Origin of the sequence: Streptomyces sp. NPDC088350, from assembly GCF_044753545.1 — a bacterium.
Classification (GTDB): Bacteria; Actinomycetota; Actinomycetes; order Streptomycetales; family Streptomycetaceae; genus Streptomyces.
This window is the reverse complement of record NZ_JBIVNL010000003.1, coordinates 281,341-508,721: the sequence shown is the minus strand read 5'-3', so window position 1 is coordinate 508,721 and position 227,381 is coordinate 281,341. Positions and strand designations below refer to the sequence as shown.

Genomic DNA, 227,381 nt, shown 5'->3' with positions numbered 1-227,381 from the left:
TGTCCTCCTACGACCCGGACGGCCCGCTGCCCGACATCGACCCGGACGTCAGCGACAACCACATCTCCAAGGGCCGCGCCCAAGTACGCATGTACCGGGACCCGTTGGCCACCGCCCGCGAGTGGCGCGAACTGGCCGCCGCCAACAAGTGGTCGATCCGCGACCTGGTCATCGAGACCGGCAACCGCCAGGCCTTCATCGGATCCCCGTCCACCGTCGCGAAGACCATCAACGACTTCGTGCAGGCCGACGCCAGCGACGGCTTCATCCTCGTCCCGCACATCACCCCGAGCGGCCTCGACCCCTTCGCCGACAAGGTGGTCCCGCTCCTCCAGGAACAGGGCGTCTTCCGCACCGAGTACGAGGGCCCGACCCTGCGCGACCACCTCGGCCTCACCCACCCCGACGAGGTACGTGACGAGCGAGCGGCATCGTGAAGTTCCTCGCGATCACCCTCATCGTCCACCGCCCCGACCCGGTCACCGGCATACAGAAGCCGACCCACGAACGCTTCCGCGAAGTCCTCGACAACGCCCTCGTCGCCGAGGAGTTGGGCTTCGACGGCTTCGGTGTGGGGGAGCGGCACGAGCGCCCCTTCATCTCCTCCTCGCCGACCGTCGTCCTCAGCCACATCGCCGCGCTCACCCGCCGCATCCGCCTCTTCACGGCGGTCACCACCCTGAGCCTCCTCGACCCCGTCCGGGCCTACGAGGACTACGCGACTCTCGACCATCTCTCCGGCGGGCGCCTCGACCTGATCATCGGCAAGGGCAACGGCACCGCCCAGCGCGAGCTGTTCCACGTCACGCCCGAGGACCAGTGGGAGCGCAACGCCGAGAGCTACGAGGTGTTCCGGCAGCTCTGGCGCCAGGACAAGGTGACGGCGAGGACCCGCTTCCGCCCGGAGTTGAAGGACGCCGAGGTGTGGCCGCGCCCGTACCAGCAACCCATCCGGGTATGGCACGGCAGCGCGACAAGCAAGGAGAGCGTCGACCTGGCCGCCCGCTACGGCGACCCCCTCTTCTCCGCGAACGTCACCAACCCCATAGAGCCCTATGCCGAGTTGATCCGCTACTACCGGGAACGCTGGGAGCACTACGGCCACGATCCGGCGGACATCGCGGTGGGCGCGGGCACGGCCGGCCTCTACGTCGCCCCCACGACACAGGAGGCACTGGCCGTCTACCGGCCGATCTTCGAGAGCAACCTGGCCTTCCAGAGGCAGGTCGGCCTGCCCGTTGTCTTCGAGACCCTGGAGGACTTCGTCGAGCGCAGCTCCGCGCTGATCGGCAGCCCGCAGCAGGTCATCGACAAGGTGCACCGCTACCACGAGCAGTTCGGCCACACGGTGCTCCATCTCCACGCGGACGCCAGCGGCTTGACGGACCGTCAGCACCGGGACTCGCTGGAGCTGTTCCAGTCGGCGGTGACTCCCGTGCTGCGCAAGGACATCCCGGACCCGCCGTTCGCCTGGGGACCGGCCCTGCCCGAGCCCGTCGCCGCCGACCACTGAGGAGTGAGCGAGAAGATGTCCCCCGGTATCCCGCTCGGCGTCCTCGACCTGGTCCCGATCTCCTCCGGCTCCACCGCACCCGAGGCGCTGCGCAACTCCATCGAACTCGCCCAGCGGGCCGAGGAGTTCGGCTACGCCCGCTACTGGTTCGCCGAACACCACCTCAACCCGGGCGTCGCGGGCACGTCCCCCGCAGTGGTCCTCGCCCTGACGGCTTCCGCGACCTCCACGATCAGGCTCGGCTCCGGCGCCGTCCAACTCGGCCACCGCACCGCCCTGTCCACGGTCGAGGAGTTCGGCCTGATCGACGCGCTCCACCCGGGCCGCTTCGACCTGGGCCTGGGCCGTTCGGGCGGACGCCCGACGCCCCCACTGCCGACAGCGACCCCGGTCGTCGGCGGCCGGGCCCCCAACGGCCTGCGCATCCCGCCCCGTTTCTCCTTCGCACGTCTCCTCGGCTCACCCGGAATCGCCCTCCAGCGCAAGCTGCTCCTGCTGCCCAAGGCCGCGTCGCAGGACTACGCCGAGCAGATCGACGACGTCCTCGCCCTGCTGGCCGGCACCTACCGTTCCGCGGAGGGCGTCGAGGCGCACGTCGTACCGGGTGAGGGCGCCGACGTCGAGGTGTGGATCCTGGGCAGCAGCGGGGGCACCAGCGCAGAGGTCGCGGGCCGCAACGGCCTCCGCTTCGCGGCGAATTACCACGTCAGCCCCGCCACCGTCCTTGAGGCGGCGGATGGATACCGCGCCGCCTTCCAGCCCTCCGACGTCCTCGACAAGCCGTACGTCAGCGTCTCCGCCGACGTCGTCGTCGCCGAGGACGACGAGACGGCACGCGAACTCGCCACCGGCTACGGCCTGTGGGTGCGCTCCATCCGTACGGCGGAGGGTGCCATCGAGTTCCCGACCCCCGACGAGGCACGCGCCCACGTCTGGACCGACGAGGACCGTGAGCTGGTTCAGGACCGCGTCGACACCCAGTTCGTCGGCTCACCCGGCCGGGTCGCCGACCAACTGGAGCAACTCCAAGAGGCCACCGGCGCCGACGAGTTGCTCATCACCACCATCACCCACGACCACACGGACCGCGTGCGGTCGTACGAGCTGCTCGCGCGGGAATGGCGCCGCCGGGGTCACTCCTCCCAGTCGAGCTGATGCTCCGGAGTCCCCACCGACCGCCCGTACGCGACCGCTTCGGCGCGACCGGCTTCGTCGCCGCGCCGATAACGGCTGCATCGATATGCGGCTGCCGCCGCGTGGCCTTCCCGGCGAAGACGACCACCCGCTCGTTCCTGAGGGTGAAGTCGGCGTACCAGCCGTTGGTGGGCTCCGACGCGGCGGCGAGCGCCTCCGCGATCGAGCCTGCGGCACCGTCGTCGTCGGTCTCCCACTCGACGAACGTCCAGGCGTCGGGCTGCCCGGCCGTCGCACTCGCCGAGTCGTCGACCCGCTCGACCTTCCGGATGCGTAGTCCGTACCGCTCTCTGCCATGATCGATACCATGGCCATCCGTATCGAGTCCGCCGATGTCGCCGACCTGCACCAGGTCCTGGAGGACCACGCCCGCTACTGGGGAGAGCGGGACCTTCGCGCACTCCATCTCACCGCGATGGTGCAGGAGTTCGGGTCCACCTGTCTGGTCGCCCGCGCCGACGACGGCATCCGCGGATACCTCTTCGGGTTCGTCACCCCCGACCAGACCGGATACGTACACCTCGTGGCGACCCGGTACGACGCACGCGGCACCGGCCTCGGCCGCAGCCTCTACACGGCCTTCAACGAGGCCGCCGGACGGCAGGGCGCGGTCCGGCTCAAGGCGATCACCTCGGTCACCAACGAGGGCTCGATCGCCTTCCACCGCACCCTCGGCTTCGACGTACGCATCGTGGAGAACTACGACGGACCGGGCCGACCCCGTGTCGTCTTCACCCGTGAGCTGCTGCCCGGCTAGACCCGCCCCCGCAGCAGGTCCAGCAGCCACCGCCCGCTCTCCCCGGCGAACCACTCCGCGTGCCCCACGTAGTACTCGTACGCCAGCCGGGTGTTCTCCGCCGATCGCGTGACGCCGTGGAAGTAGCCCAGCTCGGAGAGCGCGAACTCCGCGTGCACCAGGGGGAGTAGCGCGGGGAGTGCCTCCGACTCGGCGGGGCTGAGCGGTCGTACGGACTGGTAGCCGTCGAGGAGCGCGAGCGCGTCCTCCTCGCGGACCGGGAAGCCGGGCTGGAGCCACTGGACGGTGTTGCGTTCGATGGCCGTGGCGAGGTCGTGCACGGCCGTCGTGCGGTCGCTCATGCCGAAGTCCAGGGCCGTGGCGACCGAACCGTCGTCGTTCCAGAGGAGGTTGGAGGCGTGCCAGTCGTTGTGGGTCCAGAGGGGGGTGAGGGCAGGGAGGTGCGGGGCCAGTTCCTCGTGCAGGGGGAGGAGGACACGCCGGGTGTCCTCGCGCCACGGGAAGTCCGCCAGCCCCTTTGCCAGTTGGGGCCGCTCGTCCACGTAGCGCTCCAGCTCCGCCTGCGGGTCGGCCGAGGCGAACACCGTGAACGACGCGACCAGCGGCTGTACTTGACGGTGCGGCGCGTCGAATCCCTCCGCCGCCAGGTGCAGCCTCGCCAACGCCTCGCCGGCGGCCCTCGCGTGGGCGGGGGAGCGGAACGGGGACCAGGACAGCGCGTCCCGGTAGAGGTCCGTGCCGGTACCGGTCGAGTGCACCTCGTACGTCCACTCGCCGCGCGTCGCCGCGTCCAGTACCTCGACCACCGGTGCGCCGCGTCGCCGTAGATGCCGTAGGAAGGCGTGTTCCTCGGCCAGGCCCTCGGCCGTGCGGACGGTGGTGTGGTGGCGTTTGACGAACAGGCGGTGGCCCGCCCGTGCCACCACGGCCGCCGCCGAAAGAGGGCGCGGGCTGCGCCACAGCACCCTGGCGGGGCCCACGATGTCCGTCACCTCGGTGTCCGTCAGGGGCGGCCAGTCGGGCTCTACCGGGTCGGTGCCCAGGCCGTGGGCGAGGTGTGAACTCATGCCGTCCGCACCGCCGTTGTGCCGTGCAGGGCGTCCAGGACGCGGCGCTCGGTCGCGGCGAAGTCCGGGTTCGTGAAGTCGTCGGCGCCGCGCGGGCGGGCCAGGGGGACCTCGACGCGGTCGATCACCGTGGCCGGGCGCGGGGAGAGGACGTGCACGGTGTCCGCGAGCAGGACGGCCTCGCGGATGTCGTGGGTGACCAGGACCACCGTCCAGCGGTGGCGTTGCCACATGCCGGCCAGCCAGAGCTGCATCTCGGTGCGGGTGAGGGAGTCGAGGGCGCCGAACGGTTCGTCGAGCAGCAGGACCGGTCGCTCAAGGACCACCGTGCGCAGCAGGGCCGCGCGTTGGCGCATACCGCCGCTGAGTTGGGACGGGTACGCCTGCTGGAAGCCGTCGAGGCCGAAGTCGGCGAACAGCGCGTCGGCCCGCCGGCGTGCCTCCTTCTTCCGTACGCCCTGTGCCTCCAGGCCCAGCGCCGTGTTGTCGAGCACGGTCCGCCACGGGAAGAGGAGATCCTTCTGCGGCATGTAGGCCACCTTGCCGGATTCCACTCCGGCCGGCTCGCCCTCCACCAACACCCGCCCCGACGTGGGGCGGTCGAGGCCGGAGACCAGGTTGAACAGGGTGCTCTTGCCGCTGCCGCTCGGGCCGATCACCGCTGCGAACTCACCTGGTTCCACGGCGAGTTCGAGGTCCCGCAGCACCTCCAGCGGACCGAAGGACTTGCCGACGCCCTCGATGCGAAGACTGCTCATGACGCCTTGTCCTCCTTCAACGCCCGTTCCCAGGGGAGTACCAGCCGCTGAAGCAGATAGGTCGCGCCGAACAGGGCGATGCTCAGGGTGGCCGTCACCGCGACCGCCGCGAACACCAGGTCCGTGCGGAACGCGCTCTTCTGTGCCTGCATATAGATCCCGAGGCCCGCCTCCGCGCCCGCGTACTCGGCGAACACGGCGCCGACGACGGCGTAGGTGATGCTCACGCGGAGCCCGGCGAAGAAGTACGGCATCGCACTCGGCACCCGGACGAGGCGGAACGTCCGCCACCGGCCCGAGCCCAGCGAGCGCAGCAGCCGCATCGCCTCGCGGTCGGTCGCCGCGAAGCCGGCCGCGAGGTTCGCGGCGAGCGGGAAGAACGTCGTCAGGGTCACCACCAGCATCTTCGGCAGCAGTCCGAAGCCGAACCAGATGATCAGCAACGGTGCCACGGCCACGATCGGGACGGTCTGCGAGGCGACGAGCAGCGGATACAGGCCCCGGCGGGCCGCCGAGGAGAAGTCGAGGAGGACGGCCACCAGCCAGGCCGCCGCGAAGGACAGCGCGAAGCCGAGCAGTGTCTCCTGGAGAGTGGGAAGGGTCTGGTCCCAGAGGTCCTGGCGGTTCAACCACCCTTGTTCCACTACCCGGGCGGGGGAGGGGAGGGTCGTGGGATCGATGCCGGCGGCGGTGACGTAGAGCTGCCAGCCGCCGAGGAGCACGGCGAGGACGAGGAGCGGCGGCCACAACGACCGCAGGAGCGGCCTCACTTGGTGTCCGGGAGGTAGGCGTTGGTGAAGAAGGTCGACGTGTTCGGGGCGGACGTCAGCTTCTTGCCGTCGGCGTCGACCAACAGGCCCGCCTTGTACTCGAAGTCCGCGAAGGCCTGCCAGCGCTCCGCGCTCTGCGTGCCGATCGCTCCGTCCGCACCCTTGTAGTACTCCTTGGCCAGCAGCGCCTCGCTCTCCTTCACCAGCTCGGTGTTGGTAAGGACGCTCCTGTTCGCCGAGATGAGCAAGTCGGCTGCCTGACCGGGGTGTTCGGCGGCGTAGCGGTAGCCTTTGTCGACCGCCGCCAGGAACTTCTTCGCGACCTCCGGGTTCTTCTTCAGGAACTGGTCCGAGGACGCGACGAGTGTCGAGTAGATCGCCGGGAAGCCGTAGTCGGACAGCTGGAAGTTCTTCAGCGGCTTGCCGCTCAGCTTCGCCTCCAGTCCCTCCCAGGTCGGCATCGGCATCGCGAAGTCCGCCCTGCCCGCGTAAAGCGCCGCGTACGCCGAGGTGTTGAGGGTGACCTGCTTGAAGTCGCCCTTGCCGCCCGCGTTCTGGATCACCTTCCGCAGCAGCGGCTTCTCGTAGGGTGCGCCGAAACCGGCGTACGTCCTGCCGTCCAGGTCCTTCGGCGAGGCGATGTCGGTCCGGTCGGCCCGCACGGCGATCGTCACGTCCGTCTTCTGCGTCACGGCGTAGACGGAGGTGATGTCCTGGCCGGCCGCACGCGCGGTGGTGATGCCCTCCTGGTAGGAGATGCCGAAGTCCGCCTTGTGGTTGGCGATCAGGGTCTCGGGCGCGGTCGAACCGTACGGCACGATCTTGACGTTGATGCCGGCCGCCTTGAACCAGCCCTTGGCCTGGGCGACATAGATGCCCGTGTGGTTGGTGTTGGGCGTCCAGTCCAGGGCGAGGGTGACGGTCGTGGTGCCGTCCTTCGCGGCTGCCGTGGAGTCGGCGGAGCAGCCGGTGACGGCGAGAAGGGCGGTCGCGGCCATGACGGACAGGGCGGTACGGCGATGCATGTCGGGTCCTTCGGAGGGTGGGAGGGCTGGCGGGTCGGTCCGGTCACGGCCGACACAGCGCGCTGCCCACCCTCATGAAGTCGACGGCGAGACGCCGGGTCAGCGTCCGTGCCTGGCAGGCCAGGGCTCTCATGTGGCCACGTCCAGCAGCCCGTTGGTGAACGACTTCGCCCAGTCCCGGTCGTCCGGGATGGCGCCGTTCTCGGCGAGCCAGTGCGCGTACGGGCCCATCCGGCTCTCGTCGATCACACCCCAACGACCTTCTGCGTCCGTCCAGGTGGGCGCGATGAGTGCGAGGGAACGGGCGATCAGCGGGCGCGGGAAGTACGGGATGACGTGCTCCAGCAACTCCAGGGTGGGCTCGGGTTCCTGGGCCGCTGCCGCGTAGCCGCGAGCTGTCACGGCGAGGAAGTCCCGTACGAGAGAAGGGTGTTGGGCGAGCAGTGTCTCATTCGTGCCGAGCAGGTAGCTGTGGTAGCGCGGAGCGCCGATCTCGTCGACCGGCCAGGTCACCCGCTGCTCCTCGGGCAGCTCGCCGCGCAGCGCGTCCCACGACCAGTAGTTGCCGAAGGTCGCGTCCGCCTCGCCCGCCGCGATGTCGTCCACGGTCAGCTCACGCGCGCCCGCGTCCACGCCGATCACGGCGTCCGGGTCACCGCCGTCGGCCGCCACCAGGTGACGCACCATGGCCCGGCCGCGCGGGGTCGGGTTGAAGGCGATACGACGGCCTGCGAGGTCGCGGGGGCGGGTGATCCCGGTCGACGTGGTGGTCTGGATCGCCTCCAGGCCCCGGTGGTTGACCGCGGCCACGGCGATCAGCGCCTGGCCGTGCTCCGCGCGCCGGGCCAGCAACCGGTTCGGCGGGAAGATCCCGAAGTCCACCTCGCCCCGGGCCAGGTATTCGAGGGTGTCCCCGCGTCCCGGATCCTGGACCACCAGCTCGACATCCAGACCGGCCTCGGCGTACCAGCGACGGGCGCGGGCGACGTACAGACCGGATGAATTCGGCCACGGGTGGAAATAGTCCAGCATGACCCGTATGTGCGGCATGGGGGTGCTCCGGGATGTGCGCAGGCGTGACGGCGCCTGAAGGGAGGGGAAGGGGTGCGCGGAGGCGGCGGATCAGTGCGTGCGACAACAACAGGAGCTGCGCGCCGGGGTGTTGACCACCGGGTGCTGGGGCTCGACTGCTGAAGACACGTGAACTCCTACGCGGGCGCTGAGGCGCGAGTGATGCGGTCGGCGTCCCCATGGGGGCCGGACTCTCGACGAGCCGGTCCCAGACGCCCTCTCAGCCCAACCGGGTAGGGGCTCCCGCGTAGATGGCCGAACGATAACCGCACCACCCGGATTCTGTGCAAGCTCCGTCCGAAATATGGGACCTCCCTGCCCGATGGGTGAGACGCCCAGGTCGCGGGCGTACGATCGGCCGCCATGACCACCTCCCTGCTGCCCGGCCCGCTCGTCGACGACACCTGGCTCGCCGCGCATCTCGACGACCCCCGGCTCGTCGTCCTCGACGCCACCGCGCTCCTGCCCTCACCCCGCGAGGACGGCGACCACCGCTCCGCGAGCGGGCACGGCACATGGGTCGAACGGCATGTCCCCGGATCACGACACGCCGACCTGACCGGCGACCTCTCCGACCACGACGCGCCGTACCACTTCGCCGTACCGTCCCCCGAGGCTCTCGCCGAGGCGCTGGCCCGGCTGGGTGTGGGGGAGGGCAGCGCGGTCGTCTCCTACGACAGCGGGGGCGGGATCTGGGCGGCGCGGCTGTGGTGGATGCTCCGGGCGATCGGGGTGCCGGCGGCGGTGCTGGACGGGGGCCTGGAGGCGTGGGCGGCGGCCGGGCGTCCGGTGGATTCGGGGGACGACACCGGACCGGTTCCGGCCGTTCCTTCCCTCACGCCCGTCGTCCGTCCCGACCTGTGGGCCGGCATCGAGGACGTGGCCGCCGTCAGCCGTGGCGAACGTACCGGCGCCCTGGTCTGCGCTCTGCCCCCGGGCGGCTACGACGGCTCCGCGCCGACCCGCTACAGCCGCCGCGGACACATCCCCGGCAGCCGCAGCCTCCCGGGCCGGGGTCTCCTCGACGAGGCCGGACGCGTCCTGCCGTCCGACGAACTCGCCGCCAGGATCGGCGCGGTCCTCGACACCGACGACTCACCGGTCGTCCTGTACTGCGGCGGCGGCATCTCGGCCGCGGGCGCCGCACTCGCGCTCACGCTGCTCGGCCGTACGGACGTGTCCGTCTACGACGGTTCGCTGGAGGAGTGGTCCAAGGACCCTGACCGGCCACTGGAGTTGGGGTCGTAGAGCACAAGTGACCTGTAATTCCGGGGAGTTGGGCGGCTGAACGCCGAACACGGCGGCGTGGCCGAGGCTCGTATCCCTCCCCCGAAGGCTACGAACCTCGGCCGCTTCCCCCGGCGCCGGACAGTGGTCCGTCCGTCCGTGTGCGGCTGTACTCATGCTGTTACCAGCACATCACCGCGGTTTCCCCCGAACCCCACGTGGAGTACAGACGCACACGGACGAAGTAGCGGCGGCCCTTGACGAGCCTGACCTTGAGCGTTGCGTTGCGCGGCGTGCCCCCGTCGTCCTGCCCGGCGAGGAAGCGCGGTTCGCCGTCCCGTTCCTCGAAGACCACGACGACCGTGTCGCTGTCCCCGAAGGCGCCGACGGCGTACTCGCGCGTCTGCGTCGGCTCGATCGCGAAGTCGGCCTGCTCGCCCGGTCCCAGACGCAGCGGCGCCGAGTGGAACGGCACCAGTCCGGTCGGCCGGGGAGGGCCGGCGGGCGGGTACCAGCGCAGGACGAACTCCTTGTCGGAGGGGGAGAGGCCGCCGCGCGGGTGCAGGCCCGTGCGGTACTCCTCCGGCTCCAGGATCAGTCCCGACGCGAACGGGTACTCCATGATCGACTGCGGGTCCCAGACGGAGCCGTTGACCTCGTCCGGGTCGAGCTTGCGCAGGATGTTGTAGTACGTCCTGTCCCGGTTCCAGTGGTTCGGCGGGCCCGCCAGTTCGGCGTACACGGCCTCGTCGTCCCAGTGGATCCCGGCGAACGGGCTCTGGTGCTCGTGCAGCATGCCCAGGGCGTGCCCGATCTCGTGCAGGGCCGTGCCGCGCTGTCCGGGCGCGGTCAGGTCCCAGCCGAAGTTCATGGTGCGGTCGCTCAGACCGACCGTGAGCGCGTCGCGGCCCACCGTCGACCACGAGCCGTCACCGGGCTGGAACCCGATGCGCAGCTCCGCCTCCGAACGGTCCCCGACCTCGGCGAAGCCGACACCGACACCGAGGCCCTGCCACTCGCGGAAGCACTCGCGTACGACGTCCTGCTGCTCCTTGGCGCCGGCCCACGGCACCCGCCGCCGCTCGCCGGTCGCGGGGACCGGGATGACGGACGTGTCGGTGGCCGCCGCGTTGTCGGCGTCGAAGAAGTAGTAGTGCAGGACCGTGCCGTTGACCCACATCCGGCTTCCGCCGATGAGCGCACTGAGCCGCTCGGCGGCCAGTCCCGGTCCGAACTCCGGGGCCGGCTGCTGCGCGAGGGAGCAGTAGCGAGCGGTCATGCGACCAGACTGCCGGTGACCGTACCCGGGCGCCTGAGTCGAGGGCTACTCAAGTCACCCTGTATCAGAGGTGAGTAGCAGGACTCCTATCTGAGTGATGACTTTCGAACAGGACGCGAAGACCCTTGAACTGCCGTGGCCGTTCACCGGCCGGGAGGACGAACTCGAGCTCATCCGCGGGTCGTTGACGGCGGGCAGGCACGGCATCGTGGTGACCGGTCCGGCCGGCCGGGGCAAGACCCGGCTCGTCACCGAGGCCGTCCGGGGCGGCGACTGCGCCAAGGTCACCGGGACCCCCGAGACCCGCCTGCTGCCCTTCGCCGCGTTCGCCCACCTGCTGCCCGAGAGCGTCTCCCTGCACCGCGCGGTCCAACTCCTGTCCGGCGTACGGCTGTTGATCGTGGACGACGCCCATCTGCTCGACGACTCCTCGGCCGCGCTCGTCCACCAGCTCGCCGTCCACGGCCGTACCCGCCTGGTGGTCGTGGTGGCCGACGGCGACCCGGTACCCGGCGCGGTCTCGCGCCTTTGGACGGGGGAACTGCTGCCGCGCCTCGCGCTGGAGCCGTTGCCCCGCGAGGAGACGGCACAGTTGCTGACGGCTGGCGCCGGCGGCCCGCTGGAACCCCTCACCGTGAACCGCCTGTACGGGCTCTGCCAAGGTGATCTGCGCCTGCTGCGCGACCTGTTGGGCGCGGTGCGCGAGCGCGGCCTGCTGACCCGGGCGACGGACTCCGACGAATGGGCGTGGCGCGGCCCTGTTCCGGTCACGGCGACGGTCCGCGAACGTACCGCGCAGGTCCTCGCCCGCACCGGCCCCGAGGAGCGCGAGAGCCTCGAACGCCTGGCCTTCGCCGAGCCGTTGGCGTCCTCCGTGGACGACTTCGACCTCGACATCCTCGAACGCCTGGAAGCGGAAACCCTGATCCACCTCGACGACCAGGGCGCCGTCCGCCTCACCCACCCCCTGCACGGCCCCGCCCTGCGCGCCGCGGCCGGCCGGCTCCGGGCCCGCCGACTGGCCCGCACGCCGGACCAGTGCGCGTCGGCGCTCGCGGCCGAACGGGCCGCGCTGACCGAGCGCATCGACCGCACCGACGTACGACCGCTGCCGACACCGGTGGGGGAGTGGCTGGTCGCGGAGGGCGCACCGGTACCGGCCGGATACGCCGCCGTACGCGCACGGTTCGCGAGGCTGCGGGGCGAGCTGCGCGAGGCGGCGGCGTGGGCGCGGGAGGGACTGCGGGAGTCCCCGGGGGGCCGGGCCTGCGCGGACGAACTCACCCTGGCCGCAACCCAGTCGGGCGACATACCGGCCACCGGCGAGGAGCTTCCCCACCGTCCCGCGTCCGGCGACGCGGGCAGCTGGCTGGCGGCGGCACGGGGCGATGTCGAGGCCGCCCGCGAGACCGCCGCCGACCGGTGGAAGGAGGGCGAGGCGAGCCGCGGCCCCGCCGTCGAGGACGGCAGGCCCGCCGCGTACGTCCTCTACGACGCCGTACGCCTCGGCGCTCCCGAACGTGTCGCCGGCAGGCTCGCCCGGCTGCCCGGCGACGGACCGGCCGTCCTCGCCCGGCACGCCGAGGCACTCGTCGACGGGGACGGGCCCGCGCTGGACCGGGTGGCGGGGGAGCTGGAGCAGCGCGGGTTCCTGCTGTTCGCGGCGGAGGCGCACGCGCAGGCCGTACGGGCGCACCGCGACCCGCGCGCCGCGCGCATGTCCCGGACCCGCGCGGTCGCCCTGGCGCGGCGCTGCCAGGGCGCCCGCACTCCGGCCCTGTCCGGCCTGGTCCTGGGTGAACTCACCGCCCGCCAACGCCAGATCGTCACCCTCGCAGCGGCCGGCCTGAGCAACCGCGAGATCGCCGAACGCCTCACCCTCTCCATTCGCACGGTCGGCAACCACCTCTACAGCGCCTACGCCCGCCTCGGCGCGAGCGACCGCGGGGCGCTGCCGTGGCTGGTGGAACTGCCGGCGACGCGGTCGGCGTGACGGGTGGCCTGCCGGCCGGCCCTGCCCCGTGACGCCGACGGCTCGGGCTCGGCCCGGCACGTCGACACCCGCAGCTCCTTCGACCCGTGCGCCGAGCCGGTCGCGCCCGCGGGCGCCAGGTGGCCGAGCGGGGGCGGTCGGCGGTCGGCTGAGCCGATCCCGGGGCGGTCTGCCTCGTGCCTGCGGCTCATTGGCCGAGCCGCCCCGATGGGTCAGTCCGCGTCGAGCTCGGGGCGGTCCGCCGCGTGCCCACCGCGCTGCATTGGCCGAGCCCACCCGCCGGGTCAGGCCGCGCCGAACGCCGTGAACGCCCAGCCCGTCGCCCGATGCACCGCGTCCCCCGGCAACGCGGCCCGTGCGTCGCGCAGGGCCTCCGCCAGGGAGAGGCCCGTGGTGAGGCCCTTGTGCAGGGCGAGCATCAGCGGGACCACGGCCGCGTCGTTGACGGGGGCGCTGCTGGCGATCACGCCCGCCGTGCCCAGCGGGAGCAACGCCGTGACCAGGCCCAGGAGTTCGTCCGCGCCGACCGACGCGAGGCGGGCCGTGTCGCAGCTGGAGAGGATGATGCGGTACGGGCTGCGGGCGAGGCGTTCGAAGTCGTGGACGATCAGCGGGCCGTCGGCCATCCGCAGGGACGAGAACAGGGGGCTGTCCGCGCGGAACGTGCCGTGGGCCGCGATGTGGGCCAGGGTCGCGCCGTCCAACTCGGCCAGCACCCGGGGGACTTCGGCGTCGTCGTGCTCCAGGATCGTGGCCCTGCCGTACCGGTCGGCCAGGTCCGGGACTTCGGCGCCGCCGGTCGCGAGGCCGGGGCCGCGCACCAGGACGTGCCGTCCACCGGGCGGCCGTTCGGTGTCCAGGGCGCGCAGCCAACTGCCCGCCGACGGCGACACGCTGAGCACCCGCTCGCGCAGGGACGGCAGCAACGCCCAAGGGACGCGGTGGAGTCGGCCCGGTGGGACCACCACCACCGGTCCGGAGCCCAGGTGTCCGGCCGCCTCGCCCAGGAGCAGTTCCTCCAGGCGCCGGCCCGCCGCCTCCACCACCGGGAGCCTGGCCTCCGCCCCGGGATGCGCGAGGCGTCGTAGCCCCGCCTGTACGTGTTCCGCCTCGGCCATCGCCTCCGCGAGGAGGCCCGCCTCGAAGCGTCGTACCCGGCCCTCCCCGCACAGCAGGGCGTGCACGCGGCCGTCGACCACGGCGAGTTCCACGAGCCGGCCCTCACCGAGACGGGCCAGCAGGCGAGTCGGGTCGAAGCGGTCGCCCTCGCCGGGGGCGTCGCCGCGCATGTGGAGGGTGCGGGAGCGGATCTCCCGTTCCAGGCGCCGCTGTTCGCGTTCCAGGGCCGGTACCGGGCGGCCGTCCATCCTGGCCTCCTCCGCGCGGGCGGCGATCTCGCGGAAGGCGGTCAAGTCGCTGAGCAGGGCCGGGTCGGCGGGCGGTCGGGTGGGGGGAGTGGAGAGCGCGGTCGCGCGCCAGCGTTCGCTCCACACCAGGAGGCGTCGCGGACCGCCGGTCGCGAGGCTCGCGCGCTGGGCCAGCGCGGCCAGTTCCGCGCCCTGCGCGGTCGCCCGCGCCCGCAACTCCGAGGCACCCAGGGTCATGCGGTGGTCGTCGAGGACGTCGAGCCCGCGTCGGCAGGCCTCCAGCACTCCACGGCCGGAACCGGCGGCCTGCGCGCGCAGCGCCTGCGCCGCCCAGCCGGTCATCCGGGCCAACGGGGGTCCGCCGCGTCTGCTGCGCGCGGCGACCGCCAAGTGCCGTTCCGCGTCCGCGGTCCAGCCCACCGCCAGCGCGATCCGGCCCGCGAGGAGCGACGCCTCCGGCGCGGACGGCGAGCCGAACGCGGCCAGCCGGTCGGCCACCGCGGCGGCGTCCGCCACCAGCCGCCCGGACGCGCGCCCGGCCGCCAACCTGGCCTCGATCAGCACGAGTTGGGCATGCGTCTCCCACCAGGTGCGCCGCTGTGCCGCGAACAGCCGTACCGCCACGGCCGCCCGCGCGATCGCCGTGTGCGGATCGTCCGTGAGCCGCGCGGCCCGGGCGGCGACCAGGAGGAGTTCCGCCTTGCGGGTGGACTGGCCGCCGATGCCGTCGAGCAGCCCGACCGCCGCGTCCGCGTGGGTCAGCGCCTCCCCCGCGAGGCCCGCGCTCATCAGGACCTCGCAGCGGCGGACGGTGAGCATGAAGCTCGGGGTGGCGAGCTTCGCGTACATCTCCTCGGCCTCGTCGAACAACCGCAGCGCCACCGGGATGTCGCCCGACCGGAAAGCGGCCAGACCCCGGCTCTCCACCGCGTCGGCCTTGTCGTGCTCCTGGCCGGTGGTCTCCCACAGCCGCTCGGCCGCCGTGAAGTCGGCGTCGGCCCGGTCCACCGCGCCCAGCGCCAGATGCACGGTCGCGCGCAGGGTGATCGCCCGCGCGATCCAGATCACGTCGTCCGCCTGCCGCAGCACGGCGATCACCCGTCGTACGTCCTCCAGAGCCTCCCGGTGCCGGCCCAGCACCCACCACACGTAGGCCCGCCGGTACTGGACCCGCGCGCGGGTCTGACCGCTGCCGCGGGCGATGCCGCGCTCGAAGGCCTCCAGGCCCTGCCGGGTGCGGCCCGCGTGCACCAGGGCCACCCCGAGCGTGCCTAGGACGTCCGCCTCCCGGTCCGCCGATTCCGCGCGGGCCGCCAGGTCGCGGGCGCGCCGCAGATGGTGCAGGGCGAGCCGTAGATCGCCGAAGTCCCGCTGCCACATGCCGATCGCGTGGTGGGCCACGGAGGCCCGGAACGGCGTCGGATCGGTGTCGAGCACCTCCCGCGCACCGGCCAGCGCCTCGTTCGGAGCCGCGAACACCATCGGCAGCAGTTCGAGAACCGAGTCGCTTCCCGCTGTCACTTCTCCCATGCTAGTGGTCCCCGGTGCAGACCACACAGGTTTGGTGCTGTATCAAGTAGCGGCCTGGTGGCTCTGATTGACGACCGCCGCCGCAGTGGGAGGACACGCCATGGCACCACAGCGATTCCACGAGCAGTTCGACCAGATCCAACGCTCGATGCCCGACGTCCCCCTGGCGATGGGGCCGGACGACTCCGCCGAGTTCTTCTACGAGAAGGGCGCCGTGCTCGCCCGCGACGGCGAGGAGGCCCGTCTCGTCGAGGACACCGTACGCACGCACTTCACCGAGGCCACCGGCCTCACCGGGGACTCCGTCCGCCGCGCGGGGCCCGAGACCAACCGGTCCGGCATCACCCGCATCCAGGTCGGCGACCCGGGCGAGGGCGACCGGCGCGGCGACCACGCCGTCGCGAACGCGCTGCGCGCCCTGCGCGAGCCGGAGGGCCGCGCCGGACGCCGGCTCGTCAGCCGCAACCACGTGGTGTCCATCGCGGTGAACGCCTGTCCCGGCGACGAGCCCGTGCCCGCCCCGCTCACCGACGGCGCCAACCCGGCGCCCGCGGAGGCCGGTTACGACCCCGACACCGCCGTGGCCGTCCTCGTCATCGACACCGGCCTCATGCACGACTACCAGTCGTACCCGCTGCTGGCCCACGTCCAGGGCGACGCCCAGATCAGGGAGACCGACGACGCGGGAGTGCTCCAACAGTACGTAGGGCACGGCACGTTCATCGCCGGGCTCGTCGCGGCCGTCTCGCCCAACACCGAGGTCACCGTCCGCAACACCCTCAACGACGTCGGCGCCATCCTCGAATCGGAGTTCGGCGAGGCGCTGTTCGCCGCCGTCGACCAGAACGGCTGGCCGGACGTCATCAGCCTCTCCGCAGGCACCTCCAACGGCCGCACCGACGGACTCCTCGGCGTCGAGGCCTTCATGCAGGAACTCCGGGGCCGGCGAACGCTGTTGGTCGCGGCGGCCGGCAACAACGCCAGCGCCACCCCCTTCTGGCCCGCCGCCTACGCCGACCTGCCCGACTACCAGGATGTCGTCCTGTCGGTCGGCGCGCTGCGCAGCGACGGCGAGTTCGGCGCCTGCTTCAGCAACCACGGCGCCTGGGTCAAGGCCTATGCCCCCGGCGAACGCCTCATCGGCCCCCTCACCGGCTTCCTCGCGCCCACGCCGTACATCTACCAGCACACCACCTACGACGCCTGCCGCTTCGGCTTCACCTACTCCTGCACCTGCCAGAACCCGCAGCACACCGGTGTGTTGAGCCAGGACGGGCAGACGGAACCGGGCACACCGGACCAGGTGACGTTCACGGGCCTCGCGCACTGGAGCGGTACCTCGTTCGCCACCCCCGTCGCCGCCGGCATGGTCGCCTCCTTCATGACGGCCAACAAGGAGACCAACGCGCGCGCCGCCCGCAGGCAACTCCTCGCGGCGAACACCGAGTACGCCGAAGTACGCGGGGCGCACGTACCGGCGCTGCGCCCGCCCAGCTGGCGCCCGGTGCCCGTCGTACCGCTCTCCCCTCCGGCATGAGGGCCGGAACCGTCCCCTCCACGGCGTACGATGACATGCCGCACACGAGGGGTGGGACCGTGGACCGTAAGGAAGTCGGCGCGCTCGTCCAGTCCGCCGTCGACGGCGACGCGGCGGCCTGGAAGGCGATCGTGGAGGGGTTGAGCCCGCTGGTCTGGTCCGTGGTGCGCGGCCACCGGCTCTCCGACGCCGACGCCCACGAGGTGTACCAGACCGTGTGGTTCCGCTTTGCCCAGAACCTGCGGCGGATCCGGGAACCCGAGAAGGCCGGCTCCTGGCTGGCCAGCACCGCGCGCAACGAGTGCCTGAAGGTGATCAAGGGGCTGAGGCGGCTCACACCCACGGACGATCCCCAACTCCTCGACCGGGTCAGCGAGGAGCGCACCCCCGAGCAGTCGCTGATCGACTCCGAGGAGGAGGCGTCCGAGGCCGAGCGGATCCGGCGGCTGTGGCAGGAGTTCGAGCAACTGGGCGAGCGGTGCAGGCAGTTGCTGCGCGTCCTGATGGCCTCGCCGCCGCCGAGCTACCTGGACGTGTCGGCAGGCCTGGGGATCGCCGTCGGCAGCATCGGACCCATGCGCCAGCGCTGTCTGCGCCGGTTGCGGGCCCGACTCGACGCCGGGAGGGCGCTGTGACCGGCATGAACGACGACGGATTCGGCGCGTTCTACTCCTTCGACTCCTTCGGCCAGGAGCCCTTCGACGACGAGGAGTTCGACGACCCGCGGAGCGAACAGGACGACGGCGCCGGGGAGTTCGAGGACGGCCTCCTGGAGGAGGAGCTGCGGCAGGCGGCAGCCATCCTCGATCCGGTCCCCGCCGAACTGCGCCAACTCGCCATGGACGCCTACGCCTTGTACGACCTCGACGCCCGACTCGCGGAGCTGTCCTTCGACTCCCTGGTCGACGCGATCCCGGTCAGGGGGGCCATGGACGTACCCCGGATGCTGACGTTCACCGCGGGTGACCTCAGTGTCGACGTGGAGGTGACGAGCGAGGGCCTGATGGGCCAGGTGATGCCGCCCCAGCCGGCCGGCATCGAGGTCCTGACCGGCCCGCAGACCCGCCGCCCCACCACCCTCACGGCCGACGCCATGGGCCGCTTCACCAGCGACGCACCCCCGACCGGCCCCTTCGCGCTACGGCTGCGGGCCGGCGGAGAGGTGGTCGTCACGGAGTGGCTGCGGGCGTGATCGCGGGTGCGCGAGGACGGCGTGCGGGATCCCTCCGTCCAGGACGCCTCCGTCCTCGCGCACAGGCCGCCTCCGCCTACCAGGTCACCGGCAGCGTCTGCGGTCCCCGGATCATGGTCTTCCGGCGCCAGACGATCTCCTCGGCGGGGACGGCGAGTCGGAGCCCCGGCAACCGGTCCAGCAGGGTGCCGACGAGGAGTTCGGTCTGCAGGCGGGCCAGCACGGCGCCGGTGCAGAAGTGCGGGCCGTTGCCGAAGGCCAGGTGCGGGTTGGGATCCCGGTCGACGTCGATGCGGTCCGGGTCCGGGAAGACGGCCGGGTCGCGGTTGGCGGCGAGGTAGGAGACGTAGACCGGATCGCCCGCGCTGATGCGCAGGCCGTGCAACTCGACGTCCTCCAGGGCGATCCGGGCCAGCCCCACGGAGGCGCGGTGCGGGATGAATCGCAGGAGTTCGTCCAACGCGGCGTCCCGTGAATCGGGTTGGGCGCGCAGGCGTTCCAGCAGTTCGGGGCGGGTGAGCATCAGGTACAGCATCTGCCCGCAGTTGTGGGTGACCGCCTCGCCGCCGATCTGGAGCGGACCCGCCAGGCCGACCGCCTCCGGCTCGCTGATCTCACCCCGGGCGACGGCCGTGCCCAGCAGCGAGTACACGTCCGTGCCCTCGCTGTCCGCACGGGCGCGGATCGTGTCGGTGATCCACGCGTACATGCCGTTCTTGGCGCGGTCGGCGGCCTCGGCGCCGCCGGACGTCGAGATGATCTGCCGTGTCCAGGCGTGCACCTGCTCCCGGTTCTCCTCCGGTACGCCCATGACCTCGCTGACCACGGCGAGCGGGAACGGTTCGAGGACCCGCTCGACCAGATCCGCCGGGGGCCCGTCCGCCACGACCCCGTCGACCAGCGCGTCGAGCAGTGACTGCGCCCGGGGCCGCAGCCGCTTCATCGCGCCGACCGTGAACGCGCCGGCGACCGGCTTCCGCAGCCGGTTGTGGTCCGGCTGGTCGGCGAAGGCCAGTGACCCCGGGCGCGGCTTGAAGTGCGGGGCCATGCGCGTCACTTGACGTGTGGTGACCTCCGCGCGGCCGAACCGCGGATCATTGGTGATCATCTTCACGTCGTCGTAGCGGGTGGCCAGCCATGCCCACCCCTCGCCGTGCGGCAGCCGGATCCGGGTCAGCGGGCCCTCGCGCATGAGGTCCGCGAGAACCGGGTCGAACTCCGTTCCGGTCAGGTCGAGCGGGGGCCAGTCCCGGACGGGGGGCGGGGCCTGGCCGGTCAGCGTGGTGGTCTCCTCGGTCATGCTGTCCACCCTCGTACGCTCCCGACCGCCTGTCCTGCGGGAGTGCTCCAGCCGGAGGGCGGAGGGTCGGACGCTACGCGGATACGGCGTCCACGAGCGTCGCCAGTGCGGACGCGAGCCGGGTGACTCCGGAGGCGGCGGGTGGTCCGCCGGGCTCGGTCATGTACGTGTCCCGGCGCAGCTCCACCATCAGGGCGCCGACGGCCGGTTCCTTGCCGTAGAACTCCAGCGGGACGTAGGTACCGATGAAGGGGCTGTTGACACCGATCTCCCCGCACCCCGCGAACGCCTCTCGCGCCGCCGCCAGCAGCGCGGGAGGGGTGTGGAAGGTGTCGGTGCCCAGGCAGACGGGCGGGCGGGGGCCGGTGCCGTGCAGTTCGTAGGGGAGCGGGGCGGCCGGATAGGAGTGCAGGTCGATGACGACGGCCCGGCCCGTCGCGGCCAGCCGGTCGGCGACCGCGTCCCTCATCGCGCGGGCGTACGGGCGGAAGCAGCGGTCGATCAGGGGCTCGGGGTCGTGGTCGGCGGGCCGTAGCTCGGCCCGGTGTGTGGTGCGCGTGTAGACCGCGCCCATGCCCACGGTGAGCATCTCCTCCCGCTCGTCCGGGAAGCGCTCCGGGTCGACGACCAGCCGGGACAGCCGGTTCACGAACCGCCACGGGGTGAGGGCACACGCGCGTGCCGCTTCGGCGGCGATGCGGGCCGTGTGGGCGTCGGTGATGTGGTCGAGTTCCCGCTCCAAAGCGGGGTCGTCCAGCAGGATGTCCGCGCGCACGTCGGCCGGTATCTCCCGCGCGGAGTGCGGGACATGGAGGATCACGGGCGAAGTGGCGGCGCCGGGCAGCAGCTCGAAGGAGGGCGCGGAGGGGGACACGGGCGGCTCCCGGAGGCGTTGTCAGTGGCGTGGTGCAGGATCAAGGTATCCGCATCGACGACCACGGACCGGGGGAGCACCACCATGCCCGTCAGCAATCAGCAGATCACCGAGCACGCGTTCCTGCGGGCGCTGTACCGGGACGACTACTACCCCGGCTTCGCCGTCGCGGACGGGGAGGAGCTGATTGTTCTACGGGACCGGTGATCGGCGGGACGTTTCCTGGCTCGGATGACGACAGGCGGGAGTCCCTTCCCGCACTCGGCACGGGTGACGGGCAGGTCTTTCCCCGGCATGCACGACCGTGGACTGTTGCCCGGCCCCGGAACGCCGCCGCCCCGGCCGGAGGAACCCCGGCCGGGGCGGAGCGAGCAGCGGGCATCAGGCCCGGTGGGTCAACCGGTGCGTCAGCTCAGCGAAGCCAGCGCGTCGTTCCACGTCGTCGACGGACGCATGACCTTCGCGGCCTTGGCCGGGTCGGGCTGGTAGTAGCCGCCGATGTCGGCCGGGCTGCCCTGGACCGCGAGGAGTTCCTCGATGATCTTCGGCTCGGCGCCCGCGAGGGTCTCGGCGAGCGGGGCGAAGGCCTTCGCCAGGTCCGCGTCCTCGGTCTGCGCGGCCAGCTCCTGCGCCCAGTACAGGGAGAGGTAGAAGTGGCTGCCGCGGTTGTCGATGCCGCCGACACGACGGGTCGGGGACTTGTCCTCGTTGAGGAAGGTCGCCGTCGCGCGGTCGAGGGTGTCCGCGAGGACCTGCGCGCGGGCGTTGCCGGTGAACGTCGCGTACTGCTCCAGGGAGGGGACCAGCGCGAAGAACTCACCGAGCGAGTCCCAGCGCAGGTAGTTCTCCTTGACCAGCTGCTGGACGTGCTTCGGCGCGGAGCCGCCGGCGCCCGTCTCGAAGAGGCCGCCGCCCGCCATCAGCGGGACGACCGACAGCATCTTGGCGCTGGTGCCCAGCTCCAGGATGGGGAAGAGGTCGGTCAGGTAGTCACGCAGCACGTTGCCGGTCACCGAGATGGTGTCCTCGCCGCGGCGAATGCGCTCCACCGACAGCTGGGTCGCCTCGACCGGCGCGAGGATCCGGATGTCCAGGCCCTCGGTGTCGTGCTCCGGCAGGTACGCCTTGACCTTGGCGATCAGCTGGGCGTCGTGCGCGCGGGTCTCGTCGAGCCAGAACACCGCCGGGTTGCCGGTGGCACGCGCACGCGTGACGGCCAGCTTCACCCAGTCCTTGATCGGGGCGTCCTTGGTCTGGCAGGCGCGGAAGATGTCACCCTTGGCGACCGCCTGCTCCAGGACGACATCGCCGGCCCGGTCGACGAGTCGGACCGTACCGGCGGCCGGGACCTCGAAGGTCTTGTCGTGGGACCCGTACTCCTCGGCCTTCTGCGCCATCAGACCGACGTTCGGCACCGAGCCCATGGTCGACGGGTCGTAGGCGCCGTGGGCGCGGCAGTCGTCGAGGACGGCCTGGTAGACGCCGGAGTACGAGGAGTCCGGGAGCACCGCGAGGGTGTCCGCCTCCGCGCCGTCCGGGCCCCACATGTGGCCGGAGGTGCGGATCATGGCCGGCATCGAGGCGTCGACGATCACGTCGGACGGCACGTGCAGGTTGGTGATGCCCTTGTCGGAGTCGACCATCGCGAGCGCGGGGCCCTCGGCGATCTCCGCGTCGAAGGACGCCTTGATCGCGTCGCCCTCGGGCAGCGCGGCCAGGCCCTTGAGGATGCCGCCGAGACCGTCGTTCGGGGACAGACCGGCCGCGGCGAGCGTGGCGCCGTACTGCTCGAAGGTCTTCGGGAAGAAGGCGCGGACCACGTGGCCGAAGATGATCGGGTCGGAGACCTTCATCATCGTGGCCTTGAGGTGCACCGAGAAGAGGATGTCCTCGGCCTTGGCGCGGGCGATCTGCGCGGTGAGGAACTCGCGCAGCTCCGCCACGTGCAGCACGGAGGCGTCCACGACCTCGTCCTTCAGGACGGGTACGGACTCGCGCAGCACGGTGGTGGTGCCGTCCTCGGCGACCAGCTCGATGCGCAGCGCACCGGCCTCGGTGATCGTCACGGCCTTCTCGGTGGAGCGGAAGTCGTTCTCGCCCATGGTGGCGACATTGGTCTTGGACTCCGCCGACCAGGCGCCCATGCGGTGCGGGTGGTTCTTCGCGTAGTTCTTGACCGAGGCGGGGGCGCGCCGGTCGGAGTTGCCCTCGCGCAGGACCGGGTTGACCGCGGAACCCTTGATCTTGTCGTAGCGCGACTGGATGTCCCGCTCCTCGTCGGTCTTCGGGTCGTCCGGGTAGTTCGGCAGCGCGTAGCCCTGCTCCTGCAGCTCGGCCACGGCGGCCTTGAGCTGCGGGATGGACGCCGAGACGTTCGGCAGCTTGATGATGTTGGCCTCGGGCGTCTTCGCCAGTTCGCCCAGCTCGTGCAGGGCGTCCGGGATCCGCTGGTCCTCGGTGAGGTACTCCGGGAACACGGCGATGATGCGCCCGGCCAGCGAGATGTCCCGCGTGGTCACGGCGACACCCGCCTGCGAGGCGTACGCCTGGACCACCGGCAGGAAGGAATACGTCGCCAGGGCCGGGGCCTCGTCAGTGTGCGTATAGATGATGGTCGAGTCAGTCACCGGTGCTCCGCTCCACGTCTGCAACATTGCTCGACATCAAGATATCTCCTGATGCGGTCGCACTCGACAGCGGTCCGTCCGCACCGCGCGAACACCTGTCCGTCGATCAAGGGCAACCGACCGCCCGGTCCGGCAGTCAGTAAGGGGTGGATCACCTTGACTGACCGACGGCCGGAGCTGACCACCCGGCCGCCCGAGCGAAAGCGGATCATGAGAAATCGCACCAGAGTGACGGCCCCGGTGGCCGCCCTGATCGGTACGGCCACGGCGCTGACCGTGGGTTCCCCGGCCTTCGCGGCCGGACGGGGGAGCGGCGACGGGACGGCCGGACGGGGGTACGGCGACGAGGGCGCCGAGACCCTCGGCGACCCGGTGTTCCCGAGCCTCGGCAACGACGGCTACCGCGTCCGTTCCTACGACCTCGACCTCGCCTACGACGCGACGACGAAGCTCGTCGACGGCACGGTCACGATAGAACTGCGCACGACCGAGTCCCTGACCCGGTTCTCCCTCGACGCCCTCGGCCTCGACATCCACGAGGTCCGCGTCCAGGGCCGCGGCGCCGACTTCGAGCAGGCCGACGAGAAACTGCGGATCACGCCCGCCGGAACCCTCCCGGCGGGGGCCCGGGTCACCGTCTGCGTGGAGTACTCCGCCGATCCGGGCCGCGCCGCCGCGCCCACCGGCGGCTGGGTCGTCACCCCCGACGGTTTCGCGGTGTGCGGCCAGCCGAACCTGGCGCACACCGTCTTCCCCTGCAACGACCACCCCAGCGACAAGGCCGACTTCACGTTCCGGATCACCGTCCCGGACGGGCTGCGCGGGGTCGCGAACGGTCAACCGGTGTGCACCGAGCGGCTGGACGGCGACCGGACCGCCTTCAGCTACCGCTCGCGCTCACCGATGGCGACCGAGCTGGTGCAGCTCACGGTCGGCGACTACGTGGTCAAGGACCGGCCGGGCCCGCACGGGCTGCCCCTGCGGGACGTCGTGCCCACCGCGCGCGCCGCCGCCCTGGAACCGGCGCTCGCGCTCACGCCGGGACTCGTGGACTGGCTGGAGCAGCGCCTCGGGGCGTTCCCCTTCGAGACGTACGGACTGCTGCCCTGCAACTCCGACGACCCGAATGCCTTCGACTTCACGGGACTTGAGACCCAGACCCTCACCCTGTACAAGCCGAACTTCCTGCTCCAGGCGGAGAACAGGATCGGCTCGCACATGATGCACGAGCTGGTCCACTCCTGGTTCGGCAACAGCGTCAGCCCCGCCACCTGGGCCGACCTGTGGCTGAACGAGGGCCACGCCGACTTCTACGGACTGCTCTACCGCTACGAGCGCGGCTGGCCCGACTCCCTGGGCCTGACCACGATGGAAGCCCGGATGAAGAACACCTACGCCCGCGGCGACCAGTGGCGCCAGGACTCCGGCCCGGTCGCCGCCCCCAACGCGGCCAACCTGTTCGACAGCCAGCGTTACCTCGGCGGTGTCCTGGTGCTGTACGCCCTGCGGGAGTTCATCGGCGAGGACACCTTCCACGCCGTGGAGCGCGCCTTCCTCACCCGGTACCGCGACTCCTCGGCGACGACGGAGGACTACATCGCCGTCGCGTCGAAGGTCGCCTGCCAGGACCTGTCCGGTTTCCTGCGGGACTGGCTCTACGGTACGACGACGCCGCGCATGCCCGGCCATCCGGACTGGACGGTCACACCGGTGACCCCGTCCCTCGCCGTCCCGCACAGCCGGACCGGCGGGCACTACCACGACAACTCGGCGACGCTCTAGGCCAGTTGATCCGTCAGTCGAGCCGGGCGGAGGAGACTTCGCCCGGCTCGTCCTCCGGGATCCGCTGCTGCGGTATGGCGATCGACCCCTGCTGGAGCGCCACCGTCCGCGTCGGCGCCGGAATCCGGATGCCCTCGTGCCGGTACCGCTTGTGCAGGCGCTTGATGAACTCGTGCTTGATGCGGAACTGGTCGCTGAACTCGCCGACGCCCAGGATCACCGTGAACCCGATCCGCGAGTCGCCGAAGGTGTGGAAGCGGATCGCCGGTTCGTGCTCCGGGATCGCCCCGGTGATGTCGGTCATGACCTCGGCGATGACCTCCATGGTCACGCGCTCGACGTGCTCCAGGTCGCTGTCGTAGCCGACGCCCACCTGCACCAGGATCGTCAACTGCTGCTCGGGACGCATGAAGTTGGTCATGTTCGTCTTGGCGAGCTGGCCGTTCGGTATCACGACGAGGTTGTTGGACAGCGCCCTGACCGTCGTCTGACGCCAGTTGATGTCCTCGACGTAGCCCTCCTCGCCGCTGCTCAGCCGGATGTAGTCGCCGGGCTGGACGGTCTTCGAGGCGAGGATGTGGATGCCCGCGAACAGGTTGGCGAGGGTGTCCTGAAGAGCCAGCGCGACGGCGAGACCGCCGACGCCCAGGGCGGTGAGCATCGGCGCTATCGAGATGCCGAGCGTCTGGAGCATCACCAGGAAGCCGATGGCCAGGACCAGGATCCTGGTGATGTTGACGAAGATCGTGGCCGAACCGGCAACCCCGGAACGGGAGTTGGTGACGGCCCGGACAAGGCCGGCGATCACCCGGGCCGCCGACACCGTCACGGCGAGGATGACCAGCACCTGGAGGGTCTGGTTGACCTGGTGCTGGACCGTCCTGGTCAGCGGCAGCACCGCGCCCGCGACGGCCGCGCCGCCGGCGATCGCCGACCACGGCACCACGGTCCGCAGCGCGTCGACGATCACGTCGTCGCCGCTCCAGCGGGTGCGGTCGGCGTGCTTGCCGAGCCAGCGCAGCAGTATCCGCAGCAGGAAGGCCGCCAACAGGCCCGAGGCCAGGGCGATTCCGGCGAGCATGAAGTCGTCCAGGGTCGGCGTGCGGTTCATCGGTCACCTCCGGGAGGAGGAACTGCGGCGAAGAGCGCCGCCGACGGCCGGATGTGAAGAGTCGTCACGTTGTCACCTGCTCGTGTTGCGGGCATTGCGGAAGTGCGAGCGCGCCGGCCGGGACAGGCCCGTGCACCGGCGCGACCGCTCATCCTGCCGTATCCGGACCGGGAGTTCGTACCTGGTCCGGGGCTGTGAGCACGGCTTTCAGACGATTCCCTCGGCGAGTTCGGCCTGGTCGCGGTCGGAGCCGTAGGCGGCGGTGGCCGGTGTGCCGTACGAACGGCGGGCGACGTACCACCACACGCCGGCGAGGATCAGTACGACGGCGAGGGCGACCGACGCGTAGTTCATCGAGTCGACCGTCACCGGTGAGGACTGCGGCAGACAGAACAGCACCGTCACACAGGCCACCCAGACCACGGCGATCCAGCCGATCGGTTTGCTCCAGCGGCCCAGGCTCCATGGACCCGGCTGAAAACGGTCTCCCGCGCGGAGGCGCAGGAACACCGGGATCGCGTACGCGGGGGTGATGCCGATGACGTTGATCGCGGTGACCGCGCCGTACGCCGTCACCGAGTACAGGGACGGCAGCGCGAGCAGCGCGGCGGCCACCACCGCCAGCCAGACGGCGGCGACCGGGGTCTGGGTGCGGGTGCTGACCTTGCGCCACAGGGCCGAGCCGGGCAGGGCCCCGTCCCGGCTGAACGCGAAGACCATACGGCTGGCGGCGGCGACCTCGGCGTTGCCGCAGAACAACTGCGCGATGATCACCACGAGGAGCAGCGCGGTGGCGCCGTCCGTGCCGAGGCCGTCGAGGAGGATCTGCGCGGGCGGTACCCCGGTCGCGCTGGTCCGGGTGCCCTCGTAGTCCTGGATGGCGAAGGTGAGGCCCGCCAGGAGTGCGAAGCCCGCGATCCACGAGACCCAGATGGAGCGGACGATGCCGTGTGCCGCCGACACCGAGGCGTTCGAGGTCTCCTCGGAGAGGTGCGCCGAGGCGTCGTAGCCGGAGAAGGTGTACTGGGCCAGCAGCAGGCCGATCGCCGCCACGTACACGGGGTTCGACCAGCCGGTGTCGTTGACGAACTTCGTGAACACGAAGGACGCCGACCGGTGGTGGTCGGGGACGATCACCAGCGCGCCGACGATCACCGCCACTCCGGCCAGGTGCCACCACACGCTGATCGAGTTGAGGACGCTGACCAGCCGGACGCCGAAGAGGTTCAGTAAGGCGTGCAGCAGCAGGATGCCGAGGAAGATCAGCATCGTTCTGCCGGGTGTGGGCTCGAAACCCCACTGGATGCTGGCGAAGGCGCCCGTGAACAGGGCCGCGCCGTAGTCGATGCCGGCGATCGCGCCCAGCAGACCGAGCAGATTCAGCCAGCCCGTGTACCAGCCCCAGCGCCGGCCGCCGAGCCGGTCGGCCATGTAGTACAGGGCGCCGGACGTCGGATACGCGCTGGTGACCTCGGCGAGCGCGAGGCCCACGCACAGCACGAACAGGCCGACGCCCGCCCAGCCCCACAGCATCACCGCGGGGCCGCCCGCGCCCATGCCGAAGCCGTACAGGGTCATGCAGCCGGACAGGACGGAGATCACGGAGAAGCTGATCGCGAAGTTGCCGAAACCGCCCATGCGGCGGGCGAGCACCGGCCGGTAGCCGAGTTCGCGCAGGCGCTGTTCCTCGTCGTGCTGTGGATCACCGTGCTGTGGATCACCTTCGGGATTGAGGGACGACAAGACGGAACCTCCGGGGGTGAGGAGCGGGGGGTGGGTCTCAGGGGCGCCCGCCGGGGTCGCGGGCCGCGCCGCTGCGCGCGCGGGCCTGGACGAACACGTCCGTCGCCTGGGCCTGATCGCCGGGCCGCGCGGTGCGGTAGGTCCAGGGCACGGGGGTGTGGTAGGGGCCGAGGGCGTCGAACACCCGGGCCGCGTCCGGGAATTGGAGCGCGCCCCACAGCGCGTGGGCGAGATGGTTGAGGTCCAGCAGGGAGCGCTGGGCCATATGCGTGTGCTCGAACCAGAGGTGCAGGGCCCGACGTGCCTCGCGGCTCGCGTCCTCCGCCACCCAGTGCAGATCGAGGGCGGCGTCGCGCCCGCCGCCGCGCCGGTACCGCTCGACCCGCACATACAGCGGCAGGACGTGCAGCGCGGAACCCCGAGGCGCCGACTCCGCCGCCCAGTGCGCGTAGCCGACCGCCTCCGCGAGCCGCCCCGAGGAGCCGCGCACATACAGGAACTGGAGCATCCGGTGGTACGCCTCGCGGTTGTACGGGTCCCGCCGGTCGGCCTCCGCCAGCAGACCCCACGGTCCCGTCGGCAGCATCGGCTCCGGGGGCGTCGCCCGGTGCTCTTCCCAGCGCTGGTCCCGGTCGATCTGGGCCAGCGCCAGCAGGCACACCCACGGCACCGGGTCCCGGGGCGCGATCCGGGTGGCGGTCTCGCTCACGTCCCAGGCCTCGACCCACAGTTCGTGCGTACGACGGTGCTCGTCGCGGTGGGCCCGCAGCGCGCGCTCCACGGCGACCCGGGCGCGCATCACCGCGGCCGGCACACTGTGCGGCTCCTCCGCGAGCCAGGCCCGCACCACGTCCGTACCGGCCGCCGCTGCCGCGAGGACCTGGGTGCGCTGCGTCCACTGCCACCACTGGGTGGTGTCGGCGAGCAGCGTGCGCATCGACATCCAGCGCCCGGTCCGCAGATCCTGGAGGGCCGCCCGCAGGGCCGAGTCGTGGCCCGCGGGATCGTAGGCGGGACGTGCTTCTTCTTTCGCCATCAGCCGCCCGCAGCACGGCGGTTGCGGGGCATGACGGCAAAGTGGAGTAACAACAGCCCTCCTCAGGGCGGCGGTCGAGGAGATCGCGCTGGTCCGCGGTCACTATAGAGGCGGAGGTTCCGCATCACCCCTCGTTTCCCGATCGTCCCCAACTCGCTGGATATATCTATGAGTTGACCGAAGATCAGAAATGCTTGACGTGCGATGCGGACCGGCGGCAGGCTGTCGTGCGGTGATCTACGGGAGGGGTGGTATGACGGGTCCGGTACTCGCCGTCGACCAGGGGACATCCGGCACGAAGGCCCTGGTGATCTGTCCCGAACGCGGCGTGATCGGCACCGGGTTCGTCTCGGTGGGGACCCGTCGACTGCCGGGCGGCCTGGTCGAGGCCGACCCGGAGGAACTGTACGAGTCGGTGATCATCGCCGGGCGCCGCGCACTCGCGGAGGCCGACGAGCCCGTGGCGGCACTGGGCCTCGCCAACCAGGGCGAGACCGTGCTCGCCTGGGACCCCGACACCGGTATGCCGCTGACCGACGCGCTTGTCTGGCAGGACCGCCGCGCGGCGAGCGTCTGCGCCGAACTCGCCGAGCACGCCGACGAGTTGCGCCACCTCACCGGCCTGCCGCTCGACGCGTACTTCGCCGCGCCCAAGATGGCCTGGATACGGCGCCACCTCACCCGCGAGGGCATGGTCACCACCAGCGACTCCTGGCTGGTCCACCGCCTCACCGGCACCCACGTCACCGACGCCGCCACCGCCGGCCGCACCCAGCTCCTCGACCTCGACAAGGCCGCCTGGTCGCCCCGCGCCCTCGACCTGTACGGCCTGTCCGGTGAACGCCTCCCCGGAGTCGTCGACTGCGCCGAACTCATCGGTACGACCACGGCGTTCGGCGCGGAGATACCCCTCACCGGACTCGTAGTGGACCAACAGGCGGCCCTGCTCGCCCAGCGGATCACCGCACCCGGCGGCGCCAAGTGCACCTACGGCACAGGGGCGTTCCTCCTCGCGCACACCGGCGACACACCCCGGCGCGGCGACACCGGCCTGGTGAGCTGCGTGGCCTGGCGCCTTGCGGGGCGGACCAGTTACTGCCTCGACGGACAGGTCTACACGGCCGCGTCCGCCGTACGCTGGCTCACCGACATCGGTGTCATCACCGGCGCCGCCGACCTGGACCGCGTGGGCGGCGCCGAACCCGACAGCGGGGGCGTCACCTTCGTCCCCGCCCTCGCCGGACTCGCCGCCCCCTGGTGGCGCGGCGACCTGCGCGGCTCCCTCACCGGACTCGGCCTCGACACCACACGCGGACACCTGGTGCGCGCCCTGTGCGAGGGCCTCGCCGCACAGGTGGTCTCCCTCGCCGAAGCCGCCGCGACCGACCTCGGCACACCCCTCGACGTCCTGCGCGTCGACGGCGGCCTCACCCGCTCCGCCCTCCTCATGCAGACCCAGGCCGACCTCCTGCAACGCCCCGTCGAGGTGTCCGCACTGCCCGACGCGACCGCCCTCGGCGTGGGCGCTCTGGCCCGGCTCGGCGCCGAACCCGGACTCACGGTCGCCGACGCACTGCCCGACTGGAAACCCGCCGCCGTCTACGAACCACGCATCACCCCGGACCACGCGGCCGAACGCCTCGCCGCCTTCCGCACCGAGGTCACCGCGCTGCTCGACCGGGCCCCCGCATGACGGTCACGGCCAACGGGCCACTGCCGTCACGGAGTTACGACGTGACGGTGGTCGGCGCGGGAGTGGTCGGCTGCGCGATCGCCCGGGAACTGGCCCGCCGTCCGAACCTGCGGGTCGCGGTCGTCGAGGCCCAGGACGACATCGGTCAGGGCACCTCGAAGGCGAACACCGCGATCCTGCACACCGGCTTCGACGCGGTACCGGGCTCCCTCGAAGCACGGCTCGTCCGCGAAGGCTCACGTCAACTCACCGCGTACGCGGCCGAGTCGGGCATTCCCGTCGAGCCGGTGGGCGCGCTGCTGGTGGCCTGGGACGAGGAACAGCTCGCGGCGCTGCCGCACTTGGCGGAGAAGGCCGAACGCAACGAATACGGTGACACCCGCCTGATCGAGCCCCCCGAACTGTACGCACGCGAACCGCACCTCGGCCCAGGCGCGCTCGGTGCCCTGCACGTGCCCGGCGAGAGCATCGTCTGCCCGTGGACGACGACACTGGCATACGCGACGCAGGCGGTCCGGCAGGGAGTGGACCTGCACCTCAACTCACCGGTGGAGCGGGTCGGTCGGCGGGACGGCACCCACCTCCTCACCACCGCCCGGGGCACCCTCCGCACCCGCTGCCTCGTCAACGCGGCCGGTCTGCACGCCGACACCCTCGACCGTCACCTGGGCCACGACGACTTCACCGTCACCCCACGCCGGGGCCAACTGATCGTCTTCGACAAACTCGCCCGCGACCTGCTCCACCACATCCTCCTGCCCGTCCCCACGGCACTGGGCAAAGGAGTCCTGGTCGCCCCGACGGTCTACGGCAACCTGCTCCTGGGCCCCACCGCCGAGGACCTGCACGACAAGCGCGCGACCGGCTCGACCGCCGAAGGACTGGCCCAGCTGCGGGAGAAGGGCGCCCGCATCCTCCCCGCGCTGCTCGACGAGGAGATCACCGCCGTCTACGCCGGCCTGCGCGCCGCCACCGAGTACGACGACTACCGCATCACCGCCCACCCCGGGCAGGCGTCCCTCACGGTCGGCGGTATCCGCTCCACCGGCCTGACCGCGTCCCTCGCGATCGCCGCGCACGTCACCGCGTTGCTGGCCGACACGGGCCTCGACCTGGGCCCCGCCGTCGACTTGGAACCGGTGCGCATGCCGAACCTCGGCGAGGCGTACCCGCGCCCGTACCAGCGGGCCGAACTCATCGCCGCCGACCCGGAGTACGGCACCCTCGTCTGCCACTGCGAACGGGTGACACGGGGCGAGATACGGGACGCGCTCGCCAGTACGGTGCCGCCGCGCAGCCTCGACGGACTGCGCCGGCGGACGAGGGCCCGCGCGGGGCGCTGCCAGGGGTTCTACTGCGGGGCGGCTGTACGGGAGTTGTTCGAGGGGGCGGGATCCTGAAGTGGACGGCGTGGCCGGTTTGTCGGAGGAGGACGGGATCCGCACACCGAGAGAAGTCGACGTCCTGGTCGTCGGCGCCGGTCCCGCCGGACTCGCCGCCGCCGCCCGTCTCGCCGTCGCCGGAGTCGCCCGTGTCGAAGTCCTGGACCGGGAACAGCGCGCCGGGGGAGTGCCCCGGCACTGCCACCACGGAGGCTTCGGTACCTGGACGCATCCGCTCAACGGACCCGCGTACGCCCGCCTGCTCCTCACCGCCGCCGCACGCGCCGGAGCCGTCGTCCGTACCGGGATCACCGCCCTCGACTGGGCGGGGCCGCTGGCCCTGAACACCGTGGGCCCGCAAGGCCCGGAGACCATCCGCGCGGCGGCCGTCGTCCTCGCCACCGGTGCCCGTGAACGGCCCCGCGCCGCCCGCCTGGTGCCGGGCACCCGCCCCCACGGGGTGTACACCACCGGCGAGTTGCAGCAGGCGGTGCATCTCCACGGGCAGCGGATCGGAACCCGGGTCGTCGTGGTCGGCGCCGAGGACGTCTCCTACGCCGCCGCCGACACCGTACGGGCCGCCGGAGCCCAAGTCGTCGCCATGGTCACCGAGTGGGACCGACCCCGGACGACCACCACCCGCGCCCACAACGCCCGCCTCCGCAACCGTATCCCCCTTCTCACCGACACCGCACTCACCGAACTCCTCGGCCACGGACGGCTGTCCGGCGTTCGCGTCCGGCACCGGGACGGTCGTACCGCTCGACTGGCCTGTGACACCGTCGTGTTCACCGGCGACTTCGTGCCCGACCACGAACTCGCCCGGCGCGGCGGACTCGCCCTGGACCCCGGCACCCGGGGCCCCGCCGTCGACGGGGCGCTGCACACCTCACGGCCGGGCGTCTTCGCCGTCGGCAGTGTGCTGCACCCGGTGGAGAGCGCGGCCACGGCGGCCCGGGAGGGAGCCTTCGGAGCCGCCGCCGTACTGGAGACCCTGGCCGGCGCCGAGTGGCCCCGCACGACGCTGCCCCTGCTCGTGGACCCGCCCCTGCGCTGGATCGCCCCGAACCGGATCGCCCCGGCCGACGACCACCCGTACGTCCTGCGCGTCTCGGCCCCGCTGCGCCGCCCGCTCCTGTGCGTCTCCCAGGACGGCCGGCCCCTGCACCGGGAGCGCCTGCGGGTGGCCGTACCGCACCGTACCGTGACCCTCACGGCACGCTGGACCCGCCTGGTCGACGCCGCCGGCGGACCGGTTCTCGTGACGCTCACGGGTTCCTGAACCAGCCTTGCCGCCCGCACGCCGGACGACGGTGCTCACGTAGCCGATGCCGTGACTTGCGGGAGTGCGTGCCACGATCCGGCGCACCGGGGTGGGACAGGGCGGACCCATGCGCCCATACAGGGATGACCGACGCAACCGCACCCGCGACCGCCCCGGTCGCACAGGCACGCGACCGGGCCACCTGGACCGAACTCTTCTTCGACCTGGTGCTGGCCTTCGCCGTCAGCCAGATCGCACACCTCCTGGCCGCGCACCCGAGCTGGCCCGTGCTCGGCCGCTGTCTGCTCGTCCTGATCCCGCTGTGGTGGGCCTGGGTCGACGTCGTCATGGCGATGAACGCCGTGCACGAGACCAACACCCAACGGGTGTTCCTGCTCCTGTCGGGCCTCGCCGTGTACGGCATGGCGGTCGCCGCGCCGCACGCCCCCGCCGTCCGTGAACAGGCGCTCCTGTACGCGGGCAGCTATATGGCCCTGCGCCTGCTCATCGGGGAGGCCATCCGCAGGGAGTGCGCCCTGTACACCATCCATCCCTACCGGGCCGGACTCGCCTTCGCCCTCGTCCTCTTCGGTACGGCGGCCTGCCCCGGCCCGTGGCGCACCGGCTGCTGGACGGTCGCGGTCCTCGCCGAGATCGCCGCCCCGCTCGTACTCGGCGGACATCTGCGCCAGTTGACGTTCGGAGTGAACCATCTCCCCGAGCGTTTCGGCCTGTTCATCATCATCGCGCTCGGCGAGAACGTCTTCGCGGTCGGCGCGAGCGTCGCCACCGGCCCCATGGGAGGCGCCAACCTGACGGCGCTCGTCCTCGCCTTCCTGGTCGGCTGCGCGCTGTGGTGGCTGTATTTCCACCTCGCCGCCTCCGCCGTCGCCCACGCCCTGCGCACCCACCCGAGCCCGTCGATCGTCGTACGGGACGTGCTGAGCTACGGCCATCTCGTCCTCGTCGTGGGCCTGTTGCTGGTCTCCGTCGGTGCGCAACGGGCTGTGCAGCACCCGCTGCACGACACGCACAGGATCGGTGCCGGACTGCTGCCCGGCGGCGCGGCCCTGTTCACCCTCACCTTCTGCTACACGCGCCGCCGGATGTTCGGAGCCGCCTCGGTGACCCGTTTCTACGGATCGCTCGCCCTGTTCGCGACCGTGGCGGGCGGCCCGTTCCTGCCGCCGCTGGCCACCATCGCGCTGACCGCCGGACTACTGGTCCTGGTCAACGCGATGGAGCACTGGCTGCTCAGCTCCGGCCGGGGGGTGCCGCTGATCTTCCGGCAGGCCGATGCCGGGCCCCGCCGGGCAGGTGGAAACCCGTCAGTGACGGGGCCGCCAAGCAGGAGACCCGAAACTGAGAGGTGAGTGCCGGGCCGTGCAGGATCAACGCGGCACCCTGGGCCGCCGGTTCGATGACGACGGCACGGCGGTGGGGGACCGCCGTGCCGTCGTCGCGGGGGAGAAGCCGGGTCGTCAGGAGAGGTCCGTCCAGACAGACTTGGTCTGGGTGTAGCTGTCCAGTGCCTCGGGCCCGAACTCGCGCCCGAACCCGGAGGCCTTGTAGCCGCCGAAGGGCACGGCAGGGTCGAACAGGTTGTACGTGTTGATCCAGCAGGTACCCGCCTTCAGCGCCCGGGCCACCCGGTGCGCCCGCCTGACGTCGGAGGTGTGCACGCCGGACGCCAGGCCGTACGGCGTGCCGTTGGCCAGGGCGACCGCGTCCTCCTCCGTGTCGAAGGGGATCACGGACAGGACGGGGCCGAAGATCTCCTCCTGCGCGATCCGCATGCCGTTGTCGACGTCGCCGAACACCGTCGGCCGGAAGTACAGGCCGCCCTCCAGTCCCTCAGGGTGGTAGGCCTCGCCGCCGGCCAGCAGCGTGGCGCCCTCCTCCCGGCCGATCGCCGTGTACCGGGTGACCTTCTCGAACTGCGCGAGGTGGGCCAGCGGTCCGAACAGGGTGCCCGGATCGAGCGGGTTGCCGGGCAGGGTCGCCGAGGCCTGCTCAACGAGCCTGCCGACCACCTCGTCGTACACGGACCGCTGCACCAGCAGTCGTGAACCGGCCGTGCATATCTCGCCCTTGTTGTAGAAGATGCCGAAGAACGCCTGCTGGACCGCCTCGTCGAGATAGGCGTCGGCGAAGACGATGTTGGCCGACTTGCCGCCGAGCTCCATCGTGACCTTCTTGAGGGTGTCCGCGGTGGTGCGGATGATCTCCCGGCCCACGGCCGTCGAGCCGGTGAAGGCGATCTTGTCGACCGCCGGATGCGCCGACAGCGCCTGTCCCAGCTCGGCACCGGGCCCGGTGACGACGTTCAGCACCCCGTCGGGCAGGCCCGCCTCGGCGAACAGTTCGGCGATCTTCAAGGCGGACAGCGGGGTCGCCTCGGACGGCTTGTGCACCACCGTGTTGCCCGCGGCCAGCGCCGGCGCCAGCTTCGTGGTGGCGAGGACCAGCGGGAAGTTGAACGGCGTGATGGCACCCACCACACCGACCGGCTCCCGCAGCGTGTACGTGAACGTCGGGGTCGCCGTCTGCCGGGTCGCGCCGGACAGCTGCGTGGCCAGACCCGCGAAGTAGCGGTAGGCCATCGCGACGAACGGCACCTCCTGGCGGGCGAACATGATCGGCTTGCCCATGTCGACTGTCTCGCGGTACGCGATCTCCTCGGCGTCCCGCTCGATCAGGTCGGCGACCTTGAGCAGGATCCGGGCCCGCTCGTGTCCGCCCGCCGTCGACCAGGGGCCCGAGTCGAAGGCCCGTCGAGCCGCCAGCGCGGCGGCGTCGACGTCGGCGGGGGTGCCGTAGGCGATCGGCGCGGTCTCCGAGCCGTCGACCGGGCTGATCGTGGGGCGGGTGGCCCCGTCCGCGGCGTCGCGCCACGCGCCGCCGATGAACAGCCGGCCCGGTGCCACGGCGGAGGCCGGGGCCTCTTGGGTGGTGGTCATGGGGAAGGACTCCTCAAGGTCAGGAAGCGGACTGCCGGGTCGGCGCGGTGGTGGTGTCCGCCTCCCGCACGACGACGCTCGCACGCGGCTGCCGGGCGGACAGGGACAGGAACACCAGGGCCAGCAGCACACAGACCGTCCCGCCGATCGGCAGCGCGGCCGACCCGTGCGACAGCAGCAGACCGCCGATGCCACCGCCCACGGCCTGGCCGGCGTAGATCGCGGAGGCGTTCATCGACAGCACGACCGGGCCCTGCGGACCGGCGGCGGTCAGTAGCCGCTGCTGCTGCGCAGGGTTGAACATCCAGCCCACCAGCGACCAGCCGGCCACGATCAGGCACAGCAGCACGGCGGTGGCCGTGCCGCGCGAACCGACGTGCGCCAGCACCGCGAGCAGTGCCCAGGCGACCGCGAGACCGCCCATGGAGACCGCCGCCACCTTCACCGGCGAGATCCGGTCGATCAGCCAGCCCGCCGCCAGGTTGGAGATGACGGCACCGACCCCGAAGATCAGATAGACGGTGGTCACCATCGCGCCGTGGATGCCGGCGGTACGGTCGGCGAACACGGCGAGGTAGGTGTAGATCACGAACACACCGCAGATGGAGAGCGCGGTGGCCACGAGTGTGGTGGGGATGGTGCGGATCCGGGCCGCGGTGACGCGCTCGCGCAGACTCGCCGTCCCGGCCGACGGGATCTGGCCGAGCGCCCGGGCCAGGCCCAGGAATGCCAGCGCGCCCAGTACCGCGACGAACACGAACGTCGCCCGCCACTGTGCGGCGTTGGCGATCAGGGTGCCGATCGGCACCCCGAGCGCGTTGGCGAGGGTGAGGCCGCCCAGCACCGCGGCCAGGGCCCGGCCCCGCTCGGCGGGGGCGGCGAGGGTGGCCGCGGCGGCGGTCGCTGCGGGTGTGTACAGGGCGGCGGCGAGGGCGGCGAGCACCCGGGCCACGATCATGATCGCGTAGTTCGGCGCCACCGAGGCGAGCAGATTGGCGAGGACGAAGACGACGAGGGCGGACAGCAGGATGCCGCGCCGGTCCTTGTTGCCCGTGGTGACGGCCAGCACCGGCGCGCTGACCGCGTACACCGCGGAGAACACGGTGACCAGCAGACCGGTGGTGCCCAGACCCACCCCGAGGTCATGACCCACGTCGGGCAGGACGCCGCTCACCACGAACGAGTCGGTGCCCAGGGCGAACGTACCGAGGGAGAGCAGAAGGATGGGGCGGCGAGCCGCGCCGCTGGGCAGGACGGCCGCGATGGAGGGGGCGCGCATAGGGGGTGACTCCTTGCCTGAGGAACGTGCGGAGCACGCTAGGGAGAAGTGGGGCCCTCGCCCGGGTCCGGCAGCGGCCTTCCGGCACACTGCGTCGAGCACCCGGGTGTACTGCGTGAAGTCGCTGATCTGTCGGGCCTGCGCGGCGCGTCGGACGGACCGTCAGGCGTACGTGGCGAGTTCGGCCGCCTCCTGGTCGGAGTAGCCCTGACTGACCTCGACGACCACGCCGTCGGGGTCCTTGACCCACACCGTCTTCCAGCCGGGGATGAACGCGTCGAAGGCGAGCGGGCCCAGGGTGACGTCCAGTTCGCCGCCCGCCGTGTCGAGGAAGGCGTCGACACTGTCCACCTGGAAGGCCAGATGGCGTGCCGTGCCCGGGTGCCGGGGTCCGTCCGCGAGGGTGTCGAAGGCGGGCCCGGCATCGGTCGCGAACAGCTCCAGATAGACCTGGTCGCGGCGGAGGAAGACGACACGGGTGCCGTCCGCCTCCACCACCCGGGCCCGTGCGAAGCCGAACCAGCGGGAGTAGAAGTCCTCCGTGGCCTTCTGGTCACGGCAGTTGAGGCCGACGTGCGACCAGCGCAGTCCGCTGACGACAGCCATGGCTCACCTCCCGAGGACGGGGGTGAAGGGGACGCTGTCGTGGAAGTTGGCCATGTAGACGATCTGGCCGTCCTCGACGCGGAAGTAGTTGCACACGTCCGCCTCGATCCGCTCGCCCCGCGCGGTGCTGGCGGAAATGTGCGAGACCACGGCGGCCTGCTCCCCGTCGACCACGACGTGCACGGGCCGGTTGGCGAAGCGCGCGTACATCTCAGGGAAGCCCTTCATCATCTCCCGCAGCGTCTCCCGGCCCTCGACATGACCGGCGAGCTGCTCGTCCATCGTCTGGTCCGGCGCGAACAGGTCGCACCACGGGTCCCACTCGCCCGCGTTGGCGAGTTCGTAGTAGCGCGTGACGACGTCCTTCGTGTTCATGCGATGCCTCTCGTCCATGATGGTGGCCGGCCCGGGCGGTCAGTCGCCCGAGTCCCAGCCCGGCAGCGGGTAGCCCGTTTGGGCGAGCAGGGTGAGCAGGTCGTCGACCGCCCAGCGTTCGACGAACCTGCCGTCCGCGACCCGCCAGATCTCGTGCGTGTACCAGTCGAGTGCGGCGCCGGTGGGGGCCAGGCCCAGGAAGGTCCCGGTGTGTCGGCCCGTCAGCCGGATCCGGGTGTAGACCCGGTCGCCGACCGCCGTCACCTCCTCGGGGTGCGCGGTCATCTCCAGGGCGTCGATGACCGCGGCGAGGTTCTTGCGGTAGACCTCCAGCGAGGCGACGTCGACGAGACCGGGGTGGTGATCGACGAAGCCGTCCGTCATCACCTCGCCCAGCCGGTCGTAGGCGCGGTCGTTGAAGTGCTCGGCGAAGTGGTGGTACAGCTCGGCGCCGTTCATGCTCGTCCCTCCTGGTGCGTTCCGGTGCCGGTGCCGCCGTGTGCGGCGAGGACCAGGTCGGAGGCCTTCTCGCCGATCATCACGCAGGCGGCGTTGGTGTTGCCCGCGATGATCCGCGGCATGACCGAGGCGTCGGCGACCCGCAGCCCCGCCACCCCGCGCACCCTCAACTCGGGGTCCACGACCGCCTGTTCGCCGTCGCCCAGGGCGCAGGTGCCGACCGGGTGCCAGAGCGTCCCGGCGTTGCGGCGGACGAACTCGACGAGGTCGGCACGGCTGGTGACCCCGGGGCCCGGCGCGATCTCGGTCTTCACGACCTCGGCGAGCGCGTCCGTACGGGCCAGGGCGCGAGCCAGTTCGATGCCGTGGAGGAAGGTCTCCACGTCGGCCGGTTCGCTGAGGTAGTTCGGCCGCAGCACCAGGTTGTGGGCCGGATCCTCCGGGTGGAGGCTCACCGAGCCGATGCTGTGCGGCTGCGCGAGCACCGGCGCGAAGGTGAACCCCGGTCCCTCCTGGTCGAGCGCCGGGTCCACGAACTTGAGCCCGCCGAAGGTCATCTGGAGATCGGGGGAGCCCTCGCCCGAGCGGGTACGGGTGAAGAAACCGGTCTCGGCGATCAGCGTCGGCTCGAACGGATGCTCCTGCCGGCTGAGATGGGCCACCCCCAGGATCATGTGGTCCTGGAGGTTGCGGCCCACCCCGGGCAGATCGGCGACCACGGGAAGACCGTGCCGGCGCAGCTCGGCCGCGTCCCCGATGCCGGAGCGCAGCAGCAGATGCGGAGACTCGTACGCCCCACCGCTGACGATCACCTCCTGTTCGGCGCGGGCCTGCTGGACCCGCCCGTCCCGGACGTACTCGACCCCCGTCGCCCGGCCGCCCGTGAACAGGATCCGGGTGGCGGTGGCGTGACTGAGCAGCGAGAGGTTGGGCCGGTCCAGCACGGGACGCAGATAGGCCACCGCGGTGCTGGAACGCTCGTGCGTGGGCGTCTTGTTGGCCTGGTAGTAGAAGACCGTGTCCGTCTGCTCGGCCGCGTTGTAGTCGAAGCCGGGCCCGGCGTCGCGCAGCCCCACCTCCGGGCCGGCCTCGAACAGCCGCCGGGACACGGGAGTCGGGTCCGAGTGACGGATCACGCCCAGCGGACCGCCCTTCCCCCGGTACTCGGACGGCCCGCCGTCGAAGTCCTCGGACCTGATGAAATACGGCAGGACATCGGCGTAACTCCAGCCGGGCACGGCCCAGTTGTCGTAGTCGCGCCGGTTGCCCCGTACATGCAGCATCGCGTTGACCGAGCTGCACCCGCCCCAGACCCTGCCGCGGAGCACCGGGATGGAGCGGCCCGCGAGACCGGCTTCGGGCTCGGTGGCGTAGCCCCAGTCGAGCTCGCCCGGCGCCCACAGCGACAGGGTGCTGGAGATCTGCTCGCGGTGGATCTCCGGCCGGGTGTCGGGTCCGCCCGCCTCCAGCAGCAGCACCTGGGCGTCGCTGCCGGTGACGAGCCGGTGGGCCAGGGCGCAGCCGGCCGATCCCGCGCCGACCACGATGTAGTCGTAGGAGTCCGCGGCACTCATGTCAGCCCTTCCGCTCCAGGTCGCGCCGGACGAAGTCGGCGGCCCGCTCGGCGATCATCACCACGGGCGTCTGGCAGTTGCTGGAGGGCAGTTCGGGGATCACCGAGGCGTCCGCCACGCGCAGCCCCTCCACCCCGCGGACCTTGAGCTCGGGGTCGACCACCGCCAGGTTGTCGCTGCCCATGCGGCAGGCGCCCGCGTAGTGGAAGTACGAGGTGACGTTCTCGCGCACGAACGCCGCCAACTCCTCACGCGTACCGACCGACGGCCCCGGGGCGACCTCCTTGAGCCCCCACTCGGCGAACGCGCGGGTGCCGAAGATCTCCCGGCCGAGCTCGAAGGCCTTGACCAGCCGGTCGACGTCGGAGGGATGCGAGAGGTACGCCGGGTCCAGCAGCGGGTCGGCCAGCGGGTCGCCGCTCGCCAGCCGCAGCGTGCCGCGCGAGAGCGGACGTACGAGCCCCGGCAGGGCGGTGATCAGCCGCGGGTCGGGCTCCGGCTGGAACTGGGCGCGGTGGACGAAGCCGATCTGGAGGTCGGGCACCGGCCAGCCGCCGCTGTTGGCGAACAGGCACACCTCGGACAGGTTCATGTTCGGGTCCGGTCCGGGCCGGTCGGTGCGGGCCACCGGGTTGATCAGCAGGGCGTGGTCGTGGAAGTTCTCACCCAGGCCCGGAAGGTCGACGCGGGTGTCGATGCCGTGCTCGGCGAGGTGTCCGGACTGCCCGATCCCGGACAGCATCAGCAGTTTCGGCGTCTGCACACCGCTGGCGCACAGCAGCACCTCGGTGGTGGCGCGGACCTGCTTGACCTCGCCGTCCTGGAGGTACTCGACGCCGACCGCCCGGTCGCCCTCGAACAGGACGCGGGTGGCGAAGGAGCGGGCGCTCAGCGTCACGTTGCCGGTGGCCAGGGCGGGGGAGAGATAGCCCTGCCGGACACCGTGGCGCTGCCCGTCCTTGAGGTCGAGATGATGCCAGCCCACGCCTGTGCCCTGGGCGTTGAAGTCCTCGGTGAACGGGTGGCCCAGCTCCAGACAGGCGTCGACGAAGGTCTGCGAGATCGGATTGGGGCCGTGATCACGGGCGTTGACCACGGGGATCGGGCCGTCCTTGCCGGCCGTGGGGTTGGTGTCGTCCTCCTGGGCCTCCAGCTTCCGGAAGTACGGGAGCACGTCCTGCCAGGACCAGCCGACGGCACCGTGGTAGGCCCACGAGTCGTAGTCCAGCGCGGCGCCCCGCAGATGGATCATGTGGTACATGTTCGTCGAGCCGCCGATGCCCTTTCCGGAGGCGAGATAGACCTTCTTGCCGCCGAGGGCCCGCTGTTCGGTGCTCCAGTACGCCCAGTCGACATCGGTGAAGTGCCGCTCCGCCCAGCGGTGGGGCACGTCGATGCTGTCGGGCAGGGTGTCGGTGCCGGCCTCCAGGACCAGCACGGAGGCGCCGTCGATCTCGCCGAGCCGGCGGGCCAGGACGGCACCGGACGTGCCGGCTCCGACGACGACGAAGTCGAAGGAAGTCGAGTCGCTCACGGGGTCTCCTAGGCTTCCACCGGCACGAGTTCGCCGACCCGGTAGGTGACGATGACCGGCGGTTCGCCGCCGGCGCGGCGTTGCAGCGTCCAGTTCTGGTGGACGCGGAAGGTCGACACGGAGCCGTCGGCGACCGTCTTGGCCGTCCAGACGACGAACAGGTCGATGTGCACCCGGTCGCCGCTGTTACGGGTGTCGAGGTGCTCCAGGACATGGGTCTGGTCGGCGAAGGTCTCGCCGACGACCCGGTACCAGTCGCGGAAGTCGTCGTGGCCGCGCAGGGTGCGCTCCGGAAAGGCCATCTCGAGACCCTGGTCGGAGACGAAGGGCAGCAGTTCCTCGACCGGTTCGTGCCGGCTGAGGATGTCGAACCACTGCTGCACGAACGCGGCGACGGAGTCGTCGTACTCGCCGGTGGGCATGGTTGCCTCCGCTGATCGCTGAGGGATGGACGGATTCGTTCGTCCACCGATGACCCCACACCGTCCCCGCCGTGCGAAGCGCCCGCGACCTGCCCGCCCGGACTGTGCGAAGTCGGGCCGGAGGCTGAGGCAAATCGGCCGGAACATGCCGTAGTGCCCACCATCACTTGGGGTTGTGCCTGTGCCCAGACCATTGCTCCTGGTGACCGTCGACCCGCGACATCTAGACAGGACGACGGCAGTTCGCAGTGCGTGTCGTTCCCGAAACGGGAGGAACCCCATGAGCAGGCGCATTCTCGTCGTCCTGTCCGAATACGGCTACTGGGGCGAGGAGTTGATCGGCCCGCTGGATGCCTTCGACAAGGCCGGTTACCACCTCACCTTCGCCACCCCCACCGGCAAGCGGCCCCAGGCGCTGCCGCCGAGCATGGACCCCGACTACGTCGACCCGCCGCTGGGGCGGTCCGTCACCACACCCGGGATGGCGGCGAGGGTACGGGCCGTCGAGGCCTCCGACCGGCTCGACAACCCCCTCGACCTGTCGTCCTGGCTGCCCGACCGGCCCTACCGCTCCAAGCCGTACTTCCTGCGCGACTGGGAGGCCTACAACACCCGCCTGGAGCAGATCAGGAACCAGATCGCCGACCGTTACGACGCCCTGCTGATCGTCGGCGGCAGCGGACCGATCGTCGACCTCGCCAACAACTGGCGGGTGCACGACCTGATCCTCGCCTTCCACGCCCTCGACCGGCCCATCGCCGCCGAGTGCTACGGAGTCGCCTGCCTCGCCTTCGCCCGCGACCAGGAGGACCGCACCAGCATCATCAGCGGCAAACACGTCACCGGGCACTGCATCGAGTACGACTACAAGGACGGCACCGGCTTCCTCGGCACCGACTTCGTCATCGGACCGCCGCCGTACCCGCTGGAGTACATCCTGCGCGACGCCACCGCCCCCGGAGGCGCCTACCACGGCAACTTCGGCAAGGAGACCTCGGTCATCGTCGACTACCCGTTCATCACGGGCCGTTCGACCCCCGACTCCTGCCTGACCGGACAGAAGACCGTCGAGGTCCTCGAACACGGCCTGCGTCAGTGGGGGTTCAGGGCCACCGCCTGACACCCACGCGCTCCCACGAGAGGTGAACACCCATGGACTTGAGGCCCGCGCGGATCGCGCTGCTCGAACAACTGCAGGCCGAGGGGGTCCGGTACATGTTCGGCAACCCCGGCACGGTCGAGCAGGGCTTCCTCGACGAACTGCGTTCCTTCCCCTCCATCCAGTACGTCCTGGCCCTGCAGGAGGCGACCGCCGTCGGCCTTGCGGACGGCTACGCCCGCGCCACCCGCACCCCGGCAGTCCTCCAGCTCCACTCCGGAGTCGGGCTCGGCAACGGCATCGGGATGCTCTACCAGGCCAGGCGCGGCCACGCGCCGATCGTCACCCTGGTCGGCGAGGCGGGACTGCGCTACGACAGCATGGACGCGCAGATGGCCGCCGACCTGGTCGGCATGGCGAAGCCCGTGACCAAGTGGGCGACCCGGGTCGTCGACCCGGACTCCACCCTGCGGGTGCTGCGGCGGGCCTTCAAAGTGGCCGGCACCCCGCCGTACGGGCCGGTCCTGGTGGTGCTGCCCGCCGACGTGATGGACCGCGACACCGGTGAGCCCGTAGTACCCGTGTCGTACCCGGACACCCGCACCGTGCCCGGCCCGGACACCGTGGCGCGCGCCGCCGCGCTGCTCGCCGGTGCCGAGCGCCCGCTCGTCATCGCCGGCGACGGCGTCCACTTCGCGGGCGCGCAGGACGAGTTGGCGCACCTCGCGGAGGTCTGGGGCGCCGACGTGTACGGCGCCGACTGGGCCGAGGTCAACCTCTCGGTCGAACATCCGGCGTACGCGGGCCAGTTGGGCCACATGTTCGGCGAGCAGAGCCGACGGATCACCGGCGCGGCCGACGGCGTCCTCGTCGTCGGCACCTACGCCCTGCCCGAGGTCTACCCGGCCCTCGACGGCGTCTTCGCCGACGGGACCCCGGTCGTGCACATCGACCTGGACACCGACGCGATCGCCAAGAACTTCCCGGTGGACCTCGGTATCGCGGCCGACCCCAAGGGCACCCTCGGGCTGCTCGCCGGGGCCCTGGGCCAGGAGATGGGCGACGCGCGGCGGGCGCGTGCGGCCGAGCGGCTGGGCCGCCGGGCCGCCGAGCGTGCCGACCTGCTTGCCGGGGCCAAGGAGCGGGACCGGTCCGTCACCGATGTCCTGGAGCTGCCCACCGTCTGCTTCGCCCGGGAGCTGGCCCGCCGTCTCCCGTCCGACGCGCTGCTGTTCGACGAGGCGCTCACGGCCTCCCCGGAACTCTTCCGGTATCTTCCGCCGACCGTCCCGGGCGGCTGGATGCAGACCCGGGGCGGCTCCCTCGGTGTGGGCATCCCCGGCGCCCTTGGGGCCCAACTGGCCCACCCGGGGCGGACGGTGGTCGGCTTCACCGGCGACGGCGGCAGCATGTACACCTTCCAGGCGCTGTGGACGGCGGCCCGCTACGGGATCCCCGCCAAGTTCGTCATCTGCAACAACGGCAGCTACAAACTGCTGGAGGACAACATCGAGGAGTACTGGCGGTCCCAGTCCATCCCGGCACACGAGCAGCCCGAGATCTTCGACCTGTCCCGGCCGCCCGTCGACTTCGTGGGCCTCGCCCGCTCCCTCGGCGTGGCGGCCGTGCGGGTGGAGAAGCCGGGGCAGGTACAGGGAGCCGTGGCGCAGGCGCTCGCGCACCGGGGGCCGTTCCTTGTCGACCTGGTGACGGCGAAGGAGAGGGGCTGACCGCCGTGCGACTGACCGGTCACAAGATCGCCGTCCTGATGGAGAGCGACTTCTACGAACCCGAGATCCACTACTACCAGCACCGCTTCCCTGAGGAGGGCGCCGAGATCCACTTCCTGTCCCGGTTGTGGGGCAACAAGGAGATGACCTTCCGGGGCCACGAGTACCACATGCCCTTCGAGGTCGACGAGTCCTTCGAGGACGTCGACGAGTTCGCGCTCAAGGAGTTCTCGGCGGTGATCGTGCCCTCCGGCATGGTCGCCGACCGGCTGCGCTACACCGAGGACCCCGAACGGCTGCCGCCCGCCGCGCAGTTCCTGCGTCGCGCGTTCGCCGACGAGGCGATCCTCAAGGGCATCATCTGCCACGGAATGTGGCTCGCCGCGCCCCTGCCGGGTCTGATCCGCGGCCGGCGCGCGGTGGTGCACAACAACCTGCTGGGCGATCTGCGCAACATGGGCGGCGAGTACGTCGACCAGGACGTCGTCGTCCACGACGACCTGGTCACCGGGCGCACCGGCGACCACTGCCACCTTTTCGCCCGCACGATCATCGACCTGCTCGCCACCCGTCCGCGGCCGGCCCCGATCGGGCGCCGCTGACGGAGTGCGAACGGGGGAGGAGCGATCCATGACACCGGTGACCGGGCGCATACCCGTCCTCGACGTCCGCCCGCGGGTGCGGGACGGGGAACTGCCCGCCAAGGCCGTGACCGGCGAACACGTCGGCATCACCGCCACCGTCTTCCGCGAGGGCCACGGAGTGGTCGCCGCGGACGTGGTCCTGCGGGGCCCTGGGGGGTATCCCGCCCGCCGGGTCCCGATGACCCTCGTCGATCCGGACGCCGACCGCTGGCAGGCCACCGTGGTGCCCGACGCCGAGGGCCTGTGGACCTTCCACGTCGAGGCCTGGGGCGACCCCCTGGCCACCTGGCGCCGCGACGCCGGCCTCAAGGTCGCGGCCGATGTCGACACCGAACTCACCCTGGCCGAAGGAGCGTTGCTGCACGAGCGGGCAGCTCTCGGCCTCACCGCAGGAGACCGCCGGGAGGCGGTGCTCACGGCCGTGGCCGCGCTCCGCGCCACCCCGGGCCCGCCTTCGGCCAGGCTGGCGGCCGTCACCACCCCCCGAGTGGCGACCGCGCTGGGGCGCTATGCGCTGCGCGACCTCGTCACCGCCTCCCGGCCCATGCCCCTGCGCGTCGAACGCCGACGCGCCCTGGTGGGCTCCTGGTACGAACTGTTCCCGCGTTCGGAGGGAGCGGTGGCCGAAGCGGGCGGACGCAGGGTGAGCGGCACCCTGCGCAGTGCCGCCGAACGCCTGCCCGCCGTCGCCGCGATGGGCTTCGACGTGGTCTATCTGCCGCCCGTCCACCCGATCGGCACCACCCACCGCAAGGGCCCGGACAACACGCTCACCGCGGGACCCGACGACGTCGGTTCGCCGTGGGCCATCGGTTCGCGGCACGGCGGCCACGACACGGTCCACCCCGACCTCGGCACCCTGGACGACTTCCGCCACTTCGTGGCCGTGGCCCGGGACCTGGGACTCGAAGTCGCCCTGGACTTCGCCCTCCAGTGCTCGCCCGACCACCCCTGGCTCACCGACCACCCCGAGTGGTTCCACCATCGCGCCGACGGTTCCGTCGCGTACGCCGAGAACCCGCCGAAGACATACGAGGACATCCATCCCCTCGACTTCGACGGCGACCCGGAGAGCCTGTACGACGAGGCGCTGCGGGTACTGCGGCACTGGATGGACCAAGGGGTGCGGATCTTCCGTGTCGACAATCCGCACACCAAGCCGGTGCCCTTCTGGGAGCGGTTGATCGCCGAGGTGAACGCCACCGATCCCGATGTGCTGTTCCTCGCCGAGGCGTTCACCCGGCGGGCCATGGTGCACGCCCTCGCACAGGCCGGCTTCCAGCAGTCGTACACCTACTTCACCTGGAAGAACAGCGCGCGGGAGCTGGCCGAGTACCTGCCCGAACTCGCCCACGACAGCTCGGGCTTCCTGCGGCCGAACCTCTTTGTCAACACGCCCGACATCCTGCACGCCTATCTCCAGGACGGCGGCCGGCCCGCTTTCGAGGTACGCGCCGTGCTCGCCTCGACCGCCGCGCCGAGCTGGGGTGTGTACGCCGGGTACGAGCTGTGCGAGAACACGGCACTGCGCGTGGGCACCGAGGACTATCTCGCCTCGGAGAAGTACCAGCTGAGGCCACGGGACTGGGCGCGTGCGGAGGCCGAGGGCCGGACGATCACGCCTCTGATCACCTTGCTCAACCGCCTGCGCCGCGACCATCCGGCCCTCCAGGAGCTGCGGAACCTGCGGCTGGAGCCGACCGACGGTGACCGGATCCTGGCCTACTCCAAGCAGGTGGAGCTGCCGGACGGCGGTACCGACACCGTTCTCGTCGTCGTCAACCTCGACCCGCACCAGGCCCGGGAGACCACCGTCCACTGCGATCTCGCCGCGCTCGGCCTGCCCGCCGACGGCACGCTCAAGCTGCGCGACGAACTCACCGGGGAGACCTACGCCTGGGGAGAGTCGACGTATGTACGCCTCGATCCCGCCTATCGGGTCGCGCACGTCCTGACCCCTGCGGAGCGGTCATGAACGCCACGAGCGAGGTACTGGAGCCCGTGCTGCCGGTGCTCGGGCCGTGGTTGGCCGGCCGCCGGTGGTTCGACGCGCGGGACGCGGGCGCGCGGCTCGCGGTCCGGTCCGCGACCCTCGTCGGCCGTGAGCCGCCGTTCCTGCTGCACGCGGTGGTGGCCGTGGACCGCACCGACGGATCGTTGCAGCGGTATCAGCTGCTGCTCGGCCTCGGTCCCGAACTGCCCACCCGGCTCGCGCCCGCCGCCATTGCCTCCGTGCCGAGCGGACCCCGGCAGGGCTGGCACCTGTACGACGCGGTCGCCGACGGAGCCCTCCTCGGCCTCCTGCTGCGGACCCTGGCGGGGCAGGGCGCCGACGGGGCACCGCACCTGGAACGCACCACCCGCTATCCGCTGCCCGTCGGCCTGGTGCCACGCCCGCTGGACGTCGAACAGAGCAACACCACCGTGTCGTACGGCGACCGGATCCTGCTGAAGATCTTCCGCCGTCCCGAACCCGGCCCGCACACGGAGGTCGACGTCCTCGACGCCCTGACCCGGCAGGGTTGCTCCCGCACCCCGCACCTCTACGGGGGCCTGTACAGCGAGGCCCCCGGCGCGGAAGGCCTGGTGCTCGGGCTCGTCGAGGAGTTCCTGTCCGGGGCGCGGGAGGGCTGGGAGGCGGCGGTGCGGCACGCGAGTGAGTGCGTCGACGGCTCCTGCCGGGGCGTCCCGGCGACCGGCGGTTTCACCCCGTACGCGCACAGTCTGGGCCTGGCGGTCGCGGAGGTGCACGGGGCGCTGGGCGAGGCCTTCGGCCGTACCCGGCTGACGATCGAGGATGTGGCCGAGGAGGCGGCCCGGATGAACATCCGACTCAAGGAGGCCGTCGAGGAGGTGCCGGCGCTGGTCCGCTACGCGGCACGTCTCGGCGTCCTGTTCGACGACTACGCCCGGCTGGCCGGCCGAGGTTGTCCCGTCTTCGCCCAACGCACCCACGGCGACCTGCATCTGGGCCAGGCGCTGCACACACCGGACGGCTGGCGGATCGTGGACTTCGAGGGCGAGCCCGACCGGCCCGCCGCCGAACGCGCCCGTCCGCAACCGGTGCTGCGGGACGTCGCCGGAATGCTGCGCTCCTTCGACTACGCGGCCCGTACCGGACTCGCGGCCTCGCTGCACTCCGGTGGTGGGGCGGAGGCGGTGCCGCCCGGACAGCGGCTGCGCCGGCTGCGCAGGTCCCAGGCGTGGGCCGTCCGCAACCGGCGGGCATTCGTCGCGGGGTACGCGTCGGCCGGGCGGGACGATCCGCGCTGCCACCCCGTCCTGCTGAGGGCGTTCGAGGCGGACAAGGCGGTCTACGAGGCGGTCTACGAGGCGCGGCACCGCCCGGACCTGCTGCCCATCCCGCTCGCCGCCGTCCACCGGCTGGCGGGCACGGCCCGCTGACGCGGGAGGGCGGGCCGTGCCCGTCGCCGAAGAGGGCTTCCCCCGCCGGGAATTCAGGTCCGTGAAGGATCCCTTCTCCTGGGTTTCCTGTGAATTTCCGGTGAGGGGATTTCTTCGCTCCGGTCGGAATCGCGGCGAAGCACGAGCGGGGCCCGCCCATTTCCCCGGCAGCCGGGAATTCTCCCCGCGGGGGCGGGCGAGGTCAGTGCCGGTGCCGGGGCCGGTCGCTGAGCGCTGCGGCCGGGTCGCGCTGCGGGGCCATGCCGACGGCGGTCAGGGCCCGGTCGTAGGCCTTGAGGGCCTCGGTGCTGTTGTCCAGGCGCTTCCAGAGGTCCCCCAGGTAGCGCCAGTTGAGGGCCACCTGGTGGGAGGGCGGGAACTGGCGCAGCTGCCGGGTGGCCGCCTGGAGGCACAGCACGGCGTGCTCGGTCTCCCCGCGCAGCAGATGCACCTCGGCGAGCGTGCCGCGCGCGCCGACCGCCTGGATGCGGGACTCGCTGCCGGTCAGCCCGAGGGCGCGGTCCGCATGCGCCGCGGCCTCGTCCCAGTGCCCCAGCATCAGGTCCGCGTCGGCCAGGAAGATCTCGCACTGGGCCAGTTCCGGCGCGTTGCCGACCTCGGCCAGTAGGTGCTGCGCCTCTTCCAGCAACTGTTTGCCGCGGGCGGGTTCGGGGTCGTCGACCTGGAGGAGGAGCGAGCCGTAGTTCATCTTGAGCATGGCCAGATGGCGCAGGTTGTCGTCCTCGGACATCAGTGCCAGAGCCCGCTCGACCAGGGCCAGGGCCTCGTTGAGCTGGCCGCGCGAGCGGGCCACCAGGCCGGCGTTCCAGTACACGGCGCCCCGCGCAGCCCGCGCGCCCTGCTTCTCGGCGGTGTCGACGAGCCTGCTGCCCATGAGGTGGGCGCGGGCGAGGTCGCCGCGCGAGTGGTACGACGACATGAGCGTGGCGCCGAGCTGGATGTGGTCGACCGTGACGTCCAGGCCGAGCGCGTCCAGTCGGGCCATGGCCCGCTCGCCGATCTCGATGCTGAGGGTGATGTCGCCGAGGTCGCGGTAGATCCGGCACAGGGACACGGCGACCTGGCACCACTCGGCGGAGCCGGCGGCGAGGTCCGGATCGCGGTGGAGTTCGTCGAGGACCGCGAGCGCGGCTTCGAGACGGTTGAGCTTCTCCAGCGCGGTGGCCTGCCCGATGCGCGCGCGCCGGGTCATCGCCGCGTCGAGCAGGGACCGGGACGAGAGGACCTCGCTCAGGGCCTGGAGTGCCTCGCCGTTGCTGCCGTTGCGCAGGGCCATCTCGCCGAACGCCAGGCGCAGCCGGGCCTCTTCCAGCTCGTGGTCGTCCCGGCCCGTGCGCAGGAACTCCACGGAGCACTCCAGACGTTCCGCGAGGGCGGCGAGCACGGCGTCCGAGGGGGCACGCTTGCCCGATTCGATCAAGGAGATGTAGCTGGCCGATATCTCCTTCGACGCCAGGTCCTGCTGCTTGAGTCCACGTGTGCCGCGGAGGTTTCGGATCCGCTCGCCCAGTCCGGCGGCCGTGGAGTTGTCGAGAGTGTTCATGCAGGGCTCCTTGGGGGGTGGCTTGACCACCAGGATGACAGATCAACGTTACCAGTAAGTCGATCGTCGACCAATGGGTGGCACGGGTTCGCCGGACCGGTACGCATCAGTGTTCACAAGGGCTCCCTCGTGTTGGCATGAATGAAAACTCCATGCGGATATCGGTATTCCGTTTTTCTGAGATCGTCTTTCACTTAATAAATACTTGACTCTATGAGTCACGTATTGTTGACTGACTAAGTCAATGTTCCAAGCGGGAATTTTCTGGAAGAGGGAATTCATGAACGTGAAGATATTCACGCTCATCGCGGTCTTCGTCTTCGTGAGCGGACTCGTGATGAGCGGAATGTGGATGAACAGCTCCGACACCCCTGCGCGTCCGGTCGACCAGTCGATCGCGGGTGGCCCCGGCGGAACCGGCGGGTGCTGCTGAGCGCACGTGTCTGTGCCGGTACGGGAGTCGTGCACAGCCACATGTACTACGTCTGATCACGGACCGGGGGATGTTCCGGCGGCTTCGGCTGCCCGAACGTCCTCCGGTCGTGCCACGTCCACGAATCGCCGTGCGGGAAGTGGCAGGCCACGGTCTGTGTACCGAGGTGGGCCGTGGGCAGCTGCGCCGGGATCTCGCTCGCGCAGCGCCGTCGCTCGCCGGGCGGGAGGGCGCCGGCCACCGGGCAGCGGGCAAGGAAACGGCAGCCCGTCGTACGGGGCGCACCGGACGGCGGCTCACCAGGGAGCCCGATTCGGCGCCGGGCCCGCTCGACGGGCGGGTCGGGCAGGGGGACGGCCGACAGCAGCGCCCGGGTGTACGGATGCCGCGGCCCGTCGAAGACCTCGGCGACAGTGCCGCTCTCGACGGTGCGCCCCGCGTACATGACACAGACCCGGTCGGCGATCTGCCTGACCACCGCGAGGTCGTGGGAGACGACGAGATACGCGGGACCCAGTTCCTGCTTGAGCCGGAGCAGCAGATCAAGGATCCCCGCCTGGACGGACACGTCGAGGGCGGACACGGGCTCGTCGAGCAGCAGGAGGGCCGGCTCGACCGCGAGCGCCCGGGCGATGGCGATCCGTTGCCGCTGTCCTCCGGAGAACTGGTGCGGATAGCCGGCCGCGTCCGCCGGGTCCAGTCCCACCTGCCGCAGCAGCCGGGGGACCCGCGTGTCGATCAGGGCCCGAGGCGTACGCCGGGCCAGCAGGGGCTCCGCGACGATGTCCCCGACGGGCATTCGGGGGTCGAGGCTGGACATCGGGTCCTGCGGCACGATCTGCACGGCACCGCGCAATCGCCGCAGCAGGTGCCGGGAGAGTGCTCCGGTGTCCTGCCCGAGGACCTCGACGGTGCCCGCCTGAGGGGCGTGGAGGGAGGCGATCTCCATCAGGACGGTGGACTTTCCGGCACCGGACTCACCGACCAGGGCGAGCGTCTCACCGCGGCGGACCTCCAGGTCGACCTCCTCGACGGCCCGGACGATGCGCGCACCGCGGCGCCAACTGCTCACCGCGGTATAGGACTTGGCCAGCCCTGAGACACGCAGGACGACCGTGCCGGGGTCGCCGGGAAGGGAGCCGGTGGCGAAGGGACTGCCGGGAGTCGGGCCCGCGCCGAGCGACCTGTGGGAGGAGGAGCCCACGTCGGGGGACGGGCCGGAGAGCGGGCCGACGTCGAGGGAGGTACCCAGGAGGCGGCCGGTGGGACGAGGGGGGTGGAGCGGAAAGGTCGCCGGGCGGGAGGCAGGGCCCAGCTGCCCGCCGGACGGTCGGCCACGACCCGTCGACGGCGGGAACAGCTCCGCCGCTGTCCGTCGTGCCACCACCCGCGCTCTGAGGCAGGCCGCCTCGTGGGCGTCGACCCCGTGGAGTCCGGCCCGCGACGGGCTGTCCACGCCCAGGAGCCGGGGTTCGGCCGTCTCGCACTCCGGCTCCGCCAGCGGGCAGCGCGACGCGAAGGCGCACCCCGGGCCCACGACGCCGGCGGGCGGCGCGGTACCGGGCACCGGCGTCGGGGCAACCCGGGCGTCCACCCGCGGCACCGAACCGATGAGGCCCAGCGTGTACGGCATCCGGGGCCGGGCGAACACCGCCTCCACCGGACCCGTCTCCACGATCCGGCCCGCGTACATCACGGCGACCCGGTCGGCCGCACCGGCGATCACCCCCAGATCGTGACTTACCAGCAACAGGGCCGCCCCGGTCTCCCGCCGGGCGTCCGCGAGCGCTCCCAGCACCTGGGCCTGCACGGTGACATCCAGCGCGCTGGTGGGCTCGTCCGCGACCAGTACGTCGGGGCCGTTGGCCATCGCCATGGCGATCACCGCCCGCTGGCGCAGCCCGCCGGACAGTTGGTGCGGATAGGCTCCCGCGGCCCGCGCGGGCTCCGGTACGCCCACGAAGTCCAGCAGTTCCACCGCCCGTCGCAGCGCCGACTCGCGCCGGGGGCGCGGTCGTTGGTGGATCCTCAGCGCCTCCGCGATCTGGTCGCCGATCCGCCGTACCGGGGTGAGCGCGTGCAGCGGATCCTGGAAGATCATGGCGATCCGACGTCCCCGGATCCCCGCCAGCTCCCGTACCGGCAGTCCGACCAGCTCCTCGCCGAGCAGCCGCACCGACCCGTCGACCCGGGCGCCGTCCGGCGCCAGACCCAGCAGGGACAGCGCGGTGAGCGTCTTGCCCGCCCCCGACTCGCCCACCAGTCCCAGGACTTCACCCCGGCGCAGCGTGAAGCCGACCCCGCGCACCACGGGCAGTGGCGGCCGGCGTCCTCCGCCGAGGGTGACCGACAGGTCCCGGACCTCCAGGACGGTGTTCATCCGGGCATCCTCGCCGGGGCGGTCCCGGGTGCCGCGGACGGCCGTACGGTTGTGGGGTCGAGCGCGTCCCGCAGCGCGTTCCCCACGAGGTTGACCGCGAGGACGAACGTGATGAGCAGGCCGGTCGGGAAGAAGAACATCCAGGGCCAGACCAGTGCCACGTCCGTCGAGTCCGAGATCAGGGTGCCCAGGGACACGTCGGGCGGCTGTACCCCGAACCCGAAGTAGGACAGGCTCGTCTCGCTGATCACGGCTCCGGCCACGGCGACCGTCGCGTCCGTGATCAGGAACGACGCCGTGTGCGGCAGGATGTGCCGCCAGATGATCCGCAGCGGCGTCACCCCCGTCAGCCGTGCCACCACCACGAACTGACGCTCCCTCAGGGACCGGGTGAGACCGCGCACCGCCCGGGCTGTGATCATCCAGTTCAGCAGGGCGAGCAGCACGACGAGGGCGAGCCAGCCCCACGCACGCAGTCGCGGCGCGAGCACCACCAGCATCAGGAACCCGGGCAGTACGAGCATCAGATCGACCAGGAACATCAGCGCCCGGTCGATCCAGCCGCCGAAGTACCCGGCACAGGCGCCCACCGCCGCCGCCAGCGCGGTGGAGAACAGCGCGACCAGCAGACCGATGAGCAGCGACTTCTGGAGCCCCCGTACGACCTGGGCGAACACGTCCTGGCCGATCCGGTTCGTGCCCATCCAGTGCCGGGTGCCGGGCGGCCGGCGCAAGGCCGTGTAGTCGATGTCGGTGTGCGACCACGGGCAGACGTACGGCCCGAGGAAGGCCAGTGCGAACAGGCCCAGCAGCAGGGCGAGTCCGCACAACGCGCCCGGATGCCGGCCGAGTCGGCGCAGCACCGCCCGCACCCGGCCGCCGCCCGTCACGGATACCGGACCCGGGGGTCGAGCAGAGCGTGCAGTACGTCGGCCACCAGTCCGGCGAGCAGCACCGTCGCGGCGGCGAACACGTTGACGGCCACCACCGAGTTGACGTCACCCTTCTGCACCGAGTCCATGAACCAGGTGCCCATCCCCGGCCAGCCGAAGATCTTCTCGGTGAACACGGAGCCGGTGAAGAGGGTGAGGAACCCGAAGGAGAAGAAGGTCGCCATCGGCACGAGCGAGACCCGCAGTCCGTGCCGGAGCAGGGCGCGCCACGGAGTGAGTCCCTTGGCCTGCGCGGTGCGCAGATGTTCCGAGCCGAGCACGTCGAGGGTGGCGCCGCGCTGGTAGCGGCTGTACGCGGCGATCCCGACGAGGGCCACACAGATCGCCGGCAGCACCAAGTGGGCCACGGTGTCACGGAGTTGGACGGTCCAGCCGCCGGCCAGACCGGGTGTGTGCTCGCCCGTGTATCGGATCACGGGGTGGCCCGCGGCCCGGTTGACCGCCAGGGCGCCCGTCTTCAGTAGCAGCGCCAGCACGAACGTGGGGATCGACAGCACCCCGAACGAGAACACCGTCAGCACCCGGTCGGCCGTCCGGCCGCGCCGTACCGCGGCCCACACGCCGGCCAGTACGCCCAGGGCCGTGCCGGCCAGGGTGCCCACCAGGAGCAGCCGCATGGAGACCCCGACCCGGCGGGCGAGTTCGGCGTTCACCGGCTCGCCGTCGATGGTCCGGCCGAGGTCGCCGTGGACGGCCCGTTCCGCCCAGTGGCCGAAGCGCTCGGGCAGCGGGGTGCGGTCGTCGATGCCGAGGCTGGTGAGTTCGCGTCCGACGACCCGGGTGGGCGGCGGCGGCTGCCGGTCCGCGAAGTAGGCGCGCGGATCGAGCGCGAGGGACGTGAGGGCGTAGGAGAGGACGACCGAGGTGAGAAACAGGACCGCGCAGTGCACCAGGCGCCTGCCGATCAACGAGAGCATGACACCTTCCGTTTCATCGGAGTGACACATCGTGATGTTAAGCTCCAGGGCCGCAATTCGCAGGACAGTTCGGTCGGTTCACGGTTCACCCTCGCCAGGAGGTCGATGGTGCAGCGATTACGGTGGTGGCTCGTGCGAGCGGTGGCGGGGGCGATCGCATGCGTCACACTGGTTGCGTGTTCCACCTCGGCCGGCCCCGACAACGGGGATCGCGTACTTCCGACCTACGGGACCTACGACATCGACGCGCAGCCGGTGGACGCGCTGCGCCCGGGCGGGACACTCACGCTCTCGATGGCGCAGATGGTCACCCAGCTCAACTTCAACCACGTCGACGGGGCGGTCGACGACGTCCTGACCATCGACACCATGACGGAACCCCGGCTGTTCACCCGGGACGCCAGGGGCGTTCCGCACCGGGTGCCGGAGTACCTGGTCTCCGCCTCCGTGACCGGCACCTCTCCCCAGGTGGTCACCTACCGGCTCAACCCGAAGGCACGCTGGTCCGACGGAACCGTGATCGGGTGGCGGGACTTCGCCGCGCAGTGGCGGGCCCTGGGGCGCGGGGACGCGCGCTACCCGGTCGCCGATCCGAGCGGCTACGACCGCATCGGCGACGTGCGCCGGGGCGCCGGCCCGGACGAGGTACGGGTCACCTTCAGGAAGCAGTTCGCCGACTGGCGCAAGCTGTTCACCCCGCTCTTCCCCGCCGCCGACTACAGCACCCCGGGCCGCTTCACCGGCGACTGGCAGAGCCGGCTTCCCGTCACCGCCGGGCCGTTCAAGCTCGGTTCGATCGACCGGACGGCACAAACCCTGACTCTGGTCCCCGACGCGAAGTGGTGGGGCCGGCGCCCGGTGCTCGACCGGATCGTCTTCCGGGCGCTTGACCCGGAGGCCGCGCTCCAGGCCTATCTGAACGGCGAGATCGACGTGGTCAACGCCGCCACCAGCGAGGCCTACGAGCAACTGGCGAAGGCGTCCGACAGCACCGTCCGGATCGGCTCCGCCTGGGACGAGGTGCACATCACGCTCAACGGCGCGGCGGGCCCGCTGGCCGACCGCGCCGTCCGCAACGCGCTCCAACAGGCTGTCGACCGCAAGGCGTTGGCGCGTGTCGCCGCCGAGGGCCTGCCGGTGAGGGTGCCCCTGCTGGGCAATCACTTCTTCATGACCAACCAGCCGGGGTACGCCGACAACTCCGGCCGGTACGGCACCTACGACGCGCAGGCCGCCGCCCGCGCCCTCGACCGGGCGGGCTGGAAGCGGCCCGCCGCCGGCCGGACCCGGGAGAAGAACGGCCGCACCCTCACACTGCGGTTCGTGCTGAGCCAGGGCACCAACCGGCTGGGGGAGGACCTGGCCCAGCTGGTCCAGCAGATGTTCGGGGACATCGGCGTACGGGTCGAGATCCAGAGCGTGCCCGCCGTCGACTACGGCCCCAAGTACCTCGACAAGGGAAATTTCGACCTCGCGATCTTCCGATTCACCGGACTCACGTACCCGAGCTCCGCGTACGCCGTCTACCGCCGCCCCGTAGGCACCCAGGTCTACGAGAACTACGGCAGGGTCTCCGACGCCGAGGTCGACCGACTGCTGGGCGAGGCCGCGGCCAGTCTGAGCCCGAAGCAGTCCCAGGCGCTCTACAACCGCGCGGACGCCGAGATCTGGCGGCTCGGCCATGACATCGAGCTGTACCAGCGCCCCCAGATCCTCGCCGTCCGCAAGGGCCTGGCGAACTACGGGGTGCCCGGACTGGGCGACGTGGACTTCACCCGGGTCGGCTGGCAGAAATGACGCCGCGGCGGCCCCGGCCCGGGGCCGCCGCGGCGCGCTCACGCATGTGCCTCGCCCAGCGACCGCTCGTCCGCCTGCTGGCGGACCATGTCGTAGCCGAGTGCCACCGAGGCCAGCGTCACATGATGGTGCCAGCCCCGAAAGGAACGGCCCTCGAAGTCGCCCAGGCCGAACTCCTCGTGCATCCGGCCCAGGGCCTCCTCGGCGAACCGCCGTAACTGGGCCAGGGGAACGGTCTCCGCGAGCTTGCGGGCCGGCAGGTTGGTCAGCCGGAACGCGCGCGGACGCGGACGCCCGTAGGGCCAGTCGGCCAGCAGCAGCCGAGGCCGCGGTGTCCGATCGCCCCCGGTCCCGGAGCCCGGCTCCGAGCGCAGCAGCACCGGCACGGTCAGGAACTCCGAGTGCCGCATCCGCTCGGTCACCGGATCGTGCCAGGTCACCGACGTACGCTCGGTATGGCGTTCCGCGTGCAGCGCGAGCTCGGCGAGTGTGCCGCGCGCACCCGGTGCGACGGCCTGACGGCGCGGCAGCAGCACCGGGGTGTGCGGCGCCACCTCGACGAGATAGCCGAGCCCCCGCGCCTCCAGACCGCGCAGCAGCGGATCGGGGTCGCTCTCGCCGCGCCAGTCCGCCAGCACCGGCAGGGGTTCCAGGGACCAGTCGTCGAGCATCTCGTCGATCGCCTCCAGGGCGTAACTCCACCGGGGACGACAGCGTTCCTCGGCCGGGAGGTGCGCCTGGTCGCGCAGCCGCTCGTCGCGGTCCCAGCGGCCCGGCAACAGCAGCCTCCAGTTCACCGGTACCCCACCGGCGTGCCCCACCAGCGTGGCGGCCAGCGCCAGTTGGCAGTTGACGGTGCGTTCCTGCGAGGCGGCGTACTGGCGTGCCACGCCCACCGACCGGTCGCCGTTCTTCGCGAAGACGACCTCGTCGAGGGACCAGGCCTCGGCCCGGAACGCACGCTCCATCTGCCGGGCCAGCCCCCGGCGCACCGGACCGCAGGCCCATGGGCTCTGGTTCACGAACTGCTGGATCTGCTGCACCGCCCGGCGCCCGAGCACCTGCTCGGTGATCCGGGCGGGTGTCTTGCGCCCGGGCACGTCCAGCAGCCCGCGCACATAGACCTCGCCCCAGCGCCGCTGGTCCGCCCGGGGAAGTCCGTCGAACAGGTCGCCGCAGTAGGCCGGGAAGTCGGTGCGGGGGGCCGGGGGTGTTTCCGGGCTGCGTACGGTCGTCGTGGTCGGGTCGAAGGTCGCCAGGTCAGTCATGGTGGCAGTCGTCACCGCCCTCCAGCAGGAACGCGTCCGTCGCGAGCAGCGCGTCCGCCACGTCGGGCAGCGCACACCCCACGATCACGAAGTCGACGTCCAGGCCCGCCTTGGTGCGCTGGAACAGCAGCTCGTTGATGGCGGGCCGGGACATCTCGGTGATCTCGCACAGATGGAACTCCACGCGCAGCGGCTTCGCGGCCATGACCTCGGCCAGCACCCGGCGGAACTTGCCCAGTTCGGCCGCGCCGATGGCTCCCCGGCAGTTGATGTGCGCGGTGCCGCCGTCGAACGCGGAGCGCATCCGCAGCCGCATCCGGGCCGGTTCGAGCTCGACCCGTACCCGCAGTGGTTCGTCCCCCTGCGGCAGACGCACCGTCAGGTCCTTGGCGTCGAAGTTGTGGTAAGGCCTGTCGTCGACCCACACCCGGGTCAGCTCCACCGAGCCCACGGGCAGGAGGTCGGGCGCCACCCGCAGCAACCGGTCGGGCAGGTCTTCGGGGCGCGGCCGGAAGTGCAGGGTCACCGGGTCGTTGCTGAGCAGCAGCCCGGTGTAGGTGGCGGCCAGGTAGCACAGTTCCAGGGCGTGGTAACCGGCCATGGCGTGACTGCCCTTGAGGCGCTCGGTGCCCAGCAGGTACGGGATGCCGTTGGCCAGCACGTTGAAGTACACACCGCCGTCCTCGTAGTCGAGGAAGAAGGCGTTGTAGAACGTGGCCGCCTCGCGGGCGAACCGGAGCTGTTCCGGGTCGCCGGTGGTGCCGGCCAGGATCAGATAGGCGAGGATCGCCTGCTCCTGTTGCCACCAGGCCTTGCGGTCGTGCCACACCATGCGGTGGATGCCGCTGTCCGGGTCGGGCCGCCGCTCCACCACGTCGTACCAGCCGCCGCGCTGCCCGTCGCTGCCCACCGCCGGCATGATCGCCGCGATGCGCTCGGCGGTCGTGGCGTACTCGGACTTGTCGTGCAGGGCCCTGATCCGGGTCAGGTTCCAGGCGATCTTGAGGTTGTGGCCGACCACGGCCCGGTCCTGCTGCCAGCCCCAGGTGCGGTCCGGACTCCAGTCCGCGTGGAACCGTTCCTGCACGAAGGGGCTGTTCGGCTCGTCCGGGAACCGCTCCACGATCGTGTCCGCGGTCTCCTCCAGCAGCGCCGCGAAGTCCGGGCGGCCGGTGGCGAGATAGGCGTTGATCAGGTAAGCGGGTGCGTGGTCGCCGACCGAGTTCCAGTTCTTCCGGGACCGGTTGCGGCCCAGCGAGTCGGCGTTCGGGTCCAGGTTGATCGGATCGAGGTGCGAGTAGAAACCGCCGTGCAGCGGATCACGGAAGTACTGCTGGAACAGTGACACCGTCCGCTCGATGTCGTCGAGGATCCGCGGGTCGCCGGTGATGCGGTAGGTCTGGGTCGGGCCGGCCAGCGCGTAGATCTGCTCGTACATCGGGATCGCGTCGAAGTCGTCGCCGAACTCCGAGGCGAAGACCTTGCGGTGACCGGTCGGCGTGATGTCGATGCCGTGGTACCAGTAGATGATCCCGTCCTGCTGGTCGTCGACCCGCATGTGTTCGCGCAGGTACTCGGTGCCGCTCTCCGCCGCCTCCAGGAACCGGTCCTCACCGGTCAGCAGATAGGCCGTGGACAGGCCGTAGACCAGCCGGGAGATGGTGTCCGTCTCCTGGCGCACGTCCTCGCCGTCGAAGTCGGGCAGATGGGTGCCGCTGAGTGTGAGGCGGGTACGGAAACAGCGCCAGTCGTACTTACCGTCGGGGAAGTGGCCGCGCAGATAGAAGTCGGCGATGGCCGCCGCCTGTCGCACCCACCAGTTCGGGTGCTCGAAGACGTACTGGCCGCGGGTCTCCTCCGGGAAGGTGATCTCCTTGGCGTCGAAGCGGGAGCCGTCCTCCCACTCGTAGAGGATGCCGTACGCGAGGACGTGGCGGCCCTCGGCCAGCATGTCGACGGTGTGGGGCGTGGTGTCGCGGTAGGCGTCGCCGAGGTTGCGGACCATGCGCGAGACGGTGTTGTGCGTGAGGTGGACCGTGAACTCCCGGTCGTCCGAGGTGCGCAGGCCGAAGCGGCGGAGGGTCGGGCTGTAGTACGTGACATAGCCCGCGAGCGTGTCGGAGTGGATGCGTCGTTGGACAGGTGCACTCATTGTCAGGTGCCCTTCTCGTCAGGCAGGGCCGCCAGCAGGACCACGCTGCGGCCGTGGGCGTGGAAGGTGTGGCCGTCGACCAGCTCCTCTTGTCCGGGCGGAAGGATGTCGTGCGGGCCGGGGCGGGCCGTGTCGAGGACGCGGTGCCAGCGGTGACCCTGGATGGCGGGCAGCTCGAAGTCGAGGCCCAGGTGATACATGTTGAGGATCAGATGCAGATCCGGGTCGCCGTCGAAACCGCCGTACGTGCAGGCCAGTACCCGGGCGTAGGTGTCCTCCCAGCCGGGCCGGTCGAGTTGGGTGCCGTGCCAGGTGATGTCCGGCTGGTGCCGGGAGTTGAGGTGCTCGGAGAAGAAGTGCGGTTCGCGGAAGGCGCGGTAGCGCTTGCGGAGCTGGATGGCACCCTGGGTGAAGGCGAGGGTCTCCTTCTCCTTCTTCGCCTGGCTCCAGTCCAGCCAGGAGGTCGGACTGTCCTGGCAGTAGGCGTTGTTGTTGCCGTTCTGGCCGTTGCGGAACTCGTCGCCGGCCAGCAGCATCGGCACGCCGCGGCTGAGCATCAGCACCGCGAGGAGGTTCTTGGTCTGCCGGAGCCTGAGCCGCTCGACGGCGGGGTCGTCGCTGGGGCCCTCGGCACCGCAGTTCCAGCTGTGGTTCTCGCTCGCGCCGTCGGCGCCCGCCTCGCCGTTGGCGTGGTTGTGCTTCTCGTCGTAGCTGACCAGGTCGTTGAGCGTGAACCCGTCGTGGCAGGTGACGAAGTTGATGCTGTTGGTGGGCAGTTCGCCCTGCGGGGCGAAGAGGTCCGCCGAGCCGCCGAGCCGGGAGGCGATGTCGCCCACCAGCCCTGAGTCCCCGCGCACGAAGCGCCGTACGTCGTCCCGGAACGGTCCGTTCCACTGGGCCCAGCGTTTTCCTGGGAACCGGCCCACCTGGTAGAGCCCGCCGCCGTCCCAGGGCTCCGCGATGATCTTCGTCTCGGCCAGCACCTGGGAGAGCTCCACCGCCCACAGCACGGGCGGCACCGCCATCTCGTAGCCCAGAGGGCCGCGTGAGAGTTCGGAGGCGAGGTCGAAGCGGAACCCGTCGACATGGTGCTCGGTGACCCAGTACTCCAGGCACTCCAGGATGAACTTGGTGACCATCGGATGGTTGGCGTTGACCGCGTTGCCGCACCCGGTGAAGTCCATGTAGTGCGAGCGGTCCTGCGGCCACAGGTGGTAGTACGCCTCGTTGGCCGCGCCCCGGAAGCTGATCGTCGGCCCGAACTCGTTGCCCTCGCTGGTGTGGTTGAAGACCACGTCGAGGATGACCTCGATGCCCGCCTTGTGGAACGCCTTCACCATGTCGCGGAACTCGGTGATGTGCGTGGCGAGATGGGGGCTGGAGCAGTAACCGGTGTGCGGGGCGAAGAAGCCGTAGGGGTCGTAGCCCCAGTAGTTGCGCAGTGGGACGCCGCCGGGTCCGGTGCGCAGTACCTGGGTCTCGTCGAAGTCGAAGACCGGCAGCAACTCGACGGCGGTGATGCCCAGTTCCTGGAGGTGGGGGATCTTGTCGATGACGGCAGAGAAGGTGCCGGGGCTGGCGCTGCCGGAGGAGGCCGAGGCGGTGAGGCCGCGGACGTGCGTCTCGTAGATGACCGTGTCGGCCATCGGGATGCGCAGCGGCTCGTCCCCCTCCCAGTCGTAGTCGTCCAGGTCGACGACCAGACTGCGCATGCAGTGCTCGACGTTGTCCCCGGGACCGATGGCGTGGGCGCGCTCCCAGCGGCTGTTGATGTTGGCGCGCGCGTACGGGTCGAGCAGCACCTTGCGGTGGTCGAAGCGGGTACCCAGGGCGCTGGTCTCGTGGGGCCCGTCCATCCGGTAGGCGTAGACCTGGCCGGCGCCGATCCCGCTCACATGGCAGTGCCAGAAGTGGAAGCTGCGGTGACGATCGGGGCTCAGCCGGATCGTGCGGTGCGGCCGGGGGCTGTCGCAGTGCTCGAACAGCAGCAGGTCGACTCGGGTGGCGTGCTCGGAGAAGACGGAGAAGTTCACGCCGTCGGCGTCCACGGTGGTGCCCAGGGGCTGGGGGCGGCCGGGAGTGACGTCGGCCGGGTACGCGCCGGACGCCTCGGTGTCCTGGTCGGCCGGTAAGGTCATATGGTCGGTCATCACGTCTGTCAGAGCCAATCGGAGTGTGGGGCACGGCAGTTGGGGCCTCAGGCGAGTGCTCCCCGGGCGAGGGTGGTGTCGTCCGAGCGCAGCGAGGCGAACAGTTCCTCCCAGGGCACGGGCCCCGCGCCGCCCGCCTCGCTGCGCATCTCGAAGGTCACGCCCCGGGCCGCGGGCGCGTACAGGGCCCGGACGCAGGCGTCGGCGACATGGAGGCGGGCGACCTGTTGTCCGTCGCCGAGGTCGCCCTGCTCCAGGTGGAGATGGTTGTGCCCCGGCTCGTCGGTGAGCCAGCCCGGGCGGATCACCGTGTACGGCAGCCCGGAGTCGCGGACCGCGTTCTCGCCGGCCAGGCGCCAGTCCAGCATCCGGCCGTAGGCGTTCATCGGGTGGTCGCGGTGGGTGACATGACGCTCGCTGACCAGTACGAAGTGCGGGGTGGCGGCGGTGGCGCGCAGTGCGTCGAGAGCGTGGCGGACCCCGGTGTGCAGGGTCGTCTCCGGGCTGTCGGGGCCGCTGGCGTCGGTGCCGGGCTCCACGGTGTAGACGACGGCCGCGCAGCCGTACAGGGGGATGCGGACGGTCGCCGGATCACGTACGTCGGCGGCGAAGAACTGTGCCTGGGGCGGCAGATACCGGCGGGCGCTGCGGATGCTGCGGCCGATGACCCGGACGGTCTCGCCGCGGGCCAGTAACTGTCGGGTGACGAGCCGGCCGACACGGCCGGTACCTCCGATGACTGCGATCGGGCTGTCCATGAAGGTCTCCAGAAGAGAGGGAGTTCGTGCGGAAGCGGGCGGCGGAGCGCGGAAGAGGAGCGGTCAGACCCAGTGCAGGATGTCGTCGGAGCTGGTCAGGTGGGTGCCGGTCGGCAGCCCCGTGACGGCCGGGACGCGCAGCCGCGGATACACGCTGACGCCGGACAGCCGGGTGCCGGCCCGCAGTTCGGCCGCGTCGCCGACCGCGGAGTGGCTGAGCCGGACCGGGCTGCCGCGCTCGGAGCGCACCTGCGCGAGGGGACCGACGTAGGAGTCCTCGATCCGGGCGTACGGCCCGACGACGGCGCCGTCGCCGATCGCCGTCCTGGTCAGTCGCGCCCCTTCGTCGATGTCGACGCCGTCACCGATGTCCGTGTGGCGCAGCCGCACCCCCGGTCCGATCTCCGCGTACCGCCCGATGCGCACGCCGGGACCGATGACCACGCTGCCGTCGGAGATCTTCTGGGCGAGGGTCGTACCGGTGACGCTGTCCTTGGTGCGCAGACTGCTCTCGTGGATCCAGTACGGCGGGTCCGTGCTGAGCGGTGTGCCCATGGCGCGGTTCAGCCACGGATAGCGGCCGCCGAGGACCTCGCCGAGCGTGGTGAGGTAGTCGTCGACGCTGCCGAGGTCGCCGAGCCGGTCGATGGGTGCGGACGCGACGGGCAGGCCGCGGCCCACCAGCCAGGGCACCAGATCGCCGCCCCAGTCGAGGTGTTGCTGGGCGAGCCGGATCATCTCGGGGGTGCGGGCGGCGAGCCGCAGTCGGCCGCAGTCGACCAGGTACATCCCGGCGTTGGTGGACAGGGTCCGGCCGGCCCCGGGCAGCGCGGTCTCGGGGAAGAGGCGGTGGATGCGGTCGAGCGAGGGCTTCTCCAGGAATCCGGCCACGAGTCCGGCCGACGAGGTCTGCATCGCGCCGTACTTTCCGGCGATCTCCTCGGGGGTGCGTCCGACCGTGGCGACGGTCATCACGGCGTCGGCGGTGTCGTGCGCGGCGGTCAGCCGGTCGAGCGAGAACTCGAAGACCGAGTCCACCGGCAGCACCAGGGCGCGGCCGGTCAGGTCCCACTGTTCGAGGTTGTGCAGGGTGGCGGCGCCGGAGCCGACGTTGTAGCGGTCGAGCCGGGCGCGGGAGTAGTGGATCTCCACGCCGAACCGTTCGCCGTGGCCGAGCACGAGCTTGATCTGGCTGTGGTTCTCGGCGCCCTGCGCGATCACGTAGAAGCGGCGGATGCCCTGGTCGCGGCAGGACTCGACGAGCCATTCGACGACGGAGCGGCCGACGAACGGGATGAGGGCCTTGCTGCGGATGTAGTCGGCCGAGGCGAGGGTGAGCGGCTTGGCGCGTTCGCCCCGGCCTCCCGCCAGGTTGATTCCGAACGTCTCGTCCCCCATGACAGTCCTGCCTCCTCGGCTGACAAATCAACGCCCTTCAGTCAACTCGTGCTGTCATGTGGAGTCAAGTAAAAAGTAAAACAGGGGAGTTGAGGGGAACGCAAATCAACCCTGGTCGATGCTCTGACCAGGGTTGATATCGCTTTACGGGATGTTCGATCGGCTGCGCGAATCAGATGACTCTCAGCCGGACCAGCGCGCCGAGCGTCAACGCCCCCGGAATGATGGGGATCCAGACCGTGATGATCCGGTAGGCCAGCACCACCGCCGTGGCCACCGCGACCGGGCCGCCCGCCGCCACCAGCGCCACGATCAGCGCCGCCTCCACGGAGCCGATCCCGCCCGGTGTCGGCACCAGCGCCACCGCGACCGTCGCCGCCAGATAGGCGAGCGCCATCTGTGCGGGCGGCACCGGCAGGTCCAACGCCTGCCCCACCGCGACGAGTCCGGCCGCCTGGAGCGCGGGGAACGCCAGCGAACCGCCCCACAGCGCGAACGCCCGCGCCGGCCGCGTGTGCACGGAACGGGCCTCGCCCAGCGCCGTACGCAGGAACGACAGGACCGCCGTACGCAGCCGTCGTACCAGCACGAGGACGAGGATCGCCGCGCACAGCGCGCCGCCGATGATCAGGAGCAGCGGGCCGAGTGCCCCCGCCGGAAGGAGGGTTCCCAGGCGCAGGGCGTTGGGGAAGGCGATCAGCAGACCGGTGAGGAGGGTCAGCCGGGCTATCGACTCCGCGAGCAGGAACAGGGCGAGCGCGGCCGACGAACGGGCCAGCGGCAGCCCGCACACCGTCAGGAAGCGGAGGTTGACCGCGCCCGCGCCGAGTCCCGTCGGCAGCAGGTGGTTCGCCGCGCCCGCCGCGAACTGCGTGGCCAACAGCCGCCGCGCGGGCAGCCGTTCGACCACCGCGCCCTGCCGGGTGAACGCGGCGGCGACCCAGGTCAGACAGGTGGTACCGGCCGCCGCCACCAGCCAGGGCCACTCCGCCGACCGCAGCTGGCCGAAGCCCTCGACGAGCACGGACCGGTGCTGTACGGCGACGACGGTGACCAGGAGCAGCGGAAGCAGGCACAGGATCTGCCGGACGCGGATGTGTCTCACATCACTGGAGGTTCTCCGCGCCACGACAACTGCGGGTTGCGGCAGCGGGGACAGCTCCTTACGCGCGTCCTTACATGCGTCCTCGCGCGGTGCGGCGGCGCATTCGTTGACCTCAACGCCGCTTGAGGTCCTACGGTCTCTCCCATGAGCATGGAGAGCACGGCCTGGACCCAACTGCACAGTGTCATGACCGCGGAACGGGAGCGCCGCCCGTTCGCCCGCGCCACGCTGCGCCGCATCGCGGAGTTCGCGCGGCCCCACCGTCGTCAGATCGCCCGCTTCGTACTCCTCGGGGTGGTGACGGCCCTGCTCGCCGTCGCGACCCCCGTACTGGCCGGGCACGTCGTCGACGCGATCGTGTCGGGCGGCGACGACGGCACCGTCGTACGCCTCGCCCTGCTCATCGCCCTGATCGCCGTCGCCGAGGCGGCGCTCGGCATCCTTGGCCGGCGGCTCTCCTCGGCGCTCGGGGAGGGGCTCATCCTCGATCTGCGGACGGCTGTGTTCGATCATGTGCAGCGCATGCCGGTCGCGTTCTTCACACGTACCCGTACGGGCGCGCTCGTCTCCCGACTCAACAACGACGTCATCGGCGCGCAGCGGGCGTTCAGCAACACCCTGTCCGGAGTGGTCAGCAACGTCGTGACCCTGCTGCTCACCCTCGTCGTCATGCTCACCCTGTCCTGGCAGATCACCCTGCTCGCGCTCGTGCTGCTCCCGGTGTTCGTGGTCCCGGCCCGCCGGATGGGCAGCCGGATGGCCCGCATGCAGCGCGAGGCGGCGGAACTCAACGCCGCGATGGGCACCCGCATGACCGAACGCTTCTCCGCGCCCGGCGCCACCCTCGTCAAACTCTTCGGCCGCCCCGAGGAGGAGTCCCTGGAGTTCGCCGAGCGCGCGAGCCGGGTCCGGGACATCGGCGTCCGCACGGCCACCGCCCAGTCGGTGTTCATCACCTCCCTGACCCTCGTCTCCGCCCTGGCCCTCGCCCTCGTCTACGGCCTCGGTGGCTGGTTCGCCCTGCACGGCAGCCTGGAGCCCGGCGCGGTCGTGTCCCTCGCCCTGCTCCTGACCCGCCTCTACGCCCCGCTCACCGCCCTCGCCGGAGCCCGCGTCGAGGTGATGAGCGCCCTCGTCAGCTTCGAGCGCGTCTTCGAGGTCCTCGACCTCAAGCCCCTCATCGAGGACAAACCCGACGCCCGCGAGGTCCCCGAGGGCCCGGTCGCGGTCGAGTTCGACGAGGTCCGCTTCGCCTACCCCTCCGCCGACAAGGTCTCCCTCGCCTCACTGGAAGAGGTCGCCACCCTCGACACCCGCACCGGCACCGAGGTCCTGCACGGCGTCTCCTTCCGCGCCGAACCCGGCCAGACCATCGCCCTCGTCGGCTCCTCCGGCGCCGGCAAGTCGACGATCGCCCAACTCCTGCCCCGGCTCTACGACGTCGACGAAGGCGCCGTCCGTGTCGGCGGGGTCGACGTCCGCGACCTCACCGCCTCCTCCCTGCGGGCCACCCTCGGCATGGTCACCCAGGACGGCCACCTGTTCCACGACTCGGTCCGCGCCAACCTCCTGCTCGCCCAACCCGCCGCCACCGAGGACGAGTTGTGGGACGCGCTGCGCCGCTCCCGCCTCGACGACCTCGTACGGTCCCTGCCCGACGGCCTGGACACGGTCGTCGGCGAACGCGGCTACCGGCTCTCCGGCGGCGAGCGTCAACGCATGACCATCGCCCGGCTGTTGCTGGCCCGCCAGCGCGTCGTCATCCTCGACGAGGCCACCGCCCACCTCGACAACACCTCGGAAGCGGCCGTCCAGGAGGCCCTCGCCGAGGCGCTGCAGGGCCGCACGGCCGTGGTGATCGCCCACCGGCTGTCCACGGTGCGCTCCGCCGACCAGATCCTGGTCGTCGAGGCGGGGCACATCGTGGAACGCGGCACCCACCACGAACTCCTCGCCGCCGAAGGCCGATACGCCGAGCTGTACCGGACGCAGTTCGAGAAGCAGCAGCCGGAGACGGTCGCCTGACGGTGAAGGGGGCATGGCTCGCGTGACGGTGAAAGGGTCACGGCTCGCGGTGCTCGTGCGCCGCGCGCTCCAACTCCTCGGCCTCCGCCTCGGCGACGCGGATCTCGGCCTCCACATCGATCGACCGGCTCAGCCACCAGTACAGCAGCGCGGCGACCGGCAGTCCGACGAACAGGGAGAGGTCGGCGCCGTCCATGGCGTGGGCGATCGGGCCGACGTAGAGGGTGCCGACGGAGAAGAACGGCACCATCACGCCGAAGCCGACCAGGTAGGAGATGATCCCGTGCCAGCCCCAACGGCCGTAGATGCCGTGCGGGTTGAAGATCTCGGCGATGGCGTAGTGGCCGCGGCGCACCACGTAGTAGTCCATCAGGTTGACCGCGGTCCACGGGATGAACAGATAGAGCACCAGCAGCAGGAAGTTGTTGAAGTTGGTGAGGAAGTCGGCGGTCGCGGCCAGCGCTCCGACCAGGGAGAGCACGGCGGTCAGCCCGATCGTCAACGCCCTTACGCCCACGGTCGGTCGGACCCTCTTGAACGAGTCGATCGCGCTGATCAGGGTCAGTGAACCGCCGTACATGTTCAGCGCGGTCACGGAGACCAGACCCAGGGTGGCGAACAGGAGCACGATCGCGCCGAAGCCGCTGAACACCTTGTCGCCCGCCGCGTTGATCGAGCGGATCGTGTCGAAGTCCTTGCCCGCCCAGGCGGCGAGCAGCGCGCCGAGCGTCATCAGCCAGACCCCGCCGAGCGCCGAGCCGAAGTAGGTCCAGTAGAAGGTCTTGCGGACGGTCACGTCCGGCGGGAGGTAGCGCGAGTAGTCCGAGACGTAGATCGCCCAGCTGATCTGGTAGCCGGCGACCACGCCGAACTGCGCGAGGAACGGCGTCCAGGAGAATCCGCCGAGGTCGAAGGAGCCGGCCGGGTAGTGCAGGGTGGCCAGCACGCCCACGGTGAAGATCCCGAAGACGACCAGGAAGGTGTACGTCAGGAACTGCTCCGCCTTGTGGATGACGTCGTAGCCCACCAGGGCGATCACGAAGCCGATCACGGTGACCACGGCCACCCACATCTTGGTGCCGCCGTGCACGGTGGTGTGCAGGGCCTCACCGGCGAGGATCGTGTTGAAGACGTTGAAGCCCGCGTACTGCACATACGCGAACAGCCACACCAACAGGGCGCCCACGTAACCGAACTGGGGCCGCGACTGGATCATCTGCGGCAGCCCCAGCTGGGGGCCCTGGGCCGAGTGGAAGGCCATGAAGAAGGTGCCGAGCAGGGTGCCCGCGACGATCGCGATGAGCGACCAGATGAGGTTGCCGCCCTCGGTGATGCTGATCAGCCCGACCGCCAGCGTGGCGATCTGCGCGTTCGACATGAACCACAGGGGCCCCAGGTGCCACAGCTTGCCGTGGCGCTCGTTGAGGGGCACATAGTCGATGGAACGTATCTCCAGCCCGGACACCCGGGGCTCTGAGGCAGTGGTCACGGCGTCTCCAGGGGGCTGATCCGGCCTGTGTGGCCACATTCATCCCCAGCACGGGAACCGGCAACCGCAACCGAAACTGTGAACCACGGTCTTTACCTGGTCCTTACAGGAGCCGCGTCAGGCCGGTCGGCGTGAGGAACGGGAACCCCTGTCGGCACCGACGGCGCACGCGGCGCGCTGTAAAGTGGGGGACCAGCCCTTGACCTGCACAAACGCAGGCAGGGAGCCGAGATTCAGGAGTGCCTCCATGCTGCGCACCATGTTCAAGTCCAAGATCCACCGAGCCACCGTCACCCAGGCCGACCTGCACTACGTCGGCTCCGTCACCATCGACGCCGACCTGCTGGACGCCGCCGATCTGCTGCCCGGCGAGCTGGTCCACATCGTCGACATCACCAACGGCGCCCGCCTGGAGACGTACGTCATCGAGGGCGAGCGGGGCAGCGGTGTCATCGGGATCAACGGGGCCGCCGCCCACCTCGTGCATCCCGGAGACCTGGTGATCATCATCAGTTACGCTCAGGTGTCCGACGCCGAGGCGCGGGCGCTTCGGCCCCGGGTCGTGCACGCGGACTCCGCCAACCGGATCGTGGGCCTGGGCGCCGATCCGTCCGAGCCGGTGCCGGGTTCGGAACAGACGCGCAGCCCGCAGGCCGTCACCGCCTGACCATCCCACCAGGAGGATGCCCATGAGCGAGATCGAGATCCGCGACGACCGGGCGGCGGGCCGCCTGGAGGCCATCGGCGACGGCGAAGTCGTGGGCCACATCGAGTACTTCGTCCTCGAAACCCCCGGGCGCGCCCTCGTCCCGGTCCACACGATCGTCGAACCGGCCCACGAGGGAAAGGGCATCGCGGGTTCCCTGGCCCGCGAGCTGTACGGCATCGCGGCCCGCGAGGGCGTCGTCGTCGCCCCGCTCTGCCCCTACGTCGTCAAGTGGGCGGAACGCCACCCCGCCGAAGCCCCGGCCGCCGACCCGGAGTTGCTGCATGCGGCGAAGGAGTGGCTGAGGGCGCATCCGGGTCGGTTCTAGGAAGTCGGGAGCCGAGCGTTCCGAAGTCGAACAGTGACGCAAGGCCCCGCCCCCGTGCTCGCCCTCCTGCACACCTCGCCCGTTCACGTCCCGGTCTTCGACGCCGTGCGCGACGAGGACCAACAGGGCCTGGAACTACGGCACTTCGTCGACGAGGAGCTGTTGGCGCGGGCCCGGCGCGAGGGAACGGAAGCGGTGGCCGGGGCGGTGCGGGACGTGCTGGACGAGGCCGTCGCCGAGGGGGCGCGGGCGGTGCTGTGCACCTGCTCGACCATCGGCGGGGTCGTGGAGACGGCCGGTGCGCGGGTAGGTGTGCCGGTGGTGCGCGCCGACCGCCCGATGGCGGTGGCCGCGGTGGCCGCGGGTCCCCGCGTCGTCGTGGCCGCCACGCCGGCGAGCACCCTGGAGCCGACCGTGGCGCTGGTCGAGGAGGAGGGCAGGCGCATCGGCCGCCCCCTCGGCATTCGCACCCTGTTCGTCGAAGGCGCCTGGGCCCGCTTCGAGGCCGGCGACACCGAGGGCTGCGCCCGGCTGGTGGCGGACGCCGTGGACGCGGTCACCGGCGCCGACGCGATCGTCCTCGCGCAGGGTTCCATGGCACCGGCCCGGCAGCTGACGACCACGGTGATCCCGGTGCTGTCGAGTCCCCGGCCGGGGCTGGCGGCCGGTGCCCGGGCGGCGCGCGCCGGCTGGGCCCACCCGGGTGAGTGAGGGCGCGGGGGACGGGTACGCGGGGGAGTAGTCCAGAGCCGACGCACCCACTGGCTGGAGGACACGATGACCAACCCGTACCCCGACCCCGTACCACCGGGTCCGACACCGGGCCCGAGCCCCGAGCCCCCGCGACCGCTCCCCACACCGCCGCCGGACCCCCGCCCGACCCCGGGGCCGCCTCCGTCCCCGATCCCACCGGACCCGGCGCCGGGACCGACCCCGGAAACGGGACCGCCGCTCACCTGAACCCGGCCAGGGACAGGAGCGGGCGCCCACCCCGAAACCACGACCACGCCCCGCCTCGGCGGCCCGCCGGCCTCGCCGAACAAGGCGACTCGGGCGGCCCGGCACTGTGCCGCCGGGCCGCCCGATCGCCACCCTGGCAGGATGGCCCCATGGAACGTGTGCTGGGAATCGGCGGATACTTCCTGCGGGCCACCGACCCGGAGGCCCTGAGCGCGTGGTATCGCGACTGTCTGGGCCTGGACACCGACGAGCACGGGCTGTGGCACCAGGAGGCCGGGCCGACGGTGTTCGCGGCGTTCGAGTCCGGGACCGACTACTTCGGCTCCCGCACCCAGCAGAGCATGCTCAACTTCCGGATCCGCGACCTCGACGCGATGCTCGCCCAGTTGCGCGCCAAGGGCGCGGACGTCGCCGAGGAGACCCAGGACATGGACGGCATCGGCCGGTTCGGCTGGGTCACCGACCCCGAGGGCAATCGCGTCGAACTGTGGCAGCCCGCCTGACCGAGGGTTCGGCAGGCGGGCTCGGCACAGCCGGAGAGGTCAGCCCGAGACCTCCGAGCGGTCACCGCCCCAGAGGGTGTGGAAGGAGCCGTCCCGGTCCACCCGCCGGTACGTGTGCGCCCCGAAGAAGTCCCGCTGTCCCTGCGTGAGCGCCGCCGGCAACCGCTCGGCGCGCAGCGCGTCGTAGTACGCGAGCGCCGCGGAGAAGCCGGGCGTCGGGACGCCCTGGCGGGTCGCGGCGACGACTACTTCGCGCCAGTCGTCCTGCGCCGCCGCGATCTCCTGCGCGAACGTCTCGTCCGACAGCAGGCTCGGCAGGTCCGCGCGGGCGTCGTACGCGGCGCGGATGCGGTCGAGGAAGGCCGCCCGGATGATGCAGCCGCCGCGCCAGATCGAGGAGACCGCGCCCAGGTCGACGTTCCAGTCGTACTCCTCGCTGCCCGCCGCGATCTCGTGGAAGCCCTGCGTGTACGACACGATCTTCGACGCGTACAGCGCCTGCTCGACCCGGTCGGCGAAGGCCCCGGCCTCGGCCTCGCCCAGCGGGGAGGCGGTCGGTCCGGCCAGCCCGCGTGACGCCTCGCGCAGCGCCGCGTGCCCCGAGAGGGAGCGGGCGAAGACCGCCTCGGCGATGCCCGAGACCGGGACGCCCAGGTCGAGGGCGATCTGGACCGTCCAGCGGCCGGTGCCCTTCTGCTCCGCCTGGTCGACGACCACGTCCACGAAGGGCTTGCCGGTGGCCGCGTCCACGTGGGACAGCACCTCGGCGGTGATCTCGATCAGGTAGGAGTCGAGGCGGCCGGTGTTCCAGGTGCGGAAGATGTCCGCGATCTGCGAGGGGGAGTACCCGGCGACATCGCGCAGCAACTGGTACGCCTCGCCGATCAGCTGCATGTCGGCGTACTCGATGCCGTTGTGCACCATCTTCACGAAGTGCCCGGCGCCGTCGGGACCCACATGGGTCACACAGGGTGCCCCGTCCTCCGCCTTCGCGGAGATCTTCTCCAGCATCGGACCGAGCGAGTCGTACGACTCCTTCGGGCCACCCGGCATGATGCTCGGCCCGTGCAGCGCGCCCTCCTCGCCGCCGGAGACACCCATGCCGACGAAGTGGATGCCCTGTTCGCGCAGGTCGCGCTCGCGGCGCCGGGTGTCCGCGAAGTGCGCGTTGCCACCGTCGATGATCATGTCGCCGGGTTCGAGGAGCGGGGCGAACTCCTGGATCACCGCGTCCGTCGGGTCACCGGCCTTCACCATGATGACCAGGCGGCGGGGCCGCTCCAGCGCCGCCACGAAGTCCTTGGCCGTCTCCGCCGCGATGAAGTCGCCCTCGCTGCCGAACTCCTCCACCAGGGCGTTCGTGCGGGCCGCCGTCCGGTTGTGCACGGCGACCGTGTAGCCGTTGCGCGCGAAGTTGCGGGCGAGGTTGCGGCCCATGACCGCGAGACCCGTGACGCCGATCTGCGCTGAACTGCTCATTCCGTTGGCTCCTAAAGATCAGGCCCAAAGATCAGGAAGGTCCTGACATCGGTGGTCCGGTCGTGCTCGTCAGTATTGCCCCACCGACCATCCTGGCTTGCCGGTACCCCGATCGCACGTGCTCAGCGGAACCGGAGCGGGTTACCGGTCACTTGAGCCACAGGAGGCTTGTTGCCGTCTTGTCATGGCCTGTTCGGGGCGCTTATTTTTGGCCCTCCTGACGCATGTGGAGGGGGATTCCCCATGGCCGTACGCGGCCGGCACCGCCGGTATCAGCCGAACAGGATCAACCGGGCCTCGCTGCTCACGGTCACGGCGGGCGGCGCGGGCATCGCGATCCCCCTCGTCGGCGCCGGTGCGGGCACCGCCCAGGCCGCCGATGTGAGCACCTGGAACAAGGTCGCCGCCTGCGAATCGAGCGGCGACTGGAGCATCAACACCGGCAACGGGTACTACGGCGGGCTCCAGTTCACCCAGTCCACCTGGGAGGCCTACGGCGGCACGGCGTACGCGCACCGCGCGGATCTCGCCACCCGGGACCAGCAGATCGCCGTCGCGGAGAAGGTGCTCAAGGGCCAGGGACCCGGCGCCTGGCCGGTCTGCTCGGTGCGCGCCGGGCTCACCCGGGGCGGCGGCACCCCCGACATCCACACCGGCGGCACCAAGGCCACCGGCAAGACCACGAGCAAGTCCAAGGCCGAGGACACCAGGACGCAGACCGCCAAGCGGTCCGTGAAGGACGTCCAGCCGCAGACCACACCGCAGTCCCGCGCGGGCACCGCCGAGATGTACACGGTCGTGCGCGGCGACACCCTCTCCGGGATCGCCGAGACCGAGCGCGTCGACGGCGGCTGGCACGGGCTCTACGCCGCGAACCGCACGACCGTCGGCGCCGACCCCGACCTGATCCTGCCGGGCCAGCGGCTCAGCCTGCGGGCCAAGGCCGACCCCGCGACCCGCACCACGACGAAACCGGCCACCAAGTCCGCGCCGAAGAAGGCCACTTCGCACACCGCGGAGAAAGCCACCACCAAGCAGGCGACGACGAGTCACACCCTCGTCGCCCCCGTGAACGCGCCCATCGGCACCGCGTACCACGCGGAGGGCTCCGCCTGGTCCAAGGGCTACCACACCGGCGTCGACTTCCTCGTCCCCACGGGCACCTCCGTCAAGGCCATCGAGCAGGGGACGGTCGTCAGCGCCGGGTGGGCGGGGTCCTACGGCTACCAGGTCGTGATCCGGCACGCCGACGGGCGCTACTCGCAGTACGCGCACCTGTCCGCGATCTCGGTGCGGGACGGTCAGTCGGTCGGGGCCGGGCAGCGCATCGGGCGGTCGGGGTCCACCGGCAACACCACGGGCCCGCATCTGCACTTCGAGGTGCGGACGGGGCCCGGCTTCGGTACCGACATCGACCCGCTCGCGTATCTGCGGGCCGGCGGCGTCAGGATGTGACTCGCGTACGGTGCCGGTCGGGCACCGGCATCAGCACGTAGGGCCCGGCGTAGAGGGGCCCGAAGAAGCGTGGTGGTTCGTCGGCGCCGACCGGCTCCAGGTTCTCGTAACCCTCGCCGGCCGGGATCGGCGCCGGGGCCGGGATCAGCACCTCCTCGACGGTCACGTCGGCGTCGACGTTCGCGCTCACGTCGACGGGCTGTCCAGGGAGGGCGTCGAGCAACTCCTCGATGGGCGACGGGACCACGGGGGCCGCGTGGGTGTCGGCCGACCGGGCCGGCGCGTTCTCGCTCTCCAGCCGCTCCGTGGTCAGCAGGATCAGACCGCCCGCGGCGACCACTCCGGCGCTCAGGGCGAGCAGGGTGCCCGTCGTGCCGTAGCGGAAGGTCTCGCCGAACATCGTGATGCCGACCGCGGCGGCCACCACCGGGTTCACGACCGTCAGGACCGCGAGCGGAGCCGCCAGGCCCGCGCCCCGGTAGGACGCCTGCGACAGCATCAGGCCGGCCACGGCGAACACGGCTATCACGGCCAGGAAGGGGATGTCGGTCGCGGACACCGCGCCGCTGTCCCAGTCGACCGCCACCGTCTTGGTGAACACCGAGGACATGCCGAAGGCTATGCCGGACGCGGTCGCCAGCAGCACGCTGCGCACCGCCGGGTGCCGGTGTGCCGCGCGGCCCGCGATCATCAGCGTCGCGACCACCGCGCCGGTGAACACGGCCACGGACACCCGCTGGGCGGTGCTCAGCGACTGCGCGTCGGACGTGCCGACCAGGGACAGCAGACCCGCGAGTCCGATCGTCGCCATGATGGCGCCGCGCCAGGCGGTGGAACCGGCCCTGCGGCCGACGAACAGGGCCGCCATCGGCAGCGCGAACACGATCGTCAGCGCGCCCAGGGGCTGCACCAGGCTCAGCGGGCCGTAGGCCAGCGCCACCACGTGCAGCAGACCGCCGAGACCGTTCAACGCGACCGCCGCCCACCAGCTCGGGCGGCGCAGCGGCGCGTACTCCTGGTCGGGGGAGGACACCGCGACGCGCTCCTGCACGATCGCCCCACCGGCGTAGGCCACGGCGGAGACGAGCGACAGCACGATGGACAACGCGAGGGCGCTCATCGGCAGCTCCTCTGCGTCAGGCGGGGGCCTCTGGCACCACGCGGCGAACGGTCGGCTTTCATACAGAACACGATGCCGGTTGATGTTCTTCCCGTCGTCGTACCTGAGCACCGATTGGGTAGTACTGCCGATGGAGTACAAAAGGGTCCCTGTCCTCCCCAAGGTGGGTGACACCGGAGGACACCCCCTCGGGGAAACCCCTAGGAGCCTTGGTACTACTGCTGTTCGTGGACCTGGACCCCGAACTCGCCGCGCTCCGCCCCCTCGGCGGCTTCTTCGTACTACGCACGGGCGTGGCACCGCGCGGCCCGCTGCCGACGCTCGCGCGGACCTACGAAAACCCGCCATCGGATGTTTACGGAAATTCCCTGACTTTTCGTGTCCATGTGGTCGCGGAGCGTCTCCAGGCCCCTGAGCTGCGGATTGCCGCCTCGGTGGCCCAGCAGGCGCTCGCGGCCCGGCTGTGGTCGGTGGCCCTCGGTTGCGCCGCCCTGTACGGCCGCATCCCCGACCTCGACCCGCGGCTGCTGCGCTGGGACGCCGACAGCGGTGCGCCGGACGACCTGTGGCTGGCCGAGGTCCGCCCGCTGCCCGCCGACGCGGACGCCCTCGCGGACACCGTGCTCCACGGCCACCTGGAGCCGCTGACCGCGGCCCTGGTCGCCCACTACCGCATGTCCACCGGCCTGCTGTTCGGCAACGCGGCCTCCGCGCTGGCGGGCGCGGCCCGGGAACTGGACCGCTGGGCACGCGCGCGTGGCCGTACGGACGTCGCCACGCGCGCGCGTGCGCTCACCTCGGAACTCCTCGCCCACCCCCTCCTCGCCGGCACCGGAACCCTCACCGGCACCGCCTTCCGGCGCCGTAGCTGCTGCCTCTACTACCGGGTCCCCGGCGGCGGGGTCTGCGGGGACTGCTGCTTCACACAGCCGCCCGGCTCTTCCCCGAAAGCCGCTTCTGGGTGACCATGAGTGCAATCAGCCGCCGAGAACAAGGGGTTTCGGGTGCGAGTGGGACTGCTGACCCGGGAGTACCCCCCGGATGTGTACGGCGGTGCGGGCGTCCATGTGGAGTTCCTCGCCCGGGAGTTGAGGCCCCTGGTCGACCTCGACGTGCACTGCTGGGGCGAGGGCCGCGCGGAGGGCGTCGTACGCCACCGCCCCTGGCCGACCCTCGACGGCGCCAACGACGCGCTGCGGACCTTCTCCGTGGACCTCTCCATGGCCGCAGGACTCGAAGGCCGCGAACTCGTCCACTCCCACACCTGGTACGCCAACCTCGCCGGCCACTTCGCCAAGCTCCTCTACGGCATCCCGCACGTGATGACCGCCCACTCGCTGGAGCCGCTGCGCCCCTGGAAGGCCGAGCAGCTCGGTGGCGGATACGCCCTCTCCAGCTGGGCCGAGCGCACCGCGATCGAGGCCGCCGACGGTGTGATCGCCGTATCGGGAGCCATGCGCGAGGACATCCTGACCTGCTACCCCACCCTGGACCCCGCCAAGGTGCGGGTCGTCCACAACGGCATCGACACCACGCTCTACCGGCCCGACCACGGCACCGACGTCCTCACCCGGCTCGGCATCGACCCCGACCGCCCCTACGTCCTGTTCGTCGGCCGCATCACCCGCCAGAAGGGCGTGCCGCATCTGCTGCGCGCGGTGCGGGACATCGACCCGGCCGCGCAGGTCGTGCTGTGCGCGGGCGCGCCCGACACCCCGGAGATCGACCGGGAGTTCCGCGACCTCTTCGCGGAGCTGAGCCGGGTCCGCGAGGGCGTGCACTGGATCCCGCAGATGCTGCCGCGCCCCGAGGTGATCCAACTCCTCACCCACGCGACCGTGTTCGCCTGCCCCTCGGTGTACGAACCCCTCGGGATCGTCAACCTGGAGGCGATGGCCTGCGGTACGGCCGTGGTGGCCTCGCGGGTCGGGGGCATCCCGGAGGTGGTGGCACACGGCGAAACCGGCCTTCTGGTGTCCACCGAGGAAAACTTCGAGGAGAACCTGGCGCTGGCCCTCGACTCCGTACTCGCCGACCCGGAGACTGCCAAACGCATGGGCGAGGCCGGGCGGAAGCGCGCGGTGGTCGAGTTCGGCTGGGACGCCGTGGCGCTGCGCACCGCGCGGCTCTACGCGGAGATCCTCGAACAGGCTTAGTGTGCGCTGCTCAGGGGCAGGCTGGGGTCAACCAGGGTGAGGGGAGCGGCCATGCGTCGTGGCGGACCTTCGGTGCTCGGAATCGTGCTCGCGGGCGGTGAGGGCAAGCGGCTGATGCCGCTGACCGCCGACCGTGCGAAACCGGCGGTCACGTTCGGCGGGACGTACCGTCTCGTGGACTTCGTGCTGTCCAATCTCGTCAACGCCGACATCCTGCGCATCTGCGTCCTCACGCAGTACAAGTCGCACTCGCTGGACCGCCACATCACCACGACCTGGCGCATGTCCAGCCTGCTCGGCAACTACGTCACCCCGGTCCCGGCCCAGCAGCGCCTCGGCCCGCGCTGGTACCTGGGCAGCGCGGACGCGATCCTCCAGTCGCTGAACCTGATCTACGACGAGCGACCCGAGTACGTCGCGGTGTTCGGCGCGGATCACGTGTACCGCATGGACCCCCGGCAGATGCTCGCCCAGCACATCGAGAGCGGCGCGGGCGTCACCGTGGCCGGTATCCGCGTCCCGCGCGCGGAGTCCTCGCAGTTCGGCGTGATCACCCCGGGCTCGGACGGCCAGACGGTCGAGCGCTTCCTGGAGAAGCCCGCCGACCCGCCGGGTCTGGTGGACGACCCGGAGTGCGTCTACGCCTCGATGGGCAACTACATCTTCACCACCAAGACCCTGATAGAGGCGCTCCAGCGGGACGCCGAGGACATCGGCTCGGTGCACGACATGGGCGGCTCGATCCTGCCCGCGCTGACCGACCGGGGCGAGGCCGCGCTGTACGACTTCAGCGCCAACCACGTCCCCGGCGAGACCACCCGCGACCAGGGCTACTGGCGGGACGTCGGCACGCTGGACGCGTACTACGACGCCCACATGGACCTCATCGCCGAGCGCCCCGCCTTCAACCTCTACAACCGCAACTGGCCCATCTACACCCACTCCGGCCAGCTCTCCCCGGCCCGCTTCAACGCCGGCGGCATGGCCAGCGAGTCGATCATCAGCTCCGGGTGCCTCATCCGGGGCCAGGTGACGCGCTCGGTGCTCTCCCCGGGCGTGGTGGTCGACCCGGGAGCCGTCGTCCAGGGCTCGATCCTGCACGACAACGTCCACATCGGGCGGGGCGCGGTGGTCCGGGGCGCGGTCCTCGACAAGAACGTGGAAGTACCGCCGGGCGCGACGATCGGCGTGAATCCGGAGCGGGACGCCGAGTTGTACACGGTGTCCAGGGGCGGGGTCATCGCCCTGGGGAAGGGGCAGTTGGTGACCTAGGCCAGAGCGTGGACAGCCCCGGTGCAAAAGCCGCACCGGGGCTTTGTCATGTCCCTGGACGGAAGGCGGAATCCGTGTTGTCATGCCAACTGCTGCCCATGACAACGTTGTTGTGGAGGATCCGTGCGCATCAGACGTCTCAGAGACCGACTCGCGTTACTGCTCGCCCTGGCCCTCGGCATCGCCGGGCTGGCCGCCGTCCCCACCGCGAACGCCGCAGCTGCCGACGACCCCGTCGAGATCCACGGCCTGAAGGGCGAGTACTACACCCAGTCCGCCCCAGGCGCCTTCGACTTCGCCGACCTCAAGGCCACCGGCTTCGACCCGAACCTCGACTTCGACAACCTCGAACCCCGGCTCGCCTTCACCACCGGCCAGTCCGACGACGTGAGCGTCCGCTGGACCGGAAAGATCGTGCCGACGAGGACCGGCCCCCACACCTTCTCGATCATCGGCGACAACGGCTTCCGCCTCTGGATCGGCGGACAGCTCGCCATCGACCACTGGGTCGACGACTGGGACCGCGAACAGACCGCCGTCCCCATCGAGTTGACCGCCGGCACGGCCTACGACATCAAGGTCGAGTACTTCGAGCACTACGGCGGCTCCGACCTCCACCTCCGCTGGACCGAACCCGGCGGCACCAAGGTCCCCGTCCCGCAGTCGGCCTTCCGGCTCCCCGACGGCTACGACTACGACGGCGCCCTCGCCGCCACGGTCACCAGCACCGGCCGCACCCTGAGACTCGACTTCGCCCAGCCCCTCGCCGCACCCCCGGCCGACCTGACCGACCACCTCGAAGCGGTGATCGGCGGCGCCAAGTGGCCCCTGGGAACAGCAGAGTTGGACCCGGCGGACCCGCGCACCCTGATCGTCCCCCTCGCCGAACCCGTCGTCGGCAACAAGACGGGCACCGCCCCCGGCACCGCCGACATCCGCTACGACGGCGACGCCGGCCTCACCGCGGCCGATGGCAACGTTATCAACGCCTTCTGGAGCACCGGCCCGAACCACTCCACCCACGAACTGCGCACCCCGTGGGCCGACCGGGTGGGCCCGCACAACGCGCTCCCCGAGTACCCGCGCCCCCAACTGACCCGCACCGACTGGCGCAACCTCAACGGAAGTTGGCAGTTCGCGGCGGCGACGGCGGGCGAACAGCCACCCGTGGGCAGGAACCTCGCCGAGCGCATCCTCGTCCCGTACCCCGTCGAGTCCCAGCTCTCGGGCCTGGAACGGCACGAGGGCCGGATGTGGTACCGCCGCACCTTCACCGTCCCCGCCGACTGGAGGATCGGCTCCGGCAAGCGCCTGATGCTCAACTTCGGCGCCGTCGACTGGCGGGCCGAGGTCTACGTCAACGGCACGAAGGTCACCGAACACCAGGGCGGCTACGACAAGTTCGGCGCCGACGTCACCGACGCCCTGACGCCCGGCCGCACCCAGGAACTGATCGTCGGCGTCTACGACCCCACCGACGCGGCCGACGGCGAGAACCCGCCGATCGGCAAACAGCGCCTCGACCCGAGCGGCATCTGGTACACCCCGACCTCGGGCATCTGGCAGACGGTCTGGATGGAACCGGTCGCCCCCGACCACGTCGGCTCCCTCAAACTCACCCCGGACGTCGCCAAGAGCCAACTCACCGTCGAAGCCAGGGGAGTTCGCGACGGCGTACCGATCACCGCGACGGCGTACGACGGAAAACGCGAGGTCGCCACGGTGCACGGCCGCACCGGCGCCCCGCTGACCCTGACCATCAAGCGCCCCCGCCTCTGGTCGCCCGACGACCCGTTCCTCTACGACCTGAAGGTCACCGTCGGCAATGACCACGTCGGCAGCTACTTCGGGATGCGTTCGATCGCCGTGGAGAAGGTGAACGGCGTCCCGCGCACGGTCCTCAACGGCAAGCCGATCTTCATGATGGCCACACTCGACCAGGGCTTCTGGCCCGACGGCCTCTACACGGCCCCGACCGACGAGGCACTGGCCCATGACCTCACAGTCCACAAGCAGTTGGGCTTCAACGCCGTGCGCAAGCACATCAAGGTCGAGCCCGACCGCTGGTTCTACTGGGCCGACCGGCTCGGCCTCATGGTGTGGCAGGACATGCCCGCGATGACGGCCTGGGTGAACCCGTCCGCAGCCGCCCGCGCCGAGTACGAGCGCGAGATGAAGCAGATGATCGACGAGCACATCAGCAGCCCGTCGGTCGTCATGTGGGTGACGTTCAACGAGGGGTGGGGCCAGTACGACGAGGCCCGCATCGCCGACCAGGCCAAGGCCTGGGACCCGACCCGGCTCGTCAACAGCATGTCCGGCATCAACCTCGGCGTGGACGGCGGCACCGGCGACATCATCGACGAGCACGGCTACCCCAGCCCCGCCCTGCCACCCCACCCCGACGGCCAACGCGCCCTGGTCAGCGGCGAGTACGGGGGTCTCGGGCTCGCGGTGCCGGGACACGCCTGGTCGGTCCAGCAGTCGTACGTGGACGTCGACCCGGCCGCCTACACCGACGACTACCTCGCCAAGCTCGCCGAGGTGCACGCCCTGACCTGCCAGGGCGGCAACGGCGCGGTCTACACCCAAATCTCCGACGTCGAGGGCGAGTTGAACGGACTCATGACGTACGACCGCCGGGTGCTCAAGCCCGACGCGCAACGGGTGAGGGCCGCCCAGCGGGCACTGATCCGCGACGCCTCGCAGGCGACTCCCGCAGGGTGCCCCACCACCTCAACTCCCTTGGAGGACGCATGAGATGGACCCGGCGCCTGCGGTTGGGCATGGCGGGGGCGGTGGCGGTGTCCGCGCTGTTCGCCGCCCCCGCCACCACCGCACGGGCCTCGGTCGGCGGCCAACTCACCGACCTGGTCAACCCGTTCATCGGTACCGAGAACGACGGCAACACCTACCCCGGAGCCGCCGTGCCCTTCGGCATGGTGCAGTTCTCGCCGGACACCGGCCACAACACCGGCTACGACTACTCGCAGAACCACATTCGCGGCTTCTCCCTCGTGCACCTCTCCGGCGTGGGCTGCGGCCTCGGCGGCGATCTGCCCGTACTGCCGACGACCGGTGACGTGACGCGGACGGACTACGCCCAGTACGCGGCCGAGTTCGGCCACGACGACGAGCGCGCGAGCCCGGGCTACTACCAAGTCGGCCTGAAATCCGGCATCGAGGCCGAACTGACGGCGACCGCACGCACGGGCGTACAGCGCTACACCTTCCCGGCCACCGACAAGGCCAACGTCCTGCTGAACGCGGCCCAGTCGCTGCACTCGGGCGTCTCCTCGAAGGTCGAGGTCCTCGACAACCGGACCGTGCGCACCACCATCACCGGCCGCGGCTTCTGCCAGGACACCAAGCCGTACACCGTCTACACGATCACCCGCTTCGACCGGCCCTTCACCACGTACGGCACCTGGAACGGCCCGACGGTGACGGCCGGTTCGAGGACCGGGAGCGGCGGCGCGTACGTCCGCTTCGACACGACCAAGGACCGCACGGTCGAGGCGACCACGGCCCTCTCGTACGTCGACGCGCACGGCGCGGCCGTCAACCTCCGTGCGGAGGGCGGGAGTTCGTTCGACGCGGTACATCATCGCGCCCAACAGGCCTGGGAGGAGCGGCTGGACGACGTCCGCGCGCAGGGCGGCTCCGACACCCTGCGCCGGACCTTCTACTCGTCCCTGTACCGGTCCTTCCTCGCACCGAACATCGGCAGCGACGCCGACGGCCGCTACACCGGCTGGGACCAGCGGATCCACCGTGCGAAGGGCTTCACGTACTACCAGAACTGGTCCCTGTGGGACACCTACCGCACCCAGTCCCAGCTCCTCGCCCTGCTCGCACCCCGCGAGGCCCGCGACATGGCGGTCTCGGTGATCAAGATCGACGAGGAGAGCGGCTGGCTGCCCAAGTGGGGCTACGGCACGGTCGAGACGAACATCATGACCGGCGACCCGGTCACACCGTTCCTGACCAACGCCTATCAGCAGGGCCTGCTCAAGGGGTACGAGGAGCGTGCCTACCGGGCGTTGAAGCAGAACGCCGACGGGGTCCCGCCCAGCGACTCGGCGGCGGTCGGCCGGGAGGCGAACAAGGAGTACCTCGCCAACGGCTTCGCGCCGTACCTCAAGGACCGCCCGCACGTGAAGCCCGGTGACTCGGACTACGACCACGGGGCCTCGGCCACCCTGGAGTACGCGCTCTCGGACGCGATGCTCGCGCAGATGGCCCGCGACCTGGGGCACGGCGCCGATGCCGCGCGCTATGCGGCCCGCGCGCAGAACTACCGGAGCATCTTCGACCCCTCGACCGGCTTCTTCCGCGCCCGTGACGCCTCCGGCGCCTTCGTCGGTCCTGCCGACCCGGCGCAGAGCGAGGGCTTCCACGAGGGCACGTCGTGGCAGTACCAGTGGCTGGTGCCGCAGGACCTGCCCGGGATGGTCGACCTCATCGGAGGGCGGCGGGCGGCCAACGCCCGGCTCGACTCCTTCTTCGCCTACGACCAGCTGCTCGCCGACCCGGCGAAGACCGCGCGCGAGGTGTGGGTCAACGGGCCGTACGACTACTACAACGCGGACAAGTACAACCCGCAGAACGAACCCGACCTGATCGCCCCCTACACCTATCTGTCGACCGGTGAGCCCTGGAAGACGACCGACGTCGTCCACGCCGCCCTGACCCTGTTCACGGACGGTCCGACCGGCATGACCGGCAACGACGACCTCGGCACGATGTCCGCCTGGAACGTGCTGTCGTCGATCGGGATCTTCCCGGTCCAGCCCGGCTACGACACCTGGGGCCTGTCCACACCCGTGTTCGACCGGGTCGACCTGACCCTGGACCGCCGCTACTACCCGCACGGCGCCCTGACCGTCAAGGCACCCGGCACCTCGGCCGCCGACCGCTACATCCAGGCGGCGCGGACGGACGGGACGTCGTACGACCGCACCTGGCTGACGACCGGGCTGCTGAGGTCCGTACGGTCGCTGGAATTCACGGTCGGCCCGCACCCGTCGGAGTGGGGTACGTCACCCCAGGCGGGACCACCGGCACTGAAGTGATCTCAGGCGCCTCTTGAGTCCCGCCCCTCTCAGAGGGGTGGGACCGGGGCTGGATGTAATCTGCTGTTAACTGTGCGTAGCTTGATCGTACTTGACCGTAATCGCTTGTCGGCGCTTGACTGCTTGCTCACCCCTAGTCGACGCGAGGCAAGCAATTGACTTCTGACCTGCTCGCTCCTCTCGACCTTGCGTTCTGGAACATCGAGTCCGACCGGAACCCGATGCACCTGGGCGCGCTCGGCGTCTTCTCGGCGCACTCGCCCACCGCGGGAGCCCACGCCGCCGACCTGCTCGCTTCCCGTGCCGCCGCCGTTCCCGGGCTGCGGATGCGCATCCGGGACGTGTGGCAGCCGCTGTCCCTGTCCTTCGGGAGCGCCACCCGCGAGGCCGACCCCGACTTCGACCCGCTGCACCACGTCCGGCTGCACGCCCCGACCGCCGACTTCCAGGAGGTGGCGGGCCGGCTGATGGAACGCCCGCTGGAGCGCGGCCGGCCCCCGTGGGAGGCGCATGTGCTGCCCGGCGAGGACGGTGTCTCCTTCGCCGTGCTGTTCAAGTTCCACCACGCCCTGGCCGACGGACTGCGCGCGCTGACCCTCGCCGCCGCCATCCTCGACCCGATGGACATGCCCGAGCGCCGCCCCCGCCCCCCGGAACCCGTACGGGGCCTGCTGCCGGACGTGCGCAAGCTGCCCGGGCTGCTTCGGGACGCCCTGTCCGACGTGGGCCGGGCCCTCGACATCGGGGCGTCCGTCGCCCGCTCCACCCTGGACGTCCGTTCGTCGGCGGCGCTGACCTCCGACGCCTCGGGCACCCGCCGTACCGCCGGAGTCGTCGTCGACCTCGACGACGTGCACCGGATCCGCAAGACCGTCGGCGGCACCGTCAACGACGTACTCATCGCGGTCGTCGCGGGCGCCCTGCGCCGCTGGCTCGACGAGCGCGGCGACGGCAGCGAGGGCGTCGCGCCCCGCGCCCTGATCCCCGTGTCGAAACGCCGCCCGCGTACCGCGCACCCACAGGGCAACCGGCTCTCCGGGTACCTGATACGGCTGCCCGTCGACGACCCCGACCCGCTCGGGCGGCTCGACTCGGTGCGTGCCGCCATGGACCGCAACAAGGACGCCGGACCCAACCGGGGCGCCGGCGCCGTAGCCCTGCTCGCCGACCATGTACCGGCGCTCGGCCACCGGCTCGGCGGACCCCTCGCCGCGCAGGCCGCCCGGCTCTGGTTCGACATCCTGGTCACCAGCGTCCCGCTGCCCGGCATCGGCCTGAAGCTCGGCGGCAACCCCGTCACCGCGGTCTTCCCGTACGCCCCGCTGGCCGGCGGCCAGTCCCTCGCGGTGGCCGTGTCCACGTTCCGCGGACAGGTCCACTACGGGCTCGTCGCGGACGCCGAGGCCGTACCGGATCTCGATGTGTTCGCCCGCGCGCTGACCGAGGAGGTGGAGACACTCATCACCGCCTGCGGGTCGTGACCCGGCGCGGGTTTGGTGCTGCGGCCCGGCGCTCCGTAAAATTCCCGGTTCGACGGTGTGCGCGATCGAGCGCCGCCGCAGGTGACCCAGGGAAACGGCAGCGCGATGACGGTGACAGAGAACGGCTCCACGACCCCGGACGAGGTCGTGTACGGGCCCGGCATCGACCCCGAGCGGCTGGCCGTCTGCCTCAGCGTGCTCGACGAACTCGAGAAGATCGACGTCGACCACCCCGACGCGATCACCGTGCGCCGCGCCACCGCGGGCATCTACCGCAGCGTCAAGCAGCGCCGCCGCCAGGAGCGCCGGGCCGCGAAGACCGCGCACGACAAGGCCGTCACCGAGTCCACCGCGACCGGCTCCGCCCAGCGCATCGACGACGAGACCGAGGGCCTGCTCCCGTCGTCGGTGACGGAGGAGGGCCGGATCGCCGGGATACTCCAGCGCCCCCGCTCCTGCTACACCTGCAAGACCCGCTACGTGGAAGTCGACTACTTCTACCACCAGCTCTGTCCCGACTGCGCCCGCCTGAACCGCGAGAAGCGCGACGACCACGCCGACCTCACCGGCAAGCGCGCCCTGCTCACCGGCGGTCGCGCCAAGATCGGCATGTACATCGCGCTGAGGCTGCTGCGCGACGGCGCGCACACGACGATCACCACGCGCTTCCCGAAGGACGCCATCCGCCGCTTCAAGGCCATGGACGACTCCGCGGACTGGCTGCACCGCCTGGAGGTCGTCGGCATCGACCTCCGTGACCCGGCGCAGGCCGTCGCCCTCGCCGACCAGATCGCCGAGGCCGGCCCCCTCGACGTCCTCATCAACAACGCGACCCAGACCGTACGGCGCCTGCCGTCCGCCTACGCCGCCCTCGTCGACGGCGAGAGCGCCCCGCTGCCCGCCGGTGAGCTGCCCGCCCACCAGGTGATCGGCGCGTTCGGCTCCGGAGCGGTCGACGGCCTGGCCGCGCTGCCGGTCGGGATCTCCGGTCTCGACGCCCAGCAGGTCGCCGACCTCGCCCTGGTCGCGGGCAACGCCAGCGTTGCCCGGCACCTCGACGGCACGGCCATCGACGCGGGCGGCCTGGTCCCCGACGTGGTCGACACCAACACCTGGGTGCAGACCATCGAGCAGATCTCCCCGGTGGAGCTCCTTGAGACCCAACTCTGCAACTACACCGCGCCGTTCATCCTCATCAGCAAGCTCCGCCCGGCCATGGCCGCCGCCGCGAAGGCCGCGACGAGCGGACGCGCGTACATCGTCAACGTCTCCGCCATGGAGGGCGTCTTCGGCCGCGGCTACAAGGGCGCCGGGCACCCGAACACCAACGCCGCCAAGGCCGCGATGAACATGGTGACCCGCACCAGCGGCCAGGAGATGTTCCAGGCCGACGGCATCCTCATGACCTCCGTCGACACCGGCTGGATCACCGACGAACGCCCCCACTACGACAAGCTCCGCCTCGCCGAGGAGGGCTTCCACGCACCGCTCGACCTGGTCGACGGGGCCGCCCGGGTTTACGATCCGATTGTGCGCGGCGAGCAGGGCGAGGACCTGTACGGCGTCTTCCTGAAGGACTACGCGCCCGGCAAGTGGTAACCCGCCACCCCGGACACGAGCCCCGGTGACCGCCGGGTCCCGGCCCTGGTGAGCACCGCGCGAGGAGTTCCCATGGCCAGTGCACACGGCATCGATCCGAGGGCCTTCAACGACCCGCGCAACCACTACCCGACCGACGCGGAGTTCTACGCGAGCGACCGCCCGGCCCACCCCGTCCTGCCGGAGGACCGCCCGCGCGGCGGCGGGCCCACGACCGCGGTGAAGCACCGCGGGACCTGGGCCACGGTCGCGCTCGTCGCCGGCATCGTCCTGCTGATCCTCGTGGGGATCGCCCTGTTCCCGTGATCCCGTCGGGGACCGCTACGGGTGGGGCGGCGCGGCCGACCTCAACCGGTCGTGGACGGCGTACCCGCCCGACGTGTACGCCGCTCTCACCCGTGTCCCGCCGTCCACGAGCAGATCCGCCCCGGTGATCCACTCGGCCCGGTCGGAGGCCAGCCACAGCACGGCCCGAGCGATGTCGGCCGGTTCCCCGATCCGGCCGAGCGGCAGCCCGGCGGCGACCTCCGCCTCGCCGGGCTCCCACACGAACCGTGCCATGTCGGTGCGGACGAGACCGGGGGAGACGGAGTTGACCCGCACCCTCGGCGCGAGTTCGCCCGCGAGCTGCCGCGTGAGGTGGAGAAGCGCCGCCTTGCTGGTGGAGTACGCCCCCACGTTCGGCCCGACATGCCCGGCGCCCTCCGTGCACACGTTGACCACCGCGCCGCCGTGCTCCCGCATCCACGCCCGCCACACGCACTGTGTCAACCGCAGCGGCGCCTCGACGTTCACGGTGAACGCCGTCCGCCAGGCGTCCGGATCGGCGTCCATCAGCGGGCCGTACGGCTGGTTCGTCGCCGCGTTGTTGACGACCACGTCGATCCGCCCGAACGCGCGCAGCGCCAACTCGGACAGCTCGCGCAGGTGTTCCGGGTCGGCGACGTCCCCGGCCAGGCCGACACCGCCCAACTCGTCGGCGGTGCGCGCCACTTCGTCGGCGTTCCGCGCGCTCACGCACACCAGCGCCCCGGCCCCGGCGAACGCCTCGGCGACCGCGCGCCCGATCCCGCGCGTGCCCCCGGTGACCAGAGCGGCCCGACCCAGTAGACCGTACGACGACGTCATCGCCGTACCGTCTCATGACGGACCGTCAGTCGACAGCCCCCAGGCGGGAGTTGGGCAGCCGGGAGTTCCGGGCGGCGACGATGCCCAGCACCGTGCGCCAGTCCTCCAGGACGCCGGCGTCGAGGCCGACGACCTTGCCCGCGTCGTCGGCCTGGCGCAGGGTGACCGCGTCGTCGGCGAGCGGATCGCGCTCGAAGGCGGCGGCCTCCGCGCGGGACATCGGGCCGCCCTGCGCCCGCAGGGTCAGCGTGCTCCGGGTGGACAGGTCGCGACCCGGGGAGGCGGCGGCGAGATAGCGCTTCGCGGGGACGTGCAGGCGGACGAGGTGGGCGACGCGCTCGCCGAGCAGGGCCTGGACCGCGTCCGCCGCGTGGTCCGCGTGCCCGGCGTCGTCGCCCGGTTGCAGGAGATGCCCGATGTCGTGGACCAGGCCGGCCACCTGGAGTTCCTTGTCGGCGGGGCGACCTCGGCGCAGCAGTGCGGCTGTCTGCAGCGCGTGATCGTGCAGATCGACCGGATCACCGCTCCGGTCGGGGGTGTCCCAGGCGCCCCGACAGGCGTACAGCAGATCCATCAGCTCCTCGACGCTGCGCAACTCCATGCGTCAGTCCTCCCGCGAGACAGCCCGTGCGGAACGCCAGGAGATCATGTGGAGCTTTCGACTCGGCCAACGGGACCTGAACTGCGCGACGCCTTCAGTGACGTAGGTCATGTCCTCGCTCGCGCGTCCGCGGACGCAGGCCGTGCGGGTGGCCGTTGAACAGCGCATCATGTGACAAACCGGTTCAGGTCGTGGCCGAAGAACACGGGGAGACTTGCAATGGTTACCCCATGTTTTCAGCCCCATCGAGCGGCGGCCCGCTCATTTGGTTAACCTGAGGCGGACGGACAGCGACAAGGGGTCCCACCCACACCCATGGTCCGTCCCGGGACAAGCCGGTCACACCGGCCTGCTCTCACACGAGTAACCGGCGCCACCGCGTCCGAACTGCCTTCAACCCACACCCGAGCGGGCCTCAGGTACCGGACCGGAGAACGGCCGGTATGCCCCGAGGGTGACCCGACACATAAGGAGTGCGCGGTGACACCGGAGAAGACGAATCGCGAGCAACGCCCCAAGGAACCCACGGAGCGTGCGGGCCACCGGTCCGACGAGCTCGGCAGCCTGGCCGTGTGGGCCCGGTCCGCCCCCATCCGCCTCGCGGGCTACGAGGACGACCTCGCCGAGCCCCACATCCTGCCCAGCGTGGACTGACCCCGACGGGACCCGTCGCGATCGCCGACAGCGTGGGCGTGCGAAAATCGCGCCCATGCTGATCAGAGAAGCCGCGGTCGGCGACTGGCCGCGGATCTGGCCTTTCTGGCACCGGATCGTCGCCGCCGGCGACACCTACACCTGGGCCCGGGACACCTCCGAAGAGGCGGCCCGGGTCCTGTGGACGTCCCCACCCAAGCGCGTGTACGTCGCCGAGGACGAGACCGGGACGATCGTCGGCTCGGCCTTCGTCACCCCGAACTACGGCGGCCCCGCCGACCGCATCGCCAACGCCGGCTTCATGGTCGACCTCGACCACGGCGGGCGCGGTATCGGCCGCGCCCTCGCCGGACACATCCTCACCGCCGCCCGCGACCAGGGCTTCCGGGGCATGGTCTTCAACGCGGTCGTCGAGACCAACCCCGCCGTCAAGCTCTGGCTCTCCCTCGGCTTCACGGTCCTGGGCACCGTGCCGGACGCGTTCGACCATCCCCGGGACGGGCGGGTCGGCCTGCACATCATGTACCGCGCTCTCTAGGAGCGCCTTCTCTCCAGAGGCACCCTCTAGTCGAGCGGTGCCGCCCGCTGCCAGGGCCGCAGCTTCTCCAGCTCCTCCGCCAGCTCCAGCAGCGCCGCCTCCGACCCCGGCCGTCCCACCAGTTGTACGGCGCAGGGCGCGCCGGAGGGCAGGGTGCCGAACGGGACCGACATCGCGGGCCAGCCGGTGAGGTTCCACGGGGGTGTCATCGGCGAGTAGTTCGTGTTGGCCAGCACATTGCGCAGCCAGCCCCGCTCGTGCCACGGCCCGGCCTTGGGGGAGCGGCGGGCCAGTGCCGGCGTCAGCAGGATGTCGTACTCGGCGAAGAAGGGCGCGAGGCGTTCCCGCAGCCGCTCCCGGCTCTTGCCGGTGCGGACGCTCTTGACGAACCTGCGCCCGATGGCCGCGTGCACCCGCGTCCGCCGAGCGAGCTTCCGCGGGTCGAGCCCGGTCACGTCCACCGAGGTGCCGGCCGTCCAGTGCGCCAGCGAGGTGTTGCTCAGGGACAGCGGATACGGCGGATCGGCGCGGTGCACCGCGTGACCGGCCCCGGCCAGCAGCCCGGCCGCCTCCCGGGCCGCGGTCGTATACGGCTTGCTGACGGCGACTCCGGCGAGTGGGCTGCGGACGGAGACGGCGACCTTGCGGGAGGCGGGCTCGTCGGGTCGTACGACCTCGGTGTCCGCGAGGACCGAGAACATCAGCCGGGCGTCCTCGACGGTCGTCGCGAGGGGGCCGTTCTCGGACATCCCGAACCAGTCGCCGTCGGCGATGCCGGCCGGGACGACCCCGAAGCCCGGTTTGATCGTGACCAGACCGCAGTTCGCCGCCGGGATGCGCAGCGAGCCCATGCCGTCGTTGCCGAGGGCGATCGGCACCATGCCGGCGGCGACCGCGGCGGCGCTGCCGCCCGAGGAGCCTCCTGCGGTACGGGTGGTGTCCCACGGGTTGCGGCTGGTGCCGTGGACACCCTCGGTGGTGGCGAAGACGCACAGCTCGGGCACGTTCGTCAGCCCCACGACCACCGCGCCCGCCGCCCGCAGCCTGGCCACGGTGACATGGTCGTGGTCGGCGGGGGTGTCCGGGGTCGCGTCGGTGCCGATCCGGTTGCGCTCGCCCGTCACGGCGAGGTTGTCCTTCACGGCCACCGGCACGCCCGCCAGGGGCAGTTCGGCGAGATCGGCCCGCGCGGCCACCTCGTCGGCCTCCGCGAGCGCCGCCTCCGCCCGCACCACCCGGAACGCCCCGACCCGCCCGTCGAGCCGCTCGATCCGGGCGAGATGCTCGGCCACCACCTCGCGCGGGGTCACCCGCTTCTCGCGTACGGCGGCGGAAATCTCGGCGGCGGTACGGCCGACCCAGCTGGTCACGGGCGTGCTCCTTCGTTCTACTCGCGGGTACGTAGGGAGAACTGTGCCCCGGCCGGAGCGGCGCGTCGAGAGGTGACGGGTCTTGGACATTCGGAGGCGTCTTCTTGGACTTTTCACGAGCCGTTTCCGAGTAGGTCCCCTTGACTTGCTGGTGATCCGATCAATGGCTCAACTCGCCTACTACCACGCCCCATTGACAGTCCCAAAGGGCAGCTCAATTATCAGACATCCGATGATTGGGAGCCGCTCATGGGCACATATCCAAGACGTCAGGTACTCGGCGCGACGGCGGGCGCAGCCGCCTCGGCCACCCTTCCGCTCGCCCTTCCGCTCGTCCCGGCGACGGACGCGCGGGCCGCCGAACCCGCCGCCACCGGGTCCGGGCCGTGGGTCCCCGTCCCCGACCCGGTCCCCGTCCCGCTCGACGGCCTCTACGACAACGACGGCATCGACACCGCCGCCGCGCGTGGCGGTGACTTCGACGGCTCCGGCTACACCTTCCCGGGCGAGGAACTCCCCACCGGCCGCGTCGAGGTCGACGGCATCCCCTTCCTCTTCCCCTCCTCGGCCGCGGGCGCCAAGAACAACGTCGTCGCGATGGGCCAACGCGTCGAACTGCCCCAGGGTCGCTACCTGTCGGCCGCCTTCCTCACCTCGGGCAGCTACGGCGACGCGTCCGGCACCGCCACCGTCCACTACGCCGACGGCTCCACCACCACCGCCGGCCTCGGCGGCGCCGACTGGTACGCGGCCGGCGGCTCGCTCTCCGCTCCGTACCGCTACCGGCCGGACGGCACCAAGGACGAGCACAGCGTCGGCATCGGCACCTCGGAGGTGTGGCTCGACCCGCGGCGCGAGGCCGTCGCCCTCACGCTCCCGGTCACCAACCCGGCCGAGGCGGGCCGGACGTCCCTGCACGTCTTCGCCCTCTCCCTCCAACCCGCCGCCCAGGGAAGGGCGTTGGCCCTGCGCGACGCCCACTCCACCCACTCGCTGCTGGAGTCGTCCGGCGCGCAGAGCGTCGAGGCGACCGTCGTGAACGCCGGTACGGTAGCGATCCTCGCGGGCGACGGAGTGTCCGTGCGCGTCGACGCCGAGGGTGCCCGTACGGTCGAGCCCGCCCGCGTCCGGCGACTCGACCCCGGTGAGCAGGCCCGCGTCCGCGTCGGCATCCGCAGCGGTGCCACGCCCGGCACCGTGCGGGACGGCACGGTGACCGTGACCGGGCGCGGCTCCCAAGTGGCCGTCTCCCGAGAGCAGTTGACCCTGGGCGTCGCCGACTACCAGCCCACCGGGACCTCGTTGGCCGGTCACCAGGCGCCGTACTGGTTCCAGGGCGCCAAGTTCGGCATCTTCATCCACTGGGGTGTCTACTCGGTACCCGCCTGGGCGCCGGTCGGCCGACAGTACGCCGAGTGGTACTGGGACCAGATGCAGGACCCGAACAACCCCACATACGCCTACCACCGGGACACCTACGGCGAGGACTTCGCGTACGACGACTTCATCCCGCGCTTCACCGCCGAGAAGTTCGATCCGCGGGCCTGGGTGGAACTGTTCCGGGACGCGGGCGCCCAGTACCACGTGCTCACCTCGAAGCACCACGAAGGCTTCGCGCTGTGGGACACCAAGGTCTCCGACCGCAACGCCGTGAAGAGGGGCCCGAAGAGAGACCTGGTCAAGGAACTCTTCGACGCCTCACGCCGCTACACGCCCGAACTCCACCGCGGGCTCTACTTCTCGATGCCGGAGTGGTTCAACCCCGACAACCCGTGGATGGGCCACGCCCCGCGCAATCCGTACACCCTTCAGCCGCTGCCGTACACCGGATACACCGCGGGCAAGGACTATGTGACGGAGTATCAGGCCCCGCAGATGCTGGAACTCGTCCACGGCTACGACCCCGAACTCATCTGGTGCGACATCGGCGGCGCCAACGACAGCCTCCAGGTGCTGGCCGAGTACTTCAACCACGCCAAGAACCGCCGCCGTCCGATCGACGTGACCGTCAACGACCGTTCGGGGATCGCCTTCCACGACTTCACCACGCCCGAGTACACGACGTACGAGAACACGGTCGTCGCCAAGTGGGAGTCCAGCCGCGGGCTCGACCCGTTCAGCTACGGCTACAACCGGGCGACCCCCGACGACGGCTACATGACGGCCGAGGAGGTCGTGCGCAACCTCGTCGACATCGTGTCGAAGAACGGCAACTTCCTTCTCGACATCGGCCCTCGGGCCGACGGCACGATCCCCGAGATCATGCAGACCCGGCTGCGCGAGACGGGCAGTTGGCTGCGCGTCAACGGCGAGGCGATCTACGACACGACGTACTGGTCGCGGATGGCGCAGCTCGGCGACGACCTGAGGTTCACGGTCCGCCCGGACGAGGCCTTCTACATTCATTCGCTGGCCGAACCGGGCGCGAAGCTCACCGTCGAGGCGCCGGTGCCGGTACGCGTCGGCGACAAGGTGACACTGCTCGGCCACGACCGGCCCCTGACCTGGACCGTGACGGACGGAGCACTGGTGATCGACGTACCCCTGACGGCCCGGAAGTCGGGCCGATACGTGTGGGTCTTCAAGGTGGAGTGGCATGGCTGAGCACAAGAAGAGACGGTTCCGGCTGGTCGGACTCGCGGCGGTGTGCGCACTGCTCGCGGCTCCCGCGGTGCCGGCGGTCGCGGTCCAGCAGGAGCGGGCGGTGCCGGTGACCGTACCCGCGCTGTCCAACTGGACTCCCGCAGCCGGGAGTTACGACTTCGGCGGCGGGACCCGGCTGGTGGCGGACAGCGAGAGCGAGCGCAGGGTCGCCGACACCCTCGCCGACGACCTGAAGGCGTCCGGTCACGGAAGGGTGCCCGTCGTTCGAGGCGCCGCGCGGCCCGGGGACATCGTGATCGACATCCGGCCGGCGAACAGCTCGTTGGGCGCGGAAGGCTATGAACTCCAGTCAGGCACACGGCTGTTGCTGACCGGTGCGACCGAGACCGGAGCCTTCTACGGCACCCGGACCCTCCTCCAACTGCTCGCCCAGGGCGACCGCGTCCCGGCCGGTCGGACCGTCGACGTACCGCGCTACAAGGAGCGCGGGGTCGGCGTCTGCGCCTGCTACATCCACATCTCGCTGCCCTGGCTGGAGAACCTGGTGCGCGAGATGGCGTACCACAAGCTCAACCAACTGCTCCTCGAACTCAAGGTGAAGAGCGACGCACACCCCGAGGCCAATACCTGGGGCTACTACACCAAGGACGAGATGCGCCGCCTCGTCGCCCTCGGCGACAAATACCACGTCGAGATCATCCCCGAGATCAACTCCCCGGGGCACATGGACCCGTGGATAGAGAACCGCCCGGACCTGCAACTGACCGACAGCGACGGGAACAAGCAGCCCGCCCGCCTCGACGTCACCCAGCAGGCCGCGTTCGACTACTACACCAGCCTGATGGACGAGTACGCGCAGGTCTTCACCGCGACGTCCTGGCACATGGGCGCCGACGAGTACATGCTCGGCTCCGACTACTCCAAGTACCCGCAGATGCTGCGCTACGCCCAGGAGAAGTACGGCGCGAACGCCACCCCGCAGGACGCCTACATCGACTTCATCAACCGCGTCCAGGCCTACGCCGCGAGCAAGGGCAAGAAGCTGCGCATCTGGAACGACGGGCTCACCGGCGCCAACACCGTGCCGGTCGCGCCGGGCACGACCGTCGAGCACTGGCTGAACGTGCAGGAGAAACCGAGCCGACTCATCGCCCAGGGCTACCCGTTGATGAACGCGGCCTACTCCCTCTACCTGGTGCGCGGCGGGTTCCACAGCGACACCGAGTCGCTGTACGACCAGAGCTGGGACCCGCGCGGCTTCGAGGGCGAGAAGCTCACCTCCAGTACCGGCATCACCGGCGCGAAGATCAGCCTCTGGCCCGACAACGGGCGCGGCGAGACCGAGAACGAGGTCGCCACCGACACCGGGCCCGCGCTGCGCCACCTCGCCCAGGCGACCTGGGGCGACCCGCATCCCGACGCCACCTACGCCGAATTCACCGCGCGGGGCACGGCAGTCGGCCATGCGCCCGGATGGCGGGACCTGACACGGGTGCCGGTGGCGGACGGGACGTACACCTTCCGGACATCGGGTGCCGCCTTCGCCGCCACGGTGCTGCGCACGGCGGACGGCTACGCGACCGTGCGGACCGCGGACGGCTGCCTGGAGGTGCGGGGCGGCAGGCTCACCCTCAACGTGCCGCTCCAGCCCGGAATCGCGGCCACCCCGCAGCCCTGCGATGCCGCGAACACCATGCAGCGCTGGGAGTTGGCGCCTTCGGCGGGCGGCTACCGGCTCGTGAACGCGATCACGCAGATGGCGCTGAGCGTCGCGGACGACGGCCGGCTCGTGCAGTTCCCGCCGGACCAACACCGGTCCGCCGTCTGGCACTTGACTGCCAACTGACCCGAGGAGTCCCACCCCATGGCCCTCTCCCGACGGCTCTTCGTCCTCTCGGCCACCGCACTCGCCGCGACCGCGACCGCCACGGCACCCGCCCTCGCGGCGCCCTCGACCCCGTCCGATTCCCGCTCCCGTATCCCCGTCGGCCCCGACGACACCGAGGCCGAACTGGTCCGCAAGGCTTCCCAAGTCCGGCCCACCGCACGGCAGGTGGCCTGGCAGAAGCTGGAGCGGACGGCGTTCCTGCATTTCGGCGTGAACACCTTCACCGGCCTGGAGTGGGGGACCGGCGACGAGGACCCGAACGTGTTCCAGCCGGCCGGTCTCGACACCGACCAGTGGGCCCGCGCCCTGCGCGACGGCGGTTTCAAGCTGGCCATCCTCACCGTCAAGCACCACGACGGCTTCGTCCTCTACCCGTCGCGCTACACCAACCACACGGTGGCGTACAGCAGTTGGCGTGCGGGGGAGGGCGACGTACTGCGCTCCTTCGCCGACTCCATGCGGCGGTACGGCCTCAAGGTCGGCGTCTATCTCTCGCCCGCCGACGAGAACCAGTACCTCCACGGCGTCTACGCCAACGGCAGCGCCCGCACCACGCGGACCGTCCCCACGCTCGTCGACGGCGACGACCGCACGCCGGACGCCTTCTACGCGCTGGACGCCACCGACTACGGCGCCCACATGCTCAACACCCTCTACGAAGTGCTGACCGAGTACGGCCCGGTCGACGAGGTCTGGTTCGACGGCGCCCAGGGCCGCATCCCGCCGGGCAAGGTCGAGGACTACGACTGGGACAGCTGGTACACGCTGGTGAGATCCCTCGCTCCGGACGCGGCGATCGCCGTGACGGGCCCGGACGTGCGGTGGGTCGGCAACGAGGGCGGCACCGCGCGGGAGGACGAGTGGAGCGTCCTGCCGGTCAAGGAGGAGCAGTACGGCCGCACGGACTGGGCGCTGTCGTACGACACCCCCGACGAGGGCAGCCGCAGCGCGCTCGTCTCGGCGCACCCGAACACCGACTACCTGCAGTGGTGGCCCGCCGAGTGCGATGTGTCGATCCACGACGGCTGGTTCTACCACCCGGACCAAGTCCCCAAGAGCGTCGAGGAGTTGATCGACATCTACTTCGGCTCGGTCGGCCGCAACGCGGTCCTGCTGCTCAACGTGCCACCGGACACCGACGGGTTGCTGGCCGCCCCGGACGTGGCACGCCTGTGCGAGTTCCGCGAGCGTGTGGACCGGGAGCTGCCCGAGGACCTGGCGCGCGGAGCCCGGACGACCGTCTCGCCGGGGCGGGTCACCGTCGACCTCGGCACGGAACGGGAGGTGGACCGCGTCCGGTTGGCGGAGGACACCGGGCGGTACGGCCAGCAGGTCGAGGGGTTCGTCGTGGAGGCGTACGTGGACGGGGCCTGGACGGAGGTCACCCGGGCCGGAACGATCGGCGCGAGCCGTATCCTGCTGCTGCCCGCGCCCGTACGTGCCCGGCGGTGGCGGGTCCGTGTGACGGCGGCCCGGGACACCGTGCGCGTCGCGGAGTTCGGGCTGTACCGGTCGCGGGTCTGAGGGCTCACATGTCCTTGAGGAGCTTCTCCAGGAAGGCCACCGACTCGGGGCCCGGTGAGGCGACCAGGCTCAGCCGGTCCATGACCGCGAGATAGCGGTCGACCTCGTCGGGCTTGTCCAAGTAGAGGGCGCTGGTGAGCTGTTCGAGATAGACGATGTCCGGCAGGTCCGGCACCGGGAAGCGCAGCACGGTGATCGGACCGCCGGCGGCCGCGTGGCCACCCACGTGGAACGGCAGCACCTGGAGCGTGACGTTGGGCAGGGCGGACACCTCGATGAGGTGCCGCAGCTGCTCGCGCATCACGTCCGCCCCGCCGAGCGGCCGGCGCAGCGCCGCCTCGTCCACCACGACCCACAACCTCGGCGCACCGGGCCGGGTGAGCAACTCCTGGCGCGTCATGCGGAGTTCGACGCGACGCTGGATCGAGTCGGGGGTGTCGATGGGGCGCCCGAGCCGGATGACGGCCTCGGCGTACGCGGCGGTCTGCAACAGGCCGGGAATGAACTGGACTTCATACGTGCGGATGAGGGAGGTCGCCTCCTCCAGCCCCAGGTGCTGCTCGAACCAGGTCGGGAAGGCGTCGCCGTACGCGCGCCACCAGCCGGGTTCGTTGGCGCGGCGGACGGAGTCGAGGAAGTCCTGGCGCGCTTCCGGTTCGTGGAGGCCGTACAGCGTCAACAGGTCGGCGACATCGCGCTCCTTGAAGCCGACGCGGCCCAACTCCATGCGGCAGAGCTTGGCGTCCGAGGCGCGTATCGCCGAAGCGGCCGTGTCGCGCGTGATGTTGAGGGACTCCCGCAGCCGACGCAGACGCGTGCCCAGCATGATGCGCTGGACGGTCGGGCCACCGCGCTGAAGGCTCAGTACGTCCGAACCCGAGGGCGCGTATTCCGGTTGAGCTGCAGTCATGTTCATCCCCTCGGCGGTCGCGCCGATACCGTCCGCAAGATTTCGGGACTCAAAAGAGGATCGTAGCACCGAGGTTCCGGATAACTGCGGGGAGTGAAGGCGCCGGAAGGCGCCGGCCTGTGTCCGGCGCCTTCCGGCCATCCGCGGGTTTGCCCGACCTCAGCGACCGGGGAGTAGGCCGTCGAAGTCGCCGTCCTTCACACCGCGGACGAACGCGGAGATCTCGGCGCTGGTGTAGACGAGTGCCGGACCTTCGGGATGGCGCGAGTTGCGTACGGCGATGTGACCGTCGGAGAGCGCGGCCAACTCGACGCAGTTTCCCTCGGGGTTGCTGTGGTGGCTCTTGCGCCACTGCGCGCCGCTCAGCAGGGTCGCCGCCATGCCGTTCTCGTGCTGGTTCTGAGGCCTCATCGCTCCCCCGTGAAGATCGAATGCAATTGCAGCTTCAATTGCACCCATTGGTGATGTGGAGGACGATAGCCCTCGGGAGGGACCGCTCGCAAGATCGTCTGCAATTGCAGCGGTAATTGCCGATGCACTTGCGTTCGCAGGGTCAGTCGGAGGACGATGTTCCGGACAGGTGTAGTACGCGCAGGTGTTCTCTCTTCCCAGGGGTCTCAGGGGTCGCGATGTCCGCAGAGCAAGACGTACGGCCGGTCGACGCCCTGCGCATCGAGGGGACTTGGGAGTGGCTGTGCCGGGCCGTCGACGAGGTGGGCAGACCCGGGCCGGGGCAGAGCGTCACGCTTGTCCCGGCCGTCGGGGACGGGTACGACCCCGCTCTCTGTTCCGTCCTGGTCGTGCCGCCGATGCCCCAATCGGCCCATGTGGCACGGGACTTCACCCGGGCCGCGTTGGCCGACCGGGCCGGGGGCGAACTCGTCGACGACATGGCGGTCACCGTGTCGGAACTGGTGAGCAACGCGCTGCGCTACGGCCGGGCGCCCAACTCCCCGGTGGAGCCGCAGCCTTCACTGTGGCTCGCGGTGTGGGACCGGCTGCCGTACGCGGTGTGCGCGGTCACCGACGACAGCGACCGCATACCCGTGGAGGGGTGCCCCGACGAGTTCGCGGAGTCCGGGCGCGGTCTCCAGGTGGTCTCCGCGCTCAGCGACTCATGGGGCTGGAACCTGCGGGCGGGCGGCGGGAAGACGGTCTGGGCGCTCTTCCGCCTCTGATTCCAGGACATACGAGGCGGCTCTGATCCAGGACATACGAAAAGAGGGGCACCGGCAACGCCGGTGCCCCTCTTCGGTGTTGGTGCTCAGGCCTTGCGGCCGATCCCGCAGATCGCGTCCACGTCGGACGGGTCACGGCCCACGTCGACCGGCTCCGGGTGCCACTGCGAGGTGGGGACGATGCCGGGCTCGATGACCTCCAGGCCGTCGAAGAAGGCCGCGATCCGCTCGGGGCTACGCAGGTGGTACGAGCTGGCGGAGTTGGCGTTGTACACCGAAATCGCCTGGTTCAGCGCCGCGTTGGTGTCGGTGCCGTCGCTCAGGGCGAGATAGCTGCCCGGCGGCAGGGCGTCCAGGAAGCGGCCGATGACCGACTCGGGCTCGTCCGAGTCCGGGATCTGGCCCAGGATGCCCAGCATCGTCAGCGCGATCGGCTTGGTGAAGTCCAGGGTCTGGGCCGCGACTTCGAGGATCCGCTCCGGGTCGCGCACATCGGCTTCGAGATAGGCGCAGGCGCCCTCCGGCGTGCTGGTGAGCAACGCCTGCGCGTGCACCAGCACCAGCGGGTCGTTGTCGACGTAGACGATCCGGCTCTCGGGCGCGATGCGCTGCGCGACCTCGTGCGTGTTGTCGACGGTGGGCAGGCCGGTCCCGACGTCGAGGAACTGGCGTATGCCCGCGTCCTCGGCGAGATAGCGCACGGCCCTTACCAGGAAGCGGCGTTGGAGGCGGGCGAGGAGGGCGATGTCCGGGAACATCTGGACGATCATTTCGCCGGCTTCGCGGTCCGCGGCGTAGTTGTCCTTGCCGCCCAGGAGGAAGTTCCACACACGGGCGGAGTGCGGCCGGTCGAGCTGGAGCCGGTCGGCCAGCGGGTCTTCGGAGGTCATGGGCAAAGCCTCACACGAAGTACCCGGCGGTGTCCGGCGATTCGGCCGCGAACCGGGAGACACAGCACTTTCACCCCCGTGCCGGTCCCGTGCTGTCCCGCTCGATCAGCCGCGGCACCGGCACCCGCACCGTGCGCGCCGGTCCGCCGTCCAGCAGGGCGGTCAACTCCCGTGCCGCCGTACGGCCGAACTCCACACTGTCCCGGGACAGCGCCGACAGCCACGGCCGGACCATGCGGCACAGCGCCGAGTCCTCCCAGGCGACCACCGACACCTCCGCCGGTACGGAGTACCCGAGTTCGGCCGCGGCGGCCACCCCGGCGACGGCCATCACGTCGTTGTCGTAGATCAACGCCGTTGGGGGAGCCGCGACGTCGAGGACCCGGCGGGTGACGGCGGCGCCCGCCGCGTCCGAGTAGTCGGTGGTCACCGAGCGCACCTCGGTCAGCCCGCGGCGCGCGGCCTCGGCGCGCAGGGCGCGGATACGGCGCTCGGTGTGCGCGAGGCCCGGCAGGCCCGCGATGTGCGCGATCCGCCGGTGTCCGCGCGCGTACAACTCGTCCACCACGGACGCCATCGCGCCCGCGTCGTCCGCCCACACCGTCGACAGGCCGGGGTGACGTTCGTCCGGCGCGCCGCCGATCACCACGGCGGGCAGGCCCAGTTCGTCGAGGAGGTCGGGCCGCGGGTCGTCGGTGCGCGGATCGGCCACCAGGACGCCGTCGACCCGGTGTTCGGCCCACCAGCGCCGGTACACCGCGCACTCGTCGTCGACGTCCTCGGCCATCTGGAAGAGCAGCCCGAGATGGCGCTCGGCGAGCACCTCCTGGATGCCCGACACGAGTTGGAGGAAGAACGAGTCCACACCGAGGGTGTCCGCGGGCCGGGCGAGGACGAAACCGACCGTCGCCGCGCCCTCCCCGGACAGCGCCCGCGCCGCCGTACTGGGCCGCCAGCCCAGCTGTTCCGCGACCCGGCGCACCCGGTCGCGGGTGATCTCGGAGACGCCGGGACGGCCGTTGAGCGCGAAGGAGACCGCGCTCTCGGACACGCCGGCGCGCTGCGCGATGTCCTTCATCGTCGGCCGACGCGCGGGCGACCGCTTGCCTGACAAGCCCGTTCTCCATTCCACCGGCACCGCGCACTAATGCGCTTGAGCCAGCACACCCTAAAGCGCATTAGTGATCGACCGCAAGAATGCCAACACACCTCGCTGATCAGGGATGTTGGCCGGATCCGGCCAACTAATGAATTTAGCTGAGCAGAATCCATTGACTCGCCCGCCGGAGAGCGTGCAAGGTCTGCCCCGGCACGATTGGCCACCCCCACCGCAAAGGAGCCACACTCCGTGCGCATCTCCCGCAGAGTCTTCGCCGCCGCTGCCGCCGCCGTAGTCCTCATGCCGCTGAGCGCCTGCGGCTCCGGGGGAGCCGACGGCGGATCGACCGACGCCTCGGGCAAGGTCGAGGGCGACATCACCTTCCAGACCTGGAACCTCCGCGCCAACTTCAAGCCGTACTTCGAGGGCGTGGTCGCCGGCTTCGAGGAGAAGTACCCCGGCACCCATGTGAAGTGGATCGACCAGCCCGCCGAGGGCTACGCCGACAAGATCAGCGCGGACGCCGCCGGCGGCACCCTGCCCGACGTCGTCAACGTCTCCCCGGACCTGGTCGCCCCGCTCGCCAAGGCGGGTCTCGCCCTCGACCTCGACAAGGCGGCGGCCAAGTACAAGAGCGAGTACCTGGCCGGTGCCTGGGCCAGCCACCGGATACCGGGCATGACCGGCACCTACGCCTTCCCCTGGTACCTCAACACCGGCCCCCTCTTCTACAACAAGTCCCTCTTCGAGCAGGCCGGACTCGACCCCGACCAGCCGCCGACGACGTACGACGAACTCTTCGCCCAGGCACTCCAGTTGGCGCGGAAGACGAACGGCAGGGTCGCCACCCTCGCCAACGTCCCCACCGTCGAGGACTTCGGCCGCTACGGCGTCGAGCTCATGAACAAGGCGGGCACCGCCTTCGCCTTCAACGACACCAAGGGCATCGAACTCCTCACCAAGTACAAGGAGTTGTACGACGCGAAGGCCCTCGACCCGCAGGCGCTCACCGCCACCCCCGAGTCGTCCGGCAAGAAGTTCCTCACCGGAGCCGTCGCCATGAACCCCGGCAGCGCCCTGGACCTCGACAACTTCAAGAAACAGGCGCCCACCCTGTACAAGAACATCGGCATCACCGACCAGATCACCAGCACCGGCCACGTCAACATGTACGTGATGGGCGTGATGGTCAACTCCAAGACCAAGCACACCGCCGCCTCCGTGGCCTTCGCGCACTACGTCACCGACGCCCAGCAGCAGATGTCGTTCGCGAAGAAGGTCGCCATCTTCCCGAGCACCGCCGGCTCCCTCGGCGACCCGTACTTCACCAAGGAGGACGGCACCGACGAGACCCGGGTGCGGATCGCCGCCGCCAAGTCCCTGAAGAACGCGGTCAATTACACGCCGGTACTGTTCAGCGAGCAGATGAAGACCGCGTTGCGCAACGAGGTCGCCAAGGCGTTGCAGGGCAAGGAGAGCCCCGAGACGGCCGTTGACAACGCTGTCAAGCAGTGCAACACACTCCTCCAGCAGCAGGGGTAGTCCGCCATGGCCCTCTCCACCGCCTCCCGGGTGCGGCGCCAACTGCCCACCAGCCCCTGGCTGTTCGCCGCCCCCGGACTGCTGATCACCGGCGTCTTCATCCTCTACCCGTTCGGCTCCACGCTGGCCAACGCCCTCACCGACCGGCGCACGCTGCTCCCCGGCCACTTCGTCGGCCTCGCCAACTTCCGCGAGCTGTGGCACGACGACATGTTCTGGACCGGCCTGCGCAACAGCACCCTGTACATCGTCGGGGTGGTCCCCGCACTCGTCGTACTCCCTTTGCTGCTGGCCCTGTTGGTCCAGAAGAACATCCCCGGCATCACCTTCTTCCGGTCCGCGTTCTACACACCGGTCGTCGCCTCGATCGTGGTCGTCGGACTCATCTGGGTGTGGCTGCTCGACGAACGCGGCCTGGTCAACTCGCTGTTGGAGACGATCGGCGTCGGCCGGATCGGCTTCCTCAGCGACCAGTGGCTGCTGCTCATGAGCGCCATGGCCGTCACGGTGTGGAAGGGCCTCGGCTACTACATGATCATTTATCTGGCCGCGCTCGCCAGTGTGCCCCGCGAACTGCACGAGGCCGCCTCGGTCGACGGCGCGGGCGCGGTCCGCCGCTTCTGCACGGTCACCGTGCCCGCCGTCCGCTCCACCATGGTGCTGGTGGGGGCGCTGTCCTCGGTCGCCGCCTTCAAGGTGTTCTCCGAGGTCTATCTGATGGCGGGCCCTAGCGGCGGCCCGGCCGGCGAGGACACCACCCTCGTGATGCTCGTGCAGCGTACGGGTACGGGTCTGACCGGGCGCGTCGGTTACGCCTCCGCCCTCTCGGTGGTCGTCTTCGTCGTCACGGTCGCCCTGATGCTGCTGGTCCTGCGGGCCGATCGGAGGGAGGACGCTTGAGCGTCATCCAGCGCGCAAGGCCCTTGGAGAAGGCCCCTGTTCGTGAACCCCGCGTCACCGACGGGCACGGCCGTCGCATCCGCGTCCAGGAACTCGCCCTGCGCTACACGCTGTTGCTCGCCGTCCTCGCCATCACCGTCGGCCCCTTCCTCTGGCAGCTCTCCACCTCGCTCAAGGGCCCGACCGAGGACATCTACAGCTCACCGCCGACCTTCCTGCCCGAACACCCCACCCTGCACAACTACAAGCGGGTCGCCGACACCATCCCGGTGTGGGACTACGCCCTCAACTCGCTGAAGGTCGCCTCCGCCAACGTCGTGACGAACTGCGTCGGTTCGGCACTCGCCGGGTACGCGCTGGCCCGGCTGCGCTACCGGGGCCGCCGCGTGGCCACCCTCGTCTTCATCCTGGCGATGCTCGTGCCGGTGGAGGGCATCATCATCGCCCAGTTCACCACCATGCGGGAGCTGGGCCTCAACAACACCCTGATCGGCGTGGTCCTCCCGGGCTGCATCGGCGCGATGAACGTCCTGCTGATGCGCAACGCCTTCCTCAACCTGCCCTACGAGATCGAGGAAGCGGCCTACGTCGACGGCGCCGACGTCTGGCAGCGGTTCCTGCGGATCGCGCTGCCGTCCGTGAAGGGCACCGTCGCCGTCGTCGCGATCTTCGCCTTCATGGGCGCCTGGGACGACTTCCTGTGGCCGCTCATCGTGCTCAGCGACCCGTCCAAGTTCACGCTGACCATCGGCCTCAACTACTTGCACGGCACCTTCGCCAACGACGAACGCCTGGTGGCCGCCGGCACGGTCATCGCCGTGGCACCACTGATCGCCCTCTTCGTCTGCCTCCAGCGGTACTTCTTCCGGGGCGTGGGCGAAGGCGCCGTCAAGGGCTGATCCAGGGGCGAACTCCCCACGTACGCACTACAGAACCAGGATCCCGATGTCTTCTGCCGTGCGCTTCGGCGTCAACTACACGCCCAGCCAAGGGTGGTTCCACCACTGGCTCGACTTCGACCTCGACTCCGTACGCGCCGATCTCGACTCGATCGCCGAACTGGGCCTCGACCACGTCCGGGTGTTCCCGCTGTGGCCGTACTTCCAGCCCAACCGGACCCTGATCCGCCCGAAGGCCGTGGAGCAGCTGGTCCAGCTCGTCGACGCGGCCGGTGAGCGCGGGCTCGATGTCAACGTGGACGGTCTGCAAGGGCACTTGAGCAGTTTCGACTACCTGCCGGCGTGGACCAGGACCTGGCACCGGCGCAACCTCTTCACCGACCCGGACGTCCTCGACGGCCAGACCGCCTACCTGCGCACGCTCGCCACCGCCCTCGCCGACCGCCCGAACTTCATCGGGATGACCCTCGGCAACGAGGTCAACCAGTTCTCGGCGGGCCCGCATCCGGACCCCGACCGGGCGACCGAGGAGCAGATCGACGCCTGGCTGGCGCGGATGCTCGCCGCCTGCGCGGAGGGCGCGCCCGGCAAGCCGCATCTGCACGCCGAGTACGACGCGACCTGGTACCAGGACGACATGCCGTTCACCCCGGCCCAGGCCGCCCGCCAAGGCGCGATGACGGCCGTGCACTCCTGGATCTTCAACGGCACCGCGCAACGCCACGGCCGTACTTCGGTCCCCGCCGAACACCACGCCGCGTACCTGATCGAGCTGAGCAAGGCCTGGGCCGACGCACCCCGTCGGCCTGTCTGGCTCCAGGAGGTCGGCGCGCCCCAGCCCCTCGTACCGGCCGAGCACGCGGCGGCCTTCGCCGAGGCGACCGTCGCCAACGCCCTTGACTGCCCCGGCCTTTGGGGCATCACCTGGTGGTGCTCGCACGACGTGTCCCGCGAACTCGCCGACTTCCCCGAACTCGAATACGGGCTGGGCCTGTTGACCAACGACCGGCAACCCAAGGACATCGCGCTGGTGCTGGCCGAGGCGGCCCGCGAGCCCGCGTACACGCCCGCCACCCGCACCACGGCGCTCGTCGTGCCCGCCGAACCGGCGGTCCGGTCCGTCTGCGGTCCCGGCGGGCCGGTGTTCGACGCCTACTTCCGACTCGTCGCGGACGGCGCCCGCCCGGCGACCGTCCTCGACGTGCGCGCGGACGACAAGGAACACCTCGCCGCGCGCGGCATCACCGAAGTCGTCACTCCCGACCAGGTACTCCCCACCCCACAAGGAGACGCCAGCTCGTGAACCCGAGACGCCCCACCAGACGGACCGTCCTCCTCGCCGGCGCGGCAGCGACCCTGCTGCCCCAACTGCCCACGCCCGCCTTCGCCGCGCAGCAGGCCGCCGCCAACACCGGTCAGCCGTACGCCAGTTACTGGTACCCGGACTCCCTGCCCTCCGGCACCCCGGGCACCGGCATCACCTGGAACAGCCTGAAGACCTGGACCGCAGCCTCGGACACGGACCTCGCCTTCAACGCCGCCGCCGTCCCCCTGGCCGCACGCTTCACCCCGACCCCCGCGAACACCACCGCCCGTTCCGGCCAGGCCCGTATCCAGTCCCTGGTCTCCTTCGGACCGACGTCGAGCAACCCCTCCCAGGGCGCGGCCACCGCCGACTACTACGCGCTCACCCACTGGTCGTACCTCGACGAACTGGTCTTCTGGGGCGGTTCGTCGGGCGAGGGCATCATCCTCGCCCCCAACGCGCCCATCGTCGACGCCGCCCACCGGCACGGCGTACCCGTCCTCGGCAACATCTTCCTGCCGCCCGTCGCCTACGGCGGACAACTCCAGTGGACCCGCGACCTGGTCCAGAAGGACTCCGCCGGGCACTACCCGCTCGCCGCCCAACTCGTCGCGGTCGCCGCCGCGTACGGCTTCGACGGATGGTTCGTCAACGCCGAGACCAGCGGCGGGAACACCGCGCTCGGCACGGACATGCGGGGCTTCGTGAGCGAGTTGAAGTCCCTCGCCGCCGCGCAGGGGCAGCGCGTGACCTGGTACGACGCGATGACCGTGAACGGGACGGTCAGCTGGCAGGGCGCGCTGAACTCCTCGAACCAGGCGTTCTTCCAGGCCGCGAACGACATGTTCGTCGACTTCCGGTGGAGCACGAGCACGCTGGCGGCGTCCGGGACGAAGGCGGACGGACTGGGGCGCAGCCGCTACGAGTTGTGGGCGGGTGTCGACGTCGAGTCCAACGGGTCGAGTACGTCCGTGAGTTGGGACGCGATGGTGCCGACGACCAAGGCGCACATCACGTCCATCGGCTTCTACCGGCCCGAGTGGACCCGCAACCACCTGCCCGCGAGCCGCACCCCGGGCGACTTCCACGCGGCCGACGACCGGTTCTGGACCGGGCGTTCGCTCGACCCGTCGACGCCGGACAGCACCGACACCTGGCGGGCGCCGGCGGTGTCGGTCGCGGACCGGTCGACGGTGGGCGGCACGCTGCCGTTCGCGAGCGTCTTCAACACCGGGCACGGGCTGCGCTGGTACGAGGACGGGGCGGTCACCTCGGATACGGCCTGGAACCACCTGGGGCTCCAGGACCGGTTGCCGTCCCGGCGGTGGGCGGTGCGGACGGCGGGGCAACGGCCCACGGTGACCTTCGACTTCGCGGACGCGTGGCGCGGCGGCAGCAGTGTGCTGGTCGCCGGCGCACTGGACGCGCCGACGACCCTGGATCTGTACGCCACCCAGCTGCCTGTCACCGATGACACGGTGGTCGACCTGACCTTCCGCACCGACACGGGCAGCGCGACCGTCGAACTCGCCGTCGCCACCGCCGAACCGAGCACGGCCGGAGCGACACCGCCGTACACCTGTCTGCCCGTGAACCCGGGCGACGGCTGGCAGACGGTGACCGTGCCGCTCACCGGGCTCTCCGGCACGTTGCACGCCATCGGTGTCAGGCTCACCGCTACCGCGGGGCCGGTGAACTGGCGGCTCGGCGGACTCGCCGTACGCGATGCCGACGCGTCCCCGGCTCCGGCCGCTCCCACCAACTTCCTTGTCAGCGCGGCCACCGGCGGAAACCTGCGCTTCGCCTGGGGCGCCGCGCCCGGCGCCGTGCGGCACTACACCCTCCACCGCCTTCTGCCCGACGGCACCCGGCGCTTCCTCGGCGGGACCTGCCAGCGCGCCTTCTACGTCGGCGGGCTGACGGCCGAACAGGGCGAGCAGCAGGCGTGGTTCGAACTGCGCGCCACAGGGGAGCTCTACACGGCGTCGGCCCCCGTGACCGTCTCGTACACCTGGTGACACCCCTGCCCCCACCCGCAACCGAGCCACGGAGCACCCCACATGCATGACGACCGCAGCCTGGTCGAAGCCCGCCTCAAGCGTGTCCTCGAAGAGCGCATCCGTCCCGCCGTGTACCCCGAGTCCGTGCCCCTGGAGGTGGCCGTCTGGCACGCTCCCGGTGAGCCGGTGCCCGTCGCCGAGGGGCTCGCCGCCACGCCCGAACCGATCGAGGTGGGTGCCCGGTGGGGTGCTCCTTGGGGGACCAGTTGGTTCCGTGTCACCGGAACCGTCCCTCAGGCGTGGGCCGGGAAGACCGTCGAGGCACTGCTCGACCTCGGCTTCGACGAGAACATGCCCGGCTTCCAGTGCGAGGGCCTCGTCTACCGGCCCGACGGCACCCCCGTGAAGGGCCTCAACCCGCGCAACCAGTGGGTCCGCATCGGCGCGCCCGTCGCCGGCGGCGAGGAGGTGATGCTGTACGTCGAGGCCGCGTCCAACCCCGTCATTCTCGACTACCACCCCTTCCTGCCCACGCGGTTGGGCGACAAGGAGACCGCCGGCAGCGAGCCCCAGTACACGCTCACCCGGATGGATCTCGCCGTCCTCGACGAGAACGTCTGGCAGCTCGTCCTCGATCTGGAGGTCCTCGGCGAGCTGATGGCCGAGCTGCCGGTGGACTCGGCGCGCCGCTGGGACCTGTTGCGGGCCATCGAGAAGGCGCTGGACGCCGTGGACCTCCAGGATGTCAACGGCACGGCGGAGCACGCCCGTTCACAGCTGACGGCGGTCCTGTCCACGCCCGCGGTCCTCTCCGCGCACCGCATCAGCGCCATCGGGCACGCGCACATCGACTCCGCGTGGCTGTGGCCGCTGCGGGAGACCGTCCGCAAGGTGGCCCGCACGACCTCCAACATGACCGCGCTGCTGGAGGACGAGCCCGACTTCGTCTTCGCCATGTCGCAGGCCCAGCAGTGGGCCTGGGTGAAGGAGCACCGGCCCGAGGTGTGGGCGCGGGTCAAGAAGGCGGTGGCGGACGGGCGGTTCGTGCCGGCCGGCGGTATGTGGGTGGAGTCCGACACCAACATGCCGGGCTCGGAGGCGATGGCCCGTCAGTTCGTGTACGGGAAGCGGTTCTTCCTCGACGAGTTCGGCATCGAGAATGAGGAGGCGTGGCTGCCCGACACCTTCGGCTTCGCCGCCGGACTCCCGCAGATCATCAAGGCGGCGGGCTCCAAGTGGCTGCTGACCCAGAAGATCTCCTGGTCGCAGACGAACAAGTTCCCGCACCACACCTTCCGTTGGGAGGGCATCGACGGCACCCGGATCTTCACCCACTTCCCGCCCGTCGACACCTACAACTGCTCCATGCAGGGCCGCGAAATCGCCCACGCGGCCCGCAACTTCAAGGACAAGGGAGTCGCCCGCCACTCCCTCGCGCCCACCGGCTGGGGCGACGGAGGCGGCGGCACCACGCGCGAGATGGTCGCCAAGGCGGCCCGCCTGCGCGACCTCGAAGGCTCGGCGACCGTGGCCTGGGAGACCCCGAAGGAGTTCTTCGAGAAGGCCGAGGCCGAGTACCCCGAACCCCCGGTCTGGGTAGGCGAGTTGTACCTCGAACTCCACCGCGCCACCCTCACCAGCCAGGCCAGGACCAAGCAGGGCAACCGCCGCAGCGAACACCTCCTGCGCGAGGCGGAGCTGTGGGCGGCCGCGGCAGCGGTACGGACCGGATTCCCTTACCCGTACGAGGACGTGGACCGGATCTGGAAGACGGTCCTGCTGCACCAGTTCCACGACATCCTGCCCGGCTCGTCCATCGCCTGGGTGCACCGGGAGGCGCGGAGGACGTACGAGGGTCTGGCCGCCGAACTGAACGCCATCATCGACGCGGCCCAGCGCGCGCTGGCGGGGGAGGGGGCGCGGGAGTTGGTGTTCAACTCGGCGCCCCACACCCGCGACGGCGTGCCCGCGGGCGGCGCGCGGACCCCGGCGGTCCAGGGCGAGACAGCACTGACGTCACGGGTCGGCGGCGGACACGTACTGGAGAACGGCCTGCTCCGGGTCGAGATCGATCAGAACGGGCTCGTCGTCTCCGCCTACGACATCGAGGCCGACCGCGAGACGATCGCCCCCGGCCGATCCGCGAACCTGCTCCAACTCCACCCGGATTTCCTGAACATGTGGGACGCCTGGGACGTCGACGAGTTCTACCGCAACACGGTCACGGACCTCACGGACGCGGAGGAGGTCGTGGTCGAGGGGAACGCGGTGCGGATCGTACGGTCCTTCGGCGCTTCCCGGGTCACCCAACTGCTGTCCCTCGCCCCCGGGGAGCGGCGGCTGCTCATCGACACCGAGGTCGACTGGCACGAGACGGAGAAGTTCCTCAAACTCGCCTTCCCGCTCGACGTGCACGCCGAACGGTACGCGTCCGAGACCCAGTTCGGGCACTTCCACCGCCCCACGCACACCAACACCTCTTGGGAAGCGGCCAAGTTCGAGGCCTGCAACCACCGCTTCGTCCACCTGGAGGAACCCGGCTGGGGCGTCGCCGTCGTCAACGACTCGACGTACGGCCACGACGTGACCCGTACGGTCCGCACCGACGGCGACGCCGGTACGACCACCACGGTCCGCGTCTCCCTCCTCCGCGCCCCGCGCTTCCCGGACCCCGAGACCGACCAGGGCGTCCACCGCTTCCGGCACGCGCTGGTGCCGGGCGCGGCCATCGGCGACGCGGTGCGCGAGGGCTGGCGGATCAACCTGCCGGAACGGCGGGTCACGGGTGGGCAGGAGGTCGCCCCGCTGGTGAGCGTGGACCGGGACGCGGTCGTCGTCACCGCGGTGAAGCTGGCGGACGACGGGAGCGGGGACGTCGTGGTCCGGTTCCACGAGGCGTACGGGGGACGGGCACGGGCGACGCTGACGCTGGGTTTCCCCTTCGACTCCGTGGAGGTCACCGACCTGCTGGAGCGTCCGTCGGCCGACGCCGAGGAGGTGACCCGTGAGGGCGAGCAACTCACCCTGCGGCTGCGCCCGTTCGAGCTGGTGACGCTGCGGTTCCGACGCGCCTGACCCGGTACGGCTTTCGCCGGCGGCCCTGATCGCCCGATGATGTGGCGATGAGACGAAGAACGGCCGCCGCTCAGGCGTGGGCCTCGCAACCGGATCCGCTACTGGGGCTCGCCCGGCAGGAGTTGGAGTTCTACGCGGGGGCGTGCGACAGGGCGAGGTGGTTGCACTACACGACGGAACTCGGCGCTCTCGCCGCCACGTCCGCGACGGTCGTGGCGGCGGGCCTGCACGCGCCCGCCTGGCTCACCGCACTGATCGCGGGCGGCGCCGTCTTCTTCACCGGCATGCGCCAGCTCTTCAGCCCGGGTTCGCGCTGGGTCCTGGCCGCGCAGGCGAGGGAGGGCCTGCGGCGGGCGATCGACCGCTACCTGCTGCTCCCGCAGGCCGAGCGCGACGCGGACGCGCGGGCCGCCCTGCACCGGGCGATCGACGAGGTGGGCACCAGCGAACTGCGGGGATGGGCGGAGGTCCAGGGGCAGAGGGGGGAACCGCCGTTGCCTGCCTCCGGCGGCGCCTGAGTGTCGGGGTCGGGCCGGCGTCCGCCGTTGTGCGGTGCCGGTGCCGGTGCCTGGCGGCGGGGAGGGTGCGGATGCCGGCGGTCGTTTGGTGCGGGTGCGTGGGGGCTGATCGCGCTCGCGCGGCGGAGCCGCATATCGATGCAGCCTCGCGCCTGAAGGACCCGGCCCTCGGAGACAGAGCGGCCTGGGCCACCTGAACCCCCGCTTCTAGGGGGCGAGTTGCGCCCGCAGCCACTCCTCGACCTCACCCACGTGCGACGCCGCCGCCGCCCGTGCCGCCTCCGGATCACGTGCCACCAACGCCCGGTGGATCGCGGCGTGTTCGCGGCGGGTGCGGGTGAAGGCGCCCTCCTCCTGGTAGCCGCGCCAGACCCGCGCGCGGAACGTCCTGGACGACAGGCCCTCCAGGATCGCGGCCATCGTCTCGTTGCCGGCGGCGGACGCGATCTCGCGGTGGAAGGCGAGGTCGTGGGCGAGGATCTCCTCGGGGTCGTCGGTGGCGTTCATCGCGGTGAGGTGTTTCTCGACCTCGGCGAGTTGGTCCGGCGTGATGCGCGCCGCCGCCAGTGCCGTCGCCGTCGACTCCAGGATGCGGCGGACCTCCAGCAGCTCCACCAGGCCCGGGCCGCGCGAGAGGTCGGCGACGACACCGAAGGTCTCCAGCAGGTCGCCGGCCTCCAACTGCGTGACGTAGATGCCCGAACCGTGCCGGGCCTCCAGTACGCCCAGCACCGTGAGCGCGCGGATCGCCTCCCGCATCGAGCTGCGGGAGATACCCAGTTGGGCCGCGAGATCGCGCTCGGTCGGCAGGCGCTGGCCCGGCTCCAGGCGGCCCTCGCCGATCAACGCCTTGATCGAGTCGATGGCGCGCTGCGTCACCGTGCCCTTCGGCGCGGCGGCCCCCGGTTCGGTCTCGCTCGGCAGGGTTTCGTCCACGCCACTCCTCCTGTCGTCGGTCCGCGCAGTCTAGTCACGGATGTGGTCCGACCACTACGGCTCGAAACAGGGAAAATTTGGCTCCTGAGGGTGTTGCAGCCCCGAAGTGGTCTGATAAATATTCCGGCAACTGCTCGAACACGCTCGATGAGGAGCCCGACAGATGGCCGGCAGCACAGTGCGGAACGGACGGCAAGGCAGACGACTGACCGCGTGGGCGGTGCGTGCGACGGCAGCTGCCGCGTGCGGCACCCTCGCGCTCACGGCATGCGGCAGCACCAAGGACACCGGCGCGTCCAGCGCCGGCGGCAGCAGTGGTACCGGCAAGGTGGGGGTGATCCTGCCCCTGCTGACCTCGCCGTTCTGGCAGTCGTACAACGACTACGTGCCGAAGATGGCGAAGTCCGAAGGTGTCGACGCGCTGAAGACGGTCAACTCCAACAGTGACCCCTCGCAGCAGATCACCGACATCAACAACGAACTGAACCAGGGCGTCAAGGGCCTGGTCGTCGCCCCGCTGGACAGCGCCGCCATCGAAGCCGGCCTCGCCCAGGCCGAGCGCAAGGGCGTGCCGGTCGTCGCGGTCGACGTGGCGCCCGACAAGGGCAAGGTCGCGATGGTCGTACGCGCCGACAACGTCGCGTACGGCGAGAAGGCCTGCGAGTACCTCGGGGCGCACATCACCAGCGGCAAGGTCGTGCAGATCATGGGCGACCTGGCGTCCGTCAACGGCCGTGACAGGTCGGAGGCGTTCAGGTCCTGTGTGAAGACGAAGTACCCGAAGCTCAAGGTCCTGGAGATCCCCGCCAAGTGGGAGTCCGACACGGCGGCCTCGAAGCTCGACACGCTTCTCAACGCCAACCCCGACATCAAGGGCATCTACATGCAGGCGGGCGGCGTCTACCTCGCGCCCACCCTCCAGACCCTCAAGTCCAAGGGCATGCTGAAGGCGGCGGGCCAGGCCGGGCACATCGTGATCGTCTCGAACGACGGCATCTCGCAGGAGTTCGACGCGATCCGCAAGGGCGAGATCGACGCCACGGTGTCCCAACCGGCCGACGCCTACGCCAAGTACGGCATGTACTACATCAAGGCCGCGATGGCGGGGAAGACCTTCAAGCCCGGCCCCACCGACCACGACTCCACGATCGTCAAGCTGCCCAGCGGCATCCTGGAGGACCAGTTGCCCGCGCCCCTGGTCACCAAGGACAACGTCGACGATCCCAAGCTCTGGGGCAACACGGCCAAATGAGCAGCCCACTGACCACTCCGCTGGTGGAGGCGACGGGAATCGTCAAGCGGTACGGCCCGACCGTCGCCCTCGCCGACGGGCAACTGACCGTGCTGCCGGGCGAGTCCCACGCCCTCGTCGGCCGCAACGGCGCCGGCAAGTCCACCCTCGTCACCGTCCTCACCGGACTCCAGGCCCCCGACGAGGGCACGGTCCGCTTCGACGGCGAGCCGGCGCCCCCGCTCACCGACCGCGACGCCTGGCGCGCCAAAGTGGCCTGCGTCTACCAGAAGCCCACCGTGGTACCCGAGTTGACGGTCGCCGAGAACCTCTTCATCAACCGCCAGCCGACCTCACGCGGCGGAGTCATCAGCTGGCGCCGCCTCCGCGCCGAGGCCGCCGAACTCCTCGACACCTGGGACGTACGCGTCGACCCCGAGGCCCGTACCGCCGACCTCAAGGTCGAGGACCGTCAAATGGTGGAGATCGCGCGGGCGTTGAGCTTCGGCGCCCGGTTCATCGTCCTCGACGAACCGACCGCCCAGCTCGACAACCGGGAGATAGAGCGGCTCTTCACCCGCATGCGGGCGCTCCAGGAGTCCGGCGTCACCTTCCTGTTCATCTCGCACCACCTCCAGGAGGTGTACGAGGTGTGCCAGACCGTGACGGTCCTGCGTGACGCCCGCTGGATCACCACCGCACCGGTCGCCGACCTCCCGCGCCAGGCCCTCGTGGAGGCCATGGCGGGGGAGTCGATCGCCGAACTGGAGGTGCGGCTGCGGGAGTTGGACGACGCGGCACCCGTCCTCCTCGACGCGCGGGGGCTCACCTCCGAGTCGTACGAGAACGTCGACCTCACCGTCCGTCGCGGCGAGGTCGTCGGACTCGCCGGATCCAGCGGCAGCGGCAAGATCGAGCTGGCCGAGTCCTTCACCGGGCTGTACACGCCGACCGGCGGGAGTGCCCGACTCGACGGCGAGAAGCTGCCGTTCGGGGATGTCCAGGCCGCGCTCAAGGCCGGCGTCGGGTGCGTGCCGCGCGACCGGCACGGGCAGGGGCTGGTGTTCGGCATGTCCATCGGGGACAACGCCACCATGACGGTCCTGGACCGGCTCGGCCGCTTCGGCTTTGTCGGTACCGACCGCAAGCGGGCGTTCGCCACCGAGCTGATCGACCGGCTCGACATCCACACCGAGGGCCCCGAACAGCCGGTTTCCGACCTGTCCGGCGGCAACGCGCAGAAGGTCGTCATGGCCCGCGCGCTCGCCTCGGACCCGAGGCTGCTGGTCCTCATCAACCCCACCGCGGGCGTCGACGTGAAGTCCAAGGAGTCACTGCTCGCCCGCATGGACAGCGCCCGCGACGACGGCACCGCCGTGCTCGTCGTCTCCGACGAACTCGACGACCTGCGGCGCTGCGACCGCGTCCTCGTCCTCTTCCACGGCCGTGTCGTCGCCGAGCACCCGGCGGGCTGGCGCGACCACGAGCTGATCGCCTCCATCGAAGGAGTGGACCATGGCTGACACCAAGGCGGCCCCGCCGCTCGCCGCCCCACGCGCCACCGGGGCGGGCTCGGCCCGCACGGTCCTGCTCCGCCGGGCCCGTGAACTCGCCCTCGTACCGGCCCTGTTGGTGCTCCTGGTGCTGGGCGCGATCGTCAACGACTCGTTCCTCACCGAACGGAACCTGATCTCCATCCTGGGCGCATCCGCCGCGCTCGCCATGGTGGTCCTCGCGGAGTCGCTGATCCTCATCACCGGCAAGATCGACCTGTCCCTCGAATCGGTGGTCGGCATCGCGCCCGCCATCGGCGCCCTGCTGGTCCTGCCGACCGCCGAGTCCGGCTGGGGTACGGAGTGGTCGGCGCCGCTCGCGATCGTCGCGATCCTCGTCGTGGGCGGGATCATCGGCGCCTTCAACGGCATCCTCGTGGTGAAGTTCAAGCTCAACGCCTTCATCGTCACCCTCGCCATGCTGATCGTGCTGCGCGGACTGCTGGTCGGCGCCACCAAGGGCAAGACGCTGTTCGGAATGCCCGACTCCTTCTTCACCCTCGCCACCAGCACCTTCCTCAACGTCCCGATGTCGGTGTGGCTGGCCGCGGTCTGCTTCGCCGTCGCCGGGTTCGTGCTCAAGTACCACCGCGTCGGCCGCGCCCTGTACGCGATCGGCGGCAACCAGGAAGCGGCCCGCGCGGCCGGTATCCGCGTCGACCGCATGCTCCTCGGCGTGTCCGTCGTCGCCGGCGTCCTCGCCTCGGTGGGCGGCATCATGCAGACCGGCTACGTCGGCGCGATCAGCGCCAACCAGGGCAACAACATGATCTTCACCGTGATGGCCGCGGCCGTCATCGGCGGCATCAGCCTCGACGGCGGCAAGGGCACCATGTTCGGTGCTCTGACCGGCGTACTCCTCCTCGGAGTCGTCCAGAACCTGCTCACCCTCGCCCAGGTCCCGTCCTTCTGGATCCAGGCCATCTACGGCGGGATCATCCTGGTCGCCCTCATGATCGCCCGCGTGACGACCGGCCGCGCCCAGGACTAGGCCCTACCCCTCCGGCCTCCGGCACCCGCACGGCACCGGATCCCTGTACCCGACCGAAAGGCCTTCCGTGTCCCCGACCCCCGCCCGCGTGATCGCGGTCGACACCTACGACATCCGTTTCCCCACCTCGCGCGAGCTGGACGGCTCCGACGCGATGAACCCGGACCCCGACTACTCGGCCGCGTACGTCGTGCTGCGCACCGACGCGGCCGACGGGTACGAGGGGCACGGGTTCTCCTTCACCATCGGGCGGGGCAATGATGTCCAGGTCGCCGCGATCGACGCGCTGCGGGACCATGTGATCGGCCGGTCGGTCGACGAACTCTGCGCGGATCCCGGGACGTTGAACCGCGAGCTGATCGGCGACAGCCAACTCCGCTGGCTGGGGCCCGAGAAGGGCGTGATGCACATGGCGATCGGCGCCGTGATCAACGCGGCCTGGGATCTCACCGCCAAGCGCGCCGGCAAGCCCCTGTGGCAGCTCCTCGCCGACGCCGACCCCGAATGGCTCGTCAGCCAGATCGACTTCAGGTACATCACGGACGCGCTGACGCCCGAGGAGGCGCTGGACATCCTGCGCCGTGGCAAGGCGGGCGCACAGGGCCGTAGAAGCATCCTGTCGGAGCGCGGCTTCCCCGCCTACACCACCTCCGCCGGCTGGCTCGGCTACGACGACGAGAAGCTCACCCGGCTCGCCGCGCAGGCCGTCCAGGACGGGTTCCGGCAGATCAAGCTGAAGGTGGGCGCCGATCTCGACGACGACATCCGGCGCTGCCGGGTGGCCCGTTCGGTCGTCGGGCCCGACATCCGGATGGCGATCGACGCCAACCAGCGCTGGGACGTGGACGAGGCGATCCGCTGGACCAAGGCACTCGCCGAGTTCGACCCGTACTGGATCGAGGAACCCACCAGCCCCGACGACATCCTCGGCCACGCCGCGATCCGCGCGGCCGTCGCCCCCGTCAAGGTCGCGACCGGCGAACACGTCCAGAACCGCATCGTGTTCAAGCAGCTGCTCCAGGCCGGCGCCCTCGACATCCTCCAGATAGACGCGGCCAGGGTCGGCGGTGTCAACGAGAACCTTGCGATCCTGCTGCTCGCCGCCAAGTTCGGGGTACCCGTCTGCCCGCACGCGGGCGGGGTCGGACTGTGCGAACTCGTCCAGCATCTCTCGATGTTCGACTACCTCGCCGTCTCCGGCACCACCGACGACCGCGTCATCGAATACGTGGATCATCTGCACGACCACTTCCTGGATCCGGTGGTGATCCGCGAGGGTCATTACATGGCACCCACCACGCCCGGCTTCTCGGCCACCATGCGGCCCGAGTCCATCGCGCGCTACACCTTCCCCGGCGGCACCTTCTGGGCCGCCGACCTCGACCGCCAGAAGGGACACGCGGCATGACCGACTTCGAGGGCCTCAAGGCCCTGGTCACCGGCGGCGCCTCCGGCATCGGCCGGGCCACCGCCGAACTCCTCGCCGAACGCGGCGCGTCGGTGGCGGTGCTCGACCTCGACCCTTCCGGCGTCGACAAGCCCCTGCTCGGCTACCGCGCCGACGTAGGCGACAACGCCTCCGTACGGCAGGCCGTGGCGTCCGCCGTCGCCGACCTCGGCGGGCTCGACATCCTGGTCAACAACGCGGGCATCGGCGCCCAGGGCACCGTCGAGGACAACGACGACGAGGAGTGGCTCCGCGTCCTGAACGTCAACGTCGTCGGCATGGTCCGCGTCGCCCGCGCCGCCCTCCCGCACCTGCGCGAGTCGTCCCACGCGGCGATCGTCAACACCTGCTCCATCGCCGCCACCGCCGGACTTCCCCAACGCGCCCTGTACAGCGCCACCAAGGGCGCCGTGTACTCCCTCACCCTCGCCATGGCCGCCGACCACCTCCGCGAGGGCGTCCGCGTCAACTGCGTCAACCCCGGTACTGCGGACACCCCTTGGGTCGGCCGCCTCCTCGACTCGGCCCCCGACCCGGCCGCCGAACGCGCCGCCCTGGCCGCCCGCCAGCCCTCCGGCCGCCTCGTCTCGGCGGCCGAAGTCGCGGGCGCCATCGCCTACTTGGCGAGCCCGCTGTCCGGCGCCACCACCGGTACCGCGCTCGCCGTGGACGGCGGTATGCAGGGCCTGCGCCTGAGGCCGGTGGGCCAATGAGCACCCTCGGCGCGAGCGGTGTCGAGGTCGGCGGCCTCGGCCTGGGCGCCGCCCCCCTCGGCAACCTGTTCACCGAGGTCGACGACGAACAGGCGTACCGGGCGGTCGACGTCGCCTGGCAGCAGGGCATCCGCTACTTCGACACCGCACCCCACTACGGCATCGGCCTCTCCGAGCGCCGCCTCGGAGCCGCCCTGCGCGACCGCCCGCGCGCGGAGTACACGCTCTCCACCAAGGTCGGCCGACGCCTCGAACCCGTGGAGACGGTGACCGGCGACGACCTCGCCAACGGCTTCGCCGTGCCCGCCACCCAGCGCCGGGTCTGGGACTTCAGCGCGGACGGAGTACGCCGCACCCTGGACGCCAGCCTCGAACGGCTCGGCCTCGACCGTGTCGACGTCGTCTACCTCCACGACCCGGACGACCACGCCGAACAGGCCTTCCGCGAGGGCTATCCGGCCCTGGAGAAGCTCCGCGCGGAGGGAGTCGTCGGCGCGATCGGCGCCGGCATGAACCAGGCCGGGATGCTCACCCGGTTCCTCCAGGACACGGACGTCGACGTGGTGCTGTGCGCGGGGCGCTACACCCTGCTCGACCAGACCGCCCTCGCCGAACTGCTCCCGTCCGCCGTCGCACGCGGCAAGTCGGTCGTCGTCGGCGGCGCCTTCAACTCCGGCCTGCTGGCGGACCCGAAGCCGGACGCGACCTACAACTACGGTCAGGCACCGGCCGAGTTGCTGGACCGCGCCCTGCGGATGAAGGCCGTGGCCGAGCGCCACGGCACCACCCTGCGCGCCGCCGCCCTGGCGTTCTGCGCCGCCCATCCGGCCGTGGCGAGCGTCCTGGTCGGCGCCCGTTCGGCGGCCGAAGTGCGGGACTGCGCCGAGCAGTTCGCGGCCGACGTGCCGGGCGCGTTCTGGCGGGAGCTGCGGGAAACGGGGCTGCTGTCCACCGACGCCCCGGTCCCCGGCCTCGCCGGGGAACCCTCGGAGGAGCCGTCATGAGAGTCGCCCTGCACACCAAGGTCCGCGGCGACCGCGTCGCCGAGTACGAGAGCGCCCACCGCGAGGTCCCCGAGGAACTCACCGCCGCGATCCGCGCCGCCGGCGCCACCTCCTGGACGATCTGGCGCAGCGGCACCGACCTCTTCCACGTCCTGGAATGCGAGGACTACGCCCGCCTGCTCGCCGAGTTGGACCGGCTCCCGGTGAACGTCGCCTGGCAGGCCCGCATGGCCCAGCTCCTCGACGTGGTGCACGACTACTCCGACGAGGGTGCCGACGCGGGCCTGCCCGTCGTATGGGAGCTGCCGTGACCGTCGATGCCCACCACCACGTCTGGGACCTCTCGGTCCGCGACCAGGACTGGATCACCGGCCCCGAACTCCAGCCCCTGCGCCGCGACTTCACCGTCACCGACCTCGCACCCGAGGCCCGTGCGGCAGGCGTCGACCGGACCGTCCTCGTGCAGACGGTCACCGTCGCCGAGGAGACCTCCGAGTTCCTGTCCCTCGCCGACACGCACGACCTGATCGCCGGAGTCGTCGGCTGGACCGACCTCACCCGCCCGGACATCACCGACGAACTGGCCCGCCTGCGCGAACTCCCCGGCGGCCACTACCTGAAGGGCATCCGCCACCAGGTACAGGGCGAACCCGACTCGAACTGGCTGCTGCGCCCGGACGTCCAACGGGGCCTCGCCGCCGTGGCCGACGCGGGACTCGTCTACGACCTGCTGGTCCAGCCGCACCAGCTCCCGGCCGGTATCGAAGCAGCCGCCGCCCTGCCCCAACTCACCTTCGTCCTCGACCACTTGGGCAAGCCGCCCATCGCCTCCGGGCAACGGGAACCCTGGGCGACAGCCCTGCGCTCCCTCGCCGCGCTCCCCAACACCTCCTGCAAACTGTCCGGCATGGTCACGGAGGCCGACTGGAAGACCTGGAGCGCGGAGGACCTGCGCCCCTACGCGGACACCGCCCTCGACGCCTTCGGTCCGAGCCGGCTGATGTTCGGCTCCGACTGGCCGGTGTGCACCCTGGCGGCGACATTCGGCCAAGTCGCCGACACGGCAGGCGAGTTGACCGACGACCTGAGTGCCGCCGAACGCGCCGAGGTGTTCGAGGGCACGGCCAAGCGCGTCTACGACCTCTGAGGCGGCGTCGCCAACCGCGTCGGCGGCAGATACTCCCGCACGAACGTCCGCTCCCAGCACGCGCCCGTCTCCCGCAACTCCCGCCAGCTCGTGTAGCGGTAGCGGAAGAGACGGGCCCGGACACAGCGCGGCGGCTCGTCGGGCGGGAACGGCGAGCGCCGCAGGAGTCGTAGCGTGTCGCGGTCGTTCTCCAGGAGCCGTTCCACCAGGGCGCCGAACCACGGCTCGGCATAGCCGGGGGAGAGCGCCGCGAACCACATCATCCAGTCCAGCCGGAGGTGGTACGGCGCGAACTGGCGTGGCCAGCGCCGTGGATCGCCGGGCTTGCCCTTGAACTCGTACTCCCGCCAGTCGGAGTCCACGCGGGGCACGGTGTCGGTCGTGCCCTCGACCACCACCTCGTGGCGGATACGGCTGACGTTGCCGAACGCGCCGTAGGAGTTGACCAGATGGAGGGGGTCGAAGGAGCGGTTCATGATCTGGTGGCGGGAGACCATGTTGCGGACCGGGCGCCGGCTGAGCCACAGCAGCAGGGCGGCGACGGTGAGGACCACGGCCTCGTACCAGACGGGTGGGCCGGGGGCGGGCGGTGGTGTGCGGGGGAGCCGGATCGCCGGCAGGGCCAGCACGATGGTGAGCCAGTTCAGCCAGGAGAAGTTGCCGGACAGGACCAGCCACAGCTGGGTGGCGATCATCAGGGACGCGGCGGCCGTCGCGATCGGCTGGGGGGTGAACAGGAGGACGGGCACGACGAGTTGGGTGAGATGGTTGGCGGCGGCCTCGACCCGGTGGAAGGGCCGGGGAAGGTGGTGGAAGAACCAGCTCAGCGGGCCCGGCATCGGCTGTGTCTCGTGGTGGAAGTCCAGGCAGGTGAGCTTCCGCCAGCACGTGTCGCCGCGCAGCTTGATCAGGCCCGCGCCGAACTCGACCCGGAACAGGATCCAGCGCAGCAGGAACAGCACGACAACGGGCGGAGCCACCTTGTCGTTGCCCAGGAACACGGCCAGGAAGCCGACTTCCAGCAGCAGCGACTCCCAGCCGAACGCGTACCAGGTCTGGCCGACGTTGACGATCGACAGGTACAGCGCCCACGGCAGCAGCCACAGCAACATCCCGCCCCAGAGCGGGAGTCGGGAGTCCAGGCCGAGGGCCAGTGCCGCCGACACCGCGCAGCCCGTCCCCGCGCAGGCCCCGAAGAAGCCGTCCGTGTAGTGGAGTTGGAAGACGCTCGGGGCCCGCCGGAACGGCATCCGGGAGACGAACCGGGGGACCGGCAGCATGCCGCGCTCGCCGATCAGCGCGCGGAACTGCAGGGCCGCCGTGAGGAACGCGACCAGATAGACACCGGCCAGCGCCCGCTGGAAGACGAGGCGGCTCAGCCAGTAGTCGGGTGCGCTGAACCATCCCACGACTGTGCCCTCCTCCCTCCATCATCGCGCTTCAGTGGACCGTCACTCTCCGCGTTCCACGCCTCCGGTTGCGTAACCCAAGTGAGTGAAGCAGACAATAGTGGCGAATCACCCGGCTTGAGGCGGGAGAACGCGGTGCGCACATCCACCGGAACCATCGCCACGGCCTGCGCGCTCTCGGCGGCGCTCCTCGTCGCCGGCTGCGGCGGCGACGGCGGCACGGACACGAAGTCGAGCGGCGAGGTCTTCCTGCAGCCCGTCGCGGCACAGGGCCCCGACCCCTTCACGGACTCCACGGCCACCGCCGCGAGCACCCCGCCACGGGTCACCCGGACGCCGCAGGCGACGCCCACGCGGACCACCTCCACACCGCCCGCCCGCCTGCGCAGCGTCTCCGGCGCCACACCCGGGCTGTACGGCGGGACCGCGCGCACCGGCAGTTGCGACGTCGAGCGGCAGATCGCCTATCTCACCGCCGACCGAACCAAGGCCCGCGCCTTCGCACAGGCCGAGGGCATCTCGCGGGACGCGATTCCCGGGTATCTGCGCGGGCTGACCTCGGTCGTCCTGCGCGCCGACACCCAGGTCACCAACCACGGGTTCCGCGACGCGCAGGTGACCGGCTTCCAGTCGGTCCTCCAGGCCGGTACCGCCGTCCTCGTCGACGACCGGGGCGTGCCCCGGGTCCGCTGCGCCTGCGGCAACCCGCTCAAGGCGGGGGTGGCGAGCAACGGGGGCACCTTCGGCGACAACGGCCGGCCCTGGTCCGGGTTCCGGCCCGCCGAGGTGGTCGTGGTGACCCCGGCGCCCCAGGTGATCACCAACATCACGATCATCGACGTCGTCGACCACACGTGGATCGAACGGCCCCTCGGTCATCACGGGCCCCATCACGACCATGTCGTGCCCCCGCCGGTACACGTGACGCCGACACCGTCGCACACGGCTCCGTCCCCGCGACCGCACGACAGCGCGTCCAGCACCGCGCCGAGCGGCAGCGCGAGTACCTCCCCGAGCGCGTCCGCGAGCGCCTCCCCGAGCCGCGGGAGCATCGCCCCGGAAGCGTCGTCCTCCGGCTGCGCCACCCCGAGCGTCACCGTCACCCCGGGCACGGCCGGCAACGCGGCGGCCCCGGTGCCGTCCCCGGCCGTCACGAACTGCCCCACCGTCACGGCCACCCCCACGACCAGCCCGCCCGGGACCACCCTCCCCCCGTCGCCGCGCGCCACCACCCCGAGCGCCGGGACGCCCGTACCGGACCCGTCCCAGGACCGGAACTCCCCGGACGAGATCGGCCCGCCGACCGTCCCGGGGACCCCCGGCCTGCCCGACGGCGGCGGACCGGTCCCCGACGACACCGTCACCACTGGCAGCATCTTCGACAGCCCCACGAACGTGTTCGACGGCTGACCGCGCGCGGAGCGGCAGCCGACCGCGCCCGGAGCCGTCGTGGCGCTCGGAGAAGTCGAATAATCGGGCAAATCCTGGCAAGGTGGGCCGCATGGTTGATCGGGGAGCGAGCGCCCTGTCACTCCCGGACGACTGGCCCGCCCACCCGGACCCGATCCTGGCGCTCAACCGCATGGGCAGCTTCGACTGGGACCTGGACAACGGCCTGTTCCACATGGACGCCCAGGCCCACGAGGTCTTCGACCTGCGCCCCGACGAATACGACGGACGCCCCGCGACCCTGGCAATCCGGGTACCGCCTCCCGAGGGCTACCGGCTCGACGGCATCGTCTCCCAGGCGGTGAAGGACGGCAGCGAGAACTACGGCGCCTACTTCCGCATGCGGCTGCGCGACGGCACCCTGCGCTGGACGCACACCCAGGGCTACATCCGGCGCGACGAGACGGGCCGCCCGCGCCGGATCATCGGCATCGTCCGGGACGCCACCCAGGAACTCGCCGAGAGCGCGGCCCGCCGTGAGCAGGCCGCCCAGGACGCGGCACGGCGCCGGCAGACCAACGTCGTCCAGCTCACCACCGCCGCCCTCGCGCACGCCCGTACCGTCCAGGACGTCATCGACGTCCTCAAGGACACCCACGGCCTCGTCCACCTCGGCGCGACCAGCCTGGTCATGGGCCTGGTCGAGGCCGGCCGCATCCGCCTGGTCGCCGAAGGCCCCGAGGGCAGTTTCGTGCCCGGCACGGAGGTCACCCGGATCGACGAGCAGTACCCGATGGGGGAGGTCGTACGGACCCTCAGCCCGGCGTTCATCGAGTCGCCCGAGGAGTTCGCCGAGCGGTATCCGCTCCTGTGGCCGCACATCACCGACCTCAACATCACCGCGGCGGCCTATCTGCCGCTGATCGCCCAGGCCCGGCCGATCGGCGCGATGGGCCTGCTCTACAACGACCGGCGCGGCTTCTCGGCGGACGAGCGCAACGTGCTCGTCGCGCTCGGCAGCAGCATCGCGCAGAGCCTCCAGCGCGCCATGCTCTACGAGCAGGAGAAGGACCTCGCCCAGGGTCTCCAGCAGGCCATGCTGCCGCGCGCCATCCCCAGCGTCCCGGGCGCCGACGTCGCCGTCCGCTACCGGTCCGCCAAGGCCGGCCGGGACATCGGCGGCGACTGGTACGACCTGATCCCGCTGCCGGGCGGGCGGGTCGGCGCGGTCATCGGCGACGTCCAGGGCCACGACACGCACGCGGCGGCCGTCATGGGCCAACTCCGCATCGTCCTCAAGGCGTACGCCGCCGAGGGGCACACCCCGGCCACCGTGATGGCACGTGCCTCCGTCTTCCTCCACGAACTCGACACCGACCGCTTCGCCACCTGCCTCTACGCCGAGGCCGACCTGTCCACCGGAGTGGTCCAGGTGGTCCGGGCCGGCCATATCGACCCGCTGGTGCGGCAGTTGGACGGGACGTGCCGTCGTCTGTCCGTCGCGGGCGGACTGCCGCTGGGGCTGTCCGCCGAGTTCGGGCGGCTCGAATACCCCGTCTCCACCGTCGAACTCGACCCCGGCCAGACCCTGTTGCTGTGCACCGACGGCCTCGTCGAACAGCCCGGGGCCGACCTCGACGAGGGCATGCAGACCCTCGCCGCGCTCATCGCCTCCGGCCCCGACGACGTACGCGACCTCGCCGACCTGCTCATCGACGTGGCCGAGGAACGCGGCGGTGAGGACGACGTGGCGCTGCTCCTGCTGCGCCGGCGCGGCCTCGACACCCCGCGGTCCGGCGGCCGGCTCCAGCAGCACGTGGCCCCCGGCGACCCCGAGGCCCTCACCGCGGCCCGGCACATGATCCGGGCCGCGGTCCGCGCGTGGGGCGCCCGTGAGCGTTCCGACGAGGTCGAGCTGGTCGCCGACGAGCTGATCACCAACGCGCTCATGCACACCGAGGGCTCCGCGATCGTCACCCTCAGGGTCCTCACCGGTCCCGGCCGCCGGCTGCGCGTCGAGGTCGAGGACTCCTCCAGCGCCCTCCCGCGCCGCCGTGAGGCGGGCGAGGAGGGAGTCTCCGGGCGCGGTCTGCTCCTCGTCGACCTGCTCACGGACGTGTGGGGCGTGGAGGCGCGCGGCAGCGGCAAGTGCGTGTGGTGCGAGTTCCTGGTCCCGGCCCGGAGCTGACCGCAGGGGCCTCCGATGGCACCCTGGACCCATGCCGGAACTTCCCGAGGTCGAAGCGCTGAAGGACTTCCTGACCGAACACCTCGTCGGCCACGAGATCGTACGGGTGCTGCCCGTCGCCATCAGCGTCCTGAAGACGTACGACCCTCCGCCCACCGCGCTGGAGGGACACGAGGTGGTGGCCGTGCACCGGTACGGCAAGTTCCTGGACGTCGAGACGGACGGCGGCCCGCACTTCGTGACCCATCTGGCCCGCGCGGGCTGGCTGCACTGGAAGGACCGCCTCCCGGACGGGCCGCCCCGCCCCGGCAAGGGCCCGCTGGCGCTCCGCGTGGCCCTGGAGACGGGCGAGGGCTTCGACCTCACGGAGGCGGGCACCCAGAAGCGCCTCGCGGTGTACGTCGTCGCCGACCCGCAGGAGGTCCCGGGTGTCGCCCGCCTGGGCCCCGACCCGCTCGCCGACGACTTCGACGAAACACGCTTCGCCGCACTCCTCAAGGACGAACGCCGCCAACTCAAGGGCGCCCTGCGCGACCAGACCCTGATCGCCGGGGTGGGCAACGCGTACAGCGACGAGATCCTGCACGCGGCGAAGATGTCCCCGTTCAAGCTCGCGTCGTCCCTGACTCCCGCCGAGACGCACACGCTCCACGAGGCCCTGCGCACCACCCTCACCGAGGCGGTCGAACGCTCCCGAGGCGTGGCGGCGGGCCGCCTGAAGGCGGAGAAGAAGAGCGGCCTCCGCGTCCACGGCCGCACCGGCCTGCCCTGCCCGGTCTGCGGCGACACCATCCGCGAGGTCTCCTTCAGCGACTCCTCCCTCCAGTACTGCCCCACCTGCCAGACGAACGGCAAGTCACTGGCGGACCGGCGGATGTCGAAACTGCTCAAGTAGCTACCAGGGCACCCCCGTCCCGTCCCACGACAGGAACCGCCCCGTAGGCCCGTCGTCCGGCAGCAGCGCCAGTTCCACCGCTCCCCGCGCCGCCTCCGCCGGATCCCCGGCGCTCGCCGCGGCCCGTGCGTTGAGGTCCGTCGCCCGCAGGCCGGGGGCCAGGGCGTTCACCTTGAAGCCGTCGGGGGCGAGGGACTGGGCGTAGAAGAGGGTCAGCGCGTTGAGGGCAGCCTTCGAGGAGCGGTAGGCGGCGGCCACTCCACGGCGGGAGGCGAACTCCCGGTCCGGGTCGGCGCTCCAGGTCAGGGAGCCGGTCCCGCTGGAGACGTTCACGATGCGGGGGTGCGGGGAGCGGCGCAGGGCCGGGAGGAACGCGTTGGTGACGGCCAGGACGCCGAAGACGTTCGTCTCGTACGTGCGGCGGAAGTCGTCGAGGGCGGCCTCGGGCGCCGGGCTTCCGCCGGACATGATGCCCGCGTTGTTGACCAGGACGTCCAGGGCGTCCACCCGCCGTGCCGCCGCCGCGACGCTGTCGGCGTCGGTGACGTCGAGGACCAACAGCCGTGCGCCGCCGCCCAGTTCCCCGACCGCCCGCTCTCCCCGGTCCGCGTCGCGCGAGCCGACGTACACCGTGAACCCCTCGGCGACGAGCAGGCGGGCGATCTCCTTGCCGATGCCCTTGTTGGCTCCGGTGACCAGTGCTGTGCAATCGTTCATGGGGACGACGATGCCGCGGCCGAAGCCGCTGAACCAGGGACAGCCGATCCCTGGCAGCCGCAGGGAGGCACAGTGACCGGCAAACAGGAACTGGCCCGATTTCTGCGCGGGCGGCGGGAGCGACTGGTGCCCGCCGACGTGGGGTTGGCGGGCGAACCGTCCCGGCGGACCCTCGGGCTGCGCCGGGAAGAGGTCGCGGAGCTGGCCCACATGTCCGTGGACTACTACGCCCGACTGGAACAGGCCCGCGGTCCGCGCCCGTCGCCCCGCATCCTGGACGCCCTCACCGGAGTGTTCCGGCTCACCCCGGCCGAGCGGACCCACCTGTTCCGGCTGGCCGGGACCCAGGTGACCCCGCTCGCGGCGCCGGTGCGCACCGTTCGCCCGCATGTGGCGGCCCTGCTGGAGCGCATCCCGGACACGGCGGCCGTCGTCACCGACGCCACCTACGACGTCATCGCCTGGAACCCGCTGGCGGGTGCCGTCCTCGGCGGCGATCTCGACGCGCGGCCGAACCTGGCGCGTCGGCGGTTCCTGGGGCGGCCGCAAGAGAGTTCCAGCGCCGAGGAGTTCGGCCACATCGTGGTGTCCCGGCTGCGCCGCGCCGCCGACCGCTACCCCTACGACCCGGGGCTCGCCCGTCTGCTGGCCGAACTGCGCGCCGGCAGCGAGGAGTTCACGCAGATCTGGGAGACCGGTCCGGTGCACGCCCCCGGCCACCGCACCAAGACCCTCGCCCACCCGGAGGCGGGCCCACTGCGGGTCAACTGCGACGTGCTCACCGTCCCGCACGACGACCAGCAGGTCGTCTTCGTCACCGCGGACCCGGGGACGCCGTCCGCACGGGCCCTGAGGCACCTGGCCGCGGCGGGCCAGGGCCTCAGTGCGAGGTGATCCGTACCAACTGCTGTCCGTCAGCCGTCCGTACGTCGTAGTGGTCGATCTCGTCGGGGTGCATCGCCGCGCCACCCTGCATCGTGATCATCGTCGCGTCGTGCGCGGGGACGTTCCAACTCGTCACGGTCTGCTCGGAACCGTCGTGGCCGACGACCACGAGACGACACGAGCGCGGGCCGGCGCCGTCCTTGATCTCCAGGGTTACATCACTGCCGTAGTTCTCGTTCGCGGCCGTGACCTGCGCCCACACGCCCGACTTGGGGTCGGTCGCGGAGAGCTGTACGGCCCCGTCGCCGTGCCCGACGAGGGTCGCGACCGCGGGGCCGCCCACGGCGAACACCACCGAGGCGGCCACGGCGTACAGAAAACGCCGCCGTCCGGCCCGGTGACGTGTCGCCACCTCGCCGAGCAACCGGTCGAGCATCCGGGGCCCGGGTTGTGCCATGGGGTGCACAGAGCGCGGCGTCGCCCGCCGATACAGCATCAACTGCCGTGAGGCGGGACCGAATTCGGTCACATGAGCCGCGCAGCTAGTGCACTCCATGAGGTGATCCTCGAAGCGGAAGGCCTCCGCCTCGTCCAGCACGCCGAGCGCGTACGCGCCGACGTCGCGATGCCTTTCCAGGGACCTCATGCCGAATCCTCGTGCCGTTAGGTGCGGGTGGGGTTACTCCTTGCTCCCATCGGTACGCACCAGCAAGCCGAATCACTCAAGGCACACACAGAATCCCCACCTACGGATTCGGAGCGGTCGGGCCCATGGATTGGTCCTTGTTTCAAAAAAGATGGATGGCGAGATGGCCGAGCGGCAGACCCAGCTGCCAGGCGGGTGTCCAGACCTTCGGCCCGTCGTCCTCACCGGTCACCGGACCGCCTCCCGGAACCGCGTCCAGATCCGGCGCGAGCAGCTCGGTCTCCTCCAGCCAGCGCCAGGCGGCCTCCGCCAGCTCCAGGTCCGGTGTGTCCGCGCCGGATTCCACTGCCTCGGCCGTCAACTTGGACATACGTTCCTGGACCCAGTCCTGCCACGGCTGGTCGTACGCCGTGAGCGAAAGCCAGGTCTCCAACTGGGTGACCACCCGGATACCGGACAATTCACCGTCCGTGTCGGAGAGGAAGATGGTCAGCGCCAACGCGTCCCGTCCCGCGCGGAACTCGAAGGACGTCGGCGGCATCAGGTCGCCGGTCCGCAGCAACTCGTCGGCGATGTACTCGGCGTACAACCACGCCATGGGGACGGTGAGTTCACCGCCACCGGTGCCGTCCGTGCTCTCTTGACCTCTGTGCAGCATCCCTTCCTGCCTTCCTCCGGTGCGTGCGCGTCGCCCGGCCCGAGGTTCCGTCAGGAACCCCGAGCCCCCCAGTCCGGAACACGGATGAGGACAGCCGATTACTCAACCGGGGTCCTGAGCAAGGCGCTTTACGGAGGTTTGACCAATCATTCGGTTTCACCGCAGGTCGGCGGCGTAACCGGGAAGCACCCGGCGCAGGGCGCGGAGCGCGTAATAGGCACGGGACTTCACCGTACCGGGCGGAATCCCGAGGGCAGCCGCGGCCTCCGCCACACTCGCCCCCTGGAAGTACACGAGCACCAGGACTTCGCGGTGCTCCGGAGTGAGAGTCTTCACAGCCTCCCGCACATCGAGCGTCGCCGCCGACCGTTCCGCGTGATCGGCACACACGCGTGCGTTCTCCAGCACCGCGTCCCCGACCTCGGGCGGTCGCGCCTGCCGGGCCCGGCGCGCGTCGATGGCGAGCCGCCGGCCCACCGTCAGCAGCCACGGCCGTACGGACTCGAAGTCGTCGGCGCGCAGCGCCTCGGGATGCTGCCAGGCCCGTACGAGGGTCTCCTGGACGAGGTCCTCGGCGCGCTGGCGGTCGCCGTCGCAGAGCCGGAGCAGCAGCGCGAAGAGCGGCCTGCCGTGCTCGCGCTGCAGTGCGGCGAGCTCGTGCTCGGCGGTCGTTCCGTTGGTGAGCGTGGGTCCGGCCGTCATGGCCGTATGGCATCGCAGGGGGCCGTCCGGGGACAGGGGGCGCACAGGGGGCTGCGGCGGACGGTCGATCGCGTCGACGAACGGTGCGACGAACGGTCCCCGTCACCCGGTGTTACCCCGCCCGCGCACACCGGACGGGTCATCAGGGGCGGGAAGTCGTTTGCGGGGGCGGTGCAGTCCATACCTATCAGTGGGTAAATATGACCACAGTGGGGTGAATTGATGATCGCACGCAGACGTCAGGTGGCCGTCGCCCTGGCGGGCCTTCTCGCCGCGGCAGCCGCCTGCCAGTCCCAGCACCACACCTCGAAGGCCGCAGGCCGTCCGGCACCCCCCGCCGCCCGCGGCTTCACCCTCGTCGCCGCCGGCGACATCCTCCCGCACAGCGCCGTCCTCGACCGCGCCCGCTTCGACGCCGGCGGCACCGGCTACGATTTCCGCCCGATGCTCGCCGGGATCCAACCCCTCGTCTCCCGCGCCGATCTGGCGCTGTGTCACGTGGAGAGCGCGTACGGCGACTCCGCCCCCTCCGTGCCCCCCAAGGCCCCGCCCGAGGAGGCCCAGGGCCTCGCCGCGACCGGCTACGACAGCTGCTCCACCGCGTCCGACCACAGCCTCGACGACGGCGCCGCCGGCATCCGGCGCACCCTCGACACCCTCGACGGGGCCGGCGTACGGCACACGGGAACGGCGCGCACCGAGGCCGAGGCGCACACGGTCACCCTGCTGCGCGCCGGCCCGGCGAAGGTCGCCCACCTCGCCTACACCGCAGGCGCCCCGTTCCTCCCGGGCGAGCCCTGGGCGGTGAACCCCGCCGACCCCGCCCGCATCCTCGCCGACGCCCGCGCCGCCCGGCAGGCGGGCGCCGACGTGGTCGTGGTCTCCCTGCGCTGGGGCACACCGGGCCAGGACGCGCCCGATCCACAGCAGTTGGCGCTGGCCGGTGACCTCACCGCCGCCCGCACCGACGGCCGCCCCGACATCGACCTGATCCTCGGCACCCACGCCCGCACCCCGCAGGCGTACGAGAAGGTCAACGGCACCTGGGTCGTCTACGGACTCGGCGACCAGATCACCGGCGAGATGTACGACAACGCGGGCACCCAGGACCCCGGCGGCAACGAGAGCACCCTCGGCCGCTTCACCTTCGTACCGCCCGCCCGGCCCGGAGGCCGCTGGGAGGTGACCGAGGCGGAGTTCGTCCCGGAACTGTTCGACATCGACGCCGGCCGGGTCGTGGACGTCAACCGGGCGATCGCCCAGGGCGCCGAACTCACCGGTGACCGCGACCGCATCCGCGAGGTGGTGCTGAGCAGGGGCGCGGCGAAGGACGGGCTGGTGATGGGGAAGTGACGGACGGTCAGTCCACGTCCACGTGGTCGAAGGTCCTGAGGATCTCGGTGAGCACCCGCACGCACGCGCTGACCTCGGCGGCGGTCAGGTCGCCGCCGACCTGGCGGTTCAGGGAGTGCTCGCGGCCGAGGACGGACGTGATGACGGCCCGTCCCTCCTCCGTGAGCCGGATCAGGGAGGACCGCTGGTGCGCGGGGTTGGGCGTGACCTCCACCCAGCCGTGGACGGCCGCCTCGTTGACCATGCGCTGCACGAACTGCCGGCTCAGGGCCAGGACCCGGCCCATCTGGGGCACCGTCATCGGCCCGTGCTGCCGCAACTGGTCCAGTACGGCGCGCACGCCGACGGAGACCCCCTCGACCGGTTCGCCCTGCTCGACCTTGCGCAGGGCGCGCCGGTAGAGCGGGCCCACCAGGTCGAACACCTCGGTGAGGCGGTGGCCGAGTGCGTCGGGGGACAGGGGAGCGGAGTCGTTCACGGGCTCATCATGACACCTGGGTTGCCAAACCTTCCCCAAGATGACACCTTGGTTGTCATGACAGCTGCTTCGGAACGTGCTGCGGAACTGAGCTTCTTCGCATCTGCCGACGGGGACCTGGCCTACCTGGACGTGGGCACCGGCGCCCCCGTGGTCCTCCTCCACTCCGGCTTCGCCGACCACCGCGTCTTCGACGACCAGATACCGGCCCTCGCCTCCGACTTCCGCGTGATCGCGCCCGACATCCGCGGCCACGGTTTCTCCGCCAACGCGAGCGGGCCGTTCCGCTGGGCCGACGACATCGCGGGACTCCTGCGCCACCTCGACCTGGGACCCGCTGTCCTGGTCGGCCTGTGCATGGGCGCGGCCGTCGCCACGGACACCGCGCTGGAACACCCCGAACTGGTCCGCGCGGTCGTCGTCAGCGGCGCCGGGACCAGCGCGTTCGAGTACGAGGACGCACGACTGCTGGAGCGTCGGTCCCGGATCGGACAGCTCCTCGCCGACGGCGACGTCGCGGGCTGGCTGGACGAGTTCGCCCAGGGAGTGGCGGGCCCGCACCGCACGGTGGACGAGGTCGCCCCGTCCGTCGTCCGACGCCTGCGCGAACTGACGTCCCACACCATCTCCAAGCACACGCCCGGCGAGCGGGACTGGTACGTCCCCCTGGGCGACCCCTGGCCCCGCGTCCCGAAACTCGACGTACCGGTCCTCGCCGTCCACGGCGCCCTCGACTGGCCCGACAGCCTCGCCATGGCGGAACGCTTCGCGCAGACCGTCCCGAACGGCCGCACCACGACGATCGAGGGCGTCGGCCACTACCCGAACATGGAGAACCCCGAGGAGTTCAACACGATCCTCGGGGAGTTCCTGCGCGCCCTCTGACAGCGCCCTACGGCACGACCGTCACCGGCCACCGCCCCGCCTTCACCAACCGCACCGCGACCGACCCGACGATCCGGTGCCCGGCCTGCTCCGAGGCGCCCACGACGACCGCGTCGGCCTTGAGCCGGTCGGCCGCCTTCACCAGGCCGCCGTAGGGATCGCCGCGGAACGTGTGGAACTCCCAGCGGATGTCGAATATCCCCTTGACGCGCTCGGTCTCCTGGCGGATCTGGGCGACGAGGTCCTCGGCGATTTCGTCGGTCGTCCCGGCGACCGGTGCCCCCATGGCCGCGCCCGCCGCCAGCACCGGCTGCACGTACACCAGGGCGAGCAGCGCACCCTGCCGCCGGGCCAGGCCGGCGGCATAGGCCGCGGCACGGAACGAGGACTCCGAGCCGTCCACTCCGGCCACGATGACCTTCGGCCCGTCCGTGCCCCGCTCGAACCGAGGTGAGTGCTGTTCCGTCACGGCTGTGAGGCTATCGGAACCGGCGGGTGCCGAACCCGCCCGGGAGCGCTCGACGGGCGCGCGGCCCACCGTGTTCCTACAGTCGGAAGCATGACTGCCACCGTGGAGGGCGCCCGGGCCAAGGACACCGCGGCCCCGATACGACCGCCCGGCAACGGCTTCCTCGGCAGGGTGCCCGAGGGCTTCGCGACCTTCTTCGGCGCCCTCGGCCTGCTCTGCGTCCTGCTGGCCTTCATCGCCCCGCTGCGCCGCGCACTGCGCCCCGTCGTCCGCTTCCTCGACCTGCTGATCGTCCCGGTCAGCGCCAACCTCGCCTACGCCGTCTTCCTGTTCCTGCTGGCCGCCGCGACCGCCGCCCGCAAGAAGATCGCCTGGTGGCTGGTCGTCGTCTACCTCGGCCTGCTGGTCCTGACGGCCGTCCTCGGCGTCGCACTGGGTCTGTACGCCGAGTCCCTCCCGTCCCTGATCATGTGCGGTCTGCTGTTGATCCTGCTGATCGTGGCCCGCCGGCAGTTCTACGCCGCCTCCCGCCGCGCGGCCGTACGACGTGCCCTCGCCGTCCTCCTCGCCGGGCTCGCCGTGGCGATCCTCACCGGCTGGGGACTCGTCTCCCTGTTCCCCGGCACCCTGCCCGAGAGCCAGCACCTGGCACTGGCGGCCGACCGCGTCTGCGGCGGCCTGGTCTCCGACCGCTCCTTCAACGGCCGCCCGCCCCGGGCCGTGTCCTTCCTGCTCGGCCTGTTCGGCGCGCTCGCCCTCCTCAACGCGGCGACCGTCCTCTTCCGCTCCCAACGCCTCGAAGCGGCCCTGCACGGCGACGAGGAGGCCCGCATCCGCACCCTCCTGAAGGCCTACGGCGGCCAGGACTCCCTCGGCTACTTCGCCACCCGGCGCGACAAGGCCGTCGTCTTCTCGCCCAGCGGCAAAGCGGCCGTCACCTACCGCGTCGAGGCCGGCGTCTGCCTCGCCAGCGGCGACCCGGTCGGCGACCGCGAGGCCTGGCCGCACGCCATCGCCGCCTGGCTCGGGCTGGCCCGCCGCCACGCCTGGGCCCCGGCGGTCATGGGCGCCTCCGAGGACGGCGCCAGAGCCTTCGCCCGCGCCGGACTGGGCGCCCTCCAACTCGGCGACGAAGCCATCCTGCACGTCGCCGAGTTCGACCTCGCCGGCCGCGACATGCGCGTCACCCGCCAGGCCGTGGGCCGCGTCCGCCGCGTCGGTGCCACCTGCCGCATCCGCCGCCACACCACCCTCACCGACACGGAGATGGAGGAGGTCGTCGACCGCGCCGACGCCTGGCGCGACACCGAGACCGAACGCGGCTTCTCCATGGCCCTGGACCGCCTCGGCGACCCGGCCGACGGCGACTGCCTCCTCGTCGAAGCCCTCGACGGGGACGGCAAGTTGCTCGCCCTGCTCTCCCTCGTCCCCTGGGGCGCCGACGGCGTCTCCCTCGACCTGATGCGCCGTGACCGCACCGCCCCCAACGGCGTCATGGAGTTCATGGTCGCCGAACTCTGCGCCGCCGCCCCGAAGTTGGGCGTCCACCGGATCTCCCTCAACTTCGCCGTGTTCCGCTCGGCCTTCGAGGAGGGCGCCCGCATCGGCGCAGGCCCGGTGCTCCGCCTCTGGCGCCGCCTCCTGCTGTTCTTCTCCAAGTGGTGGCAACTGGAGGCCCTTTACCGCTCCAACGCCAAGTACCACCCCGAGTGGTACCCCCGCTTCATCTGCTACGGCGAGACCGCCTCCCTGGCCCGGATCAGCCTCGCCTCCGGCATCGCCGAGGGCTTCGTCTCCGTACCGTCGCTGCGCCAACTCTGGGGAAAGGGGCACCCGAAGAGCGGACAGCGGCCCGCGACCACCGCGGGGCTGCCGTCCCTGTCGGCGCTCGGCCCCGACGGAGGGGACGAGGCCGGGACCGACGACCCGGGCAGCGGCCTGCCCGAACAGGTCCGCGTCCGGCACCACAAGCTCGACCGGCTGCGCGCCACCGGCACCGACCCCTACCCGGTCGGCGTCCCAGGACGCACCCACACCCTCGCCGAGGTCCGCGCGGGGGACCAAGTCACCGTCGCCGGGCGGGTGATGAGGGTGCGCGACCTCGGCGGCATCGTCTTCCTCACCCTGCGCGACTGGTCCGGAGACCACCAACTCGCCCTCACCCGCGCCGGGTCGGGCCCCGACCTCGACCGCTTCACCACCGACGCCGACATCGGCGACCACATCACTGCCACCGGCCGCGCGGGCAGCAGCGACAAGGGCGAACCCACCGTCTTCGTCACCTCCTGGCAGCTCACCGGCAAGTGCCTGCGCCCCCTGCCCGACAAACACCGCGGCCTCACCGACCCCGAGGCCAAGGTCCGTATGCGCCACCTCGACCTCGTCGCGAGCCCCGCCGCCCGCGATGTCGTCCGCGCCCGCTCCACCGCCGTACAGGCCCTGCGCCAGGGCCTGTTGGAGCGCGGGTACCTGGAGGTGGAGACCCCGATGCTGCAACAGATCCACGGCGGGGCCAACGCCCGCCCCTTCACCACGCACATCAACGCCTACGACCTCGGCCTCTCTCTGCGCATCGCCCCCGAGCTGTACCTCAAGCGCCTCTGCGTCGGCGGACTGGAGAAGGTCTTCGAGATGGGCCGCACCTTCCGCAACGAGGGCGTCTCCTACAAGCACAACCCCGAGTTCACGATGCTGGAGGCCTACCAGGCGTACGCCGACTACGACGTGATGCTCGACCTCGCCCGCGAACTCATCCAGGGCGCCGCCATCGCCGCCTTCGGGTCCGCCGTCGCCCGCAAGGAGGGCGAGGAGTACGACATCTCCGGCCCCTGGCCGGTCAAGACCGTCCACGGCGCGATCTCCGAGGCGCTCGGCGAGGAGATCGACGCCGACACCGAACTGGCCCGCCTGCACCTGCTGTGCGACCGCGCGGGCGTGCCGTACGGCGCCGACGACGGCCGCGGGGACGTCGTACTGGAGATGTACGAGCGGCTTGTGGAGGAGCCGACCCGGCGGCCCACCTTCTACAAGGACTTCCCGACCGACGTCTCCCCGCTCACCCGGCAGCACCGCACCGACCCGCGGCTCGCCGAACGCTGGGACCTCGTCGCCTTCGGCACCGAACTCGGCACCGCCTACTCCGAACTGACCGACCCCGTCGAACAGCGCCGCCGCCTCACCGCCCAGTCGCTGCTCGCCGCCGGGGGAGACCCGGAGGCGATGGAGCTGGACGAGGACTTCCTCGACGCCCTCGAATACGCGATGCCGCCCACCGGAGGCCTCGGCATCGGTGTCGACCGGCTCGTCATGTTCCTCACCGGTCTGACGATCCGTGAGACGCTGCCGTTCCCCCTCGTCCGGCACCGCTGACGGCGCGAACGCTGGGCCGGGCGGGTGTTTTCCTGCCGCCGCACCGGTGTTGTCGTGGGGCGTCGGACCTCGCGCGGGCGACTGATGAGTCATGAAGAAGGATCAGTTGCTCACGCGCCGACGGGCCCTGCTCGCCGGCGCCGCTGCCGTGGGGGCGGCCGGCACCGCCGGTCTGCTGTACTCCGGACTCTCGGACGACGCCCCCGCCCGGGCCGCCGCCCCCGCCGCCGGGCCCCCACCGCGCCTCGCGCGCAAGCCCTCCTCCTACCGCCTCCGGCCCGTGGCCGGATACGGCGCACCCCACGCCGCCCCCGCCCGTGTCCCGGTGCGGCACGAACCGTTCCTGCGGATGTCCGGACGCGGCAACACCATGGTCCTGACCTTCGACGACGGACCCGATCCCCGCTACACCCCGCACATCCTCGACACTCTCGCCGAGTACGACGTCCGCGCCACGTTCTTCGTGTGCGGCGAGATGGCCGACTGGAACCGCGACCTGCTGGCCCGGATGTCCGACGAGGGCCACATCGTCGGCAACCACACCTGGTCCCACCCCCTGCTGACCAAGCTGACCCGCGGTCAGATCCGCTCCGAGATGGAACGCACCAGCGACGTCATCGAGGACGCGTACGGGGAACGCCCGCAGTGGTTCCGCGCGCCCTACGGGGCCTGGAACCGCGCCGCCTTCCAGCTCGGCTCCGAGATGGGCATGGAACCCCTCGCCTGGACCGTCGACACCCTCGACTGGGACAGACCCGGCACCCGCCACATCGTCAACGCGGTCGAGGACGGCGCCGCCCCCGGCGTCGTGGTGCTCTCGCACGACGCCGGGGGCGACCGTTCACAGAGTGTGCGGGCGCTGCGCGAATATCTGCCGCACCTGCTCGACTCCGGCTACCACATGACGATTCCGCGCCGCCGGACCACCACCTGAGGGGCCTTCGCCCGCCCGGCCGGGGAACGCTCAGCGGACCTCGACCAGGCGGGCGAAGACGACGACGTTCCCGTCGTAGCCGTTCTGCTTGGAGAAACCGCCCCCGCACGTGATGACGCGCAGTTCCGGAGTTCCCTTGGAGGCGTAGACGCGGTCGCCGGGGAAGTTGCGCTTCTCGAAGACCTCGATGCCGTAGATCTCGAACACGGCCGTCTTTCCGTCCTTGCGCTCCACCTCGACGCGGTTTCCCTTCTTGAGGGCCCCGAGTCCGTAGAACACGGCGGGGCCCATTTTGTTGTCGACATGGCCGACGACGACCGCGGTGCCCTTTTCGCCGGGGGAGACGGCGCCGGTGAACCAGCCCGCCAGATTCGGGTCCTCCGGCGGTGGCGCGCCGACCCAGCCGTCCGCGTCCAGGCCCACCGGCATGACCGGGGCGTCGACGCGGATCGCGGGAATCCGCACCCGGTCGGCGACGGAGTACGGCAGCGGGGCCGGGACGTTGCCGAAGGTGGTGTGGCCGGTCCGGGCGTCCGCGGCGGCGGCCGACGCCGGCTGCGGTGGCCCCACGTCGAACTCTCCCGAACCATTCCGAATGAGCGCGAGACCGGTCAGCAGAACAAGCGCTATCACTCCCCACGGGGCGCGCTTCTTCTGCCGCTCCTCCTCTTCGGCAAGCTCGGACAGCTCGTACGCAGACATTCGCCATCCCCTCTCGACACGGCCGTCGCCACGTCACTCGCGCATACGAGAACGCTAAGTCCACAAGCCGCGACCGGCGACGGGGAAAGCGCGAACGGGTGGCCCGGACATCCTTATGTGCGCCATACGAGTTGCCGCGCACAGGAATTTTCTGACGGTCCGTGACCTGCGGCAATATCCGATTGTGCGCTTTTCCTTCGGCGTGTCTCCTCACCAGGACGGACCATTCCCGAAATGCGGGCGCGTGCACGGCATCTGAGGGTCTGTCTGGGAGGCGTTTTCTCGCCGATCGACCGGGGACGGGTCCCGGGGCGCCTTCCGCGGAGGATGACATGCGTACTACTCGTGCCCTGGCTGCCGCCGGTGCCGCGGTCGCCGTCCTGGGGCTCGCCGCCCCGGCGGCCGTCGCGGACGGCATGGGCGCCAGCCCCAGCAACATCATGGCCCTGCCCAGCGTGATCGCCCGCGGCGGACAGCTCACCGTCACGGTCGACGGCTGCTTCAGCGGCGGCAACGCCATCGCCACCTCACCGGGGTTCGAACGCCCCGCCAACCTCTCCCTCCTCGGCGGCTCCGGTACGACGTCCAGCGGGACGGCCAGGATCAGCAGGGAGGCCACCCCCGGCGCGTACAGCATCACGGTCCGCTGCTCCAACGGTTCCTCGCTGACCCGTGACTCCGCGTACACCGTCCTCGGCGGTGTACGCGGCGGCCTCGGCGGCAGCAGCGCCACCGGGGCGACCCCGACCGACATGGCGATCGGCGGCGGTCTGGTCGCCGCGGCCGTCCTGGCCGGCGGGGTGTTCTGGATGCGCCGCCGCACCGAGCGCACCATCTGACCTCCTCCCCCTTCGGAGGTCGTGGCGCACGGAACAGGCCTTCGCCCCGGACCCTTTCGGGTTCCGGGGCGAAGGCCTGTGCGGGTGGCGGTGCGGTCAGGCGCCGTCCTCCCCGGCACGGCGGCGGGAGAAGTGGTACGCGGCTCCCACCGAGCCCGCGATGAGGGCCGCGCCGATGCCCAGTTCCTTGAGGTCGAAACCGGCGATGCTGCCGCCCTCACCGGCCCGGACCCCTCGGGGCACCTGCTGGGCCGGCTGGAGCGGCTGGATGTTGTTGTCGTTCGTGCGGCCGGAGGCGATGGTCAGACCCGTGGAGCCGCTCGCGCCGTCACACGTGAACGTCACCTGGTACACCGCGCCCGGCCTGGCGTCCCAGTCGACCATCGCCGTCGCCGAGGACTGGCCCGGCGAGATCCTGACGGTGTCGAAGACCCCGGAGGAAACCGTGGCGGCCCCCTTGCAGCCGCCGTTGTCGCGGTCGAGTCGCAGGGTCACCTGGCCGCCCGCCGCGATCGTCGAGGGCAGGACGCTGAAGCCGAACGGCGTGATGTTGTGGTTGCCGTCGCCCTTCGCGACGGCGGCCGGCGCGGAGAAGGCGAGGGCGCTGATGCCCAGCAGTGCGGCCGAGGCGACGCGTATCGCGCGCATGGTGATTCCTCCGGGTCCCCGAGGAGCAGCCGCGGACCTTTTCCGCTGGGCCGTAAATGCACCTCGATGTCCGAAACGCTAGGAACATGTGTGCGCTCCCGCGATCCCAGTCGCGCGAATGGGGCAACCGTGTGGGCCGCACAGGGGACACCGTTCCCGCGACCGGGGGACGCCCGCGGTGTGGCGGACGTCCCCCGGCGGGCGGCTCCGGTGAGGGGCCGTCAGTCCCCGATGTACGGGGAGAGGTTCACTTGAGGTGCGGGAAGAGGTTCAGGAACGGCTGTGCCGACGCCGTGATGCCACGGCTGTACGGCGCGTCGAAGTCCCAGATCAGGAACAGCAGGAAGGCGATCAGCGCCGAGAACAGCCCGGCGAGGATCAGCTCCCGTGTCGTACGCCGGATCTGCAGTGCGAAGACCATGCCGATGGTGATCACGGCCCCGCCCAGCAGCCCGAACCACACCACCAGGGGCATGGTCGCCCCGGTCGAGTTCGAGCGGGCGCTGCGTGCCAGGTCCGCGGCGGCGACCTGGTCGACGAGCGGCTGGTAGGCCTGCGCCTGGAAGTCGGTCTTCGGCTGGTAGTCCGTCACGTCCGCACGGATGCGCTCCAGCAGGTCGGTACCGCGCCGGGTGAGCTTCTGGTGGTCGGCCATCGTCTTCCACTCGACGTCGACGACCTGGGAGACGTACGCGTCGACGTCGGCCCGGACACGGTCGCGGATGTCCGGCGGGTAGGCCCGGACCCGCTCCGAGATCTCGTGCAGCGCCTGCGCCTCCGACTGGACGTGGTCCTGGGCGGCGCTGCGGGCCTCCCACACACCGGCGATCGCCAGGCCCAGGACGATGGCGTACACCACGCCGATCCACATCGTCATGTACTCGATGACGTCCGGGGTCTCGCCCGGATCCTCGTCCTCGGACGCGGTGCGCTCGCGTACGAAGGTGATGACGACGACCACGGCACAGGCCGCCACCATCGCGATGACGAGAACAAGCCATTCCGACAAGGGGTTCCTCCGGGGGTCAGCGCGGACGCAGCGCGGCGATGGCGACCACCGCGGGCATGGTGATGAGCAGGACGTAGACGACCGCCGGCGTCCGGCCGGTGGCGGGCCGCGGGCGCGGCTGGGCGTGGTACTTCGGATAACTCACCGGCGACACCGAGGGATGCGGGGTCGGCCTGGGCGACGGTCTCGGCGTCGGGCTCGGCGTGGGCGTGGGAGTGGGTGTCGGAGTCGGCCGGGGCAGGGGCGCCGCCGGGGCCGGGCGCGGCGCGTGGGTGGGCGGCGGAGGCACGGGTTTCGGCGTCGGCCGCGGGGTCGGGGTCGGCCTGGGCGTCGGCTTCGGCGTCGGGGTGGGCTTCGGCGGGGGAGGCGGTGTGGGCTCGGGCGGTGGCGGGGTGGGCGTCGGTGACGGGCAGGGCGGCGGCGGGGTCGGCTTCCGGCAGACCGGCGGGATCGGCCAGGAGCCGTCGCCGGCGATCGCCACCGCCTCCGTGCCGTCCGGCCCCGTCGAGGCGTAGGCGCAGGCGTCGGCCGCTGCCACGCCCGCCGGCGCGCCCGCCAGCAGCCAGGTGAGCGTCACCAGGGCCAACACCCTTGCGGTGAGGGCGGTTCGGGTCGGTTCGGGTCCATGCACGACGGAGATCATGAGGCCTCGCGGGGCCGCGCACGCGGGAGCGTGAAGGGATTGCCCCGAAGGAGTGGAAGACGTGGTGCGACGGTTTGAAGATCCGACCTTCACGCATGGCCGGATGCGCACCCCTGTACGAGACGGGACGCCCGTGTCACAGGGGTCGGAAAGAAATTTGTGCGGCCGTTGAACACTTCCGTGGTCCCCACCCGTACCTAGGACCGTGCGGCGGCACAGACGGGCGCTGCAACATCCAGGTGATTATGGGGAGTTGACGATGAAGACCTCCTGGCGGAGCGCCTCACTCGCGGCGACGGCCGTGTCCGTCATGGCGTTGACGGCTGCGTGCGGTTCGGGAAATGTGGCCACACCTTCCTCTGCGGCCCAGAACGTCGGTGCCACGGCGGCGGCCGGAGGTTACGGAAGCGTCGGTGCGACTGCCACCGCCAGCTCCGGTTCGGCCAACGGCTACGGCGCCGACGGCCAGCAGGCCGCTGCCGCGGAGCCCGCGGGCCAGCTCACTGTTGCCAGCAACCCCGACCTCGGCAAGGTGTTGAGCGACGGTGCCGGGCTCACCCTCTACCGTTTCGACGCCGACACGGCCAATCCGCCCAAGTCCAACTGCGACGGTGCCTGCGCCACCACCTGGCCGCCGGTCCCCGCGAACGACGCCACGGCCGGCGCCGGTATCGACAAGTCCCTGCTCGGCGAGGTGACCCGTAGCGACGGCACCAAGCAGCTGACCGTCGGCGGCTGGCCCGCCTACCGGTACGCCAAGGATGTCAACGCCGGTGACGTCAACGGCCAGGGCGTGGGCGGCAAGTGGTACGCGCTCGCCCCCGACGGCAAGAAGGCGACCCTCGCCTCGCTGCCCGGCCTGTCCGTCCGCAAGGACGCGAAGCTCGGCGACATCGTCGTCGACAAGAACGGCCACACGGTCTACCGCTTCCTCAAGGACAAGGCGTGGCCGGAGCCGGTGTCGAACTGCCTCGGTGCCTGCGCGGAGAAGTGGCCGGCCGTCGGCATCGTCTCCGCGAGCGACACCAAGGGCGTGAAGAAGAAGGGCCTCATGGGCTTCACCCGGCCCGACGGCGTCAAGCAGATGACCGTCAACTGCTGGCCGATCTACACCTTCTCCGGTGACACGGCCGCCGGACAGACCAACGGCCAGGGCGTGGGCGGCACTTGGTACGCCGTCTCTCCCGAAGGAAAGCCGGTCGGCGCGCCCGCGGCGTAGCGAGAACACCTCCCCAGGGTTGATCGCCCCGCCCACTCGGCAACGGATACGCGGAAGGGAGGGACGCGGGCAAGCGAAGAGAAGAGTGCCGAACGAACCACAGCAGCGCGTACGACCCCAGGTCCGCCCCCTCCGCACCGCACGGAGGGGGCGGGCCCCTTTGGCGTCAACTCCCCAGCAATTCCGGCATTCTCCGCGCCTCTCCGCGTGTCCCCGCACGTCGATCCGGCACGTGCCACCGGCAGCGACCGGGAACGGATGGTCAATTTCCGTTTCCGCTCGCTCCTTTGGCGGGCGATCAGTAGCCTCAGCTCGAACACCGGATCGCCTACGCCTTGGAGAGATACATGGAGCGTCCCGCCTGGGCACCACGAAGCGTCGACATCTCGGTGCCGAGCGTTTCGCGTATCTACGACTACTACCTGGGCGGTTCGCACAACTTCGAGGTCGACCGGGAAGCGGCCCGCAAGGCCATGGAGTTCCTCCCGGGACTTCCCAAGATCATGCAGGCGAACCGGGCGTTCATGCGTCGCGCGGTGCGTTTCGCGGCGGCCGAGGGCATCACCCAGTTCCTCGACATCGGCTCCGGGATCCCCACCTTCGGCAACGTCCACGAGGTGGCCCAGGAGGCCAGCCCCGGCGCCCATGTCGTCTACGTCGACCACGACCCGGTGGCGGTCGCGCACAGCCAGGCGGTCCTCGCGGGCAACGCGACCGCGGGCGTCCTCGCGGCCGACCTCCGCAAGCCCCAGGAGATCCTGGCGAGCCCCGAGGTCCAGCACCTGATCGACGTGAACCGGCCAGTGGCGTTACTTCTCGTTGCCATACTGCACTTCGTGGAAGACACGGACGACCCGTACGGAGCGGTGGCACAGCTGCGCGAGGCACTCGCACCCGGCAGCCTGCTGATCCTCACCCATGCCTCGTACGAGGGACTCCCGTTGCCCCCGGAGCGGGCGGAGGGCGCGGTGGACGTGTACAAGGACATTCGCAACCCGCTGATCATGCGCTCGCGCGAGGAGATCGCGCGGTTCTTCGAGGGGTACGACATGGTGGAACCCGGACTGGTGCCGATGCCGGACTGGCGGCCGGACACCGCACCGGAGGACGAGGATCCGTATTCCTTCTCCGGTTTCGCCGGCGTAGGACGCACGGCGTGACCGCGGAGCCGGACGGGCCGGAGGACAGACTGCGCAGGTTCGCGACCATCTGGAGCCGGGCGGTGTTCCCGGCGACCTCGACGTCGCTGACCCGGCCCGAGTTCGAGGAGCGACTCCTGCCGCTGGCACGGCGGTTGAGTGAGGCGCTGCGGGCCAGGAACCTCGACGCCGAGGAGGGCAAGGCGGTCGGCGCCGCCCTCGTCGCCGCGCACTGCACCGACCCCGACGCCCTCAGTCGCACCCTGGAGTGCGTCGACGCCTACCTGGTGCTCTACTGCGGCGGCGACGGCCCCCAGGAGGACCTCCGGATCCGCTCGGCACGGCTCCAGCACGCCATGGCCGCCGGGTTCGCCCAGGAACTGCGCGAGCGCACCCTGGCCGAGCAGGAGGCCATCTCCGTGGCCGCCCTCCAGGCCCAAGGAGTCGTCGCACAGGCCCTGCACGCGACCGAGGCCCGCTTCCGCGCGGTCTTCGAGGGCGCGGCCATAGGAATCGGCATGGCCGACCTCGAAGGCAACATCCTCCAGGTCAACGGCGCGCTGCTGCGCATGTTCGGCATCACCGAGCAGGCCATGGGCGGCCGCAACGTCCGCGAGTGGACCCACCCCGAGGACGCGCCCCAGACCTGGACGCTCTACGACGAACTCGTCCGCGGCGAGCGCGAGCACTACCACGTCGAGAAGGCGTTCTACCGGCCTGACGGAACGGTCCTGTGGACCAACCTCACGGTCTCCCTGCTGCGCGACGCCGACGGCGACCCGCAGTACCAGCTCGCCCTCATGGAGGACACCACCGAGCGACGGCTGCTCAACCTGCGGCTGCGCTACGAGGCGACCCACGACGCCCTCACCGGCCTGCCCAACCGCACCCTGTTCTTCGAACGCCTGGAGAAGGCGCTCGGCGCGGGCGACAACCAGCGGTTCGGCTTGTGCTACCTCGACCTCGACGGCTTCAAGACCATCAACGACAGCCTCGGCCACGCGGCCGGCGACCGGCTGCTCGTCGAGGTCGCCGACCGGCTCCAGTCCTGCGCCACCGCCCCCGGCGAGATGGTCGCCCGGCTCGGCGGCGACGAGTTCGTGGCGTTGACCACAGGACCCGACACCGAGCGCGAGGTCGACGAACTCGCCGGCCGCATCATGAACGCGCTCATCACCCCGGTCAGCATCGACGGCCGTGACCTGACCGTGCGCGGCTCCATCGGCATCGTCGAGGGTCCGGCCGGCGAGCGCGGCCCGGCGGAGGTGCTGCGCAGCGCCGACATCACGATGTACCGGGCCAAGTCGGCGGGCGGCAACCGCTTCGAACTCGCCGACCCGGAGGCCGACGCCCGCGCGATCACGCGCCACGGTCTGACCACGGCACTCCCGGCCGCCCTGGACCGGGGCGAGTTCTTCATCGAGTACCAGCCGCTGGTCCACCTCGGCGACGGCAGCGTGCGCGGCGCCGAGGCCCTCGTCCGCTGGCTGCACCCGCAGCACGGCGTCCTCGGCCCCGACCGCTTCATCCCGCTCGCCGAACACACGGGCCTGATCGTGCCGTTGGGCCGCTGGGTCCTCGACCAGTCCGTACGGCAGGCCAAGCAGTGGCAGGAACGACACGGCGGCAACGACGCCACCGGCCCCCTGCGCATCAACGTCAACCTCTCGCCCTGCCAGCTCAGTCACCCCGGCCTGGTGCAGGACACCGTGGACATCCTGGAGCGCGCGGGCGTCGCGCCGGACGCGCTCTGCCTGGAGGTCACCGAGTCGGCACTCATCGGCGCCGACGACGACCTGCTCAAGCCGCTGCGCCGGCTCGCCGAGATGGGCGTCGACATCGCCCTCGACGACTTCGGCACCGGCTACTCCAACCTCGCCAACCTCCGCCGCCTCCCGGTGAGCATCCTCAAACTGGACCGCTCCTTCACCCAGGGCATGCAGCAGTTCCCGGCCGACCCCGTCGACCTCAAGATCGTCGAGGGCATCGTCTCCCTCGCCCACAGCCTGAACCTCGCGGTGACGGTCGAGGGCGTCGAGACCGGCGCACAGGCCGAACAACTCCGCATACTGGGCTGCGACACGGCCCAGGGCTGGTACTACGCCCGCCCGGGCCCGCCGGAGCGACTGCACGAACTGGCGTTGGTGGACGCGACGGGGTGAGGACGTAAGTCGGTTGCGGGAGGGCCGGGTTCGAGTGTGATCATGTGCGGGTGAGTCAGGAAGCGCATGCATCGGACGACGTGAACAAGGCCATCGAGGGTGAACTGGCGCTCATGGACCCGGCCGTCCGCTCCTCCCGCAGTGAGGCCGTCCGCCTGCTGGACCCCGAGTACGTGGAGGTCGGCGACTCGGGCCGGCACTACACGTACGAGCACATGCTGGCCTGGCTGCCCGAGCACGCGGGCAGCGCGAGGGAGGGGCCCCGCTACCGCCCGTCGGCCATCACGGGCATCGTCCTGGCCCCCGGCCTGGTGCAGCTCAGATACGAGACCGACTTCGACGGCCGCCGTGCCCGCCGCACCTCCCTGTGGCGCAAGCGCGACGAGGAGACGGGCTGGCGGATGTTCTACCACCAGGGGACGCTGGTGCCGCCGGACATCGACTGAGACAGGCCGCGACGCGAAGGAGCCGGACTCCATGAGCACCGAACTGCAGGGCCGCACCGCCGTGGTGACAGGCGCGAGCAAGGGCATCGGACTGGCGGTCGTGCAGGCGCTGGCCGGCGCGGGAGCGACCGTCGTCGCCGGGTCGCGCACCAGCACCGAGGAACTGGACGCGCTGGTCAAGGAGTTCCCGGTCACGTGGGTGCCGGTCGACCTCGCGGAGCGCGCCGCGGCCGAGCGGCTGGTCGCGGCGGCAGACGGGCGCGTCGACGTCCTCGTGAACAACGTCGGTACGGCCCCGCCCCGCACCGGCGGTTTCCTGTCCGTGACCGACGAGGACTGGCAGCGCACCCTCGACCTGAACCTCCTCACGGCGGTACGCGTCACCCGCGCCGCCCTTCCGCCGATGCTGGCCGCCGGGCGTGGCAGCGTGATCACGATCGGTTCGGTCAACGCCACCCTGCCCGACCCGCTGGTCATCGACTACAGCGCGGGCAAGGCCGCCCTGGTCGCCTTCTCCAAGGCCCTGTCCAAGGAGGTCGGCCCGAAGGGCATCCGCGTCAACACGGTCAGCCCCGGCCCGGTGGAGACGGAACTGTGGCTCGGCGGCGGGGGAGTGGCCGCGACCGTGTCGGCCGCCGCCGGCATCACCCCGGAGGAGGTCGTGGCGCGGGCCTCCGGCGCCACCGTCACCGGCCGCTTCTCCAGGCCCGCCGAGATCGCCGACGTGGTCCTCTTCCTCGCCGGCGACCGCGCGGCGAACCTGACCGGCAGCGACCTGGTGATCGACGGGGGCCTCATCCCGACGTGGTGAGCCGCGCGGTCGCCGGGGACGAAGAACTCCCTTACGGCGGCGCCCGATTGTCGCTGCCTCCACGGCAGCTGCGGCACCCGGCGGTGGTGCGGGTGGCATCCGCACCTGTGCCCGGGTGGGCCCGCGAGCCCGACTGTCCCCGCCGAGCCTGTGGCGACCGGCATCAGCGGCAGCACCGGGGTGAGGTGCTGCGGCTCACGGCCTCCGGACCAGGGTCCGCTGAGTTCGCGCGGGGGGACTGCCTCCGCAGCGCCTGCTGGACCTGGTGTCGGTGCCGCGCTCGGGTGGGCTCGCGAGTGCGGGTGCTTCCGCACCATCTGCCGCGCGGGGAATCAGCGGCGGCGCCCGGGTGAGGTGCTGCCGCTCGCCCCTCTCACGGCCTCCGCACCAGGGCCCCGGCGAGTTCGCGGGGGTTCGTCGCCTCGACTGCAGCCGCCGCAACCGCCGTCCGGGCCCCACACAGCCCGCGCAGCTCACCGTTTCCGTGGCAACCGGCATCCGCACCAGCCCCACCCGCCGACCCCGCGCAACTCACCGCTCGCGCTGCAACCGGCATCCGCACCAGCCCCCCCGTCAAGCCCGCGCAGCTCACCTCACCTCACCTCACCGCTCCAACAACATCCGCTGCAACTCCCTCGCCGCCCGAGGCGGAGCCACATCGCTGCGATGCGCCAGCGCGATGGTCCGGTGCAGCCCCGGCCGTGCCAGCGGGGTCACCCGCAGCCCGCGCCCGGACTTCGTCGCGACCATGCGCGGTACCACGGCCACGCCGAGCCCCGCCCGCACGAAGCCGAGGACGGCGTCCATCTCGCCGCCCTCGACCGCGAAGTCGGGTTCGAAGCCCTCGGCGCGGCAGGCGGCGACGGTGAGTTCGCGGAGGTCGTAGCCGTGCCGGAACATGACCAGCCGTTCGCCCTCCAGGTCGGCGATCCGTACCGTCCGCCCGCGCCCCGGCACGGACGCCTCCGGTGACGACACCACCACCAGGTCCTCGCGCAGCAGCTCCACCGTCGTCAGCGCCGGTGACGGCGTGGGCAGCGGCAGGACCACCAGGGCGAGATCGAGGGCGCCGCGCGCCAGCTCCCGTACGAGATCGTGCGAACCGCCCTCCTCGATCAGCAGCCGGATGCCCGGATAGCGGTCGTGGAAGGCGCGCAGCACGTCCGGCAGCAGGCCCGTGCACAGGCTCGGGGTCGCGCCCAGGCGGATCCGGCCGCTGCGCAGCTGGACCAGCTCCAGGACCTCGTGCCGGGCCGTGTCCGCGTCGGCCAGGATGCGCCGGGCCAGCGGCAGCAGCGCCTCGCCCGCGTCCGTGAGCGTGATGTTTCCCCGCGCCCGCAGGAACAGGTCCGCCCCCAACTCCCGCTCCAGCGCCTTGATCTGCTGGGACAGCGACGGCTGCGCGACATGGACCAGATCGGCGGCCCGGGTGAAGTGCCGGGTCTCGGCGACGGCCACGAAGTACTGGAGCTGCTGGAACTGCATGCGGTCATGATAGTCGTAGCCTATGGAATCCAGGCGGATCATGTCTTGGACCGATCGACCTTCCGGGACCTAACGTCCGTAGACATGGCTCTGGCAACGCGGACGGACCGACGGCCGTCGATGGCGCGCACGGTGTGGGACAGTTCCGTCGGCAAGAAGACAGTGATGGCGGTCAGCGGCCTGATCATGCTGCTGTACCTGGTCGTCCACATGATCGGGAACCTGAAGATCTTCTTCGGCGCGGGGGAGTTCAACCACTACGCCCACTGGCTGCGCACCGTCGGCGAACCCTTCATGCACTACGAGTGGACGCTCTGGCTGATCCGGATCGTCCTGGTCGTCGCCGTGGTCGCGCACGCCGTCTCCGCGTACCAGCTCAGCCGCCGCGACATCAGGGCGCGCCCCAGCAAGTACGTGCACAAGAAGCCCCGCGCGACCTACGCCACGCGCACCATGCGCTGGGGCGGGATCATCCTCGCCCTGTTCATCGTCTGGCACATCCTCGACCTGACCACCGGCACCGTGCACTCCGGCGGCTTCCAGGAGGGCCACCCGTACCAGAACGTCGTGGACACCTTCTCCACCTGGTACGGCGACACCCTCTACATCGTCGCGATGCTCGCCCTCGGCCTGCACGTCCGGCACGGCTTCTGGAGCGCCGCCCAGACCCTCGGGGCGGGCAGCCGCAGCCGCGACCGCGCCCTGAAGACCATCGCCAATGTCCTCGCACTGCTGCTCACCGCCGGCTTCATCGCCGTGCCCGTGGGCGTCATGACCGGAGTGGTGAGCTGAAATGGCCCTTGAATACGCCGACTTCACGACCGGGGAACCCGTCACCGACACCAAGGCCCCCACCGGCCCGATCAACGAGCGCTGGGACACCCGCCGTTTCGAGGCCAAACTCGTCAACCCCGCCAACCGGCGCAAACACACGGTGATCGTCGTCGGCACCGGCCTCGCGGGCGGCTCCGCGGGCGCCACCCTCGCCGAACAGGGCTACCACGTCGTCCAGTTCTGCTACCAGGACTCCCCGCGCCGCGCCCACTCGATCGCCGCCCAGGGCGGCATCAACGCGGCGAAGAACTACCGCAACGACGGCGACTCCGTCCACCGCCTCTTCTACGACACCGTCAAGGGCGGCGACTTCAGGGCCCGCGAGTCCAACGTCCATCGCCTCGCGCAGATCTCGGTGGAGATCATCGACCAGTGCGTGGCGCAGGGCGTGCCGTTCGCGCGGGAGTACGGCGGCCTGCTCGACACCCGCTCCTTCGGCGGCGTGCAGGTCTCCCGCACCTTCTACGCGCGCGGCCAGACAGGACAGCAACTCCTCCTCGGCGCCTACCAGGCGCTGTCCCGGCAGATCGCCGCCGGGAACATCGAGATGCACCCGCGCACCGAGATGCTCGACCTGATCGTCGTCGACGGGAAGGCGCGCGGGATCGTGGCCCGCGATCTCATCAGCGGCCGTATCGACACGTACTTCGCCGACGCGGTCGTCCTCGCCAGCGGCGGCTACGGCAACGTCTTCTACCTGTCGACGAACGCCATGAACTCCAACGCGACCGCCGTGTGGCGGGCCCACCGGCGCGGCGCGCTCTTCGCCAACCCGTGTTTCACGCAGATCCATCCGACCTGCATCCCGCGCACCGGTGAGCACCAGTCCAAACTCACCCTGATGAGCGAGTCGTTGCGCAACGACGGCCGGATCTGGGTGCCGAAGGCCAAGGGCGACACGCGTCCGCCGAATCAGATCCCCGAGGACGAGCGCGACTACTACCTGGAGCGCGTCTACCCGTCCTTCGGCAACCTCGTGCCCCGCGACATCGCCTCCCGCGCCGCCAAGAACGTGTGCGACGAGGGGAAGGGCGTCGGCCCCGGCGGGCAGGGCGTCTACCTCGACTTCGCCGACGCCATCCGGCGGTTGGGCCGCAAGGCCGTCGAGGAGAAGTACGGGAACCTCTTCGACATGTACGCCCGGATCACCGCCGAGGACCCGTACACGGTCCCCATGCGGATCTACCCCGCCGTGCACTACACAATGGGCGGCCTCTGGGTCGACTACGACCTCCAGACCACCATCCCGGGCCTGTTCGCGATCGGCGAGGCCAACTTCTCCGACCACGGCGCCAACCGGCTCGGCGCCTCCGCGCTGATGCAGGGCCTCGCCGACGGCTACTTCGTGCTCCCGGCGACCATCAACGACTACCTCGCCCGGCACCCCGGGCACGAGGACATCACCGCCGAACACCCCGTCGTACAGGAGGTGTTGGCGGAGACCGAGGACCGCGTCAACCTCCTCCTCTCCGTGGACGGCGACCGCACCCCCGACTCCTTCCACCGCGAACTCGGCGAACTCATGTGGGAGTTCTGCGGAATGGCCCGCACCGACAGCGGACTGCGCAAGGCGCTGGAACGGATCCCGCAGATCCGCGAGGAGTTCTGGCGGCGGATCAAGGTCCCGGGCACCGGCGAGGAGTTCAACCAGTCGCTGGAGAAGGCGAATCGCATCGTCGACTACCTGGAGCTCGCCGAGCTGATGTGCCTCGACGCACTCAACCGCGCCGAGTCCTGCGGCGGTCACTTCCGCGAGGAGTCACAGACCCCGGACGGCGAAGCGGCGCGCAGGGACGAGGAGTTCTCGTACGCCGCCGCCTGGGAGTTCACCGGCACCGGATCGTCTCCCGTACTGCACAAGGAAGACCTGGTCTTCGAGTACGTCCACCCCACTCAGCGGAGCTACGCATGAAGCTCACCCTGCGCGTCTGGCGGCAGAAGAACGCCGACGCCGAAGGCGCCATGTCCACCTACCAAGTGGACGGAATCTCCACGGACATGTCGTTCCTGGAGATGCTCGACACCCTCAACGAGGAACTCATCCTCAAGGGTGAGGACCCGGTCGCCTTCGACCACGACTGCCGCGAGGGCATCTGCGGCGCGTGCAGCCTGGTCATCAACGGCGACGCGCACGGCCCGGAGCGCACCACGACCTGCCAACTCCACATGCGGTCGTTCGAGGACGGCGACACGATCGACATCGAGCCGTGGCGCGCCTCGGCCTTCCCGGTCGTCAAGGACCTCGTCGTGGACCGCTCGGCCTTCGACCGGATCATCCAGGCGGGCGGTTACATCACCGCCCCGACCGGCGCCGCCCCCGAGGCGCACGCCACCCCCGTCCCCAAACCGGACGCCGACTTCGCCTTCGAGCACGCCGAGTGCATCGGCTGCGGGGCGTGCGTGGCCGCGTGTCCCAACGGCGCGGCCATGCTGTTCACCTCCGCCAAGGTCAACCACCTGGGCGTCCTCCCGCAGGGCGCCCCCGAGCGCGAGACGCGGGTGCTGGACATGGTGGCGCAGATGGACGACGAGGGCTTCGGCGGCTGCACACTGGCCGGCGAATGCGCCACCGCCTGCCCGAAGGGCATCCCGCTGGTCTCCATCACCGCCATGAACAAGGAGTGGCTGCGGGCGACCCGCAAGGTCGCCAAGCGCTGAACTCCCGCGTGAACTCCCTTATGGGACAGGAACGTTCGCCGACAGGATGCGGACGGGCGGGACCGGGAGTGGTGCTCATCCCCGGTCCCGCCAGGCATCGGCGTATGCGGACGCCGTTCAACAAGCTCACATCCCGGCTCCGGGCACAGGTCACGCGCAGGACGCCCGGCGTAGGAAGAACTGTTGCGACCGGACATACGGAACCGGCCAGCTTGTTCCTTCGCCGAACCCGGCCCGTGATCAGGGAGAGCCATGACCGGCGTTTCCACCCTCGACCGTCCTTCGCAGCCCGCCGCGCCGACCCGCTACACCGTCACGCTCGCCCGCGACGAGGACGAGGTGCGCGCCGCGCAGCGGCTGCGGCACGACGTCTTCGCCGGGGAGATGGGCGCCCACCTCTCCAGCCCGCAGCCCGGCCTGGACGTGGACGCCTTCGACGCCTACTGCGACCACCTCCTCGTCCGTGACACGGTCACCGGGCAGGTGGTCGGCACCTACCGGCTGCTGCCGCCCGAGCGGGCCGCGGTCGCCGGACGGCTCTACTCGGAGAGCGAGTTCGACCTCGCCCCCCTCGACTCGATCCGCCCGGGCCTCGTCGAGGTCGGCCGCTCCTGCGTCCACCCCGACCACCGCGACGGCACCGTCATCGGCCTCATCTGGGCCGGCATAGCCCGCTACATGGTCGACCGCGGCCACGAGTGGCTGGCCGGCTGCTGCTCGATCCCGCTGGCCGACGGCGGCGCCCTCGCCGCCGGCACCTGGGACCGCGTCAGCGCCAAGCACCTCGCCCCGGAGGAGTTCCGGGTACGGCCCCTGCTGCCCTGGAACCCGGACGGCGTGACCCGCCCCACCGACCGCGTCGAACTCCCGCCGCTGCTGCGCGGATACGTCCGCCTCGGCGCCTGGGTGTGCGGCGAGCCCGCCCACGACCCGGACTTCGGGGTCGCCGACCTGTACGTGCTGCTGTCGATGCGCCGGGTCAACCCGCGCTATCTGCGGCACTTCCTCTCGCTCGTGCCGGCCTGATGAGCGTCTGGCTGCCCAGCGCGCCCTGCACCCCCAGGACGTGCATCGAGTCGAAGGGGTCCGTCACGGCCGTACCGCGCGCCGTGCTGCGCTTCGTGACCGTCCTGGTCGTGGTGGCCGCCGGGGCCGCGCTCACCCCCGTCGGCGGGCGCGTCCCCGCCCGCGCGGTCCGCTGGTGGTGCCGGACGATCGTCCGGGCCGCCGGCATCCGGCTCCGCATCACCGGCACCACCACGCCCACCGGCGGGCTGCTGCTGGTCGCCAACCACATCTCGTGGCTGGACATCCCGCTGATGGCCGCCGTACGCCCCGCCCGCATGCTGGCCAAGGCCGAGATCCGGCACTGGCCCGTGGCCGGAACCCTCACCGCCGGCAGCGGTGCCCTGTTCATCGACCGCGAGCGGCTGCGCGCCCTCCCCGACACGGTCGCCTCCATCGCGGGTGCCCTGCGCGCGGGCGGAGCGGTCGCCGTCTTCCCCGAGGGCAGCACCTGGTGCGGGCGGGCCCAGGGCCACTTCCGGCGGGCCGTCTTCCAGGCCGCACTCGACGCCGGAGTCCCCGTCCAACCCGTCGGCCTGCACTACCTGACCGACGGCGGCACGGCCAGCACCGCACCCGCCTTCGTCGGCAGCGACTCCCTGCTCACCTCGGTGTGGCGGGTCGTCTCGACGCGCGGACTGGTCGCCGAGGTCGAGGTCGGCGAGACCATCGCGCCCGGCAGCCACCCCGACCGCCGCTCCCTCGCCCACGCCGCGCAGACCGGCGTGACGGCCCGTCCCCAGCGCCAGGACCACTGCTCCTCGGTGGCTCAGGCACCGGTGAAAATCCGCAGGACGGCCCGCAGACGTCCTGTTAGCGTGGCGTCCATGAGGATCATCAGGCACACCGGCACCGCGACCGCGCGAGCGACCAGCTCGCCGGCCGCCGACGCCTGACCTCACCCACCACTCCCGGCGGCCGGAAACGGACCGCCGGGACGTGTCGTTTCCAGCCCCTTCGCAGGCTTCCCCGCGGTTCCTTTCCGGTCCCCACCCGACCCGAAGGACTCACCGCCATGAACACCGACGACACCGTCCGCACGTTCCTCGACTTCTACCGTGAACGCGGGCACGAGCTGATCACCGGCGGCACGCTCCTGCCGCCGCCCTCGGACCCGGTCCTCTTCACCACCTCCGGCATGCACCCCCTCACCCCCTACCTCCAGGGCCGCCCCCATCCACAGGGGCGCCGCCTGGTCAACCGCCAACGCTGTCTGCGGACCACGGACCTCGACGAGGTCGGCGACCTCACCCACCTCACCGTGTTCGAGATGCTCGGCTCGTGGTCATTGGGCGACTACGGCCATCCGCAGAGCCTGCGCTGGGGCTACGAGCTGCTGCGGGACGGCTTCGGCATCCCCCGCGAGAAGTTGTACGTCACGGTGTTCGGCGGCGACGAACAGGTTGGCCCCGACCTTGAATCGCTGCGTACCTGGCGGGAGTCGGGGCTGCCGGTGGAGTCGACGAGGGACGAGAACTGGTGGTCCAACGGGCCCGTCGGACCCTGTGGTCCCGACTCGGAGATCTTCTTCTGGACCGGTGACTGCCCGCCGGAGGGCCGACCGACCACCGACTCGCGCTGGGTGGAGATCTGGAACCACGTGCACATGCGGTACGAGCGTGGTGAGGACGGTGGGCTTGTGCCGCTGCGGCAGGTCAACGTCGATACGGGGATGGGGTTGGAGCGGCTCGTGTCCGTCCTTCAGGGGCGGCGATCGGTCTATGAGACGGATCTGTTCGAGCCGTGGGTGCGGACGGTTTCGCTGTTGTGGGATCTGGACGAGCGCTCGATGCGGGTGGTCTGTGATCATCTTCGGTCGAGTGTGGTCGTCCTGGGGGACGGGGTACGGCCGTCCCACACCGGTCGCGGGTATGTGTTGCGGCGGTTGATCCGGCGGCTGCTCACCGTGCTGCGCGGGGATGACGACTCGCGTACGTTGTGCGATCTGCCGGGGGATCTTTTCGGTACCGGCACTGTGCGGGAGGTGTTGCTGGACGAGGAGCGGCGGTTCGGGCAGCTTCTTGAGCGGGGGCGGCGGGTGTTGTCGCGGCCGGAGTTTCGGGGGCCGTTGAGTGAGGAGGACTATCGCTACCTTCACGACACGCATGGGTTGCCCCGTGATGTGGTCGCCGGTTCGGTGGATCAGAGCTGAGTGGTTCGGCCGCGGGTTCGTCGTGGCTGGTCGCGCAGTTCCCCGCGCCCCTGGGAAGTTGCCATCGACCTTGCTGGACAGGGCGCCGTAGTGCTCCCTGCCGCCCTTGCCACATCCCTCGGCGGGCCCGCAGCCACGATTCTGCCTCCCTCTTCCCCTCCACCCTGCCCCATGCCGATCACCCAGTCCGCGCCCGCCACCACCGCCATGTCGTGCTCGACCACCACCACGGTGTGACCGGCGTCGACGAGGCCGTGCAACTGGCGTAGCAGGACCTCTACGTCCGCCGGGTGGAGACCGGTCGCCGCGACACCTTCTTCGTGAACGCCGGAGTGCCGGGCGTGCGGTTCCCGCTGGTCACCGGGCATGAGATCGCCGGGCACATCGACGCGCTCGGCGAGGGCACCTCGGACAGCGGCTGGCGGGTCGGCGACCGGGGCGCCGTCGGCTGGTTCGGCGGCAGCCGCGGCCACTGCACCCCTTGCCCACAGGGCGACTTCATCGTCTGCGAGAACCTGAAAGTGCCGGGCTGGGCGTACGACGGCGGCTTCGCCGAGATGGCGGTCGCGCCGGTCGACGCGCTCGCCCGCATCCCCGAGAGCCTGTCGGCCAGTGCCGCCGCGCCCACGGGCTGCGCGGGCGTGACCACGTTCAACGGACTGCGGCGCAGTTCCGCCGGGCCGGGCGACCTGGTGGCCGTACTCGGACTCGGCGGTCTCGGCCACCTGGGCGTGCAGTACGCGGTGGCCATGGGATGCGAGACCGTGGCGATCGCGCGGGGCGCCGAAAAGGCCGACTTCGCCGAGTAGTTGGGCGCGCACCACTATGTGGACAGCACGGCGGACACCGAAGTCGCCGAGGCGCTGCGGGCGTTGGGCGGTGCGAAGGTGGTGCTGGCCACGGCGGCCTTCAGCGCGCTGCACGGCATCCGCCCGATGGTGGAGACCGTCCCTCTGGACCGGGCGGGCGAGGCCTACGAGCGGATGCTGTCCGGCGCCGCGCGCTTCCGGATGGTGCTCACGCCATGAGGGAGGCGAGCCGCCGGTAGGAGTCCAGCAGGGCTTCGCGGTCGTAGGTGCTGGTGGTGACGAGGACCTCGTCGGCCCCCGTCTCCTTCAGCACCGTCTCCAGCTCGTGGGCGACCTGTTCCTCGGTGCCCGCGAGCTGTCCGGTGAGCCCGGACTCGTAGAAGCCGAACTCCTTCTCGGTCATGGCCAGTTGCTCCACGCGTTCGGCGGGTGGGAGCGGCGGGAAGGTGCCGTGGGTGCGCGCGTACGCCATCGACCAGGCCTCCGGGACGAGGAGCCGGCGGGCCGCCTCGGGGGTGGCGGCCACGGCGACGGTCCCCGAGATGACGACGTAGGGCCGCGGGGCCCAGGGAGAGGGCTGGAACCGGGCGCGGTAGTGGTCGATCCCGCGCTGCATCTTCTCCCGGTTGCGGAGGTCGCCGATCACCATCGGCAGGCCCGCGCGGGCCGCGATGCCGGCACCCTCGCCCATCGCGAGCACGAACGGCGGGACGCTCAGGCCCTCCGAGGGCCGCGCGTGGGCGCCCGTGGGGGAGGTGCCCCGGAACCAGTCGAGGAGTTCGTCGAGTTGTACGGCGAAGTCGTCGGCGTCGTCCTTGTCGCGTCCCAGGGCCCTGCGGACGCCGTCGGTGAAGCCGACCGAGCGGCCCAGGCCCATGTCGATCCGGCCAGGGAACAGCGACTCCAGCACCCCGAACTGCTCCGCCACGACCAGGGGTTGGTGATTGGGCAGCATCACCCCGCCCGTGCCGACGCGGATGGTGCGGGTGGCCGAGGCGACGGCGGCGGCCAGCACGGTCGGCGCGGAACCGGCGACCCCGGGCACGCCGTGGTGCTCCGACACCCAGAACCGGTGAAAGCCCAGCTCCTCGGCCTCCCGCGCCAGCCGTACGGTGTCGCGCAGCGCCTCGGCGGGCGGATGCCCCTCACGGGTGCGGGAGCGGTCGAGGACGGAGAAGGGGGTCGAGCCGATCACGGAACTCACATCGGGTTCAACGCCCGGGAGCCCCCGGCATTCCCGGAACCGGGCCCGGCACTCATCGCCGGGACCGGACGCGTGCCTCCCGGGGCGGTGCGATGAACTGCAGCTCCAGCGTGACGGGCGGCTCCGCGAGCCCCGGCCCGCCCGCCGCCGCCCACTCCAGCACTTCCTCCGTGCAGTCGTCGTCCATCGCGAACCCGACCCAGGTCGGCCGCCCACCTGCCCGGCGCCCCGCGGCCGACGGCTGGACCACGATCACGTTGGCCTGGTCGCAGGGGCCCAGGCAGTCCGTCGTACGGACGGCGAAACCGTGCTCGGCGGCGCCGGACCGCAGCCGTTCCAGCTGCCAGGCGTGGTCCGTCCCGGGGTGTTTGCGCGGGTCGCCGCAGCAGCAGCCCCGGCAGACGACCAGGGTGCAGGGGCGATGGGGGTACCGCCCGGTCGAGCGAAGCCGAGACTGGGGGAGGGCGGCGCCGATCAGGAACGTACGGGGGGCGGGAGCGGCGGCAGACATACGAGAAGCATGAGGCCAGGGCCCCGCGCGCGCGGCGCCGGGGTCCGCCTAGGGTGGCTCGGTGACAACTGACAACAGGCGGCCACTCGCCGTGTTCGACCTCGACAACACCCTCGCCGACACGGCGCACCGGCAGCGGTTCCTGGAGAGCGAGCCGCGCGACTGGGACGGCTTCTTCGGTGCCGCCGCGCAGGACCCGCCGTTGGCGGAGGGCGTCGCGCTCGCGCTGGAGTGCGCCGAGGAGTGCGAGGTCGTCTATCTGACCGGGCGGCCCGAGCGCTGCAGACGTGACACGCTCGCCTGGCTGGCCGCGCAGGGGCTGCCCGAGGGGCGGGTCTTCATGCGGCGCGACGACGACCGCAGACCCGCGCGGCGCACCAAGCTGGAGATCCTGAGGCGGCTCGCCCGCGACCGCGAGATCCGGGTTCTCGTGGACGACGACGAGCTGGTCTGCGACGACGCCGAACGGGCCGGGTTCAGGGTCGTACGGGCCCGCTGGACCGCCCCCTCCGCCGCGCTGGAGGCGGCACAGGAGGGGGAGGGCCGGACCTGAGAGGGCTGTTCGCTACGGTGTCAGTCCTCGTCCTCGATGCGGAAGCCGACCTTCAGGCCGACCTGGAAGTGCTCGATCTGCCCGTTCTCGATCTGGCCCCTGACCTGCGTCACCTCGAACCAGTCGAGGCTGCGGAGGGTCTGCGCGGCGCGGGCGACGCCGTTGCGGATGGCCTGGTCGATGCCCTCGTGAGAGGTGCCGACGATCTCGGTGACCCGGTACGTGTGGTTGGACATGCGGGTACTCCTCTCGGCCGTGACGGGCGCGTCACGCGTCACTCCACCGTGCCCCAAGGCGCGGCGGTACGCGAGACGGCCCGTCACCCGCCGTCAGCGCACCACGCTCAGTGACAGCGCGAAGCGTCCCTCCCGGTCGGTCCACCAGTGGGCCAACTCCAGCCCGGCCGCCGCCAGTTCCGTCCGCACGCCCTCCTTGCGGAACTTCGCCGAGATCTCCGTGCGGAGTTCCTCGCCGGCCGCGAAGTCGACGGCGAGATCGAGCGCCGGGATCTTCACGGTCTGGTCCGTGCGGGACCGCAGCCGCATCTCGATCCACTCGTGGGCGCTGTCCCAGAGGGCGACGTGGTCGAAGGTGCCGGCGTCGAAGTCGGCGCCGAGTTCTCGGTCGACCACGGTCAGGACGTTCTTGTTGAACGCGGCCGTCACCCCGGCCGCGTCGTCGTACGCCCTGACCAGGACCTGCTCGTCCTTGACCAGGTCCGTGCCGAGCAGCAGCGCGTCGCCGGGAGAGAGCAGGGCGCGGAGGCCGGCGAAGAACGTGGCGCGTTCCGCCGGGAGCAGGTTGCCGATCGTGCCGCCGAGGAACGCCAGCAGTCGTGGACCCGGTGTCTCCGGCAGGGTGAGGTCGCCGGTGAAGTCGGCGATCAGCGCGTGCACGTCCAGGCCCGGGCGCTCCGCGATGAGGGCGTGCCCGGCCTGCGTGAGCGCGCTCTCGCTGACGTCGACGGGGACGTACAGGCGCAGTGCGGTGAGCGCGTCGAGCAGATGGCGGGTCTTGTCCGAGGAGCCGGAGCCCAGTTCGACGAGGGTGCGGGCACCGGTCGCGGCGGCGATCTCGCCGGCCCGGTCGACGAGGATCTCCCGCTCGGCACGGGTGGGGTAGTACTCGGGCAACTCGGTGATCCGCTCGAAGAGTTCGCTGCCGTGGGCGTCGTAGAACCACTTCGGCGGGAGTGACTTCGGGGTGCGGGTGAGGCCCTCCAGGACGTCGGCGCGCAGGGCCGCGTCGGTGGCGTCCTCGGGCAGGGTGCGGGTGAGAAGGAACGGGCTCACGTACGGGGCTCCTTCGGTGGTGCGAGGTCTTTCAGGGGGGTCAGGTGGACCTCGGTGCGGGTCGCGGTGAGCAGAGTGCGGTCGGGGGCCTCCTGCCAGTGCGGGTCGTCGTCGTAGGGCTCGGAGGCCACGACCGTGCGGCGGCCGGGCTCCGAGAGGTACCAGAGGGTGTCGCCCCAGGCCGTGGCGGCGATCGTCTCGCCGTTGGTGAGAAGGAGGTTGAGGCGAGAGCCGGGGGCCGCGTGGGCGACCTCCGGCACCGTGTCGGCGAGCGCCTGGCCCTCCTCGTCGCCCGCCCGCAGCCGGCCGAGGACCAGCGCCCAGACGAACGCCGAGTCGCAGCGGGCCTCCAGGGACAACAGGTCCACCGGCGGCAGGCGCCTGGCCAGTGCCGCGAGTGTGCGGGGCCAGCCGGTGACGGCGCCGTTGTGGCTGAACAGCCAGGGGCCCGCGGCGAACGGCGCCGCCGCTGCCTCCCCGTCCGCACCCGCGAACGTCGCGTCCCGTACGGCGGCCAGCAGCGCCCCCGAGCGGACCACGCGGGCCAGGTCGGCGAAGGACTGGTCGCCCCAGATGGGCACGGCCCGCCGGTAGCGGCCCGGCACCGGATCGCCCTCGGCGTACCAACCCACCCCGAAACCATCGGCGTTGACCGTCCCGTGCCGCTGCCGCCGGGGCTCCCAGGACTGGCGGTACAGGCTGTGCTCCGGTTCCACGAGGAGTCGGCCGAGCGGCTCCTCGGGTCCCAGGTACGCCAGATGACGGCACATCAGACGGCCCCCGAGCGGGCCGTGCGGAATCCGGAGAAGATCTGCCGCCGGATCGGGTAGTCCCAGTTGCGGAACGTGCCCCGGCAGGCCACCTCGTCCACCGCGAAGGAACCGCCCCGCAGCACCTTGTACTCCGGGCCGAAGAACACCTCCGAGTACTCCTTGTACGGGAACGCCCTGAACCCCGGGTAGGGCAGGAAGTCGCTCGACGTCCACTCCCACACGTCACCGATCAACTGCCGTACGCCGAGCGGTGATTCGCCCGCCGGATAGCTGCCGGCGGGTGCCGGGCGCAGGTGGCGCTGACCGAGGTTGGCGTGTTCCGGTGCCGGGTCGGCGTCGCCCCACGGGTAGCGCATCGAGCGGTCGGCCGTCGGGTCGTGGCGGGCGGCCTTCTCCCACTCCGCCTCGGTGGGCAGCCTGCGTCCGGCCCAGCGGGCGTAGGCGTCGGCCTCGTACCAGCACACGTGCACGACCGGCTCGTCGTGCGGTACGGCCTCCGTGACACCGAACCGGCGCCGCAGCCATTGGCCCGCCTCCCGGCGCCAGAACTGCGGCGCGACAACGGAGTTGCGGCGGATGTGCGCCCAGCCCTCCTTCGTCCACCAGCGCGGGTCGTCGTAGCCGCCGTCCTCGATGAACGCCAGATACGCACCGTTCGTCACCGGGGTCGTGTCGATGTAGAAGGGTGCCACCTCGCGCCGGTGTGCGGGCTTCTCGTTGTCCAGGGCCCATGGCTCGGTGGAGGTGCCCATCGTGAACGGGCCGCCGGGGACGAGGACTTCGGCCGGGCCGGTGTACAGCGGTACCGGCTCCGGGTCCGGGGCGGTCAACGCCTGCGGTCCCGTGCGGAGCTGATGGGTGATCAACATGGTCTCGTCGTGCTGCTGTTCGTGCTGGGCGACCATCCCGAAGGCGAAGCCCGCCTCCGTCAGCCGCGTCCCGCGGAACGTCGAATCGGCCAGTACGTCCGTCACCCGGCCGCGCACCTCGGCCGCGTACTGCCGGGCCTCCGCGGGCGGCAGCAGCGGCAGCGAGGGGCGTTCGGAGCGCGGGTGCTCGAACGCGTCGTAGAGGCCGTCGATGTCGGGCCGCATCGCGTCCCGGCCGGCGACGGCCCGCAGCAGCCACAGCTCCTCCTGGTTGCCGATGTGCGCGAGGTCCCAGACCAGCGGGGACATCAACGGCGAGTGCTGGGCGGTGAGTTCGGGCTCGTCCACGCAGCTCGTCAGGAGCGTGGTGCGGTCCCGGGCCGTGGTGAGGGTGGTCAACGCCCGTTGCCTGAGCGCCTCGATATCGATGTCGGCGGCGGTGTCGGCGGCGGTGTCGGCGTCGGTCATGTGCGGATGTCCTTCCCGTGCGGGCGGCTGTCCGTGCCCCGCACGCGGTCGAGCAGATCGTCGGCGGGACAGCGGCCCCGGACGACATAGCGGTCGAAGTACGCGCGGACGGCGCCGGTGACCTCGGCGGTGGCGCCGAGCCGGGGCAGGGCCTCCAGGGCCGTCGCGAAGCAGACGAGGGCGACCTCGTGCAGCTCCGGGTCGGACAGTCCGTAGCGGGCCGCGTCGATCCACAGCGGATTGTGCGGCGCGGGCAGTCCCTGGGCCCGTTCGGCCAGCGGCTTCACGGCCCGGTACGCGGTCTCGGCGGCCTCGGGGTCGTCGAACAGCGCCGTCGTCACGGCCAGCGGCACGATCCAGCCGTCGTCGCCGGGCTGCGCGTCGATCATGCGCAGTTCCAGGTGCCCACGTGGTCTGACCGGCGGGAACAGGGTCGTGACGTGGTAGTCGAGGTCCTCACGGGTCGGCGGCCTGGGCGCCCCCGACCTGATCCACTCCCGGAACGTCAGCTCCTCCGGGACCTCCCACGGGCCGCTGTCCTGCCGGATGCACATCACCGGCGAGTCCAGGACGTGGTCGGTCCAGGCGTCGCGCGGTGCCGCGTCCAGTGTCGGTCCGCCCGCCCGGCCGGGGCCGATCTCCATCCAGATCAGCTGCCGGGTGGAGCGCCAGCCGGTGGGGCTGCGGCCGACCAGCGGGGAGTTGGCGAACGCGGCCACCAGGACCGCGCCCAGCTGGTGGGCGAGCCACCAGCGCCGCCCGAGGCCCAGCGGACCCGGCTCCTCGTATCCGGCGTCCAGGCACACCTGTACGGACGCCGAGGTGCACATCATGCGGCGCCCGGCGGGGCCGGTGCGGTCGAGGCAGCGCTCCATCGCGTCGTAGCGCGGCTCGTGCAGGAAGCGGCGCGGCGGGTGCCAGGGATCGTGGCCGATGCCGACCAGTCCCAGGCCGTCGCGGCGCAGCATCGCGCGGACGGTGTCGAGATCCTGGGAGACGGAACCGATGCACTCCATCAGGGAGGCGGCGGGCGGCGAGCTGAGTTCCAGCTGGCCGCCGGGCTCGACGGTGAGCGCCGACCTCAGAGGCACGGTCTTCAACGCGGCGTAGGCCGCTTCGAGTCGTTCGGGTGTCACGGGGAGCTGCGGCAGGCGCAGCTCGTGGACGAGCCATTCCACTTCGACCCCGAGCGTGCGGGGCGGACCGGTCTTGAAGCAGATGCCCCTGACCAGGGCTTCCACCTCGGGTTCGGTGACCGCGGTACGGGGCTCCGTACAGTCGCCGCAGTCACTTGCCGTATCGGACATGTCGGGATCCTCCTGAGATTCCACCATGCCACCGGCCCGGTTTCTGTTGGGCCCGGGTCGGCACACTCGTACCACCCAAGACCCTCGCGTCGCGTCGCACAAGGGTGCGTATCGGCACGTTCGGGATCGGTAATCTCCGGTTCGCCGGACGTTCGCGGAGCCCGGAAACTCCGTTGCACCGCACGACCAGCATCGCTCACGATGCCTGTATGAGCACGACGGGGGAGAACACGGGGGAGATCGCGGGGCGCGCGCTCATGGCGTACACGGGGGTTATGCCATGAGCGCGCGCCTGCGCGGCATCGCGCAGCAGACCGAGCAGATCGTGGCGGCCGGGAGCTACCGCGCGGCGGACGGGCGCGAGGTGTCCATCGCCGCGGAGACCGAGGCGGCCCGCGCGGGCACGCGCCTCTTCGGACCGGAACCGGTGCAGATACCACCGTTCTCGCCCGTGGAGACATCGTTCGAGGTCACGGGCGAGAGCAGCCTGGAGGCCGCCCGCCGGCTCACCGGCCCCGTGGCCGTGCTGAACTTCGCCTCGGCCCGCAACCCCGGCGGCGGCTTCCTGAACGGCGCGCAGGCCCAGGAGGAAGCCCTGTGCCGCGCCTCCGCGCTGTACACGTGCCTGCTTGAGGCCCGAGGCTTCTACGACCACCACCGCGCCCACCGCGACCCGTTCTACACCGACCGGGTCGTCCACTCACCTGCCGTCCCCGTCTTCCGCGACGACAGCGGCCGACTCCTGGACGAGCCGTACACCGCCGGTTTCCTGACCGCCGCCGCGCCGAACGCGGGGGTCGTCCTGCGTACGGCACCGGAGCGCGCGGCCGAGCTGCCGGGCGCCGTCGCCGTACGGGCGGAGCGCGTGCTGGAGACGGCCGTCGCGCACGGCTACCGGCGGCTGGTCCTGGGCGCCTGGGGCTGCGGGGTGTTCCGACACGACCCGGCCCAGGTCGCGGGCGCCTTCCGCACGCTGCTCGGACCGGGCGGACGGTTCGCCGCGGCCTTCGAGCAGGTGGTGTTCGGCGTCCTGGACCGCACGCCGGGTGCCACGGTCCGGGACGCCTTCCTACGAGCGTTTCCGGAGCGTCAGCCTTAGAGGCACCGGTCGGGAACCGCGCCCCGAAGGGGCGCGGGGCTGTATCGATATGCGGCTACCGCCGCGTGGGCGCGATCAGCCACGGCGTCGCCGCAGACGAAAAACAACCCAACCCAACCCAACCCAACCCAACCCAACCCGGCCCGGCCCCGCGCGGAGCGCTCCCGCTCAGGTCCAGCCGTAGCGCTCGTGCAGCCGGTGCCGTACGAGGTTGAAGCGCATCTGGTCGATCGCGCACGCCTCCCGGCGCATGCCGTCCTCGTGCAGCCGCAGCACGCGGTCCACGTCGACCCACGAGTCGCGCCCCGACTTGTCCCACGGGCCGCTGCCGATCGCCACCCACTCGCGGTCGCCGTCGTGCCGCTTGCTGGAGAGCTGGACGGCGAGCAGGGTCCCGCCGGGCTCACGGGCCACGACGAGCACCGGGCGGTCCTTGCCCCGGCCGTCGTTCTCCTCGAACGGCACCCAGGTCCACACGATCTCACCGGGGTCCGGGTCGCCGTCGTGCGCGGGGGAGTACTCGGTACGCACCTTGCCGACCTCACGGGGGTCGGCCTCGGTGGTGGCGGAGGGGCCGAAGCGGCCCGGGACGTTCTCATCGGTATACGCGGTCACGGAGGCACCTTAGAGCGTGTCTCCGTGACCGCGGACGCCGGGCGCCCGTCAGACGATCACTTCTCGTCCTTCTCCACCGGCACCTTCTGCGACGGCCGTGGCACACTTCCGTCGAGGGCCGAAGTCCCGTTCGGGGTCTGCCCGTTCTGGTTCATCGTGGCCAGCAGCTGGCGGGCCAGACCGAGACCCGTGCCGCCCATGGTGAGCGCCTTGGCGAGCATCTCCGCCATGCCGTCGGCCCCGTTGAGGACCACCATGTTGTCGACGCTGCCGAACGCGGACGCGCCTGCCCGCACGATCTCCGGCCAGTTCTCGGCGAGTTGCTGCGCGACCACCGCTTCCTGGTTCTCGGCGAGGGCCGCGGCCCGCGCCTTGATGGCCTCCGCCTCGGCGAGACCCTGGGCCCGGGTCGCCTCGGCGGCGGCGAGACCCTTCGCCTGGGCGGCGGCGGCCTCGGCCTCACCGGTGGCCCTGGTGGCCGTCGCGGCGGCGGCACCGCGTGCCTGGGTCGCCTCGGCCTCGGCGTTCGCGGCCGTCTTGATCCGGTTCGCCTCGGCCGTGGCCGCCAACTCGGTCTCCTTCGCCTTGGCTTGGGCCGCGGAGATCCGCGCGTCGCGCTCGGCCTCGGCGCGGGCCCTCGTCTCGTACGCCTGGGCGTCCGCGGGCTTGCGGACGTCCGCCTGGAGCTGCTGTTCCCGGCGCAGGGCGTCGAGTTCGGCGATCCGGGTCTCCTGTACGACGACGTCCTGCCGGGCCGCGGCGTCCGCGAGCGGTCCGGCCTGCCGGGCCTTCGCCGCCGCCTTGTCGCGCTCGGCCTGGTAGCCGGCCTGGAGGATCTCGCTGTCCCGGGTGGCCTCCGACATCCGTGCCGCGGCCTTCTGTTCGGCCTCGGTGGCCAGCCGGTTGGCCTCGGCCTGCGCGATGCGCGCGTCCCGCTGTACGGCGGCGGCGTGCGGCATCGCGAGGTTCTTGATGTACCCCGTCGGGTCCTCGATCTCGTGGATCTGCAGCGAGTCCACGATCAGACCCAGCTTCTCCATCTCCGTACCGCACGCGGCCCGGGTCTGGCCGGTCAGCTTCTCCCGGTCGCGGATCATGTCCTCGACCGTCAACCCGCCCACGATGGACCGGAGATGACCGGCGAACACGTTGTGCACCCGCTCCGACATCATCTTCTGCTGGTCGAGGAAACGACGGCCCGCGTTGGCGATCGACACGAAGTCGTCGCCCACCTTGAAGATGACCACGCCCCGCACCTTGAGCGGAATGCCCTGGGTGGTCACACAATCCACGTGCAGCTCGGTCTCGTTGAGGTCGAGCGAGATCTTGCGCACCGCCTGCACACCCGGCAGCACCAGCGTGCCGCGCCCCGTGACGATGCGGAACCCCATGCCTTCCTCAAGGCCTTCGGTACGGTGCTTGGAGCCCGAGATGATGAGTGCCTCGTTGGGCTCCGCGACCCGCCACATCGACTTGAACAGACCGATCAGTACGAGGACGGCGACAACCGCCACCCCCGCTACGACGCCGATGACCATCGGCATACGCCCCCTTGTGATGGTGCCCTTTCGGCACCGAACGAAGGGAGTGTGCGCCTGTGGGACACCGGGGTACAGACGTTGACGGATCCTTGTTGCAATCTTGACGCGAACGCCCTTGAAACGGCTCTCACCTGCGGGGGAGCACGCTCAACTGTCGTACGCCTCTGTGACGTAGACGGTACGTGGCGGCAGATATTCCACGACCATCACCACGGTCCCCCGCTCGATCCGGCCCGTGCCGGTGGCGGCGTACGCGAGGAAGTGCTCGGCGCCCCCGCGCACCCGGACGATCACCTCACCGACGAGCCCGGGCCCGACCGTGCCGGTGACCCGCCCCATCAGCCCGACCATCGACGCATCCTGCATGGTCACAGGGTACGGGCCCAACCCGGCTATGCCGCCGGGGAATCCGCGGTGACCGGCTCCGGCCACTTCTCGTGCCAGCGCAGGTCCGCCTCCAACTGGGCGGCGAGCGACAGCAGAAGGGGTTCGCTGTTCGCCGGGCCCAACAGTTGGGCGCCGACGGGGAGTCCGCCCGCCACGAAGCCCGCGGGGACGTTGACGCCGGGCCAGCCGAGGATGTTCCACGGCCAGGCGTAGGGGCACGCGGCGATCATCGCGCGGTCGGTCGCCAGGCCGCTCAGGTCGAGCATCGCGCCGACGAGAGGCGGGGGAGCGGCGGTTGTCGGGGCGAGGACCAGGTCGTACCTCCCGAAGAACGCGCCGAACCGGTCGTGCAGGACCGCCTCCGCGCGCCGCGCCGCCCGCAGCGGGGCCCCGCCGAGCCGTCGGCCCAGGCGGGCGGCGTCCAGAGTGCGCCGGTCCAGGAGTTCGGGGTGCGGAGCCTCGCGGACCCGCTCGGCGACACCGACGGTGGCGCGCGGGACGAAGGTCAACCCGATCCGGCCGTACGGCGGATCGTCCTCCACGACCGTGTGCCCCAACCGGGCCAGTTTCTCGGCGAGTTCGAGCACCCGGGCCCTTACGTCCGGTCGCAGCCGGGCCGGCAGCGCGGTGAACGGCGGCTTCAGCGCGAGCGCGATGCGCAGGCGTCCGGGGTCGCGGCCCACGGCGTCCGCGAGGGTGAGCGCGGGTGGTCGGTGCGGGTCCCGGGCGTGGTTGCCGCTCGCCGCGTCCAGGAGCAGGGCGGCGTCCGCGACCGTGCGGGCGAGGGTGCCGTTCACCGTGATGCCCTGGAAGGACTCGCCGCGCGGCCAGGTGGAGATACGGCCGCGCTGCGGTTTGACGCCGATGAGGTGGGTCCAGGAGGCGGGGATGCGGACCGAACCGGCGCCGTCCGAACCGAGCGCGGCCGGGACCAGCCCCGCCGCGACGGCCGCCGCCGAACCACCCGACGAACCCCCGGGCGTATGAAGGGAGTTCCACGGATTGCGGGTCGCCCCGAACGCGGGCCCCTCGGTGAACGGCCACTGCCCGAACTCGCAGGTGTTGGTCTTCCCGACGATCACGGCCCCGGCCGCGCGCAGCCGCCGTACCGCCTCGCCGTCCTCGGTCGCCGGCGGGAACTCGCCCCGGCAGCCGAACGCGGTCGGCTCGCCCGCCACGTCCGTGTCGTCCTTGACGGCGACCGGCACCCCGAGCAGCGGCCTGCGGCCTCCGGCGGCCAGTTCCTTGTCCGCGGCTTCGGCCTCGGCGAGGGCCGCCTCCGTCCGTACGACCCGAAAGGCGTTCAGGGAGGCCTGAGTCGCCCCGATCCGGGCGAGGGCCCGCTCAGCCAGCGCCCGCGCCGTCACCTCCCCGTCGGCCAGCGCGCGGGCGGACTCGGCCAGGCCTGCGGAACGGTCGGGCGTCATGGCGGCACCTCCGGAAGCGCGTTGTCTACCGAACGGTAACGTCCAGGCGGGCAGCGCGCTGCGGTTGCGGCAACTTCCGTCGGGGCGTGGGTGGTTCGGCCTTCGCCACAGGCGTCCCACAGAGATCGTCCAGCATTGCGCAAACCATTGACGTGCTCCTGCCCCACCCCTACTTTCTGACCGCATTCACGAACCGCGTTCGACCTGACGAACGTCCGAGTCTCCGGGAGAGCCGCCCGTGACCACCCGTCCCCCCACACCGTCCCGCCGCGCCCTGCTGCGGGCGATGGCCGCTCTGCCCGCCTCCGCGCTCGTCCTGGGCGAGGCACCCGGGCTGCTCGGCACGGCCCTGGCCGCCGCACCGGCGAGCGGCTACGCCACCCGGTACACCATCGTCCCGTTCCTCAACAGCGACGACGGCACCGTCAACGTCTACCAGTCCGACGACGCCACCGACTTCCGGCTCGTCCAGGCCTCCGCGTACACCCCGCCCGGCAACCGCATCCGCGACGCCAGCGTGTTCAGGCACACCGACGGCTCCTACTACCTGACGTACACCACCCACACCTGGGAGGACGTCAGCACCACCATCGGCTTCGCCCGCAGCGCCGACCGCGTCGACTGGACGTTCCTGTACGACTACGCGGTCCCGATCACGAACCTGTCCCGCGCGTGGGCGCCCGAGTGGTTCGTGGACGGCGACGGCAGTGTCAACGTCATCGTGTCCTGCTCCACCACCGACGACGAGTGGATCTTCACCCCGTACCGGCTGCAGGCCACCAACTCCGCGCTGACGGCGTGGAGTTCACCGGTCGCCCTGTCCGGCATCGGCTCCAACCACATCGACACGTACATCGTGCGGACCGGCTCGACCTACCACGCCTTCACCAAGAACGAGACGGCGAAGTACATCGAGTACGCCACCGCCACCAGCCTCACCGGCCCCTACACGATCTCCAGGACCGGCGACTGGGCCGGCTGGGGCAGCTACCGCGAGGGCCCCTCGGTGGTGCGGCTCGACAACGGCGGCTGGCGGATCTTCTTCGACGGCTACGGCGACGGCACCTACTACTACAGCGACAGCTACGACACCTTCGCCACCTGGTCCGCGCCGACCGCGCTGACCACCCTCTCCGGCACGGCACGCCACTTCACGGTCATCAAGGAGACGGTGTCCGGCGGCCCGAGCCTCGCGACCGGCGTCACCCGCTCCTTCCAGTCCGCCAACTACACCACCCGCTACTGGCAGGAGCAGTCCTCGCTGCTCAACCTGCCCGTGGTGACCGGCTCCAGCACCACCGCCCTGAAGCAGGCGTCCACGTTCACCGTCGTCGCCGGCCTCGCCGACGCCACCGGCTTCTCCTTCCGGGACTCCGCCGGCTACTACCTGCGCCACTACGACTTCCGGGGCCGCTTCGACGCCAACGACGGCACGACGACGTTCGCGCAGGACGCCACGTTCTACGCCCGGACGGGCACGGCCACCGGCTCGCTGCGCTTCGAGTCGTACAACTACCCCGGCTACTACCTGCGCCACTACGACTACCAACTGAGAGTGGACCCGACGGACGGCACGGACCTCTTCCGGACGGACAGCTCGTTCGTGCCCGTGACGGCCTGGGCCTGAGAAGTGACTGCGGTTCGCGGAAACGGGGCAGGATGCCTGAGAATTTGAACGGCCGTGGCCTGGAGGCGCTGGGCGCATGAGTGGTACGGCAGGAACCCGGATCCGTGAACTGATCGTCACCCCGATCGCCTTCCGCGACCCGCCCCTCCTCAACGCGAACGGCGTCCACGAGCCGCTCGCCCTGCGATGCGTCCTCCAACTCGTGCTGGAGGACGGCACGGTGGGCCTCGGCGAGTCCACGGGCGGCACCGTCCGCCTGGAGCGACTTGAGGCCGCGGCGAAGACCGTCGCAGGGAGGGACGTCTTCGACACGACGGCCCTTGTCGCCGCGATCGACGACGCCCTGCTGCCGACCGTCCCCAGCGCCCACGAACGCGGCTGGACCACCTCCGCGGTGGAGGTGGCCTGCCTCGACGCACAGGGCAAACTGCTCGGACGGCCGGTCAGCGACCTGCTCGGCGGGAAGGTCCGGGACGCCGTGCCCTTCGCCGCGTACCTCTTCTACAAATGGGCCGAACACCCCGCCCTCGACGGCCGCCCCGCGGTGGGCGACGACTGGGGTGCGGCGCTGGACCCCGCCGGGATCGTCGAACAGGCCCGGCTGATGCAACAGCGGTACGGATTCAGGTCGTTCAAGCTCAAGGGCGGTGTCTTCCCGCCCGACGAGGAGATCGCCGCGATCAGGGCACTGGCGGAGGCCTTCCCGGGGCAGCCGCTGCGCCTGGACCCCAACACGGCCTGGACGACGGAGACATCGGCATACGTGGCAGGTCAACTGGACGGCGTACTGGAGTACTTGGAGGACCCGACCGCCACCATCCCCGGCATGGCACAGGTCGCGACGGAGTCACCGCTCCCGCTGGCCACCAACATGTGCGTGATCGCCTGGGAGCATCTGAAGCCGGCGATCGAGCAGCGCGCGATCCAGGTCCTCCTCACCGACCACCACTACTGGGGCGGGCTGCGCCGGACCCGTGAACTGGGCGCCGTCTGCGAGGTGTTCGGGCTCGGCCTGTCCATGCACTCCAACTCGCACCTGGGCATCAGCCTCGCCGCCATGACCCATGTGGCGGCGACCATCCCCAACCTCGACCACTCCTGCGACACGCACTACCCGTGGAACTCGGCCGACGACATCGTCGTCCCCGGAGTGCTGGAGCTGCGGGACGGCGCGGTCGAGGTCCCCACCGGTCCCGGCCTCGGCGTGGAACTCGACCACGACGCCCTCGACCGACTGCACCGGCTGTACCTGGACTCCGGTGTGCGCGGACGCGACGACACCGCCTACATGCGGCGGGTCCGGCCCGACTACGAACCCGGACTCCCCAGGTGGTGAACTCGCTGCCCCTAGGCGCTGGTTGAGGCGGCGCGGCGTCGGGTCTCCGTGAGGTGGATGTCGACGTACCGGGTGAGGATCACCCCGCTCTGCGGGTCGTCGGCCGGCAGGCTGAAGCGGCGGAGCAGGCTGACCCCGTCCAGGGCGACGCCCTCGCGGGCCAGGACGAAGACGAGGGCGAGGAACGCGGAGCGGGCGTTGCCGTCGTCGAAGGGATGGAAGAAGCACACGTCGAGAAAGGCGCGGGCGGCGCGGGCGGTCAGGGGGAGGGCCGCCGACGCGCTCTCGGCCAGGCAGGCGTCCAGGCGTTCGCGGGTGTCGGGGCCGATGCCGTAGCGCTCCCTGCCTCCTTTGGCGAAGGCCGGCAGGGTGCGGAACGACGGCTGTCGCGTTGCGTGCAGCACGTGCCGCTGCCAGCCGCGCAGCAGGTCGAAGTCGAGCGGGGCGCCGCGCGCGGCGTCGGCCCGCACCAGGTCCAGGGCGGTGAGCAGGCCTTCCCCGCGAGCGGTCGACACGGTGGAGTCGAAGGCGCGAACGTACTCCACCGCGCCGTCGCGCGACGGAGTCACCGGTCGGTCCCCATCGCCGTCCGGGGCCTCCTCCCACGGCACGGTCCCGCGCACCGCGAGCCAGCTCCGCAGATGGTCCGGCACAGGCCCGGCGGGCGGCCGTACGGTGTCGTCGGGGCGCAGTGACAGGGCGAGGCGCTCCGCGACGTCGTCGACCAGCACCCGGTCGGGGCCGGTCCAGCTGTGGAACCGCCCGGCGATCGCGTCGTGGACCAACTCGTGCGCCACCTCGGGGTCGACGCGCCAGCGGCTGAGGAACCAGATGAGCACCTGATGGCAGTGCCCGTACCAGCCGCTGCCCGAGCCGGTGCGGTCGAGGGCCTGGAAGATCAGGTTCCGGGCGGCGCACTCCCACAGGGTCCGTTGGTCCCCCACGGCGGCCAGATCCAGCGGGTACGCCTCGAACAGGCCGGCGAGCCGCTCCAGCCACTCGCGCCACTCGCACAGCCCGGCGACCACCCGGTCGAGGGTCTCCTCCGGTGTGGTGAACGAGTGCGACGCACAGCACCAGCTGCCGACCGGGCCGCCGTCGTAGTCCCCCTCGTCGTGCGCCCACCGCCAGCCCACGGCCCAGCCGCCGTAGTGCTCGGCGAGGGCGTACGACATGGCGTCGGCCCAGAGCCTCGCCGCGTCCCCCTTCCCGTCGTCCGGCGCGGGATCGCCGTAGGGGACGGCGGGGCGGGCCGGCATCCGGCGGGCCGGTCCGAGCGAGCGCACCACGTCCGCCGCGGACTCGCTGTCGAAGGGATGACGGGTCGGGTCCACCTCGTCCCAGCTCAGCGAACGAGGGTTCAGATCCTTCAGCACCGCGCAAGCCTGCACACCCGCCCGGCGCGGGTTCAACCGAATTACCGCAGGGCACCACCCGTCAACGCGGCGTCGTGGACGGCTCGTTGGGGAGCATGGCCCGCGGCGGGCGGCCGGCGCTCGCGCGCAGGGTGGGTTCGTTGCGCAGCCGTACGAAGGTGATGAGCAGCGCGACGGCCTGGACGGCGGCGCAGCCCAGGACGGCCGTGCCCAGGTGCGCCGGCGGGGTGACGGCGACGAGGACGCCGGCGACCGGGAAGGGCAGCAGCAGGAGCAGCATGGTCAGGGAGAGCGTCGTACCGAAGGCCGTGGCCGGGATCACCAGCGAGCGCAGGGTGCGCAGTACGACCGTGAGGCCGCCGTCGCCCGCCATGAAGAGGGCGATGAGGATCGTGTAGGCGGCGTAGGACGGGGCCTGGGGAAGGGCCAGACAGGCCGCGGAGGCGAACGTCGCGCACACGACACCCACGCCCCACAGGTCGACGCGGGACAGGGCGAGCCGGCAGAGGGTGATCGCCAGCAGGGTCGCGGCGGCGGCGGCGGACCACAGGGTGCCGACGTCCGCGGAGGAGCGGCCGAAGTTCTCCACCACGATCACGGGACTGGCCGACTGGAGCAGGCCGAGGGCGAGATTGGAACAGGCCAGGCCCGCCACCAGCCAGCGCAGGGCGGGCAGTCGGCGCAGCATGCGCAGCCCGGTCCGCAGACCGCCGGGTGTGGGTTCGCCGTCCGGGCGGGCGGAACGCAGCGGCGTCGGTGGGGTCTGGAGTCCGAGTACGGCGGCCAGCAGGGACAGCCCGGTCAGGCATCCGAGCATCCAGCCCGGTCCCACCAGCAGCAGGAAGCCCGCGAGCAGGGGGCCGACCAGCATGGCGGTCTGGTCGATGCCGATGAGCACCGACTGCACTCCGTGGGGCCTGTGTTGGGCGCGCCGGGTGACGATCGCCCCTACGGCCTCGTTGGCGACGAAGCTGAACTGGGTGAGGGTGCCGGTCACGGCGGCCAGTACCAGCACGGTCACCGTCTCGGCGGTGCCGCGCGGCAGCATGGCCAGGGCGACGGCCGCCGCGGCCAGCACCACGGCCCGCAGCAGCGAGGCGAGGAAGCACACGATCGCCGCGCCGCGCCGGTCGACCACCTTGCCGGCCAGCACGAACGCGGCGATCCGCGGCGTCCACTCCAGGGCGAACGCCAGGCCCGTCAGCGACGGGGAACGGGTGATGGCCAGGACCAGCAGCGGCATGGCGTACGTCGACATGGAGAACGCCAGGGCGTCACTGGTGCGGGGCGCGTAGATCCTTCGGAACAGGCTGCCGGATGGAACGGCTGCATGGCGACCGGCCGGAGGCCGGTCCTCGTGCAGGGTGATGGCCACGGAATGGGGGGCTTTCGGTGAGACGTATCGCGGAGGTGGATACAGGTGGTGCCGGCCCGGGACGAAAGGAATTCGGCGGAGGCGAGGGAGAGGGGAAAACGCCTTCGGGCAAAGACAGTTGAGGCTTGAAATATAGCGCAGTCATGCGACGCGGCATATCCGGCACGCACATCTCCTCGGGGGCCGCGCATGGGATTCGCGGCATTTCCGATGCCGAAATCGGAAGTGTCCGCAGATTCGTGATGTCAGGGCCGGGAGGGCGACCCCCCCTGCACATCTTCGTCGCCCCTGCCGCGAGGTCCCGCAGGAAGTGCCGGGCGCCGATCGGGAACACGACGGTCAGCGGCATCGCGCTCATCAGGGCACCGGCCATCACCACGGCGTAGTCGGTGTTGTGGGCCACGTTCAGCTTGGCCAGGGCGACTTGGCGGGTGAGCCGGTCGGGGGTGACCGGGACGACCAGTGGCCAGATGCAGTCGTTCCAGAGGTTGATGAACGTGAAGATTCCGAGGAAGGCGAGCGCCGGCCGGAACAGCGGCAACGCCACCCGCCAGTACATGCGGAAGAAACCGCAAGAGCCTTGAGGGAACCGGCCCAGCCGAACTCGGCCATCCTGACGAACTGCGGCACGAGCGGCAGTTGGCCCGGAATCATATAGGTCGCCAAGGGGATGCCGAACAACGACTTCCGCGCCGGGAACTCGCACTTGGCGAAGGCGAACGAGGCAAGGGAGTCGAGGAACAGTACCAGTGCGGTGCCCGCCACCGAGACGACGACGGTGTTGAACAGTGTGCCGAAGAAATCGATCCGGCGGATCACCTGCCGCATGTCGTCCAGGAGATGGGGAACAGCGAGACCAGCACACCGCACAGCAGCAGCACCCGCACACCGATACGGGAGAGCCTGCTGCCGGAGCCGATGGCGAGCCCCGCCCCGCCCCGACGCCGGTCGTCCGGTCAGCGGCCATCGCGGGCTCCCTTGCGCCGCGGGTGGAGCGGGTGGGAACTCCGGGAAGTGACGGGCCGTTACGCAGAGGCAGCCTTGGGGAGGGGTCGAAGAGCAATTCACCGAGCCCCGGGGCCGACCGAGTCACCGAGTCATTCAGCTCTCGCGTCACCGCATCACCGAGTTCGCCCAGCCGCCCGCCCCGCCCCCGCTCACCCCACTCGTCCCCGGAGGCCCGAACGATGACCCGGATCCACGCCCACACGCACCCTCACGCACACCCCCACCCCACCCGGCGTGCCCTGCTCGGCGGCGCCGCCCTGACCGCCCTCGCCGTGACGGTCGGCACCGGCCCGGCCAGCGCCGACTCGGCGACCGCGGAGCCCGGTTGGCCGACGGAGTTCCCGCTGCCCGACGGTTTCCTCCCCGAGGGCATAGCGATCGGCAGCAGGCCGTACGCCTACATGGGCTCCCGGGCCAACGGCGCGATATACCGCACCGATCTGCGCACCGGCGAGGGCGGGATCCTGTCCGAGGGTGCCACCGGCCTGGTCTCCGTCGGGCTGAAACTGGACCACGACGGCCTGTTGTACGTCGCCGGCGGCACCGGAGCCGCGAGAGTCGTCGACTCCCGCACCGGCGAGATAGTGACGACCTATCAACTCACTGCCACTACGGGCCACTTCATCAACGACGTCACCCTGCTCGGCGACCGCGCCTGGTTCACCGACTCGTACGACGCGGTGCTCTACGGCGTGCCGCGCGGCCGTGCGGGCGAGGTCACCGCCCTGCCGCTCACCGGCGACTGGGTGCAGACACCCGGTGTGATCAACGCGAACGGCATCGTCGGCACCCCCAACGGCCACCACCTCATCGTCGTCAGCAGCACACCCGGCAAGCTCTACCGCGTGTCCCTGAAGACCGGCCACGCCACCGAGATCGCCCTGAGCGGCGCGTCCGACGTGGCCAACGGGGACGGTCTGTTCCGGATCGGCCGCACGCTGTACGTCGTCCGGAACCGCCTGAACCTGATCAGCGTGTTCGACCTCGACGCCCAGGCCACCACCGCGACCCTGCGCCGTACGATCACCGACCCGCGCTTCGACATCCCCACGACCGCCGCCCGCTTCGGCAACCGGCTGTATCTCGTCAACGCCCGTTTCACCAGCCCGCAGACGCCGGACACGACGTTCACCGCCGTCGCCGTGTCGATCTGATGTGACAGGGGAGGGCGGGGCTCCGCAGTGGGGCGCGCGGGGAGCCCTTCTGCGGAGCCCCGCCCGGGGGTGGCTCAGCGGTTCGGCGTCGGCTCACCCGCCGTGACGACGGCAGCCTTGACGGCCCCAGCGCTGTTCGCGCCGGCCACCGCGGTCGCCGTTGCCGAAGACGCCTGGCGTGGGCGGAGCAGCAGGACGCACACCAGGGCGGCGAGGAGCGTCAGTGAACCGGCCACGACCAGGCACAGGCGCAAGCCGTCCAGGAACGAGTCGCCCAGTGCGCCCAGGGCGCGCCCGGTGTTCGCGCCGAGGTTCATGTGCGCGACGGCGCCCAGACCGCCGGCGTCGGCGGTGGAGACGATGCTCCGCTGTGCCGCACCCGTCACCCCGGCGTCGGTGAGGTGGCCGGGCAGGGTGTCGAGTGCCTTGGTGGTGAGCAGGGCGCCCAGGACGGCCGGGCCGAGCGCGCCGCCTACCTGCCGGAACGCGTTGTTGCCGGCCGCGGCCATGCCCGCCTGCTGATACGGCACGGAGGCCACGGCGGTCGCGGTCATCGGTGTGACGACGGTCCCGATGCCCAGGCCCAGCAGCGCCAGCCGCCACGCGATGGACGCGAACGACGTGCCGGCGTCGACGGTCGTCAGCGAGAACAAGGCGCCGGAGATGACCAGCAGGCCACCGGTGATCAGGACGCGCGGGGAGACCCGGTGCATGAGCCGCCCCACCGGCTGGCCGACCACGATCGCCGCCCCGGTGACCATGAGCAGCCGCCAGGCCGCCTGAAGCGTGTCGAGCTGCTGCACCAGACCGAAGTACAGGCTGAGCAGGAAGAAGAAGCCGATCAGCGCCAGGAAGGTGATCATCGCGACCAGTGTGGTGGCGGTGAACGCCGGGCTGCGGAACAGCGTCAGATCCAGCATCGGGCTGTCGCTGCGCCGCTCGGCGAACACGAACGCGACCCCGCCGGCGACCGCGGTGAACAGCGCCACCATGACCTTGACGTCCGTGAAGGAACCGGCGCCGCCCTCGATCACGCCGTAGACGAGCGCGGTGATGGCGAGAGTGGCGGTGAGCTGGCCGGGCCAGTCCAGCCTGCGGCCGTGCGGGGCGCGTGAGTCGGGGAGCAGGCGGGCGGCGAACCCCATCGCGATCAGCGGGACGGGGACGGACAGCAGGTAGATCCAGCGCCAGGACGTGTGGTCGAGGATGACTCCGGCGATCAGCGGGCCGACGGCCAGCGCGGCCATCAGGGCGGTCGCCCACACGCCGATGAACTTGCCGCGCTCCCGGTGGTCCGGCACCGCGTGACTGATCAGCGCCAGCGTGGTGGGCAGCAGGGTCGCCGCGCCGAGACCGGCGAGAGCCTGGCCGATCCACAGCACCTGCACCGACTGCGCGGACAGCGCCACGGCGGCACCGGCGGCGGCGAAGAGCAGGCCCGCCTGGAACACCTTCTTGCGTCCGTGCACATCGCCGAAGACACCGGCGGTCAGGATGAACGCGGCCATGGGCAGCACGAACGCGTCCTGGACCCAGGACAGTTGGGCGGTCGACGCGTTCAGCGCCGCCTGGATCGCGGGCAGGCTCACGGCGACCGTGGTCACCGGCAAGTAGGCGACGAAGACGCCGAGGCAGGCCATGACGAGAGTGGCCGCCCGCCGCTCGGGCCGCGCGCTCGCCGGGGTCGTGACGTTCACGGGGAACTCTCCTTCTCGAATCCGATGCCCTCGAACAGGCACGCTCCTCAGGATCTGCTCCGCCATGGACAATCACCAACGCGCGGCCGAAAAGTGCCCAGAAACCTCTATCGGTGGCACTGCTGATGCCAGACTTCCCTCATGACAGACGAAGTGGACGGGAAAATCCTCCGCGCGCTCCAGTGCGCGCCGCGCGCCTCGTTCCGGCTGATCGGCGAGGTGGCCGGGGTCTCGGAGCAGACCGCCGCCCGCCGCTTCCACGCCCTGCGCCGCGCCGGGGTGATGCGCGTGGTCGGCCTGGTCGACCCCGCCGTCCACGGCGAGGCGCGCTGGGTGGCCCGCATCCGCTGCCGCCCCGACCGGGTCGGCCCGCTCGCCGACGCGCTCACCCGACGGCCCGACATCGCCTACGCGGGCCTCGCGTCCGGCGGTTCGGAGATCATCTGCGTCATCAGCGCCCCGGTGCACGTGCCCCGCGACGACGTCCTGCTCCGCCAGCTGCCCAAGTCGGCATCGGTCCTCGACGTGAGCATCGACCTGCTCATCCATCCCTTCGGCACACAAGGGCGAAGCGACTGGACGGGCTACGGCGGCCACCTCACGCCCGAGCAGGTGCGGCACGTCGTGGGCGACCGGCCTCCCGCGCCCACCGGACCACCCGTGCGCCTCACCGACGAGGACACCCCGCTGCTCGACGCGCTCGCGGAGGACGGCCGCGCCACCCACACCCAGCTCGCCGACGTCACCGGTTGGTCCACGGCCCGCGTGGCCCGCCGCCTCGACGCCCTGGAGAACTCGGGCGCCCTCGTCTACGACGTCGAACTGCTCGCCGCACGGCTCGGGTTCGCGCTCAGCGCCACCCTCTGGCTGCGCGTCGCCCCGGCCCGCCTCGCCCGCGTCGGCGAGGAACTCGCGGGCCACGACGAGGTGGCCTTCGCCGCCGCCATCAGCGGCGACTCCAATGTGATGGCCGTCGTCATCTGCCGCGACACGGAGGACCTGTACCGCTATCTGACCACCGAGGTCGCCGCCGTCCCGGGCATCGACGGCTACGGCGTGAGCATCCGCGTCCACACGCTGAAGCAGGCCACCTCGCTCATCTCGCGCGGGCGGCTGGTGCCTCCGGCGTTCGCGTAGGGCGGCCGGACACACCGAGCCGGATCACACGCGGGGGCATGTGATCCGGCGGTGGGTCGTGCGGTGCCGGTACGGCGGTGCCCGTACGGCGGTGCTGTACGGCGGCGCGTCAGCGCTTCGTGTAGATGAAGCCGACCTTGTCCAGCTCGTCGCCGGAGCGTCCGTGGAAGCCGGCGATCTGCCAGCCGGACGGGGCGGTGCGGGTCACGCAGTCCGAGGTGGTGGTGCCACCGGCCAGGGTGTTGCCCAGGTTGGTGGTGAACTTGGCGTAGAAGATCCGCGTGGTGTCGTTGTACTTGCTCTCGCACAGGTACGCCGTCGTCACGTACTCGCCGCTGCCCAGCGTCAGCGAGGACGCGGTGCCGCCGGTGCCGCCGTGGGTGAGCGTGGTGCCGTTGGCGAGGGCGATGCCGACCTGGTCGACGCGCGAGCCGGTGCGCAGCGAGATCTTGGTGGCGCGGGCGGCGGCCGGGACGCTGTCGATGTCCTGGTAGTAGTCGCCGTGCGGACCGCCGAACTGGTCGCTGAGCTGGAAGTCCGCGTTCTGCGACCAGGTGAAGCCGACCGTGATCGGGTCGTGGTCGGAGAGCATCAGCCCGTCCGAGGTGAGGAACTTGGCGTGCTCGTTGTTGTACGAGGTCGCGTTGAGCGTCACCAGCTTGCTGCTGCGGTAGAGGACCTTGTCCACGACCTCGCAGGTGTTGGGCACGGTGGCCCCGGTCTGGTCGCACACCAGCGCGTCGCTGCCCTTGACCGGCGCGACGCCGCCGCGGATCAGCTTGACCCAGGCGTCGGTGAGCCCGTTGGCCGCGCCGAACTCCGCGATCGTGTCGGCGGAGCGGGTGTAACGGGTGTTGGTGTCACCCATCACCACGACGGCGTTGCCCGCCGAGTGAGTGCCGATGAACGAGGTCAGCTGGCTGAGGTTGTCGGCACGGGAGGCCTCGTCGCCGTCGTTCGTACCCGCGTTGGTGTGCAGGTTGTAGAAGTCGACGTACACGCCCTCGGAGAGGCGCTCGCGCATGAACGTGAAGCCCTTGGGGGTCAGGCAGTCGCCCGAGTCGATCTGGCAGGAGTTCCAGTGGACGCGCTCGAAGTCGTCGCCGTCCCAGGCGTAGTTGGAGACCGTGTTGAGCCCGCTGCCGATACCCGCGCCGCCGCTGGTCGCGGTGCGGTAGGGGTGGGTGTCGGTGGAGTACAGGTAGGCGTGGTAGTTGAAGTCCTCCTGCACGTTCACGATGTCGTACGGGGCGATGCGCGTGCCGATCGCGGTGGTGCTCGTGTCGCGCGGCGTCGAGGCGCTGGACAACGACTCCGGCAGCCCGGCGACGTTGTAGGTGAGCACGCTGAAACTGCCCGAGGTTGCGGCGGCGGCCGGAGTGGCGGCGGCCACCGTGATCCCGCCCAGGGCCGCGGCTGCGGCCGCCAGACAGGCGAGAAGTCTGCGCATGGGGAAGTGCCTCCTGCGGAGTGACAGAGGGGGAGGGTGATGCGGCGGTCATGTCAAAATGTAGCGACAAGCGCTTGCTATGACTCCCCTCCGGCCGCACTGAATCAGGAATTCCGCGTGACGCCGAGATGGCCAAGTCCCGCTGTGCGCCCGTTTGTTGACGGTGCGGGCGGATACGGCCCAGGGGAGCGTCCCGCAGCAACCGCTCAACCGGCCGCCCCTGCTGCTACGGCCGGGCCAAGTGCCGCATCGTCAACGCCAGTTGCAGCCGCAGTCGTCCCTGGGGGGTGCGTACCGGCCAGCCCAGCAGGGACTCCGCGTGGGTCAACCGGTCCTGGAGGGTGGAGTGGTGGACGTTGATCCCGGCAGCCGCCGCGCGCAGGCTCGTGGTGGCGGCGACGGCGTTCAGAGTGGCCAGCAGCCAGGGCGCGTTGGCCGCCGCCGCTTCCAAGTCGTGGACGTCGGGCGGCGGTTCGGCACCCGGTGCGACCAGGTCGGCGAGAAGGGCGATGCCGCCGAGTTCGTCGGCGTGCACGACACGTTGGCCCGGGTCCTGCGCGGTCCCGTCGGCGGTGAAGCGGAGGGCGGTGCGGGCGGCGGCCCAGGAGCGGGGCAGGTCCAGTACGGGGACGGCGGGGCCGACCCCCAGCCGTCCGACGGGCGGTTCGTCACCGAGGTGGACCGGGACCGGGTGCGCCGGGGCCGTCTGCGGATCGCCGTCCGGATGCGCGGCGGGTGACAGATGCCGCCCGCCGCCGGACGTACCGGTGTCCCGGGGCGCGGCGACGATCCGGGGCCGCCCGTCGAGCGGGGCGACGACCCGGGCCCGGGTCGCGGGGTCGGCCGTGTCGAGGCCGAGGCGGCGGGCCGCGTGCAGCCGGGCCGTCCCGGGGGCGGTGGCGTCGAGCAGCGTCTCGACCAGCTCCGGGTCGTCGGCGGGAATCCGGCCCCGGGTGCGGTCGAGCACGATCCGTACCGCGCCGGCCGCGCGCTCCAGGATCACCGCGTCGACGACACTGGGCGCCGCCTCCGCCGTACGCTCCAGCCACAGCGCCGAAGCGCCGCCCGGCGTCAGCGCGGCGGACGGCCAGGCGGGATCCGGCGGCGACTCGCTGTCCCTGCGCGTACCGTCCGCCTCGACCCGCACCCGCACCCGCCGCTCGGCGTCGACCAGCCGCGCGGCACACCCGGCCAGCACCGCCGCCCCGCGCACCAGCGCCTCAAGCCCGGCCCGCGACTCGGCGAGCCGATCGAAGTACCCGATGACCCGCACGGCGGCACCGGCGTCCGGATCCAGCGCGGTCAGGCGCCCGGCCAGCTCTTTCATATGCCCATGGTGCGCCATGGAACGGGTGCGCAGGAGCCCTCGGACAAGGTTCCCTCGACGGCGCGGGACACGGGTCCGGGCGGGGGCCTGCCGAGGCGCCGTGTGGAACACTCCCGGCCGGAGCACACCGTCCCGTCCCTGGACATCGAGCAACGCGAGCCACAGGCGCCGACAGGGAGGACCGGCCACGGTACGTATCCGGGGCCCCGGCCTCGTAGGGAAGCGGCCTGAACTGCCTGCGCCCCCTGCGATCGAGGGCGCCGTACGCGAAGGCGGGGCAGGGGCGGCCCGGCACGGCAGCAACGCGAATAGTCGGCGCCGACCCGCCACGGTAGGCGTGCACGCAGCAGGCCCCGGCCTCGCAGGGAAGCGGCCTGAACCGTTGCGCTGTACACGGGGCGGGGCTGGGCCGGAACCGTCGCAAGGCGAATCGACGACGCCGACGGAGACGGCCCGCCACCCCGCCCGCGCGCCGACGGCGGACACCGGTCGCACTCGCCCGCCCCGGCGGCCCCCGGCATCGTACGGAAGCCGCCCCCCCCCCCAACCACTCCCTTGCTTACGCCGCCAGCAACCGCCGCAGCCAGCTCACATGCGCGGCCCGTGCCGCCTGGGACACCGCTGCCTGGGGGGCGAAGCCGTCGAAGCCGTGGAAGCCGCCGGGCCAGACGTGGAGTTCGGCGATGCCGCCGGACTGCCAGAGACGGGACGCGTAGGCGACGACCTCGTCGCGGAAGGTCTCCGCCGAGCCGACGTCGAGGAAGGCCGGGGGCAGGCCGGTCAGGTCCTCCGCGCGGGCCGGTGCGGCGTACGGCGACACGTCGGGGCCGCCGCGGCGGTCGCCGAGGAGGGCGGTCCAGCCGGTCTCGTTGGCCGTGCGGTCCCAGACGCCGACGCCGGCCATCTGGTACGTGGACGGGGTGTCGTTGCGGTCGTCGAGCATCGGGCACAGCAGCAGCTGCCCGATCGGCCGCGGGCCGCCGCGGTCCCGGGTGAGCAGGGCCAGCGCCGCGCACAGCCCGCCGCCGGCGCTCGCGCCCATGATGAGGATCCGCTCCGGATCGCCGCCGATCTCCTTCGCGTGCTCCGCCGTCCACAGCAGACCGGCGTACACGTCCTCGATCGGCGCGGGATGCGGGTGCTCGGGCGCCAGCCGGTACTCCACCGACACGACCACCGCGTCCAGTTCCCGCGCGTACTCCAGTGCCCCGCCCACACCGACCCGGTTGTCGCCGAGCACCATGCCGCCGCCGTGCACGTGGTAGATGACGGGCAGCGGTCCGGGCGTCGCCGGTGCGGTCGGACGGCAGATCAGCAGCGAGATGTCGGGCTTGCCGACCGGCCCCGCCACCTCCCGGTCCTCGACGGCGAAGGCCCCGTCCAGGGTCAGGTCCAACTCGGCCAGCTGCGCGATCCCCGGGCCCCGGCGGATCTCCTCGATGTCCTCCAGCGACATCCCGGGCGAGATGAACTCCTTGATCAACTCCAGGGCGGCGGCGAGTTCGGGGTCGAACGGGGGCGGGACGGAAGTCATGCGCTTCTCCTGACGCTGGGCGCGGCGGCTCGTACGGCCATCCTCCGCGCGTCCACCCCCGATCCGCCCACCGCCGTACGGCGGAACCTCTCCGCCGTACGGCGGGTGCCTTGCCAGGACGTTACCTGTTGTTCACCCGCGGGACGTGGAAGGTATCTCTCGCGCGGACAACGATGTCAAGATCCCCGCGGACACCCCATGTATCACCTCATGTGCCAATTCATGTACCAGGAGCACCACCCGTGAACATCTCCCTGACCGTCTGGCTGCTGACGATCGCCGCCCTGTGCGCCCTCGTCGGCGTCGACTTCCTCGTCGGCCGCAAGCCCCACGACGTGTCCCTCAAGGAAGCCGGCATCTGGACGGTCGTCTGGGTCGTCCTGGCCTGCCTGTTCGGCCTCGGGCTGTTCTTCTACGGCGGCAGCGGTCCCACCGGGGAGTTCTTCGCCGGATACATCACCGAGAAGTCGCTCAGCGTCGACAACCTCTTCGTCTTCGTGCTGATCATGGGCAAGTTCGCGGTGCCCTCCCAGTACCAGCAGCGGGTCCTGATGGTCGGCGTCCTCGTCGCCCTGGTGCTGCGCGCGGGCTTCATCGCGGCCGGCGCCGCCATCATCTCGGCGTTCTCCTGGGTGTTCTACATCTTCGGCGCGTTCCTGATCTGGACCGCCTGGAAGCTGGTCCAGGACGCCCGCAAGGGCGGACACGAGGAGGAGTACGAGGAGAACAAGCTCCTCAAGATCGCCGAGCGCCGCTTCGGCGTGGCCGACCGCTACCACGGCACCAAGCTGTTCATCAGGGAGAACGGCAAGCGCATCATGACCCCGATGCTGGTCGTGATGCTCGCCATCGGCTCCACCGACGTGCTCTTCGCGCTCGACTCCATCCCCGCGATCTACGGCCTCACCCAGGACCCGTACATCGTCTTCACCGCCAACGCCTTCGCGCTGATGGGGCTGCGCCAGCTGTACTTCCTCATCGGCGGCCTGCTGAAGAAGCTGGTCCACCTGAGCTACGGCCTGTCGATCATCCTCGGGTTCATCGGCGTCAAACTGGTGCTGCACGCCCTGCACGAGTCCGGCGTGCACGTCCCGGAGATCTCGATCCCCTTCTCCCTCGGCTTCATCGTGCTGGTCCTCGCGGTGACGACGTTCACCAGTCTGTGGGCGACGAGGGCGGCCGACGAGGAGACCGCCGTCAAGTCGTAGGCGCGGAGCTTGACTTCGAGAGCGCTCGAAGACCTACCGTCACGAGGGACGGTGAAGGTCCCGGCGAACTGTGGAACGGAGTCGGACATGCGGGTCGGTGTGCACATCAACCGGTTCAACCATCCCGGAGGGCCGGCGGCGGTCGGGCCCGAGCTGGCCGCCGCGGGCGCCGCGGCCGAGGCGGCGGGCGTCAGCTGGCTCTCGGTGATGGACCACTACTTCCAGATGGAGTTCAACGGCGGCGCCGAGGACGCCATGCTGGAGGCCTACACGACGCTGGGCTTCCTGGCCGGCAGCACCTCCACGGTCCGGCTCGGCGCGCTGGTGACCGGAGTGACGTACCGGAATCCGGGGCTGCTCGCGAAGATCGCCACCACGCTCGACGTGCTCTCCGGCGGCCGGGCCACGCTCGGCATCGGGGCGGCCTGGTACGACCGCGAGCACCACGGTCTCGGTGTGCACTACCCGCCGGTCGCGGAGCGTTTCGAGCGGCTGGAGGAGACCCTGCGGATCTGTCTGCAGATGTGGGACCCGGAGGCCAACGGCCCCTTCGAGGGCAAGCACTACCGGCTCGCCGAGACCCTGTGCGTGCCCGCGCCGGTCAGCACCCCGCACCCCGAGATCATGATCGGCGGCGGTGGCGAGAAGAAGACGCTGCGGCTGGTCGCCCAGTACGCCGACGCCTGCAACCTGATCGTGTCGACGCCGGACGAGCTGCGGCACAAGCTCGACGTGCTGCGCGGGCACTGCGACAGGCTCGGGCGCGACTACGACCGTATCCGCAAGACGATCGTTCACACCGGCGAGTCCGTCACCACGGGCGACGTCGACGCGTTCCTGCGGGAGATCGCCGGCTTCACGAAGCTCGGTGTCGACACGGTGATCCTGGGCCCGCGCACGGGCGAACCGGCCGAGTGGATCGAGCGGTTCGTGGCGCCGGCGGTACCGCGCCTGGCCGAACTGGACTGACGCGGAAGGGCCGGAGTCCCCGGGGGACTCCGGCCCTTCCACGGTGGAGCGGGTTGCCCGGATCAGGCGGCGACGGCCTCGCCCGCGTGGCCGTGCAGCTGGGTGAGGACCTCGGTCAGCTGGGCGACGACCTCGGCGTCGTCGGCCGGGTGGGTCTCGGCGAAGCGGACGACGGAACCGGGGATGGAGAGCTTGATGTCCTCGATCACCTTGCCGCCGGCGATGCCCACGGCCTTGCGGGTCTCGTCCTGCGCCCACACGCCGCCGAACTGGCCGTAGGCGGTGCCGACCACGACGACGGGCTTGCCGCCGAAGCTGCCGGCGCCGTAGGGGCGGGACAGCCAGTCGATGGCGTTCTTCAGGACGGCAGGGATGGTGCCGTTGTACTCGGGGGAGAAGAACAGGAACCCGTCGGCGGCACCGGCGGCCTCGCGGAGCTTGGCGGCGGCGGCCGGGACGGCACCCTCGACGTCGATGTCCTCGTTGTAGAACGGGATGTCGGCGAGACCCTCGAAGATCTCGATGTCGGCGCCCTCGGGCGCGAACTTCACGGCGGCCTCGGCGAGCTGGCGGTTGTGCGAGCCGGCACGCAGGCTGCCGACGAGCGCGAGGATACGAACGGACATGGGGGACTCCAAGAGGGGGGCTGAAACACTGCTGTTACGATCCGGACCGAGGTCCGTTTAAAAGTTGTACCAGCTTAAGCGGACTGCGGTCCAGTTTTGTTCCGGGTGCTTTACGCTGTCTTCATGTCCAGCACGCTGCCGCCCTTCCCGAAGTCCGAGGAGTCCATAGGCGAACCCCAGTTGCTGGAGGTCCGCTCCTTCGCCGACGAACCGTGTCTGCGCGCCGACGCGGCCCGCAACCGGGCCAAGCTGCTGGAGGCCGCCGCCCGACTGATCGCGGAGCACGGGGTGGCGGGCGTCACCATGGAGGCGGTGGCCGCCGCCGCCGAGGTCGGCAAAGGGACCGTCTTCCGCCGCTTCGGCGACCGCACCGGCCTGCTGATGGCCTTGCTGGACCACTCGTCGAGGCGGCTCCAGGGCGACTTCCTCGGCGGGCCGCCCCCGCTGGGCCCCGGCGCCCCGCCGGTCGAGCGGCTGCGGGCCTTCGGCGTGGCGGTGCTCTACCGCTCGGCCGAGCAGCTCGATCTGCAACTGGCCGCCCAGCCGGAGCCGACCCGGCGCTACTCCCACCCCTCGCTGGGGGCGCTGCGCACGCACGTCACGATGCTGCTGCGGCAGATCGTGCCGGACGCCGACTGCGAGCTGCTCTCCCACCCGCTGATGGCGTATCTCGACCCGGCCCTGATCAACCATCTGACCAGGCAGTGCGGGCTGCCCATGGAGCGTCTTGAGGCCGGCTGGATCGACCTCGTGGCCCGCGTGACCAGTACGCCGTCGCCCTGCTGACTCCGCCTCAGGCGTGGCCGGCGAACATGTCGAGCATGCCCTGCGGGGCGTCGTCACGGAACATCAGCACCCCGTTCGCCGCCGAGTCCGCCGCCGACTCCTCGCCGCGCGGGAACAGCTTCTCCTCGTAGGCGGTCAGCGCGGCCTCGGTGTCACCCGGGTGCGCGGCCAGCGCCAGGCCCAGTTCGGCCCCGTCGAGCATCGCCAGGTTGGCCCCGACGCCCGCGAACGGCGACATCAGATGGGCCGCGTCGCCCAGCAGCGTGACCCCGGGCACCCGTTCCCAGCGGTGCCCGATCGGCAGGGCGTGGATGTGTCGCGGGACCAGCGGCCCGTCCGCGTCGCCGAGCAGGGCCCGCAGGCTCTTGTCCCAGTCGGCGAAGTGCCCCAGCGTGTACGCCTTCGCCGCCTCGGCGTCCGTGAAGTCGACGCCGGCGAACTCGTGCTCGGGGACGGCGAGCGCGACGTAGATGTGCAGGCTCCCGTCGGTCTCCCGGTGGGCCAGGAAGCCCTTGCCCGCGCCGAGCGCCATCATCATGCCGCCGCCGACGACCTCGGCGCTCACGGGATGCCGCAGATCGGCGTCCGGCAGGTCCACCTCGACGAACGAGATGCCGGTGTACGCGGGCTTCGCGTCCGACAGCAGGGTCCGCACCCTGGACCAGGCGCCGTCCGCGCCGATCAGCAGGTCGGTGGTGAAGGAGGTGCCGTCCGCGAGTGTCACCTCGTGCCGGCCGCCGTCCAGCGGGCGGGCGCCGGTGGCCTTCGCGCCCCAGCGGACGGTGCCCTCGGGCAGGGAACCGAGCAGCAGGTCGCGGAGCCGGCCCCGGTCGACCTCGGGGCGCCCGGAGGTACCGTCGTCGGGCTCGTCCAGCAGGACCGTCCCGGCCTTGTCGAGGACGCGGGTGGCCTCGCCACCCGGGTTGACCAGCGCGCGGAACTCCTCGTAGAGACCCGCCGCGCGCAGCGCCGACTGGCCCGAGTCGTCGTGGATGTCGAGCATGCCGCCCTGCGTGCGGGCGGCGGGGGAGGCGTCCAGGTCGAACACGGCGGCCTCGATGCCGTTCACGTGCAGGACCCGGGCGAGCGTGAGCCCGCCGAGTCCGCCGCCGACGACGGCTATGGGGTGGTGCGAGGTGGTCATGGTGGTCTCCTCGAAGCAGGTGGGGAACGGCGTCATTCGGGTACGGCGGTCCGCTCGATCCCGGTGATCAGTGCCTGGAACCGCCAGGACAGGCGGGCCAGGGGTGCCCCCGAGAGCAGGTCGGCGGAGCGCGCGGCGAGGTGCGGGTGGGTCCGGGCGGAGGCGTTGCGCACGGCGTGGGTCAGGGCGTCCCAGTCGTCCCGGGTGTCGTCGGCCGCGTGTTCGGCGGCCGTCGCGGTGGCCTGCTGGAGCAGCAGGTCCACGCCCCACGCGGCCTGTGCGGGCGGGACGCGGCCCTCGTCGAGCAGGGCCAGCAGGGTCTCGATCAGGTTCAGGTAGTGCGGGCCGCTGGGCCAGGCCGTCATCGCCGAACGGGCGAGGCTCGGGTGCTCGAAGAGCATCGCGGTGTACGCGGTGAGCACCCGCTCGACCCGTTCACGCCAGGTGCCCTCGGTGGGCGCGGGCCCGATCGTGCCGAGCAGCTCGTCCAGGACCGCCGCGTGCAGCTCCGCGGTGTTGCGGACGTACACGTACAACGAGGCCGGACCGGTGTCGAGTTCCTGGGCCAGGCGCCGCATGGTGACCTTCGGCAGACCTTCGGCGCGCAGCACCGCCACGGCGGCGGCGACGATTCCCTCCCTGCTCAGGGCGGGTTTCGCCGGGCGTTCGCGGCGGCTGCGGGGGGTGTCGGGGCGAGCTGTCATGCCTCGAAGGTAGCGAACATGTTCGCTCCGAACAAGTTCGTGACGAACATGTTCGTAAAATCCCGGACCATGTTGTGCCGTCGTGACGACCGTTCCCCCGCCGCACTGACCGCCCCCGGCTTCTGCCAAGATGCCGTACGTCATGGTGCAGATACCGAAAACGCCCGCAGCCCCGTCGCCCGCACCGCGCTCCGTGCCCACGAGCGCCGATGTGGCCCGCCTGGCCGGCGTCTCCCGCGCGACCGTCTCCTACGTCCTCAACAACACCAGCGCCGTACGGATCAGCGAGCCCACGCGGCGTCGCGTCCACGAGGCCGCCAAGGAGCTCGGGTACGTCCCGCACGCGGCTGCCCGCAGCCTGCGCGCCGGGCACAGCCGGATGGTGCTGATGCCGGCGCCGACCATTCCGGTGGGACTGCTCTACAGCCAGTTCATCCACGAACTCCAGTGGGCGCTCAGCCGCCTCGACTACACGGTCGTGCAGCACGGCTCGGTGGGCTTACAGGGGGACGAGGCCGCCCGCGCCTGGGCCGAACTCCGCCCGGTCGCCGTCCTGGTACCCGGCGCCGGACTCGGCCCGCAGGGCGTCGCCGTCCTCAAGCGCTCCGGCGCGCGGGCCGTCCTCACCCTCGGCCCCGAGCGGGTCGAGGGCGCCCACGCCCTGCTCATGGACCACGAGGGCGTCGGCCACTGTGCGGGCACGCACCTCCACGACCGCGGCCGGCGCCGGATCGGCGTGGTCGTGCCGGAGGAGCCCGGCCTGGAGACCTTCTCCCGCCCCCGCCTCGACGGCGTGCGCCGCGCCCTGCTCGACACGGACGCCACGGTCACCGAACTCCCGCTCGCCTACAGCGAGGAGAGCGCCGCCGAGCTCGCCGCGCGCTGGCGCGCGCTCGGCCTCGACGCCGTGTTCGCGTACAACGACGAGTACGCGATGCTGCTGATGCGCGCCCTCCAGGACGAAGGCATCCGCGTCCCCGAGGACACAGCCGTGATCGGCGCCGACGACCTGATGATCGGCCGCTTGCTGCGTCCCCGCCTGAGCACCGTCCACATCCAGCTCCCGTCCGGCCGCGACCTCGCCGAACTGGTCGACACCGCGGTACGCGAGCCCGGCGTCCTGCCCGGCACCCACGAACTGCTGGCGGCTTCGGTGATCCACCGCGATTCGAGCTGAACGGGGCCTGGGACCGGGGGAGTTGTGCCCCGCGCCGGGACGGCGGAGCAGGGCACGGTCGACACCGGGCGCGACCGCGGCCCCGCCGATCGGCTCGGCGTCGGAAGGGGAAAGGGATCGTGAGGGACCCGGCCGAGATCGGCCCCGCTTCGCGATCGAGGCCGACCGGACCCTGCGGCGCGGACCGATCGCCGCCAAGTCCGCGACCCCGGAGCGGAGTTGAGTCCATGAGCCGATGAGTCATGGGCCTCGCGCTCGCCGTGTTCCGACGTTCCCGTCCTGCCCCGGACCCTCGACGACCGGCATCACGCCGGCTCTCCGCAACTCCCGCGCCGGTAGCCGGAGTTACGTCTCCCGCCCGTCGCCGGCGACGCGTTTCCCGCCCGGCGCGACTAGGATGTTGCACGCTCAACCAGACGGGGATGCGTTCGACCACCGGACGCGGTTCGTACGGCTGCGCCGGATCACCGCATCCCGTCACGCGAACTACACGGGACTCCCGCTGCCCCTGTGAGTCCCGCCGGTGACGGAACGGAGAGCCGCCATGCCCCTGCTCGACCCCAAGATCTGGCAGTCCCGCCCCCTGTCGGGCCCCGAGTACCCGGTCACCGAGCCCGCCACGGGCGACACGCTCGGTACCGTCACGCTCGCCGCCGCCGAGGACATACGCCCCGCCGCCCAGGCGGCCCGTGCCGCGCAGGCCGAGTGGGCACGCGTCCCGCACTTCGTCCGGGCCGGTGTGCTGCGCAGGGCCGGTGACCTGTTCGCCGCGCACGCCGAGGAACTGCGCGAGTGGATCGTGCGGGAGTCCGGCTCGATCCCCGGCAAGGCGGACTTCGAACTGCACGTCGCCGCACAGGAGTGCTACGAGGCCGCCGCGCTCGCCTCCCGCCCCGCCGGGCAGGTCCTCCCCTCGGAGGCGCCCAGGCTGTCGTACACCCGCCGTGTCCCGGTCGGAGTCGTCGGTGTGATCGCGCCGTTCAACGCCCCGCTGATCCTCTCCATCCGCTCGGTCGCCCCGGCGCTCGCGCTCGGCAACGCGGTCGTCCTCAAGCCGGACCCGCGCACGGCGGTCTGCGGGGGACTGGCCCTCGCGGCGGTCTTCGCGGAGGCGGGCCTGCCCGACGAACTGCTCCACGTCCTGCCCGGCGGCGCGGAGGTGGGGGCCGCACTGGTCGCCGACCCGCAGGTGCCCGTGATCTCCTTCACGGGCTCAACCGCCGCCGGGCGCGCGGTCGGTGAGTCGGCGGGGCGCCATCTCAAGCGCGCGCACCTGGAGTTGGGCGGGAACTCGGCCCTGATCGTGCTGGCGGACGCCGACCTGGACGCGGTGATCTCGACGGCGGCCTGGGGTTCGTTCTTCCACCAGGGGCAGATCTGCATGACGACCGGACGGCATCTCGTCCACGAGTCGCTCTACGAGGAGTACGTCGAACGCCTCGCCGCCAAGGCCGACTCCCTCGCCGTCGGCGACCCGCACCGCGCCCAGGTGCACCTCGGCCCGATCATCGACGGCGCCCAACTCGCCAAGATCCACGGCCTGGTGGAGGCCAGCACGGCGAGTGGCGCGAGGCTCGTGGCGGGCGGTACGCACGAGGACCTCTTCTACCGGCCGACCGTCCTCGCGGGCGCGGACGACGCCACCCCCGCCTACACGGAGGAGGTGTTCGGCCCGGTGGCGCCGGTCCGGTCCTTCGCCACCGCCGACGAAGCGGCGGCGCTGGCCACGACCGGGCCGTACGGACTCTCGCTCGGCATCGTCACGCGTGACAGCGCCCGCGGCCTGGACCTGGCGGAGCGCATCCCGACCGGGATCGTCCACATCAACGACCAGACCGTGAACGACGAGGCCGTCGCGCCCTTCGGCGGGATCGCCGCGTCCGGCACCGGCGCCCGCTTCGGCGGCGAGGCCAACCTGGAGGCCTTCACCGACGTGCGCTGGACGACGGTGCGCGGGGACGTGGCGACGTACCCGTTCTAGGGATTTCCTGAACGGCGGTGCCTACCGACCGCTCTGCTCGGCCTGCGCCTGCTGCTCGGCGACCGACTTGCGGACCTCGTCCATGTCGAGCTTGCGGGCCTGGCCGATGACGTCCGTCAGGGCGGCCTCCGGCAGGGCGCCGGGCTGGGCGAACACGGCGACGCGGTCACGGACGATCATCAGCGTGGGGATCGACTGGATGCCGAAGGCCTGGGCCAGCTCGGGCTGGGCCTCGGTGTCGATCTTGCCGAAGACGAGGTCGGGGTTGTCCTCGGCGGCCTTCTCGTAGACCGGGGCGAACTGACGGCACGGCCCGCACCAGGACGCCCAGAAGTCGATCAGGACGAAGTCGTTGTCCGTGACCGTCTGGTCGAAGTTCTCCTTGGTGAGCTCCACGGTGCTGCTCATGACGTGATTCCCTCTTCCTCGATGTGGGGGCGAAGCCGCCTGGCACAACACGGCCGTCCGGACGCGTATTCCGCGCCCCTACCCGTGTGGCCTCGGCGCACACCACCCAGCAGACTGGCCCCATGACGGAAACGGAATCCATCGCGTACGACGTCGTGGTGCTCGGGGCCGGGCCCGTGGGGGAGAACGTCGCCGACCGCACCCGTGCGGCCGGTCTCTCCACCGCGGTCGTGGAGAGCGAACTGGTCGGCGGCGAGTGCTCGTACTGGGCGTGCATGCCCAGCAAGGCCCTGCTGCGCCCGGTCATCGCCCGCGCCGACGCCCGCCGCGTGCCCGGCCTCGGCCACCTCGTCCAGGGCCCTCTCGACACCGCCGCGGTGCTCGCCCACCGGGACTACGAGACCTCGGGCTGGAAGGACGACGGACAGGTCCGCTGGCTCGACGGCATCGGCGCCGACCTCTACCGGGGCCGGGGCCGCCTCGACGGCCCCAGCACGGTGACGGTGACGGGCCCCGACGGCGTACGGCACGTCCTCACCGCCCGGCACGCGGTCGCCGTGTGCACGGGCACCCGCGCCCTCCTCCCCGACCTGCCCGCACTCGCCGACGTGAAGCCCTGGACGAGCCGCGAGGCCACCAGCGCCAAGGCCGCGCCCGGCCGGCTGATCGTGGTCGGCGGCGGGGTCGTCGCCGTCGAAATGGCCACCGCCTGGCAGGCGTTGGGCTCCCGCGTCACCCTCCTCGTCCGGGGCAAGGGCCTGCTGCCCCGCATGGAGCCCTTCGCCGGCGAACTGGTCGCCGACGCGCTCGGCGAGGCCGGCGTCGACCTGCGCACCGGCACGTCCGTCACCTCGGTGACCCGCGAGAACGGCACCGTCGTCGCCGTCACCGACAGCGGCGACCGCATCGAGGCCGACGAGATCCTCTTCGCCACCGGACGCGCCCCGCAGACCGACGACATCGGCCTCGACACCATCGGCCTGGAACCGGGCTCCTGGCTGTCCGTGGACGACACCCTGCGCGTCCAGGACAGCGACTGGCTGTACGCGGTCGGCGACGTCAACCACCGCGCCCTCCTCACCCACCAGGGCAAGTACCAGGCACGCATCGCGGGCGCCGCGATCGCCGCCCGCGCCGCAGGCGTCCCGCTGCTGGAGACCGACCCGTGGGGCGCCCACGCGGCCACCGCCGACCACGACGCCGTACCCCAGGTCGTCTTCACCGACCCGGAGGCGGCGGCCGTCGGCCTCTCCCTCGCCGAGGCGGAACAGGCCGGCCACCGCGTCCGCGCGGTCGACGTCGAGTTCTCCTCGGTCGCGGGCGCCGGCCTCTACGCCGACGGCTACCGGGGCCGCGCCCGCATGATCGTCGACCTCGACGAGGAGATCCTGCGCGGCGTCACCTTCGTCGGCCCCGGTGTCGGCGAACTGATCCACTCGGCGACCATCGCCGTAGCCGGCCAGGTCCCGATCAACCGCCTGTGGCACGCGGTCCCGTCCTACCCCACGATCAGCGAGGTCTGGCTCCGCCTGCTGGAGGCCTACCGGGGCTGAACACCCCTGAGTACACAGGTCAGTTGGAAGCCGATTCCCTACGGCAGCTCGAAGCCGAGCGCGGCCGACGCCTCCTCCGGCGTCGGCTGCGCCCAGCGCTCCGCCATCGCCTCGTTGGACGACAGCGAGCGCAGTTCGGCCCGGTCCAGGTAGAGCAGCCCGTCGAGGTGGTCCGTCTCGTGCTGCACGATCCGCGCGGGCCACCCGGTGAACACCTCGTCCACCGCCCGCCCGTGCTCGTCCTGCCCGGTCAGCCGCACCGAGGCGTACCGCGCCACCACGGCCTGCCATCCCGGCACGCTCAGGCACCCCTCGAAGAACGCGGCCCGACCGTCGCCCACGGGCTCGTACGACGGATTGACCAGCACCCGGAACGGCTGCGGCACCCGCCCGCGCACCACCCGCACCTCGTCCGGCACCGGTGCCGGGTCCTCGATCACCGCGATCCGCAGCTCCACCCCGACCTGCGGGGCCGCGACGCCCACGCCCGGCGCCGCGTGCATGGTCACGCGCAGCGCCTCGACGAACCGCGCCAGCAGCGCGGGCTCCAACTGGCCCTCGAACGGCTCGGTTCCGCGCCGCAGCACCGGGTCACCGGCCGAGACGATGGGCAACGGACCGCCGGCGGCGAGGAGTTCCTCGACACGCTCGGCCAGGGGTGCGCGATCACTGAGAAGTGCCATCGCGCCAGGATGCCATGGTCTCCGGCACGACCAGGAGTGACGCACGCCACTCGAACCCCCGGGAACTCGGTGCCATCACGCGCCGACTACTGGACCACTACGGCTACGACACCCCACCCGCCCGCTTCCTCGCCCCGCGCCGTCCCCTCGTCCCCTGCCTCCCGGAGAAGCCCGCCGATGTCCACCGCTCCCTCGACCGCCCCGGCCGAGGTCCCGCAGGAGCCCGCCCCGGCACCGTCCCCCGGCCGCTGGGCCCCGCTGCGCCCCCTGGTCCTGCGCCTGCACTTCTACGCCGGAGTGCTCGTCGCCCCGTTCCTGCTTGTCGCCGCCGTCACCGGCTTCCTGTACGCCGGTGCCTTCCAGGCCGAACGGATCGTGTACGCCCATGAGTTGACCGTCCCCGTCGGCGACCGTGAACTGCCGATCTCGCAGCAGGTGACCGCCGCCCGCACGGCGCACCCCGAGGGCACCGTCTCCGCCGTCCGCCCCGCCCCGGAGGCCGGCGCCACCACCCGTGTCATGCTCTCCGGCGTCAAGGGCGTCGCCGCCGGCCACACCCTCGCCGTGTTCGTCGACCCGTACACCGGGAAGGTCCGCGGCGCGCTCGAACAGTACGGCGCGACCGGCGCGCTCCCGCTGCGCACCTGGATCGACGAACTCCACCGCGATCTCCACCTCGGTGAGAACGGCCGCCTGTACAGCGAGTTCGCCGCGAGCTGGCTGTGGGTCGTCGCGGGCGGTGGCCTGGTCCTGTGGTTCTCCCGGCGCCGCGCCCTGCGCAAGGTGCGGGGCACGAGCGGACGGCGCCGCACCCTCGGCCTGCACGGCACGGTGGGTGTCTGGGCCGCCGCCGGGTTCATCTTCCTCTCGGCGACCGGACTGACCTGGTCGACGTACGCCGGCGCCAACATCGACGAACTCCGCACCTCGCTGGGCCAGTCGACCCCCTCGGTGTCCGCCGCGGCGAGCGGTGAGCACGCGGGTCACGGCGGCTCCACCGCGACCGGCGACGCCGAACACGGCGTGGGCCTCGACAAGATCCTCGCCGCCGCGCGCGCCGAGGGGCTGGGCAACCCCGTCGAGATCGTCCCGCCCGCCGACGCGGACTCGGCGTACGTCGTCAAACAGGTCCAGCGCAGCTGGCCCGAGAAGCAGGACGCGGTCGCCGTCGACCCCGCCACCGGCAAGGTCACCGACGAACTCCGCTTCGCCGACTACCCGTTGCTCGCCAAACTGACCCGCTGGGGCATCGACCTGCACACCGGCGTCCTCTTCGGCCTCGTCAACCAGATAGCCCTGATGCTGCTCGCCCTCTCCCTCATCCTGCTCATCGTGTGGGGCTACCGCATGTGGTGGCAGCGCGGCCGGGGCTCCTCCTTCGGCCGCCCGGTCCCGCGCGGCGCCTGGGCACAGGTACCCCCGCTGGTCCTCGTCCCGTGCCTGGCGGTGATCGCCGTACTCGGCTATTTCGTCCCGCTGTTGGGCATCCCGCTGGCCGCGTTCATCGCCGTGGACGTGGTGCTGGGAGAGGTGGCCCATCGCCGGGGCGGTCGAACGTACGCGAAGTAGCCACGTACACGAAGGGGCCCGGTTCCATGACGGAACCGGGCCCCTTCTCCTTCTCCCTGCGGTGTCTCAGACCTGCTCGAAGTCACCCGCGAGTGCCGAGGCGATCCGCAGATGCGAACCGGCCTCCTCGTGCCGCCCCTGCCGCTCCAGCGTGCGGCCGAGCATCAGCCGGGCGTAGTGCTCCACCGGGTCACGCTCCACGAGGACACGCAACTCGGCCTCGGCGCGCCGCAGTTGGGCCGAGTGGTAGTAGGCGCGCGCCAGCAGCAGGCGCGGTCCGGTCTGCTCGGGCACCTCCTCGACCAGCCCGCCCAACACCCGCGCCGCCGCGGCGTAGTCCTTGGCGTCGAAGAACAACCGCGCGCGCTCCCAACGCTCCGCCGGTGTTCCGTGGTCGTAGTACGTCATGTCCACTTGACCTCCTTCGACCCCCACAACGGACCCTGTTGGTTGAATATTCCACTACTGATATTCGCTACTCCGCCACGGCGGCCAGCGCGGCGTTGGCCCGCTCGGTGATGAGGGTCAGTACCCGGCCGGCGGTCTCCAGGTCCTGCGCCGGGATGTCGGCGTAGACCCGGGCGGTGTGGACACCGGTCTCGCTGCTGACCCGGTCGAACTTCTCGCGGCCGGCGTCCGTCAGCCGGATCCCGGCCCCGTCGGCTTCGACCAGCCCGGCCGCGAGCAGCTGCTCCACGACGCCGCGCACGGTGGCCTCGTCGGCCTTCAGGGAGGTGACGACCTCCTCGACGAGCCTGTCGCGCTCGACGGGCCCGCCGGCGACGGCGACGAGCCTGAGGGTGATCTGCTGCTGGAAGTCGAGACCGTGCCGGGTCAGGACACTTTCCAGGACCGCGCGTCCGGCGTAGTGCGCGAGGCCGATGACGCGGGGGTCGAGTCGGGGGGCGGTGGTGGTCATGACTGCTCCTTCTCGTGCTCACTCGCATGGTCGAGGGGTGTGTCGAGCAGGGTCGCGAGATCCCGGGTGAACTCCTTGGTCCGCGCGCTGCCGAGGCCGCCGAGCGGCTCCAGCAACTGCTCCAGAAGTCCGTGGACGACCGTGATCGCCCGCCGGGTCACGTCACGGCCCTCCTCGGTGAGGGCCAGCTGGACCGCGCGCGGGTCACGGGGGTCCCGGGTGCGCTCGACGAGGCCGGCGGACTCCAGCGCGCGGGCCAGCTTCGACACATAGAGGGCTTCGAGTCCGGTGTGGTCGGCGAGGTGCCGCTGGCTGGGACGCAGCCCGGAACGCCGCATGCCGTACAGCGACGCCACCAGGGAGTACTGCGCATGGGTCAACCCCAGGGGTGCCACCGCGCGGTCGACCGCCGTGCGCCACTTCGTCGACAGTCGCCAGACCAGGAAACCGGGCGTAGCGCCCTCGGATGCCGTACTCATGACCGATACGGTACATGGCTACTATGTCCATGGCTACTATTTTTTGACGGTCGGGTGGCAGGAGAACGGCGGGGGAGACGGCCCCGGCGAGGGGTTGACGGACTGACGGAACGGCCTCGACGGGACTAGGTTGTCGCCATGAGCAATCTTGATCGCGAAGCGGTTCCGGCCCTGTGCGGCGGCCGCGGTTTCGTGGTGGCGGAGCCCGTCCGCGAACTCCTCAGCCCGCGCCGGGTCCAGCTCGGCGAGTCCACCGAAGTCCGCCGCCTGCTGCCCAACCTGGGCCGCCGCATGGTCGGCGCCTGGTGCTTCGTGGATCACTACGGCCCCGACGACATCGCAGACGAGCCCGGCATGCAGGTGCCCCCGCACCCCCACATGGGCCTGCAGACGGTGAGCTGGCTGCACGAGGGCGAGGTCCTGCACCGCGACTCGACCGGCAGCGTCGCGACGATCCGCCCCCGCGAACTCGGCCTCATGACCTCGGGCCGCGCGATCAGCCACGCCGAACAGAGCCCCGGCACGCACGCCCGCTTCCTGCACGGCGCGCAGCTCTGGGTCGCCCTCCCCGACAGCCACCGCCACGTCGACCCGCACTTCGAGCACCACGCCGAACTGCCGGTCGTCACGGCGCCGGGCCTGCGCGCCACGATCGTCCTCGGCGACGTCGACGGCACGACCTCGCCCGGTACGACGTACACCCCGATCGTCGGCGCGGACCTGGCCCTCGCCGCCGGCGCGGACGTACGCCTGCCGCTGGAACCCGACTTCGAGTACGCCGTCCTCGCCATGTCCGGCGAGGCCCACGTCGACGGCGTCCCGGTCCTCCCCGGCTCGATGCTCTACCTCGGCTGCGGCCGCACCGAACTCCCGCTGCGCGCCGCGTCGGACGCGGGCCTGATGCTGCTGGGAGGCGAGCCGTTCGAGGAGGAGCTGATCATGTTCTGGAACTGGATCGGACGGTCCCAGGAAGAGATCGCACAGGCTCGTGAGGACTGGATGACCGGGTCGCGATTCGGCGAGGTGAAGGGGTACGAGGGGGCGCCGCTGCCGGCTCCCGAACTGCCTCCGGTGGCGTTGAAGCCGCGGGGGAGGGTGCGCTGACCCGCGGAGGTGCGCCAACGAGCCTGCCTGACGAGGGAGCGGGTGGATTTCCGCCCCTGAGCCTGGGCTGCTGCGGCAGTCCGCTTGCCGACTTCTGCCGACCTTCCTCACCGACGGAGGACCTGCGCTTCAGCGCCCCTGCTGTGCGACAGGATGATCTGCGCCTCAGAGCCATGAACCTGGTCCTTGCCACAGCGCAGGGCGGCGCGCAGGCTGCGGCCGCACTGCCCGCTCCACTTGCGGTACCTGTACACCCGTACACGGGGACCGGCACAGGATTTCGGGCGCGAGGGCGGTGACACCGAGAGCCGTGCGGTAGTTCTCGCCCCGGACGAGGCCACCCATCGGGGCATCGCCGCAGGGTGGTCGAGCCGTCGGAGTGCTGGTCCTCGCGCCCTCCCGCACACCAGCCCACCCCGGTCGATTCCAGGGTGTCCAGCCGTACGGACACGGGGGTCTTGCGCGAGCGGGGCCGGGGCGGTCGGGCGAGGCTTTCGTGCCTGGCGGTCAGGCAGGGGTGATCGTGCTGCACCCGTGGGTGCAAGCGTTCGATGCCTTCGGCTTACCCGCCCACACCGGCACCAGCGCGGGGTCGGACACGGGGGCGGCGAGCATCGGTTCCGGCAGTGTCCACGGCACGGCCCATGGCTTCCGCCCAGCCCGCCCGTCGGTAGACCGAGTGCGCGTACGCACACCCGACTACCGGCCCGACCACGGCAGGCCGGCGCACTACAACACCTCGCCGCGGGCTGTGTGTGTCAGGCCGCGACGAGCTCCTGCTCGCGGTCCGGCGTCTTGGCCTTGGGCTTCTTGTTCGGCAGCGAGAGCCGGAAGACCTTGTGCCACGCGGAGAACACCTGCTTGGGCAGCGGCCCGGTGACGTACTCCAGCTCGTACTTCTCGAACAGTGCGCGCACCTTCACCGCGACCTCGGCGTACCGGTTGCTCGGCAGGTCCGGGAACAGGTGGTGCTCGATCTGGTGGGAGAGGTTGCCGGTCATGAAGTGCATGGCCCTGCTGCCGCTGATGTTCGCCGAGCCCATCATCTGGCGCAGGTACCACTGGCCGCGCGTCTCGCCGTTGATCGACCGGCGCTCGAAGACCTGCACGCCCTCGGGGAAGTGCCCGCACATGATCACCGAGTGGGTCCAGATGTTGCGGACCAGGTTCGCGGTGAACGTGGCGGCGAGCGTGGGGAGGAACGACGGGCCCGACAGCAGCGGGTGGATCACGTAGTCCTTGAGCACCTGCTTGCGGATCTTGCGGCCCACGGCCCTGGCCCGCGCGCGGAACTCCGGGTTCTTGCGGCGGCGCTTCTGCAGGTTCTTGCCCAGTTCCAGGTCGTACGCGGCGATGCCGTACTCGAAGAAACAGGCGTTGAGGAAGTTCCACAGCGGCTGGCCGAGGTGGAACGGGTGCCACCGCTGGTCCTCGTCGACGCGCATGATGCCGTAGCCGAGGTCGTTGTCCTTGCCGATCACGTTGGTGTACGTGTGGTGCAGTTCGTTGTGGGAGTGCTTCCACTGCTCGGACGGCGAGACGTGGTCCCACTCCCAGGTGGTGGAGTGGATCTTCGGGTCCCGCATCCAGTCCCACTGGCCGTGCAGGATGTTGTGGCCGATCTCCATGTTGTCCATGATCTTCGCCACGGACAGACCGGCGGTGCCGAGCAGCCACGCGGGCGGGAAGAGCGAGAACAGCAGCACGCCCCGGCTGGCCAGTTCGAGCTTGCGCTGCGCCGAGATGACCTTGCGGATGTAGGCGGCGTCCTTCTCGCCGCGGCTCGCGATCACCTCGTCGCGGATCGCGTCCAGCTCGCGGCCGAGCTCCTCGATCTGCTCCGCGGTCAGGTGGGCGGTGGGGTCGGTGGCGGTCAAGGTGCTCCTACCGTTCGATGTCGCAGGGGCCCGCCGCGGCGGACACGCAGGTCTGGATGAGGACGCCCGGCTCGGCCTCGGTGATCTCGCCGGTGCGCAGGTCGCGGACGGCGCCCGCCTTGAGCGGTGTGACGCAGCCGAAGCAGATGCCCATGCGGCACCCGGAGGGCATGAGCACGCCGGCCTCCTCGCCGACGTCCAGCAGCGGCGTGGCGCCGTCCGCGTCGACGGTCCTGCCGGTGGCGCTGAACGTGACCTCGCCGCCTTCGCCGGCGACGACGACGCCGGGGCGGAAGCGTTCGGTGTGCAGGCGCTCCGGTACGCCGTGCCCGGTCCAGTGCTCCTCGGCGGCGTCGAGCAGGCCCGCGGGCCCGCAGGCCCAGGTCTCGCGCTCGGCCCAGTCGGGCACGAGCGCGTCGAGACGGGCGATGTCGAGCTTGCCGTCCGTCTCGGTGTGCACCTCGGTGAGCCGTAGCCTCTTGTCCGCGACCAGGCCGTGCAGTTCGTCGCGGAAGATCACGTCCTGCGGCCGTGGCGCGCAGTGGACCATGACGACGTCGTCGAACTCGGTGTCGCGCAGCATGCCCATCACGGGCGTGATGCCGCTGCCGGCCGTCAGATAGAGCACCTTGCCGGGCTTGGCCCGCGGCAGCACGAAGTCACCGGTCGGCTGGTCGAGCTGGATCAGCGTGCCCGGTTTCGCCCTGCGGACCAGGTGATTGCTGACCTTGCCGTCCGGGATCGCCTTCACGGTGATCGTGACGCGGCCGTCCTGACGGTCTGTCGGCGAGGTGAGGGAGTAGGCACGCCACAGGCGCACGCCGTCGACGTCGACCCCGATCCGCACGTACTGACCTGCCGTGTGGCCGCGCCACCCCCGTCCCGGTCTGATCACGACGGTCGCGGCGTCACCCGTCTCGGGGTGCACGGCCTCGATGCGCCCCCGCAGGTCGGCGCCCGCACGCAGCGGGCTGACCAGGTCGAGATAGTCCGACGGCAGCAGCGGCGTCGTGACCATCTCCAGCAGTTTCCACGCCCTGCTGCGGAGGGCTGTACTCGTCATGACTCCAGCTTGCTGGGCCAGAAGGCGTAAAGTCCTGACCGTAGAGCGTGAATCTGATCGGCTGAATTGTTCGTAGGGAACAAAAAAGTGAGCCATGCAATCCAGAGGGCCGGCGAACTGACCCTGGACGAGACGACGGTCACAGCAATCCGGGCCGCGCTGAAGAGCACCGCCGACGAGGTCGTCCAGGCGATCATCGACGAGGTGCCTTCCTACGCCAACGCCCTTTCGGGCCCCATGGGCGGCACCATCCGCCGGGCCGTCCGCACCGCACTGGGGCACTACCTGGACCTCGCGAGCGGCAACGCCACGGGCGGCGACGGCGGTGACGCGGCCTACGACCTGGGTCGGGGCGAGGTGCGCGACGGCCGTTCGATGGACGCCCTGCTCAGCGCCTACCGTGTCGGCGCCCGCGTGGCCTGGCGATGCCTGGCAGCGGGTGCCGTACCCGCGGGTCTGCCCGCCGCCGAGGTCGCCAAGTTCGCCGAGCTGACCTTCGCCTACATCGACGAGCTCTCCGCCGCGAGCGCCGCGGGCCACGCCGACGAACTGGCCGCCCGGGGCAGGGACCAAGAGCGCCACCTGGAACACCTGGCCCGCGACCTCCTCGCCGGCGCGAGCCCGGACCTGCTGCTGGCCTCCGTTCAACGGGCCGGGTGGCAGCCTCCGGTTTCCCTGACCGCGGTCCTGCTGCCCGCCGCCCAGGCCCGGCCCGCCTACCGCGCGCTCGACCCGGGCACCCTCGTCCTCGACGATCTGCCGGACGCCACCGGTGTGCTGCTCGTCCCCGATGCCGACCGAGCACATCTCCTGCGGCAGCTGACCGACCGCACCGCCGTGGTCGGCCCGGCCCGGCCATGGACTCGTGCGTCCGCCTCGTACGCACGAGCCGTACGCGCGCGTTCTCTCTCCTCTGATATCCGCGACACCGAGGACCACCTGCCCGAGCTGGTGCTGAGCGCCGACATGGACGCGTTCGCAGATCTGCGTGCCCGAGCCCTCGCACCGTTGCGGACCTTGCCTGTCGCGACCGCACGGCGACTGGAGGAGACGCTGCGGGAGTGGCTGCTGCACCAGGGCAGGCGGGACGAGGTGGCGGCGGCGTTGTTCGTCCATCCCCAGACGGTCCGGTACCGGATGACGCAGCTGCGGGAGCTGTTCCCGGATCTCGCATCGCCACACCGGGTCCTTGAACTGACGCTGGCGGTCGGTCTTCGGGTCGGCTGACGCGTACGTCGACCGTCCACGACCGCGTCCGCGAGCGGGTGTGCTCCGGTCGGCTCAGCTGATAAAAGCTGGTTCGCGTCCCGTCCGGTGCGTGAAGATTCTGGTGTGGCAGACACGGAACCCACCGAAGAAGAGACGCCGGACGGACTGCTGGGCCGGTGCCTGGTGGCCAACGTGGCGCGGGAAACCGCGCGCGGCGAGAGCGGTCTGGACATCCAGCGCGGCACGAAGCACTTCCCGGTGGGCGCCCTGCTGTGGATCCCGCCCATGGTCGTGCGCGCGGACGACCTGGAGAAACTTCCGGGTCAAGGGTGTCTACGGCGAAGGTCTCGTCCGCGGCCTCAACGGCTACGACCACGACCCGCCCGCCCCGCGCACCCTCCAGAACCCGTGGACCCGCGAGCCGGCCCAGAGCTGGGCGGACGGCCGGAACCACCTCCTCGCCCACTACGGCCCCAGGGGACCCCACTACAGTCGCATGCCCCCTCCCACGGAATGGGTCCCCGAGACCTGAGACGTGGCGCTCGACCGTGACCGACCGATCCGTCCCGGCACACCGTGCGAGGGATGATGGGGATGGAATGACGGAACGTGAGGTCAGGAGCTTCCATGGCGAAACCGGTTCACCGACCCCGTGAGGACGCGGAGTTCAATTTCATCCTCGGGATGAGCGGAGTTCCGGTCCTCGCATACTTCACCGGGACATGGCCCAAGGCGATCGAGCCCTGCCGCGTGATGGACCTCGTCGTGGGTGGCATCGCCGACGACTACACGGGCCGCCTGACGGCCGTCCGCGCCGACATCACGCGTTGTCCGGCCGCAACCGAGCGATACGGGATCACCGGGGCCCCGTCCTACGTCCTGCTGAAGGAGGGAGAGGTGGTGGCGTACGGCACGGGGCCCATGAGCATCGGCGAGGTCCGGAAGGTCCTGGACGACCACCTCTGAGCGGCCGCTGGGGCATGTGGCCGGGACGGCTCTCTTCATGGGCGGTATGGGCGGTATGGGCGATGAGGACGCCGGGACCGAGCACCGTTCCCAGTTGACGGGCCATGTCCACCGCTGCCGACGCCATGCCCTGTTGCTGTGGCGAGACGCTGTTGACGGCGGCCGTCGAGGACGCCGTCAGCAGGCCCGCACAGTCACAGACACGGCACTTGCTCGGTCATCACTGCGAGCACGACTGCGTCAGTGACAGATGTGCAGGGAACCTCCGGCGTAGGTGCCTGTCCCGGCGCCGTGCGGGGTTCGGCGGCGGGCGTTGGTAGCGTCGGCACGCCGTGCCTGCCGATGCGACACATGACATTCGACCGGAGAGAGACGTGATGTCCCCGACGATTCGCAGGGCCGTGATTCCCGCCGCAGGGCTCGGCTCCCGGCTGCTCCCGCTGACGAAGGCGACACCGAAGGAGATGCTGCCGGTCGGCGACAAGCCGGTCATCGAGCACACCGTCCGCGAGCTGGTGGACTCGGGCATCACCGACATCACCGTCGTCGTATCGGGCGGCAAGTCCCTGATCCAGGAGCACTTCCGCCCCAATCCCGCCCTCGTCGAACAGCTCCGCGCGGATGGCAGGACGGCCTACGCAGACGCGGTGGAGGAGGTCGCGGAGTTGGCCCGCCGGGGCCACCTCACCTACCTCGACCAGTACGGCCCCTACGGCAACGGCACCCCCGTACTGAACGCCGCCCGTGCCTTCGGCGACGAGCCGGTGCTCGTGCTGTGGCCCGACGACGTCTTCGTGGCCGAGATCCCCCGTGCGCAGCAGTTGATCCGCGCGTATGAGCAGACCGGCTGCCCGGTGCTGGCCCTGATGCCGATGGACCCCGTCCAGTCGCAGCGCTACGGGGTGCCCATCGTCAAAGAAGACCTCGGGGAGGGCCAACTGCGCATCACCGGCCTGGTCGAGAAGCCCGAGCCCGCCGCCGCACCGTCGTCCTACGCGGCCATCGGCGGCTACGTCGTCACCCCCGGCATCGTCGACGAACTGCGTGAGCAGACCCGCCGCTGGTACGAGCACAGGACCGGCGAGGTCTACCTGACCGACGCCATCAACGCCTACGCCTCCACCCGCGCGGTGTACGGGCAGGTCATCCAGGGCCGCTGGTACGACACCGGCAACCCGGCCGACTACGTGGTCGCCCAGATGGCGTTCGCGCTCGCCCACCCGGAGTACGGGCCTGCTCTACGCGGCTTGGTCGCCCAACTCGACGTCGACCGTGCTGCCGCTCTCCAGGCGAAGACCAGCACCTGACCCCGCTGTCGTCCACCCCCGCTGCTGTCTACTCCCCGAGCAGGAGGTGGAGGTGAGCTTCAAGCACGGACCCTCATGGCAACGGGTCGCCCAGTCCCGCGGTCGCGCCGCGGCGGGCGCGGATCACCGCGATCACCGTGTCGGTGGTGCGGTCGAGGTGGCTGCGGCCGTCGGGGAGTTCAGCCGTGGGGCTGATGTAGCTGAGCGGCCCGAAGTGGGTGGCCGGGTCGAGCCGGTGCACGGTGATCTTCCCCGCGCGAAGGGCCCGGTTCCATCCGCTACGACGGAACAGCCGCCAGCGCTGGGGGAAGATCCACGTACCGATCTGCTCGATCCGGTCGTTCGCGCTGGTGAGCCGATACAAGTGCTCGGCATGGGTGAGGTCGTTGGCGCCGTTGTGGAAACCGCCGAGCGTGATCAGCAGCAGCGGGCAGCGCAGCTGGGTGTGCAGTTCGTCGACCGCGCCGGTGGCGACCTGGGCGCCGCCGCTGTAGCTGAGCAGCACCACGGGGATACCGCTGTCGGGCTGGTAGCCGGCGTGCCGGAGCTGAGCGGCGATCTGGGAGCCGACGGCCTGGTTGTACAGGGGGCGGTAGCGGTGGTCGGCGGCGACGAAGGTCTGCACGACGTTGTGCAGGAACAGCAGCAGCCCGAAGCGGCGGCGCAGCCACGCCCACACCGGCCGGTCGGCGAGCGGGTCGGCCAGTGGTGAGTAGGGCTGCACCTGTCCCAGCACCCGTAGCTCCGGTGCCCCGGCGATCAGGGCCTGGACCAGTTGGCCGCCGTCGCGGCTGTCACGGACGCGGCGTTTGCCGATGCCGTCGAGGTACACCAGGTAGGCATCCGGGGGAGTGTCGGGGGCCGCACCCCGTGCGTAGGGAACGCCTTCCGGGAGCTCGTCGACAGGGGCCCGCCAACCGGCGCCGTAGGCAAGGATCTCGTAGCGGGCCAGCAGGGCCTCGGCAAGCAGGACAGGTCCGATCACGCAGGCCCAGAGCAGGAAGTCGTTCATGCGATCGACTCCCGCACTCCGGTCGCGCTGAACCTCACGACGAGACGCCGAACGGCCTCCACGGCGAGACCGAGGCCGGTCCCCGCGGCGGCGACACAACCGGCGGCGCTCCACCAGCCCAGCCCGCCGGCCGTGGCGAGCGGGCCGACCAGGCCGGCCCCGACCCCCACGAAGAGCAGGAAGTGGAGCAGGGGCCCGAGCAACGGGAAGGCGAGGACGGCGGCGAGAAGCAGCGGGACGACCAGGCTCGGTGTCCATACCAGGCCGGTGCCCGGCGGTGGCGAGGACAGCACCAGGTCGGCCACGGTCCGGGCGGTCAGTGGCCACAGCGCGAACACGACGCCCTCGACGAGGCCGGCGGGCAGCAGCAGACCGGCCACGAAAGTCCGCGACATACCGGGCCGGCCCGCGACCAGCGGCAGGATGCGCCCGGCGGCCTCCGACACTCCGGCGAACAGCAGCAGGACGACGACGGTGGATGACATCACTCGGCCTCGCCGTGCCGGACCGACGGTGACGACTGACCGGCCGCGCCGGTCGGGTGCGGGTACCGCTCCAGTTCGTCGGCGGCGCGCCGATATCCCCCCGCCTCGCGCTGGGCCTCCCGCAGGGTGCCCGCCGCTGTCCGGAACCGGGGGTCGTGGAGCAGCTGCCGGGCGAGGACGCGCACCGAGTCCCTGGTGACGTCCTGGGTTCGGATCGACAGGCCCGCGCCGAGTTCGACGACGCGCCGGGCCACCATCGGCTGATCGGCGCCCTGTGGGACCACCAGCAGCGGAACCCCGGCGTACAGGGCCTCGTTGACGCTGTTCATCCCGCCATGGGTGACGAACAACGCCGCGCGGGCCAGCACCTCCGGCTGTGGCACGAAGCGGCGCGCGAACACGTTGGCCGGCAGCGGACCCAGCGACTCGGGATCGGTCTGTCCGGTGGAGACGATCACGGTCCCGCCCAGCGGAGCGAGTGCGCTGGCCAAGGAGCGCAGCAACTGCGGGTCGGCGTTGAACACCGTGCCCAGGGAGGCGAACAGCACCGGGTCCCGCAGTCGGTCGGCCGGGAACGACGGGTCGGCCGGACGGGCGCCGATGCTGGGGCCGACGAACCGATAGGACTGGTCGAAGTCCTCGACGGCGGGCTGGAACGCCCGTGAGGTGTAGACCAGATTGAGCGGCTGGCGGATGTTCGCCAGGTCGAGCAGGGGCAGCCCGCGCGCGTCGAAGCGGCGGTGCAGTTCCCAGCGGGACCGCAGGTACCCCCGGACGCTGCAGGGCTGAGCCTTCGCCGTGGTCAGCAGGTCCCAGGAGCCACGGGTGGGGCTGGGGACATGCCGGTTCAGGGCGAACGTGGTGAACGAGGAGGCCGCCGGCACCCCGAGTTCGCGGGCGGCCACCGCGCCCCACAGGCAGGCGCTGTCGTGGACGATCAGGTCGGGCCGGTCGCGCCGCAGGTCGGTGAGCACGGCGGGCAGCAGGCGGACGGCGGTGCTCGCCAGTGACTCCAACCACGAGACCGGAGTCGGCGGATCGGGGAGGGGCTGGTCGCCGCCGGGGTACAGGTACACCGTCGCGCCGGTCGCCTCGATCTCCTTACGGAACGCCGGCGAGGTGTGGTAACTGACGGCGTGGCCGCGTCGGACAAGCTCGGCCACGACCGGCAGCGTCGGGTTGATGTGCCCGTGCATACCGATGCCGAGGAACGCGATGGTGCTCACAGGCCGACCCCCGCTGTGGAAGTAGTCGATGTCGTGTCCGGGCTTGCGCAGGTCGCCGAAGAGTCGTCGACCCGGTACAACCCCGGCCCGTTGACGCGCAGTTCGTCCAGAAAGCGCCCCGCTGTGCGGCACGCGGTGTCGATCAGCCGTGCGGCATGGCCGAAGTCCCACGGGGCGGGCCAGTCCTCGATGCCGGTCGGCAGCACGACGGTCGGGATGTGCCGGGACACCTCACGCAGGTCGCGCTCGATCTGATGGTGCAACAGCAGCAGCCCGGCCCTGGCGGCGATCGCGTCGGCACGTCGGCGTGGAACTGTGGGAGGGGGCGGTGAGCTCTCCGGACCGGTCGCCACCACGACCACGCCGGCCGCCCCGGCCTGCCGGGCCGCCAGCACCGGGACGTAGGCGATCACTCCGCCGTCGACGAGTGTCCGGCCCGCACGATCCACCGGGGGCAGCATCCCCGGAATGGCCGCGTCGGCCAGCAGCGCGGATGCGCGGTCTCCCCGATCGAGCAGCACCGGAGCGCCGGTGACCAGATCCATGGCCACCGCGGTGAACGGGACCGCCAACTGCTCGATCCGCGGGGGCAGTTCAGCCCGCGCGATCAGTCGACGCAGGCCACGGTCGGTGAAGACACTGGTCCGTGCGGACAGGTAGCCGAGCGGATACACGTCACGGCGCCGCAGCCGGGTCCACACGTGGTCCAGCCACGGCGCGGCCCTGTCGGGGTGTGCGGCCGCGATGGCGCCGTTGAGGGCACCCACCGAGGTTCCGACGATCATGTCCGGGACGAATCCGCGGCGCTCCAGCGCGTACCCGGCACCGATGTGCGCCGCTCCGAGCACACCACCGGCGCCCACCACCACGGCAACGGGACGGGGAAGCGCGCCCAAACCCGCCGTCGGCGGCGTTCCGGGCGATTGGCCCGAGGCGCCTCCGCGGAAGTCGAAGTGTGCCGATGAGACTGATCTCCGGCGACGAGCAACCCTCATGATCCACCTTCCTCGACCTGGGCACCGAATCGGATCGGTTCCCCACCTACGACCGGGCTGCCGCACAATGTGTGACACCGTTGGGTCGCGGTGTCCGGCGAGGCCTCGCCCTGGAGACACACCGAGCCGTGAAGCGGAGCGCGTCAGTGGTGCATGAGCAGCACGATGGCCGTACCCATGGCAGTCGATCCGTGCCAGAAGCGGTCGCAGGCTCCGCCGATGTCCATGGAGACGCCCGCGCGGCCCGACGTCCCGCGGAGCCCGGGCATGTCCCGGGTCAGTGACCGTAGGGCGTAGGCCAGAAGGCAGAGCGTCAGGACGCCGGTGACCAGGTCACCGGTCCGCGCGTCCGTGACGCCGCCGTGCCGCACCGGCATCCACGCCATGGCGGCCATGCCGACGGCGTAGGGCGACCTCCGCACGAGGTCGGCCGGCCCGGGGCGGCGGCCGAGGACCGCGGTCAACGGGAACCACAGTGCCGCGGCGGCGAAGAAGACCACCTGGGCCCGCGCCGGCACTTCGCCGTCCCGGAGCCACGGCAGCACCGCCATGGCCGACGCCATGACGGTGTGCAGCAGCCGGTCGCCCCGGTCGCGCCACCCGGAGCTTCGTGGCGGCACGGCCCGCCGCAGCGCGTAGACGGCCGAGGCCGCGAACAGCGCGGTCAGCATGCCGTGTACGACATCAGTGGCGGTCATGCCTCACCGCGTCCTCCCACCGAGCGGACCAGTCCCCGTTCGCGACCGCCTTGTACGGGGCGGGCAGCGGACGGTCAGACCGTGGGCCGCGGGGCGCGGAGATGGGCCCGCCGGACCAGTTCCTCCTCCTCGACCAGTTCGAGCATGGGCTTGCCCGGCGCGCACAGCATCGTCACGACGAACCGGGTGCGCGCGTCCGTCAGGGCGTTGCCGTCCTGGTAGTGGATCGGGTCACCGCCCGGCTCCCAGAACGTCCCGCCCGCCTCGACCACGCGCTCCGGCTCGCCCTCCATCTCGAAACGGACGGCGCCCTCGACGACGTAACCGAACGCCGGTCCCGAGTGACGGTGGGGCGGGCTTCCCGGGTCTCCGGGCTCCCACTCGACGAAGATGGTCATCGCCGACGCGCCCTCGGGGACGGTGAGCGGTGCGGTGTCCTGCAGCATCTTCGCCGCCGTCTTCCATCCCTCGGAGGGGGTCCGCGGTTCGGTCCCCCGTGCTGTGTCCTGGTCCGACATGGGTCGGCCTCCCTTGGATTCACCCGGCCATGGCCGCCATGGCCGCCTCCAGTGATGACCGGGTTCCGGACGGATCTGTGACACTCGCCGCCGCCTCGGTGTCACAACCTTGGCATGTGCCCTGTCCTAGAGGGAGTGAGAAGCCGGCCGTGACGCCGCCTCACGAAGCCATCAGCGGGGTCACCAACCCCAAGGCGGGAAGGACCCGGAATGCGAGTCGTTGTAGCGGGAGCCACTGGTCTGATCGGTTCGAGGACGGTCAACAGGCTTAGGGACCACGGTGTGGAGGTCGTACGTGTGTCGCGCCACGAGGGCGTCGACATCACGACAGGAAAGGGCCTCACCGAGGCCGTGCGCGGCGCCGATGTGGTCGTGGACGTCACCGACACGCCCTCCCGCGGAGAGCTGGAGAGTCTGGAGTTCTTCGGTACGGCGACCCACAACCTCCTGGAGGCAGCGGCGCGGGCGGGCGCCGAACATCACGTGATCCTGTCCATCGTGGGAGCCGAACGTCTCCAGGCGGGCTACTTCCGAGCGAAGGCACTGCAGGAGGAACAAATACGCCGCTCGCCCATGCCCTACTCCATCGTGCGCGCCACGCCGTTCTTCGAGTCGGTGGAGTACATGTCCCGCGCGGCGACGTACGGAGACACCGTCCACGTCGCTCCCGTACTGATCCGCCCGGTGTCCGCGGACGACGTCGCCGCCGAGATCGCGCATGTCGCCGTGGGAGTACCGCTGTTCGGTGTGCTGGAGGTCGCCGGTCCGGAGGAGCACCGCCTCGACGACCTCACCGCGAAGCTGCTGGCGGCGCGCGGCTACCTGTGGGACGTCGTCTCCGACGCCCACACCCCCTTCTTCGGGGCGACGCTCGGGGAGCGGTCGCTGCTGCCGGGGGCGGACGCCCACCTGGGGCACGAGAACTTCTCCGAGTGGCTCGCGCGCCGATGACGCCGTCGGCACGCAACCGTCTCCCCGCCTCAAGCCCGGACAGGAAACAGCCATGAGTGAACACGACCGACTACCCGACGCCGTACGGTGCGGGTGACCGTCATGACCCCGCCGCCGGTCGACTCTCCCGTACGGGAACATCAGGACGCCTACGCGGTCAGCGCGGAGTTCTACGACCTGCTGCAGGGGGAGCGGGACGAGGTCCGGGTGCGTTCGCTCTACCGCGACGACGTCGGAAGGGCCCGGGTCGGTGTGCTGGACGTCGGCGCGGGGACCGGGCGTGTCACCCTGATGAGCCTCCTGGAGTCGCGCGTTCCCGTGCACGCGGTGGAGCCCGCCCGCTGCATGCGCACCCCGCTGATGACGCGACTGGCGTCCCTGAGCGCGGAGTTGACGACGCGGGTGACCGTGCACCCGTACGCGCTCGACGAGGCGGGGCTGCACGGGGTCGCGGACGTCGCCGTGTGCCACAACACCGTCGCCTGTCTGCGTCCGGCGTCGCGCCGTGCGCTGTGGCCGGCCGTCGCCGAGGCGCTCGTGCCCGCGGGGGTGCTGCTCGTCCAGCTCCCGCCGGCTCGCCTCCCACGGTACGAGACCGCGCACGCGATGCCGACCCGGACGGTCGGCCGGCACGAGTACGGGGGACGCATGGTGACGTCGGCCGACGGGGACCGGATCCGGGCACGGTTCGAGTACTGGGTGCGCGACGACGGGCGGGTGCTGCGCCGGCACGACGAGACGTTCTGGATGTGGCCGGCCACCCGTACGGAGATGGTCGCGGAACTGGAGAGAGGTGGTTTCCTCGCGCTGCCCGAACGACCGGACCCTTCCGTCCTGGCTGTACGACGCGCACAGACATGACGTGCACGGCCATGACCCGCTCCGCCAGGCCGCGCGTCCGCCCGCCGTAACATGGGCAAGCGCTTGCGCGAACGGGTCGGAAGTGAAGGCGGCACGCATGGGTATCGGGGACGGCACGGACTCCCTCGTCGAGGCGACGAACGTGTTCATGGCGGCGCGTCCCCAGCTCTTCGGCATCGCCTACCGTGTGCTCGGCAGCGCGACGGAGGCCGAGGACGTACTCCAGGAGGCGTGGCTGCGCTGGCAGCACACCGACCGTGCCGTCGTCCGCGAGCCGAAGGCGTTCCTCGCCACCGTCACCGCCCGGCTGGCGCTCAACGTCGCCCAGTCCGCCCGGGTGCGGCGCGAGTCCTACATCGGCCCCTGGCTGCCGGAGCCGGTGGACACGCGCGCGGACCCGCAGTTGGGTGCCGAGCGGGCCGAGGCGCTCGACACTGCGGTGCTCTTCCTGCTGGAGCGGCTCAACCCCGTGGAACGGGCCGCCTATGTGCTGCGGGAGGCCTTCGACTACCCCTACCAGCAGATCGCGGACATGCTGGAGACCAGCGAGACGAACACGCGCCAGTTGGTGAGCCGCGCGCGCAAGCACATCGCGTCGGAGCGCCGCAAACCCGTCGACGCCACCGAGCACCGACGGCTGATGGAGGTGTTCCTCACCGCGGCACAGACCGGTGACCTGGCCGTGCTCGAAGGCATCCTCGCCGAGGACGTGGTCAGCTACACCGACGGGAACGGGCTGCGCGGGGCATCCAGGTTCCCGGTCGTCGGCCTGGTGCACGTCTCCAGGTACCTCGCCGCCTTCGCCCCGCGCTTCTGGCCGGAGAAGGAGATCCACTGGGTCGAGGCCAACGGCGGGCCGGCCGCCCTCGTCACGGCCGGCGGGACGGCCGTGGTGCTGCTGACCCTCGACATCTCGGAACGCGGCATCGAGCGGGCCATGTGGGTCATGAACCAGGAGAAACTGGCACCTTACGTGGCCTCCCTGGACGGCGGCGCCACGTCCTCGTCCTGAGCGCCGCCCCGCGCGTCACAGGAGCGGCTACCCGTCGGTCATCCGGTCGTCCGGTATCCGGGACGCCACGACGCGAAGGTGCGCTCACCATGGCATGCAGCACAGTTCGTCCAGCACGTCGCAGCACCACGGGGGTCACACGGTGACCGAGCCGATCCAGCCGCCCGACCTGTCCACCGAGCAGGACTTCGACGGAGAGGCCTTCGCTCCCCTCTACACCACGACGGTGACCGTGACCGGCGGGACGGCGGCCCACGGGAGAGCCTCGGGGAGGGCACGCTCGGACGACGGAATCCTCGACCTCGACCTGCGACTGCCCGCCGAACTGGGCGGAGACGGCCGCGGAACCAACCCCGAGCAGCTGTTCGCCGCCGGGTTCGCGGCCTGCTTCCACGGTGCGCTGAGCCTCATCGCACGACAGGCCGCACTCGACCCCGCCGCGATATCCGTCGAGGCGACCGCGGCGTTCGGCCGCAATCCGCAGGACGGCGGCTACGTCCTGCACATCGACCTCGTCGTCGGCTGGCCGGGCGTCGCGCCTGACGTCGCCGCCCAGCTCCTGCGGCGGGCCGACGCGCTGTGCCCGTACGCGAGGATGGCCTGGCACGGCACACCGACCACCATCACGCCGGCCTCCTAGACACCCGGCGGCCGGAGCCGTCACAGATCGCGGGACTACCCGGTCGTACTGGATGAAGACCCCAGTGATCGGAGTGGACCGTGGCTGTCACCGAACAACGTCTCGCCACCATGGTGCTGGTGATCGGCACCGGAGGTGCCGGCCTGCGAGCGGCGATCGAACTGGCCGAGGCCGGCCTCGACGTCCTCGCCGTCGGCAAGCGCCCCAAGGAGGACGCCCATACGGCACTCGCGGCCGGCGGCATCAACGCGGCGCTGGCCACCATGGACCCCGAGGACAGCTGGCAGCAGCACGCCGCCGACACCCTCAAGGAGAGCTACCTCCTCGCCGACCCCCGCACCGTGGAGATCGTCACCCGGGGCGCCGCCCGGGGCATCGAGGACCTGGAGCGCTACGGCATGGCCTTCGCCCGGGAGGAGGACGGCCGGATCTCGCAGCGCTTCTTCGGCGCGCACAAGTTCCGCAGGACCGCCTTCGCCGGCGACTACACCGGCCTGGAGATCCAGCGCACCCTCGTCCGGCGCGCGGAGCAACTGGACATCCCCGTGCTGGAAGGGGTGTACATCACCCGGCTGCTGGTGCACGAGGGCGCCGTGTTCGGCGCGTACGGCTTCGACCTCACCAGCGGACGGCGCTACCTGATCCACGCCGACGCGGTGGTCCTCGCCGCCGGCGGCCACACCCGCATCTGGCGGCGCACCTCCTCGCGGCGCGACGAGAACACGGGGGACTCCTTCCGTCTGGCCGTGGAGGCCGGGGCCAGGCTGCGCGACGCCGAGCTGGTGCAGTTCCACCCGTCCGGCATCATCGAACCGGAGAACGCCGCCGGCACCCTGGTCAGCGAGGCCGCCCGCGGCGAGGGCGGCATCCTGCGCAACGCCCTCGGGGAACGCTTCATGAACCGCTACGACCCCGAGCGCATGGAGCTGTCCACCCGCGACCGCGTGGCCCTGGCCGCGTACACGGAGATCAAGGAAGGGCGCGGCACACCGGGCGGCGGCGTCTGGCTCGACGTCTCCCACCTTCCCCGGCAGACGATCATGACGCGCCTGCCCCGCGTCTACCAGACCCTGCTGGACCTGCAGATGCTGGACATCACCCGCGATCCGATCGAGATCGCGCCCACCGCGCACTACTCGATGGGCGGGGTGTGGGTGCGCCCCGAGGACCACAGCACCGACGTACGCGGCCTGTACGCCATCGGCGAGGCGTCGAGCGGGCTGCACGGCGCCAACCGCCTCGGCGGCAACAGCCTCATCGAACTGCTCGTGTTCGGCCGCCTCACCGGCCAGGCCGCCGCGGCGTACGCGCAGTCCCTGACCGCGCAGCCGCGGTCGGCGTCGGCCATCGCCGAGGCCCGCGCCGAGATCGACGGACTCCTCGCCGCCGACGGACCCGAGAACGTGCGTGCCCTGCAACGCGCCATCCGCGACACCATGACCGAGCACGCGGGCGTCGTACGCGACGAAGACGGCCTGCGGGCCGGCCTCGCGGAACTCGCGGTGATCGAGAAACGCATGGAGGCCGTCGGCATCCACCCGGACATCGCGGGCTATCAGGATCTGGCGCACGCCTTCGATCTCAAGTCGGCCGCGCTCGCGGCCAGGGCCACCCTCGAATCGGCTCTGGAGCGCCGCGAGACGCGTGGCTGCCACAACCGCAGCGACTATCCCGGCCTGGATTCCGCTCTCCGGGTGAATCTCGTGTGGTCCCCGACGACGGGCATCACCCACGAGAGCATTCCGGCCGTCCCCGAGGAGATTTCCGCCCTGATGGAGGACGTCTCGACCGCGGGGAAACTCGTCGAATAGGAGCTGTCACAAACAGAGCCCGTGCCCGGTCTCTACTGGTACAGGCATCAGGGAAACCCGAAAGGAATTCCGTCATGAAGGTCGTAGTGATCGGTGGAACCGGGCTCATCGGCTCGAAGGTGGTCGCCGGGCTCGGCGCGCACGGGCACGAGGCGGTCGCGGCGGCGCCCAGCACCGGCGTCAACACGCTGACCGGCGAGGGGCTGGCCGAGGTCCTGCAGGGTGCGTCGGTGGTGGTCGACGTGTCGAACTCGCCCTCGTTCGAGGACCAGGCGGTCATGGACTTCTTCCACACCTCGACGACGAATCTGCTGAAGGCGGAGACCGAGGCGGGCGTGGCGCATCACGTCGCACTGTCCGTGGTCGGCACCGAACGCCTCCAGGGGAGCGGGTACTTCCGCGCCAAGCAGGCCCAGGAAGACCTGATCAAGGCGTCGGGCAACCCCTACTCCATCGTCCACGCCACCCAGTTCTTCGAGTTCGCGAAGGGACTCGCCGACGGGGTCACCGAGGGCGACACCGTGCATCTGCCCGACGCCAGGATCCAGCCCATCGTCTCCGACGACGTGGCCGTGGCCGTCGCCCGCACCGCGGTCGGGGACCCGGTGTGCGGCGTGGTGGAGGTCGCCGGCCCCGAGGCGTTCCAGCTCGAGGACTTCATCCGCATGGGACTCGGCGCCCAGAACGACCCCCGAAAGATCGTCACCGACCCGCAGGCGACGTACTGGGGTGCCGAGTTGCAGGAGAACACACTCCTGCCGGGTCCGGACGCGCACATCGCCGGAACGCGGTTCGCCGACTGGCTCACAAAGCAGAAGTAGGCACCCCTTTTTGGGTGGCCCTTTCCTCCGGCGCCTCGGGAAGGGCCACCCGAGCCATTTCGGAAACGGTTCGTCGCATTCCCGCGCAGGGCGATCGGCATGTGCCGTCTGCCGCCCAGGAGAACGCGGGGACAGCACAAGGAGCACGATGACCAGAATCCACGAGGGACACCCCGACATCGCGGTCACCGTCACGGCGCTGACCGCCGAAGCCGCCGCACTGCGGAGCCGCGTCACCGAACTGCGGCAGGAACTGGTGGACGTCAACGACCGTATGACCGCCCTCTCGACGTTGCTGCACCGGGACGCTCGCGGTGCCCGAGGCCCGAGCCCCGCCCGTGTGCGCAGCCGGCCGTGAACTGTCGTGTCCGTGGTGGGATCCGACCGGTCCCGTTCACCGCCGACGGGTGGTGTGTCAGCGGCTGCTCCTGGTGACGAGCCCCGTCTCGTAGGCGGTGATGACGAGTTGGACCCGGTCCCGGGCGCCCAGTTTGGTGAGCAGGCGTGACACGTGCGACTTGGCGGTGGCCACGGTGATGAAGAGGTCCTCGGCGATCTCGGTGTTCGACCGGCCGCGTCCGACCAGGGTCAGCACTTCCCGTTCCCGCTCGGTGATGCCCTCGACCGGCCGCGGGGCGCGCTCGGGGGCCGGCGCGGGGCGCCCGGCGAAGTCCGCGATCAGACGGCGTGTCACACCCGGCGCGATCAGTGCGTCGCCGGCGGCGACCACGCGGATCGCCGCGAGGATGTCGTCCAGCGCCATGTCCTTGACCAGGAAACCGCTCGCGCCGGCGCGGAGCGCGCCGTAGACGTGGTCGTCCTCGTCGAAGGTGGTCAGGACGAGCACGCGAGTGGTCGCCGGACCGGCCGTGATCAGGCGGGTGGCCTCGATCCCGTCCATGCCGGGCATCCGGATGTCCATGACCACGACGTCGGGGCTGGTGTCGGTCACCAGTTGGACGGCCTCGGCGCCGGTGGCGGCTTCGCCGACGACCTCAAGGTCGCTGTGATCGGCCATGAGGACGCGCAGGCCGGACCGCACCAACGGCTGGTCGTCGGCGAGCACCACCCGGACGGTCATCGGGCCTCCACCGGAACTCCGGCGGGTGCGGGCAGGGGCAGCCTGGCCGCCACCTTGAATCCGCCCTCGGGGCGCGGTCCGGCGGTGAGCCGGCCGCCCAGCAGGCCGACCCGTTCCCGCATCCCGATGAGGCCGAAGCCGTGGGCCGAGCCGTTCCCGGTGGCGCCGCGCCCGTCGTCGACGACTTCCACGGACAGTTCCTCGTCTCCGTAGTCGATGGCCACCCGGCAGCGCCCGGTGCCCGCGTGCCGGACCACGTTGGTCAGCGCCTCCTGCACGATGCGGTAGGCGGACAGGTCGATGTCGGCCGGCACAGGACGCGGCTCCCCGCTGCGGCACACGTCGACGCGTACCCCCGCGTCCGCGGTCGCCGCCGCCAGCCGTTCGACGTCCGCCAGTCCCGGCGAGGGGGCGAGCGGCGACTCCTGCGAGGTCGCCGCGCCCCGGTCGGCCTGACGCAGTGACACCAGCGTGCGCCGGAGGCCCGACAGGGTCTCTCTGCTGGTGGCCTCGATCGCGCGCAGGGCCTCGCGCGCCTCCGCCGGCTGGGTCCGGATGACCCGGCTGCCCACACCGGCCTGAATGGCGATGATGCCGATGCTGTGCGCGACCATGTCGTGCAACTCCCGTGCGATCCGCAGCCGTTCGGCGGTCACGGCCTCGGCCACCTCCTGTGCGCGCAGCGCCACCGCGTGCCCGCGGCGCTCGCGGATCAGCAGACCGGCCATGCAGGACGCGGCCAACGCCAGGAGGGCGATCACCTCGTTGACGGCCAGGCCGTCGCCGTGCGCGAAGACGCCGATCACCAGGAGTTGCACGGCGACGGAAACGGTCACGGCGACCATCGAGGCGCGCCGCACGCAGGTGGCGACGATGAACCCCAGCACGAGGTCCACCGCCAGATACGACAGGAACTCGCCCTGGTACGACGCCGCCGGACTCTCATGGCCGGAACGCGGCGGGCCCACCACCACGGCGGTGGATCCGAGGAGTGCCATGGCCAGCGCCGGCAGCGGCATCCGTCGCACCACGCCGGCGAGCAGGCTGACAGCCAGCAGCGCCCCGACTCCGTGGACCGTGCCCGACGCGCGCGGTGCGGCCCCCACCAGCAGAGCCACCACGACGAGGTAGGAGGCACCCCCCGCCCAGGCCACGGCCTTGGTTCTGGTCATCGGCGGCATTCCCTCCCGGGAACAGCACCGCGGTGCGCGAGGCGCGCGGGCAACGGAGTGATCGTCATAGGGTTCACGCCGCGAGACTAGGCGGCCACCGCCGACATGGCATCAGCCCGGGGACGTACGCCCACGGGCCAACGGGGCCGCAGGATTGCCGCCCACGGCCCCATGTCCGCGCAGAGCGCACTCGGCACTGTGGGTGCCGTGATCGAAGTCACCGAACTCACCAAGCGCTACGGCAGCAAGACGGCCGTCGACCATCTGTCCTTCACCGTGCGGCCGGGCCGGGTCACCGGATTCCTCGGCCCCAACGGAGCCGGCAAGTCCACCACCCTGCGGATGATCCTCGGCCTGGACGCGCCCACCAGCGGCGCCGCCACCGTCAGCGGCGTCCCCTTCCACCGCCACCCGCGCGGACTGCGGCACGTCGGTGCCCTCCTCGACGCCGGACAGACCCACGGCGGACGCACGGCCGCGGCCCACCTGTCCGCCCTGGCCCGCAGCAACGGCATCCCGCGGCGCCGGGTGGACGAGGTGCTTCAGGAGGTGGGGCTGACCGAGGTGGCCAACCACCGCATCGGCGGATTCTCCCTCGGCATGAAGCAACGCCTCGGCATCGCCACCGCCCTGCTCGGCGATCCGCCCGTGCTCATGTTCGACGAGCCGATCAACGGCATGGACCCGGAGGGCGTGCTCTGGGTACGCCGGCTCTTCCGGCGCCTGGCCGCCGAGGGGCGCACGGTCTTCCTCTCCAGCCACCTGATGTCGGAGATGGAGAACACCGCCGACCACCTGGTCGTCATCGGCCGGGGCCGCCTCATCGCCGCCGAGCCGCTACGGGACTTCGCGGCCCGCAGCACCCGTAGCACTGTCGTGGTGGGGACACCGCAGGCCGCCGAGCTGGCAGCGGTGCTGACAGCGGCGGGCGCCTCGGTCGAGCCGGAGGGCTCGGAGGGCGCCGAGAGGCTCGCCGTGACCGGGCTCCCGGCGGACCGGATCGGGGCGCTCGCCCTCGACAACCGCATCCGGCTGGACGAGCTGACCACCCGCACCGCCTCACTGGAGGCGGCCTTCATGGAACTCACCGCCGACAGCGTCGAATACCTGGCAGGACAGCCCCGATGACCACACTCGCCCCCGTCTCCCCGGCCACCGATGTCGCCGCGCCGCCCGCCCGCTTCCGGGACCTGCTCGCCTCCGAGTGGATCAAGACGCGGTCCCTGCGCTCCACCCCGTGGACGATCGGACTCACCTTCCTGTTCGTCCTCGGGTCCGCCGCCGTGGCCACGTCGGCGGACAAGGGCGCAGGCTCCGCCCCCGCTGACTTCCGGCCCTTCGACGCCTACCCGGCGGCCGGTTACTGGACGCTGATGCTCGTCGCCGGCAGCATGGGCGCGCTCACCGTCGTGAGCGAGTACAGCAGCGGGCTGATCCGCACCACCACCGTGGCCGTCCCCGCCCGCGGCTCCGTCGTGCTGGCCAAGGCGGCCGTCACCGCCGCGCTGTGGACCGCGGTCGGCACGGCCGCCTCCACCGGTTCCTTCCTGGTCTCCCAGGCCGTCCTGGACGGGCACCACGCCGGCGTTCCGATCACCCACCCCGGGGTGCTCCGAGCACTGGTGGCGTCCGCGTTGCTGGCTCCCGTCTGCGCCCTGGTCGGCCTGGGCCTCGGCGTTCTGCTCCGGCACGCCGCCGCGACCATGGTCACCAGCGTCTTCACCCTGCTGATGCTGCCCACCATGTTCTCGGAGAGCAACCGCTGGTCGGCGGACATCAAACACGCGCTGGTGTCGGCCGCCTGGAATCGCCTGGTCCAGGACTGGGGGCCGCAACCCGGATCCCTGGGCTACACCGCCACGGTCCCCGGCTGCTGGATCGTGTACACGCTCTGGCCGCTGATCACGATCGCACTCGCCGTGCTCGTCGTGAGACGCCGCGACGTGTGAGCGTGCCTCCAGGGGCGCGGGCTCCCGCCGCCCCTACTCGTATCGGAGGTTCGCCGGGTGCGAGGACCGCCACAAGGTGGGGAGCGTCAGCACGGTCACGGCGACGCCGGCGGCAGCCCCGATGCCGGCTGTCGCCAGCATGCTGCTCCAGTGGTAGACCGATGCCCTGCCGATGAGGCCGAGCAGCGCGTTGCCGAGGGCGGTTCCCACCACTCCTGCGACGAGTAGTCCCATGGCGACCGGCAACGCGGTCTGCCACAGGACCGAGCCGCAGAGGACGCGCCGTGGGGTGCCGAAGGTGACGAGTACGGCCAGGACGCGTTTACGGTCCCGGAGTTGTTCGAGCGCGCCGAGCAGCATACTCGCCGCGATCAGCAGCAGGACGGCGGTCACCCCGGCCGGCAGGTCCCGCCTGATCCCGTCGAGGGCCGTGTCGCCCTGGGCCGCGGTTCGAAGGGCCGACACCTGAAGCTTCTGCCGTGTGTACGTCTTGTTTTCGTGGGCCCCCGACCGCGGACCGGCTCGGTCATCGGTGGACTTCCTTGGCCGGTGTGTTCCTGTCCTTGTATTCCTGTGCCGTCGGTTTGGTGATCTGCGCCCTCTCGCCGTAAAGGCCCTCGCTGAGCCAGGCGCGGAGATATCGGGCGAGGCGGAACACCGCGTTCGGATGCGCCGCCGCGTCCGCGGTGCCGGGGGCGATCGGCCGGTACTGCACATGTTGGGTGAGAAGGTGGAGCTGTTCCTGGGCCAGTGGCTCGTGCACCTCGACGAATTCGCCGTCGGGCAGGCGCTTGACGATGCCGGTCTCGCGTCCGTGCAGGACCTTGTCGCGGTCGCCGCGCTGAAGTCCGAGCGCTATTCGCTTCGCTACGGAATAGGTCACCACAGGCACGACGAGGAGACCGATGCGGACGACCCAGGTCACCGACTCGACCGGGACATGGAGACGGACCGCGATGATGTCGTTCCCGGCACCGATCAGGGACACCAGATAGAAACTGAGCCACGCGACGCCGAGTGCCGTTCGCACAGGACGGTTGCGTGGTCGGTCCAGAAGGTTCTGCTCGCGCCTGTCACGGGTCACCCAGGACTCGATGAACGGATACACGCCCAGGGCGAGGAAGAAACCGACACCCGCGGTCAGCGGAATCAGGTTGTCGAGCGCCAGCGTATGCCCCCAGAAGGTGATCTCCCAGCCCGGCATCACCCGCAGCAGTCCGTCCGCCACGCCCATGTACCAGTCGGGCTGCGACCCGGCCGAGACCTGGTCGGCACGGTAAGGGCCGTACTGCCAGACGGGGTTGATCTGTGCGATCGCGGCGACGGCGAAGACGACACCGGTCACCAGCAGGAGATATCCGGCGGATTTGACGGCGCGTACCTTGGCCGGTACACCCACGACATTGTCGTTGGTGCGTCCGCGGCCCGGGTACTGGGTGTGCCCGTGATAGAGCATCAGGGCCAGGTGGGCGGTCAGCAGTCCCACCATGAGGGCCGGGATGATCAGTACATGGATGGTGTTGAAGCGCGCCACCAGGTCGTTGCCGGGGAACTCGCCTCCGAACAGGAACATCGACAGATACGTTCCGACGATCGGAATCGACAGAATCGTTCCGTTCACGACGGCGAGGCCGGTGCCGGAAAGCAGGTCGTCCGGGAGGTCGTATCCCGTGAGTCCCGCGAACATGGCGAGGACCAACAGCAGGAATCCGAAAAGCCAGTTGACTTCGCGGGGTTTGCGGAAGGCACCCGTGAAGAACACCCGCATCATGTGCGCGAGGACGGCGGAGACGAAGATCAGGGCCGCCCAGTGATGGGCCTGCCGGATCAGGAGACCGCCGCGGACGTCGAAGGACAGGTGCAGGGTGGAAGCGAACGCCTCCGACATCATCTGGCCGCGGAGTGGCACGTAACTGCCGTTGTACTGCACCTCCTTCATCGACGGATGGAAGGAGAAGGCCAGATACACGCCCGTGACGACGAGAACGACGAAACTGTAGAGGCAGATCTCCCCGAGCAGGAAAGACCAGTGGTCCGGAAAAGCCCTTCGTGCTTTGTCTCTGATCAGGCGGTGGACGCGAAGGCGTCCGTCGGCCCAATCGGCCACCCTCTCGCCCTTTCCCATGTCGCTGCCGCCCATCACAGCTCACTCGGGCAGGGTCGTGCGCGCCGGGTGTCGGGTCCGCGCATCTCACGCCGCTCCCATTCCGTTGTTCCGCCCCAGATTCCGTCCGCCTGTCCCACGTGCACGGCCCATTCGAGACACTGCTCCGCGACGGGACAACGGCCGCACACGGCCTTCGCTTCGTCGATCTGCCGAAGTGTGGGGCCGCTGTGGGATATGGGGAAGAAGAGCTCGGGATCTACGTGCAGGCAAGCTGCCCGTTCACGCCATCGCATGGCATGGTCACCTCGTTCGGCAGTCAAGGAAGAAGTGCGGTGCTGTTCAGTAAGACCGGGCAGCCGTCCTGTGTGTGACATGAGGTCGCGGCGAGCCCGTGTCACAGGATCCGGGAGTTCCCGGTCTTAACGGGTGAGCCGACGCCCCTGCCGTGTGCGGGGCCGCGCGAGCCAAGGGGAGGCCGTATGGACCAGGGCGATGCGGTGCCGATCGCCGAGCTGTGGGAAGAACGTCGGTTCCTGCTCGACGTCGCGCACTGGATGCTGGGTGACCCCGGTGCGGCCGAAGTCGTCGTCGACGAGGCCTATCAGCGGTGGTACGGGCTGTCCGACGCGGTGCGTCGGCAGGTCACCGTTCCCCGGTCCTGGCTGGCGAAGACCGTGGGCGGGATCTGCCTGGGCCGGCTCGCACTGTCCGGCAGGGGCGCGGCCCACCACGGAGAAGGGCACGGAGCACGGCCGTCGGAGGTGGAGGAGGAGGCCGGCCGGGTCGTGCTGAACGCGCTGGAGTCGCTGTCGACGGCCGAGCGCGCGGCGTTCGTGTTCCGCGCCTTCGGGATGACCCCCGACACGGTCGCCGACATCGTGGGCCGCACGGAGCCGGAGCTCGCCGAACTCGCCGAACGGGCCAGGCGGTGGCTGGAGTCGCAGCGCACCCGGTCCACGACGCCGCGACAGCACGACGCCGTCGTCCGCGCCGTGTGCCGTGCGTGTGTCACGGAGGACGGCGCACTGCTCACCTCGTTGCTGTGCCCGGACGTCACGGCGTTCTTCGACGGTGGCGGCAAGATTCGGGCTCTGACCGGACCGGTCCACGGCGGACGGCCGGTCGCCGACAGTCTGCTGACGCTCCTGGCCGGCCGCCCGCGCACGACCCTGGCCACCCATTCCGTCAACGGCCGCACCGGTCTCGTCGCCCGCTACGGCCGGCAGGTCGCCGCCGTCATCAGCCTCGATGTCGCGAACGACCGTGTCGCCCAGGTCTGGGTCATGCTCAACCCCGACAAACTGCGGTCCTGGAACCAGCCTCGTACAGGAGGGGGCGCCCGCCCCGACGAGAGCCCGTGACCGGGACGAGGAGGTCACGCCGTCGCCGTCACACACCGTCCGGCACGGCCCCGGGGGACAGCGCGAAACGCGCACGCGAATCGAGGAAGGCCGCGATCTTGCTCGGAGTGAACACCCACAGCACCTGGTGAATGCCGTACTTCGAGGCGGCGGCAGTCATGAAGGCGAGGGTCCGGCCGTCCCGGCGGACCACCACGCCCGTAGCGCCGTTGGCGTCCACAACCTCGGACTCCGTCTCACGCCAGAGCTGCCGATAGGCCGACAGCCTGGCCACTCGGACACGGCCCCGCACGGGTACCCGGGCACAGCCCCGCATGCCGTTGCCGTCGGAGAGGCTGACGGCGTCGGGTGTGAGCAGGGCCTCCAGCGAGGCCACGTCTCCCGTCCGGGCCGCTGAGACGAAGGCGTCCAGAAGGCGTCGGTGCTCGGCCGCGTCCACGCTCTCCCGCCGCTCGTCCAACAGGTGACGGCGAGCACGGCTGACGATCTTCCGCACATTGACGACGCTGAGTTCGAGCATGTCGGCGATCTCGGCGTAGGCGTAGTCGAACGCCTCGCGCAGCACATAGGCGGCGCGCTCGACGGGAGTCAGCCTCTCCAGCACCAGCAGCAGCGCCAGTTCCACCGCCTCCGCGCGCTGGGCCCCGACCTCGGGGTCCGCGCTGGTGTCGACGGGTTCCGGCAGCCACGGTCCGATGTACGTCTCCCGCCGCACCCGGGCCGACTGCGCGACGTTGATGGCCAGACGGGTCGTCGCACTCGAAAGGAAACCGACGGGATTGACCACCAGCGAGCGGTCGGTCTTCTGCCAGCGCAGCCACACCTCCTGGACCACGTCCTCGGCCTCGACGGCGCTGCCGAGAACCCGGTAGGCGATCCCGAAGAGCCGCCTGCGGTGGCGCACGAAGACGGCGACCGCCTCGTCGAGGTCGTCAGGTGTGGTGAGGGACGGTTCGACGTACATGATTCATTGGCCTCCGTTGCTCCGCTCCATCCATCCGCTGCATAGACCGCGGCCGACGGACGCCTGTGACAGAACCGGACGATGTTTTTCTCGGATCCGCGAAATCCCACTGTTCGACACACTGAGATGCGCTGTCTGACACTCGAAGCACTGCATAGGATGTCGACAAGGGATGAGGAGGGGAGAGTCCATGGTCTCCGCGAGCCGTACGGCACACAGCATCGAGGTCACCACCGAGGGTCTCCAGGAGGAACTCGTCCGGCTGCGGATCCAGAAGCAGGCGCTGGAGAGGGAGTTGGCCGCGGTCGTGGCCCATCTCGACTCGGTTCAGCGTGCCCTCGGTGCCCTGGCAGGCGTGCTGGCCGCCCCGGAAGCCGGTGTCCCGGCGGACGAACACGCCGTGCCCGCTGCCTCGCGGACGGACCGGGACGACGGCGCGCACAAGCGGTACGGCGGGCTCACCGAGCAGATCATGGCGTACTTCACCAAGGTCGGTGACGTCGACGTACGGGCCCGGGAGGTCGCGGCGGCGCTCGACCGTGACACCGACAGCGGAAGCATCAACGCGGTCCGCAGCACACTCGACCGCCTCGTCGCCTCCTCCCGCCTACAGCGCGCCGGCAGGGGCCTGTACCGCGTCGGGCGTTCCTAGCCGGCGCGGGGCGGTCAACGCGACGAGCCCAGGACCACCACGACACAGGCGATCAGCGCCAGGGTGATCAGCGTCATCGCGATGAGCGTTCCCCGCAGCCACTGCCGGATCCGGAGGTGGTGCTGCGCCTCCATCGCCTCGACGCGCTCGGCGATGTGATCGGTCACCATGCGGGCGACGTGCTTCTGCTCGTCGACGTACCACCGCTCGATGTCCCGTCGCTGCTCCGGGGTCAGCCCCTCCACGCGCGCGGTGAAGTGCGCCACGCGGCGATCCGCCGCTCCCAGATGAGCCTCCCGGTAGAGAAGGCCCTCGATGTCGGTCAGGCCGCGGGCGGCCTCCTCGCGTGCGTCCACGGCGTACCCCCAAGGGAAACGAGAACTCCACACGCTCATACAGGGCTGCCTTCCTTCGCACGGCCGGAACCCGGGCCCTGCGCCTCCCCGCCCGTGACGAAAGCGTCCCGCGGGTGCTGGACGGAGGCAAGGGACACGAGGTCCCGTCCCGTCACGGCAGCGGTGAGCCAGACCGCGAGGACACGGATCTTGCGCTCCCAACTGGGTACCGCCAGCACGTGGTAGCCCCGGTGCATCAGCCATGCCGGGAACCCCTTGATGACGATGCCCTTGTACTGGAAGACGCCCCGCCCAAGACCCAGCGTCGCCACCACGCCCAGGCTGCTGTGGCGGTAGTTCCGGACCCGCCTGCCGCGCAGGTCGGCCACGAGGTTCTTGGCGAGGCGTCTGCCCTGCCGCACGGCGTGCTGGGCGTTCGGTACCGTGCGCGCGCCCGGCACCGGGGAGGCCAGGTCGGGAACGGACGCGTCGTCCCCGGCCGCCCACACGTCCGCGACCGGTTCGCTGTCGGTGCCCACGCGCAGATCGGGGCGCACCAGCAGCAGACCACGCTCGTCGACCGGCAGGTCGGTGTGGTTGTGCACGACCGGGTTCGACGCGTTCCCGGCGGCCCAGACGATCAGCGCGGAGTCGTACTCCGTGCCGTCGGAGAGGACGACGTGGCCGTCCTCCGCGGACAGCAGTTGCGTGGTGAGGTGGACATGGGCGCCGCGGCGTTCCAGGTGGCGCACCACCCAGGCGCCCGGCCCGTCGCTCACCTCGGGCAGGATGCGGCCCCGGGCCTCGACCAGGTGGAAGGACAGGTCGTCGACGGCCAGCTCCGGATAGGACTTGAGCATCGCGGTCGCCAGCGACAGCAGTTCGCCGAAGCCCTCGACACCGGAGAACCCGCCGCCCACGAAGGTGACGCCGAGCAGCTTTCGCCGCTCGGGACCGGGTGGCAGCGACGCGGCCTGGTCGAACG

Annotated in this window: 203 protein-coding genes and 3 pseudogenes (2 of these 206 only partly in view); 108 read left to right on the top strand and 98 right to left on the bottom strand. The window is 71.1% G+C overall.

The features are described 5' to 3' along the window. The 5 genes in view from ACIQBL_RS12180 to ACIQBL_RS12160 are tightly spaced (at most 15 nt apart) and all read left to right on the top strand, a layout consistent with a single transcriptional unit that may run on beyond the window. A protein-coding gene (locus ACIQBL_RS12180; RefSeq protein WP_401939929.1) for an NtaA/DmoA family FMN-dependent monooxygenase crosses the window boundary here: on the top strand, positions 1-437 show its 3' end. It extends 937 nt beyond the left edge of the window; 437 of the gene's 1,374 nt are visible here — the last part of the coding sequence; its start codon lies off the left edge, out of view; its stop codon occupies positions 435-437. Continuing rightward, positions 434-1,513 carry an LLM class flavin-dependent oxidoreductase gene (locus ACIQBL_RS12175; RefSeq protein WP_401939927.1) on the top strand — a complete coding sequence of 360 codons (1,080 nt, stop codon included), beginning with the start codon at positions 434-436 and terminating at the stop codon, positions 1,511-1,513. Before ACIQBL_RS12180 ends, ACIQBL_RS12175 begins: the two co-directional genes overlap by 4 nt. 15 nt (positions 1,514-1,528) lie before the next feature. Next, entirely contained in the window at positions 1,529-2,668 is a 1,140-nt protein-coding gene (locus ACIQBL_RS12170; protein WP_401939925.1) for an LLM class flavin-dependent oxidoreductase, read from the top strand. Continuing rightward, a complete protein-coding gene (locus tag ACIQBL_RS12165) occupies positions 2,668-3,006 on the top strand; it encodes a hypothetical protein (RefSeq protein ID WP_401939922.1) in 339 nt (112 codons plus the stop codon). Before ACIQBL_RS12170 ends, ACIQBL_RS12165 begins: the two co-directional genes overlap by 1 nt. Positions 3,007-3,014: 8 nt before the next feature. Then, positions 3,015-3,464, top strand: a complete 450-nt coding sequence (locus ACIQBL_RS12160) for a GNAT family N-acetyltransferase (RefSeq protein ID WP_401939919.1) — start codon at positions 3,015-3,017, stop codon at positions 3,462-3,464. On the opposite strand, the gene ACIQBL_RS12155 is transcribed toward ACIQBL_RS12160, so the two are convergent. The 5 genes from ACIQBL_RS12155 to ACIQBL_RS12135 all read right to left on the bottom strand — a co-directional run bounded on the left by ACIQBL_RS12155 (position 3,461) and on the right by ACIQBL_RS12135 (position 8,134). Further along, positions 3,461-4,531: a phosphotransferase enzyme family protein gene (locus ACIQBL_RS12155; RefSeq protein ID WP_401939916.1), complete on the bottom strand. Its 1,071-nt coding sequence runs from the start codon at positions 4,529-4,531 to the stop codon at positions 3,461-3,463. The genes ACIQBL_RS12160 and ACIQBL_RS12155 overlap by 4 nt on opposite strands. Continuing rightward, complete coding sequence (locus ACIQBL_RS12150; protein ID WP_401939913.1) at positions 4,528-5,289, bottom strand: ABC transporter ATP-binding protein; 762 nt, start codon at positions 5,287-5,289, stop codon at positions 4,528-4,530. Before ACIQBL_RS12150 ends, ACIQBL_RS12155 begins: the two co-directional genes overlap by 4 nt. Next, a complete protein-coding gene (locus ACIQBL_RS12145) occupies positions 5,286-6,059 on the bottom strand; it encodes an ABC transporter permease (RefSeq protein WP_401939910.1) in 774 nt (257 codons plus the stop codon). The genes ACIQBL_RS12150 and ACIQBL_RS12145 overlap by 4 nt, the downstream gene beginning before the upstream one ends. Continuing rightward, positions 6,056-7,084 (bottom strand): ABC transporter substrate-binding protein, encoded by a 1,029-nt coding sequence (locus tag ACIQBL_RS12140; protein WP_401939908.1) that lies wholly within the window; start codon positions 7,082-7,084, stop codon positions 6,056-6,058. Before ACIQBL_RS12140 ends, ACIQBL_RS12145 begins: the two co-directional genes overlap by 4 nt. A 129-nt stretch (positions 7,085-7,213) precedes the next feature. Beyond that, the gene (locus ACIQBL_RS12135; protein ID WP_401939905.1) at positions 7,214-8,134 is read right to left on the bottom strand and encodes an ABC transporter substrate-binding protein; all 921 of its coding nucleotides are present in this window, start codon (positions 8,132-8,134) and stop codon (positions 7,214-7,216) included. Positions 8,135-8,518: 384 nt separating this feature from the next. On the opposite strand from ACIQBL_RS12135, the gene ACIQBL_RS12130 reads away from it, so the two are divergent. Further along, on the top strand, positions 8,519-9,403 hold the full coding sequence (locus ACIQBL_RS12130; protein ID WP_401939902.1) for a sulfurtransferase: 885 nt from the start codon (positions 8,519-8,521) through the stop codon (positions 9,401-9,403). 160 nt (positions 9,404-9,563) lie between these two features. On the opposite strand, the gene ACIQBL_RS12125 is transcribed toward ACIQBL_RS12130, so the two are convergent. After that, positions 9,564-10,661, bottom strand: coding sequence for a M12 family metallopeptidase (locus tag ACIQBL_RS12125; protein ID WP_401939899.1), 1,098 nt, complete (start codon positions 10,659-10,661; stop codon positions 9,564-9,566). 97 nt (positions 10,662-10,758) lie between these two features. On the opposite strand from ACIQBL_RS12125, the gene ACIQBL_RS12120 reads away from it, so the two are divergent. After that, positions 10,759-12,654: a LuxR C-terminal-related transcriptional regulator gene (locus tag ACIQBL_RS12120; RefSeq protein ID WP_401939897.1), complete on the top strand. Its 1,896-nt coding sequence runs from the start codon at positions 10,759-10,761 to the stop codon at positions 12,652-12,654. 284 nt (positions 12,655-12,938) lie between these two features. On the opposite strand, the gene ACIQBL_RS12115 is transcribed toward ACIQBL_RS12120, so the two are convergent. Beyond that, positions 12,939-15,542, bottom strand: a complete 2,604-nt coding sequence (locus ACIQBL_RS12115) for a CHAT domain-containing protein (protein ID WP_401939895.1) — start codon at positions 15,540-15,542, stop codon at positions 12,939-12,941. A gap of 109 nt (positions 15,543-15,651) precedes the next feature. Here ACIQBL_RS12115 and ACIQBL_RS12110 point away from each other — a divergent pair, with 109 nt between their 5' ends. Genes ACIQBL_RS12110 through ACIQBL_RS12100 form a run of 3 tightly spaced genes read left to right on the top strand, consistent with a single transcriptional unit; the run spans position 15,652 to position 18,280 of the window. Next, the gene (locus ACIQBL_RS12110; protein WP_401939892.1) at positions 15,652-17,088 is read left to right on the top strand and encodes a S8/S53 family peptidase; all 1,437 of its coding nucleotides are present in this window, start codon (positions 15,652-15,654) and stop codon (positions 17,086-17,088) included. Then, positions 17,085-17,723 (top strand): RNA polymerase sigma factor, encoded by a 639-nt coding sequence (locus ACIQBL_RS12105; RefSeq protein ID WP_401939889.1) that lies wholly within the window; start codon positions 17,085-17,087, stop codon positions 17,721-17,723. The genes ACIQBL_RS12110 and ACIQBL_RS12105 overlap by 4 nt, the downstream gene beginning before the upstream one ends. 5 nt (positions 17,724-17,728) lie before the next feature. Further along, positions 17,729-18,280 (top strand): hypothetical protein, encoded by a 552-nt coding sequence (locus ACIQBL_RS12100; protein ID WP_401940703.1) that lies wholly within the window; start codon positions 17,729-17,731, stop codon positions 18,278-18,280. A gap of 76 nt (positions 18,281-18,356) precedes the next feature. Here ACIQBL_RS12100 and ACIQBL_RS12095 read toward each other — a convergent pair whose 3' ends face one another. Together ACIQBL_RS12095 and ACIQBL_RS12090 are read right to left on the bottom strand one after the other, a co-directional pair. Continuing rightward, complete coding sequence (locus tag ACIQBL_RS12095) at positions 18,357-19,580, bottom strand: cytochrome P450 (RefSeq protein ID WP_401939888.1); 1,224 nt, start codon at positions 19,578-19,580, stop codon at positions 18,357-18,359. Between the two features lie 73 nt (positions 19,581-19,653). Beyond that, positions 19,654-20,454, bottom strand: coding sequence for an N-formylglutamate amidohydrolase (locus ACIQBL_RS12090; RefSeq protein WP_401939885.1), 801 nt, complete (start codon positions 20,452-20,454; stop codon positions 19,654-19,656). Positions 20,455-20,538: 84 nt separating this feature from the next. On the opposite strand from ACIQBL_RS12090, the gene ACIQBL_RS12085 reads away from it, so the two are divergent. After that, positions 20,539-20,661 (top strand): hypothetical protein, encoded by a 123-nt coding sequence (locus ACIQBL_RS12085; RefSeq protein WP_401939884.1) that lies wholly within the window; start codon positions 20,539-20,541, stop codon positions 20,659-20,661. Between the two features lie 200 nt (positions 20,662-20,861). On the opposite strand, the gene ACIQBL_RS12080 is transcribed toward ACIQBL_RS12085, so the two are convergent. After that, a complete protein-coding gene (locus ACIQBL_RS12080; RefSeq protein WP_401939881.1) occupies positions 20,862-23,081 on the bottom strand; it encodes an NADP-dependent isocitrate dehydrogenase in 2,220 nt (739 codons plus the stop codon). Positions 23,082-23,291: 210 nt separating this feature from the next. Between ACIQBL_RS12080 and ACIQBL_RS12075 the strand changes: the two genes are divergently transcribed. Beyond that, positions 23,292-24,863 carry a M1 family metallopeptidase gene (locus ACIQBL_RS12075; RefSeq protein WP_401939878.1) on the top strand — a complete coding sequence of 524 codons (1,572 nt, stop codon included), beginning with the start codon at positions 23,292-23,294 and terminating at the stop codon, positions 24,861-24,863. Between the two features lie 13 nt (positions 24,864-24,876). Here ACIQBL_RS12075 and ACIQBL_RS12070 read toward each other — a convergent pair whose 3' ends face one another. From ACIQBL_RS12070 to ACIQBL_RS12060, 3 genes are all read right to left on the bottom strand, one after another. Then, on the bottom strand, positions 24,877-25,974 hold the full coding sequence (locus tag ACIQBL_RS12070; RefSeq protein WP_401939875.1) for a mechanosensitive ion channel family protein: 1,098 nt from the start codon (positions 25,972-25,974) through the stop codon (positions 24,877-24,879). A 207-nt stretch (positions 25,975-26,181) separates the two neighbouring features. Further along, positions 26,182-27,717: an amino acid permease gene (locus tag ACIQBL_RS12065; RefSeq protein ID WP_401939872.1), complete on the bottom strand. Its 1,536-nt coding sequence runs from the start codon at positions 27,715-27,717 to the stop codon at positions 26,182-26,184. A gap of 37 nt (positions 27,718-27,754) precedes the next feature. Continuing rightward, positions 27,755-28,753 carry a hypothetical protein gene (locus ACIQBL_RS12060; RefSeq protein WP_401939869.1) on the bottom strand — a complete coding sequence of 333 codons (999 nt, stop codon included), beginning with the start codon at positions 28,751-28,753 and terminating at the stop codon, positions 27,755-27,757. A gap of 253 nt (positions 28,754-29,006) precedes the next feature. Here ACIQBL_RS12060 and ACIQBL_RS12055 point away from each other — a divergent pair, with 253 nt between their 5' ends. The 4 genes from ACIQBL_RS12055 to ACIQBL_RS12040 all read left to right on the top strand — a co-directional run bounded on the left by ACIQBL_RS12055 (position 29,007) and on the right by ACIQBL_RS12040 (position 34,465). Further along, the gene (locus tag ACIQBL_RS12055; protein ID WP_401939866.1) at positions 29,007-30,446 is read left to right on the top strand and encodes an FGGY family carbohydrate kinase; all 1,440 of its coding nucleotides are present in this window, start codon (positions 29,007-29,009) and stop codon (positions 30,444-30,446) included. After that, on the top strand, positions 30,443-31,846 hold the full coding sequence (locus ACIQBL_RS12050) for an FAD-dependent oxidoreductase (RefSeq protein ID WP_401939864.1): 1,404 nt from the start codon (positions 30,443-30,445) through the stop codon (positions 31,844-31,846). The genes ACIQBL_RS12055 and ACIQBL_RS12050 overlap by 4 nt, the downstream gene beginning before the upstream one ends. Before the next feature lie 10 nt (positions 31,847-31,856). After that, positions 31,857-33,110, top strand: coding sequence for an NAD(P)/FAD-dependent oxidoreductase (locus ACIQBL_RS12045; RefSeq protein ID WP_401939862.1), 1,254 nt, complete (start codon positions 31,857-31,859; stop codon positions 33,108-33,110). A 125-nt stretch (positions 33,111-33,235) separates the two neighbouring features. Continuing rightward, complete coding sequence (locus ACIQBL_RS12040) at positions 33,236-34,465, top strand: low temperature requirement protein A (RefSeq protein ID WP_401939860.1); 1,230 nt, start codon at positions 33,236-33,238, stop codon at positions 34,463-34,465. 108 nt (positions 34,466-34,573) lie between these two features. Here ACIQBL_RS12040 and ACIQBL_RS12035 read toward each other — a convergent pair whose 3' ends face one another. The 8 genes from ACIQBL_RS12035 to ACIQBL_RS12000 form a co-directional block, all read right to left on the bottom strand. After that, a complete protein-coding gene (locus tag ACIQBL_RS12035; RefSeq protein ID WP_401939857.1) occupies positions 34,574-36,052 on the bottom strand; it encodes an aldehyde dehydrogenase family protein in 1,479 nt (492 codons plus the stop codon). A 19-nt stretch (positions 36,053-36,071) separates the two neighbouring features. Then, positions 36,072-37,331: an MFS transporter gene (locus tag ACIQBL_RS12030; protein WP_401939856.1), complete on the bottom strand. Its 1,260-nt coding sequence runs from the start codon at positions 37,329-37,331 to the stop codon at positions 36,072-36,074. Between the two features lie 162 nt (positions 37,332-37,493). Next, positions 37,494-37,937, bottom strand: coding sequence for a VOC family protein (locus tag ACIQBL_RS12025; protein ID WP_401939853.1), 444 nt, complete (start codon positions 37,935-37,937; stop codon positions 37,494-37,496). A 3-nt stretch (positions 37,938-37,940) separates the two neighbouring features. Then, positions 37,941-38,312 carry a nuclear transport factor 2 family protein gene (locus tag ACIQBL_RS12020; RefSeq protein WP_401939850.1) on the bottom strand — a complete coding sequence of 124 codons (372 nt, stop codon included), beginning with the start codon at positions 38,310-38,312 and terminating at the stop codon, positions 37,941-37,943. Positions 38,313-38,351: 39 nt separating this feature from the next. Continuing rightward, on the bottom strand, positions 38,352-38,771 hold the full coding sequence (locus ACIQBL_RS12015) for an ester cyclase (protein WP_401939847.1): 420 nt from the start codon (positions 38,769-38,771) through the stop codon (positions 38,352-38,354). Beyond that, positions 38,768-40,345 carry a GMC family oxidoreductase gene (locus ACIQBL_RS12010; RefSeq protein ID WP_401939845.1) on the bottom strand — a complete coding sequence of 526 codons (1,578 nt, stop codon included), beginning with the start codon at positions 40,343-40,345 and terminating at the stop codon, positions 38,768-38,770. The genes ACIQBL_RS12015 and ACIQBL_RS12010 overlap by 4 nt, the downstream gene beginning before the upstream one ends. 1 nt (position 40,346) lies before the next feature. Then, positions 40,347-41,879: a GMC family oxidoreductase gene (locus ACIQBL_RS12005; protein ID WP_401939842.1), complete on the bottom strand. Its 1,533-nt coding sequence runs from the start codon at positions 41,877-41,879 to the stop codon at positions 40,347-40,349. Positions 41,880-41,887: 8 nt separating this feature from the next. Continuing rightward, positions 41,888-42,301 (bottom strand): nuclear transport factor 2 family protein, encoded by a 414-nt coding sequence (locus tag ACIQBL_RS12000; RefSeq protein ID WP_401939841.1) that lies wholly within the window; start codon positions 42,299-42,301, stop codon positions 41,888-41,890. 280 nt (positions 42,302-42,581) lie between these two features. Between ACIQBL_RS12000 and ACIQBL_RS11995 the strand changes: the two genes are divergently transcribed. From ACIQBL_RS11995 to ACIQBL_RS11975, 5 genes are read left to right on the top strand one after another with little or no spacing between them, the layout of a single operon-like run. Beyond that, positions 42,582-43,421 carry a type 1 glutamine amidotransferase domain-containing protein gene (locus tag ACIQBL_RS11995; protein WP_401939839.1) on the top strand — a complete coding sequence of 280 codons (840 nt, stop codon included), beginning with the start codon at positions 42,582-42,584 and terminating at the stop codon, positions 43,419-43,421. A gap of 32 nt (positions 43,422-43,453) precedes the next feature. Further along, a complete protein-coding gene (locus ACIQBL_RS11990) occupies positions 43,454-45,130 on the top strand; it encodes a thiamine pyrophosphate-binding protein (protein ID WP_401939837.1) in 1,677 nt (558 codons plus the stop codon). 5 nt (positions 45,131-45,135) lie between these two features. Continuing rightward, positions 45,136-45,732 carry a DJ-1/PfpI family protein gene (locus ACIQBL_RS11985; protein WP_401939834.1) on the top strand — a complete coding sequence of 199 codons (597 nt, stop codon included), beginning with the start codon at positions 45,136-45,138 and terminating at the stop codon, positions 45,730-45,732. Between the two features lie 28 nt (positions 45,733-45,760). Further along, on the top strand, positions 45,761-47,749 hold the full coding sequence (locus tag ACIQBL_RS11980) for an alpha-1,4-glucan--maltose-1-phosphate maltosyltransferase (protein WP_401939832.1): 1,989 nt from the start codon (positions 45,761-45,763) through the stop codon (positions 47,747-47,749). Continuing rightward, positions 47,746-49,179 carry a hypothetical protein gene (locus tag ACIQBL_RS11975; protein WP_401939830.1) on the top strand — a complete coding sequence of 478 codons (1,434 nt, stop codon included), beginning with the start codon at positions 47,746-47,748 and terminating at the stop codon, positions 49,177-49,179. The genes ACIQBL_RS11980 and ACIQBL_RS11975 overlap by 4 nt, the downstream gene beginning before the upstream one ends. A gap of 202 nt (positions 49,180-49,381) precedes the next feature. Here the strand turns inward: ACIQBL_RS11975 and ACIQBL_RS11970 are convergent, their stop codons facing one another. Next, on the bottom strand, positions 49,382-50,743 hold the full coding sequence (locus ACIQBL_RS11970; RefSeq protein ID WP_401939828.1) for a helix-turn-helix domain-containing protein: 1,362 nt from the start codon (positions 50,741-50,743) through the stop codon (positions 49,382-49,384). A 280-nt stretch (positions 50,744-51,023) separates the two neighbouring features. Between ACIQBL_RS11970 and ACIQBL_RS11965 the strand changes: the two genes are divergently transcribed. Continuing rightward, positions 51,024-51,176: a hypothetical protein gene (locus ACIQBL_RS11965; RefSeq protein ID WP_401939826.1), complete on the top strand. Its 153-nt coding sequence runs from the start codon at positions 51,024-51,026 to the stop codon at positions 51,174-51,176. 46 nt (positions 51,177-51,222) lie between these two features. Here the strand turns inward: ACIQBL_RS11965 and ACIQBL_RS11960 are convergent, their stop codons facing one another. The 3 genes from ACIQBL_RS11960 to ACIQBL_RS11950 are packed head-to-tail and all read right to left on the bottom strand — an operon-like array spanning position 51,223 to position 55,426. After that, positions 51,223-53,556: a dipeptide ABC transporter ATP-binding protein gene (locus ACIQBL_RS11960; protein WP_401939824.1), complete on the bottom strand. Its 2,334-nt coding sequence runs from the start codon at positions 53,554-53,556 to the stop codon at positions 51,223-51,225. Next, positions 53,553-54,446, bottom strand: coding sequence for an ABC transporter permease (locus ACIQBL_RS11955; RefSeq protein ID WP_401939822.1), 894 nt, complete (start codon positions 54,444-54,446; stop codon positions 53,553-53,555). Before ACIQBL_RS11955 ends, ACIQBL_RS11960 begins: the two co-directional genes overlap by 4 nt. Beyond that, positions 54,443-55,426, bottom strand: a complete 984-nt coding sequence (locus ACIQBL_RS11950) for an ABC transporter permease (RefSeq protein ID WP_401939819.1) — start codon at positions 55,424-55,426, stop codon at positions 54,443-54,445. Before ACIQBL_RS11950 ends, ACIQBL_RS11955 begins: the two co-directional genes overlap by 4 nt. Positions 55,427-55,558: 132 nt before the next feature. Between ACIQBL_RS11950 and ACIQBL_RS11945 the strand changes: the two genes are divergently transcribed. Beyond that, a complete protein-coding gene (locus tag ACIQBL_RS11945) occupies positions 55,559-57,223 on the top strand; it encodes an ABC transporter family substrate-binding protein (RefSeq protein WP_401939816.1) in 1,665 nt (554 codons plus the stop codon). A gap of 38 nt (positions 57,224-57,261) precedes the next feature. Here the strand turns inward: ACIQBL_RS11945 and ACIQBL_RS11940 are convergent, their stop codons facing one another. From ACIQBL_RS11940 to ACIQBL_RS11915, 6 genes are all read right to left on the bottom strand, one after another. Further along, positions 57,262-58,491, bottom strand: a complete 1,230-nt coding sequence (locus ACIQBL_RS11940) for an IS701 family transposase (protein WP_401939814.1) — start codon at positions 58,489-58,491, stop codon at positions 57,262-57,264. After that, positions 58,484-60,643 carry an AGE family epimerase/isomerase gene (locus ACIQBL_RS11935; RefSeq protein ID WP_401939811.1) on the bottom strand — a complete coding sequence of 720 codons (2,160 nt, stop codon included), beginning with the start codon at positions 60,641-60,643 and terminating at the stop codon, positions 58,484-58,486. Before ACIQBL_RS11935 ends, ACIQBL_RS11940 begins: the two co-directional genes overlap by 8 nt. Before the next feature lie 2 nt (positions 60,644-60,645). Next, positions 60,646-62,781, bottom strand: a complete 2,136-nt coding sequence (glgX, locus tag ACIQBL_RS11930; protein ID WP_401939809.1) for a glycogen debranching protein GlgX — start codon at positions 62,779-62,781, stop codon at positions 60,646-60,648. Between the two features lie 59 nt (positions 62,782-62,840). Beyond that, positions 62,841-63,551 (bottom strand): SDR family oxidoreductase, encoded by a 711-nt coding sequence (locus ACIQBL_RS11925; protein ID WP_401939806.1) that lies wholly within the window; start codon positions 63,549-63,551, stop codon positions 62,841-62,843. Between the two features lie 63 nt (positions 63,552-63,614). Then, positions 63,615-64,949, bottom strand: a complete 1,335-nt coding sequence (locus ACIQBL_RS11920; RefSeq protein WP_401939803.1) for a sugar phosphate nucleotidyltransferase — start codon at positions 64,947-64,949, stop codon at positions 63,615-63,617. 172 nt (positions 64,950-65,121) lie between these two features. Then, positions 65,122-66,054, bottom strand: coding sequence for a YbhN family protein (locus tag ACIQBL_RS11915; protein WP_401939801.1), 933 nt, complete (start codon positions 66,052-66,054; stop codon positions 65,122-65,124). Positions 66,055-66,204: 150 nt separating this feature from the next. Between ACIQBL_RS11915 and ACIQBL_RS11910 the strand changes: the two genes are divergently transcribed. Beyond that, positions 66,205-68,079, top strand: a complete 1,875-nt coding sequence (locus ACIQBL_RS11910; RefSeq protein ID WP_401940700.1) for an ABC transporter ATP-binding protein — start codon at positions 66,205-66,207, stop codon at positions 68,077-68,079. Positions 68,080-68,116: 37 nt separating this feature from the next. Here the strand turns inward: ACIQBL_RS11910 and ACIQBL_RS11905 are convergent, their stop codons facing one another. Next, the gene (locus ACIQBL_RS11905) at positions 68,117-69,568 is read right to left on the bottom strand and encodes a purine-cytosine permease family protein (RefSeq protein WP_401939798.1); all 1,452 of its coding nucleotides are present in this window, start codon (positions 69,566-69,568) and stop codon (positions 68,117-68,119) included. A 247-nt stretch (positions 69,569-69,815) separates the two neighbouring features. On the opposite strand from ACIQBL_RS11905, the gene panD reads away from it, so the two are divergent. The 4 genes from panD to ACIQBL_RS11885 all read left to right on the top strand — a co-directional run bounded on the left by panD (position 69,816) and on the right by ACIQBL_RS11885 (position 72,065). Then, on the top strand, positions 69,816-70,235 hold the full coding sequence (gene panD, locus ACIQBL_RS11900) for an aspartate 1-decarboxylase (protein ID WP_401939796.1): 420 nt from the start codon (positions 69,816-69,818) through the stop codon (positions 70,233-70,235). A gap of 22 nt (positions 70,236-70,257) precedes the next feature. Then, entirely contained in the window at positions 70,258-70,602 is a 345-nt protein-coding gene (locus ACIQBL_RS11895) for a GNAT family N-acetyltransferase (RefSeq protein ID WP_401939793.1), read from the top strand. Between the two features lie 54 nt (positions 70,603-70,656). Beyond that, positions 70,657-71,313, top strand: coding sequence for an aspartate/glutamate racemase family protein (locus ACIQBL_RS11890; protein ID WP_401940698.1), 657 nt, complete (start codon positions 70,657-70,659; stop codon positions 71,311-71,313). A gap of 398 nt (positions 71,314-71,711) precedes the next feature. Next, complete coding sequence (locus tag ACIQBL_RS11885; protein ID WP_401939791.1) at positions 71,712-72,065, top strand: VOC family protein; 354 nt, start codon at positions 71,712-71,714, stop codon at positions 72,063-72,065. A gap of 39 nt (positions 72,066-72,104) precedes the next feature. On the opposite strand, the gene gndA is transcribed toward ACIQBL_RS11885, so the two are convergent. After that, positions 72,105-73,544 carry an NADP-dependent phosphogluconate dehydrogenase gene (gene gndA, locus ACIQBL_RS11880; protein ID WP_401939788.1) on the bottom strand — a complete coding sequence of 480 codons (1,440 nt, stop codon included), beginning with the start codon at positions 73,542-73,544 and terminating at the stop codon, positions 72,105-72,107. 243 nt (positions 73,545-73,787) lie between these two features. On the opposite strand from gndA, the gene ACIQBL_RS11875 reads away from it, so the two are divergent. Continuing rightward, complete coding sequence (locus ACIQBL_RS11875; RefSeq protein ID WP_401939787.1) at positions 73,788-74,999, top strand: transglycosylase family protein; 1,212 nt, start codon at positions 73,788-73,790, stop codon at positions 74,997-74,999. Here ACIQBL_RS11875 and ACIQBL_RS11870 read toward each other — a convergent pair. After that, positions 74,989-76,119 carry a DMT family transporter gene (locus ACIQBL_RS11870; RefSeq protein WP_401939785.1) on the bottom strand — a complete coding sequence of 377 codons (1,131 nt, stop codon included), beginning with the start codon at positions 76,117-76,119 and terminating at the stop codon, positions 74,989-74,991. The genes ACIQBL_RS11875 and ACIQBL_RS11870 overlap by 11 nt on opposite strands. 209 nt (positions 76,120-76,328) lie before the next feature. Here ACIQBL_RS11870 and ACIQBL_RS11865 point away from each other — a divergent pair, with 209 nt between their 5' ends. The 8 genes from ACIQBL_RS11865 to ACIQBL_RS11830 all read left to right on the top strand — a co-directional run bounded on the left by ACIQBL_RS11865 (position 76,329) and on the right by ACIQBL_RS11830 (position 88,008). Beyond that, positions 76,329-77,084, top strand: coding sequence for a (2Fe-2S)-binding protein (locus ACIQBL_RS11865; protein WP_401939784.1), 756 nt, complete (start codon positions 76,329-76,331; stop codon positions 77,082-77,084). Positions 77,085-77,123: 39 nt separating this feature from the next. Further along, positions 77,124-78,275, top strand: coding sequence for a glycogen synthase (glgA, locus tag ACIQBL_RS11860; protein WP_401939783.1), 1,152 nt, complete (start codon positions 77,124-77,126; stop codon positions 78,273-78,275). Between the two features lie 51 nt (positions 78,276-78,326). After that, positions 78,327-79,547 carry a glucose-1-phosphate adenylyltransferase gene (gene glgC, locus ACIQBL_RS11855; RefSeq protein WP_401939781.1) on the top strand — a complete coding sequence of 407 codons (1,221 nt, stop codon included), beginning with the start codon at positions 78,327-78,329 and terminating at the stop codon, positions 79,545-79,547. 123 nt (positions 79,548-79,670) lie between these two features. Continuing rightward, positions 79,671-82,307, top strand: a complete 2,637-nt coding sequence (locus ACIQBL_RS11850) for a PA14 domain-containing protein (RefSeq protein WP_401939779.1) — start codon at positions 79,671-79,673, stop codon at positions 82,305-82,307. Next, the gene (locus tag ACIQBL_RS11845) at positions 82,304-84,622 is read left to right on the top strand and encodes a GH92 family glycosyl hydrolase (RefSeq protein WP_401939776.1); all 2,319 of its coding nucleotides are present in this window, start codon (positions 82,304-82,306) and stop codon (positions 84,620-84,622) included. Before ACIQBL_RS11850 ends, ACIQBL_RS11845 begins: the two co-directional genes overlap by 4 nt. Positions 84,623-84,777: 155 nt before the next feature. Further along, entirely contained in the window at positions 84,778-86,103 is a 1,326-nt protein-coding gene (locus tag ACIQBL_RS11840; protein ID WP_401939773.1) for a wax ester/triacylglycerol synthase family O-acyltransferase, read from the top strand. 105 nt (positions 86,104-86,208) lie between these two features. After that, the gene (locus ACIQBL_RS11835) at positions 86,209-87,702 is read left to right on the top strand and encodes an SDR family NAD(P)-dependent oxidoreductase (protein ID WP_401939771.1); all 1,494 of its coding nucleotides are present in this window, start codon (positions 86,209-86,211) and stop codon (positions 87,700-87,702) included. Between the two features lie 72 nt (positions 87,703-87,774). Continuing rightward, positions 87,775-88,008, top strand: a complete 234-nt coding sequence (locus ACIQBL_RS11830; protein ID WP_401939770.1) for a hypothetical protein — start codon at positions 87,775-87,777, stop codon at positions 88,006-88,008. A gap of 15 nt (positions 88,009-88,023) precedes the next feature. Here the strand turns inward: ACIQBL_RS11830 and ACIQBL_RS11825 are convergent, their stop codons facing one another. Continuing rightward, positions 88,024-88,830, bottom strand: coding sequence for an SDR family oxidoreductase (locus tag ACIQBL_RS11825; protein ID WP_401939767.1), 807 nt, complete (start codon positions 88,828-88,830; stop codon positions 88,024-88,026). A gap of 25 nt (positions 88,831-88,855) precedes the next feature. Further along, positions 88,856-89,431 (bottom strand): HD domain-containing protein, encoded by a 576-nt coding sequence (locus ACIQBL_RS11820; RefSeq protein WP_401939764.1) that lies wholly within the window; start codon positions 89,429-89,431, stop codon positions 88,856-88,858. Positions 89,432-89,911: 480 nt separating this feature from the next. Between ACIQBL_RS11820 and ACIQBL_RS11815 the strand changes: the two genes are divergently transcribed. After that, positions 89,912-90,085 carry a hypothetical protein gene (locus tag ACIQBL_RS11815; RefSeq protein WP_019068289.1) on the top strand — a complete coding sequence of 58 codons (174 nt, stop codon included), beginning with the start codon at positions 89,912-89,914 and terminating at the stop codon, positions 90,083-90,085. A gap of 55 nt (positions 90,086-90,140) precedes the next feature. Continuing rightward, a complete protein-coding gene (locus ACIQBL_RS11810) occupies positions 90,141-90,623 on the top strand; it encodes a GNAT family N-acetyltransferase (RefSeq protein ID WP_401939762.1) in 483 nt (160 codons plus the stop codon). Positions 90,624-90,649: 26 nt separating this feature from the next. On the opposite strand, the gene ACIQBL_RS11805 is transcribed toward ACIQBL_RS11810, so the two are convergent. After that, positions 90,650-91,993 carry an amidase gene (locus ACIQBL_RS11805; RefSeq protein WP_401939759.1) on the bottom strand — a complete coding sequence of 448 codons (1,344 nt, stop codon included), beginning with the start codon at positions 91,991-91,993 and terminating at the stop codon, positions 90,650-90,652. Between the two features lie 249 nt (positions 91,994-92,242). On the opposite strand from ACIQBL_RS11805, the gene ACIQBL_RS11800 reads away from it, so the two are divergent. Genes ACIQBL_RS11800 through ACIQBL_RS11790 form a run of 3 tightly spaced genes read left to right on the top strand, consistent with a single transcriptional unit; the run spans position 92,243 to position 98,009 of the window. After that, positions 92,243-94,597, top strand: coding sequence for an alpha-L-fucosidase (locus ACIQBL_RS11800; RefSeq protein WP_401939757.1), 2,355 nt, complete (start codon positions 92,243-92,245; stop codon positions 94,595-94,597). Next, a complete protein-coding gene (locus ACIQBL_RS11795) occupies positions 94,590-96,443 on the top strand; it encodes a family 20 glycosylhydrolase (RefSeq protein ID WP_401939756.1) in 1,854 nt (617 codons plus the stop codon). The genes ACIQBL_RS11800 and ACIQBL_RS11795 overlap by 8 nt, the downstream gene beginning before the upstream one ends. 18 nt (positions 96,444-96,461) lie before the next feature. Beyond that, positions 96,462-98,009: an alpha-L-fucosidase gene (locus ACIQBL_RS11790; protein WP_401939754.1), complete on the top strand. Its 1,548-nt coding sequence runs from the start codon at positions 96,462-96,464 to the stop codon at positions 98,007-98,009. 4 nt (positions 98,010-98,013) lie between these two features. On the opposite strand, the gene ACIQBL_RS11785 is transcribed toward ACIQBL_RS11790, so the two are convergent. Further along, the gene (locus tag ACIQBL_RS11785) at positions 98,014-98,919 is read right to left on the bottom strand and encodes a helix-turn-helix domain-containing protein (RefSeq protein ID WP_401939752.1); all 906 of its coding nucleotides are present in this window, start codon (positions 98,917-98,919) and stop codon (positions 98,014-98,016) included. Between the two features lie 159 nt (positions 98,920-99,078). Continuing rightward, complete coding sequence (locus tag ACIQBL_RS11780; protein ID WP_043670870.1) at positions 99,079-99,330, bottom strand: DUF397 domain-containing protein; 252 nt, start codon at positions 99,328-99,330, stop codon at positions 99,079-99,081. 218 nt (positions 99,331-99,548) lie between these two features. Here ACIQBL_RS11780 and ACIQBL_RS11775 point away from each other — a divergent pair, with 218 nt between their 5' ends. After that, the gene (locus ACIQBL_RS11775) at positions 99,549-100,097 is read left to right on the top strand and encodes an ATP-binding protein (RefSeq protein WP_401939749.1); all 549 of its coding nucleotides are present in this window, start codon (positions 99,549-99,551) and stop codon (positions 100,095-100,097) included. Between the two features lie 86 nt (positions 100,098-100,183). Here the strand turns inward: ACIQBL_RS11775 and ACIQBL_RS11770 are convergent, their stop codons facing one another. Both ACIQBL_RS11770 and ACIQBL_RS11765 read right to left on the bottom strand, forming a co-directional pair. Further along, positions 100,184-100,987, bottom strand: coding sequence for an SAM-dependent methyltransferase (locus tag ACIQBL_RS11770; RefSeq protein WP_401939746.1), 804 nt, complete (start codon positions 100,985-100,987; stop codon positions 100,184-100,186). 70 nt (positions 100,988-101,057) lie between these two features. After that, entirely contained in the window at positions 101,058-102,065 is a 1,008-nt protein-coding gene (locus ACIQBL_RS11765) for a LacI family DNA-binding transcriptional regulator (RefSeq protein WP_401940695.1), read from the bottom strand. Between the two features lie 270 nt (positions 102,066-102,335). On the opposite strand from ACIQBL_RS11765, the gene ACIQBL_RS11760 reads away from it, so the two are divergent. The 7 genes from ACIQBL_RS11760 to ACIQBL_RS11730 are packed head-to-tail and all read left to right on the top strand — an operon-like array spanning position 102,336 to position 112,326. Then, the gene (locus ACIQBL_RS11760) at positions 102,336-103,628 is read left to right on the top strand and encodes an ABC transporter substrate-binding protein (protein WP_401939744.1); all 1,293 of its coding nucleotides are present in this window, start codon (positions 102,336-102,338) and stop codon (positions 103,626-103,628) included. A gap of 6 nt (positions 103,629-103,634) precedes the next feature. Then, complete coding sequence (locus ACIQBL_RS11755) at positions 103,635-104,528, top strand: carbohydrate ABC transporter permease (RefSeq protein WP_401939742.1); 894 nt, start codon at positions 103,635-103,637, stop codon at positions 104,526-104,528. Then, the gene (locus ACIQBL_RS11750) at positions 104,525-105,427 is read left to right on the top strand and encodes a carbohydrate ABC transporter permease (protein ID WP_401939739.1); all 903 of its coding nucleotides are present in this window, start codon (positions 104,525-104,527) and stop codon (positions 105,425-105,427) included. Before ACIQBL_RS11755 ends, ACIQBL_RS11750 begins: the two co-directional genes overlap by 4 nt. Positions 105,428-105,473: 46 nt before the next feature. Further along, positions 105,474-106,730, top strand: a complete 1,257-nt coding sequence (locus ACIQBL_RS11745) for a glycosyl hydrolase (RefSeq protein WP_401939737.1) — start codon at positions 105,474-105,476, stop codon at positions 106,728-106,730. Beyond that, positions 106,727-108,751: an endo-beta-N-acetylglucosaminidase gene (locus tag ACIQBL_RS11740; protein ID WP_401939734.1), complete on the top strand. Its 2,025-nt coding sequence runs from the start codon at positions 106,727-106,729 to the stop codon at positions 108,749-108,751. Before ACIQBL_RS11745 ends, ACIQBL_RS11740 begins: the two co-directional genes overlap by 4 nt. 42 nt (positions 108,752-108,793) lie before the next feature. Next, positions 108,794-111,808, top strand: coding sequence for an alpha-mannosidase (locus tag ACIQBL_RS11735; protein ID WP_401939731.1), 3,015 nt, complete (start codon positions 108,794-108,796; stop codon positions 111,806-111,808). Between the two features lie 47 nt (positions 111,809-111,855). After that, a complete protein-coding gene (locus tag ACIQBL_RS11730; protein WP_401939728.1) occupies positions 111,856-112,326 on the top strand; it encodes a DUF4231 domain-containing protein in 471 nt (156 codons plus the stop codon). Positions 112,327-112,533: 207 nt separating this feature from the next. Here the strand turns inward: ACIQBL_RS11730 and ACIQBL_RS11725 are convergent, their stop codons facing one another. Continuing rightward, a complete protein-coding gene (locus ACIQBL_RS11725; protein WP_401939725.1) occupies positions 112,534-113,262 on the bottom strand; it encodes a FadR/GntR family transcriptional regulator in 729 nt (242 codons plus the stop codon). A 163-nt stretch (positions 113,263-113,425) separates the two neighbouring features. On the opposite strand from ACIQBL_RS11725, the gene ACIQBL_RS11720 reads away from it, so the two are divergent. The 8 genes from ACIQBL_RS11720 (at position 113,426) to ACIQBL_RS11685 (ending at position 121,348) form a co-directional block, all read left to right on the top strand. Beyond that, positions 113,426-114,514, top strand: coding sequence for a sugar ABC transporter substrate-binding protein (locus ACIQBL_RS11720; protein ID WP_401939722.1), 1,089 nt, complete (start codon positions 113,426-113,428; stop codon positions 114,512-114,514). Beyond that, positions 114,511-116,016: a sugar ABC transporter ATP-binding protein gene (locus ACIQBL_RS11715; RefSeq protein ID WP_401939720.1), complete on the top strand. Its 1,506-nt coding sequence runs from the start codon at positions 114,511-114,513 to the stop codon at positions 116,014-116,016. Before ACIQBL_RS11720 ends, ACIQBL_RS11715 begins: the two co-directional genes overlap by 4 nt. Continuing rightward, positions 116,009-117,037: an ABC transporter permease gene (locus ACIQBL_RS11710; protein WP_401939718.1), complete on the top strand. Its 1,029-nt coding sequence runs from the start codon at positions 116,009-116,011 to the stop codon at positions 117,035-117,037. The genes ACIQBL_RS11715 and ACIQBL_RS11710 overlap by 8 nt, the downstream gene beginning before the upstream one ends. A 67-nt stretch (positions 117,038-117,104) precedes the next feature. Beyond that, positions 117,105-118,445, top strand: coding sequence for an L-fuconate dehydratase (locus ACIQBL_RS11705; protein WP_401939716.1), 1,341 nt, complete (start codon positions 117,105-117,107; stop codon positions 118,443-118,445). After that, positions 118,442-119,197, top strand: coding sequence for an SDR family NAD(P)-dependent oxidoreductase (locus tag ACIQBL_RS11700; protein WP_401939714.1), 756 nt, complete (start codon positions 118,442-118,444; stop codon positions 119,195-119,197). Before ACIQBL_RS11705 ends, ACIQBL_RS11700 begins: the two co-directional genes overlap by 4 nt. After that, a complete protein-coding gene (locus tag ACIQBL_RS11695) occupies positions 119,194-120,201 on the top strand; it encodes an aldo/keto reductase (RefSeq protein ID WP_401939711.1) in 1,008 nt (335 codons plus the stop codon). The genes ACIQBL_RS11700 and ACIQBL_RS11695 overlap by 4 nt, the downstream gene beginning before the upstream one ends. Continuing rightward, a complete protein-coding gene (locus ACIQBL_RS11690) occupies positions 120,198-120,512 on the top strand; it encodes an L-rhamnose mutarotase (RefSeq protein WP_401939709.1) in 315 nt (104 codons plus the stop codon). The genes ACIQBL_RS11695 and ACIQBL_RS11690 overlap by 4 nt, the downstream gene beginning before the upstream one ends. After that, positions 120,497-121,348 carry an amidohydrolase family protein gene (locus ACIQBL_RS11685; RefSeq protein WP_401939707.1) on the top strand — a complete coding sequence of 284 codons (852 nt, stop codon included), beginning with the start codon at positions 120,497-120,499 and terminating at the stop codon, positions 121,346-121,348. The genes ACIQBL_RS11690 and ACIQBL_RS11685 overlap by 16 nt, the downstream gene beginning before the upstream one ends. Here ACIQBL_RS11685 and ACIQBL_RS11680 read toward each other — a convergent pair. Further along, positions 121,336-122,757, bottom strand: a complete 1,422-nt coding sequence (locus tag ACIQBL_RS11680; protein ID WP_401939704.1) for a lipase maturation factor family protein — start codon at positions 122,755-122,757, stop codon at positions 121,336-121,338. The genes ACIQBL_RS11685 and ACIQBL_RS11680 overlap by 13 nt on opposite strands. A 135-nt stretch (positions 122,758-122,892) precedes the next feature. On the opposite strand from ACIQBL_RS11680, the gene ACIQBL_RS11675 reads away from it, so the two are divergent. The 3 genes from ACIQBL_RS11675 (at position 122,893) to ACIQBL_RS11665 (ending at position 127,229) form a co-directional block, all read left to right on the top strand. Continuing rightward, the gene (locus ACIQBL_RS11675) at positions 122,893-124,167 is read left to right on the top strand and encodes a DUF6777 domain-containing protein (protein ID WP_401939702.1); all 1,275 of its coding nucleotides are present in this window, start codon (positions 122,893-122,895) and stop codon (positions 124,165-124,167) included. A gap of 91 nt (positions 124,168-124,258) precedes the next feature. Further along, entirely contained in the window at positions 124,259-126,334 is a 2,076-nt protein-coding gene (locus tag ACIQBL_RS11670; protein ID WP_401939699.1) for a SpoIIE family protein phosphatase, read from the top strand. A gap of 31 nt (positions 126,335-126,365) precedes the next feature. Then, positions 126,366-127,229 (top strand): Fpg/Nei family DNA glycosylase, encoded by an 864-nt coding sequence (locus ACIQBL_RS11665; RefSeq protein WP_401939696.1) that lies wholly within the window; start codon positions 126,366-126,368, stop codon positions 127,227-127,229. Here ACIQBL_RS11665 and ACIQBL_RS11660 read toward each other — a convergent pair whose 3' ends face one another. After that, positions 127,230-127,946, bottom strand: coding sequence for an SDR family NAD(P)-dependent oxidoreductase (locus tag ACIQBL_RS11660; RefSeq protein WP_401939693.1), 717 nt, complete (start codon positions 127,944-127,946; stop codon positions 127,230-127,232). Between the two features lie 72 nt (positions 127,947-128,018). Here ACIQBL_RS11660 and ACIQBL_RS11655 point away from each other — a divergent pair, with 72 nt between their 5' ends. Beyond that, positions 128,019-128,840: a helix-turn-helix transcriptional regulator gene (locus tag ACIQBL_RS11655; protein WP_401939690.1), complete on the top strand. Its 822-nt coding sequence runs from the start codon at positions 128,019-128,021 to the stop codon at positions 128,838-128,840. Here ACIQBL_RS11655 and ACIQBL_RS11650 read toward each other — a convergent pair. The 3 genes from ACIQBL_RS11650 to ACIQBL_RS11640 form a co-directional block, all read right to left on the bottom strand. Continuing rightward, positions 128,827-129,477, bottom strand: coding sequence for a zf-HC2 domain-containing protein (locus ACIQBL_RS11650; protein WP_401939687.1), 651 nt, complete (start codon positions 129,475-129,477; stop codon positions 128,827-128,829). The two genes, ACIQBL_RS11655 and ACIQBL_RS11650, sit on opposite strands and share 14 nt — an antisense overlap. Before the next feature lie 142 nt (positions 129,478-129,619). Beyond that, on the bottom strand, positions 129,620-130,135 hold the full coding sequence (locus tag ACIQBL_RS11645; protein WP_401939685.1) for a hypothetical protein: 516 nt from the start codon (positions 130,133-130,135) through the stop codon (positions 129,620-129,622). A 156-nt stretch (positions 130,136-130,291) separates the two neighbouring features. Continuing rightward, positions 130,292-130,837: a sigma-70 family RNA polymerase sigma factor gene (locus ACIQBL_RS11640; RefSeq protein WP_043670802.1), complete on the bottom strand. Its 546-nt coding sequence runs from the start codon at positions 130,835-130,837 to the stop codon at positions 130,292-130,294. 222 nt (positions 130,838-131,059) lie between these two features. Between ACIQBL_RS11640 and ACIQBL_RS11635 the strand changes: the two genes are divergently transcribed. Further along, positions 131,060-132,190: a CapA family protein gene (locus tag ACIQBL_RS11635; protein WP_401939682.1), complete on the top strand. Its 1,131-nt coding sequence runs from the start codon at positions 131,060-131,062 to the stop codon at positions 132,188-132,190. Between the two features lie 7 nt (positions 132,191-132,197). On the opposite strand, the gene ACIQBL_RS11630 is transcribed toward ACIQBL_RS11635, so the two are convergent. Then, the gene (locus ACIQBL_RS11630; protein WP_401939679.1) at positions 132,198-132,668 is read right to left on the bottom strand and encodes a MarR family winged helix-turn-helix transcriptional regulator; all 471 of its coding nucleotides are present in this window, start codon (positions 132,666-132,668) and stop codon (positions 132,198-132,200) included. 57 nt (positions 132,669-132,725) lie between these two features. Between ACIQBL_RS11630 and ACIQBL_RS11625 the strand changes: the two genes are divergently transcribed. Beyond that, the gene (locus tag ACIQBL_RS11625; protein WP_401939676.1) at positions 132,726-133,553 is read left to right on the top strand and encodes an alpha/beta fold hydrolase; all 828 of its coding nucleotides are present in this window, start codon (positions 132,726-132,728) and stop codon (positions 133,551-133,553) included. Between the two features lie 7 nt (positions 133,554-133,560). On the opposite strand, the gene ACIQBL_RS11620 is transcribed toward ACIQBL_RS11625, so the two are convergent. Further along, positions 133,561-134,022, bottom strand: a complete 462-nt coding sequence (locus tag ACIQBL_RS11620; protein ID WP_401939674.1) for a universal stress protein — start codon at positions 134,020-134,022, stop codon at positions 133,561-133,563. 90 nt (positions 134,023-134,112) lie between these two features. Between ACIQBL_RS11620 and lysX the strand changes: the two genes are divergently transcribed. Continuing rightward, a complete protein-coding gene (gene lysX, locus ACIQBL_RS11615; RefSeq protein WP_401939672.1) occupies positions 134,113-137,391 on the top strand; it encodes a bifunctional lysylphosphatidylglycerol synthetase/lysine--tRNA ligase LysX in 3,279 nt (1,092 codons plus the stop codon). A gap of 91 nt (positions 137,392-137,482) precedes the next feature. Then, positions 137,483-138,325, top strand: a complete 843-nt coding sequence (locus ACIQBL_RS11610; protein ID WP_401939670.1) for a polysaccharide deacetylase family protein — start codon at positions 137,483-137,485, stop codon at positions 138,323-138,325. A 30-nt stretch (positions 138,326-138,355) separates the two neighbouring features. On the opposite strand, the gene ACIQBL_RS11605 is transcribed toward ACIQBL_RS11610, so the two are convergent. Continuing rightward, positions 138,356-139,027, bottom strand: a complete 672-nt coding sequence (locus ACIQBL_RS11605; protein ID WP_401939668.1) for a class F sortase — start codon at positions 139,025-139,027, stop codon at positions 138,356-138,358. A 332-nt stretch (positions 139,028-139,359) separates the two neighbouring features. Between ACIQBL_RS11605 and ACIQBL_RS11600 the strand changes: the two genes are divergently transcribed. Further along, a complete protein-coding gene (locus tag ACIQBL_RS11600; protein ID WP_401939665.1) occupies positions 139,360-139,866 on the top strand; it encodes a hypothetical protein in 507 nt (168 codons plus the stop codon). 96 nt (positions 139,867-139,962) lie between these two features. Here the strand turns inward: ACIQBL_RS11600 and ACIQBL_RS11595 are convergent, their stop codons facing one another. The 3 genes from ACIQBL_RS11595 to ACIQBL_RS11585 form a co-directional block, all read right to left on the bottom strand. Further along, positions 139,963-140,514 carry a hypothetical protein gene (locus ACIQBL_RS11595; protein WP_401939662.1) on the bottom strand — a complete coding sequence of 184 codons (552 nt, stop codon included), beginning with the start codon at positions 140,512-140,514 and terminating at the stop codon, positions 139,963-139,965. 247 nt (positions 140,515-140,761) lie between these two features. Beyond that, on the bottom strand, positions 140,762-141,523 hold the full coding sequence (locus ACIQBL_RS11590) for a DUF4239 domain-containing protein (protein WP_401939659.1): 762 nt from the start codon (positions 141,521-141,523) through the stop codon (positions 140,762-140,764). A gap of 16 nt (positions 141,524-141,539) precedes the next feature. Beyond that, complete coding sequence (locus tag ACIQBL_RS11585; protein ID WP_401939656.1) at positions 141,540-141,668, bottom strand: hypothetical protein; 129 nt, start codon at positions 141,666-141,668, stop codon at positions 141,540-141,542. A gap of 70 nt (positions 141,669-141,738) precedes the next feature. Between ACIQBL_RS11585 and ACIQBL_RS11580 the strand changes: the two genes are divergently transcribed. The 6 genes from ACIQBL_RS11580 to ACIQBL_RS11555 all read left to right on the top strand — a co-directional run bounded on the left by ACIQBL_RS11580 (position 141,739) and on the right by ACIQBL_RS11555 (position 147,943). Beyond that, positions 141,739-142,038: a hypothetical protein gene (locus ACIQBL_RS11580; RefSeq protein ID WP_401939654.1), complete on the top strand. Its 300-nt coding sequence runs from the start codon at positions 141,739-141,741 to the stop codon at positions 142,036-142,038. 387 nt (positions 142,039-142,425) lie between these two features. Further along, a complete protein-coding gene (locus ACIQBL_RS11575; protein WP_401939652.1) occupies positions 142,426-143,385 on the top strand; it encodes an SCO0930 family lipoprotein in 960 nt (319 codons plus the stop codon). 347 nt (positions 143,386-143,732) lie between these two features. Then, on the top strand, positions 143,733-144,545 hold the full coding sequence (locus ACIQBL_RS11570) for an SAM-dependent methyltransferase (protein ID WP_401939649.1): 813 nt from the start codon (positions 143,733-143,735) through the stop codon (positions 144,543-144,545). Further along, positions 144,542-146,686, top strand: a complete 2,145-nt coding sequence (locus ACIQBL_RS11565; RefSeq protein WP_401939647.1) for a putative bifunctional diguanylate cyclase/phosphodiesterase — start codon at positions 144,542-144,544, stop codon at positions 146,684-146,686. Before ACIQBL_RS11570 ends, ACIQBL_RS11565 begins: the two co-directional genes overlap by 4 nt. Positions 146,687-146,736: 50 nt before the next feature. Continuing rightward, a complete protein-coding gene (locus ACIQBL_RS11560) occupies positions 146,737-147,132 on the top strand; it encodes a DUF4440 domain-containing protein (protein WP_401939644.1) in 396 nt (131 codons plus the stop codon). A 31-nt stretch (positions 147,133-147,163) separates the two neighbouring features. Next, on the top strand, positions 147,164-147,943 hold the full coding sequence (locus ACIQBL_RS11555) for an oxidoreductase (RefSeq protein ID WP_401939642.1): 780 nt from the start codon (positions 147,164-147,166) through the stop codon (positions 147,941-147,943). A gap of 603 nt (positions 147,944-148,546) precedes the next feature. On the opposite strand, the gene ACIQBL_RS11550 is transcribed toward ACIQBL_RS11555, so the two are convergent. Further along, positions 148,547-149,428: a LysR family transcriptional regulator gene (locus ACIQBL_RS11550; RefSeq protein ID WP_401939639.1), complete on the bottom strand. Its 882-nt coding sequence runs from the start codon at positions 149,426-149,428 to the stop codon at positions 148,547-148,549. Positions 149,429-149,548: 120 nt separating this feature from the next. Between ACIQBL_RS11550 and ACIQBL_RS11545 the strand changes: the two genes are divergently transcribed. From ACIQBL_RS11545 to ACIQBL_RS11520, 6 genes are all read left to right on the top strand, one after another. Beyond that, positions 149,549-150,220, top strand: coding sequence for a succinate dehydrogenase (locus ACIQBL_RS11545; protein ID WP_401940693.1), 672 nt, complete (start codon positions 149,549-149,551; stop codon positions 150,218-150,220). Between the two features lies 1 nt (position 150,221). After that, a complete protein-coding gene (locus ACIQBL_RS11540) occupies positions 150,222-152,174 on the top strand; it encodes a fumarate reductase/succinate dehydrogenase flavoprotein subunit (protein WP_401939637.1) in 1,953 nt (650 codons plus the stop codon). Continuing rightward, positions 152,171-152,920: a succinate dehydrogenase/fumarate reductase iron-sulfur subunit gene (locus tag ACIQBL_RS11535; RefSeq protein ID WP_401939635.1), complete on the top strand. Its 750-nt coding sequence runs from the start codon at positions 152,171-152,173 to the stop codon at positions 152,918-152,920. The genes ACIQBL_RS11540 and ACIQBL_RS11535 overlap by 4 nt, the downstream gene beginning before the upstream one ends. Positions 152,921-153,172: 252 nt before the next feature. Next, positions 153,173-153,946 (top strand): GNAT family N-acetyltransferase, encoded by a 774-nt coding sequence (locus tag ACIQBL_RS11530; protein ID WP_401939633.1) that lies wholly within the window; start codon positions 153,173-153,175, stop codon positions 153,944-153,946. Further along, positions 153,946-154,881: a lysophospholipid acyltransferase family protein gene (locus tag ACIQBL_RS11525; protein ID WP_401939631.1), complete on the top strand. Its 936-nt coding sequence runs from the start codon at positions 153,946-153,948 to the stop codon at positions 154,879-154,881. The genes ACIQBL_RS11530 and ACIQBL_RS11525 overlap by 1 nt, the downstream gene beginning before the upstream one ends. 119 nt (positions 154,882-155,000) lie before the next feature. Then, positions 155,001-156,137, top strand: a complete 1,137-nt coding sequence (locus ACIQBL_RS11520; RefSeq protein WP_401939629.1) for an alanine--tRNA ligase-related protein — start codon at positions 155,001-155,003, stop codon at positions 156,135-156,137. Here ACIQBL_RS11520 and ACIQBL_RS11515 read toward each other — a convergent pair. Further along, a pseudogene (locus ACIQBL_RS11515) lies at positions 156,128-156,442 on the bottom strand (ABC transporter); the annotation flags it as partial. The gene ACIQBL_RS11520 and the pseudogene ACIQBL_RS11515 overlap by 10 nt on opposite strands. On the opposite strand from ACIQBL_RS11515, the pseudogene ACIQBL_RS11510 reads away from it, so the two are divergent. Next, positions 156,428-157,165 (top strand): annotated as a pseudogene (locus tag ACIQBL_RS11510) (alcohol dehydrogenase catalytic domain-containing protein). The pseudogenes ACIQBL_RS11515 and ACIQBL_RS11510 overlap by 15 nt on opposite strands. Here ACIQBL_RS11510 and ACIQBL_RS11505 read toward each other — a convergent pair. Continuing rightward, positions 157,155-158,150, bottom strand: a complete 996-nt coding sequence (locus tag ACIQBL_RS11505) for an LLM class flavin-dependent oxidoreductase (RefSeq protein WP_401939626.1) — start codon at positions 158,148-158,150, stop codon at positions 157,155-157,157. The pseudogene ACIQBL_RS11510 and the gene ACIQBL_RS11505 overlap by 11 nt on opposite strands. A gap of 52 nt (positions 158,151-158,202) precedes the next feature. Beyond that, complete coding sequence (locus tag ACIQBL_RS11500; protein WP_401939623.1) at positions 158,203-158,661, bottom strand: (2Fe-2S) ferredoxin domain-containing protein; 459 nt, start codon at positions 158,659-158,661, stop codon at positions 158,203-158,205. Positions 158,662-158,722: 61 nt separating this feature from the next. Between ACIQBL_RS11500 and ACIQBL_RS11495 the strand changes: the two genes are divergently transcribed. Beyond that, entirely contained in the window at positions 158,723-159,214 is a 492-nt protein-coding gene (locus tag ACIQBL_RS11495) for a hypothetical protein (protein WP_401939620.1), read from the top strand. A 20-nt stretch (positions 159,215-159,234) separates the two neighbouring features. On the opposite strand, the gene ACIQBL_RS11490 is transcribed toward ACIQBL_RS11495, so the two are convergent. From ACIQBL_RS11490 to egtA, 5 genes are all read right to left on the bottom strand, one after another. Then, a complete protein-coding gene (locus ACIQBL_RS11490; protein WP_033279016.1) occupies positions 159,235-159,450 on the bottom strand; it encodes a dodecin in 216 nt (71 codons plus the stop codon). A gap of 93 nt (positions 159,451-159,543) precedes the next feature. Beyond that, the gene (gene egtD, locus ACIQBL_RS11485; protein WP_401939618.1) at positions 159,544-160,506 is read right to left on the bottom strand and encodes an L-histidine N(alpha)-methyltransferase; all 963 of its coding nucleotides are present in this window, start codon (positions 160,504-160,506) and stop codon (positions 159,544-159,546) included. Then, positions 160,503-161,276: an ergothioneine biosynthesis protein EgtC gene (egtC, locus tag ACIQBL_RS11480; protein WP_401939616.1), complete on the bottom strand. Its 774-nt coding sequence runs from the start codon at positions 161,274-161,276 to the stop codon at positions 160,503-160,505. Before egtC ends, egtD begins: the two co-directional genes overlap by 4 nt. After that, complete coding sequence (egtB, locus tag ACIQBL_RS11475) at positions 161,276-162,616, bottom strand: ergothioneine biosynthesis protein EgtB (protein WP_401939614.1); 1,341 nt, start codon at positions 162,614-162,616, stop codon at positions 161,276-161,278. The genes egtC and egtB overlap by 1 nt, the downstream gene beginning before the upstream one ends. Then, positions 162,613-163,923, bottom strand: a complete 1,311-nt coding sequence (gene egtA / locus ACIQBL_RS11470) for an ergothioneine biosynthesis glutamate--cysteine ligase EgtA (protein WP_401939611.1) — start codon at positions 163,921-163,923, stop codon at positions 162,613-162,615. The genes egtB and egtA overlap by 4 nt, the downstream gene beginning before the upstream one ends. Positions 163,924-164,203: 280 nt before the next feature. Here egtA and ACIQBL_RS11465 point away from each other — a divergent pair, with 280 nt between their 5' ends. Next, the gene (locus ACIQBL_RS11465; RefSeq protein WP_401939609.1) at positions 164,204-165,022 is read left to right on the top strand and encodes a TIGR02452 family protein; all 819 of its coding nucleotides are present in this window, start codon (positions 164,204-164,206) and stop codon (positions 165,020-165,022) included. A 168-nt stretch (positions 165,023-165,190) separates the two neighbouring features. On the opposite strand, the gene ACIQBL_RS11460 is transcribed toward ACIQBL_RS11465, so the two are convergent. From ACIQBL_RS11460 to ACIQBL_RS11445, 4 genes are all read right to left on the bottom strand, one after another. After that, positions 165,191-165,637, bottom strand: coding sequence for a type II toxin-antitoxin system PemK/MazF family toxin (locus ACIQBL_RS11460; RefSeq protein WP_366099202.1), 447 nt, complete (start codon positions 165,635-165,637; stop codon positions 165,191-165,193). Positions 165,638-165,693: 56 nt separating this feature from the next. Further along, positions 165,694-167,181 (bottom strand): flotillin family protein, encoded by a 1,488-nt coding sequence (locus ACIQBL_RS11455; RefSeq protein WP_401939606.1) that lies wholly within the window; start codon positions 167,179-167,181, stop codon positions 165,694-165,696. Positions 167,182-167,325: 144 nt separating this feature from the next. Beyond that, positions 167,326-167,544, bottom strand: a complete 219-nt coding sequence (locus tag ACIQBL_RS11450; RefSeq protein ID WP_234476770.1) for a hypothetical protein — start codon at positions 167,542-167,544, stop codon at positions 167,326-167,328. A gap of 26 nt (positions 167,545-167,570) precedes the next feature. Then, positions 167,571-168,992, bottom strand: coding sequence for an amidase (locus ACIQBL_RS11445; RefSeq protein WP_401939603.1), 1,422 nt, complete (start codon positions 168,990-168,992; stop codon positions 167,571-167,573). A 238-nt stretch (positions 168,993-169,230) separates the two neighbouring features. Between ACIQBL_RS11445 and ACIQBL_RS11440 the strand changes: the two genes are divergently transcribed. Together ACIQBL_RS11440 and ACIQBL_RS11435 are read left to right on the top strand one after the other, a co-directional pair. Then, the gene (locus ACIQBL_RS11440; protein ID WP_401939601.1) at positions 169,231-170,619 is read left to right on the top strand and encodes a glycoside hydrolase family 43 protein; all 1,389 of its coding nucleotides are present in this window, start codon (positions 169,231-169,233) and stop codon (positions 170,617-170,619) included. 76 nt (positions 170,620-170,695) lie between these two features. Further along, positions 170,696-171,955: a glucarate dehydratase family protein gene (locus tag ACIQBL_RS11435; RefSeq protein WP_401939598.1), complete on the top strand. Its 1,260-nt coding sequence runs from the start codon at positions 170,696-170,698 to the stop codon at positions 171,953-171,955. Between the two features lie 11 nt (positions 171,956-171,966). Here ACIQBL_RS11435 and ACIQBL_RS11430 read toward each other — a convergent pair whose 3' ends face one another. The 3 genes from ACIQBL_RS11430 to ACIQBL_RS11420 form a co-directional block, all read right to left on the bottom strand. After that, positions 171,967-173,331, bottom strand: coding sequence for a Fic family protein (locus ACIQBL_RS11430; protein WP_401939597.1), 1,365 nt, complete (start codon positions 173,329-173,331; stop codon positions 171,967-171,969). Positions 173,332-173,392: 61 nt separating this feature from the next. After that, positions 173,393-174,706 (bottom strand): MFS transporter, encoded by a 1,314-nt coding sequence (locus ACIQBL_RS11425; RefSeq protein ID WP_401939595.1) that lies wholly within the window; start codon positions 174,704-174,706, stop codon positions 173,393-173,395. Between the two features lie 405 nt (positions 174,707-175,111). Next, a complete protein-coding gene (locus ACIQBL_RS11420) occupies positions 175,112-175,534 on the bottom strand; it encodes a hypothetical protein (protein ID WP_401939593.1) in 423 nt (140 codons plus the stop codon). Positions 175,535-175,893: 359 nt separating this feature from the next. Between ACIQBL_RS11420 and ACIQBL_RS11415 the strand changes: the two genes are divergently transcribed. After that, positions 175,894-176,868 carry an SMP-30/gluconolactonase/LRE family protein gene (locus ACIQBL_RS11415; RefSeq protein WP_401939591.1) on the top strand — a complete coding sequence of 325 codons (975 nt, stop codon included), beginning with the start codon at positions 175,894-175,896 and terminating at the stop codon, positions 176,866-176,868. A gap of 74 nt (positions 176,869-176,942) precedes the next feature. Here ACIQBL_RS11415 and ACIQBL_RS11410 read toward each other — a convergent pair whose 3' ends face one another. Beyond that, positions 176,943-178,565, bottom strand: coding sequence for an MFS transporter (locus ACIQBL_RS11410; protein ID WP_401939589.1), 1,623 nt, complete (start codon positions 178,563-178,565; stop codon positions 176,943-176,945). Between the two features lie 141 nt (positions 178,566-178,706). Between ACIQBL_RS11410 and ACIQBL_RS11405 the strand changes: the two genes are divergently transcribed. Then, positions 178,707-179,702, top strand: coding sequence for an Lrp/AsnC family transcriptional regulator (locus ACIQBL_RS11405; protein ID WP_401939587.1), 996 nt, complete (start codon positions 178,707-178,709; stop codon positions 179,700-179,702). Between the two features lie 109 nt (positions 179,703-179,811). On the opposite strand, the gene ACIQBL_RS11400 is transcribed toward ACIQBL_RS11405, so the two are convergent. The 3 genes from ACIQBL_RS11400 to ACIQBL_RS11390 form a co-directional block, all read right to left on the bottom strand. After that, positions 179,812-181,152, bottom strand: coding sequence for a jacalin-like lectin (locus ACIQBL_RS11400; RefSeq protein WP_401939584.1), 1,341 nt, complete (start codon positions 181,150-181,152; stop codon positions 179,812-179,814). A 226-nt stretch (positions 181,153-181,378) separates the two neighbouring features. Then, positions 181,379-182,479, bottom strand: a complete 1,101-nt coding sequence (locus tag ACIQBL_RS11395) for a helix-turn-helix domain-containing protein (protein WP_401939581.1) — start codon at positions 182,477-182,479, stop codon at positions 181,379-181,381. Between the two features lie 559 nt (positions 182,480-183,038). Next, positions 183,039-184,013, bottom strand: coding sequence for an alpha/beta hydrolase (locus ACIQBL_RS11390; protein WP_401939579.1), 975 nt, complete (start codon positions 184,011-184,013; stop codon positions 183,039-183,041). A 242-nt stretch (positions 184,014-184,255) separates the two neighbouring features. Between ACIQBL_RS11390 and ACIQBL_RS11385 the strand changes: the two genes are divergently transcribed. Both ACIQBL_RS11385 and ACIQBL_RS11380 read left to right on the top strand, forming a co-directional pair. Next, complete coding sequence (locus ACIQBL_RS11385) at positions 184,256-185,221, top strand: TerC family protein (protein ID WP_401939576.1); 966 nt, start codon at positions 184,256-184,258, stop codon at positions 185,219-185,221. Positions 185,222-185,308: 87 nt separating this feature from the next. After that, entirely contained in the window at positions 185,309-186,190 is an 882-nt protein-coding gene (locus ACIQBL_RS11380; protein ID WP_401939575.1) for an LLM class F420-dependent oxidoreductase, read from the top strand. A 62-nt stretch (positions 186,191-186,252) separates the two neighbouring features. Here ACIQBL_RS11380 and ACIQBL_RS11375 read toward each other — a convergent pair whose 3' ends face one another. Further along, on the bottom strand, positions 186,253-186,816 hold the full coding sequence (locus ACIQBL_RS11375) for an NAD(P)H-dependent oxidoreductase (protein WP_401939572.1): 564 nt from the start codon (positions 186,814-186,816) through the stop codon (positions 186,253-186,255). A gap of 105 nt (positions 186,817-186,921) precedes the next feature. Here ACIQBL_RS11375 and ACIQBL_RS11370 point away from each other — a divergent pair, with 105 nt between their 5' ends. Further along, on the top strand, positions 186,922-187,602 hold the full coding sequence (locus ACIQBL_RS11370) for a TetR/AcrR family transcriptional regulator (protein WP_401939570.1): 681 nt from the start codon (positions 186,922-186,924) through the stop codon (positions 187,600-187,602). Between the two features lie 7 nt (positions 187,603-187,609). On the opposite strand, the gene ACIQBL_RS11365 is transcribed toward ACIQBL_RS11370, so the two are convergent. Continuing rightward, positions 187,610-188,746, bottom strand: coding sequence for an FAD-dependent oxidoreductase (locus ACIQBL_RS11365; RefSeq protein WP_401939568.1), 1,137 nt, complete (start codon positions 188,744-188,746; stop codon positions 187,610-187,612). 32 nt (positions 188,747-188,778) lie between these two features. Further along, positions 188,779-189,450, bottom strand: a complete 672-nt coding sequence (locus ACIQBL_RS11360; protein ID WP_401939565.1) for a TetR/AcrR family transcriptional regulator — start codon at positions 189,448-189,450, stop codon at positions 188,779-188,781. 142 nt (positions 189,451-189,592) lie between these two features. On the opposite strand from ACIQBL_RS11360, the gene ACIQBL_RS11355 reads away from it, so the two are divergent. Together ACIQBL_RS11355 and ACIQBL_RS11350 are read left to right on the top strand one after the other, a co-directional pair. Beyond that, the gene (locus ACIQBL_RS11355; RefSeq protein WP_401939563.1) at positions 189,593-190,627 is read left to right on the top strand and encodes a LacI family DNA-binding transcriptional regulator; all 1,035 of its coding nucleotides are present in this window, start codon (positions 189,593-189,595) and stop codon (positions 190,625-190,627) included. Positions 190,628-191,171: 544 nt separating this feature from the next. Then, positions 191,172-192,608 (top strand): aldehyde dehydrogenase family protein, encoded by a 1,437-nt coding sequence (locus tag ACIQBL_RS11350; RefSeq protein WP_401939560.1) that lies wholly within the window; start codon positions 191,172-191,174, stop codon positions 192,606-192,608. A gap of 21 nt (positions 192,609-192,629) precedes the next feature. Here the strand turns inward: ACIQBL_RS11350 and trxA are convergent, their stop codons facing one another. Further along, positions 192,630-193,016 carry a thioredoxin gene (trxA, locus tag ACIQBL_RS11345; RefSeq protein WP_401939557.1) on the bottom strand — a complete coding sequence of 129 codons (387 nt, stop codon included), beginning with the start codon at positions 193,014-193,016 and terminating at the stop codon, positions 192,630-192,632. Positions 193,017-193,138: 122 nt separating this feature from the next. Between trxA and ACIQBL_RS11340 the strand changes: the two genes are divergently transcribed. Continuing rightward, positions 193,139-194,569 (top strand): dihydrolipoyl dehydrogenase family protein, encoded by a 1,431-nt coding sequence (locus ACIQBL_RS11340; protein WP_401939554.1) that lies wholly within the window; start codon positions 193,139-193,141, stop codon positions 194,567-194,569. 38 nt (positions 194,570-194,607) lie between these two features. On the opposite strand, the gene ACIQBL_RS11335 is transcribed toward ACIQBL_RS11340, so the two are convergent. Then, positions 194,608-195,252, bottom strand: a complete 645-nt coding sequence (locus ACIQBL_RS11335) for a peptide deformylase (protein WP_401939551.1) — start codon at positions 195,250-195,252, stop codon at positions 194,608-194,610. Between the two features lie 177 nt (positions 195,253-195,429). Between ACIQBL_RS11335 and ACIQBL_RS11330 the strand changes: the two genes are divergently transcribed. Next, entirely contained in the window at positions 195,430-196,821 is a 1,392-nt protein-coding gene (locus tag ACIQBL_RS11330; RefSeq protein WP_401939548.1) for a PepSY-associated TM helix domain-containing protein, read from the top strand. 66 nt (positions 196,822-196,887) lie between these two features. On the opposite strand, the gene ACIQBL_RS11325 is transcribed toward ACIQBL_RS11330, so the two are convergent. The 3 genes from ACIQBL_RS11325 to ACIQBL_RS11315 all read right to left on the bottom strand — a co-directional run bounded on the left by ACIQBL_RS11325 (position 196,888) and on the right by ACIQBL_RS11315 (position 198,219). Continuing rightward, positions 196,888-197,235 carry a tetratricopeptide repeat protein gene (locus tag ACIQBL_RS11325; RefSeq protein WP_401939545.1) on the bottom strand — a complete coding sequence of 116 codons (348 nt, stop codon included), beginning with the start codon at positions 197,233-197,235 and terminating at the stop codon, positions 196,888-196,890. Positions 197,236-197,296: 61 nt separating this feature from the next. Then, on the bottom strand, positions 197,297-197,740 hold the full coding sequence (locus tag ACIQBL_RS11320; protein WP_401939543.1) for a MarR family transcriptional regulator: 444 nt from the start codon (positions 197,738-197,740) through the stop codon (positions 197,297-197,299). Continuing rightward, a complete protein-coding gene (locus ACIQBL_RS11315) occupies positions 197,737-198,219 on the bottom strand; it encodes a MarR family winged helix-turn-helix transcriptional regulator (protein ID WP_401939542.1) in 483 nt (160 codons plus the stop codon). Before ACIQBL_RS11315 ends, ACIQBL_RS11320 begins: the two co-directional genes overlap by 4 nt. 138 nt (positions 198,220-198,357) lie before the next feature. Between ACIQBL_RS11315 and ACIQBL_RS11310 the strand changes: the two genes are divergently transcribed. After that, positions 198,358-199,323, top strand: coding sequence for a pirin family protein (locus ACIQBL_RS11310; RefSeq protein ID WP_401939540.1), 966 nt, complete (start codon positions 198,358-198,360; stop codon positions 199,321-199,323). Positions 199,324-199,430: 107 nt separating this feature from the next. On the opposite strand, the pseudogene ACIQBL_RS11305 reads toward ACIQBL_RS11310, so the two are convergent. The 3 genes and pseudogenes from ACIQBL_RS11305 to ACIQBL_RS11295 form a co-directional block, all read right to left on the bottom strand. Continuing rightward, positions 199,431-199,774 (bottom strand): annotated as a pseudogene (locus ACIQBL_RS11305) (hypothetical protein); the annotation flags it as partial. A gap of 307 nt (positions 199,775-200,081) precedes the next feature. Further along, the gene (locus ACIQBL_RS11300; protein ID WP_401939538.1) at positions 200,082-201,200 is read right to left on the bottom strand and encodes a fatty acid desaturase family protein; all 1,119 of its coding nucleotides are present in this window, start codon (positions 201,198-201,200) and stop codon (positions 200,082-200,084) included. Positions 201,201-201,207: 7 nt separating this feature from the next. Beyond that, entirely contained in the window at positions 201,208-202,263 is a 1,056-nt protein-coding gene (locus ACIQBL_RS11295) for a ferredoxin reductase (protein WP_401939535.1), read from the bottom strand. Positions 202,264-202,350: 87 nt separating this feature from the next. Here ACIQBL_RS11295 and ACIQBL_RS11290 point away from each other — a divergent pair, with 87 nt between their 5' ends. From ACIQBL_RS11290 to ACIQBL_RS11280, 3 genes are all read left to right on the top strand, one after another. Further along, on the top strand, positions 202,351-203,490 hold the full coding sequence (locus ACIQBL_RS11290; protein ID WP_401939533.1) for a PucR family transcriptional regulator: 1,140 nt from the start codon (positions 202,351-202,353) through the stop codon (positions 203,488-203,490). Between the two features lie 609 nt (positions 203,491-204,099). After that, the gene (locus ACIQBL_RS11285; protein ID WP_401939530.1) at positions 204,100-204,438 is read left to right on the top strand and encodes a thioredoxin family protein; all 339 of its coding nucleotides are present in this window, start codon (positions 204,100-204,102) and stop codon (positions 204,436-204,438) included. Positions 204,439-204,815: 377 nt separating this feature from the next. After that, positions 204,816-205,745 (top strand): UTP--glucose-1-phosphate uridylyltransferase, encoded by a 930-nt coding sequence (locus tag ACIQBL_RS11280; protein ID WP_401939527.1) that lies wholly within the window; start codon positions 204,816-204,818, stop codon positions 205,743-205,745. Positions 205,746-205,818: 73 nt separating this feature from the next. Here the strand turns inward: ACIQBL_RS11280 and ACIQBL_RS11275 are convergent, their stop codons facing one another. The 6 genes from ACIQBL_RS11275 to ACIQBL_RS11250 all read right to left on the bottom strand — a co-directional run bounded on the left by ACIQBL_RS11275 (position 205,819) and on the right by ACIQBL_RS11250 (position 210,679). Then, complete coding sequence (locus tag ACIQBL_RS11275; protein WP_401939524.1) at positions 205,819-206,757, bottom strand: hypothetical protein; 939 nt, start codon at positions 206,755-206,757, stop codon at positions 205,819-205,821. After that, the gene (locus tag ACIQBL_RS11270) at positions 206,754-207,242 is read right to left on the bottom strand and encodes a hypothetical protein (RefSeq protein WP_401939522.1); all 489 of its coding nucleotides are present in this window, start codon (positions 207,240-207,242) and stop codon (positions 206,754-206,756) included. Before ACIQBL_RS11270 ends, ACIQBL_RS11275 begins: the two co-directional genes overlap by 4 nt. Continuing rightward, positions 207,242-208,468, bottom strand: coding sequence for a macrolide family glycosyltransferase (locus ACIQBL_RS11265; protein WP_401939519.1), 1,227 nt, complete (start codon positions 208,466-208,468; stop codon positions 207,242-207,244). Before ACIQBL_RS11265 ends, ACIQBL_RS11270 begins: the two co-directional genes overlap by 1 nt. Then, positions 208,465-209,334 (bottom strand): patatin-like phospholipase family protein, encoded by an 870-nt coding sequence (locus tag ACIQBL_RS11260; RefSeq protein WP_401939516.1) that lies wholly within the window; start codon positions 209,332-209,334, stop codon positions 208,465-208,467. The genes ACIQBL_RS11265 and ACIQBL_RS11260 overlap by 4 nt, the downstream gene beginning before the upstream one ends. Positions 209,335-209,606: 272 nt before the next feature. Then, the gene (locus tag ACIQBL_RS11255; protein ID WP_401939514.1) at positions 209,607-210,161 is read right to left on the bottom strand and encodes a DUF5134 domain-containing protein; all 555 of its coding nucleotides are present in this window, start codon (positions 210,159-210,161) and stop codon (positions 209,607-209,609) included. 74 nt (positions 210,162-210,235) lie between these two features. Then, complete coding sequence (locus ACIQBL_RS11250; RefSeq protein WP_401939512.1) at positions 210,236-210,679, bottom strand: cupin domain-containing protein; 444 nt, start codon at positions 210,677-210,679, stop codon at positions 210,236-210,238. A 210-nt stretch (positions 210,680-210,889) separates the two neighbouring features. On the opposite strand from ACIQBL_RS11250, the gene ACIQBL_RS11245 reads away from it, so the two are divergent. The 7 genes from ACIQBL_RS11245 to ACIQBL_RS11215 all read left to right on the top strand — a co-directional run bounded on the left by ACIQBL_RS11245 (position 210,890) and on the right by ACIQBL_RS11215 (position 217,133). Next, positions 210,890-211,630, top strand: coding sequence for an SDR family oxidoreductase (locus ACIQBL_RS11245; protein ID WP_401939510.1), 741 nt, complete (start codon positions 210,890-210,892; stop codon positions 211,628-211,630). A 102-nt stretch (positions 211,631-211,732) separates the two neighbouring features. Then, positions 211,733-212,491, top strand: coding sequence for a class I SAM-dependent methyltransferase (locus ACIQBL_RS11240; RefSeq protein WP_401939508.1), 759 nt, complete (start codon positions 211,733-211,735; stop codon positions 212,489-212,491). Between the two features lie 97 nt (positions 212,492-212,588). After that, positions 212,589-213,503 carry an RNA polymerase sigma-70 factor gene (locus ACIQBL_RS11235; protein WP_401939505.1) on the top strand — a complete coding sequence of 305 codons (915 nt, stop codon included), beginning with the start codon at positions 212,589-212,591 and terminating at the stop codon, positions 213,501-213,503. Positions 213,504-213,597: 94 nt separating this feature from the next. Next, the gene (locus ACIQBL_RS11230; protein WP_401939502.1) at positions 213,598-214,143 is read left to right on the top strand and encodes an Ohr family peroxiredoxin; all 546 of its coding nucleotides are present in this window, start codon (positions 213,598-213,600) and stop codon (positions 214,141-214,143) included. Positions 214,144-214,253: 110 nt separating this feature from the next. Then, positions 214,254-215,954, top strand: a complete 1,701-nt coding sequence (locus ACIQBL_RS11225; RefSeq protein ID WP_401940690.1) for an L-aspartate oxidase — start codon at positions 214,254-214,256, stop codon at positions 215,952-215,954. A gap of 74 nt (positions 215,955-216,028) precedes the next feature. Further along, positions 216,029-216,775, top strand: a complete 747-nt coding sequence (locus tag ACIQBL_RS11220) for an SDR family oxidoreductase (protein WP_401939500.1) — start codon at positions 216,029-216,031, stop codon at positions 216,773-216,775. 148 nt (positions 216,776-216,923) lie between these two features. Next, entirely contained in the window at positions 216,924-217,133 is a 210-nt protein-coding gene (locus tag ACIQBL_RS11215; RefSeq protein ID WP_401939498.1) for a hypothetical protein, read from the top strand. A 57-nt stretch (positions 217,134-217,190) separates the two neighbouring features. On the opposite strand, the gene ACIQBL_RS11210 is transcribed toward ACIQBL_RS11215, so the two are convergent. After that, positions 217,191-217,856: a response regulator gene (locus ACIQBL_RS11210; protein WP_401939497.1), complete on the bottom strand. Its 666-nt coding sequence runs from the start codon at positions 217,854-217,856 to the stop codon at positions 217,191-217,193. After that, on the bottom strand, positions 217,853-219,028 hold the full coding sequence (locus ACIQBL_RS11205) for a sensor histidine kinase (RefSeq protein ID WP_401939494.1): 1,176 nt from the start codon (positions 219,026-219,028) through the stop codon (positions 217,853-217,855). The genes ACIQBL_RS11210 and ACIQBL_RS11205 overlap by 4 nt, the downstream gene beginning before the upstream one ends. 207 nt (positions 219,029-219,235) lie before the next feature. Between ACIQBL_RS11205 and ACIQBL_RS11200 the strand changes: the two genes are divergently transcribed. Next, entirely contained in the window at positions 219,236-220,156 is a 921-nt protein-coding gene (locus ACIQBL_RS11200) for an ABC transporter ATP-binding protein (RefSeq protein WP_401939492.1), read from the top strand. Next, positions 220,153-220,977 carry an ABC transporter permease gene (locus ACIQBL_RS11195; RefSeq protein WP_401939489.1) on the top strand — a complete coding sequence of 275 codons (825 nt, stop codon included), beginning with the start codon at positions 220,153-220,155 and terminating at the stop codon, positions 220,975-220,977. Before ACIQBL_RS11200 ends, ACIQBL_RS11195 begins: the two co-directional genes overlap by 4 nt. Positions 220,978-221,010: 33 nt before the next feature. Here ACIQBL_RS11195 and ACIQBL_RS11190 read toward each other — a convergent pair whose 3' ends face one another. From ACIQBL_RS11190 to ACIQBL_RS11180, 3 genes are all read right to left on the bottom strand, one after another. Then, the gene (locus ACIQBL_RS11190; protein WP_401939486.1) at positions 221,011-221,442 is read right to left on the bottom strand and encodes an FtsX-like permease family protein; all 432 of its coding nucleotides are present in this window, start codon (positions 221,440-221,442) and stop codon (positions 221,011-221,013) included. Positions 221,443-221,503: 61 nt separating this feature from the next. Beyond that, a complete protein-coding gene (locus tag ACIQBL_RS11185) occupies positions 221,504-223,102 on the bottom strand; it encodes a cytochrome bc complex cytochrome b subunit (protein ID WP_401940688.1) in 1,599 nt (532 codons plus the stop codon). A gap of 14 nt (positions 223,103-223,116) precedes the next feature. Continuing rightward, positions 223,117-223,377 carry a WhiB family transcriptional regulator gene (locus ACIQBL_RS11180; protein ID WP_401939483.1) on the bottom strand — a complete coding sequence of 87 codons (261 nt, stop codon included), beginning with the start codon at positions 223,375-223,377 and terminating at the stop codon, positions 223,117-223,119. A 186-nt stretch (positions 223,378-223,563) separates the two neighbouring features. Here ACIQBL_RS11180 and ACIQBL_RS11175 point away from each other — a divergent pair, with 186 nt between their 5' ends. Next, complete coding sequence (locus ACIQBL_RS11175; protein ID WP_401939482.1) at positions 223,564-224,445, top strand: RNA polymerase subunit sigma; 882 nt, start codon at positions 223,564-223,566, stop codon at positions 224,443-224,445. A gap of 28 nt (positions 224,446-224,473) precedes the next feature. On the opposite strand, the gene ACIQBL_RS11170 is transcribed toward ACIQBL_RS11175, so the two are convergent. Further along, positions 224,474-225,409 carry a sigma-70 family RNA polymerase sigma factor gene (locus ACIQBL_RS11170; RefSeq protein ID WP_401939479.1) on the bottom strand — a complete coding sequence of 312 codons (936 nt, stop codon included), beginning with the start codon at positions 225,407-225,409 and terminating at the stop codon, positions 224,474-224,476. A 190-nt stretch (positions 225,410-225,599) separates the two neighbouring features. Here ACIQBL_RS11170 and ACIQBL_RS11165 point away from each other — a divergent pair, with 190 nt between their 5' ends. Continuing rightward, a complete protein-coding gene (locus ACIQBL_RS11165) occupies positions 225,600-226,061 on the top strand; it encodes a hypothetical protein (protein WP_401939477.1) in 462 nt (153 codons plus the stop codon). Between the two features lie 14 nt (positions 226,062-226,075). Here ACIQBL_RS11165 and ACIQBL_RS11160 read toward each other — a convergent pair whose 3' ends face one another. Next, positions 226,076-226,417, bottom strand: a complete 342-nt coding sequence (locus ACIQBL_RS11160) for a hypothetical protein (protein ID WP_401939475.1) — start codon at positions 226,415-226,417, stop codon at positions 226,076-226,078. A 35-nt stretch (positions 226,418-226,452) separates the two neighbouring features. Beyond that, positions 226,453-227,381: the 3' portion of an NAD(P)/FAD-dependent oxidoreductase gene (locus ACIQBL_RS11155; RefSeq protein WP_401939472.1), read on the bottom strand. It continues 427 nt past the right edge of the window; the window shows 929 of its 1,356 coding nt (coding positions 428-1,356); its start codon lies off the right edge, out of view — the gene reads right to left on this strand; the stop codon is at positions 226,453-226,455.

Bases quoted from the DNA above. Each gene is read 5' to 3' on its own strand.
- ACIQBL_RS11180 (WP_401939483.1), bottom strand. From the start codon at position 223,377: ATGCGATGGCGTGAACGGGCAGCTTGCCTGCACGTAGATCCCGAGCTC.
- ACIQBL_RS12035 (WP_401939857.1), bottom strand. From the start codon at position 36,052: ATGACCACCACCCAAGAGGCCCCGGCCTCCGCCGTGGCACCGGGCCGG.
- ACIQBL_RS11235 (WP_401939505.1), top strand. From the start codon at position 212,589: ATGGGTATCGGGGACGGCACGGACTCCCTCGTCGAGGCGACGAACGTG.
- ACIQBL_RS11320 (WP_401939543.1), bottom strand. From the start codon at position 197,740: ATGACCACCACCGCCCCCCGACTCGACCCCCGCGTCATCGGCCTCGCG.
- ACIQBL_RS11695 (WP_401939711.1), top strand. From the start codon at position 119,194: ATGAGCACCCTCGGCGCGAGCGGTGTCGAGGTCGGCGGCCTCGGCCTG.
- ACIQBL_RS11525 (WP_401939631.1), top strand. From the start codon at position 153,946: ATGAGCGTCTGGCTGCCCAGCGCGCCCTGCACCCCCAGGACGTGCATC.
- ACIQBL_RS11650 (WP_401939687.1), bottom strand. From the start codon at position 129,477: ATGAGGTCCCTGGAAAGGCATCGCGACGTCGGCGCGTACGCGCTCGGC.
- ACIQBL_RS11400 (WP_401939584.1), bottom strand. From the start codon at position 181,152: ATGCGCAGACTTCTCGCCTGTCTGGCGGCCGCAGCCGCGGCCCTGGGC.
- ACIQBL_RS12125 (WP_401939899.1), bottom strand. From the start codon at position 10,661: ATGACCGCTCGCTACTGCTCCCTCGCGCAGCAGCCGGCCCCGGAGTTC.
- ACIQBL_RS11500 (WP_401939623.1), bottom strand. From the start codon at position 158,661: ATGTCTGCCGCCGCTCCCGCCCCCCGTACGTTCCTGATCGGCGCCGCC.
- ACIQBL_RS11330 (WP_401939548.1), top strand. From the start codon at position 195,430: ATGTCCACCGCTCCCTCGACCGCCCCGGCCGAGGTCCCGCAGGAGCCC.
- gndA (WP_401939788.1), bottom strand. From the start codon at position 73,544: ATGAGCAGTTCAGCGCAGATCGGCGTCACGGGTCTCGCGGTCATGGGC.
- ACIQBL_RS11270 (WP_401939522.1), bottom strand. From the start codon at position 207,242: ATGTCATCCACCGTCGTCGTCCTGCTGCTGTTCGCCGGAGTGTCGGAG.
- ACIQBL_RS12085 (WP_401939884.1), top strand. From the start codon at position 20,539: ATGCCCGTCAGCAATCAGCAGATCACCGAGCACGCGTTCCTGCGGGCG.
- ACIQBL_RS11535 (WP_401939635.1), top strand. From the start codon at position 152,171: ATGAAGCTCACCCTGCGCGTCTGGCGGCAGAAGAACGCCGACGCCGAA.
- ACIQBL_RS11315 (WP_401939542.1), bottom strand. From the start codon at position 198,219: ATGAGTACGGCATCCGAGGGCGCTACGCCCGGTTTCCTGGTCTGGCGA.
- ACIQBL_RS11415 (WP_401939591.1), top strand. From the start codon at position 175,894: ATGACCCGGATCCACGCCCACACGCACCCTCACGCACACCCCCACCCC.
- ACIQBL_RS11765 (WP_401940695.1), bottom strand. From the start codon at position 102,065: ATGAAGGACATCGCGCAGCGCGCCGGCGTGTCCGAGAGCGCGGTCTCC.
- ACIQBL_RS11600 (WP_401939665.1), top strand. From the start codon at position 139,360: ATGCGTACTACTCGTGCCCTGGCTGCCGCCGGTGCCGCGGTCGCCGTC.
- ACIQBL_RS11660 (WP_401939693.1), bottom strand. From the start codon at position 127,946: ATGAACGATTGCACAGCACTGGTCACCGGAGCCAACAAGGGCATCGGC.
- ACIQBL_RS11170 (WP_401939479.1), bottom strand. From the start codon at position 225,409: ATGTACGTCGAACCGTCCCTCACCACACCTGACGACCTCGACGAGGCG.
- glgC (WP_401939781.1), top strand. From the start codon at position 78,327: ATGCGTCGTGGCGGACCTTCGGTGCTCGGAATCGTGCTCGCGGGCGGT.
- ACIQBL_RS11790 (WP_401939754.1), top strand. From the start codon at position 96,462: ATGGCCCTCTCCCGACGGCTCTTCGTCCTCTCGGCCACCGCACTCGCC.
- ACIQBL_RS11230 (WP_401939502.1), top strand. From the start codon at position 213,598: ATGCAGCACAGTTCGTCCAGCACGTCGCAGCACCACGGGGGTCACACG.
- ACIQBL_RS11665 (WP_401939696.1), top strand. From the start codon at position 126,366: ATGCCGGAACTTCCCGAGGTCGAAGCGCTGAAGGACTTCCTGACCGAA.
- ACIQBL_RS11555 (WP_401939642.1), top strand. From the start codon at position 147,164: ATGAGCACCGAACTGCAGGGCCGCACCGCCGTGGTGACAGGCGCGAGC.
- ACIQBL_RS11835 (WP_401939771.1), top strand. From the start codon at position 86,209: ATGACGGTGACAGAGAACGGCTCCACGACCCCGGACGAGGTCGTGTAC.
- ACIQBL_RS12030 (WP_401939856.1), bottom strand. From the start codon at position 37,331: ATGCGCGCCCCCTCCATCGCGGCCGTCCTGCCCAGCGGCGCGGCTCGC.
- egtB (WP_401939614.1), bottom strand. From the start codon at position 162,616: ATGACCGACGCCGACACCGCCGCCGACACCGCCGCCGACATCGATATC.
- ACIQBL_RS12000 (WP_401939841.1), bottom strand. From the start codon at position 42,301: ATGCCCACCGGCGAGTACGACGACTCCGTCGCCGCGTTCGTGCAGCAG.
- ACIQBL_RS11715 (WP_401939720.1), top strand. From the start codon at position 114,511: ATGAGCAGCCCACTGACCACTCCGCTGGTGGAGGCGACGGGAATCGTC.
- ACIQBL_RS12075 (WP_401939878.1), top strand. From the start codon at position 23,292: ATGAGAAATCGCACCAGAGTGACGGCCCCGGTGGCCGCCCTGATCGGT.
- ACIQBL_RS11195 (WP_401939489.1), top strand. From the start codon at position 220,153: ATGACCACACTCGCCCCCGTCTCCCCGGCCACCGATGTCGCCGCGCCG.
- egtC (WP_401939616.1), bottom strand. From the start codon at position 161,276: ATGTGCCGTCATCTGGCGTACCTGGGACCCGAGGAGCCGCTCGGCCGA.
- ACIQBL_RS11445 (WP_401939603.1), bottom strand. From the start codon at position 168,992: ATGACGCCCGACCGTTCCGCAGGCCTGGCCGAGTCCGCCCGCGCGCTG.
- ACIQBL_RS11255 (WP_401939514.1), bottom strand. From the start codon at position 210,161: ATGACCGCCACTGATGTCGTACACGGCATGCTGACCGCGCTGTTCGCG.
- ACIQBL_RS11335 (WP_401939551.1), bottom strand. From the start codon at position 195,252: ATGGCACTTCTCAGTGATCGCGCACCCCTGGCCGAGCGTGTCGAGGAA.
- ACIQBL_RS12010 (WP_401939845.1), bottom strand. From the start codon at position 40,345: ATGAGTGCCGCGGACTCCTACGACTACATCGTGGTCGGCGCGGGATCG.
- ACIQBL_RS11995 (WP_401939839.1), top strand. From the start codon at position 42,582: ATGAGCAGGCGCATTCTCGTCGTCCTGTCCGAATACGGCTACTGGGGC.
- ACIQBL_RS12040 (WP_401939860.1), top strand. From the start codon at position 33,236: ATGACCGACGCAACCGCACCCGCGACCGCCCCGGTCGCACAGGCACGC.
- ACIQBL_RS11540 (WP_401939637.1), top strand. From the start codon at position 150,222: ATGGCCCTTGAATACGCCGACTTCACGACCGGGGAACCCGTCACCGAC.
- ACIQBL_RS11355 (WP_401939563.1), top strand. From the start codon at position 189,593: ATGGTGCAGATACCGAAAACGCCCGCAGCCCCGTCGCCCGCACCGCGC.
- ACIQBL_RS11990 (WP_401939837.1), top strand. From the start codon at position 43,454: ATGGACTTGAGGCCCGCGCGGATCGCGCTGCTCGAACAACTGCAGGCC.
- ACIQBL_RS11785 (WP_401939752.1), bottom strand. From the start codon at position 98,919: ATGACTGCAGCTCAACCGGAATACGCGCCCTCGGGTTCGGACGTACTG.
- ACIQBL_RS12120 (WP_401939897.1), top strand. From the start codon at position 10,759: ATGACTTTCGAACAGGACGCGAAGACCCTTGAACTGCCGTGGCCGTTC.
- ACIQBL_RS11920 (WP_401939803.1), bottom strand. From the start codon at position 64,949: ATGGGGGACGAGACGTTCGGAATCAACCTGGCGGGAGGCCGGGGCGAA.
- panD (WP_401939796.1), top strand. From the start codon at position 69,816: ATGCTGCGCACCATGTTCAAGTCCAAGATCCACCGAGCCACCGTCACC.
- ACIQBL_RS11285 (WP_401939530.1), top strand. From the start codon at position 204,100: ATGGCGAAACCGGTTCACCGACCCCGTGAGGACGCGGAGTTCAATTTC.
- ACIQBL_RS11490 (WP_033279016.1), bottom strand. From the start codon at position 159,450: ATGTCCAACCACACGTACCGGGTCACCGAGATCGTCGGCACCTCTCAC.
- ACIQBL_RS11570 (WP_401939649.1), top strand. From the start codon at position 143,733: ATGGAGCGTCCCGCCTGGGCACCACGAAGCGTCGACATCTCGGTGCCG.
- ACIQBL_RS12130 (WP_401939902.1), top strand. From the start codon at position 8,519: ATGACCACCTCCCTGCTGCCCGGCCCGCTCGTCGACGACACCTGGCTC.
- ACIQBL_RS12100 (WP_401940703.1), top strand. From the start codon at position 17,729: ATGAACGACGACGGATTCGGCGCGTTCTACTCCTTCGACTCCTTCGGC.
- ACIQBL_RS11605 (WP_401939668.1), bottom strand. From the start codon at position 139,027: ATGTCTGCGTACGAGCTGTCCGAGCTTGCCGAAGAGGAGGAGCGGCAG.
- glgX (WP_401939809.1), bottom strand. From the start codon at position 62,781: ATGACCTTACCGGCCGACCAGGACACCGAGGCGTCCGGCGCGTACCCG.
- ACIQBL_RS11455 (WP_401939606.1), bottom strand. From the start codon at position 167,181: ATGCCGATGGTCATCGGCGTCGTAGCGGGGGTGGCGGTTGTCGCCGTC.
- ACIQBL_RS11380 (WP_401939575.1), top strand. From the start codon at position 185,309: ATGCGGGTCGGTGTGCACATCAACCGGTTCAACCATCCCGGAGGGCCG.
- ACIQBL_RS12050 (WP_401939864.1), top strand. From the start codon at position 30,443: ATGACGGTCACGGCCAACGGGCCACTGCCGTCACGGAGTTACGACGTG.
- ACIQBL_RS11720 (WP_401939722.1), top strand. From the start codon at position 113,426: ATGGCCGGCAGCACAGTGCGGAACGGACGGCAAGGCAGACGACTGACC.
- ACIQBL_RS11545 (WP_401940693.1), top strand. From the start codon at position 149,549: ATGGCGCGCACGGTGTGGGACAGTTCCGTCGGCAAGAAGACAGTGATG.
- ACIQBL_RS12150 (WP_401939913.1), bottom strand. From the start codon at position 5,289: ATGAGCAGTCTTCGCATCGAGGGCGTCGGCAAGTCCTTCGGTCCGCTG.
- ACIQBL_RS11960 (WP_401939824.1), bottom strand. From the start codon at position 53,556: ATGAACACCGTCCTGGAGGTCCGGGACCTGTCGGTCACCCTCGGCGGA.
- ACIQBL_RS11820 (WP_401939764.1), bottom strand. From the start codon at position 89,431: ATGGAGTTGCGCAGCGTCGAGGAGCTGATGGATCTGCTGTACGCCTGT.
- ACIQBL_RS12020 (WP_401939850.1), bottom strand. From the start codon at position 38,312: ATGAACACGAAGGACGTCGTCACGCGCTACTACGAACTCGCCAACGCG.
- ACIQBL_RS12025 (WP_401939853.1), bottom strand. From the start codon at position 37,937: ATGGCTGTCGTCAGCGGACTGCGCTGGTCGCACGTCGGCCTCAACTGC.
- ACIQBL_RS11875 (WP_401939787.1), top strand. From the start codon at position 73,788: ATGGCCGTACGCGGCCGGCACCGCCGGTATCAGCCGAACAGGATCAAC.
- ACIQBL_RS11350 (WP_401939560.1), top strand. From the start codon at position 191,172: ATGCCCCTGCTCGACCCCAAGATCTGGCAGTCCCGCCCCCTGTCGGGC.
- ACIQBL_RS11175 (WP_401939482.1), top strand. From the start codon at position 223,564: ATGGACCAGGGCGATGCGGTGCCGATCGCCGAGCTGTGGGAAGAACGT.
- ACIQBL_RS11420 (WP_401939593.1), bottom strand. From the start codon at position 175,534: ATGCGGCAGGTGATCCGCCGGATCGATTTCTTCGGCACACTGTTCAAC.
- ACIQBL_RS11215 (WP_401939498.1), top strand. From the start codon at position 216,924: ATGACCAGAATCCACGAGGGACACCCCGACATCGCGGTCACCGTCACG.
- ACIQBL_RS11310 (WP_401939540.1), top strand. From the start codon at position 198,358: ATGAGCAATCTTGATCGCGAAGCGGTTCCGGCCCTGTGCGGCGGCCGC.
- ACIQBL_RS11530 (WP_401939633.1), top strand. From the start codon at position 153,173: ATGACCGGCGTTTCCACCCTCGACCGTCCTTCGCAGCCCGCCGCGCCG.
- ACIQBL_RS11365 (WP_401939568.1), bottom strand. From the start codon at position 188,746: ATGACCACCTCGCACCACCCCATAGCCGTCGTCGGCGGCGGACTCGGC.
- ACIQBL_RS12165 (WP_401939922.1), top strand. From the start codon at position 2,668: ATGCTCCGGAGTCCCCACCGACCGCCCGTACGCGACCGCTTCGGCGCG.
- ACIQBL_RS11800 (WP_401939757.1), top strand. From the start codon at position 92,243: ATGGGCACATATCCAAGACGTCAGGTACTCGGCGCGACGGCGGGCGCA.
- lysX (WP_401939672.1), top strand. From the start codon at position 134,113: ATGACTGCCACCGTGGAGGGCGCCCGGGCCAAGGACACCGCGGCCCCG.
- ACIQBL_RS11690 (WP_401939709.1), top strand. From the start codon at position 120,198: ATGAGAGTCGCCCTGCACACCAAGGTCCGCGGCGACCGCGTCGCCGAG.
- trxA (WP_401939557.1), bottom strand. From the start codon at position 193,016: ATGAGCAGCACCGTGGAGCTCACCAAGGAGAACTTCGACCAGACGGTC.
- ACIQBL_RS11405 (WP_401939587.1), top strand. From the start codon at position 178,707: ATGACAGACGAAGTGGACGGGAAAATCCTCCGCGCGCTCCAGTGCGCG.
- ACIQBL_RS11295 (WP_401939535.1), bottom strand. From the start codon at position 202,263: ATGACGAGTACAGCCCTCCGCAGCAGGGCGTGGAAACTGCTGGAGATG.
- ACIQBL_RS11685 (WP_401939707.1), top strand. From the start codon at position 120,497: ATGGGAGCTGCCGTGACCGTCGATGCCCACCACCACGTCTGGGACCTC.
- ACIQBL_RS11550 (WP_401939639.1), bottom strand. From the start codon at position 149,428: ATGCAGTTCCAGCAGCTCCAGTACTTCGTGGCCGTCGCCGAGACCCGG.
- ACIQBL_RS11910 (WP_401940700.1), top strand. From the start codon at position 66,205: ATGGAGAGCACGGCCTGGACCCAACTGCACAGTGTCATGACCGCGGAA.
- ACIQBL_RS11225 (WP_401940690.1), top strand. From the start codon at position 214,254: ATGGTGCTGGTGATCGGCACCGGAGGTGCCGGCCTGCGAGCGGCGATC.
- ACIQBL_RS11780 (WP_043670870.1), bottom strand. From the start codon at position 99,330: ATGAGGCCTCAGAACCAGCACGAGAACGGCATGGCGGCGACCCTGCTG.
- ACIQBL_RS11885 (WP_401939791.1), top strand. From the start codon at position 71,712: ATGGAACGTGTGCTGGGAATCGGCGGATACTTCCTGCGGGCCACCGAC.
- ACIQBL_RS11640 (WP_043670802.1), bottom strand. From the start codon at position 130,837: ATGACGGCCGGACCCACGCTCACCAACGGAACGACCGCCGAGCACGAG.
- ACIQBL_RS12155 (WP_401939916.1), bottom strand. From the start codon at position 4,531: ATGAGTTCACACCTCGCCCACGGCCTGGGCACCGACCCGGTAGAGCCC.
- ACIQBL_RS11700 (WP_401939714.1), top strand. From the start codon at position 118,442: ATGACCGACTTCGAGGGCCTCAAGGCCCTGGTCACCGGCGGCGCCTCC.
- ACIQBL_RS11810 (WP_401939762.1), top strand. From the start codon at position 90,141: ATGCTGATCAGAGAAGCCGCGGTCGGCGACTGGCCGCGGATCTGGCCT.
- ACIQBL_RS11375 (WP_401939572.1), bottom strand. From the start codon at position 186,816: ATGTCCGTTCGTATCCTCGCGCTCGTCGGCAGCCTGCGTGCCGGCTCG.
- ACIQBL_RS11340 (WP_401939554.1), top strand. From the start codon at position 193,139: ATGACGGAAACGGAATCCATCGCGTACGACGTCGTGGTGCTCGGGGCC.
- ACIQBL_RS11745 (WP_401939737.1), top strand. From the start codon at position 105,474: ATGTCTTCTGCCGTGCGCTTCGGCGTCAACTACACGCCCAGCCAAGGG.
- ACIQBL_RS11360 (WP_401939565.1), bottom strand. From the start codon at position 189,450: ATGACAGCTCGCCCCGACACCCCCCGCAGCCGCCGCGAACGCCCGGCG.
- egtA (WP_401939611.1), bottom strand. From the start codon at position 163,923: ATGTCCGATACGGCAAGTGACTGCGGCGACTGTACGGAGCCCCGTACC.
- ACIQBL_RS11395 (WP_401939581.1), bottom strand. From the start codon at position 182,479: ATGAAAGAGCTGGCCGGGCGCCTGACCGCGCTGGATCCGGACGCCGGT.
- ACIQBL_RS11870 (WP_401939785.1), bottom strand. From the start codon at position 76,119: ATGAGCGCCCTCGCGTTGTCCATCGTGCTGTCGCTCGTCTCCGCCGTG.
- ACIQBL_RS11735 (WP_401939731.1), top strand. From the start codon at position 108,794: ATGCATGACGACCGCAGCCTGGTCGAAGCCCGCCTCAAGCGTGTCCTC.
- ACIQBL_RS11965 (WP_401939826.1), top strand. From the start codon at position 51,024: ATGAACGTGAAGATATTCACGCTCATCGCGGTCTTCGTCTTCGTGAGC.
- ACIQBL_RS11845 (WP_401939776.1), top strand. From the start codon at position 82,304: ATGAGATGGACCCGGCGCCTGCGGTTGGGCATGGCGGGGGCGGTGGCG.
- ACIQBL_RS11390 (WP_401939579.1), bottom strand. From the start codon at position 184,013: ATGACTTCCGTCCCGCCCCCGTTCGACCCCGAACTCGCCGCCGCCCTG.
- ACIQBL_RS11825 (WP_401939767.1), bottom strand. From the start codon at position 88,830: ATGACGTCGTCGTACGGTCTACTGGGTCGGGCCGCTCTGGTCACCGGG.
- ACIQBL_RS12135 (WP_401939905.1), bottom strand. From the start codon at position 8,134: ATGCCGCACATACGGGTCATGCTGGACTATTTCCACCCGTGGCCGAAT.
- ACIQBL_RS11185 (WP_401940688.1), bottom strand. From the start codon at position 223,102: ATGGGAAAGGGCGAGAGGGTGGCCGATTGGGCCGACGGACGCCTTCGC.
- ACIQBL_RS11205 (WP_401939494.1), bottom strand. From the start codon at position 219,028: ATGACCAGAACCAAGGCCGTGGCCTGGGCGGGGGGTGCCTCCTACCTC.
- ACIQBL_RS12060 (WP_401939869.1), bottom strand. From the start codon at position 28,753: ATGGCGAAAGAAGAAGCACGTCCCGCCTACGATCCCGCGGGCCACGAC.
- ACIQBL_RS11795 (WP_401939756.1), top strand. From the start codon at position 94,590: ATGGCTGAGCACAAGAAGAGACGGTTCCGGCTGGTCGGACTCGCGGCG.
- ACIQBL_RS11435 (WP_401939598.1), top strand. From the start codon at position 170,696: ATGAGTGGTACGGCAGGAACCCGGATCCGTGAACTGATCGTCACCCCG.
- ACIQBL_RS11970 (WP_401939828.1), bottom strand. From the start codon at position 50,743: ATGAACACTCTCGACAACTCCACGGCCGCCGGACTGGGCGAGCGGATC.
- ACIQBL_RS12160 (WP_401939919.1), top strand. From the start codon at position 3,015: ATGGCCATCCGTATCGAGTCCGCCGATGTCGCCGACCTGCACCAGGTC.
- ACIQBL_RS11830 (WP_401939770.1), top strand. From the start codon at position 87,775: ATGGCCAGTGCACACGGCATCGATCCGAGGGCCTTCAACGACCCGCGC.
- ACIQBL_RS11950 (WP_401939819.1), bottom strand. From the start codon at position 55,426: ATGCTCTCGTTGATCGGCAGGCGCCTGGTGCACTGCGCGGTCCTGTTT.
- ACIQBL_RS11925 (WP_401939806.1), bottom strand. From the start codon at position 63,551: ATGGACAGCCCGATCGCAGTCATCGGAGGTACCGGCCGTGTCGGCCGG.
- ACIQBL_RS12015 (WP_401939847.1), bottom strand. From the start codon at position 38,771: ATGAACGGCGCCGAGCTGTACCACCACTTCGCCGAGCACTTCAACGAC.
- ACIQBL_RS11635 (WP_401939682.1), top strand. From the start codon at position 131,060: ATGATCGCACGCAGACGTCAGGTGGCCGTCGCCCTGGCGGGCCTTCTC.
- ACIQBL_RS11165 (WP_401939477.1), top strand. From the start codon at position 225,600: ATGGTCTCCGCGAGCCGTACGGCACACAGCATCGAGGTCACCACCGAG.
- ACIQBL_RS11645 (WP_401939685.1), bottom strand. From the start codon at position 130,135: ATGCTGCACAGAGGTCAAGAGAGCACGGACGGCACCGGTGGCGGTGAA.
- ACIQBL_RS11220 (WP_401939500.1), top strand. From the start codon at position 216,029: ATGAAGGTCGTAGTGATCGGTGGAACCGGGCTCATCGGCTCGAAGGTG.
- ACIQBL_RS11575 (WP_401939652.1), top strand. From the start codon at position 142,426: ATGAAGACCTCCTGGCGGAGCGCCTCACTCGCGGCGACGGCCGTGTCC.
- ACIQBL_RS12055 (WP_401939866.1), top strand. From the start codon at position 29,007: ATGACGGGTCCGGTACTCGCCGTCGACCAGGGGACATCCGGCACGAAG.
- ACIQBL_RS11980 (WP_401939832.1), top strand. From the start codon at position 45,761: ATGACACCGGTGACCGGGCGCATACCCGTCCTCGACGTCCGCCCGCGG.
- ACIQBL_RS11450 (WP_234476770.1), bottom strand. From the start codon at position 167,544: ATGCAGGATGCGTCGATGGTCGGGCTGATGGGGCGGGTCACCGGCACG.
- ACIQBL_RS11775 (WP_401939749.1), top strand. From the start codon at position 99,549: ATGTCCGCAGAGCAAGACGTACGGCCGGTCGACGCCCTGCGCATCGAG.
- ACIQBL_RS11895 (WP_401939793.1), top strand. From the start codon at position 70,258: ATGAGCGAGATCGAGATCCGCGACGACCGGGCGGCGGGCCGCCTGGAG.
- ACIQBL_RS11975 (WP_401939830.1), top strand. From the start codon at position 47,746: ATGAACGCCACGAGCGAGGTACTGGAGCCCGTGCTGCCGGTGCTCGGG.
- ACIQBL_RS11940 (WP_401939814.1), bottom strand. From the start codon at position 58,491: ATGACTGACCTGGCGACCTTCGACCCGACCACGACGACCGTACGCAGC.
- ACIQBL_RS11245 (WP_401939510.1), top strand. From the start codon at position 210,890: ATGCGAGTCGTTGTAGCGGGAGCCACTGGTCTGATCGGTTCGAGGACG.
- ACIQBL_RS11595 (WP_401939662.1), bottom strand. From the start codon at position 140,514: ATGCGCGCGATACGCGTCGCCTCGGCCGCACTGCTGGGCATCAGCGCC.
- ACIQBL_RS12140 (WP_401939908.1), bottom strand. From the start codon at position 7,084: ATGCATCGCCGTACCGCCCTGTCCGTCATGGCCGCGACCGCCCTTCTC.
- ACIQBL_RS12110 (WP_401939892.1), top strand. From the start codon at position 15,652: ATGGCACCACAGCGATTCCACGAGCAGTTCGACCAGATCCAACGCTCG.
- ACIQBL_RS11670 (WP_401939699.1), top strand. From the start codon at position 124,259: ATGGTTGATCGGGGAGCGAGCGCCCTGTCACTCCCGGACGACTGGCCC.
- ACIQBL_RS12105 (WP_401939889.1), top strand. From the start codon at position 17,085: ATGAGGGCCGGAACCGTCCCCTCCACGGCGTACGATGACATGCCGCAC.
- ACIQBL_RS12070 (WP_401939875.1), bottom strand. From the start codon at position 25,974: ATGAACCGCACGCCGACCCTGGACGACTTCATGCTCGCCGGAATCGCC.
- ACIQBL_RS11280 (WP_401939527.1), top strand. From the start codon at position 204,816: ATGTCCCCGACGATTCGCAGGGCCGTGATTCCCGCCGCAGGGCTCGGC.
- ACIQBL_RS11610 (WP_401939670.1), top strand. From the start codon at position 137,483: ATGAAGAAGGATCAGTTGCTCACGCGCCGACGGGCCCTGCTCGCCGGC.
- ACIQBL_RS11520 (WP_401939629.1), top strand. From the start codon at position 155,001: ATGAACACCGACGACACCGTCCGCACGTTCCTCGACTTCTACCGTGAA.
- ACIQBL_RS11755 (WP_401939742.1), top strand. From the start codon at position 103,635: ATGGCCCTCTCCACCGCCTCCCGGGTGCGGCGCCAACTGCCCACCAGC.
- ACIQBL_RS11730 (WP_401939728.1), top strand. From the start codon at position 111,856: ATGAGACGAAGAACGGCCGCCGCTCAGGCGTGGGCCTCGCAACCGGAT.
- ACIQBL_RS11710 (WP_401939718.1), top strand. From the start codon at position 116,009: ATGGCTGACACCAAGGCGGCCCCGCCGCTCGCCGCCCCACGCGCCACC.
- ACIQBL_RS12170 (WP_401939925.1), top strand. From the start codon at position 1,529: ATGTCCCCCGGTATCCCGCTCGGCGTCCTCGACCTGGTCCCGATCTCC.
- ACIQBL_RS11465 (WP_401939609.1), top strand. From the start codon at position 164,204: ATGAGCGCGCGCCTGCGCGGCATCGCGCAGCAGACCGAGCAGATCGTG.
- ACIQBL_RS11240 (WP_401939508.1), top strand. From the start codon at position 211,733: ATGACCCCGCCGCCGGTCGACTCTCCCGTACGGGAACATCAGGACGCC.
- ACIQBL_RS11770 (WP_401939746.1), bottom strand. From the start codon at position 100,987: ATGACCTCCGAAGACCCGCTGGCCGACCGGCTCCAGCTCGACCGGCCG.
- ACIQBL_RS11935 (WP_401939811.1), bottom strand. From the start codon at position 60,643: ATGAGTGCACCTGTCCAACGACGCATCCACTCCGACACGCTCGCGGGC.
- ACIQBL_RS11210 (WP_401939497.1), bottom strand. From the start codon at position 217,856: ATGACCGTCCGGGTGGTGCTCGCCGACGACCAGCCGTTGGTGCGGTCC.
- ACIQBL_RS11250 (WP_401939512.1), bottom strand. From the start codon at position 210,679: ATGTCGGACCAGGACACAGCACGGGGGACCGAACCGCGGACCCCCTCC.
- ACIQBL_RS11625 (WP_401939676.1), top strand. From the start codon at position 132,726: ATGACAGCTGCTTCGGAACGTGCTGCGGAACTGAGCTTCTTCGCATCT.
- ACIQBL_RS11275 (WP_401939524.1), bottom strand. From the start codon at position 206,757: ATGAACGACTTCCTGCTCTGGGCCTGCGTGATCGGACCTGTCCTGCTT.
- ACIQBL_RS12095 (WP_401939888.1), bottom strand. From the start codon at position 19,580: ATGACCGAGGAGACCACCACGCTGACCGGCCAGGCCCCGCCCCCCGTC.